The sequence below is a fragment of the Mycobacterium sp. NGS66 genome, assembly GCF_059812225.1.
In genome coordinates, this window is record NZ_JCALCG010000011.1 from 1 (window position 1) to 209,245 (window position 209,245).

The 209,245-nt window shown below is 64.9% G+C and carries 204 protein-coding genes, 3 pseudogenes and 1 riboswitch; of the genes and pseudogenes, 117 read left to right on the forward strand and 90 right to left on the reverse strand.

Features of this window, described 5'->3' with window-relative positions:
• Positions 1 to 630 precede the first annotated feature (630 nt).
• The 3 genes from AC5Y2L_RS19070 to AC5Y2L_RS19080 are packed head-to-tail and all read right to left on the reverse strand — an operon-like array spanning position 631 to position 3,333.
• Positions 631 to 1,236 carry a MarR family transcriptional regulator gene (locus AC5Y2L_RS19070; protein WP_499937486.1) on the reverse strand — a complete coding sequence of 202 codons (606 nt, stop codon included), beginning with the start codon at positions 1,234 to 1,236 and terminating at the stop codon, positions 631 to 633.
• Positions 1,229 to 2,827, reverse strand: coding sequence for a pyruvate, phosphate dikinase (locus AC5Y2L_RS19075; protein ID WP_499937484.1), 1,599 nt, complete (start codon positions 2,825 to 2,827; stop codon positions 1,229 to 1,231). The genes AC5Y2L_RS19070 and AC5Y2L_RS19075 overlap by 8 nt, the downstream gene beginning before the upstream one ends.
• Positions 2,827 to 3,333: a nuclear transport factor 2 family protein gene (locus AC5Y2L_RS19080; RefSeq protein ID WP_499937483.1), complete on the reverse strand. Its 507-nt coding sequence runs from the start codon at positions 3,331 to 3,333 to the stop codon at positions 2,827 to 2,829. Before AC5Y2L_RS19080 ends, AC5Y2L_RS19075 begins: the two co-directional genes overlap by 1 nt.
• 179 nt (positions 3,334 to 3,512) lie before the next feature.
• Here AC5Y2L_RS19080 and AC5Y2L_RS19085 point away from each other — a divergent pair.
• Positions 3,513 to 4,328 (forward strand): annotated as a pseudogene (locus tag AC5Y2L_RS19085) (serine/threonine-protein kinase); the annotation flags it as partial.
• 326 nt (positions 4,329 to 4,654) lie between these two features.
• Positions 4,655 to 5,140: an SHOCT domain-containing protein gene (locus tag AC5Y2L_RS19090; protein WP_499937481.1), complete on the forward strand. Its 486-nt coding sequence runs from the start codon at positions 4,655 to 4,657 to the stop codon at positions 5,138 to 5,140.
• Between the two features lie 18 nt (positions 5,141 to 5,158).
• Here the strand turns inward: AC5Y2L_RS19090 and AC5Y2L_RS19095 are convergent, their stop codons facing one another.
• Positions 5,159 to 6,079, reverse strand: a complete 921-nt coding sequence (locus AC5Y2L_RS19095) for a TIGR03564 family F420-dependent LLM class oxidoreductase (protein ID WP_499937479.1) — start codon at positions 6,077 to 6,079, stop codon at positions 5,159 to 5,161.
• 77 nt (positions 6,080 to 6,156) lie between these two features.
• On the opposite strand from AC5Y2L_RS19095, the gene AC5Y2L_RS19100 reads away from it, so the two are divergent.
• Together AC5Y2L_RS19100 and AC5Y2L_RS19105 are read left to right on the forward strand one after the other, a co-directional pair.
• Positions 6,157 to 6,870: a M15 family metallopeptidase gene (locus AC5Y2L_RS19100; RefSeq protein WP_499937477.1), complete on the forward strand. Its 714-nt coding sequence runs from the start codon at positions 6,157 to 6,159 to the stop codon at positions 6,868 to 6,870.
• A gap of 58 nt (positions 6,871 to 6,928) precedes the next feature.
• Entirely contained in the window at positions 6,929 to 7,741 is an 813-nt protein-coding gene (locus AC5Y2L_RS19105; RefSeq protein ID WP_499937475.1) for a class I SAM-dependent methyltransferase, read from the forward strand.
• A gap of 97 nt (positions 7,742 to 7,838) precedes the next feature.
• Here the strand turns inward: AC5Y2L_RS19105 and AC5Y2L_RS19110 are convergent, their stop codons facing one another.
• On the reverse strand, positions 7,839 to 9,362 hold the full coding sequence (locus AC5Y2L_RS19110) for an amidase (protein ID WP_499937473.1): 1,524 nt from the start codon (positions 9,360 to 9,362) through the stop codon (positions 7,839 to 7,841).
• Between the two features lie 281 nt (positions 9,363 to 9,643).
• Between AC5Y2L_RS19110 and AC5Y2L_RS19115 the strand changes: the two genes are divergently transcribed.
• The 4 genes from AC5Y2L_RS19115 to AC5Y2L_RS19130 are packed head-to-tail and all read left to right on the forward strand — an operon-like array spanning position 9,644 to position 13,630.
• Positions 9,644 to 11,221 (forward strand): methylmalonyl-CoA mutase family protein, encoded by a 1,578-nt coding sequence (locus tag AC5Y2L_RS19115; RefSeq protein WP_499937471.1) that lies wholly within the window; start codon positions 9,644 to 9,646, stop codon positions 11,219 to 11,221.
• On the forward strand, positions 11,221 to 11,658 hold the full coding sequence (locus AC5Y2L_RS19120) for a cobalamin-dependent protein (protein WP_499937470.1): 438 nt from the start codon (positions 11,221 to 11,223) through the stop codon (positions 11,656 to 11,658). The genes AC5Y2L_RS19115 and AC5Y2L_RS19120 overlap by 1 nt, the downstream gene beginning before the upstream one ends.
• Positions 11,643 to 12,599 carry an LLM class F420-dependent oxidoreductase gene (locus tag AC5Y2L_RS19125; protein ID WP_499937468.1) on the forward strand — a complete coding sequence of 319 codons (957 nt, stop codon included), beginning with the start codon at positions 11,643 to 11,645 and terminating at the stop codon, positions 12,597 to 12,599. Before AC5Y2L_RS19120 ends, AC5Y2L_RS19125 begins: the two co-directional genes overlap by 16 nt.
• A 47-nt stretch (positions 12,600 to 12,646) precedes the next feature.
• On the forward strand, positions 12,647 to 13,630 hold the full coding sequence (locus AC5Y2L_RS19130) for a CaiB/BaiF CoA transferase family protein (RefSeq protein ID WP_499937516.1): 984 nt from the start codon (positions 12,647 to 12,649) through the stop codon (positions 13,628 to 13,630).
• Between the two features lie 87 nt (positions 13,631 to 13,717).
• On the opposite strand, the gene AC5Y2L_RS19135 is transcribed toward AC5Y2L_RS19130, so the two are convergent.
• Both AC5Y2L_RS19135 and AC5Y2L_RS19140 read right to left on the reverse strand, forming a co-directional pair.
• Entirely contained in the window at positions 13,718 to 14,032 is a 315-nt protein-coding gene (locus tag AC5Y2L_RS19135) for an EthD domain-containing protein (protein ID WP_499937467.1), read from the reverse strand.
• 17 nt (positions 14,033 to 14,049) lie between these two features.
• Positions 14,050 to 14,334, reverse strand: coding sequence for a 2Fe-2S iron-sulfur cluster-binding protein (locus tag AC5Y2L_RS19140; RefSeq protein WP_499937466.1), 285 nt, complete (start codon positions 14,332 to 14,334; stop codon positions 14,050 to 14,052).
• Between the two features lie 124 nt (positions 14,335 to 14,458).
• On the opposite strand from AC5Y2L_RS19140, the gene AC5Y2L_RS19145 reads away from it, so the two are divergent.
• The 4 genes from AC5Y2L_RS19145 to AC5Y2L_RS19160 are packed head-to-tail and all read left to right on the forward strand — an operon-like array spanning position 14,459 to position 18,601.
• Entirely contained in the window at positions 14,459 to 15,871 is a 1,413-nt protein-coding gene (locus AC5Y2L_RS19145) for a class I adenylate-forming enzyme family protein (RefSeq protein WP_499937464.1), read from the forward strand.
• Positions 15,849 to 16,757 carry an acyl-CoA dehydrogenase family protein gene (locus AC5Y2L_RS19150; protein ID WP_499937463.1) on the forward strand — a complete coding sequence of 303 codons (909 nt, stop codon included), beginning with the start codon at positions 15,849 to 15,851 and terminating at the stop codon, positions 16,755 to 16,757. Before AC5Y2L_RS19145 ends, AC5Y2L_RS19150 begins: the two co-directional genes overlap by 23 nt.
• Positions 16,744 to 17,832: an acyl-CoA dehydrogenase family protein gene (locus AC5Y2L_RS19155; protein WP_499937462.1), complete on the forward strand. Its 1,089-nt coding sequence runs from the start codon at positions 16,744 to 16,746 to the stop codon at positions 17,830 to 17,832. The genes AC5Y2L_RS19150 and AC5Y2L_RS19155 overlap by 14 nt, the downstream gene beginning before the upstream one ends.
• A 1-nt stretch (position 17,833) precedes the next feature.
• Positions 17,834 to 18,601, forward strand: coding sequence for an enoyl-CoA hydratase/isomerase family protein (locus AC5Y2L_RS19160; RefSeq protein WP_499937460.1), 768 nt, complete (start codon positions 17,834 to 17,836; stop codon positions 18,599 to 18,601).
• 73 nt (positions 18,602 to 18,674) lie between these two features.
• Here AC5Y2L_RS19160 and AC5Y2L_RS19165 read toward each other — a convergent pair whose 3' ends face one another.
• On the reverse strand, positions 18,675 to 19,541 hold the full coding sequence (locus tag AC5Y2L_RS19165; RefSeq protein ID WP_499937458.1) for a proline iminopeptidase-family hydrolase: 867 nt from the start codon (positions 19,539 to 19,541) through the stop codon (positions 18,675 to 18,677).
• Positions 19,542 to 19,689: 148 nt separating this feature from the next.
• Here AC5Y2L_RS19165 and AC5Y2L_RS19170 point away from each other — a divergent pair, with 148 nt between their 5' ends.
• Together AC5Y2L_RS19170 and meaB are read left to right on the forward strand one after the other, a co-directional pair.
• On the forward strand, positions 19,690 to 20,829 hold the full coding sequence (locus AC5Y2L_RS19170) for a thiolase family protein (protein ID WP_499937456.1): 1,140 nt from the start codon (positions 19,690 to 19,692) through the stop codon (positions 20,827 to 20,829).
• 18 nt (positions 20,830 to 20,847) lie between these two features.
• Positions 20,848 to 21,735 carry a methylmalonyl Co-A mutase-associated GTPase MeaB gene (gene meaB, locus AC5Y2L_RS19175; RefSeq protein WP_499937455.1) on the forward strand — a complete coding sequence of 296 codons (888 nt, stop codon included), beginning with the start codon at positions 20,848 to 20,850 and terminating at the stop codon, positions 21,733 to 21,735.
• Between the two features lie 93 nt (positions 21,736 to 21,828).
• Here the strand turns inward: meaB and AC5Y2L_RS19180 are convergent, their stop codons facing one another.
• The 3 genes from AC5Y2L_RS19180 to AC5Y2L_RS19190 all read right to left on the reverse strand — a co-directional run bounded on the left by AC5Y2L_RS19180 (position 21,829) and on the right by AC5Y2L_RS19190 (position 24,754).
• Positions 21,829 to 22,233: a hypothetical protein gene (locus AC5Y2L_RS19180; RefSeq protein ID WP_499937454.1), complete on the reverse strand. Its 405-nt coding sequence runs from the start codon at positions 22,231 to 22,233 to the stop codon at positions 21,829 to 21,831.
• Between the two features lie 239 nt (positions 22,234 to 22,472).
• Positions 22,473 to 24,074 (reverse strand): FAD-dependent oxidoreductase, encoded by a 1,602-nt coding sequence (locus tag AC5Y2L_RS19185; protein ID WP_499937452.1) that lies wholly within the window; start codon positions 24,072 to 24,074, stop codon positions 22,473 to 22,475.
• A 14-nt stretch (positions 24,075 to 24,088) separates the two neighbouring features.
• Positions 24,089 to 24,754, reverse strand: coding sequence for an IclR family transcriptional regulator (locus AC5Y2L_RS19190; protein WP_499937450.1), 666 nt, complete (start codon positions 24,752 to 24,754; stop codon positions 24,089 to 24,091).
• 138 nt (positions 24,755 to 24,892) lie between these two features.
• On the opposite strand from AC5Y2L_RS19190, the gene AC5Y2L_RS19195 reads away from it, so the two are divergent.
• The 10 genes from AC5Y2L_RS19195 to AC5Y2L_RS19240 all read left to right on the forward strand — a co-directional run bounded on the left by AC5Y2L_RS19195 (position 24,893) and on the right by AC5Y2L_RS19240 (position 37,304).
• Entirely contained in the window at positions 24,893 to 25,750 is an 858-nt protein-coding gene (locus AC5Y2L_RS19195) for an alpha/beta fold hydrolase (RefSeq protein WP_499937448.1), read from the forward strand.
• Positions 25,750 to 27,447, forward strand: a complete 1,698-nt coding sequence (locus AC5Y2L_RS19200; protein ID WP_499937446.1) for a bifunctional 3-(3-hydroxy-phenyl)propionate/3-hydroxycinnamic acid hydroxylase — start codon at positions 25,750 to 25,752, stop codon at positions 27,445 to 27,447. Before AC5Y2L_RS19195 ends, AC5Y2L_RS19200 begins: the two co-directional genes overlap by 1 nt.
• Positions 27,395 to 28,312, forward strand: coding sequence for a 3-carboxyethylcatechol 2,3-dioxygenase (locus AC5Y2L_RS19205; RefSeq protein WP_499937444.1), 918 nt, complete (start codon positions 27,395 to 27,397; stop codon positions 28,310 to 28,312). Before AC5Y2L_RS19200 ends, AC5Y2L_RS19205 begins: the two co-directional genes overlap by 53 nt.
• A complete protein-coding gene (locus AC5Y2L_RS19210) occupies positions 28,309 to 30,048 on the forward strand; it encodes an FAD-binding protein (RefSeq protein ID WP_499937442.1) in 1,740 nt (579 codons plus the stop codon). Before AC5Y2L_RS19205 ends, AC5Y2L_RS19210 begins: the two co-directional genes overlap by 4 nt.
• Complete coding sequence (locus AC5Y2L_RS19215; protein ID WP_499937440.1) at positions 30,048 to 31,355, forward strand: LLM class flavin-dependent oxidoreductase; 1,308 nt, start codon at positions 30,048 to 30,050, stop codon at positions 31,353 to 31,355. The genes AC5Y2L_RS19210 and AC5Y2L_RS19215 overlap by 1 nt, the downstream gene beginning before the upstream one ends.
• Complete coding sequence (locus AC5Y2L_RS19220; protein WP_499937438.1) at positions 31,352 to 32,176, forward strand: coniferyl-alcohol dehydrogenase; 825 nt, start codon at positions 31,352 to 31,354, stop codon at positions 32,174 to 32,176. The genes AC5Y2L_RS19215 and AC5Y2L_RS19220 overlap by 4 nt, the downstream gene beginning before the upstream one ends.
• A complete protein-coding gene (locus tag AC5Y2L_RS19225; RefSeq protein WP_499937436.1) occupies positions 32,164 to 33,153 on the forward strand; it encodes a cyclase family protein in 990 nt (329 codons plus the stop codon). The genes AC5Y2L_RS19220 and AC5Y2L_RS19225 overlap by 13 nt, the downstream gene beginning before the upstream one ends.
• On the forward strand, positions 33,150 to 33,971 hold the full coding sequence (locus tag AC5Y2L_RS19230) for an alpha/beta fold hydrolase (RefSeq protein WP_499937434.1): 822 nt from the start codon (positions 33,150 to 33,152) through the stop codon (positions 33,969 to 33,971). Before AC5Y2L_RS19225 ends, AC5Y2L_RS19230 begins: the two co-directional genes overlap by 4 nt.
• A 293-nt stretch (positions 33,972 to 34,264) precedes the next feature.
• The gene (locus AC5Y2L_RS19235; protein ID WP_499937432.1) at positions 34,265 to 35,680 is read left to right on the forward strand and encodes a WS/DGAT/MGAT family O-acyltransferase; all 1,416 of its coding nucleotides are present in this window, start codon (positions 34,265 to 34,267) and stop codon (positions 35,678 to 35,680) included.
• A gap of 49 nt (positions 35,681 to 35,729) precedes the next feature.
• On the forward strand, positions 35,730 to 37,304 hold the full coding sequence (locus AC5Y2L_RS19240) for an FAD-binding protein (protein ID WP_499937430.1): 1,575 nt from the start codon (positions 35,730 to 35,732) through the stop codon (positions 37,302 to 37,304).
• Here AC5Y2L_RS19240 and AC5Y2L_RS19245 read toward each other — a convergent pair.
• Positions 37,301 to 38,719 carry a wax ester/triacylglycerol synthase family O-acyltransferase gene (locus tag AC5Y2L_RS19245; protein ID WP_499937428.1) on the reverse strand — a complete coding sequence of 473 codons (1,419 nt, stop codon included), beginning with the start codon at positions 38,717 to 38,719 and terminating at the stop codon, positions 37,301 to 37,303. The genes AC5Y2L_RS19240 and AC5Y2L_RS19245 overlap by 4 nt on opposite strands.
• Positions 38,720 to 38,909: 190 nt before the next feature.
• Between AC5Y2L_RS19245 and AC5Y2L_RS19250 the strand changes: the two genes are divergently transcribed.
• From AC5Y2L_RS19250 to AC5Y2L_RS19270, 5 genes are all read left to right on the forward strand, one after another.
• A complete protein-coding gene (locus tag AC5Y2L_RS19250; RefSeq protein ID WP_499937514.1) occupies positions 38,910 to 40,490 on the forward strand; it encodes an acyl-CoA synthetase in 1,581 nt (526 codons plus the stop codon).
• Positions 40,487 to 41,482: an alpha/beta hydrolase gene (locus tag AC5Y2L_RS19255; protein ID WP_499937427.1), complete on the forward strand. Its 996-nt coding sequence runs from the start codon at positions 40,487 to 40,489 to the stop codon at positions 41,480 to 41,482. Before AC5Y2L_RS19250 ends, AC5Y2L_RS19255 begins: the two co-directional genes overlap by 4 nt.
• Positions 41,479 to 42,276 (forward strand): SDR family NAD(P)-dependent oxidoreductase, encoded by a 798-nt coding sequence (locus AC5Y2L_RS19260; RefSeq protein ID WP_499937426.1) that lies wholly within the window; start codon positions 41,479 to 41,481, stop codon positions 42,274 to 42,276. The genes AC5Y2L_RS19255 and AC5Y2L_RS19260 overlap by 4 nt, the downstream gene beginning before the upstream one ends.
• A gap of 85 nt (positions 42,277 to 42,361) precedes the next feature.
• Entirely contained in the window at positions 42,362 to 43,138 is a 777-nt protein-coding gene (locus AC5Y2L_RS19265) for an SDR family oxidoreductase (protein ID WP_499937424.1), read from the forward strand.
• A gap of 539 nt (positions 43,139 to 43,677) precedes the next feature.
• Entirely contained in the window at positions 43,678 to 45,891 is a 2,214-nt protein-coding gene (locus AC5Y2L_RS19270) for a serine/threonine-protein kinase (RefSeq protein ID WP_499937512.1), read from the forward strand.
• 80 nt (positions 45,892 to 45,971) lie between these two features.
• Here the strand turns inward: AC5Y2L_RS19270 and AC5Y2L_RS19275 are convergent, their stop codons facing one another.
• Entirely contained in the window at positions 45,972 to 47,153 is a 1,182-nt protein-coding gene (locus tag AC5Y2L_RS19275) for a serine hydrolase domain-containing protein (protein ID WP_499937423.1), read from the reverse strand.
• Between the two features lie 192 nt (positions 47,154 to 47,345).
• Between AC5Y2L_RS19275 and AC5Y2L_RS19280 the strand changes: the two genes are divergently transcribed.
• Together AC5Y2L_RS19280 and AC5Y2L_RS19285 are read left to right on the forward strand one after the other, a co-directional pair.
• Positions 47,346 to 50,618: a helix-turn-helix transcriptional regulator gene (locus tag AC5Y2L_RS19280; protein ID WP_499937511.1), complete on the forward strand. Its 3,273-nt coding sequence runs from the start codon at positions 47,346 to 47,348 to the stop codon at positions 50,616 to 50,618.
• A 260-nt stretch (positions 50,619 to 50,878) separates the two neighbouring features.
• The gene (locus tag AC5Y2L_RS19285; RefSeq protein ID WP_499937421.1) at positions 50,879 to 51,730 is read left to right on the forward strand and encodes a PPE family protein; all 852 of its coding nucleotides are present in this window, start codon (positions 50,879 to 50,881) and stop codon (positions 51,728 to 51,730) included.
• A gap of 9 nt (positions 51,731 to 51,739) precedes the next feature.
• Here AC5Y2L_RS19285 and AC5Y2L_RS19290 read toward each other — a convergent pair whose 3' ends face one another.
• Entirely contained in the window at positions 51,740 to 52,495 is a 756-nt protein-coding gene (locus tag AC5Y2L_RS19290) for an SDR family oxidoreductase (protein ID WP_499937419.1), read from the reverse strand.
• 120 nt (positions 52,496 to 52,615) lie between these two features.
• Between AC5Y2L_RS19290 and AC5Y2L_RS19295 the strand changes: the two genes are divergently transcribed.
• Positions 52,616 to 53,425, forward strand: a complete 810-nt coding sequence (locus AC5Y2L_RS19295) for an SDR family NAD(P)-dependent oxidoreductase (protein WP_499937417.1) — start codon at positions 52,616 to 52,618, stop codon at positions 53,423 to 53,425.
• Positions 53,426 to 53,533: 108 nt separating this feature from the next.
• On the opposite strand, the gene AC5Y2L_RS19300 is transcribed toward AC5Y2L_RS19295, so the two are convergent.
• The gene (locus AC5Y2L_RS19300) at positions 53,534 to 53,935 is read right to left on the reverse strand and encodes a PIN domain-containing protein (protein ID WP_499937415.1); all 402 of its coding nucleotides are present in this window, start codon (positions 53,933 to 53,935) and stop codon (positions 53,534 to 53,536) included.
• Entirely contained in the window at positions 53,926 to 54,153 is a 228-nt protein-coding gene (locus tag AC5Y2L_RS19305; RefSeq protein ID WP_499937413.1) for a type II toxin-antitoxin system VapB family antitoxin, read from the reverse strand. Before AC5Y2L_RS19305 ends, AC5Y2L_RS19300 begins: the two co-directional genes overlap by 10 nt.
• Positions 54,154 to 54,274: 121 nt before the next feature.
• On the opposite strand from AC5Y2L_RS19305, the gene AC5Y2L_RS19310 reads away from it, so the two are divergent.
• From AC5Y2L_RS19310 to AC5Y2L_RS19340, 7 genes are all read left to right on the forward strand, one after another.
• The gene (locus AC5Y2L_RS19310) at positions 54,275 to 54,931 is read left to right on the forward strand and encodes a TetR/AcrR family transcriptional regulator (RefSeq protein ID WP_499937411.1); all 657 of its coding nucleotides are present in this window, start codon (positions 54,275 to 54,277) and stop codon (positions 54,929 to 54,931) included.
• A gap of 10 nt (positions 54,932 to 54,941) precedes the next feature.
• Positions 54,942 to 55,136, forward strand: a complete 195-nt coding sequence (locus AC5Y2L_RS19315) for a ferredoxin (protein ID WP_499937409.1) — start codon at positions 54,942 to 54,944, stop codon at positions 55,134 to 55,136.
• A 5-nt stretch (positions 55,137 to 55,141) separates the two neighbouring features.
• A complete protein-coding gene (locus tag AC5Y2L_RS19320) occupies positions 55,142 to 56,395 on the forward strand; it encodes a cytochrome P450 (RefSeq protein ID WP_499937408.1) in 1,254 nt (417 codons plus the stop codon).
• Positions 56,396 to 56,540: 145 nt separating this feature from the next.
• Entirely contained in the window at positions 56,541 to 57,602 is a 1,062-nt protein-coding gene (locus AC5Y2L_RS19325; protein ID WP_499937509.1) for an amidohydrolase family protein, read from the forward strand.
• Between the two features lie 65 nt (positions 57,603 to 57,667).
• Positions 57,668 to 58,837 carry a M24 family metallopeptidase gene (locus tag AC5Y2L_RS19330; RefSeq protein ID WP_499937507.1) on the forward strand — a complete coding sequence of 390 codons (1,170 nt, stop codon included), beginning with the start codon at positions 57,668 to 57,670 and terminating at the stop codon, positions 58,835 to 58,837.
• On the forward strand, positions 58,827 to 59,945 hold the full coding sequence (locus AC5Y2L_RS19335) for a M24 family metallopeptidase (RefSeq protein WP_499937407.1): 1,119 nt from the start codon (positions 58,827 to 58,829) through the stop codon (positions 59,943 to 59,945). The genes AC5Y2L_RS19330 and AC5Y2L_RS19335 overlap by 11 nt, the downstream gene beginning before the upstream one ends.
• 80 nt (positions 59,946 to 60,025) lie before the next feature.
• Positions 60,026 to 60,826, forward strand: coding sequence for an SDR family NAD(P)-dependent oxidoreductase (locus AC5Y2L_RS19340; RefSeq protein ID WP_499937405.1), 801 nt, complete (start codon positions 60,026 to 60,028; stop codon positions 60,824 to 60,826).
• A 67-nt stretch (positions 60,827 to 60,893) separates the two neighbouring features.
• Here the strand turns inward: AC5Y2L_RS19340 and AC5Y2L_RS19345 are convergent, their stop codons facing one another.
• Both AC5Y2L_RS19345 and AC5Y2L_RS19350 read right to left on the reverse strand, forming a co-directional pair.
• Positions 60,894 to 61,739 (reverse strand): SDR family NAD(P)-dependent oxidoreductase, encoded by an 846-nt coding sequence (locus AC5Y2L_RS19345; protein WP_499937404.1) that lies wholly within the window; start codon positions 61,737 to 61,739, stop codon positions 60,894 to 60,896.
• A 103-nt stretch (positions 61,740 to 61,842) separates the two neighbouring features.
• Positions 61,843 to 62,496 carry a TetR/AcrR family transcriptional regulator gene (locus tag AC5Y2L_RS19350; RefSeq protein WP_499937402.1) on the reverse strand — a complete coding sequence of 218 codons (654 nt, stop codon included), beginning with the start codon at positions 62,494 to 62,496 and terminating at the stop codon, positions 61,843 to 61,845.
• A 223-nt stretch (positions 62,497 to 62,719) separates the two neighbouring features.
• Here AC5Y2L_RS19350 and AC5Y2L_RS19355 point away from each other — a divergent pair, with 223 nt between their 5' ends.
• Positions 62,720 to 63,904 carry an acyl-CoA dehydrogenase family protein gene (locus tag AC5Y2L_RS19355; protein ID WP_499944310.1) on the forward strand — a complete coding sequence of 395 codons (1,185 nt, stop codon included), beginning with the start codon at positions 62,720 to 62,722 and terminating at the stop codon, positions 63,902 to 63,904.
• On the opposite strand, the gene AC5Y2L_RS19360 is transcribed toward AC5Y2L_RS19355, so the two are convergent.
• The 8 genes from AC5Y2L_RS19360 to AC5Y2L_RS19395 all read right to left on the reverse strand — a co-directional run bounded on the left by AC5Y2L_RS19360 (position 63,905) and on the right by AC5Y2L_RS19395 (position 69,941).
• Complete coding sequence (locus AC5Y2L_RS19360) at positions 63,905 to 64,219, reverse strand: DUF4190 domain-containing protein (protein WP_499937401.1); 315 nt, start codon at positions 64,217 to 64,219, stop codon at positions 63,905 to 63,907.
• A gap of 41 nt (positions 64,220 to 64,260) precedes the next feature.
• A complete protein-coding gene (locus AC5Y2L_RS19365) occupies positions 64,261 to 65,031 on the reverse strand; it encodes an acyl-CoA dehydrogenase family protein (protein ID WP_499937503.1) in 771 nt (256 codons plus the stop codon).
• A gap of 62 nt (positions 65,032 to 65,093) precedes the next feature.
• A complete protein-coding gene (locus AC5Y2L_RS19370) occupies positions 65,094 to 66,182 on the reverse strand; it encodes an acyl-CoA dehydrogenase family protein (protein WP_499937399.1) in 1,089 nt (362 codons plus the stop codon).
• Positions 66,179 to 66,598: a nuclear transport factor 2 family protein gene (locus tag AC5Y2L_RS19375; protein ID WP_499937398.1), complete on the reverse strand. Its 420-nt coding sequence runs from the start codon at positions 66,596 to 66,598 to the stop codon at positions 66,179 to 66,181. The genes AC5Y2L_RS19370 and AC5Y2L_RS19375 overlap by 4 nt, the downstream gene beginning before the upstream one ends.
• On the reverse strand, positions 66,582 to 67,796 hold the full coding sequence (locus AC5Y2L_RS19380; protein WP_499937397.1) for a metal-dependent hydrolase family protein: 1,215 nt from the start codon (positions 67,794 to 67,796) through the stop codon (positions 66,582 to 66,584). Before AC5Y2L_RS19380 ends, AC5Y2L_RS19375 begins: the two co-directional genes overlap by 17 nt.
• 3 nt (positions 67,797 to 67,799) lie before the next feature.
• Positions 67,800 to 68,135, reverse strand: coding sequence for a hypothetical protein (locus tag AC5Y2L_RS19385; RefSeq protein WP_499937395.1), 336 nt, complete (start codon positions 68,133 to 68,135; stop codon positions 67,800 to 67,802).
• Positions 68,122 to 69,399, reverse strand: coding sequence for an aromatic ring-hydroxylating oxygenase subunit alpha (locus AC5Y2L_RS19390; RefSeq protein ID WP_499937394.1), 1,278 nt, complete (start codon positions 69,397 to 69,399; stop codon positions 68,122 to 68,124). The genes AC5Y2L_RS19385 and AC5Y2L_RS19390 overlap by 14 nt, the downstream gene beginning before the upstream one ends.
• A gap of 5 nt (positions 69,400 to 69,404) precedes the next feature.
• A complete protein-coding gene (locus AC5Y2L_RS19395) occupies positions 69,405 to 69,941 on the reverse strand; it encodes a carboxymuconolactone decarboxylase family protein (protein ID WP_499937393.1) in 537 nt (178 codons plus the stop codon).
• Positions 69,942 to 70,332: 391 nt separating this feature from the next.
• Here AC5Y2L_RS19395 and AC5Y2L_RS19400 point away from each other — a divergent pair, with 391 nt between their 5' ends.
• From AC5Y2L_RS19400 to AC5Y2L_RS19430, 7 genes are all read left to right on the forward strand, one after another.
• On the forward strand, positions 70,333 to 71,631 hold the full coding sequence (locus tag AC5Y2L_RS19400) for an amidohydrolase family protein (protein WP_499937391.1): 1,299 nt from the start codon (positions 70,333 to 70,335) through the stop codon (positions 71,629 to 71,631).
• A 106-nt stretch (positions 71,632 to 71,737) separates the two neighbouring features.
• Complete coding sequence (locus AC5Y2L_RS19405) at positions 71,738 to 72,904, forward strand: acyl-CoA dehydrogenase family protein (RefSeq protein ID WP_499937502.1); 1,167 nt, start codon at positions 71,738 to 71,740, stop codon at positions 72,902 to 72,904.
• A gap of 84 nt (positions 72,905 to 72,988) precedes the next feature.
• The gene (locus AC5Y2L_RS19410; protein WP_499937390.1) at positions 72,989 to 74,137 is read left to right on the forward strand and encodes a thiolase family protein; all 1,149 of its coding nucleotides are present in this window, start codon (positions 72,989 to 72,991) and stop codon (positions 74,135 to 74,137) included.
• 84 nt (positions 74,138 to 74,221) lie between these two features.
• A complete protein-coding gene (locus tag AC5Y2L_RS19415; protein WP_499937389.1) occupies positions 74,222 to 74,827 on the forward strand; it encodes a TetR/AcrR family transcriptional regulator in 606 nt (201 codons plus the stop codon).
• Positions 74,824 to 75,330 carry a hypothetical protein gene (locus tag AC5Y2L_RS19420; RefSeq protein WP_499937387.1) on the forward strand — a complete coding sequence of 169 codons (507 nt, stop codon included), beginning with the start codon at positions 74,824 to 74,826 and terminating at the stop codon, positions 75,328 to 75,330. The genes AC5Y2L_RS19415 and AC5Y2L_RS19420 overlap by 4 nt, the downstream gene beginning before the upstream one ends.
• Before the next feature lie 95 nt (positions 75,331 to 75,425).
• Entirely contained in the window at positions 75,426 to 76,703 is a 1,278-nt protein-coding gene (locus AC5Y2L_RS19425; protein ID WP_499937386.1) for a cytochrome P450, read from the forward strand.
• Positions 76,700 to 76,888, forward strand: coding sequence for a ferredoxin (locus AC5Y2L_RS19430; RefSeq protein WP_499937385.1), 189 nt, complete (start codon positions 76,700 to 76,702; stop codon positions 76,886 to 76,888). Before AC5Y2L_RS19425 ends, AC5Y2L_RS19430 begins: the two co-directional genes overlap by 4 nt.
• A gap of 83 nt (positions 76,889 to 76,971) precedes the next feature.
• Here the strand turns inward: AC5Y2L_RS19430 and AC5Y2L_RS19435 are convergent, their stop codons facing one another.
• The 6 genes and pseudogenes from AC5Y2L_RS19435 to AC5Y2L_RS19460 form a co-directional block, all read right to left on the reverse strand.
• The gene (locus tag AC5Y2L_RS19435; RefSeq protein ID WP_499937383.1) at positions 76,972 to 78,132 is read right to left on the reverse strand and encodes a zinc-binding dehydrogenase; all 1,161 of its coding nucleotides are present in this window, start codon (positions 78,130 to 78,132) and stop codon (positions 76,972 to 76,974) included.
• Between the two features lie 267 nt (positions 78,133 to 78,399).
• The gene (locus tag AC5Y2L_RS19440) at positions 78,400 to 78,591 is read right to left on the reverse strand and encodes a ferredoxin (RefSeq protein WP_499937382.1); all 192 of its coding nucleotides are present in this window, start codon (positions 78,589 to 78,591) and stop codon (positions 78,400 to 78,402) included.
• The gene (locus AC5Y2L_RS19445) at positions 78,588 to 79,790 is read right to left on the reverse strand and encodes a cytochrome P450 (protein ID WP_499937380.1); all 1,203 of its coding nucleotides are present in this window, start codon (positions 79,788 to 79,790) and stop codon (positions 78,588 to 78,590) included. Before AC5Y2L_RS19445 ends, AC5Y2L_RS19440 begins: the two co-directional genes overlap by 4 nt.
• A gap of 127 nt (positions 79,791 to 79,917) precedes the next feature.
• Positions 79,918 to 80,793, reverse strand: coding sequence for an alpha/beta hydrolase (locus tag AC5Y2L_RS19450; protein ID WP_499937500.1), 876 nt, complete (start codon positions 80,791 to 80,793; stop codon positions 79,918 to 79,920).
• Positions 80,791 to 80,871: pseudogene (locus tag AC5Y2L_RS19455) on the reverse strand (hypothetical protein); the annotation flags it as partial. The gene AC5Y2L_RS19450 and the pseudogene AC5Y2L_RS19455, both read right to left, overlap by 3 nt.
• Positions 80,872 to 80,877: 6 nt before the next feature.
• Positions 80,878 to 82,533, reverse strand: a complete 1,656-nt coding sequence (locus AC5Y2L_RS19460) for a thiolase C-terminal domain-containing protein (RefSeq protein WP_499944321.1) — start codon at positions 82,531 to 82,533, stop codon at positions 80,878 to 80,880.
• A gap of 171 nt (positions 82,534 to 82,704) precedes the next feature.
• Between AC5Y2L_RS19460 and AC5Y2L_RS19465 the strand changes: the two genes are divergently transcribed.
• Positions 82,705 to 82,935, forward strand: coding sequence for a hypothetical protein (locus AC5Y2L_RS19465; RefSeq protein ID WP_499937378.1), 231 nt, complete (start codon positions 82,705 to 82,707; stop codon positions 82,933 to 82,935).
• 253 nt (positions 82,936 to 83,188) lie between these two features.
• Here the strand turns inward: AC5Y2L_RS19465 and AC5Y2L_RS19470 are convergent, their stop codons facing one another.
• On the reverse strand, positions 83,189 to 83,596 hold the full coding sequence (locus tag AC5Y2L_RS19470; protein WP_499937377.1) for a PIN domain-containing protein: 408 nt from the start codon (positions 83,594 to 83,596) through the stop codon (positions 83,189 to 83,191).
• On the reverse strand, positions 83,593 to 83,808 hold the full coding sequence (locus AC5Y2L_RS19475; protein WP_499937375.1) for a ribbon-helix-helix domain-containing protein: 216 nt from the start codon (positions 83,806 to 83,808) through the stop codon (positions 83,593 to 83,595). Before AC5Y2L_RS19475 ends, AC5Y2L_RS19470 begins: the two co-directional genes overlap by 4 nt.
• A gap of 201 nt (positions 83,809 to 84,009) precedes the next feature.
• Here AC5Y2L_RS19475 and AC5Y2L_RS19480 point away from each other — a divergent pair, with 201 nt between their 5' ends.
• Together AC5Y2L_RS19480 and AC5Y2L_RS19485 are read left to right on the forward strand one after the other, a co-directional pair.
• The gene (locus AC5Y2L_RS19480; RefSeq protein ID WP_082966671.1) at positions 84,010 to 84,246 is read left to right on the forward strand and encodes a DUF6364 family protein; all 237 of its coding nucleotides are present in this window, start codon (positions 84,010 to 84,012) and stop codon (positions 84,244 to 84,246) included.
• A gap of 2 nt (positions 84,247 to 84,248) precedes the next feature.
• Positions 84,249 to 84,641: a PIN domain-containing protein gene (locus AC5Y2L_RS19485; protein WP_499944326.1), complete on the forward strand. Its 393-nt coding sequence runs from the start codon at positions 84,249 to 84,251 to the stop codon at positions 84,639 to 84,641.
• A 102-nt stretch (positions 84,642 to 84,743) separates the two neighbouring features.
• On the opposite strand, the gene AC5Y2L_RS19490 is transcribed toward AC5Y2L_RS19485, so the two are convergent.
• From AC5Y2L_RS19490 to AC5Y2L_RS19505, 4 genes are all read right to left on the reverse strand, one after another.
• Positions 84,744 to 85,274, reverse strand: coding sequence for a nuclear transport factor 2-like protein (locus tag AC5Y2L_RS19490; protein WP_499937371.1), 531 nt, complete (start codon positions 85,272 to 85,274; stop codon positions 84,744 to 84,746).
• A 277-nt stretch (positions 85,275 to 85,551) separates the two neighbouring features.
• Entirely contained in the window at positions 85,552 to 96,315 is a 10,764-nt protein-coding gene (locus tag AC5Y2L_RS19495; RefSeq protein WP_499944328.1) for a BTAD domain-containing putative transcriptional regulator, read from the reverse strand.
• 614 nt (positions 96,316 to 96,929) lie between these two features.
• Positions 96,930 to 97,226: a ferredoxin gene (locus AC5Y2L_RS19500; protein WP_499937367.1), complete on the reverse strand. Its 297-nt coding sequence runs from the start codon at positions 97,224 to 97,226 to the stop codon at positions 96,930 to 96,932.
• Complete coding sequence (locus AC5Y2L_RS19505; RefSeq protein WP_499937365.1) at positions 97,223 to 98,512, reverse strand: NADH-ubiquinone oxidoreductase-F iron-sulfur binding region domain-containing protein; 1,290 nt, start codon at positions 98,510 to 98,512, stop codon at positions 97,223 to 97,225. Before AC5Y2L_RS19505 ends, AC5Y2L_RS19500 begins: the two co-directional genes overlap by 4 nt.
• 37 nt (positions 98,513 to 98,549) lie before the next feature.
• Between AC5Y2L_RS19505 and AC5Y2L_RS19510 the strand changes: the two genes are divergently transcribed.
• Positions 98,550 to 99,023, forward strand: a complete 474-nt coding sequence (locus AC5Y2L_RS19510; RefSeq protein WP_499937363.1) for a hypothetical protein — start codon at positions 98,550 to 98,552, stop codon at positions 99,021 to 99,023.
• Between the two features lie 5 nt (positions 99,024 to 99,028).
• On the opposite strand, the gene AC5Y2L_RS19515 is transcribed toward AC5Y2L_RS19510, so the two are convergent.
• The 6 genes from AC5Y2L_RS19515 to AC5Y2L_RS19540 form a co-directional block, all read right to left on the reverse strand.
• Positions 99,029 to 99,895 carry an alpha/beta fold hydrolase gene (locus AC5Y2L_RS19515; RefSeq protein ID WP_499937361.1) on the reverse strand — a complete coding sequence of 289 codons (867 nt, stop codon included), beginning with the start codon at positions 99,893 to 99,895 and terminating at the stop codon, positions 99,029 to 99,031.
• A 12-nt stretch (positions 99,896 to 99,907) separates the two neighbouring features.
• The gene (locus AC5Y2L_RS19520; protein WP_499937359.1) at positions 99,908 to 100,300 is read right to left on the reverse strand and encodes a Rieske (2Fe-2S) protein; all 393 of its coding nucleotides are present in this window, start codon (positions 100,298 to 100,300) and stop codon (positions 99,908 to 99,910) included.
• Position 100,301: 1 nt separating this feature from the next.
• Positions 100,302 to 101,447 carry an amidohydrolase family protein gene (locus AC5Y2L_RS19525; protein WP_499937357.1) on the reverse strand — a complete coding sequence of 382 codons (1,146 nt, stop codon included), beginning with the start codon at positions 101,445 to 101,447 and terminating at the stop codon, positions 100,302 to 100,304.
• A gap of 33 nt (positions 101,448 to 101,480) precedes the next feature.
• Positions 101,481 to 102,572 (reverse strand): amidohydrolase family protein, encoded by a 1,092-nt coding sequence (locus AC5Y2L_RS19530; protein ID WP_499937356.1) that lies wholly within the window; start codon positions 102,570 to 102,572, stop codon positions 101,481 to 101,483.
• A gap of 227 nt (positions 102,573 to 102,799) precedes the next feature.
• The gene (locus AC5Y2L_RS19535; RefSeq protein ID WP_499937355.1) at positions 102,800 to 103,705 is read right to left on the reverse strand and encodes an NAD(P)-dependent oxidoreductase; all 906 of its coding nucleotides are present in this window, start codon (positions 103,703 to 103,705) and stop codon (positions 102,800 to 102,802) included.
• Positions 103,706 to 103,713: 8 nt separating this feature from the next.
• Positions 103,714 to 104,094 carry a carboxymuconolactone decarboxylase family protein gene (locus AC5Y2L_RS19540; RefSeq protein ID WP_499937353.1) on the reverse strand — a complete coding sequence of 127 codons (381 nt, stop codon included), beginning with the start codon at positions 104,092 to 104,094 and terminating at the stop codon, positions 103,714 to 103,716.
• A gap of 81 nt (positions 104,095 to 104,175) precedes the next feature.
• On the opposite strand from AC5Y2L_RS19540, the gene AC5Y2L_RS19545 reads away from it, so the two are divergent.
• The 10 genes from AC5Y2L_RS19545 to AC5Y2L_RS19590 all read left to right on the forward strand — a co-directional run bounded on the left by AC5Y2L_RS19545 (position 104,176) and on the right by AC5Y2L_RS19590 (position 113,579).
• Positions 104,176 to 104,808, forward strand: coding sequence for a TetR/AcrR family transcriptional regulator (locus AC5Y2L_RS19545; RefSeq protein ID WP_499937352.1), 633 nt, complete (start codon positions 104,176 to 104,178; stop codon positions 104,806 to 104,808).
• Positions 104,809 to 104,821: 13 nt separating this feature from the next.
• Positions 104,822 to 105,565, forward strand: a complete 744-nt coding sequence (locus AC5Y2L_RS19550) for an alpha/beta fold hydrolase (protein WP_499937499.1) — start codon at positions 104,822 to 104,824, stop codon at positions 105,563 to 105,565.
• An 88-nt stretch (positions 105,566 to 105,653) separates the two neighbouring features.
• The gene (locus AC5Y2L_RS19555) at positions 105,654 to 106,268 is read left to right on the forward strand and encodes a TetR family transcriptional regulator (protein ID WP_499937350.1); all 615 of its coding nucleotides are present in this window, start codon (positions 105,654 to 105,656) and stop codon (positions 106,266 to 106,268) included.
• Positions 106,269 to 106,545: 277 nt separating this feature from the next.
• On the forward strand, positions 106,546 to 107,241 hold the full coding sequence (locus AC5Y2L_RS19560; protein ID WP_499937348.1) for a hypothetical protein: 696 nt from the start codon (positions 106,546 to 106,548) through the stop codon (positions 107,239 to 107,241).
• Positions 107,242 to 107,251: 10 nt separating this feature from the next.
• Positions 107,252 to 107,719, forward strand: a complete 468-nt coding sequence (locus tag AC5Y2L_RS19565) for a hypothetical protein (protein WP_499937346.1) — start codon at positions 107,252 to 107,254, stop codon at positions 107,717 to 107,719.
• A gap of 56 nt (positions 107,720 to 107,775) precedes the next feature.
• Complete coding sequence (locus AC5Y2L_RS19570; RefSeq protein WP_499937344.1) at positions 107,776 to 109,113, forward strand: hypothetical protein; 1,338 nt, start codon at positions 107,776 to 107,778, stop codon at positions 109,111 to 109,113.
• Positions 109,114 to 109,198: 85 nt separating this feature from the next.
• On the forward strand, positions 109,199 to 110,593 hold the full coding sequence (locus AC5Y2L_RS19575; protein WP_499937342.1) for an acyl-CoA reductase: 1,395 nt from the start codon (positions 109,199 to 109,201) through the stop codon (positions 110,591 to 110,593).
• Between the two features lie 89 nt (positions 110,594 to 110,682).
• A complete protein-coding gene (locus AC5Y2L_RS19580) occupies positions 110,683 to 111,345 on the forward strand; it encodes a nitroreductase family protein (RefSeq protein ID WP_499937341.1) in 663 nt (220 codons plus the stop codon).
• Positions 111,346 to 111,421: 76 nt separating this feature from the next.
• Positions 111,422 to 112,420, forward strand: a complete 999-nt coding sequence (locus tag AC5Y2L_RS19585; RefSeq protein WP_499937339.1) for an acyl-CoA dehydrogenase family protein — start codon at positions 111,422 to 111,424, stop codon at positions 112,418 to 112,420.
• Complete coding sequence (locus tag AC5Y2L_RS19590; protein WP_499937337.1) at positions 112,404 to 113,579, forward strand: acyl-CoA dehydrogenase family protein; 1,176 nt, start codon at positions 112,404 to 112,406, stop codon at positions 113,577 to 113,579. Before AC5Y2L_RS19585 ends, AC5Y2L_RS19590 begins: the two co-directional genes overlap by 17 nt.
• Before the next feature lie 73 nt (positions 113,580 to 113,652).
• Here AC5Y2L_RS19590 and AC5Y2L_RS19595 read toward each other — a convergent pair whose 3' ends face one another.
• The 4 genes from AC5Y2L_RS19595 to AC5Y2L_RS19610 all read right to left on the reverse strand — a co-directional run bounded on the left by AC5Y2L_RS19595 (position 113,653) and on the right by AC5Y2L_RS19610 (position 116,512).
• Positions 113,653 to 114,315, reverse strand: coding sequence for an Rv1363c family protein (locus AC5Y2L_RS19595; protein ID WP_499937335.1), 663 nt, complete (start codon positions 114,313 to 114,315; stop codon positions 113,653 to 113,655).
• On the reverse strand, positions 114,312 to 115,187 hold the full coding sequence (locus tag AC5Y2L_RS19600; RefSeq protein WP_499937333.1) for an Rv1363c family protein: 876 nt from the start codon (positions 115,185 to 115,187) through the stop codon (positions 114,312 to 114,314). Before AC5Y2L_RS19600 ends, AC5Y2L_RS19595 begins: the two co-directional genes overlap by 4 nt.
• A 109-nt stretch (positions 115,188 to 115,296) precedes the next feature.
• Positions 115,297 to 115,692 carry a hypothetical protein gene (locus AC5Y2L_RS19605; RefSeq protein WP_499937498.1) on the reverse strand — a complete coding sequence of 132 codons (396 nt, stop codon included), beginning with the start codon at positions 115,690 to 115,692 and terminating at the stop codon, positions 115,297 to 115,299.
• A gap of 115 nt (positions 115,693 to 115,807) precedes the next feature.
• Entirely contained in the window at positions 115,808 to 116,512 is a 705-nt protein-coding gene (locus AC5Y2L_RS19610; RefSeq protein WP_499937331.1) for an SDR family NAD(P)-dependent oxidoreductase, read from the reverse strand.
• A gap of 281 nt (positions 116,513 to 116,793) precedes the next feature.
• Between AC5Y2L_RS19610 and AC5Y2L_RS19615 the strand changes: the two genes are divergently transcribed.
• From AC5Y2L_RS19615 to AC5Y2L_RS19660, 10 genes are all read left to right on the forward strand, one after another.
• Complete coding sequence (locus tag AC5Y2L_RS19615) at positions 116,794 to 118,332, forward strand: aldehyde dehydrogenase family protein (protein ID WP_499937497.1); 1,539 nt, start codon at positions 116,794 to 116,796, stop codon at positions 118,330 to 118,332.
• On the forward strand, positions 118,329 to 119,534 hold the full coding sequence (locus tag AC5Y2L_RS19620; protein WP_499937329.1) for a CaiB/BaiF CoA transferase family protein: 1,206 nt from the start codon (positions 118,329 to 118,331) through the stop codon (positions 119,532 to 119,534). The genes AC5Y2L_RS19615 and AC5Y2L_RS19620 overlap by 4 nt, the downstream gene beginning before the upstream one ends.
• Before the next feature lie 311 nt (positions 119,535 to 119,845).
• Positions 119,846 to 120,664 (forward strand): MlaE family ABC transporter permease, encoded by an 819-nt coding sequence (locus AC5Y2L_RS19625; RefSeq protein ID WP_499937327.1) that lies wholly within the window; start codon positions 119,846 to 119,848, stop codon positions 120,662 to 120,664.
• A 12-nt stretch (positions 120,665 to 120,676) separates the two neighbouring features.
• Positions 120,677 to 121,522 carry an ABC transporter permease gene (locus AC5Y2L_RS19630; RefSeq protein ID WP_499937325.1) on the forward strand — a complete coding sequence of 282 codons (846 nt, stop codon included), beginning with the start codon at positions 120,677 to 120,679 and terminating at the stop codon, positions 121,520 to 121,522.
• Positions 121,523 to 121,647: 125 nt separating this feature from the next.
• Positions 121,648 to 122,820: an MCE family protein gene (locus AC5Y2L_RS19635; RefSeq protein WP_499937495.1), complete on the forward strand. Its 1,173-nt coding sequence runs from the start codon at positions 121,648 to 121,650 to the stop codon at positions 122,818 to 122,820.
• The gene (locus tag AC5Y2L_RS19640) at positions 122,817 to 123,839 is read left to right on the forward strand and encodes an MCE family protein (protein ID WP_499937323.1); all 1,023 of its coding nucleotides are present in this window, start codon (positions 122,817 to 122,819) and stop codon (positions 123,837 to 123,839) included. The genes AC5Y2L_RS19635 and AC5Y2L_RS19640 overlap by 4 nt, the downstream gene beginning before the upstream one ends.
• Positions 123,839 to 124,957: an MCE family protein gene (locus AC5Y2L_RS19645; protein ID WP_499937321.1), complete on the forward strand. Its 1,119-nt coding sequence runs from the start codon at positions 123,839 to 123,841 to the stop codon at positions 124,955 to 124,957. The genes AC5Y2L_RS19640 and AC5Y2L_RS19645 overlap by 1 nt, the downstream gene beginning before the upstream one ends.
• The gene (locus AC5Y2L_RS19650; RefSeq protein WP_499944346.1) at positions 124,921 to 126,369 is read left to right on the forward strand and encodes an MCE family protein; all 1,449 of its coding nucleotides are present in this window, start codon (positions 124,921 to 124,923) and stop codon (positions 126,367 to 126,369) included. The genes AC5Y2L_RS19645 and AC5Y2L_RS19650 overlap by 37 nt, the downstream gene beginning before the upstream one ends.
• Positions 126,366 to 127,691, forward strand: a complete 1,326-nt coding sequence (locus AC5Y2L_RS19655; protein WP_499937318.1) for an MCE family protein — start codon at positions 126,366 to 126,368, stop codon at positions 127,689 to 127,691. The genes AC5Y2L_RS19650 and AC5Y2L_RS19655 overlap by 4 nt, the downstream gene beginning before the upstream one ends.
• Positions 127,692 to 129,476 (forward strand): MCE family protein, encoded by a 1,785-nt coding sequence (locus AC5Y2L_RS19660; protein ID WP_499937316.1) that lies wholly within the window; start codon positions 127,692 to 127,694, stop codon positions 129,474 to 129,476. It begins immediately after the preceding gene.
• Between the two features lie 18 nt (positions 129,477 to 129,494).
• Here the strand turns inward: AC5Y2L_RS19660 and AC5Y2L_RS19665 are convergent, their stop codons facing one another.
• The 3 genes from AC5Y2L_RS19665 to AC5Y2L_RS19675 all read right to left on the reverse strand — a co-directional run bounded on the left by AC5Y2L_RS19665 (position 129,495) and on the right by AC5Y2L_RS19675 (position 131,591).
• A complete protein-coding gene (locus AC5Y2L_RS19665; protein WP_499937314.1) occupies positions 129,495 to 130,016 on the reverse strand; it encodes an Rv2253/PknI dimerization domain-containing protein in 522 nt (173 codons plus the stop codon).
• Between the two features lie 136 nt (positions 130,017 to 130,152).
• Positions 130,153 to 130,794, reverse strand: coding sequence for a hypothetical protein (locus AC5Y2L_RS19670; protein ID WP_499937312.1), 642 nt, complete (start codon positions 130,792 to 130,794; stop codon positions 130,153 to 130,155).
• Positions 130,791 to 131,591, reverse strand: a complete 801-nt coding sequence (locus tag AC5Y2L_RS19675) for an Rv1363c family protein (RefSeq protein WP_499937310.1) — start codon at positions 131,589 to 131,591, stop codon at positions 130,791 to 130,793. Before AC5Y2L_RS19675 ends, AC5Y2L_RS19670 begins: the two co-directional genes overlap by 4 nt.
• 223 nt (positions 131,592 to 131,814) lie before the next feature.
• On the opposite strand from AC5Y2L_RS19675, the gene AC5Y2L_RS19680 reads away from it, so the two are divergent.
• On the forward strand, positions 131,815 to 132,204 hold the full coding sequence (locus tag AC5Y2L_RS19680) for a hypothetical protein (protein ID WP_499937308.1): 390 nt from the start codon (positions 131,815 to 131,817) through the stop codon (positions 132,202 to 132,204).
• Between the two features lie 9 nt (positions 132,205 to 132,213).
• Here AC5Y2L_RS19680 and AC5Y2L_RS19685 read toward each other — a convergent pair whose 3' ends face one another.
• Positions 132,214 to 132,600, reverse strand: coding sequence for an Rv2576c family protein (locus tag AC5Y2L_RS19685; protein WP_499937494.1), 387 nt, complete (start codon positions 132,598 to 132,600; stop codon positions 132,214 to 132,216).
• A 139-nt stretch (positions 132,601 to 132,739) separates the two neighbouring features.
• Positions 132,740 to 133,372, reverse strand: coding sequence for a TetR/AcrR family transcriptional regulator (locus AC5Y2L_RS19690; RefSeq protein WP_499937306.1), 633 nt, complete (start codon positions 133,370 to 133,372; stop codon positions 132,740 to 132,742).
• 113 nt (positions 133,373 to 133,485) lie between these two features.
• On the opposite strand from AC5Y2L_RS19690, the gene AC5Y2L_RS19695 reads away from it, so the two are divergent.
• From AC5Y2L_RS19695 to AC5Y2L_RS19710, 4 genes are read left to right on the forward strand one after another with little or no spacing between them, the layout of a single operon-like run.
• Positions 133,486 to 134,280 carry a hypothetical protein gene (locus AC5Y2L_RS19695; RefSeq protein ID WP_499937493.1) on the forward strand — a complete coding sequence of 265 codons (795 nt, stop codon included), beginning with the start codon at positions 133,486 to 133,488 and terminating at the stop codon, positions 134,278 to 134,280.
• The gene (locus tag AC5Y2L_RS19700; protein ID WP_499937304.1) at positions 134,277 to 135,092 is read left to right on the forward strand and encodes a hypothetical protein; all 816 of its coding nucleotides are present in this window, start codon (positions 134,277 to 134,279) and stop codon (positions 135,090 to 135,092) included. The genes AC5Y2L_RS19695 and AC5Y2L_RS19700 overlap by 4 nt, the downstream gene beginning before the upstream one ends.
• A complete protein-coding gene (locus AC5Y2L_RS19705) occupies positions 135,092 to 135,670 on the forward strand; it encodes a cytochrome c oxidase subunit 3 family protein (protein ID WP_499937302.1) in 579 nt (192 codons plus the stop codon). The genes AC5Y2L_RS19700 and AC5Y2L_RS19705 overlap by 1 nt, the downstream gene beginning before the upstream one ends.
• On the forward strand, positions 135,670 to 135,957 hold the full coding sequence (locus AC5Y2L_RS19710) for a cytochrome C oxidase subunit IV family protein (protein ID WP_499937491.1): 288 nt from the start codon (positions 135,670 to 135,672) through the stop codon (positions 135,955 to 135,957). Before AC5Y2L_RS19705 ends, AC5Y2L_RS19710 begins: the two co-directional genes overlap by 1 nt.
• A gap of 99 nt (positions 135,958 to 136,056) precedes the next feature.
• Here the strand turns inward: AC5Y2L_RS19710 and AC5Y2L_RS19715 are convergent, their stop codons facing one another.
• Complete coding sequence (locus AC5Y2L_RS19715) at positions 136,057 to 137,340, reverse strand: cytochrome P450 (protein WP_499937300.1); 1,284 nt, start codon at positions 137,338 to 137,340, stop codon at positions 136,057 to 136,059.
• A gap of 213 nt (positions 137,341 to 137,553) precedes the next feature.
• Here AC5Y2L_RS19715 and AC5Y2L_RS19720 point away from each other — a divergent pair, with 213 nt between their 5' ends.
• Positions 137,554 to 138,252: a TetR/AcrR family transcriptional regulator gene (locus AC5Y2L_RS19720; protein ID WP_499937298.1), complete on the forward strand. Its 699-nt coding sequence runs from the start codon at positions 137,554 to 137,556 to the stop codon at positions 138,250 to 138,252.
• A 2-nt stretch (positions 138,253 to 138,254) separates the two neighbouring features.
• On the opposite strand, the gene AC5Y2L_RS19725 is transcribed toward AC5Y2L_RS19720, so the two are convergent.
• The gene (locus AC5Y2L_RS19725; protein ID WP_499937296.1) at positions 138,255 to 139,007 is read right to left on the reverse strand and encodes an enoyl-CoA hydratase/isomerase family protein; all 753 of its coding nucleotides are present in this window, start codon (positions 139,005 to 139,007) and stop codon (positions 138,255 to 138,257) included.
• Between the two features lie 106 nt (positions 139,008 to 139,113).
• Between AC5Y2L_RS19725 and AC5Y2L_RS19730 the strand changes: the two genes are divergently transcribed.
• The 5 genes from AC5Y2L_RS19730 to AC5Y2L_RS19750 all read left to right on the forward strand — a co-directional run bounded on the left by AC5Y2L_RS19730 (position 139,114) and on the right by AC5Y2L_RS19750 (position 143,124).
• On the forward strand, positions 139,114 to 139,530 hold the full coding sequence (locus AC5Y2L_RS19730; protein ID WP_499937294.1) for a lipoprotein LpqH: 417 nt from the start codon (positions 139,114 to 139,116) through the stop codon (positions 139,528 to 139,530).
• A 79-nt stretch (positions 139,531 to 139,609) separates the two neighbouring features.
• Entirely contained in the window at positions 139,610 to 140,800 is a 1,191-nt protein-coding gene (locus AC5Y2L_RS19735) for an amidohydrolase family protein (protein ID WP_499937292.1), read from the forward strand.
• Positions 140,797 to 142,236, forward strand: coding sequence for a FadD3 family acyl-CoA ligase (locus AC5Y2L_RS19740; RefSeq protein WP_499937290.1), 1,440 nt, complete (start codon positions 140,797 to 140,799; stop codon positions 142,234 to 142,236). The genes AC5Y2L_RS19735 and AC5Y2L_RS19740 overlap by 4 nt, the downstream gene beginning before the upstream one ends.
• A gap of 46 nt (positions 142,237 to 142,282) precedes the next feature.
• Positions 142,283 to 142,918 carry a fatty-acid--CoA ligase gene (locus tag AC5Y2L_RS19745; protein WP_499937288.1) on the forward strand — a complete coding sequence of 212 codons (636 nt, stop codon included), beginning with the start codon at positions 142,283 to 142,285 and terminating at the stop codon, positions 142,916 to 142,918.
• 5 nt (positions 142,919 to 142,923) lie between these two features.
• Entirely contained in the window at positions 142,924 to 143,124 is a 201-nt protein-coding gene (locus tag AC5Y2L_RS19750) for a (2Fe-2S)-binding protein (RefSeq protein WP_499937490.1), read from the forward strand.
• Between the two features lie 91 nt (positions 143,125 to 143,215).
• Here the strand turns inward: AC5Y2L_RS19750 and AC5Y2L_RS19755 are convergent, their stop codons facing one another.
• Positions 143,216 to 144,907: an alpha-keto acid decarboxylase family protein gene (locus AC5Y2L_RS19755; RefSeq protein ID WP_499937286.1), complete on the reverse strand. Its 1,692-nt coding sequence runs from the start codon at positions 144,905 to 144,907 to the stop codon at positions 143,216 to 143,218.
• A gap of 56 nt (positions 144,908 to 144,963) precedes the next feature.
• On the opposite strand from AC5Y2L_RS19755, the gene AC5Y2L_RS19760 reads away from it, so the two are divergent.
• The 4 genes from AC5Y2L_RS19760 to AC5Y2L_RS19775 are packed head-to-tail and all read left to right on the forward strand — an operon-like array spanning position 144,964 to position 147,480.
• Positions 144,964 to 145,407: an SRPBCC family protein gene (locus AC5Y2L_RS19760; RefSeq protein WP_499937285.1), complete on the forward strand. Its 444-nt coding sequence runs from the start codon at positions 144,964 to 144,966 to the stop codon at positions 145,405 to 145,407.
• Between the two features lie 4 nt (positions 145,408 to 145,411).
• On the forward strand, positions 145,412 to 146,491 hold the full coding sequence (locus AC5Y2L_RS19765; RefSeq protein WP_499937283.1) for a CaiB/BaiF CoA transferase family protein: 1,080 nt from the start codon (positions 145,412 to 145,414) through the stop codon (positions 146,489 to 146,491).
• 49 nt (positions 146,492 to 146,540) lie between these two features.
• Positions 146,541 to 146,999 (forward strand): SRPBCC family protein, encoded by a 459-nt coding sequence (locus AC5Y2L_RS19770; protein WP_499937281.1) that lies wholly within the window; start codon positions 146,541 to 146,543, stop codon positions 146,997 to 146,999.
• A 43-nt stretch (positions 147,000 to 147,042) separates the two neighbouring features.
• Positions 147,043 to 147,480, forward strand: a complete 438-nt coding sequence (locus AC5Y2L_RS19775; RefSeq protein WP_499937279.1) for an SRPBCC family protein — start codon at positions 147,043 to 147,045, stop codon at positions 147,478 to 147,480.
• Here AC5Y2L_RS19775 and AC5Y2L_RS19780 read toward each other — a convergent pair.
• Positions 147,464 to 148,648 (reverse strand): pyridoxal phosphate-dependent aminotransferase, encoded by a 1,185-nt coding sequence (locus tag AC5Y2L_RS19780; RefSeq protein WP_499937277.1) that lies wholly within the window; start codon positions 148,646 to 148,648, stop codon positions 147,464 to 147,466. The genes AC5Y2L_RS19775 and AC5Y2L_RS19780 overlap by 17 nt on opposite strands.
• Before the next feature lie 220 nt (positions 148,649 to 148,868).
• Between AC5Y2L_RS19780 and AC5Y2L_RS19785 the strand changes: the two genes are divergently transcribed.
• Complete coding sequence (locus tag AC5Y2L_RS19785; protein WP_499937275.1) at positions 148,869 to 150,080, forward strand: acetyl-CoA C-acetyltransferase; 1,212 nt, start codon at positions 148,869 to 148,871, stop codon at positions 150,078 to 150,080.
• Positions 150,081 to 150,084: 4 nt separating this feature from the next.
• Positions 150,085 to 152,229 (forward strand): 3-hydroxyacyl-CoA dehydrogenase NAD-binding domain-containing protein, encoded by a 2,145-nt coding sequence (locus tag AC5Y2L_RS19790; protein WP_499937273.1) that lies wholly within the window; start codon positions 150,085 to 150,087, stop codon positions 152,227 to 152,229.
• Positions 152,230 to 152,294: 65 nt separating this feature from the next.
• Here AC5Y2L_RS19790 and AC5Y2L_RS19795 read toward each other — a convergent pair whose 3' ends face one another.
• Positions 152,295 to 152,894 (reverse strand): class I SAM-dependent methyltransferase, encoded by a 600-nt coding sequence (locus tag AC5Y2L_RS19795; RefSeq protein ID WP_499937272.1) that lies wholly within the window; start codon positions 152,892 to 152,894, stop codon positions 152,295 to 152,297.
• Positions 152,895 to 152,943: 49 nt separating this feature from the next.
• Complete coding sequence (locus AC5Y2L_RS19800) at positions 152,944 to 154,146, reverse strand: FAD-dependent monooxygenase (RefSeq protein WP_499937270.1); 1,203 nt, start codon at positions 154,144 to 154,146, stop codon at positions 152,944 to 152,946.
• A gap of 97 nt (positions 154,147 to 154,243) precedes the next feature.
• On the opposite strand from AC5Y2L_RS19800, the gene AC5Y2L_RS19805 reads away from it, so the two are divergent.
• Positions 154,244 to 155,227 carry an LLM class F420-dependent oxidoreductase gene (locus tag AC5Y2L_RS19805; protein ID WP_499937269.1) on the forward strand — a complete coding sequence of 328 codons (984 nt, stop codon included), beginning with the start codon at positions 154,244 to 154,246 and terminating at the stop codon, positions 155,225 to 155,227.
• Here AC5Y2L_RS19805 and AC5Y2L_RS19810 read toward each other — a convergent pair.
• Positions 155,224 to 155,517 carry a putative quinol monooxygenase gene (locus AC5Y2L_RS19810; protein ID WP_499937268.1) on the reverse strand — a complete coding sequence of 98 codons (294 nt, stop codon included), beginning with the start codon at positions 155,515 to 155,517 and terminating at the stop codon, positions 155,224 to 155,226. The two genes, AC5Y2L_RS19805 and AC5Y2L_RS19810, sit on opposite strands and share 4 nt — an antisense overlap.
• A gap of 146 nt (positions 155,518 to 155,663) precedes the next feature.
• Between AC5Y2L_RS19810 and AC5Y2L_RS19815 the strand changes: the two genes are divergently transcribed.
• Together AC5Y2L_RS19815 and AC5Y2L_RS19820 are read left to right on the forward strand one after the other, a co-directional pair.
• Positions 155,664 to 156,077 carry a Zn-ribbon domain-containing OB-fold protein gene (locus AC5Y2L_RS19815; protein WP_499937266.1) on the forward strand — a complete coding sequence of 138 codons (414 nt, stop codon included), beginning with the start codon at positions 155,664 to 155,666 and terminating at the stop codon, positions 156,075 to 156,077.
• A gap of 100 nt (positions 156,078 to 156,177) precedes the next feature.
• Positions 156,178 to 157,323, forward strand: a complete 1,146-nt coding sequence (locus tag AC5Y2L_RS19820; protein ID WP_499937265.1) for a thiolase family protein — start codon at positions 156,178 to 156,180, stop codon at positions 157,321 to 157,323.
• A gap of 67 nt (positions 157,324 to 157,390) precedes the next feature.
• Here the strand turns inward: AC5Y2L_RS19820 and AC5Y2L_RS19825 are convergent, their stop codons facing one another.
• The gene (locus AC5Y2L_RS19825) at positions 157,391 to 159,040 is read right to left on the reverse strand and encodes a DNA repair helicase XPB (RefSeq protein ID WP_499937263.1); all 1,650 of its coding nucleotides are present in this window, start codon (positions 159,038 to 159,040) and stop codon (positions 157,391 to 157,393) included.
• Between the two features lie 135 nt (positions 159,041 to 159,175).
• A complete protein-coding gene (locus AC5Y2L_RS19830) occupies positions 159,176 to 161,431 on the reverse strand; it encodes a helicase-associated domain-containing protein (RefSeq protein WP_499937261.1) in 2,256 nt (751 codons plus the stop codon).
• Positions 161,432 to 161,574: 143 nt separating this feature from the next.
• On the opposite strand from AC5Y2L_RS19830, the gene AC5Y2L_RS19835 reads away from it, so the two are divergent.
• The 4 genes from AC5Y2L_RS19835 to AC5Y2L_RS19850 are packed head-to-tail and all read left to right on the forward strand — an operon-like array spanning position 161,575 to position 163,236.
• Complete coding sequence (locus AC5Y2L_RS19835) at positions 161,575 to 161,775, forward strand: hypothetical protein (RefSeq protein ID WP_499937260.1); 201 nt, start codon at positions 161,575 to 161,577, stop codon at positions 161,773 to 161,775.
• Positions 161,776 to 161,783: 8 nt separating this feature from the next.
• A complete protein-coding gene (gene moaC, locus AC5Y2L_RS19840) occupies positions 161,784 to 162,332 on the forward strand; it encodes a cyclic pyranopterin monophosphate synthase MoaC (protein WP_499937258.1) in 549 nt (182 codons plus the stop codon).
• A complete protein-coding gene (locus AC5Y2L_RS19845) occupies positions 162,329 to 162,811 on the forward strand; it encodes a MogA/MoaB family molybdenum cofactor biosynthesis protein (RefSeq protein WP_499937257.1) in 483 nt (160 codons plus the stop codon). The genes moaC and AC5Y2L_RS19845 overlap by 4 nt, the downstream gene beginning before the upstream one ends.
• On the forward strand, positions 162,808 to 163,236 hold the full coding sequence (locus AC5Y2L_RS19850) for a molybdenum cofactor biosynthesis protein MoaE (RefSeq protein WP_499937256.1): 429 nt from the start codon (positions 162,808 to 162,810) through the stop codon (positions 163,234 to 163,236). The genes AC5Y2L_RS19845 and AC5Y2L_RS19850 overlap by 4 nt, the downstream gene beginning before the upstream one ends.
• A gap of 294 nt (positions 163,237 to 163,530) precedes the next feature.
• Here AC5Y2L_RS19850 and AC5Y2L_RS19855 read toward each other — a convergent pair whose 3' ends face one another.
• From AC5Y2L_RS19855 to AC5Y2L_RS19870, 4 genes are all read right to left on the reverse strand, one after another.
• Positions 163,531 to 164,340: a transglycosylase family protein gene (locus AC5Y2L_RS19855; RefSeq protein ID WP_499937254.1), complete on the reverse strand. Its 810-nt coding sequence runs from the start codon at positions 164,338 to 164,340 to the stop codon at positions 163,531 to 163,533.
• 6 nt (positions 164,341 to 164,346) lie between these two features.
• Positions 164,347 to 164,557: riboswitch (cyclic di-AMP (ydaO/yuaA leader) on the reverse strand.
• Between the two features lie 206 nt (positions 164,558 to 164,763).
• Positions 164,764 to 165,042: a MoaD/ThiS family protein gene (locus AC5Y2L_RS19860; protein ID WP_499937253.1), complete on the reverse strand. Its 279-nt coding sequence runs from the start codon at positions 165,040 to 165,042 to the stop codon at positions 164,764 to 164,766.
• A 6-nt stretch (positions 165,043 to 165,048) separates the two neighbouring features.
• Positions 165,049 to 166,128 (reverse strand): GTP 3',8-cyclase MoaA, encoded by a 1,080-nt coding sequence (gene moaA / locus AC5Y2L_RS19865; RefSeq protein ID WP_499937252.1) that lies wholly within the window; start codon positions 166,126 to 166,128, stop codon positions 165,049 to 165,051.
• The gene (locus tag AC5Y2L_RS19870) at positions 166,125 to 166,526 is read right to left on the reverse strand and encodes a YccF domain-containing protein (RefSeq protein WP_499937251.1); all 402 of its coding nucleotides are present in this window, start codon (positions 166,524 to 166,526) and stop codon (positions 166,125 to 166,127) included. Before AC5Y2L_RS19870 ends, moaA begins: the two co-directional genes overlap by 4 nt.
• A gap of 165 nt (positions 166,527 to 166,691) precedes the next feature.
• Between AC5Y2L_RS19870 and AC5Y2L_RS19875 the strand changes: the two genes are divergently transcribed.
• The 3 genes from AC5Y2L_RS19875 to AC5Y2L_RS19885 all read left to right on the forward strand — a co-directional run bounded on the left by AC5Y2L_RS19875 (position 166,692) and on the right by AC5Y2L_RS19885 (position 170,209).
• Positions 166,692 to 167,099 (forward strand): cold-shock protein, encoded by a 408-nt coding sequence (locus AC5Y2L_RS19875; protein WP_499937249.1) that lies wholly within the window; start codon positions 166,692 to 166,694, stop codon positions 167,097 to 167,099.
• 149 nt (positions 167,100 to 167,248) lie between these two features.
• Positions 167,249 to 169,198 (forward strand): acyl-CoA dehydrogenase family protein, encoded by a 1,950-nt coding sequence (locus tag AC5Y2L_RS19880; protein ID WP_499937248.1) that lies wholly within the window; start codon positions 167,249 to 167,251, stop codon positions 169,196 to 169,198.
• Between the two features lie 6 nt (positions 169,199 to 169,204).
• Positions 169,205 to 170,209 (forward strand): glutathione S-transferase family protein, encoded by a 1,005-nt coding sequence (locus AC5Y2L_RS19885; protein WP_499937246.1) that lies wholly within the window; start codon positions 169,205 to 169,207, stop codon positions 170,207 to 170,209.
• A gap of 268 nt (positions 170,210 to 170,477) precedes the next feature.
• Here the strand turns inward: AC5Y2L_RS19885 and AC5Y2L_RS19890 are convergent, their stop codons facing one another.
• Together AC5Y2L_RS19890 and AC5Y2L_RS19895 are read right to left on the reverse strand one after the other, a co-directional pair.
• On the reverse strand, positions 170,478 to 170,951 hold the full coding sequence (locus AC5Y2L_RS19890; RefSeq protein ID WP_499937245.1) for a DUF2771 domain-containing protein: 474 nt from the start codon (positions 170,949 to 170,951) through the stop codon (positions 170,478 to 170,480).
• Entirely contained in the window at positions 170,948 to 172,546 is a 1,599-nt protein-coding gene (locus tag AC5Y2L_RS19895; RefSeq protein ID WP_499937488.1) for an MFS transporter, read from the reverse strand. The genes AC5Y2L_RS19890 and AC5Y2L_RS19895 overlap by 4 nt, the downstream gene beginning before the upstream one ends.
• Positions 172,547 to 172,756: 210 nt before the next feature.
• On the opposite strand from AC5Y2L_RS19895, the gene AC5Y2L_RS19900 reads away from it, so the two are divergent.
• Positions 172,757 to 173,569, forward strand: a complete 813-nt coding sequence (locus tag AC5Y2L_RS19900; protein ID WP_499937243.1) for a DUF3027 domain-containing protein — start codon at positions 172,757 to 172,759, stop codon at positions 173,567 to 173,569.
• Here the strand turns inward: AC5Y2L_RS19900 and AC5Y2L_RS19905 are convergent.
• Both AC5Y2L_RS19905 and AC5Y2L_RS19910 read right to left on the reverse strand, forming a co-directional pair.
• Entirely contained in the window at positions 173,566 to 174,021 is a 456-nt protein-coding gene (locus AC5Y2L_RS19905) for an SRPBCC family protein (protein WP_499937241.1), read from the reverse strand. The genes AC5Y2L_RS19900 and AC5Y2L_RS19905 overlap by 4 nt on opposite strands.
• Positions 174,022 to 174,064: 43 nt before the next feature.
• Positions 174,065 to 174,322: a DUF2530 domain-containing protein gene (locus tag AC5Y2L_RS19910; protein ID WP_499937239.1), complete on the reverse strand. Its 258-nt coding sequence runs from the start codon at positions 174,320 to 174,322 to the stop codon at positions 174,065 to 174,067.
• Positions 174,323 to 174,484: 162 nt separating this feature from the next.
• Between AC5Y2L_RS19910 and AC5Y2L_RS19915 the strand changes: the two genes are divergently transcribed.
• Genes AC5Y2L_RS19915 through AC5Y2L_RS19925 form a run of 3 tightly spaced genes read left to right on the forward strand, consistent with a single transcriptional unit; the run spans position 174,485 to position 175,961 of the window.
• Entirely contained in the window at positions 174,485 to 174,880 is a 396-nt protein-coding gene (locus AC5Y2L_RS19915) for a MarR family transcriptional regulator (RefSeq protein WP_499937487.1), read from the forward strand.
• Positions 174,877 to 175,692 carry a TrmH family RNA methyltransferase gene (locus AC5Y2L_RS19920; protein ID WP_499937237.1) on the forward strand — a complete coding sequence of 272 codons (816 nt, stop codon included), beginning with the start codon at positions 174,877 to 174,879 and terminating at the stop codon, positions 175,690 to 175,692. The genes AC5Y2L_RS19915 and AC5Y2L_RS19920 overlap by 4 nt, the downstream gene beginning before the upstream one ends.
• A complete protein-coding gene (locus tag AC5Y2L_RS19925) occupies positions 175,689 to 175,961 on the forward strand; it encodes a DUF2537 domain-containing protein (RefSeq protein ID WP_499937235.1) in 273 nt (90 codons plus the stop codon). The genes AC5Y2L_RS19920 and AC5Y2L_RS19925 overlap by 4 nt, the downstream gene beginning before the upstream one ends.
• On the opposite strand, the gene sepH is transcribed toward AC5Y2L_RS19925, so the two are convergent.
• Together sepH and serC are read right to left on the reverse strand one after the other, a co-directional pair.
• On the reverse strand, positions 175,958 to 176,710 hold the full coding sequence (gene sepH / locus AC5Y2L_RS19930) for a septation protein SepH (RefSeq protein ID WP_499937234.1): 753 nt from the start codon (positions 176,708 to 176,710) through the stop codon (positions 175,958 to 175,960). The genes AC5Y2L_RS19925 and sepH overlap by 4 nt on opposite strands.
• Positions 176,711 to 176,887: 177 nt before the next feature.
• A complete protein-coding gene (serC, locus tag AC5Y2L_RS19935) occupies positions 176,888 to 178,006 on the reverse strand; it encodes a phosphoserine transaminase (protein WP_499937232.1) in 1,119 nt (372 codons plus the stop codon).
• Positions 178,007 to 178,203: 197 nt separating this feature from the next.
• Here serC and AC5Y2L_RS19940 point away from each other — a divergent pair, with 197 nt between their 5' ends.
• Together AC5Y2L_RS19940 and AC5Y2L_RS19945 are read left to right on the forward strand one after the other, a co-directional pair.
• Positions 178,204 to 179,229, forward strand: a complete 1,026-nt coding sequence (locus AC5Y2L_RS19940; RefSeq protein WP_499937230.1) for an AurF N-oxygenase family protein — start codon at positions 178,204 to 178,206, stop codon at positions 179,227 to 179,229.
• 30 nt (positions 179,230 to 179,259) lie between these two features.
• Positions 179,260 to 180,960 carry a 4Fe-4S binding protein gene (locus tag AC5Y2L_RS19945; protein WP_499937228.1) on the forward strand — a complete coding sequence of 567 codons (1,701 nt, stop codon included), beginning with the start codon at positions 179,260 to 179,262 and terminating at the stop codon, positions 180,958 to 180,960.
• Here the strand turns inward: AC5Y2L_RS19945 and AC5Y2L_RS19950 are convergent.
• Both AC5Y2L_RS19950 and AC5Y2L_RS19955 read right to left on the reverse strand, forming a co-directional pair.
• Positions 180,957 to 181,424, reverse strand: a complete 468-nt coding sequence (locus AC5Y2L_RS19950; RefSeq protein ID WP_499937226.1) for a VOC family protein — start codon at positions 181,422 to 181,424, stop codon at positions 180,957 to 180,959. The genes AC5Y2L_RS19945 and AC5Y2L_RS19950 overlap by 4 nt on opposite strands.
• A gap of 257 nt (positions 181,425 to 181,681) precedes the next feature.
• Positions 181,682 to 182,809 (reverse strand): citrate synthase 2, encoded by a 1,128-nt coding sequence (locus AC5Y2L_RS19955; RefSeq protein ID WP_499937224.1) that lies wholly within the window; start codon positions 182,807 to 182,809, stop codon positions 181,682 to 181,684.
• A 72-nt stretch (positions 182,810 to 182,881) separates the two neighbouring features.
• Between AC5Y2L_RS19955 and pdxH the strand changes: the two genes are divergently transcribed.
• The gene (gene pdxH / locus AC5Y2L_RS19960) at positions 182,882 to 183,541 is read left to right on the forward strand and encodes a pyridoxamine 5'-phosphate oxidase (protein WP_499937222.1); all 660 of its coding nucleotides are present in this window, start codon (positions 182,882 to 182,884) and stop codon (positions 183,539 to 183,541) included.
• Positions 183,542 to 183,769: 228 nt separating this feature from the next.
• Positions 183,770 to 185,065 carry a citrate synthase gene (locus AC5Y2L_RS19965; RefSeq protein ID WP_499937220.1) on the forward strand — a complete coding sequence of 432 codons (1,296 nt, stop codon included), beginning with the start codon at positions 183,770 to 183,772 and terminating at the stop codon, positions 185,063 to 185,065.
• Positions 185,066 to 185,110: 45 nt separating this feature from the next.
• Here the strand turns inward: AC5Y2L_RS19965 and AC5Y2L_RS19970 are convergent, their stop codons facing one another.
• Genes AC5Y2L_RS19970 through AC5Y2L_RS19995 form a run of 6 tightly spaced genes read right to left on the reverse strand, consistent with a single transcriptional unit; the run spans position 185,111 to position 191,900 of the window.
• A complete protein-coding gene (locus AC5Y2L_RS19970; RefSeq protein ID WP_499937218.1) occupies positions 185,111 to 186,682 on the reverse strand; it encodes a phytoene desaturase family protein in 1,572 nt (523 codons plus the stop codon).
• Positions 186,683 to 186,685: 3 nt separating this feature from the next.
• On the reverse strand, positions 186,686 to 186,949 hold the full coding sequence (locus AC5Y2L_RS19975) for a DUF2630 family protein (protein ID WP_499937216.1): 264 nt from the start codon (positions 186,947 to 186,949) through the stop codon (positions 186,686 to 186,688).
• 23 nt (positions 186,950 to 186,972) lie between these two features.
• Positions 186,973 to 188,316 carry a HAMP domain-containing sensor histidine kinase gene (locus AC5Y2L_RS19980; protein ID WP_067242177.1) on the reverse strand — a complete coding sequence of 448 codons (1,344 nt, stop codon included), beginning with the start codon at positions 188,314 to 188,316 and terminating at the stop codon, positions 186,973 to 186,975.
• Positions 188,317 to 188,343: 27 nt separating this feature from the next.
• The gene (gene prrA / locus AC5Y2L_RS19985) at positions 188,344 to 189,054 is read right to left on the reverse strand and encodes a two-component system response regulator PrrA (RefSeq protein ID WP_156664888.1); all 711 of its coding nucleotides are present in this window, start codon (positions 189,052 to 189,054) and stop codon (positions 188,344 to 188,346) included.
• 33 nt (positions 189,055 to 189,087) lie between these two features.
• Entirely contained in the window at positions 189,088 to 190,359 is a 1,272-nt protein-coding gene (locus AC5Y2L_RS19990; protein ID WP_499937214.1) for an MFS transporter, read from the reverse strand.
• A 41-nt stretch (positions 190,360 to 190,400) separates the two neighbouring features.
• Positions 190,401 to 191,900, reverse strand: a complete 1,500-nt coding sequence (locus AC5Y2L_RS19995; RefSeq protein ID WP_499937212.1) for a carboxyl transferase domain-containing protein — start codon at positions 191,898 to 191,900, stop codon at positions 190,401 to 190,403.
• 87 nt (positions 191,901 to 191,987) lie between these two features.
• On the opposite strand from AC5Y2L_RS19995, the gene AC5Y2L_RS20000 reads away from it, so the two are divergent.
• From AC5Y2L_RS20000 to AC5Y2L_RS20015, 4 genes are all read left to right on the forward strand, one after another.
• Positions 191,988 to 192,719, forward strand: coding sequence for an enoyl-CoA hydratase (locus tag AC5Y2L_RS20000; RefSeq protein WP_499937211.1), 732 nt, complete (start codon positions 191,988 to 191,990; stop codon positions 192,717 to 192,719).
• Between the two features lie 5 nt (positions 192,720 to 192,724).
• Positions 192,725 to 193,840, forward strand: a complete 1,116-nt coding sequence (locus AC5Y2L_RS20005; RefSeq protein WP_499937210.1) for an MBL fold metallo-hydrolase — start codon at positions 192,725 to 192,727, stop codon at positions 193,838 to 193,840.
• 36 nt (positions 193,841 to 193,876) lie between these two features.
• Positions 193,877 to 195,448: a serine hydrolase gene (locus AC5Y2L_RS20010; protein ID WP_499937208.1), complete on the forward strand. Its 1,572-nt coding sequence runs from the start codon at positions 193,877 to 193,879 to the stop codon at positions 195,446 to 195,448.
• A gap of 130 nt (positions 195,449 to 195,578) precedes the next feature.
• The gene (locus AC5Y2L_RS20015) at positions 195,579 to 196,367 is read left to right on the forward strand and encodes a hypothetical protein (RefSeq protein ID WP_499937206.1); all 789 of its coding nucleotides are present in this window, start codon (positions 195,579 to 195,581) and stop codon (positions 196,365 to 196,367) included.
• Positions 196,368 to 196,393: 26 nt separating this feature from the next.
• Here AC5Y2L_RS20015 and AC5Y2L_RS20020 read toward each other — a convergent pair whose 3' ends face one another.
• Positions 196,394 to 197,038, reverse strand: a complete 645-nt coding sequence (locus tag AC5Y2L_RS20020) for a hypothetical protein (RefSeq protein ID WP_499937204.1) — start codon at positions 197,036 to 197,038, stop codon at positions 196,394 to 196,396.
• Between the two features lie 9 nt (positions 197,039 to 197,047).
• On the reverse strand, positions 197,048 to 197,458 hold the full coding sequence (locus tag AC5Y2L_RS20025; RefSeq protein WP_499937203.1) for a HEAT repeat domain-containing protein: 411 nt from the start codon (positions 197,456 to 197,458) through the stop codon (positions 197,048 to 197,050).
• Positions 197,459 to 198,012: 554 nt separating this feature from the next.
• Between AC5Y2L_RS20025 and AC5Y2L_RS20030 the strand changes: the two genes are divergently transcribed.
• The 4 genes from AC5Y2L_RS20030 (at position 198,013) to AC5Y2L_RS20045 (ending at position 200,145) form a co-directional block, all read left to right on the forward strand.
• Positions 198,013 to 198,210, forward strand: a complete 198-nt coding sequence (locus tag AC5Y2L_RS20030; protein ID WP_499937201.1) for an antitoxin — start codon at positions 198,013 to 198,015, stop codon at positions 198,208 to 198,210.
• A gap of 4 nt (positions 198,211 to 198,214) precedes the next feature.
• Positions 198,215 to 198,688, forward strand: a complete 474-nt coding sequence (locus AC5Y2L_RS20035; RefSeq protein WP_499937199.1) for a type II toxin-antitoxin system Rv0910 family toxin — start codon at positions 198,215 to 198,217, stop codon at positions 198,686 to 198,688.
• Positions 198,689 to 198,895: 207 nt separating this feature from the next.
• Positions 198,896 to 199,669 (forward strand): VOC family protein, encoded by a 774-nt coding sequence (locus AC5Y2L_RS20040; protein ID WP_499937197.1) that lies wholly within the window; start codon positions 198,896 to 198,898, stop codon positions 199,667 to 199,669.
• 47 nt (positions 199,670 to 199,716) lie between these two features.
• Positions 199,717 to 200,145, forward strand: a complete 429-nt coding sequence (locus tag AC5Y2L_RS20045) for a hypothetical protein (RefSeq protein WP_499937196.1) — start codon at positions 199,717 to 199,719, stop codon at positions 200,143 to 200,145.
• Between the two features lie 3 nt (positions 200,146 to 200,148).
• Here the strand turns inward: AC5Y2L_RS20045 and AC5Y2L_RS20050 are convergent, their stop codons facing one another.
• From AC5Y2L_RS20050 to AC5Y2L_RS20065, 4 genes are all read right to left on the reverse strand, one after another.
• A complete protein-coding gene (locus AC5Y2L_RS20050; RefSeq protein WP_499937194.1) occupies positions 200,149 to 200,631 on the reverse strand; it encodes a VOC family protein in 483 nt (160 codons plus the stop codon).
• Positions 200,628 to 202,142, reverse strand: coding sequence for a carotenoid oxygenase family protein (locus AC5Y2L_RS20055; RefSeq protein WP_499937192.1), 1,515 nt, complete (start codon positions 202,140 to 202,142; stop codon positions 200,628 to 200,630). Before AC5Y2L_RS20055 ends, AC5Y2L_RS20050 begins: the two co-directional genes overlap by 4 nt.
• A 1-nt stretch (position 202,143) precedes the next feature.
• Positions 202,144 to 203,373, reverse strand: a complete 1,230-nt coding sequence (locus AC5Y2L_RS20060) for an acetyl-CoA acetyltransferase (RefSeq protein ID WP_499937191.1) — start codon at positions 203,371 to 203,373, stop codon at positions 202,144 to 202,146.
• 454 nt (positions 203,374 to 203,827) lie between these two features.
• The gene (locus AC5Y2L_RS20065; protein WP_499937190.1) at positions 203,828 to 204,781 is read right to left on the reverse strand and encodes a dipeptidase; all 954 of its coding nucleotides are present in this window, start codon (positions 204,779 to 204,781) and stop codon (positions 203,828 to 203,830) included.
• Positions 204,782 to 204,872: 91 nt separating this feature from the next.
• On the opposite strand from AC5Y2L_RS20065, the pseudogene AC5Y2L_RS20070 reads away from it, so the two are divergent.
• Positions 204,873 to 205,529 (forward strand): annotated as a pseudogene (locus tag AC5Y2L_RS20070) (DUF2293 domain-containing protein); the annotation flags it as partial.
• A gap of 371 nt (positions 205,530 to 205,900) precedes the next feature.
• On the opposite strand, the gene AC5Y2L_RS20075 reads toward AC5Y2L_RS20070, so the two are convergent.
• The 4 genes from AC5Y2L_RS20075 to AC5Y2L_RS20090 all read right to left on the reverse strand — a co-directional run bounded on the left by AC5Y2L_RS20075 (position 205,901) and on the right by AC5Y2L_RS20090 (position 207,808).
• Positions 205,901 to 206,350: a hypothetical protein gene (locus tag AC5Y2L_RS20075; RefSeq protein WP_499937188.1), complete on the reverse strand. Its 450-nt coding sequence runs from the start codon at positions 206,348 to 206,350 to the stop codon at positions 205,901 to 205,903.
• Entirely contained in the window at positions 206,350 to 206,868 is a 519-nt protein-coding gene (locus tag AC5Y2L_RS20080) for a helix-turn-helix domain-containing protein (RefSeq protein WP_499937186.1), read from the reverse strand. The genes AC5Y2L_RS20075 and AC5Y2L_RS20080 overlap by 1 nt, the downstream gene beginning before the upstream one ends.
• A 395-nt stretch (positions 206,869 to 207,263) precedes the next feature.
• Positions 207,264 to 207,542, reverse strand: coding sequence for a type II toxin-antitoxin system RelE family toxin (locus AC5Y2L_RS20085; RefSeq protein WP_499937184.1), 279 nt, complete (start codon positions 207,540 to 207,542; stop codon positions 207,264 to 207,266).
• On the reverse strand, positions 207,539 to 207,808 hold the full coding sequence (locus tag AC5Y2L_RS20090) for a type II toxin-antitoxin system Phd/YefM family antitoxin (RefSeq protein WP_499937182.1): 270 nt from the start codon (positions 207,806 to 207,808) through the stop codon (positions 207,539 to 207,541). Before AC5Y2L_RS20090 ends, AC5Y2L_RS20085 begins: the two co-directional genes overlap by 4 nt.
• A gap of 182 nt (positions 207,809 to 207,990) precedes the next feature.
• On the opposite strand from AC5Y2L_RS20090, the gene AC5Y2L_RS20095 reads away from it, so the two are divergent.
• Both AC5Y2L_RS20095 and AC5Y2L_RS20100 read left to right on the forward strand, forming a co-directional pair.
• Positions 207,991 to 209,070 (forward strand): IS481 family transposase, encoded by a 1,080-nt coding sequence (locus AC5Y2L_RS20095; RefSeq protein ID WP_499937180.1) that lies wholly within the window; start codon positions 207,991 to 207,993, stop codon positions 209,068 to 209,070.
• On the forward strand, positions 209,057 to 209,200 hold the full coding sequence (locus AC5Y2L_RS20100; RefSeq protein ID WP_499937179.1) for a hypothetical protein: 144 nt from the start codon (positions 209,057 to 209,059) through the stop codon (positions 209,198 to 209,200). The genes AC5Y2L_RS20095 and AC5Y2L_RS20100 overlap by 14 nt, the downstream gene beginning before the upstream one ends.
• The last annotated feature ends 45 nt before the right edge of the window (positions 209,201 to 209,245 follow it).

Below are 209,245 nucleotides of genomic sequence, written 5' to 3' on the forward strand. Positions count from 1 at the left end.
CGCGGGGTGGCGGACCAAGATCAACCCCAGCAATACCGAGCTAGCGACAACTCTGGCGGACACAATGTGCGTTTACAACCCGAACCAAACAGTCAACGAAGCACTAGGTGGCCCGCCTCCATAATCGCCCTATCGTCGTGTCGTTTGGCTGGTTGGCGGAGGTTGCTCCTAATCAGCATCAGTACGGTCGCCGCGGACCTATTCGACCGAGGCGCCAGCGCCGTGCGCTTTCCGTCTCGCCTGGATGGCAACCCGTGCGTTGCGCTTTTCGAAAAGCGCGGCAGCGTAAGCGCGTCGGGTGACTCCATCTGGATGCGTCCCACCAACGCGCGCAATCGCGTGTCCACGACGGAGTGAATCTTGCTCCGGGTTAGGTTGGTCAATCTCCACCGCTTTCACCACATGATTTCAGGACGGCCAAAGGGTGACTGAGAACCAATTCGGATCGACGGCTTATATCTCTTGCGTGCAGCCAACGAACGGCCAAGGCATCCGCAGCAAAATGAGACGCACCGTCAGTGTCGCCGCCGCCATCATCGCCATCGCCGTGGCCGCCGGGTGCCATCCCGGGCGCTCGTCCCTGGTGAAGGTCGGCGGTTCGATCCCGCCCTGGCCACCGGTATCCGAGCGCTATTGCGCGTGGCCGGCGGCGGCTTCACCTCCCCGGGTCAGCCCGGCTGCGACGATCAGTTCTTCGTGTAGCTCGAACCAGACCGTGTGGTAGGAGTCGACGAGCGGGCGGGTCAGCCACGTGGTGTCGCCGCCGCGGATTTTCTCGTATGCATTGGTCAGCTTGACTCCGTAATAATCGAGTCTGGGCAACTGGCCGGCGACTGAGGTGATGATCGGCAGCACCGTTTCGTGGACGTCGTCCAGCCGTGAAAGTACGTCGCCGTCGTACCGGGGATCTTGATGGTCATTGGGCTCACCGTCTCGGATCTGCCAGTCCGTCACCAGCGCCTTGAATTCCGCATTGACACTGCGAAACTTCTCATACTCCGCCCGAATGACGGCGGCGTCTGCGGACGAGCGTTCTTGGCGGAGCAACTCGGCGAGCCGCTGCCGTCCCTGCGGCGACAACCGCACCGTTTTGTCCGCTATCAACAAACCTGAATCACTCAGGGAGGCAATGGCTACAGAGATAGCCGCGTTATCCTCGCCGACCGTTGTGGCGAGACCGGCAGGGGTCGTCCTGCCCTTGAGGCGCACGGCCTGCAGAACTTTCAGTTCAAGCACCGATATCTCCTTCAGTGGCTGCAGTGGCTGCTCGCAGCGCGGCCAGCATGGTGAGCAAGGGATTGTCGGAAACGACGTCAGTGTGGCCTGCGGCCATCGCCTGCCGCACGGCAAAATCGGAATTATCTTGCAACCGAACGTAATTCCCCGCTGTGTGGACCCGCAGCGGGCTGACGCGGCGCGCCAGGTCGGCCAGATGCTTCAGGTCAGGGGAGTCGGTCATCGACCAAGCGCGCAGTTCCAACAGGCCTTCGCGCACCTCACCTTCGGTGCCGTCGACAGTGACCAGCCTTCCCACCAGAGCGGCGGCGACACCCGTTCCGCACCCAACGACTGCCGGACGTCCAATCTCTCGGCTCACGATCGCTGCATGTGAGGTGGCACCGCCGACCTCGGTGACGATGGCGCGCGCCGCCAGCATGCCTTGCACGTCGTCGGGACTGGTATCGGGACGCACCAGGATGACGTCTTCGCCTTGTTCGGCGGCGTCGATTGCCGCCCCGACATCGGAGTAGGCCCGCCCGGAGGCCACACCGGGACAAGCGGCGAGGCCTTTTGCGAGTAGCGTTGCGCTGAAGCGTGTTTCGGGTTGTAGCGACGGGCGCAACAACGCTTCGACGTGAGCGGGGTGGACGCGGCGCAGTGCTTCGACGGCGTCGATGACGCCTTCTTGGTGCAGTTTCAGCGCCAGTCGGACGGCGGCTTGTGGGGAGCGTTTGGCGCTGCGGGTTTGCAACAGCCACAGTCGGCCTTGCTCGACGGTGAATTCGATGTCTTGCACGTCGCGGCCGAGCCGCTCCAGAGTTGCGGCGGCTGAGAGCAATTCCTCGTACACGCCCGGCAGGGTGGCGCTGAGCGCGCCGACGGGTTGGCAGTCCTTGATGCCCGAGACGACGTCGGCTCCCTGGCCGCCGGGCAGCCATTCGCCGAACGGTTCGTCCGAACCGGTCATCGGGTTACGGGAGAACAAAACTCCGCTGCCTGACTTGCCGCCATCAAGGTTGCCAAAGACCATGGCCTGCACCACAACCGCGGTGCCGGCGGTGTCATTCAGATCGTGGTGACGCCGATAGCTCTGTGCCCTCGGCGAGTTCCAGGATTTGAAGACCGCCTCGATGGCACCCTTCAGTTGTGTGTATGGGTCGTCGGGGACGTCGGTGGCCGCAGCTTGTCGATACAGGGTGTGGAAGCGCTCGCGGGTGTCGGCGGCGAACCTGCTGGTGAACGACTTCGCGAGGGCGGCGTGAACGGCGTCGTCGATGCCCAGGTTCAGCACCGTGTCCAGCATGCCCGGCATCGATTGGGCTGCGCTGCTACGGACACTGACCAGCAGGGGGCGTGGCCCGCTGCCGAAGTTGCGTGCGGTCTCGTTCTCCAGCCATCGCATTGCCGACAGGACATCGTTCCAGATGGTGCGCATGGTGTTCTCGGGCTCAACGAAATAGCGTCGGCACACCTCTGTCGAGATGCAGAACGCCGCTGGCACGGGAAGCCCGTGGCGACGCATCACGTCGATGCCGTAGCCCTTGTTGCCAAGCAGCTCTCGTGCAAGCTCGGTGTTACCGGACAGCAGAACGACAGCAGCACCCATCACTTCACCACTCGGCGCGTCGCAAACATCAGCACTTTGCGGATGCGCCGCGAAATGTACACGGAGACAAAAGGATTGAAGATATCCTCGCGGACGCGAGTCAATTTGGAGCTCTTGAACAGCCACTGCCCGTTGATCTTTGCGTAGGTCTCGTGGTAGTGCCCATATCCGCGCAGATTCACCCCCGGCGCCAGCCGGACCACATCCTCCAGCGCCCACACTCCCCGGGCAGTCGTCGGCGACAACAGCTCAATCTCGGGGGCATGCACCTGGTGCGCGGTGGGGTGCGAAGGCCCTTCGAGACTCTTGCGGGTAAAAGCGACGAAGTCGTCCGCGCCGTGAATCACCTTCCCGCCCGCCTCAGCCGTGTCGCTGACAAAGTCGTCGGCGAAGAGTCCACGCCAGTTATCCCATTCCTTGTTGTCCAGGAAGCGGCAGTAGCGGGCTTTGAGCTGCTTGATCGATTCGATCTCGCGCAGAACCGCCGCGTCGTCGATGATCGGCATGTCGGTGTCCATCAGCCTCGTTCCAAGTGCCTCGTTGCGCCGCTAGGGCGCGTTCTTCTCGATCCCCATGGTCGACCGGTTCTGCAGGGTTGGCCGCATTTTTGTCGCACAATGCCATGCAATCACGCAATGCTCAGCACAAAGCGCCAGCGTGTCTGGCCGCAGGTACTATCCGCTGCATGCCGTTGGCCGACGGTCAGACATTCGCCGGATACAAGATTCTCCGCCTGCTCGGATCAGGCGCGATGGGTGAGGTCTACCTTGCCCAGCACCCACGGCTGCCCCGCAGAGATGCGCTCAAAGTGCTCGCGCCGAGTTTGTCCGCTGACGCTGCCTATCGTGCCCGCTTCGCTCGCGAGGCGGATCTGGCTTCCACTCTCTGGCACCCCAACATCATCGGAGTGCACGACCGAGGCGAAGACGACGGCCAGCTGTGGATTTCCATGGATTACGTCGATGGTTTGGACGCCGCACGTCTGCTGGCTGATCAGTCGCCGAAAGCCCTAGATCCTCGGCAAGTCATCGACATCGTCACCGCGGTGGCGGACGCACTGGACCACGCGCACGACCGTGGTCTGTTGCACCGGGACATCAAACCCGCCAACATCATGATCGCTTCCGACGGGCAGCGAATCCTCTTGGCCGACTTCGGGATTGCGCGTAATCGCAGTGATGACGGTGGATTGACCGCAACCAACTTCACCGTCGGGACTGTCGCTTACGCTGCTCCCGAGCAGCTGATGGGTGACCACCTCGACGGCCGCGCTGACCAATATGCGTTGGCGGCCACGGCGTATCAGCTGCTTACCAGATCACAGCTGTTTCCGCATTCCAATCCCGCGGTGGTCATCGGCCGCCATCTCAACGCGGCACCACCAGCCCTTGCCGAAACACGCCCAGAACTGGCTGCCCTGAATCCCGTGTTGGCGATCGCATTGGCAAAGAAACCCGCCGACCGATACGCACGGTGTAGGGACTTCGCCGACGCGCTCAGATCGGCGAGTGTCCCACCTGTCGTTGATGGCCGACAACATCGCCGGGCCAACTCAACGCATTCAGCGACCGGCGCCAGAAAACCCCTTGCCTCGGACTCGGTAGCGGCACGTGCAACGCAGGTCGCTGCCCGCGATCGCCCGCCCCTTCCTCGGCCCAGTTCGCCACCGTCAAAGTCGCCGGGTCCGCCCCAACGCCAAATGTCGGTGGTGGGAGCGGTGTTCTTCGCAGTCATTCTCGTGATCGTTGTTCTAATCCTGGGAGCTGCGCTGGTCGCGCTGGTCTCATAGGGGGACAGGCGGCCTAGCCGAATGAGAGCGGAGGACCGGTGTTCGGTATCGGTAGTCGACGGCGGGAAGACAAACTACGTCAGCACGGAAAGCCGGCGCTGGCCATGGTTTTGTCCACGCGGCGGAAAGTCTCTGGCCTGTATCAAAGTTCGGATCCGTTTTATCAGACCCCTCCCACGGAAGTGACGCGTGCGCTGTGGACGATGACGGTGCGGGTGCAGCCCGACGGCGAAGCGCCATTCGAAGCTGATCTCGATGCGTGGCTGTTTGAGGCGGAGCGTCCCCGCATGGACTGGTTCGTCCCAGTGCTGTATGACCCGGCCGATCGTCGTAAAGTCGTGTTCGATCACTCAGCTGAGGCGCGAAATGCGGCTAACCAAGCTACTTTTGACATGCGCGAGCAATGGATGCAAGACCAGGCCAAGCCGTTGGACCGACTCACCGAGCTAATGCGATTGCGCGACAGCGGCGCGCTTTCCGACGCCGACTACGAGGTGCAGAAGCGCAAGCTGCTCGGGCAGTAGTCGAGACGTGCCGTTGGCTCAACGAGAAGCCCAGTCCTGCAGGAAGGCTCGCGTCCGATCCCGCCCCTCGGGTGACTTGTCGAATGGGATCGCGACGAACTCATCGACACCGGCTGCGCGGACGTCGTCGAGCCTGTCCCGCACCGTCGCCTCGTCACCGATGAGCGCTGCATCCTCCGGTCCGGCGTAGCCTTCACGATCGAGCATTGCCCGGTACGAGGGTAGGTGGCCGTACATGGCGAACTGCTCGGCTGCTTGGGAACGCACCGCGGCCAGGTCATCGGTGACCGCGAGGGGCAGCGCCGCGACAACGTTGACAGCACCATCGGAGCGCCCGGCCTCGGCGGCCGCGGTACGCAGGGTCGGCGCAACGTGCTCCTTGAGCGTTTTGGGTCCGGTCATCCAGGTGATCGTTCCGGCGGTGCGCCGACCGGCCAGTCGAAGCATCTGCGGACCCAGTGCGGCGACGTACACGTCCGGCGTAGGTGCACCCGAAATCTGAAGCGCGCCTCGGGTTGTCAGCATTTCGCCGGTTGCGTTGGCCGGTTCGCCGGCGAGCAGCGGAAGCAAGCCGTCCAGGAATTCGCTCAACCGTCGAACCGAGCGATCCCAGGAGATTCCCCACATGCCCTCGGTCACGGTGCGGTGGGTGACCCCGACACCGAGCGTGAATCGACCGCCCGCGATGAGGTTGAGTGTCAGCGCACGCTGGGCCAGTAGCATCGGGTGTTGGTTCTGGATCGGCACTACTCCGCTTGCCACCTGGACGTCACTGACCTCGTGCATCGCGACGGCCAGCACGGTGAGCAGGTCGGCGTCGAACGGCATCTGGGTCATCCAGAGACGGGCGAACCCGAGCTCGCGTGCCTTGGTCAGCTCACTGATGCAGCTCTCGACGGGTGACGCGTTGTTCAGGTTCGAGACCAGGCTGATGCGCATGTGTTTCTCCTACGCCACCCGAGCCGGTTTGGCAACGGGTGTCCGCAGTGCAGCCCGGAGTGGCGGACAATACCCGGATGACCTTCTTTCGGGCGGTGCTTGTGGTGCTGGCCTGCCTGGGCGTGGTCGCGCCGCCGGGTTTGCCGGTCGCGATCGCCGACCCGTCGGGCCCGGGTGTGCCGCCGGTGAGCGACGCGGCGCATGCGGCTGGGCTCCTGGACGTCCGCACCGTGGTACCCGACGCCATCATCGACCTGCGCTACGCGACCACCAATAATTTCACCCACACCCAGCTCTATCCCGCCGACGCCCGATGCCTCGTGCACGAATCGATGGCTCCCGGACTTGCGGCCGCTGCCACGGCGCTGCGCCCGCAGGGGCAGAAGCTCGTCTTCTGGGACTGCTACCGGCCACACGACGTCCAGATCAAGATGTTCGACGTCGTGCCTAACCCGGCCTGGGTGGCGCGGCCTGGACCGTATGCCCACAGCCACGAAGCGGGACGCTCGGTGGACGTGACATTCGCATTCTCACAGACACCATGCCCGCCGGAGCGCCAACTAGCGAACGGTTCTTGCCTGGCCGACATGGGCACCGACTTCGACGACTTTTCCACGCGCGCAAACGCTTTCGCTACCCAAGATGTCAGCTTGACGGCCCAGGCGAACCGCAAGCGACTGCGAGATGCCATGAACCACGGCGGCTTGTCCGTTTACCAGGGTGAGTGGTGGCATTTTGACGGGCCGGGAGCGGGTGTCGACCGCCCCCATCTCAACGCCCCCGTCGGCTGATTCTCATATGGTGAGATATCTGTCCTAAATTTCGGACAGACGGAAGTATGCTCATGCCATGAACGACCGTTCCCGGGCCAGCTATACGCATGGACATCACGAGTCGGTGCTGCGTGGCCACCGGCAACGTACGGCGGTCAATTCGGCCGGCTACCTGTTGCCCCACCTGCAGCCGGGGATGTCGCTGCTCGACATCGGTTGTGGCCCTGGGACAATCACCGTCGACCTGGCCGACCGGATCGCGCCCGGCTGGGTGACGGCCGTCGAGCCGACCGGCAGCGCGCTGAACGTGGCCCGCGCCGAGGCGCAGAGGCGCAACGTGTCGAACGTGTCGTTCGTGATCTCCGACGTGCATGCCCTCGACCTTCCGGATGACACTTTCGACGTCGTCCACGCGCACCAGGTGCTGCAGCATGTGGCCGACCCGGTCCGGGCGCTGCGCGAGATGCGGCGGGTATGCGCGCCCGGCGGAATCGTGGCGGCGCGCGACGCCGACTACGCGGGTTTCCTTTGGTTCCCGCAACTTCCGGCGTTGGACCGCTGGCTGGATCTGTACCGGCGCGCTGCCCGCGCCAACGGCGGCGAACCCGACGCGGGTCGGCGCTTACTGTCGTGGGCACGTGCGGCCGGCTTCGACGACATCACGCCCACGGGCAGCATGTGGTGCTACGCGACGGATGACAGCCGCCAATGGTGGGGCGAAATGTGGGCCGAACGCATACTTGAGTCCGACTTGTCGCGTCAGCTGGTGCAGTCGGGAATGGCCAGTATCGCTGAACTCGAAGAGATCTCGGCGGGGTGGCGGGATTGGGCCGCGGCGCCGGATGGCTGGCTGGCGATCCCCAACGGCGAAATCCTCTGCCGGGCTTGACAGCGCGAGCTGGGCCCACACCGCAGGTAGGGGAACGCAAAATCCCCCGCACGCGCGGCGTATCGGGCAACTTTGCGTCTGCTCGCGCACCCTCGCGCTAGGGAGCGGGAAAGCCCCCGCACACGGACTCAAATGCATCGGCGACCTTCAGCACGGTGGCATCGTCGAATCGCTTGCCTACGATCATCATTCCGGCGGGCAGACCGTCGACCAGACCGGCGGGCACCGAGATTGCCGGATGCCCGGTGACATTGAAGGGCGAGGTGTTGAACGCCTTGCCGAGCGCGCGTTCGAGCAGCGCGAAATCCCCGGGGCTGCCCTTGGGCAGGGTGTCGGCCGTACCGGGAACCGTGGGCATCACCAACACGTCGTATTGGGTCAGCGCGTCATCGTAGGCAGCACGCAAGTGCGGCAGCAGATTACGTGCCTTTGCGTACGGGACGCCACCACGGCGAATGAGAGCGTAGTGGCCGGCCACCGCCGTTGTCTTGATTGTGACCGCGCATTGATCTGCGTTGGCCGCACGCTGTCTGGCGAAGTGCGCCATCAGCTCTGGGTCGTAGAGCCCGTCCACGCCCAGTCCGTAACCGTTGCCCTCCAGCATCTGATACGTGGCACCGTCGGTGAAGATGACGGCGAAGAGATGCAGCGCCCGTCGGTGCCAAGGGATGCTGGCTTCTCCTACCACGCAACCAATTTCGGCCAACCGCTCCGCCGCAGACCGGACCAGCTCGTCGACCTCCGGCAACGCGCCCGGCTGCCCGAACCCCTCGACCACAAGCCCCACCCGCAGTCCCGTCACGTCGCCGGTGAGCGCGGCCCCGTAGTCGACGGTTGGCAGCTCGGCCCGTTGGCGCGGGTCGTGGCCGTCGGGCCCGGCGAGCACGGTGAGCAACAGCGCGGCATCGGCAACCGTGCGGGTCATCGGACCCAGGTGATCGAGTGTCCGCTCGATCGGGAACGCTCCCGTGTAGGGCACCAGCCCGAACGTGGGCTTGAGCCCGACGATGCCGCACAGCGACGCCGGTATCCGCACCGATCCGCCTTGGTCGGCGCCGAGGGCCAGCTCGACGGCGCCGCTGGCCACCAAAGCGCCACTGCCGCTGGACGATCCGCCCGCCTCGCGCGTGGGATCCCAGGGGTTGCGCACCGGGCCGCTGGCCGAGGTGAAGCTGGATCCCGAGCAGCAGAGGTCCTCGCAGACACTCTTGCCGGCAATGATCGCCCCGGCGTCGAGCAACCGCTGCACGACGGTCGCGTCACGGCTGGGGACGAAGCCTTCGACCGTCCGCGATCCGTTCATCATCGGAATCCCGGCGACGGCGATGTTGTCCTTGATCGCCACGGCTCGGCCGGACAGCGGCCCATCGGCACCCGACGCGATCTCGGTAGTGACATACCAGGCGCCGAGGGGGTTGTCGGACGGCTCGGCGAATCGGTAGGCGCGCTCTGGGGCCTGCGGCCGGGCGAACTTGTCGTAGAGCTGGTCCACCACGTCGTACGAGGCGAGCGTCGTGGCGACCACCGCTGCGTAATCCCGTCGCGCATCCGCGTCGAGATGAAAACCGAAGTGCCTGGCCGCGGCGTCGATGTCCGCTTCGGATGGTAGGGAAACCGCCATGTCGACCTCCGTTGTCGTCACTAGGGTCCTGAGCCATAGACATCAGCATCGTGTGTGAGGACGCCGTTTAGGGACGCGTCGAGCGTGGAGATAAGTACGCGTTTCCATTTCTCGTCCATATCACCCACGTTCGGCGAGTGAGGCGAGCACTGCACTAATGCAGGACACTAACAGCCTCGGGGGCGCCGCCAAGTGCCTAAGCACGGCGATTAATACGGCATTTGACCAGGTCAGCACTACGGTATTGGCATTCTCTTTTTTTGCAAGTACGTTATCCACTGATGGATAATGCAGCCCAGACCGCGTCGGGCATCCCGCTCGCGCCGGTATACGGCCCGGAGGACCGTAAAACAGAGCCTCCACCGCCGGGAGAGTTCCCCTTCACCCGGGGTAACTTCGCGTCCGGATACCGCGGCAAGCTGTGGACGTTCCGCCAGTACTCCGGCTTCGGTACCGCCGAGGAATCCAATCGCCGCTACCGCTACCTGCTGGAACAGGGCGGCACGGGCCTGTCGGTGGCGCTGGACCTGCCGACCCAGTGCGGGTTCGACTCCGACGATCCCGAGGTGAGCGAGGAGGTCGGGCGCGTCGGCGTCGCGGTGGACACCCTGGCGGACTTCGAGATCCTGTTCGACGGCATTCCGCTGGACAAGCTCAGCACGAGCATGACGATCAACGGCACGGCGGCGATCCTGCTCGCGTTCTACGTGGCGGCCGCTGAGCGTAAGGGGATACCGCGGGCCAAGCTCACCGGCACCATTCAGAACGACATCCTCAAGGAGTACGCCTCGCGCGGGACCTGGATCTGGCCGCCGGAGCCCTCGTTGCGGCTGATCGCCGACACCATCGAGTTCTGCGCCGCCGAGGTCCCCAAGTTCAACGCGATCTCGGTGGCCGGGGCACACTTCCGCGATGCTGGAGCCACCGCGGTACAAGAGATGGCGTTCACCCTGGCCGACGGCGTCACCTATTGCGACACCGTGGTGGAACGCGGCCGCATGACGATCGACCAGTTCGCCCCGCAGATTTCGTTTTTCTTCTACACCCACGGCGACTTCTTCGAGGAAATCGCGAAATACCGTGCGGGACGCCGTCGTTGGGCGACGATCGTACGGGAACGCTACGGCGCGACGACGGACAAGGCGTCGATGTTCCGCTTCGGTTGCGTATGCGGTGGCGCGTCGCTGTACGCCCCGCAGGCGCAGAACAACCTGGTGCGAGTGGCTTACGAGGCGATGGCGGCGGTGCTGGGCGGCGTGCAGTCCATGTTCACCGCGGCCTGGGACGAGCCCTTCGCGCTGCCCACCGAGGAGTCCACCACGCTGGCACTGCGCACCCAGCAGATCCTGGCCCACGAGACCGGCGTGGCGCGCGTCGCCGACCCGCTCGGTGGTTCGTATTTCATCGAGGCGCTGACCGATGCGACCGAGGCCCGCATCATCGAGATCATGGATGACTTGGAGCGCCACGGCGGGATGGTCAGCGCGATCGAGGACGGTTATCTGCAGGGTCTGATCGCCGACGAGGCCTATCGAATGCATCAGGAGATCGAGTCGGGTACCCGCCCGGTGGTCGGAGTCAACCGGTTCGTCTCGGAGGAGCCTGAACCGGACGTCGTCACCTACGAACTCGACGCCGAGGGCCGCGATCTGCAGCTCAAGCGGCTATCGAAGGTCAAGACCGAAAGAGACAGCGGCGCAGTGAAATTCACCCTGGCCGCACTAGCCCGCAGCGCCGAAGGAACCGACAACTTGATGCCCAAGCTGATCGACTGCGCCAACGCCTACTGCACGATCGGCGAGATGGTGTCCGCGCTGAAGGCCGTGTGGGGCGAATTCCAGCAACCGGTGGTGTTCTGATGGCGGTTCGGATCCTGGTGGCCAAACCCGGCCTCGACGGACATGACCGCGGCGCCAAGATCGTCGCCCGCACCCTGCGCGACGCCGGATTCGAGGTCATCTACACCGGGATCCGCCAGCGCATCGAGGACATCGCGTCGATCGCCGTGCAGGAAGACGTGGCCGTCGTCGGGCTGAGCATCCTGTCCGGTGCTCACCTGGCGCTCACCGCACGCACCATCGAGGCGTTACGCGCGGCCGACGCCGCCGACATCGCCGTCGTCGTCGGGGGGACCATCCCGCACGCCGACGTGCCCAAGCTGCTGGCGGCCGGCGCCGCGGCGGTATTCCCCACCGGGACGCCGCTGGACGACCTGGTTCGCGAAATCCGCGCATTGACCGGCACCGCCGAACCTGCCTCACAACCAGCCCCGGAGGAATCGTGCGCATCGGAGTAATGATCGGACCCGAACGCGGCGACTCGGCACGCAAGGTCAGCCGGATGCTGGCCGACATCGACTGGGCTGAAACCGCCGGGCTGGACAGCGCCTGGATTCCACAGATCCCCAACGACTTCGACGCGCTGGTGGCGGTGGCCCTGATGGGCGCCGGCACCAGCCGGATCGAACTGGGCACCGCCGTGGTTCCGTTGCAAGCGCAGCATCCAATTGCGTTGGCCCGTCAGGCTTTATCGGTGCATGCGGCCACTGGCGGGCGCCTGGTCCTGGGTGTCGGGCCCTCGCACCACTGGATCGTCGACGACATGCTCGGGATACCCTACGAGCGGCCCGCCGCCTACACCCGGGACTATCTACAAGTGCTGCATGCCGCCTTTGCCAACCCCGGCCCGGTTGACGTGGAGAACGACACGTTCAGGGTGCACAACCCGCTCGACCTGGCTCCCGTCGCGCCGCTACCGGTACTGGTCGCGGCGCTCGGGCCGGTGATGCTCACCATCGCCGGCGAGCATGCCGACGGCACGGTGCTGTGGATGGCCGACGAACGCGCCGTGGCCGAGCACGTGGTACCGCGCATCACCAAGGCCGCCGACAATGCCGGGCGTCCGGCTCCGCGCATTGTCGCGGGCATCCCCGTTTGCCTTTGCAGCGCAACGGAAGTCGATGTGGCTCGGGAGCGTGCCAACCGAATTTTGGGGGAAGCCGAGGTCTCGCCGAACTATCAGCGGCTGCTCGGTTACGGCGACGCCAAAGACGTCGGCGACATCTGCGCGGCGGGCGACTCGGAGCAGATTCTGCGGCGATTCCGCGCGTTCGCCGACGCCGGCGTGACCGACCTGTCGGTGCGGCTCTTGCCGATTGGTGACAACCGTGACGAGCTCGTCGCCTCCAAGCGCCGTACGCGGGAGATGATCGCTGCGCTGGCAACGGAGTTGCGGTGAGATCCACCGGGCCATTGGCGGGCATCCGGATCCTCGAGGTCGGCACCATGCTGGCCGGACCGTATGCCACCATGTTGCTCGCCGACCTCGGTGCCGATGTCATCAAGATCGAGCCGCCCGGCGGCGAGATCTCCCGCAGCGTGGGAGCCAGTTACTTCGCCAGCCTCAACCGCAACAAGTCCAGCATCTGCCTCGACCTGAATTCCGATGCGGGACAACAGCAGCTCGGCGAATTGGTAACGCAGGCGCAGGCGTTGCTGGTGAACCTGAAGCCGTCGGCCATTCACCGGCTGGGCCTCACCTACGAGGCGCTTTGCCGATGGAATCAGCGGATCGTCTGCGTAGCGATCACCGGTTTCGGGCTGTACGGCGGCGACGATCCCGCGTTCGACTACGTGGTTCAGGCGGCCGTCGGAACCGCTGCGCTGACGGGTGAACCGGACGGTCCGCCGACGCTGCCCGGCTATTCGTCGGCGGACAATTCCACCGGAATGACCGCGGCACTGGGACTACTGGCCAAGATTGTCTCCGGTCAGGGCGGGCAAGTCGACGTGTCACTGCGCGACGTGATGCTGTCTCAGCTCAATTACCATGCCGCCGCCTATCTCAACGACGGCACCGAGCCGCAGCGGCATCCGTACGGTGCTCATTCGTATTACGTTCCAGCGCAACTCTTCCCGACGGCCGACGGCTACCTGGCACTGTTCATCACCCATGACGGGTTCTGGAAATCCTTCGCGGCCGAGGCTCGTATCGACGGTTTCGCAACCATGACCCAGCGGGTGGCCAACCGCGACGAAGTCCTCGCGGTCGTCGCATCGGCGCTGGCCACCGACACCGCCATCGGCTGGGAGCGGCGGCTGCGTCCGCTCGGCGTGCCGGCGGCTGCCGTGCGGACCCTGCCCGAGGCACTCAAGGAAACGCCGGAAGTGATTGTGCAGGCAGGCGATTTCCGGCTTGTCGGCAGCCCGATCCGGGTCGGCGGCTACCAGCCGGAGTATCGGCCACCGCCGACATTGCCTGCGGATTGAGGTCCAGGGCTAGGCGCTTCGCGAAAGTGCAACTGGCAACGCATTTCGCGAGAAGCACCGTCGCCAGTTGCACTCTCGCGATTACATTCAGCCGCGATACTCCGTCGTCACCTCGAATAACCTCATCACCGGCGGCGGATCCAATTGCAAGGCGTCGGACATATGCAGCTTCCGGGAGTTAGCCCGCATGCTTTCCAGGATGGCTTGGAGATCATCGCCTTCGATCTCATACAGCGCGACGTAAGGGCCGTCGCCGTCGACCGGGCGCAGCCGACGCGCCGAGACGAAGCCGTCCAGCGCCACCAGCTCGGGTAGGTGTACCTCGTCGTACCAGGTGTTGTATTCCTCGTCGCGATCGGGCGAACTGGGCCGTGTCTCGACGTGGATGATCCCCTTGGCCATGTCGCCGCCTTCCTGCGCTATTGGTAGTGCACCGTGACCGACGGCGTATCAGGAACGCCCTGGCACGTCAGAATGTAGCCCTCGGCCACCTCGTCGTCTTCGAGCGCGTCGTTGACGCGCATGGTCGCATGCCCCTCAGTGAGTCTGGCCATGCATGTCCCACAGTTGCCGGCCTCGCAATTGAACGGCGGGTCGAGGCCGGCCCGTCGCGCGCTTTCCAGCAGTGTCTCGCCGGGAACCAGCGGCACGGTCACCTTCTTGCGCTCCAGGTGGATCGTGACGGTGCCGCCGTTCAACGTCACCGATACCACTCCCTTTCACCGCCACTTGCGTTCTTCTGAATAGAGAATACTATTCTCTCTCAGCGATAGTATCTTCTCAAGATGGGATGTCGTAACCGCCGAGCCTGTCGAGGAAGGACGGGGTGTGCCTGAGCCGACCGCGCTGGTGTGCGAGGAACGGCGCTTCAGTCTGCCTCAGCTTGACGCGGTGGCCAATGGCCTGGCGGCAGCCCTCGGCAAACGAGGCGCCGAGGCCGGTGACCGCGTCGCGGTGATGGCGTCCAACCGGCCGGAGTTCGTCGCCGCCATCCGGGCGATCTGGCGACTTGGGGCGGCAGCTGTGCTGATCAGTCCCGCCTGGAAGCGCGACGAGGTGGACCATGCGCTGGCGTTGACGAACCCGAGCCACGCCGTCGGCGACCATCCGGTACTGGCCGGCCTGATGCCGATGCTGCACTTGGACGAGCCGGTCGCGCCCGCGGAACCTCCGGTCGCCGCGCCGCTGCCGGACCACCCCAATGTCGATGCGCTGCTGGTGTTCAGTTCCGGCACCACCGGATTGCCCAAGGCCGTCCGTCACACCCACGGTTCGTTGGATACCGCGGTACGGCAGTGGCGCGGGGCGCTGGACCTGACCGCCCGCGATCGTATTCAGATCGCCACGCCGCCGTCACACATTCTCGGCCTGCTCAATATCCTCACCGCGCTACGCGCCGGTGCGTGGCTGCGGCTGCATCAACGATTCGACATCGACCGGATGTTGCGGTGCATCGAAAACGACCGCATCACCGTCGAAATGGCGGTCTCCCCAATGGCGCACGCCATCGCGGATCACCCGGAACTGGAGTCCTACGATCTCTCGTCGTTGCGGTTCATCATGTGGGGCGCGACGCCGGTCAGCGCGGATATCGCCGAGACGGTTACCCGGCGCACCGGCATCGGCTGGGTGCCCGCTTACGGCACCACGGAACTCCCGGTCATCGCGTGTAATCCGCTGGGCAACGCGCGTTTGGACACCGTCGGGCCAGCGGCGCCGGGTGTGCAATTGCGGGTGGTAGCGCCGGAAACCGGTGCGCCGGTGGGGCCTGGCGAGGTCGGTGAGATTCAGGCGCGGTCGAATTCACTGATGGCCGGCTACCTGCCCGCCGAAACGACCGCGGACGCATTCTGCGATGGGTGGTACCGGACGGGCGACGTCGGCTGGCTGGACGCCGACGGCTGGCTGCGAATCACCGATCGGCTCAAGGAGATGATCAAGGTGCGCGGCTTCCAGGTGGCGCCGGCCGAGATCGAGATGGTGCTGCACGGCCATCCGGCCGTCAAAGACTGTGCGGTGTTCGGCATTCCGGACGGAGCGAACGGGGAAGCGGTGGTCGCCGCGGTTGCCTCGCGCGCACCCGTCGAAGCCGCCGACCTGACAGCGATCGTGGACCAGAGGCTGGCACCGTACAAACGCCTGAGTCGCGTGGTGTTCGTGAACGATATTCCGCGCCTGCCCTCGGGCAAGGTGCTGCGCCGAGTTCTCAAGGAGCGCTATGGATGTCCGTCTGACGGCTGAACAGCAGCAGTTGCGAGACGCCGCCGCGAAGCTGGCCGACGACCTTGGGCCCGCTGCGGTGCAGGATCTCGCCGACGATTCTCGAATCACGCGGCTGGACCGGCAGATTGCGGCTACCGGCTGGCGAGCTTTGCGCTCCGACGGCGCCTCCGGTGTCGAAGTGGCAATCGTCGCAGAGGAATTCGGGCGCCGACTGGTGGACGCGCCGTTCCTGGGGCCGGTGCTGGCCGACGATCTGGCGCGGCACATCGAGGCGGACACCTCGCAGCCGACGACAATGGCCCTCGGGGATCGTGCGATCGATGCTCGCGGCTGTCGACGCGCCTTGCTGCTCTCCGGAACCACCGTCCTGGCCGCCGATCTGGACTCCGCTGGCGTCGGCGTGGATCTGACCAGAGCCGAGGCGGCCACGGCGGGGAAGCCGCAGGCCATCGGCGAGGTGTCCGACGAAGCCGCCGGACGGTGGCAAGCGCTCGCGCTGGTTGCCACGACGGCCGATCTGGTCGGCGATGCGCGCGGCGCGCACGCCGTCGCCTGCGACTACGCGAAAATCCGTGAGCAGTACGGCAATACGATTGGGTCCTACCAAGCGATCGCTCACTTACTGGCCGAATCCCTCGCGCTGATCGAAGGTTCGGTGAGCGTGCTGCGACATGCGGCATGGGCGGTCGACGAACTCGAACCTGCCGAAGCCATCCGGGCCGCGCGGGTGGCGAAGGTCTACTGCGCGCGCTCCGCCCGAACCGTCTGTGAGACAGCGGTGCAGGTGCATGGCGGTATCGGTAACACGTGGGACTGCCTGGTGCACGTCTATTTGCGGCGTGCATTGACTTCGACCGAGCTGTGGCCGGTGACGCTGAAGGAGATCGACTTTGGACTTTCGTGACTCGGCTGACGAGGCCGCCTTCCGGCAGCGGCTACGATCGTGGCTTTCGTTGCACGCCAAGGAATATTCCGGATCCGGCGACGAGTATTGGGCACGTATGGCCGACTGGCATCGGGCCCTCTACGACAACGGCTTCTTCGGGCTGTCCTGGCCCCGCGACTACGGCGGGCAAGACCTGCCGCCGGTGTACGACGTCATCGTCGACGAAGAGCTGGTACGCGCCGGCGCTCCCCCGCGTCCTAGCGTCGGCTACCTGGTGTACGGCATCGGCCGGCACGGCAGCGACGAGCTACGCCGGCGCTTCCTGCCCGGCATCATCAACGGCAGCGAGCGCTGGTGTCAGGGCTTCAGCGAACCGGGGGCCGGCTCGGATCTGGCGTCGCTGACCACCACCGCGACCCGCGAGGGTGACCAGTATGTGGTGCACGGGCACAAGATCTGGACCAGCTACTCAGACGTCGCCGACTGGTGCCTGCTGCTGGCGCGTACCGATCCCGAGGCCAAGCGGCACCGCGGTCTGTCGGCGTTCGTGATATCGATGAAACAGCCAGGGGTTCAACAGCATCCGCTGCGCATGATGAACGGTGTGAGCAACGAGTTCGGTCAGGTTTTCTTCGACGGCGCAACGGTGCCCGCGGACCGGATCGTCGGCGCACCCGGTGACGGCTGGGCGGTGGCCATGACCGTCGTCGGGCACGAGCGCGAGCCGTCCACCCTTGGCTATGCGGCGCGATACGGCAAGCTCGTCCGAGACCTGTTGGCGCGCAACAGCGGCCCGGTACCCGAAGAACTCGCGTGGGCAGCGGTCGAGTCGGAGATGCTGACTCACCATGTTCGCCGGCGGCTGTCGGAACAGCTGGACGGCGTTTCCCACGGGCCCGAGGGATCCCTGGACAAACTGCTGATGACCTGGGTCGAGCAAGCCGTCGGACATGCCGCGCTGGCGGTCGCCGGTACCCGCGACCCGGACCTGCTCAGCGCCTATCTCTACAGTCGAGCACAGAGCGTCATGGGCGGGACATCGCAAATCCAGAAGAACATCATCGCTTCGCGGATTCTAGGACTGGGGGTCTGAAATGTATGACATGCCAAGCGAAATCGATGTCACCGCCGACGGCGGGCTGCGCATCATCACACTCAACCGTCCGGATGCCCTGAACGCGGTCAACGACAGTCTGCACGTCGGACTCGCGCGGCTGTGGCAACGGCTGACCGACGATCCGACGGCCCGCGCGGCCGTGATCACCGGTGCGGGCCGGGCGTTTTCGGCCGGCGGCGATTTCTCCTACCTCGCCGAACTGGCCCAAGATGCCGATCTGCGGGCCAAGACCATCCGCGATGGACGCGAGATCGTGCTGGGCATGGCCCGGTGCCGGATTCCCGTGGTGGCCGCGGTCAATGGGCCGGCGGTGGGGCTGGGCTGCAGTCTGGTCGCGCTTAGTGACATCGTCTACATCGCCGAAGACGCCTATCTGGCCGATCCGCATGTGCAGGTGGGACTGGTGGCCGCCGACGGCGGACCACTGACCTGGCCGCTGCATATCAGCCTGATGCTGGCCAAGGAATACGCGTTGACCGGCACGCGAATTCGCGCTGAACGGGCCGTCGAACTCGGACTGGCCAATCATGTGGTCTCCGATCCGGTCGCCGAGGCGGTGGGCTGCGCGAAGCGCATCATGGAGTTGCCGCAGCAAGCCGTCGAGAGCACCAAACGGGTGCTCAACATCCATCTGGAGCGCGCCGTGCTGGCCAGCCTGGACTATGCCCTGTCGGCCGAACATCAGTCGTTTACCACCGACGACTTCAAGTCGATCATCACCAAGCTGAACGCCTCGAAGAACTGACTTATCCCCGCGCGAGCAGACGCAAAATTGCCCGAACGCAACGCTTTTCGGGTGATTTTGCGTCTGCTCGCCGTCAGTCGTGCTGCCGCAGGAACTCCCGCATCACCTGGTCGAACCGCTCGGGCTCCTCGATGAACGGCATGTGCGAGCTGTTCTCGAAGCACACGAACCGGGAGCCGCTGATCCGCTGGTGCATTTCCCACATGTGCTCCGGCGCGCATTGATCGAACCTGCCCGCGACCAGCAGGGTAGGCAGCCTGATTTCGCTTAGCCGGTCGAACACGTCCCAGTCCCGGATGTTTCCGACGATGCGGAAGTCGCTCGGCCCGAAAAGCGTCTCGAAGACCGCGGCTCCCATGCCCTTGTAAGCGTCCTCGAGCTCGTCAGGCCAGGGAGATTGGCGGCACAAATACTGCTCGTTCCACGTACGAATCGCGGCCTGGTATTCGGCCGACGCGGTAGTGCCCGCGGCCTCATGACACTCGATCGCGGCCTGCGTCGCCGCATCCAAGCCGGACTTCAAGCGGGCCACCATCTTCGAGAACTCCGGTATGGAAGCGATGCTGTTGGAGATGACGAGGCTGGCGGCCGCGGGCGTCGCGTCAACCACATACTGCTGTGCCAGCATCCCACCCCACGAGTTGCCGAAGATGTGAAAACGCTCCAGGCCGAGATCCTTTACCACTGCGTATATTTCGGCCACCGAGCGTTCCATCGTCCACAGCGACACGTCCGCCGGGCGTTCGGATTTCCCGCAGCCGAGCTGATCCCAGAAAATGACCTCGCGCTCGTCGGCCAAACGCTCCAGTGAGGTTATGTAATTGTGCGGTAACCCCGGCCCGCCGTGAATCGCCAGCAGTGGCCGACCCGCACCGCCGCCGACTCGCTTGAACCAGACGTTTCCACCGGGGACCGCGATCGTTCCCTGCCGCTGAGACATACCGGCCAGTATGGCTGCTCGCCGTGATACGTGACCCTCCTTGCAACTGGTCCTCTCAGCCTGAGAGAATAGTGTTCTCATAATCTGCGGTTGGCTCTCCAGCCCCCGCCCACGCACGCTCAAGTGCCCGCCGAAGTGGAGAAGACCCGTGCCTGAAGCCGTCATCGTGTCCGCGCTGCGTACCCCGATCGGAACCGCCCGAAAGGGGACGTTGCGCGATACCACCGCATTTGACCTGGCCCATCACGTGGTGACGGAGGCCGCGCAGGATCTGGACCCGACGCAGGTCGACGACGTGATCCTGGGCGAAGGACTCTACGGCGGCGGCGTCCTCGCCCGGCATGCGGCCATCACGGCGGGGTTGCCGACGGTGCCCGGTCTGGCCAACAATCGGCACTGCGCGGCCGGCCAGGCGGCGGTGCAGACTGCGGCGGCCACTGTGCGCGCGGGCATGGACAAGTTGATCATCGCCGGTGGGGTGAACTCGGCGTCGACGTCGCCGCGGTCGAAGTTCCAGGTCGACGGTGAATGGGTCGACTGGTTCCCACCGACTCATCCGGACCGGCCCGACGCGCCCAACATGGACATGTCGATCACGGTGGGCTGGAACGCCGCCGTCAAAGCCGGCGTGAGCCGCGAAGAGATGGACGCTTGGGCGCTGCGGTCGCACCGCAACGCGATCGCCGCGATCGACGAGGGGCGCTTCGAGGCGGAAATCGTGCCGATCGAGACGCCGCACGGCATCTTCAAGGTCGACGAGCACCCACGCCGCGACACCAGCATGGAGAAGCTGGCCGCCCTCAAACCGCTGCATCCCGAGATCGACGGCTTTTCCATCACCGCCGGAAATTCCTGCGGCGCCAACGATGGGGCCGCCGTGCTGACAATCGCCAGCGACGAGCTGGGGCTGCCCGCGCTGGCGCGGGTCGTGTCGTGGGCGTCGGTGGGGGTCGATCCGGCGTCGACGGGGTTGGCGCCGGTGGAGGCGATCCCGAAAGCACTTGGCAGGGGCGGGCTTTCGCTGTCCGACGTGGATCTGTTCGAGATCAACGAGGCGTTCGCAGCAATGTGTGTGGCCACCGTCAAGCTGCTCGATCTCGACCCGGACAAGGTGAACGTCAGCGGCAGCGGCTGCTCACTGGGACACCCGGTCGCGGCCACCGGTGCCAGGATGATCGTCACCCTGGTACACGAACTGCGGCGTCGCGGCGGGGGCATCGGGGTCGCAGCGATGTGCGCAGGCGGCGGCATGGGATCCGCCACCGTCATCGAGGTCGCTGCGGCCTAAGGTGGGCGAATAGCCGAGATGGAGATAGCCGATCTGGTTGCGGGTGCGCGCAACGGATCTCCGCGCGCCGCGGGTCGGCTACTCAGCCTGGTCGAGGGCGACCGTCGCGAGGAAGTGCTCGCGAGCCTGGGTGCCGCCCAGTCCTGCGCCGTCCGCGTCATCGGCATCACTGGACCGCCGGGTGCAGGCAAGTCGACGACGATCGCCGCCCTGGTCGGCGCGTACCGCGAGCGTGGCGAGCGGGTCGCTGTGCTGGCCGTAGACCCGTCGTCGCCGTTCAGCGGCGGCGCACTGCTCGGCGACCGAATACGAATGGCCGCACACATCAACGACTCCGACGTGCTGATCCGTTCGGTGGCGACCCGCGGCCATATCGGCGGTCTGGCCGCCGCGGTTCCGGCAGCCATCCGCTTGCTCGGCGCCATCGGGTATCACGTCATCCTGTTGGAGACGGTGGGAGTCGGGCAATCGGAGATCGAGATCGCCGCCGTTGCAGATCCGACCGTCGTCGTCCTCAATCCTGGGGCCGGCGACGCGGTCCAGGCCGCCAAAGCGGGTGTGTTGGAAGTCGCTGACATCGTGGCGGTCAATAAGGCCGACCGGGACGGCGCCGAGCAGACGGTCCGGGATTTGCGGGCCGAGACCAAGGCACCGATCGTCAGCCTGGTCGCCGCACGCGGCGAAGGTGTCGCAGAATTGGTGACCGCGATCGACGACCATCACCGCGCCGACAGCCGCGCCCGCAGGCTGGCGCGCGCCCGGGCGCAGGTCCTGTCCCTGGCCCAAACTCTGCTGCGCAACAGTCCAGATCTCGATCGACTCGCCGAGTCAGTGGTCGACGGCCACGACGATCCCTATTCCGCCGCCGAACGGCTGGTGTCCGGACCATACGGCGAGCAGACGTAAAGTCCCCTCATTCGGCTACGAAATGGGAGCTTTTGCGTCTGTTCGCCACCAATCGAGGTGTGCCGCCGACGTCACCAACGAGAACGCTGCTCGCTAGCCATCGCCTCGCGCATGCCATTCAAACAATGAGGACGATTTCCGCCCGAAGTCACCACCGCCGCCAGTACTCTGGACCGTCTCGGGCACCGCTTCTGCGGCGAGTTCTACCGACTCCGCCGCGCCGACCACCAGACGGGGAGCCGCCAAAACCAGATGGCCAATCAGCCGGATCGGGCTTTTTGCGGCCGCCCACATGGCCATTGACAGGGGGTTAGAGGGGATGTACTCAAGTCTTGACGCGTCAAGGAAGCTGAAAAGTGCTAGAACACGGGGGAATAACATGTCTGATCTTGCACCGTTGCGGCGGATCGGTTGCGGTCTGGTAGCCGCGGCATTCACGGTGTTCGGTGTTACGGCGCTGTCCGCCGTCCAGCCGCCGTCGGCCTGGGCCAACGGCATTCACTGCATCCAGGTCGCTTACGAACCCGGCCCCTGGGGGTCGGCGCCCGGGGTGTACAAGAGCTGTACGGATGACCGGGGGAATTGCGTACCTCCCCCTGACGGGTCAAACGACGCCTGTCCTTACATGCATCGCCCGAGGTAACCGTAGAGCGAGCAGACGCAAAGTCCCCTGATTTCGGCAGGCACGAAATGGGCAAGTTTGCGTTCCCCTACCTGCGGTGTGGGCCCAGCTCGCCCTAGCTGTCGACCGACTTCCCGGTGGCGGCCGCGTAGCCCGCACGATACCCGAAAACCATTGCCGGACCGATGGTTCCACCGGCCCCGCCATACGCGCGGCCGGTCACGCCGGCCATGGCGTTGCCTGCGGCGAAGAGCCCCCCTATCGGCTCACCGTTGACGTGCAGGACGCAGCCGTCGTGATCGGTGCGTGGTCCGCCTTTGGTACCCATCGCGCCGACCCGCACCGGCACCGCGTAGTACGGGGCGGTGTCGATCGGGCCCAGTGTCTTGCCGGCCAGGGTGGTGGCTTGGTCGTCACCCCAGTAACCGTCGTAGGTGCTTGAGCCACGGCCGAAGTCGGGATCGAAACCCGCAGCGACATGACGATTCCACTCGTCGATGGTGCGAATGAGGCCGTCGGCGTCGATCCCGGTCTTTGCGCCCAACTCGGCAAGATCCGCAGACTCGCAGAACCAGTCCGGCACCGGCTCCCCGGGCGCAACGCCAAGAAACCCGTAGCGCTGCAGGTGAACTGAGTCGAAGACGATCCACGCGCTGTCGTTGACGTATCCGCCTCGGGGATCGAGATAGTGGAAGGCGCCGGCCATCGAGTTGTAGTCGCAGGCCTCGTTGACGAACCGGCGTCCGGCCCGGTTCACCATGATGCTCCGCGGCCGTGTTCGTTCCAGCCGCACGCTGCGGCTGCGCTGCTTGCCCGAAATAGTGTCGCCCGGAATCTGCACGATGGGTACCCACCACGCTTCGCCCATGTTCGCCAAGTCCGCCCCGTGGGCCATGGCCATCCGCAATCCGTCCCCGGTGTTATTCGGTGGCGATACCGCGCCGTGCATCGGTCCGCGCAGAAACGCTTGCACCAGAACGGGATTCCATTCGAAGCCACCGGTACCCAGGATGACGCCACGCCGGGCGCGCACGCTGGCGCCGGCGACTCGAACTCCGGTGACCACTCCGTCGTCGACGAGCAGCTTTTCGGCCCGTGCGTTCGTGCGCGGTGTCACCCCGTGGTCCAGCAGACCCTTCAGTAATCCGGCAATCAGGGCCGTCCCGGCCACGCAGAGGTCGCCGGCTTGCTCGTCAAGATCTGCATGTAAACGTGCCCGGGTCTCGGCATCGAAACCGACGTTGGACCAATCCGCCGGAAACGAGGTGATCCGTCCGGCCCATTCGCCAAGTTGACTGAGATCGAAGGGAACTGCGCTCAGGGATCTGCCGCCGCTCGGTTGTCCCCCCGGCAGCTCGGGTTGATAGTCAGGAAAACCCGACGCGACCTCGAAGCGCAGACCACTGTGCTTCTCGACGAAGTCCAGCATCGCCGGGCCGGTGCGCACGAACGTTTCGACCAACGCATCGTCCATTGAACCGAAAGACTGTGCGCGCAGATATCGCAACGCGTCGTCGATCGTCAATTCCCGGTCGGGACAACGGTTATGGGCCGGGATCCACACGATGCCGCCCGACACCGCGGTGGTTCCGCCGACGGTCGGCGCCTTCTCGAACACCTCCACCGAGGCGCCGGCAACCACGGCTGCCAGCGCGGCGGTGAGTGCGGCGCCGCCGCTGCCGAGTACGACGACATCGGTTTCGTGGTCCCAGGACATGGCTTGCCATCCCTTCAGCTCAGCAACGCGGACAACTGCTCTGCGGCCTTGACGACCGCGTCCTTGCCGCGCAGTACGACGTCTTCACGGTGGGAGATGAGGTTGATACACGTCGGTGGTGACGGCGCCCGACGGTGTACCGGCACGGCCAATCCGTAGGTGTTCGGTTCGATTTCCCCGTAGGTCATCACCCAGCCGCGCTCGCGCGCGCGCACGACCAACTCGCGCTCCCCAGGGCGCGGCGGCATGCTCGCCAGCAGGGCGATCCCGGCGGCGCCGCGGTCCAGCGGATAGCGGCTGCCTTCGTGGAACGAGAGTTGATAGGCCACATGGGTCGGGACGATCACCGCGATGGCGACTTGCTGATCGCCCTCGGCGACGAGCAGCGAAACGGTGGTGCCGAGCTCGTCGGCCAGCCCCCGCAGCGTCGGCAGACTCAGTTGGCGCACGTTGTTGTCGAACGACGCGCCCAGCACGGCCAGGCCGGAGGCCGGCCGGTAGCGCCCGTCCTCTCCCTTGGCGACCAGCCGGAACTGGGCCAACGTCGACAGCAGCCGATAGGCGATGGTGCGGTGGACGCCAACCCGATCGGCGAGTTCTTGCACGGTCAGGCCGGCTGGCGATTCCGCCACCAACTGCAGCGCGGTCAGGCCCCGCGCCAGGGTCTGTGATCCCGTCATGGTCTTGACAGACCTCACCACGAGAGCGAAGCTCTATATATATCGCACATTGATGTGCGATATTAGCACACAAGGTAGCCCCAGAACGAGAGCGAGATTCTCGTCGGCCGGACCCAGAGAGGCGCGCCAAAAGGAATCGTGTTCGAAAGCATCTGGAGCGACCTGCAAGGCGTCCCGTTCTCACAGGGCTACCTGTTCGCCGGGGGAGTGCGGACTCGCTATCTGCGTGCCGGCGACCCGGCCAAGCCGGTGCTGATGCTGTTGCACGGGTCCGCCGGCCACGCCGAGGCCTATGTCCGCAATCTGGCCGCGCACGCCGAACATTTCTTGACCTGGTCCATCGACATGCTCGGCCACGGGTATACCGACAAGCCTGGGCATCCGCTGGAAATCACCCACTACGTCGAGCACCTGCTGGCCGTCTTAGACACCATCGGCGCCAAGCGTGCCCACCTCAGCGGTGAGTCGCTCGGCGGGTGGGTGGCCGCCCGCGCCGCCATCGACCATCCGGAGGTCGTCGACCGGCTCGTCCTCAACACTGCCGGCGGTTCACAGGCCGACCCGGCGGTGATGCAACGCATCTTCACCCTGTCCATGGCGGCCGCCGAGAACCCGACGTGGGAGACGGTTCAGGCACGCATCAAGTGGCTGATGGCCGACAAGTCCAAGGATTACGACGACCTGGTGGCCAGCCGCCAACGCATATATCGCCAACCGGGATTCGTCTCCGCGATGAGCGACATCATGGCGCTGCAGGATCCGGAGATCAGGGCCCGAAACATCCTCGGGCCCAAGGAGTATGGCGCCATCACCGCGCCCACCCTGGTGTTGTGGACCAGCGACGACCCGACCGCCGATGTGGCCGAGGGCCGCCGCATCGCCTCGATGATCCCGGGCGCACGGTTCGAGGTGATGCCGGGCTGCGGTCACTGGCCGCAATACGAGGATGCCAAGACCTTCAATCGTCTGCATCTCGACTTTCTGCTGGGACGTTGATGAGCACGGCCGGGCAGCATGTTGATGTGGTCGTTGTCGGCGCCGGCCCGGTGGGGCTGACCCTGGCCAATATCCTTGGCCTGCAAGGGGTACGGACGCTGGTGGTCGAGGAACGGCAGACATTGATCGACTACCCGCGCGGCGTCGGACTGGACGACGAAGCCCTGCGCACCTTCCAGTCGATCGGCCTGGTGGACCGCATCCTGCCGCATACGGTGCCCAACCAGATCCTGCGCTTCTACGATGCCAGGCGCCGTATCCTCGCCGAAATGGCCCCGCCCGACGCGTGTTTCGGCTGGCCGAAGCGCAACGGATTCGTGCAGCCGCTAGTCGACGCCGAATTGCTCGGCGGATTAGACAGATTCGACCGTGTCGAGGTCTGGTGGGGCCGTCCGATGACGTCCTGCCGGCAGACCGCCGACACGGTGACCGTCGAGCTCGGCGGAGACGGTGACGCCCGCAGCGTGCGGGCGGCGTATGTCGTGGGCTGCGACGGCGGCCGCAGCATGACCCGCCGGATGATGGACGTGTCCTTCGACGGGACCACGTCGTCCACCCGTTGGCTGGTCGTCGACGTCGCCAACGACCCGCTGGGCCACCCGAACAGCGAGGTGGGCGCCGACCCGGAGCGCCCGTATGCGTCCATCTCGATCGCGCATGGTATTCGCCGGTTCGAGTTCATGATTCACGCCGACGAGTCCGACGAGCAGGCCGAAGATCCCGCGTTTCTGACGCGGATGCTGGCGCGCATGGTCCCGCACCCCGACCGGGTCGACGTGATCCGCCGCCGGGTCTACACCCACCATTCGCGGATCGCCGGTGCCTTCCGCAGCGGCCGCTTGTTGCTGGCCGGAGACGCCGCGCACCTGATGCCGGTCTGGCAAGGACAGGGCTACAACAGCGGAATTCGCGATGCGGCCAACCTCGGCTGGAAGCTGGCGGCAGTGGTGACCGGCCGTGCCGACGCCAGGTTGCTGGACAGCTACGAGGTGGAGCGGCGCAAGCACGCGCGCGCGATGATCGATCTCTCTACCATGGTCGGGCGGGTCATCTCGCCGACTAACCGCAGGGTGGCGGCGGCGCGAGACCTGATTGTGCGATCGGCCTCAATTGTGCCTTCGCTCAAGCGGTATGTGCTCGAGATGCGGTTCAAACCGATGCCTCGTTACGACCACGGGGCCATCGTTCATCCCGAACCGCGTCATCCGGGCTCACCGGTCGGCACGTTGTTCGTGCAGCCGCGTGTGGCTACCCGAACACAGCGCGATGTGCTCTTGGACGACGTGCTCGGCGGGTGGTTCGCCGTCCTGTGCTGGAACAACAATCCACGCAAAATCCTCGGCGAGCACGCCTTCGCACAATGGAAGTCGTTGGGCGCCAGCTTCATTGCCTTGCGTCCGCTGACCCAACTGCACTGGGCCGGCGATGACGATCCCGACGTGGTGATCGTGGGGGACCGCACCGGCGACCTCAAAGCCTGGTTCGACGGCCACCGGGAATCGGTGTTGTTTCTGCGCCCCGATCGCTGCATCGCGGGAGCCTGCATTGCCCAGCTCGCTCCGGAGCTGAGCGCATCGCTGCTCGACGCCCTCGCACTCACGCCGGAAGGGGGTGAGTTGTCAAGTGCCACTGGCTCTGTGCTGTATGTCCCACAGCCCGCTGCTGAATCTACCGGGGCCGCCGCGGGACCTGCTTGACGACGTCGAAGCCGCGATCGCGCAGGCCCGAGACTTCGCCCACGATTACGATCCCGAACTGGTCGTCATCTTCGCTCCGGACCACTACAACGGCTTCTTCTACAAGGTGATGCCGCCGTTCTGTATCGGCATGCAGGCCAACGGAATCGGCGACTATGGCACCCACCTGGGACCGTTGGACGTACCCGAAGACCTCGCGGCTGACTGCGCGAAGGCGGTGCTGGCATCCGGCGTCGACGTGGCGGTATCGGCGCGCATGGACGTCGACCACGGCACCGTGCAGCCGCTGGAAAAACTATTCGGAGACGCCAGGTCACGGCCGGTGATCCCGATCTTCATCAACGCGATCGCCGAGCCGCTGGGGCCGCTACACCGTTGTCGGGCATTGGGTACCGCGGTAGGCGCCTTCCTGGCGACCCTCGACAAGCGGGTCCTGGTGATCGGATCCGGTGGCCTGTCGCATAGTCCGCCGGTGCCGACGCTGGGCACGGCGGGCCCGGCGGTTCTCCGGCGGATCGTCGACGGCGAACCGATGACGGCCGAGCAGCGGGAGGCGCGCCAGACCGCCGTCATCGACGCGGCGAAGCGCTTCGCCGGGGGTGAGGGCAAACTCCAACCGCTCAACCCGATCTGGGACCACCGTTTCCTGGAGGTGATCGATGCGGGACGGCTGGAGGAGCTCGACCAATGGTCGAACTCGTTCGTCGTGCACGAGGGTGGCAGCTCGGCGCACGAAATCAGAACCTGGGTGGCGGCTTTCGCGGCGCTGGCGACCGCGGGGACATACCAGACCATGGTGCGCTACTACAAACCGGCAGCCGAGTTGATCGCCGGCTTCGCCATCAGGACGGCGGTGCCGGAATGAGCGCCACCGAACATACAGTCGACGTCCTGATCGTCGGCTCCGGCGGAGGCGGCATGACGGCCGCGCTCACGGCGAACGCATCCGGACTCGATGCGCTGGTGGTGGAGAAGTCGCCGCAATTCGGTGGCTCCACCGCGCTGTCCGGCGGCGGCATCTGGGTACCCGGGGCGCCGGCCCAGCGCAGGGAGGGTTACGCCCCCGCGCCCGACGGCGTCGTCGAATACCTGCGCCGGATCACCGACGGTTTGGTCAGCGACGCCCGGATACGTCAGTACGTCGAATCCGCGCCGAAGATGCTGGAATTCCTGGAGGGGCTCTCCGGCTGGCTCGAGTTCGTCTGGAAGCCCGGCTATGCCGATTACTATCCGGAGCTGCCGGGCGGATCCGAACTCGGCAGCACTATCAACGTGCCGCCCATCGACCTGCGCACGCTGGGCGCCGACGAGCCCAATCTTCTGCAGCCGCTGGCACTTGCCCCCAAGGGAATCTGGCTGGGGCCCAAGGAACTTCGGTCCTTCTACCGGATCAGGCAATCCTGGGAGGGCAAAGTTGTTCTGCTGAAGCTGGTTTCGCGAATGGTGCGGGCCAGGGTAATCGGCGAGCGGATGGCCGCGATCGGCCAATCGCTGGCGGCGCGGCTGCGGCTGGCGATGAAGGAACGCGGTATCCCGCTGTGGCTGAACTCCCCGATGACCGAGCTGATCACCGATGCCGAGGGAGCGGTGATCGGCGCAGTGGTGGAGAGAGCCGGCGCCAAGCAGCGGATCACCGCGCGACGGGGGGTCATCCTGGCCTCGGGAGGCTTCGACCACGACCTCGCCTGGCGCAAGGAGCAGCTGCCCGTCTTGGACCAAGACTGGAGCTTCGGTAATCCCGCCGCCATGGGCGACGGGATACGCGCGGGCCAAAAGGTCGGCGCGGCAACCGATCTGCTCGACGGGGCCTGGTGGTTTCCGGCGATGCAATGGCCGGACGGCCGAATGCAGTTCATGCTCAACGAACGGATGATGCCTGCGCAGTTCATCGTCAACGGCCAAGGCAAGCGCTTCATCAACGAGGCGGCGCCATACATGGACTTCGGTCACGCGATGATCGAAGGCCAGAGGTCCGGCGTCACCCACATCCCCTGCTGGCTGATCACCGATCACCGGTCCTGGAATCGCTACGTGATCGCCGGTCATCTGCCGCTACCCAAGATTCCCGGCGCGCCGGTTCCTACCGGCCGCAAGGTCCCACGCGCCTGGCTGGAATCCGGTGTCGTGAAGGCCGCGACGAGTTGGGACGAGCTGGCCGCCAAGATCGGCGTTCCGGCGCAACAACTTTCCGAAACCGTCCGCCGCTTCAACGAGCTGGCGCGCACCGGTCATGACGACGATTTCAACCGCGGCGACAGCGTCTACGACAACTACTACGGCGATCCCACACTGCCCAACCCCAACCTTTATCCGCTGGGGAACCCGCCGTACTACGCGTTCCGGATTGTCCTGGGCGACCTCGGGACATCCGGTGGCCTGCGCACGGACGAGTACGCCCGGGTGCTGCGACCCGACGGCACGGTGGTGCCCGGGCTGTACGCGGTGGGCAACACCTCGGCCCCGGTGATGGGCCGCAGCTACGCCGGCGCGGGGGCGACCATCGGCCCGGCGATGACGTTCGGCTTCGTCGCGGCTAAACACCTTTCCGACCAGGCTGCGCGACCGGCCCAACAGACCCTTGATTCCCACAGGAGGTATTGATGAAGATTTCGCTGTTCTACGAGTTCGCCCTGCCCCGCCCCTGGGCGCCGGACGACGAGCGGATCATGCTGCATGACTGCCTGGACGAGGTCGAGGCCGCCGACAAGGCGGGCTTCTCCACCGTCTGGCTGACCGAACACCACTTCCTGGAGGAGTACTGTCACTCGACCGCGCCGGAGATTTTCCTGGCCGCAGCCAGCCAGCGGACGAAGAACATCCGGTTGGGTTTCGGCATCATGCACATGCCGCCCGCGGTCAACCACCCGGCGCGGGTCGCCGAACGCATTGCCACCCTTGACCTGATCTCCAACGGCCGCGTCGAGTTCGGCACCGGGGAATCGTCTTCGGTCGGCGAATTGGGCGGGTTCAACATCGACCCCGCCGACAAGCGCGCGCAATGGGAGGAAGCGCTCGAGGTCGCGATCCGCTGCATGATCGAGGAGCCCTTCACCGGGTTCAAGGGCGAGCACATCGAGATGCCGGCCCGCAACGTGATCCCCAAGCCGATGCAAAAGCCGCACCCACCGGTCTGGGTGGCGTGCACGCGTCCCGCCAGTGTGCAGATGGCCGCCCAAAAGGCTATCGGCGCTTTGAGTTTCGCTTACACCGGGCCGGGTCCCCTGACCGAACGGGTCAACGGCTATTACAAGGAATTCGAGGAGAACGGCGTCCCGATCACGCCGGCGATCAACCCGAATATCCTCGCCATCGGCGGTGATCTGTCGATGATGGTCGCCAAGACCGACGAGCTGGCCCTGCAACGCCTCGGCCAGGGCGGCGGGTTCTTCTCGTTCGGCATCATGCACTACTACATGACCGGTGTGCACACTCCGGGACGGACCGGCGTGTGGCAACGCTATCTCGAAGAGGTGGAAAAGGATCCGACGCTGGCCTATGGGCCGGGACGCGGCGCGATCGGCTCGCCGGCCACCGTGCGGGAGTTCCTGCGCGGCTACGAGGAGAGCGGTGTCGACGAAATCATCCTGCTGCTCAACCCGCGCAGCCACGAGGGCACCATGGAATCCATCGAGCTGATGGGCAAAGAGGTATTGCCCGAATTCATCGAGCGTGACGAAAAGGCTGTGGCCGACAAGGCCGCCCGACTGGCGCCGGTGATCGAGAAGGTCGAAGCGCGGCGGCCCGAATCGAGTGCGCCGCCATTCGACGAAAGTTATGCCTTCGGTGGCCTGCCCACCGGCCGCGGCGGTAAGTTCACCGCCAGTGAGATCCCGGAAGCCATGGCGGAGATCAACGAGGGCCGTGTCCAGGCGGCACAGCGCGCCAAGGAGGAGCAGCAGCGCAAGTGACGGCCATCGACGAGCTATGGCGTTACGACGGTCGCCGCGCGGTGGTGACCGGTTGCGCGTCGGGCATCGGCGCACATGTGGTACGACAGCTCACCGCGCTCGGCGCCGACGTGATCGGACTCGACAAGCGTCGACCGGCCTTTGATATCAGCGACTTTCACGAAGTAGACCTCGCCGACCCGGCGTCGATCGACCGCGCGGCAGCGGCCGTCGGTCAGGTCGACTCGTTGTTCAATGTCGCCGGCGTCTCGTCGGGAATCGGCGACGCACAGCTCGTCGTCACGATCAACTTCCTGGGCCTTCGGCACCTGACCGAGGCGCTGATCCCGAAGATGACGGCGGGGTCGTCGATCGTCAGTGTGTCCTCGCTCGCCGCCTCCGGATACCGCGAGCATCTACGAGCCGTGGCGCCGCTACTGAAGACCGCGACCATGCACGAGGGCACCGACTGGTGTCGACGTCACCGCGATCAGCTGACCGGCGGCGGCTACCAGTTCGCCAAAGAGGCGGTCATCCTTTACACCATGCAGAACGTGACGCGGCTCGGCGCCCGGGGCATCCGCATCAACTGCACCGGCCCCGGAGTCACCGAAACGCCGATACTGGATCAGCTGAGAACGGCGTACGGACACGGGTTTCTCGACGACATCCCCAAACCGTTGGGCCGGGTGTCCGATCCGGCTGAACAGGCTTCCGTGCTGACGTTTCTGAATAGCCGTGCCGCCAGCTATATTTCCGGCCAGGTCGTTTGGGTCGACGGTGGAAACCTCGGCGCCGCCATCGCCCGTGAACTCGAGGAAGGAGCCTCGTGGCCAGCCTGACCGACTTCCGCAGGGTCGCGCGCGAGGTCTGCAATTGGGGCCGCTGGGGAGACGACGACGAGCTCGGCACACTGAACTTCATCACCGCCGACAAGATCGCCCAAGCCGCCAGCCTGGTCCGGCACGGCCGGGTATTCTCCCTGGGCGTCGACTTCGGTGCCTCAGGTCCGCAGGGCGCGTTCGAGTTTCGGCACAACCCGGTGCATGTGATGACCGTCGACGGCGGCGACGTCAACACCCTGGCTCGATATGGGTCCGGGTGGGCACGTAACCCGTTGGCGCAGCAGCTAAGTGAGTACATCGCGGACAATCCGTTTCGGTTCAACGACGACATGATCATCATGCCGCTTCAGGCAGCTAGCCAGTGGGACGCGCTGTCGCACGTGTACTACGACGATCAGCTCTACAACGGGTTCCCCGCGGATTCGGTGACCAGCATGGGTGCCTATCACTGCGGCATCGACAAGGTCGACAGCAAGGGCATCACGTCGCGCGGTGTGCTGCTGGACCTGGTCCGCTATCGCGGCGCGGAAGTGTTCCTCGAACCGGGAAACCCGATCACACCGGAAGAACTCGACGACGTGGTGCGTGCGCAGGGCGTCACGATCGGACGCGGTGACATCGTGCTGATCCGAACGGGTTGGTGGACAAGGTTTCTCATGACCGGAAATAAGATGGACGGCTACGCCGGATTGGACTGGCGGTGTGCCTCGTGGCTGCATGACCATGAGGTGGCCGCCGTCGCGGCCGACAACCTGCAAGTCGAAGACCTGGTGTCGGGCGTCGACGGCGTCTTCTTGCCGCTGCACTTGCTGTGCCTACGCGACATGGGGCTGATGTTCGGCGAGTACTGGGACCTCGGCGCGCTGGCAGACGACTGCGCCGCCGACGGCGTCTACGAATTCCAGCTGATCGCGCCGCCGCTGAGAGTCGTTGGCGCCGTTGGCTCACCGGTGAATCCGATCGCGATCAAGTGACCCAGATACAGCGCAGAACCATTCTGGTCGACGGCCTGGTCACCAGCTACCTGGAAGCGGGCAACGGTGACCCGGTGGTGCTGCTGCACGGCGGCGAGTTCGGTGCGAGCGCTGAACTCGGCTGGGAACGCAACATCGCCGCGCTGGCCCGGCACTACCGGGTGCTGGCACCCGACCAGCTCGGGTTCGGGCGGTCGGCGAAAGTCGTCGACTTCGTCGACGGGCGCGGAATGCGGATTCGGCACGTCGCCCGATTCTGCGAGTCGCTCGGGGTGGGCTCGGCGCACTTCGTCGGCAATTCGATGGGCGCCATCAACCTGCTGACCGACGCCACGTCCGATGCGCCACTGTTGCCGGTTCGCAGCATGGTGATCATCTGCGGCGGCGGAGAGATCCAGCAAAACAAGCACTTTCAGGCGCTCCAGCAGTACGACGCCACGCTGCCCGCCATGCGGCGCATCGTCGAGGCGTTGTTCTATGACGCCCGCTATCCGGCCGACGACGAGTACGTGCGGCGCCGTCATGTGTCGAGCACGGCACCCGGGGCGTGGGAAGCGGTGGCGGCGGCCCGTTTTCGCCGTCCCGGTGTTTCCTCGCCGTCGACGCCTACAACCAGCCGACCCTACGAGCGCATCGACGTGCCCACGCTGGTTGTGGAAGGAGGAAACGACAAACTCCTGCCACCCGGTTGGGCCGCGCAGATCGCGAAGCAGATCAAAGGTGGGCACTGCGCCGTCGTCGAGGGCGCCGGCCACTGCCCGCAGATCGAGCAGCCCGGCGCCGTCAACGAATTGCTGCTGAACTTCCTGGCTCAGTAAACCTGCTCGCGCACGACGGGATTGACTCTGCGCCTATAGCGGGAAAGTGCGAGTAGGCTGCGCCCTCACCGCAGAATCAACACTCGATCAACGGGCCCACACGTACAGTGCTGTTCACTCTGCGCCTATGGCGGGAAAGTGCGAGTAGGCTGCGCCCTCACCGCAGAATCAAGAGCTTCATCACATACTCGACGCGAGCGCCCGCTCTACCGTCTCATCCATCGGGAGGAGGATGGCAATCAGCTCACCGGGGCGGTTAGGTTCGCAGCTAACGGCGGATGAATGGAGCCTTGGTGAAGCGACTGTCCGGTATGGACGCAATGTTTCTGTCGATGGAAGGCGCCACCACGTGGCCTCAGCACACGCTGGGGCTGATGATTTTGGACCCCAGCTCGGTGCCCGGCTTCGGCTTCGACACGCTGCGCAACCACGTCCAAAGCAGGCTGGAATACCTTCCACAGTTCCGGCGGCGCATTCAGGAGGTGCCGTTCCGGCTCGCCAAGCCAGTGTGGGTCGACGATCCCGACTTCCGGCTCGACGCGCACTTGCACCGCGCCGCGCTTCCGGCGCCGGGCGGTCCTGCAGAACTCGCCGAGATCATCGGCGTAATCCTCGCCCGTCCGCTGGACCGTCGTCTGCCGCTGTGGGAAGGCTGGTACCTGGAGGGCCTCGAGGGCGGCCGGGTTGCATTCGTTGCCAAGACGCATCACGCGATGGTCGACGGGGTTTCCGGAGCCGGCCTGTCCGACGTGCTGTGCGACGTGACACCCGAACCGGTCCAGCCGGCCGCGGAAAACGTTGACAGCCAACCGGCGCCGCGCCGATCGAGCGTCGAGCTGCTGGCCCGAGGCGCCCTGTCAGCGGTGGTGTCGCCACCCAAACTGGCGCAGTACCTGCGCCAGACCGTGGGAGGCGCCGTGACGACGATCGGTCATCTGCGCCGGCCCGAGCCGCCGCCGCGCCCGCTCAGCGCACCCCGCACGTCGTTCAACGGGGCACTCGGGCCGCGCCGCGAATTCGCATACTGCTCTTTGGGTTTGGGCGATGTCAAGCATGTGAAGAAACACTTCGCCGTCAAGGTCAACGATGTGATCCTCACCATCGTCGCCGGGGCGATTCGCCGCTACTTGGTCAAGCGTGACGCACTTCCGCAGCGCCCGCTGCTCGCCACCGTCCCGATGTCCACTCGCTCGCCGGAGGACGTGGAACTCGGCAACCTGGTGCATCCGATGGTCGCCTCACTGGCCACCGACGTCGAGGACCCGGTAGCCAGGTTGACGGCGATCCACCGCGGCATGAACAGCGCGAAGGAGCTGGCCGAAGACCTGACCAAGCAACAAACCGTCGGACTGACCGACATCGCGCCGCCAATGCTGTTCGGCGCCTTGCTTCGCGCGTACCAGAAGGCCAACCTCGAGCAACGACTGCCGTTGAACACCAACCTGATCGTTTCCAACGTGCCCGGTCCACCGACCCCGCTGTACTTGGCCGGCGCGCGCATCGAGCACATCGTCCCGGTCGGGCCGCTGGCGGTGGGAATGGGCATGAACGTCACGGTATTCAGCTACGGCGATTATGTCGACGTCGGAGTTCAGGTCGATCCCGAATTGGTCGACGACGCATGGGAACTCGTGTCCCATGCCGCCGAGGAACTCGATCGGCTGGTGGCCGCGACGGCAGCCGCACCGAAGGAGAGCCCATGCCCGTAATCGATCCCGCCCGGACCTGGCAGCAGGCGTTACACGTAGGAGTACCAGGGTGATTCGATGGGACGAAGCGTGCGACGTGCTGGTGGCCGGCTCCGGTGCCGGCGGGGTAACCGGTGCTTACACCGCGGCCCGGGAGGGGCTCGAGGTCCTGCTGGTGGAGGCGACCGACAAATTCGGGGGGACCACCGCATATTCCGGTGGCGGCGGGATGTGGTTTCCCTGCAACCCGGTGCTGGTGCGCGCCGGCGCCGACGACACGATCGAGGACGCGCTGGAGTACTACCACGCGGTCGTCGGTGACCGTACCCCATACGAACTGCAGGAAACCTACGTCCGCGGCGGCGCCCCGCTCATCGAGTACCTCGAAGCCGACGAGTTACTCAAGTTCGACGTGCTACCGTGGCCGGACTATTTCGGCAAGGCGCCGAAAGCCCGACTGGATGGCCTGCGGCACATAGCCGTTCGGCCACTGCGGGTTTCGAAGGCACCCGAACTGCGTGACGTGATACGCGGCCCGTTGGATAACGATCGACTCGGGACGCCGGTGCCTGACGACTACTTCATCGGCGGCCGCGCGTTGATCGCCCGGTTCCTCAAGGCACTGGCGCGCTACCCGTCGGCGTCGCTCCGGCTGAACACCGCACTGGTCCAGTTGCTCGTCGGCGCCGAAAGCGACTCGGTGGTCGGCGCGATCGTCGAGACCGACGGGCGGCACCGGGCGATACGCACCCGCCGGGGTGTGTTATTGGCTGCCGGCGGGTTCGAGGGCAACGACGAGCTCCGGCGGCAGTACGGCGTGCCCGGGCAGGCGCGAGACACGATGGGCCCGTGGGGAAACCGGGGCCAGGCACATCAGGCTGCCATCGCGATCGGCGCCGACATCGACCTGATGGACCAGGCATGGTGGTCACCGGGGCTGACCCATCCCGACGGCCGTTCCGCGTTCGCGCTGTGGTTCACCGGAGGAATTTTCGTCAACCAGGACGGCCGGCGGTTCGTCAACGAGTCTGCCGCCTACGACCGGATCGGTCGTGTCATCGTCTCTCAACTGTCCGATGGGTCAATCACGTTGCCGTACTGGATGATCTATGACGACAAGGAGGGTCCGACGCCGCCGGTCAAGGCCCCTAACGTATCGATGGTCGAGCCGGACAAGTATGTGGCCGCCGGGCTCTGGCACACCGCCGACACGCTCGAGGAGCTGGCCCGCAAAATCGGTGTGCCACCGGCGAATTTGGTCGCGACGGTGGCCCGGTTCAACGAGTTCGTCGCCAACGGCGTCGACGAGGACTTCCGTCGCGGTGACGAGGCATTCGACCGCGCGTTCTCAGGCGGGCGGTCGCCGCTCGTCGCCATCGACAAGGGGCCGTTCCATGCGGCGGCATTCGGGATTTCCGACCTCGGCACCAAGGGTGGACTGCGCACCGACGCGTCGGCCCGCGTGCTGGACACCGCCGGCAAGCCCATCCCGGGCCTGTACGCCGCCGGCAACACGATGGCCGCGCCCAGTGGCACCGCCTACCCCGCCGGCGGCACCCCGATCGGCACCAGCATGCTGTTCAGCCACCTGGCAGTTAAGGACATGGCGAGCAAAGACATGGCGAGCAGACGCAAAATCCCCTAATTCCGGCCCGCAAGGGGGGATTTTGCGTCTGCTCGCCGAGGCGCCCGTGCGGCCAGTTCGTCGAGCGCTTGGGTAATTCCGTCGGCCAGTTCCCAGATGTCGGGGACATGGTCACTGCACGCCTGCATGCCGATCGTCATGTCGTTGCCGTAGCTCCAGCCGGTGAAGTTGAGACCATACGGGTACACGATCGGGCCCACCGAGATCAGCTTCTCGATCGGCGCGCCGGCGAAGTACAAACGGGTCTTCGGGCCAGGGACGTTCGATGCGATCAGGCTGTAGGTCGGTCGCTTCTTGGTCGCGGCCCCGACGATCGGTAGGGCCCGCCCGTAGAACCAGAACAGCGGCCAGTACTCCATCCAGTCGCCGAAGAGCCACAGGTCGCGCTCGTCGTGCACCGCCCTGGCGCCCTTGGTGTTGGCCGAAATCTGTTGTAGCCGTTCGACGGGATCTGCGATGTCGGTGGCCAGCGAGGTATACCAGGTGGTCACCTGATTACCCCAGTCCACTTCGGCGCCGGGTGGCCGGACCGCCACCGGAACCACGGCCGACAACGATTCGGCGGTCAGCTCGCCATGGCGCTCGAGATATGACCGGACGGCGCCGCTGCACGCCGCCAGATACACGTCGTTGACCGTTACTCCAAACGCAGTTTTGATCTGCTTGATCATGCTGAGATCGCAAGTGAGGTAGGCGAACTCGCGGCGCGGGGTGAACGGCGCGTTGAAGCGGGCGGTTGGTGCGGCGAATGCGTCGGCGAAGCCGGGACGGCCGGCCTTGCGGCGGGCCCGAACCGTCTTGATGGTGCGGCCCGAGCGGGCCAGCACACTGGGAAATTTCGCCGCGGCCGCGGCTTGATGCGTTAACACCGTCCGGTACCACGCCGCGGCCTTCGGGCGTGGCTCGTCGACCAGCGCGCGCTCGGGTGTGGGCAGCGGTTCGGAAGGATCGGAGCTGAAGATGGTTTCGAGCAGCCGCAGCGACGCCATGCCGTCGGCGAGGGCGTGATGAAGCTTGAATACCAACGCAATTCGGCCGTCGGCAAGCCCGTCGACGTACCACAGCTGCCAGGAGGGATGCTCGCGGTCGAGTGCGCCCATATTGATCTTGCTGATCTGCGCCGAGAGTTCCCGATCGCCGCCGGGCGCCGCCGCGGTCACGTGCTTGACGTGGTGGTCGAGGTCGATGTGGGGACGCTCGATCCACCAGGGCCGGCCAGTCCGGGTTCGCAGCAGCTGCCAGCGCAACGGCTCCACCCGTTCCACCATGGCCGGGACCGCCGCACGCACCGCATCGAAGGTGAGCGGCTGATGCGCCCGGGCCGGGTCAAGCACGACAGCCTTGATGGTGTGCTGGGGCTGGGTGCTCTTCTCCTGTTTGAGAAACAAGTTGTCGACACCAGTGAGACGGCGCATTCGGCTACCTCCAATTCGCTCAGGGACAGCCAACCGGTTCCGGCAGGTTCCTGCGGCTTCTATTCCCGATGACCGGGAAGGTACACCCAACTGAGTCCCGTGCGCCCATACCGTAACGGCCGTGAAGAGATGGACCAATCAACTGGCACCGGGCCGCGCCCGCCAGAAGGTGAACAATCTGGCGGTGACGATGCGGAGCCTGCGGGTGCTCCGCGAGTCCGGCCTGTCCGGCGGCCCGCGGGAGGGAGTGCGATCCTTCTTGTCGGCCAAGAAGTATGGGCCGTTCGCCGGGGTTATCGAAAGCGCCGCCCACCGGCATCCCGACCAGGTGGCGATCACCGACGATGCCGGCGACGTGACGTTCGCCCAACTGAACGGGCGAGTGAACGCGTTGGCGCGGGCATGGTCGCTCGCCGGAATGGGCTCGGGCACCACGATTGCGGCGTTGTGCCGGGATCATCGAAACCTCATCGTGGTCATCGCCGCGGCGAGCAAGGCCGGGGCCCGGCTGGTGCTGATGAACACCGGATTCGCCAAGCCGCAGCTCGCCGATGTTGTTCGCCGCGAAGGTATCTCGGTGCTGGTGCACGACGCCGAGTTCAGCGGTCTGCTCGACGCGGTCGACCCCGCCATCCCCAGACTGTTGTCCGATCCCTGGCCCATCCGGGATATCACCGCAGACACCCTGGAACGGCTGATCTGCTCTACTTCCGACGCCTCCGTGCCGGCGCCCGCCAGACCCGGCGGGTTGACCCTGCTGACCAGTGGGACGTCCGGCACGCCGAAGGGTGCGCCGCGGGAGAAGTCGTCCCCGCTGTTTTCTGCGCAGCTGCTGGACCGGGTTCCGCGGCGGCGCGGTGAGACCTGCTATGTCGCCGCGCCCATCTTTCACGGCACGGGGCTGGGTCAGGCGGTGTTGTCATTGGCACTGGGCAACCGGTTGGTGCTGCGCCGCAAGTTCGTTCCCGAAGAGGCGCTGCGCGCCGTCCAAGACTATCGCTGCAACGTACTGGTGGTGGTTCCCACGATGCTGCAGCGCATCCTGGCGTTACCCGAAGATGTGCTGGACAAGTACGACACCTCCTCGCTGCGAATCGTTTTCGCGTCCGGCTCGGCGATGGGGCCCGATCTGGTTACCCGCGCGATGGACCGGTTTGGCCCGGTGCTCTACAACCTCTACGGCTCGACCGAGCTTGCGGTGATGACCGTCGCGACGCCGGAGGATCTCGTGCACAATCCGGCCACCGCGGGCAGGCCTCCCGTGGGGTGTCGCGTGGCGCTGTTCGACGACTCGGGCAACCCGGTTCTGGCGCCGGGAACCGTCGGCCGCATCTTCGCGGGCAATATGCTGACGTTCGGCGGCTACACCGACGGCCGGACAAAGGAAGTGATCGACGGGCTGCTCAGCAGTGGAGACGTGGGCCATTTCGACACCACGGGTCGGCTCTATGTGGACGGCCGCGACGATGACATGATCATCAGCGGGGGCGAGAACGTCTACCCGCTGGAGGTGGAGAACTTGATCGGTGCCTATCCCGACGTCGACGAGGTCGCCGTCGTCGGAGTATCCGACCAGGACTTCGGGCAACGGCTCAAAGCCTATGTGGTGCTGCGCGAAGGCGCTTCGGTGGACGCCGACGACATCAAGGATTACGTGCGCGCCAACCTCGCCCGCTACAAGGTCCCGCGCGACGTGGAGTTCCGGGAAGAACTGCCGCGCAACGCAACTGGCAAACTCTTACGAAACCGGCTCGAGGAAGCGAACAAATGACGCAAGCGGATGCGGCCGCCGAGACCGCCAAACGCGAGACCGCACAACGCATGGCTGCGGCGTTCGCGTCGATGCGCAACGGCACAGCCGATGCGAATCAGGTGCGGGAGAGTCTGCGCGCCAGCCGCAAACCGCGCCGGCACATCGAGGTCGCGCGTGTGCAGAACCGCACCATCCCGGGGTTGTACGGCCGCGGCGAGATTCCGGTGCGCATCTATCAACCGCTGGAACCGGACAGGTCGGATTCGGGGGCTCCGCTGATGGTCTACCTGCACGGCGGTGGTTTCGTGTTGTGCGATCTCGACTCGCACGACGCGTGCTGTCGGCGGCTTGCGAACGGCATTGGCGCAGTGGTGGTTTCGGTCGAATATCGGCTCGCCCCGGAGAACCGCTATCCCGCCGCGCTCGACGACGCCTGGGCGGCCACCCAGTGGGTGGCGGCGCATGGCGCCGAACTCGGCGGTGACCCAGGCCGCCTCGTGGTGGCCGGTGATAGTGCGGGCGGCAACCTGGCCACCGTCGTGTGCATGATCGCGCGCGACCGTGGTGGGCCGCCGATTGCATTCCAGGTGCTGATCTACCCCGTGGTGGACCAGCGCCGCAAACCTTCCGCGTCACATGCCAGATCGGCGCCCGGGGTGCTGACGATGGAGCATATGCGTTGGTTCACCGAGCAGTATCTGGGTCCCGACGGAGATCGGCTCGACGTGCTGGTGTCGCCGATACTCGCCGACCTCTCGGGTTTGCCCCCGGCCCATATCGTCACCGGCGACATCGATCCGCTCTGTGACGAGGACGAGGAGTATGCGCGGTTACTGCAGGCCGCGGGGGTGCCTACCACCGTCCGGTGCTATCCCGGCATGTTTCACGGATTTTTCAACCTGCCCGACGATATCCCCGCCGCCGAGCAGGCGAATGCCGACGTGTGCGCGGTGGTGCGCGAGGCCTTGGACAACCGCGTTCACAAGACAGACCAGAAGGAAAAGCCATGAAATTGACCAAGTCTCGGGTGTTGATCACCGGCGCCAGCCGGGGACTGGGCCGTAGCATCGCGGAAGTGGTGGCTCGGCGCGGCGCCGAGGTCGCCCTCGTCGCCCGCAATCACGAAGCGCTTGAGCTCCTCGCCAAGGAACTGGGCGGCAAGGCATATCCGACCGACCTCACCGATCCGGTGGCCGTGGGCGGGCTGGTCGATCGGGTGGAGGCCGACGGCCCCGTCGATGTGCTGATCAACAATGCCGGGCTGGACTGCGTTCGGCTGCTTCCCGACACCTCGGCACAGGAGATGCGGGACCTGTTGCAGGTCAACCTCATGGCCCCGATGGAGCTGTGCCGCCAGCTGATGCCGCTGATGCTGCGGCGCGGCCGCGGACACATCGTCAACGTATCGTCGATGGGCGCGGTGAGCGTCAGCCCCGGGGTCACGGTGTACGCCACGTCGAAGGCGGGTCTGAGCCATTTCACCGCGGGCATCCGTCAGGAGCTGCGGGGCACGCCGGTCAAGACGACACTGGTGCAGATCGGTGCGGTGAAGACCGACATGATCGACGGCATCCGCGGATTCGGGCCCGCCCGCCGAGCGATCGAGCGCTCCCAGCGGTTGCACATGCTGCCCCGCGAAGACCTGGAACCCGAAGTCGTCGCGAACGCGATCGCCGATGCGATCGAGCGTGAGCGGCGATATGTCACGCTGCCGCGTCGTATCGCCGCGTCGGCGATCCTGACCGAGCTACCGCGCAAGATGAGCGCGGCCATGCTGGTCGGCATCGACATGTCCGCCAACTGATTAGTGCCGAGCAGACGCAAAGTTCCCTAATTCCCTTGCGTTACAGGGTATTTTGCGTCTGCTCGCGAGTAAGGATAGGTGTTACATGACTGCAAATTCCACCCAGCTGGCAGGCAAGGTGGTCCTGGTCACCGGCGGTGCGCGAGGACTTGGTGCCGCATTCGGCGGCCGCATCGTCGAACGGGGCGGGAAGGTCGTGATCGCCGACCTCCTCGACGACGACGGCAAGCGGCTTGCCGACGAACTCGGCGAGTCCGCCCGCTATGTGCACTTGGATGTCAGCGATCCCGGGCAATGGGCGCAGGCGGTCAACTACACCACCGCCGAGCTGGGCCGCCTCGACGGGCTGGTCAACAACGCGGGGATCTCGACCGGACAGTTCATCGAGCACGAACCCGTCGAGCATTTTCGAAAAGTGCTCGAGGTGAACCTGGTCGGGGTGTTCAACGGCATCCAAGCCGTCATTGCGCCGATGCGCGCGGCAGGTGGCGGATCGATCGTCAATATCTCCTCTGCCGCAGGGCTTATGGGTCTGCCTCTTACTGCGGGCTACGGCGCATCGAAGTGGGGTGTGCGCGGCCTGACCAAGATCGCCGCGATCGAGTTGGCGGCTGACCGTATTCGGGTGAACTCGGTGCATCCCGGCATGACATACACGCCGATGACCCAGCAGGTGGGCATCCAAGTGGGGGAGGGTAACTACCCGAATACCCCGATGGGTCGGGTCGGTGTGCCCGAGGAGATCGCCGGCGCGGTGGGCTATCTCTTATCCGACGATGCCGCGTATACGACGGGCGCAGAGATCGCCGTCGACGGGGGCTGGACCTCTGGCCCAACTGTGAATTACGTGATGGGGCAGTAGCAGTCCGGGCGGGTCGTCGGCTCGAGCTCGGTCGACCTCGCAGACTGTTGACGGTGTCAGCATTGACTGTGAAGCGTCGTCTTTCAGTGTGCACACAGCGCGTAAAATCGGCTCGGATCCCGCCCGGTGTACACACCCAAAGCCGTGTGTTCACAACCAAAGCCGTCGGTTCACACGCAAAGCCCTGAGCACGCATCGAAAGCCCTCGCTACCGTCGGGTCTCTGGATTCTCCGGAACGGTTCACTCAGCGTCGCGGTCGAACGCGATCGGCAGCGTGGTGGGTCCGCGTAGCGCGTCCGCCGCGGAGAAGTCGGCGTCACAGTTGGGCTTCTCTCTGAGCCGTCCACGCTCCGAACAACGTCGAGCAGGCAGAAGGTCAGCTGTGAATGACTTCAATTTCCAGATCGAAATCGTCTGCATCGATCATCGGCACGCCAATTTGCATGTTTGATATGGCGCGCGTGGATCGTGCTTGGATACGATTTCACTCCTGCATTTAGTGCAAGCGGGACTGCTGTGTGAGAACCGGAGAGCGGCGATGAATGAGTCGGGGCCGGGGGTCGGGACGCAATTCGGACCGTACCTACTCAAGAGGTTGATCGGCAGCGGTGGCATGGGGACGGTGTACGAGGCGCAAGACACGGTCATGGACCGAGTCGTTGCATTGAAGCTGATTACCGGGACCTACGCGCAGAATCAGGACTACAGATTGCGATTGCAGCGCGAAGCTCGGATTGCGGGACGGCTGAAGGACCCGCATGTGGTGCCGGTTCACTCCACCGGCGAGATCGACGGACACCTTTACGTCGATATGCGGCTGATCGACGGCATCGACCTGGATACGTTGTTGAGGCGTTCGGGGCCGCTGCCGCCGGCAAAGGCGGTGTCTATTGTGAGCCAGGTTGCTTCGGCGCTGGACGCCGCGCACGAGGCTGGGGTGCTGCACCGTGACGTGAAGCCGGGCAACATTTTGATCACCGACCGCGACTTCGCGTATCTGGTGGATTTCGGGATCGCCAACGCCGCTACTGAGCAGAAGTTGACCCAGGTCGGCGAGACGTTGGGGACGTGGACCTACATGGCCCCGGAGCGGTTTTCCGGCGACGAAAGCCAGGTGACCACTAGCGTCGACACCTACGCGCTGGCGTGCGTATTGTTCGAGGCCCTCACCGGAACCCCGCCATTTACCGGGGACCGGGCGAGCCTGGTCGCCGCGCATCTGACGCAGCCGCCGCCGCGCGCCAGTACGCGGGTCGGGCTGCCGCCGGCTATCGATGACGTGATCGCGCGGGGGATGGCCAAGCGGCCCGAAGAGCGGTATGCGACGAGCGGTGAGTTTGCCCGGGCGGCCGAGGCGGCCCTGGCGAGTGTCAGCGCCACGACGGTCCGCCACCCGATGCCGGCGGTCGTTGACTCGCCCGTGCAGCACACACCGCCGAACGCCACGCCTGCGGGTGCTTATCCGACTCCGTACGGTCCTCCTGCCGGGTCCAATGCCTCCTCGACCTTGGCTCCGACGCCGCAGCCGGCCGTTGCGCGCGGCAAGCGGCGTCGATGGATCCTCGGTGCGGCACTTGTCCTCGTGGTGGCGTTGGTGGCTGGTGTGGGGGTCTGGAAGCTGATCGGCAGCAAGTCCTCACATGCGCACGGTGTCGACCTGAGCAATCTCGACGTGGGACATTACGGGACGAAGCCGCGGCCCTTATCTGGTTCCCCGACGAAAGAAGAAGGCCGCTATCTCGATGCCTTTCGCCTCGCCGAGGGCGTCGCAAATCCCCACGACGTCGATGCCAAACTGGATCGGGTGGGCGGAGGAGCGTTTCCAGAACCTCAGCAGGTCGCCGAGCGAATCAGTGGCAATCAACTGCCCGTCGTACGGCCGGTGTTGGAAAAGTACGGCATGATTACTGCATATATCGTCTCGGGTCAGTCGGCCAACGAGCGAGGAGCGGCCCTGGTCCTGGCTTTGATGAGTTTCCCCAATGCTGACGCGGCCGAAAAGGCCGCCGCCGAGATGGACGCTGCGGATTTCGCGGTCAACCCAGAAAACCAGCACGCAACGATTCCCGGGTACCCGCAGGCGAAGTCACATTATTGGCCCAAGTCACCGACGCTCGTGGCGACCCTGGCCGAGGGCGCGTTCGTCGCACTCACGCAAGTGGTCAGCGCACTCACGCCCGACATAGATTCTCTGAAGCAGCGCGTCCAACGTGTCTTCGATATGCAGGTTCCGCTGATACATACGTTGACGAATGTCTTGGAAGGCGACCTCACCTCGTTGCCGCTCGATCCGGATCACGTGCTCAGTAGAACTTTCGTTGCCGGGGACCAACCGAAGATATCCAATGCTTTCTGGAGTGTTGGTCCCCGCGCCGTTAACCTGCAGTGTGTAAACACTCAAATCCTCAAGGAAGGGCTCGTTGGTCAGGCTGGCGTTGACCGATGCTCCATGGGCCCCGAAAGTGGTCTGTTTCGGGCGAAGGACGAGACCGCGGCAAAGATGCTGCTGCTCAAGCTAATTGAGGCTGACCGAGCGGAATCCATCGACCACGAGGTGGCCCCCCCGGACGGCCTCGCCAAGAACGCCCATTGTTTTGAACAGAAGCCGCAAATCTGGGCAGACGACCCGAACGCACGGTTCAAATGTTTCGTGACATTCGACCGCTACGTCGCACAGGTGACGAGCAATGAGGATAAAGACGTCCGCCGCCGCGCAGCTGCCCAGTACGCAATCCTCGTCAATGCCGCTTGAGCGCACTCGGCCATCAGGGCGTCGTTATGCAGCGAATAGTCCAGTGACCCAGGGAAATCTACGAAATCGCACATGAGAACTCACCCAACAGCCTCATAGATCAATCGGGTGTACTTCTGGGTGCGGTCTGACCCCGCGGCGGTGACTTGTCCCATCTTGTTCATCACGTAGGCGAACGTCATCCGCCGGTCCAGGTCCATCACCACCATCGACCCGCCCCAGCCGCCCCAGTAGCAGATCCTTCCCAGCGGAATGTCCGGAACGGCTTCGGGTTTGGGCAATGCATAGCCGATACCCCACCGGGCCGGCATGCACAGCACCAGATCGACGCCGTCGGCCTGCTCCTCGAATATCAAGTCGATAGTGTCCCGGCTTAGCAGACGGATTCCAGCGACGTTGCCGCCCAACGATATCGCCGAGAGCGACCGCACAAGCGAGCGCGCGTTGCCGTGGCCGTTGGCCGATCCGACGTCGGCGCGCCGCCAGGCGGTTGTCTGGGCCATCAACGCTGCTTCTGGAGTCGGCGCCATGATGGCGAAGGTCTTGCGCATCGGATGATTTTCGGGGACGGCGTCCAACGGTATGCCCAACGCCGGCGGCGGGATCAGCTCGGCGATGCGGCTGTCGTCCTCCGGTCGTGCGCCGATCTGGAAGTCAGCGCCCAACGGAACCGCGATCTCCTCGCGGACAAACTCTTTGAGCGATTTACCCGTGATGCGGCGGACGATCTCACCCACCAAGTGGCCACTGGTCAGCGCGTGATAACCCGACGCGCTGCCGGGTTGCCACCACGGCGCCTGCGACGCAAGCTGCGCGGTGGACTTCTCCCAGTCGTACAGCCCGTCGACGGTGAACGGCATCTCCCAGCCCGACACCCCAGACGTGTGGCTCAGCACATGACGTACCTCAACGTCCTGTTTTCCATTTGCGGCGAACTCCGGCCAATACTTGGCGACGGGCGCATACGGATCGAGCCGGCCGCGGTCGATGAGCAGCAGCGCCGCCAGCGCGGTGACGTTCTTGGTGCTGGAGAAGACGTTGACGATGGTGTCCCGATTCCACTGCCTGGTCCGGGCGCCGTCGACGTAGCCGCCCCACATGTCGACGACCATCTCGCCATCGACCTCGACCGCGATCGCCGCACCGAGTTCACCGCCGGTGGTGATCTCGTCGGCAAGTGCGGTGGCGAGGTCGGTAAAGCGCCGGTCGCAGTGTCCGGCGAGCACGGCGCCGACCGCGGCCTCGCAGAATTGTTGAGTCATGGTAGATCTCCTCGTTCGTCGGTCGTTCGACTATGCGCTGCCGGAGGGTCGAAGATCATGGGTCGGATCGCGTAATTGCGCGCAGTCTCGCCTACGTCGTTTTCTACGCATATCCGCTGATGTTGTGCGACGCTGACGCGTCGCATGCTGGCTAGCATGGGTGCATCTGATCCCCGCGCGGACACGCCGCCAATGAACTGGAGCGAGCTGGGCGTGAGCGAACTGCCGACCGGAACGGTGACGCTGCTGTTGGCAGATGTCGAAGGATCCACCGGTCTGTGGCAAAGCCAACCCGCCGAGATGACCGAAGCCGTCAAACGGCTGGACTCGACGTTAACGAGGCTGGTGGATACATACGCCGGGGCGCGGCCGGTCGAACAAGGCGAGGGCGACAGCTTCGTCATCGCGTTCGACCGGGCCAGCGACGCCGCCGCGTGCGCCTTGGCATTGCAGCTCGCGCCGCTGGCGCCGCTTCGTCTGCGCATCGGCCTGCACACTGGCGAGATTCAGCTGCGTGACGCGGCAAATTATGTCGGCACCACAATCAATCGGGCCGCTCGGGTACGCGACCTGGCCCACGGCGGCCAAACCGTGCTGACGGCCGCAACCGAGCAGCTTTTGATCGACCATCTGCCACACGGAGCGTGGTTGTCCGATCTGGGGAGCCACCAACTGCGCGATCTGGCGCGCCCCGAACGCATTCTGCAACTGTGCCATCCTGACCTGCGCATCGAATTCCCTCCACTGCGTTCCACGAATAGCACTGCTACACAATCTATTCCGGTGCCACTGACGAGCTTCGTGGGGCGCGCCGCCGAAATCGCGGAACTCCGGCGCATCCTCGGGGAACACCGGCTGGTGACGCTGACCGGCGCGGGCGGGGTTGGCAAGACCCGCCTGGCCATCCAGGTGGCAGCGATCCTCGCCGACGAGATCAGGGGCACCGTCCATTACGTTGACCTCGCCCCTATCGCCGATCCAGATCTCGTCGAGGCGGCCGTCGCCCAAGCCCTGGGGCTGCCCGATCAGCCGGGCCGCTCGATCGTCGACACCGTCGCCGCGCGCATCGGTGACGATCAGGCGCTGATTGTCCTCGACAACTGCGAGCATCTATTGGAAGCAGCTGCGGCGCTTGCTGTTACATTGCTGAGCCGCTGCCCAGCCGTGCGCCTGTTGGCTACCAGCCGCGAACCGCTCCGCGCCGCCGCCGAGGTCAACTGGCAGGTCCCGTCCCTCGCGCTGGCCGACGAGGCCGTCGAGTTGTTCACCGACCGCGCCCGTCACGTCCGGCCCGATTTCACGATCACCGAGGGCAATCTCGCAGTCGTGACCGAAATCTGCCGCCGCCTCGACGGTATGCCGCTGGCCATCGAGCTCGCGGCCGCTCGCATGCGGGCCTTGTCGGCCGCCGAGATCCGCGACAGCCTGCACGACCGTTTCCAGCTGCTCACCGGCGGCGCCCACACGGCCGTGCGGCGCCAACAGACGCTGCGGGCTTCGGTGGACTGGTCGCATTCAATGCTCACCGACGCCGAGACCGTCTTGTTCCGCCGACTGGCCGTGTTCGCTGGAGGTTTCGACCTCGATGCCGCCGTGGCCGTCTGCGGCGGCGCAGGTGTGCAGCGTTATCAGGTGCTCGACCAACTGACCCTGCTGGTCGACAAGTCACTGGTCCAGGCCGACGATATCGCCGATCACACCAGATACCGCATGCTGGAAACTATTCGGGAGTACGGACTGGAAAAGCTGGGCGAGTCGGGCGAGGCAGAAACCGTGCGCGCCCGGCATCGCGACTACTACATGGCACTGGCATCTGAGCTGAATACCCCTACCCGCAACAGTTTTCGGCGTTGCGCAATCCGCGTGGAATCCGAAATCGACAACATGCGAACGGCATTCGCCTATTGCTGTGACCATGACGCTGCGGCCGGGCTTCGGCTGGCATCGTCGCTGCAGCCGATTTGGCAAGGGCGGGGACGATTACGCGAGGGGCTGAGTTGGTTCAAGTCGATCCTCGATGACGACGGCTCGGATCAGCAGGACCTCGACCGGACGACATATGCCCGTGCGATAGCCGACAAAGCGGTCTTGGATTCCCTGACCGCCGCGATAGACGGGCGGGAACAGGTCCACCGCGCCCTGGAATTCGCCCGCGAGCTCGGCGATCCCGCATTGCTGGCCCGAACACTCACCGCCTGCGGCTGCCTCGCTGGGCTCGATTTCGACACGGCTGCAGCGTATTTCGATGAAGCAATGCAACTGTGCCGGGCCACCGGAGATGACTGGGCGCTCAGCCAAATTCTGGGTCGCCAGGCTTATCTCGCCGCCATGGCGGGCGATCCGGTTGCGGCCAGCGCGCTCGGCAGCGAGGGAGCCGACCTGGCCGATGCCCTCGACGACTGGCTCAACGCGCATTTGTGCCGCTGGGCTATGGGCATGTCGCAAATGATGCGGGCAGATCTTTCTGGCGCCATCGAGACGTACCGTGCGGTTTTCGCCGATTGTGAATCCGACGGTGATGTCCTCGGGATGATGTTGGCCCTCATCAGCCAAGGCTGTGCCCTGGTGTGTCGCGGTGACGTTGCCGAAGCGCAGAGCGTCGGGCGCGCCGCGATGACAGCGGCGGCAGAACTCGACGTCGTATTGGAACGCGCTGCCACGACCGTGCTCGCCTGGGCTGCGGTGGCCGCCGGTGACGTCGACTCCGCACGAGAGCTAGGCACCAGGGTCTGGGAGCTTCCCGCTGTACACCGCGGCAGTGTGGCGATCGGCGCCGTCGCCCTATGCGCTCACGCCGGAGGGGACCTGGCCAAGGCGCGAGAACTAGCCGACGAGGCCGTCGCCACCCTGGCCGGCTGGCACAAGATGTTTGCATTGAGCATCCGGTCATACCTCGCAGGTGACTGTGGCGACAACGAACAGGCCCGTCGCGATGCCTACCAGGCGCTGTCGATCGCCGCCGATAATCAAAGCCGCCTCTTTGTCCCCGCCATCCTGGAATGCCTGGCGAGCTTGGCAGTAGACGGCGGGAACCACGGCGACGCCGCGCGGCTTCTCGGAGCCGCCGCGGCCATCCGCGACCGCACCGACGAACACCGGGTGCCGGTGTACCAAGACACCTACAACCGGTCGCTTGACGCTTGTCGTAATGGACTGGGGGAGGGCGACTTCCAATCGGCGTGGGCGGACGGCGCGGCACTGTCGACCGACGACGCCATCACCTATGCGCTGCGCGGGCGGGGCGAACGCAAACGGCCGGCCAGTGGTTGGGCGTCATTGACCCGGACCGAACTCGAAGTGGCGAGGTTGGTCAGCGAGGGACTGGCGAACAAGGACATCGCCGAACGGCTGTTCGTGTCGCCGCGGACGGTCCAAGCACACCTCACCCACATGTACACCAAACTTGGCTTCACATCCCGAGTGCAGCTTGCGCAGGAAGCCGTACGTCAGGGCCGCATTCCGTAGTCAGCAGAACATTTGAATTCTATGAGTGCCGTTACGGCCTGGTTACCGCCCGCGTTTTGAGTTGCCGGCGCTTCGCCGGCGTTGTTTTCTTACCGGATGCGAGACTTCGGCCGCGTGATCACAATTGACTAAACCTCCGCTAACGAATGTGGCCGACCCGCTCGGCAGCAGACCCATGCCGAACGGCACGCGGTTATGAAGGACGGCAACGCGACTGAGTCACGGCACCGGACCAGGTAGACGCGCGGAGGTAAGACGGAATGGATTTCGGAGCGCTACCGCCTGAGATCAACTCCGCCCGAATGTATTCGGGTTCCGGCTCGGAACCGCTGCTGGTGGCGGCGGCCGCCTGGGACAAACTGGCCGACGACTTGTACGGCACCGCAAGCACTTTCCACTCGATCGTCGTCGCATTGACCGACGAGGACTGGCGGGGCGACGCAGCCGACGCGATGGCTGCCGCCGTGACGCCCTACCTGCGTTGGCTGACGAAAACCGCCGAGCACGCGGAGGCGGTCGCCGGCCAGGCCAGGGCCGCCGCGAGCGCATTCGAGAACGCCTTCGCCGCAACGGTCCCGCCGGCGGTGATCGATGCGAACCGCGCTCGGCTGGCGTCGCTGGCCGCGGACAACGTCGTCAATCTGGACACGCCGGCGATCGCCTCGCTCGAGGCCGACTATGGCGAAATGTGGGCCCAGGATGCCTCCGCGATGTACCGCTACGCCGGTGCTTCGTCGGTTGCCGCGGACTTGACTCCGCTGGCATCGCCGACGCTGGGGGCTGACACCGGCATCCCTGACGTGGTGGCCCAGGCCATGGCCGCTGTGCCGCGGGCGCTGCGAAGTCTCGGCCAGCCGACGCAGACGGTATCTGCGGCCACGGTGATGACCACCATGCTGCGGCTACGACCAATTGCGCCGCCGCTGAATGCCTTTGCCGCCGCGATCAGTTCGCCGCTGAGCATGACCTCGTCGGGCACCTCGGCGCTGGCGTCGGCGAAAAACGAGACGACGGTGTCGGCGGCCTTCGGGCGCGGTGTGTTGGTCGGCAGGTTGGCGGTGCCGCGCAGTTGGGGCGAGATCGCGGTTGGTGGCTTGAGGTCTATCGCCTGACAGGGCGCGTCAGTGCGGGCGGGCGGCCATCCAGTCAGTAAAGCGGGTCGGGTAGGCGGTCAGATTTTCGCCGTCCACCGGGACGATGCTGCGATCGTCGAGTGCCGCACCGTAATAGCGGGCCTCCGGGTCGGTCACCACCTGACGCGCATCGCCGGTGGCCGCAAACCGGGTGCGGATGAAGTCGTCCATGCCGAGCTTTTCCGGCCCGGCGATATTGACAATGCCGTTGACCGGTTCGCCTGTTGCCGCACGGGTGACGGCCGTGGCGACGTCGGCGGCGGCGATGGGCTGAAACGCAGCATGCGGCGCACGCACGGTGTCACCGTCGGTCATCGAATCGGCAATGCCGTCAACGAATTCGAAGAACTGGGTTGCCCGCACAATCGAGTACGCAGCTCCCGATTCGACGATCAGCTTCTCCTGGGCCACCTTTGCGCGCATGTAGCCGCTTTCGCTGGTCCGATCGGCGCCGACGATAGACAGCGCGACGTGGTGGCCCACGCCGGTCGCGCGCTCCGCCTCGAGGAGGTTACGGGTAGAAGTGGTGAAGAAGTTCAGTACGTCGTCATCGGCCCAGGACGGCGAGTTCGACACGTCGATCACCGTGTGCGCACCCGTCAAGGCTTCGGCCACACCTTCGCCGGTGAGGGTGTCGACACCCGAGCGAGGGGAGGCTGAGACGGCCTCGTGGCCGAACTCGGCGAGCTGGGCGACGACCTGCGAGCCGATCAGTCCACTGCCGCCGACGACTACGAACTTCATGATCAAGGCCTTTCGGTGTTCCGATGAACTGCGTCAGCATCGCACGGAACGGCCAAGGCTTCGAGAGGCACTCTAAATCAACTGCTTGACTTAATCCGTACACGCCGATTAACTCGTCGTGTGGTCAACGAACTTGGCGGCAAAGTCGCCATCGTTACCGGGGGTGCGTCCGGCATCGGCCGCGCCACTGTGGAGCGCTTTGTGGCTGAAGGTGCGCGAGTAGTGATCGCCGATGTGGAAATTGCCGGCGGTCGGGCATTGGCGGACGCGCTGGGCGACGACGCGTTCTTCGTAAGGACCGATGTCTCCGATCCCGAACAGGTCGGCGCGCTGGTTGCTGCTGCCGTCGAAAAGTTCGGTGGCCTGCACGTCATGGTGAACAACGCCGGAATTTCGGGCACCATGCACCGCCGGTTCCTCGACGATGACTTGGCCGATTTTGACCGCATCATGTCGGTGAATGTGCTGGGCGTAATGGCAGGTACTCGAGATGCCGCGCGGCACATGGCCGCTCACGGCGGTGGATCTATCGTCAATATGACGTCGATCGGCGGGATTCAAGCCGGCGGCGGTGTGATGACCTACCGCGCGTCGAAATCGGCCGTCATCCAGTTCACCAAGTGCGCGGCAATCGAGTTGGCGCACTACGAGATTCGGGTCAACGCCATCGCGCCGGGCAACATCCCTACGCCGCTATTGGCGACCTCGGCGGGCAACGCTGACCCTGCCGAACTCGAGCGATACGAGGCGCGCATTCGTCAGACCATGCGCGACGACCGGCCGCTCAAACGTGAGGGTGCGCCCGACGACATCGCCGAGGCGGCGCTGTATTTCGCCAGTGAGCGCTCGCGCTACGTCACTGGCACCGTGCTGCCCGTGGACGGCGGGACGGTCGCGGGCAAGGTAATTCGCTCCACGCGCAAGGGTTAGCCGGCCTGACGCCGAACGTGCACTGACGGCGAACTTTTGGCGATTTCTTCGCCATGAGTGCACGCTCGACGAGGCGTTGGGAAGCGGCGGAGCAAGGGACCTCCCGGACTAGCTGAGACGGCGAGAAGTTAGCGGCCGAACTTCAGCGATGCGGTCATAGTCACCGTCGACATGCACGATCCCGAGTGCGTGATGGATAGCTGTTTCAGCGATGAGCAGATCAGGGATCGGCGTGCGATGCCACATTCCGTGGTGATGGGCGAGATCGCGCTGGAGCACGAGCGCTCGTTCCAGCACGTCGGGCGGAGCCGCGACGATATCGAAGCTGGCGCGCAACTCGGCCTGCAATTGGTCGTAGTGGCGCGCCGACCGGGCGGAGTAGAGCTGCTCAAGCTCGCCGATCGGGCAGACATAGAGCCTTCCGGCCAACTCTGCGAGCTGGGCACCGATGACGGGATCGGAACTGCGGGCAGCGGCGCTCTTGTCGAGGATCCAGCCCGCTACCGCCACATCTCCTCCGAGGCGAGCACATCCAAGTCGACCTGCTGAGAAAGCCGCTCAAGGTAGTAGCGCTGTCGAGCCGCGCGCTCGTCCTGGGCTTGCTCTGCTTGGGTAGCGGCCCGCCGCAGAGCCTCCTCAACGGTCGCGCGGGTCGTCGTGCAACCCAAAGCGCGTTTCGCTCGTGCAAGCAGGTCTTCGTCGATTTCGATTGTCGTCCGCTTCGGCATGCATACAGCATACCGATGAGATATGTACATATCATTGCGGGCGATGATTAGCCCTTCTCGCGGCAGCGAGATTAAATCAATCGCTTGACTTAACCACCGCCCTGGGGTTTCACTAGACGGCATGACGGCAGCGGCCAGGACCGTGCGTACCGAGCGTGCCACCTCCACGCAGGAGGCCATCCTCGCGGCCGCCGAACGGCTCTACGCCGAGCACGGCATGTTCGCAGTGTCCAACCGACAGGTCAGCGAGGCCGCAGGGCAGGGCAACAACGCGGCGGTGGGCTACCACTTCGGCACCAAGGCCGACCTGGTGCGCGCCATCGAGCAGAAACACCGCGGGCCGGTCGAACGGCTGCGCGAGCAGATGGTGGCCGAGCTCGGGGATTCGACCGACATGCGCGACTGGATCGCCTGCCTGGTGCGCCCGCTCACCGACCACCTGGAGACGTTGGGGAATCCCACGTGGTACGCGCGTTTCGCCGCACAGGCGATGACCGATCCGGCCTATTACCACATCATCGTCAAAGGCGCTCTCAGCTCGCCGTCGCTGGTGCAGGTCGTCGACGGCATCAACCGCTGCCTGCCCGACCTGCCCGCCGAGGTGCGTTACGAACGCAACGTCATGGCCCGCAACCTGCTGATGCACACGTGTGCGGACCGGGAACGGGCGCTGGCAACGGGCTCGTCCATGCACCAATCATCGTGGCGCGCAGCGGCATCCGGCCTCATCGACGCGATCGTGGGGCTGTGGCTGGCCCCCGTGACGCCGCACGAATGAAGGCGTTGTAATGAAAGTGACTGTCGATCAAGATATTTGCGCTTCCTCGGGCAACTGCGTATTGAATGCGCCCGAGGTGTTCGACCAGCGGGACGACGACGGCGTGGTCGTGCTGCTCAACCCGAACCCCTCGGTTGACCAGGCCGAGGGTGCCCGCCGGGCGGCTGCGGCCTGTCCTGCGCTGGCGATTCATGTCGAGGAATGAGAACGATGTCCGAAACACTTGCCGGCAGTGGGCCTTCCGGAACAGGGGCTGCCCCCGGAATCCCCGACTATCCGATGAGCAGAGCGGCCGGGTGTCCCTTCGCTCCGCCTCCCGACGTCATGGCGCTCGCCGCAGAGCGGCCGCTGTCGCGGGTCCGGATCTGGGACGGCAGCACGCCGTGGCTCATCACCGGCTACGAACAATGCCGCGAATTGTTCTCCGACTCCCGCGTCAGCGTCGACGACCGCACGCCCGGCTTCCCGCACTGGAACGCGGGCATGCTGGCGACGATACACAAGCGCCCACGGTCGGTGTTCACCTCCGACGGCGAGGAGCACACCCGCTACCGGCGGATGCTGTCCAAGCCGTTCACGTTCAAGCGGGTCGAGGGACTGCGCCCGACCATCCAGCAGATCACCGACGACCACATCGACGCCATGCTGGCCGGTCCCAAGCCCGCCGACGTCGTCACCGCATTGGCGCTGCCCGTCCCGTCCCTGGTGATCAGTCAACTGCTGGGGGTGCCCTACGAGGACGCCGAGATGTTCCAGCATCACGCCTCCGTCGGATTGGCGCGCTATGCGACCGGCGAGGACACCGCCAAGGGCGCGATCAGCTTGCACAAGTACCTTGCCCGGCTCGTCGAAGCCAAGATGGAAAATCCGGCCGAGGATGCGGTTTCCGATCTGGCCGAGCGGGTCAAGGCCGGTGAACTCAGCGTGAAAGAGGCCGCCCAACTGGGCACCGGATTGCTGATCGCCGGACACGAGACCACGGCGAACATGATCGGCCTGGGCGTGCTCGCGCTACTGGAGCATCCCGACCAGCTGGCCGTCCTGCGCGACGCCGAAGATCCCAAGGTCATCGCCAGCGCCGTCGAGGAGCTGTTGCGCTACCTCAGCATCATCCAAAACGGCCAGCGCCGCATCGCGGTCGAAGACATCCATATCGCCGGGGAAACCATTCGCGCCGGCGAGGGCATCATCATCGACCTGGCTCCGGCCAACTGGGATCCGAATGCGTTCGCCGAGCCGGACCGGCTATATCTGCACCGCTCGGGCGCCGACCGCAACGTCGCCTTCGGCTATGGCCGTCACCAGTGTGTCGGCCAGCAGCTGGCCCGCGCGGAGTTGCAGATCGTGTTCCACACCCTGTTTCGCCGCATCCCCACGCTGTCGCTGGCCGTCCCGGTCGCCGACATCCCGTTCAAGCACGACCGGCTCGCCTACGGCGTCTACGAACTACCCGTCACCTGGTAACCCCTGCGCGCCCAAGCCGATTGGAAGGTCAACAATGTCCACTCAGACCAACACCGTCTCCCTTTACCCGCCGGAAGGCTTTGGCGCGCCGAAGAATCGACGTGGTCACGCCGTCGGCCGCGACGTCGGTCTCCCGGAGGGGACCGTGGTCTTCTCGGCGGACAACCACATCTCGTTGGCCGCCGACATCTTCTACGAACGTTTCCCCGACGACCTCAAGGACAAGGCGCCGCGGATCTGGTACGAGGACGGCGCCTACCAAGTCGGGCGCAAGGGACAGTCGTTCCTGCCGGGCGATTTCAGTGCGGTGCTGATGCAATACGACGACCTCCCGGGCGCCGCGAGCACCAATATCGAGGCCCGGATCCAGGAGCTGCGCGACGACGGCGTCGACAAAGAACTGGCCTTCCCCAATGCCGTCCTGGCCCTATTCCATTACCCGGACAAGAAACTTCGCGAACTGGCCTTCCGTATCTACAACGATTACATCGCGGAGTTGCAGGAACGCTCGAACGGCCACTTCTACGGCGCCGGACTGATCAACTGGTGGGACCCGCAAGGCACCCGGCGCACACTGGCCGAGCTGAAATCGTTGGGCCTCAAGACTTTCCTGATGCCGCTGAATCCGGGGAAGGATGACGACGGCAACCCCATCGACTACGCGAGCACGTCGATGAGCGCGGTGTGGGACGAGATCGAAGCGTCCGGAATCCCGGTCTCCCACCACATCGGGGAAACGCCTCCGAAAAGCCCCTGCGAATTCAACAGCGTGGTGGTCGGGATGATGATCAACATCGACGGATTCCGGGAGACGTTCTCCAAGTACATCTTTGGCGGCATCCTCGATCAGCATCCGGGCCTGAAGATCGGATGGTTCGAAGGCGGCATCTCCTGGGTGCCGTGGGCCCTGCAAGATGCCGAGCACCTGGTGGCGTCCTACCGGCACATGTTCAACCGGCCCCTGCTGCACGATGTGCGGTACTACTGGGACAACCACATGAGCGCGTCGTTCATGGTGGACCCGCTAGGGCTGCAGCTGATCGACAAGATCGGCGTGGACAAGGTGATGTGGTCGTCGGATTACCCGCATAACGAAAGCACCTATGGCTATTCCGAGAAGTCACTGGCCGCCGTCGTCGACGCGGTGGGTCCGCAGAATGCGGCCCGGATCGTCAGCGGCAACATCACCGAATTCCTAGGGCTGTGACGACTTTCGCGCAAGCCAGCCGTGCCACCGACTTGGTGATTCCCGACGCGCCCGACCTGGCCCGGATGCGTCGGGAAACCGGGGCGCGGCTGCGCGCAGCGATGGCCGAACGTGGCGTCGACGCGATGATCCTGCTGGGCAACAACGCAGTGGTCTATGCCACCGGGACCAGTTGGCCGCTGGGTGATGCCGGGCTAGCCCATGTCGAGCGGCCGGTGGCGGTGGTGCTCGGCGACGACGAGTGGCCGCACCTATTCCTGCCGTTCCGCGAGGGTGCGGCCCACGAGTCCGACCTGCCCGCCGATCACCTGCACGGACCGGTGTATCTCGAATTCGACGAAGGCGTAGAGAGTTTCGCCCGGGTGCTGGCCGACTTGATTCCGCCGGGCGCGGTGATCGCGGTCGACGAGTGCACCGGCGCCATGTCGCGGGCCGCAAAGCTGTTGTTCCCCAACGGCGCTCCCGTCGACGCCGCCGCCGTGGTCAGCGCCGCCAAGGTGATCAAAACTCAAGACGAACTGGCCTGCCTGCGTACCGCCATCCGGATCACCGACGAGGCGATGATCGACGTCCACAAGGCGCTGGCGCCCGGCCTGCGCCAGATCGAGTTGTCGGCGAGCTTCCTGCGGCGGGCCTTCGAGCTGGGCGCCACGGCCAGCATGCTGGAACCGATTTGGCAGGTGATGCCGCAGAGCAGGGCCGAAGGCGTCTGGACGACGCACGGCGACTTGGCTTTACCACTGTTGACCACCGAGCGCGAACTTGTCGAAGGCGACGTGCTGTGGACCGACGTCAGCATCACCTACGGCGGTTACTGCTCGGACTTTGGACGCACCTGGATCGTCGGCCGCGATCCGACACCGCGTCAGCGGGCGCAGTTCGAGCGGTGGTCGGAAATCATGACCGCCGTCCTCGACGTCGCCCGGGCCGGAGCCACCGCGGCCGATCTGGGTAGGGCGGCAACCGCGGCAAACGACGGTGTGCGGCCCTGGCTGCCGCATTTCTACCTAGGCCACGGTATCGGCGTGAACGCGGCCGAAATGCCGATGATAGGAACCGATCTGGGCGACGAGTTCGACGAGAACTTTGTGCTGCAGCCGAACATGGTGCTGGTGCTCGAGCCGGTGGTGTGGGAGGACGGCACCGGCGGATACCGCAGCGAAGAGGTGCTGGTGATCACCGAGGAAGGCTGGACACGATTGACCGACTACCCCTATGACCCCTATGGGAACTGAAGTCCTGCCCGACGACCGGGCGCTGCGTTCGGGTCGTCGAGAGCGGGCGCTGGCCCAAATGGCCGCACACGATCTCGACATCCTGGTCCTCGGTCGGCAAGCCAACGTCCGCTATGTCGCCGGCGCGCCGCAATTGTGGGTGGCCGGAACCCGGCCGTTCGGGCCGACCTGTGTGCTGGTGCGGGCTACCGGGGAGGTTTATCTGCTCAGCACCTGGGACGAAGGCGTTCCCGATGACATCCCACACGAAAACCTCTACGGCATTTCGTGGAATCCGGCGAACACCATCGCGGCGCTGCAGCGCATCGACGGCGCGGCGACCGCTCGTCGGGTTGGAACCGACGCGCTGTCACCGGTTTTCGCGCGGCTGCTGCCGTCGGCGTTTCCGAACGCCGAGCTGGTCGACGGAGAGCTGGCCATGCGCGCCGCGCGGCGCATCAAGACCGATTTAGAGATCGGGGCGCTGCGGGAGGCTATCGCAGTGGCCGAGTCCGGCCTGGCCGCCGCGGTCGCCGAGCTGCGTCCCGGTGTCAGCGAACAGATACTGGCGGCTGTGCTGTTGGAAGCGCTCGCCGCCGGAGGGGTGAGTACCCCGTCGAATCAGGATGTCGCATGGGTGACTTCACGCGATCACCCGTGGCGGCGGGCCACGTCGGACGGCCGCGTCCAGGCGGGGGATCTGGTGGCGTTTTCCGCGGGGGTGTTGGCTGGTGGCTATATTGGCGAGGTCGGGCGGACCTGGCCCGCTGGCCACGCGCAGGCCGCTTCACTGTTGTACAAGCGCTGGGATGCCTTGTGGGCCAAGCTGATCGCGGCGTGCCAGCCGGGTTCCTGTGCCGCGGGGCTGCTCGACGCTTATCGGGCGGTGGGCGAGCCGGCGCCGCCGATGCCGGTGGCCCGCGGCCTTGGGATGGGGTTCGACTCGCCGGTCATATCGTCGGCCCTGCCGGCGACCGCGGCCGGCGAACGCCTGGAGCCGGGAATGGTGCTCGCCGTGACCGGCTACGTCTGGGAGCAGGGGGTTGGTGCGATATTCGGCCGCGAAGCGGTCCTCATCACCGCCGGCGGTTCGGAAGTGCTGACCTCTAGTCCGTTCTGGTCGGCATGACGTGGCCGAGCAGACGCAAAATCCCCCGAAACGCGCGGCGTTTGGGGAATTTTGCGTCTGCTCGCCGGACCTAGGGCGCCATGGCACTTGATCCGTCGAACATTCTACTGACCGGCCGGGCGGCCGTGGTGACCGGCGGCGGATCAGGCATCGGCCGCGGAATCGCGGCGGGCCTGGCCGCTTTCGGAGCCTCGGTAGCCATCTGGGAGCGTGACCCGCAGACCTGTGCTGGTGCCGCGAAAGCCATTGGCGCGCTAGGTATTCCGACCGACGTGCGCGACCCTGCGCAGGTCGACGCCGCACTGCAACGCACCACCGCCGAAATCGGTACGGTGACGATCCTGATCAACAATGCCGGCGGTACGTTCTCTTCTCCGCTCCTGGAAACCAGCGAAAACGGTTGGGATGCACTCTATAAGGCCAACCTGCGGCACGTTTTGCTGTGCACGCAGCGAGTCGCGCGAGCGCTGGTTGCCGCGGGCCTGCCGGGCAGCATCGTATCGCTGGCGTCGATCGAAGGCGTGCGTGCCGCACCGGGTTACGCGGCCTATGCGGCGGCCAAGGCCGGCGTCATCAACTACACCAAGACCGCGGCGCTCGAACTCGCGCCGCACGGAATACGCGTCAATGCGTTAGCCCCCGACATCACACTGACCGAAGGGTTGGCCGCTCTCAGCGGAGGTCAGCCGACGGCGTCGATGGGTACGGCCGTGCCGATGGGGCGCGCGGGTCACGTCGACGAGATCGCTTCTGTCGCGGTATTTTTGGCCTCGGATATGTCGAGCTATCTCACCGGCCAAACGATCCACGTCGACGGTGGTACCCATGCCGCAAGCGGCTGGCGGCGTGATCCGCAGACGGGGGAGTACCGGCTCAGTTAGCTAGCGCGAGCAGACGCAAAAGGCCCCGACACGCTGAGTGGTCGGGGGCTTTTGCGTCTGCTCGCCGTTAGTGGCGCCAGCCCTCGGCGGCCTGTTCGTCGAAGGTACTGTCGATGCGCTCGAATCTGCGGCGGATCGACGCCCGAGCGGCTTCGTGCGGCAGGATGTAGAGCCGGTTGGCAAGTATCGCGTCGGCAATCAGCCGGGCGACGTCGTCGACGCCCAGCGAGTCGTCCTGCTGAGGCAGTGCCCCCACCGATCCGGTGACGTCGGGTGTCGACGCCAGCCCGTAATCCGCGCCCCGGATACGTTCCGAGTTGGCCAGCAAATTGGTTTCGATGACCATCGGGCACAGCACCGACACCCCGATGCCGTTGTCCCTGACCTCACGGGCCAGCGTCTCGGCCAGCGCGACGACGCCGTACTTGGCGACGCCGTAAACGCCGAGTCCGGCATTGGGCACCAGGCCGGCGAAGGACGCGGTGAACGCGATATGGCCGCCCGTGCCCTGCTCCAGCAACCTGGGCATGAACGCTTCGACGGCATGGATGCAGCCCCACAGATCGATGTCGATCACCCACCGCCAGTCCTCGTGTGTCATCTCGGCGATCGGACCCGCCACCGCAATGCCTGCGTTGCTGAATACCAGGTCCACCTTGCCGAGCAGGCGGGCAGACTCGTCGGCGAGTGCGGTGACCTCCTCGAGATGACGGACGTCGCACATCACCCCGTGCGCTTCGAACCCGTCACGGCGCAGGTGCGCCACGGCCAGTTCCAGCCGGGACTTGTCGATGTCCGCAAGGACCACCTTGGCTCCGCGGCGGGCAAATTCGGTAGCGGCGGCCAACCCGATGCCGCTCGCGCCGCCAGTGATTACCGCTCCGCACCCGTCATACCCGGCAAGTCCAGTCACAGACCGGATGCTACTTAAGGCAGGTCGCCGCATCGAAGGGCAGGGTAAGACCGGTGCAGCGCGATCAATGCTCTACATATCAGAGAATTTGGTTCTCACCGGGCTAGCTGCCGGCGAATCCCCGTGAGCAGAATTCCCAGACCTCGTCGGCGGTGATGGGGTGGACGGTCGCGTCGTCAACACCGCCGCTGTACTGCGCGATCAGCATGACCGTCTGCATAGTTATGGCGGCGACCCGCCTCGGGTTGATCCCGGCCCGCAATTCGCCGGCCTCGCCTGCTGCCTCCATGAGCTCGGTCAGCAACGCCACCAGCGGGGCAGTGGCGACCTTGACCTCGGCGGGGTGAGTGACCAGCAACCGGGGCGCAAAGTCGGTGAACAGCGGCCGCTTGGCCGTGGGGTCGGGCCGGGAGGCCTCGTACAGCAACTCGACTGCGACCTTGAGGCGTTCGAGCGGGTCGGAATGGCTTTCCGTGGCGGCGCGGATCTGGTCGGCTGATCGGCTCAACGCGTCTTCGAACAAGGCGAGCAGCAACTCATGCTTGCCGTCGAACTGCAGGTAGAAGCTGCGCAGCGACTGCCGAGACCGGTCCACGACCTCCTGGACGGTAAAGTCCGTGCTGCCCTTCTCGATGATGATGGCCTGCGCCGCGTCCAAGAATCGCTGAACGCGTTGTGCCGCACGAAGTTTCGCGGTCTTGATGGACCGCTCGACGGCGCGCTGCTTCCAGGCCGGCTCCTCGCCTGGGTTGGTCACCGACGGCTCCGCTGATTGCCGCGAGGGGAGAACATGATTGGACTGTACCGGAGAACGCCGTGACATCGCTGCGCTCGACCCCCTCGCGGATGACGTGTCGGAGATTGTAACTTTCGTGATGCGAGAATACTATTCTCTCAAACGCGTATAGGGAAGCGTAACCGGAAAGAACCGACCGCCTTCTTGGTGAACGACGGTTGCCGAAACCCAGAAGGTGTGTGCCGTGCAGCTGACCTTTGCCCCGGACGTCGAGGCGTTCCGCGCCGAGTTCGTGGCGTTCTTGGACGCCCACTTGCCTCAGCTCACCGAGTCAGGGGGAGCGTTCGAGCGTTCGCGGTCGAGTTCGCACATTCCGGAGTGGGCGCGCCGATGGCAACGGCTGCTGTTCGACCACGGCTGGTTGCTGCCGGGCAACCCGCCGGAGTTCGGTGGCCGCAACGCGACGCTGTTGCAGCAGTACGTGCACGCCGAGGAGTTGTCGCGGCGACGGATCTATCCGAGTTTCAACCCGCAAGGCATCGGGATCATCGCGGCGTCGTTGTTGTCGTTCGGAACACCGGAACAAAAACAGCGTTGGGCGGTGCCCATCCTGCGCGCCGAGATCACCGCGTCGCTGGGCATGAGCGAACCCGGCGCCGGTTCGGATCTGGCGTCGTTGAAAACGCGTGCGGTACTTGACGACGACCACTTCGTGGTCAACGGTCAGAAGGTCTGGACGTCAGGCGCCCATGACGCCGATGTGCTGCTGACGTTCGTGCGCACCGATCCGAATGTGCCGAAACACCAGGGAATCAGCGTGTTGTTGATTCCGACCGACACGCCAGGGGTGGTGTGCCGCCCATTTGCGTCGGTGTGCGACAAAGACGAGGTCGACTTCAACGAAGTGTTTTTCACCGACGTGCGGGTGCCAGCCGGCAATTTGGTGGGCCAGCTCAATGGGGGCTGGCGCGTGGCAACCGGCTCGCTCGGCCACGAACGCGCCATGCTGTGGATGGACTACGCCAACCTGTTGCGGTCACTCGCAAGGGATTTCGATCCGTCGGGGACGTTACAGCGCGATCACTACGCCACTTTGGTAATGGATGCGCAGGCGCTGCAACTACTGGGTTCGGCGGCTATCGCGCAGGCCGCACGCGGGGAAGAGGATGTCCCCGCGCAATCGGTGCTCAAGCTGCTCGGATCGGAGGCCTTGCAACGTGCCACCGAAGACGCGCTGAACGCCGCGGGCGCGGAAGGTCTTGCGCTGCACGGGGTCACCGCCCCGTTCGCCCCACTTGATCTGGACAGTCATTATCGCAGCCGGTTCGACCGATATGTGCGCACCTTCGCCGCGACCATCGCCGGCGGTACCTCGGAGATTCAGCGGAACATCATCGCCGAGCGGATCCTCGGACTCCCGCGCAATTAATCAGCACCGCTGGTAGGTGTCGAAGTCCTTGCAGTGGTGGTCATGTTCGTCGGGGTGAGTGTAGATCCAGGCGTAGCAGGCGACGGCGATCAACCCTGCCGCGATCGACACCCCACCGAAGACGATGCCGGTCGTCGCGGCCCGGGAACCTGGCACAGCGCCGCGGTGGGTCCGTGATCGGCCGATCCTACCGGTCACGATCGCCGCGATACCGAAGAAAATCCCGATCACTACCCAGGAGGTGATCAGCGCGACCACGCCCAGGATTACCGAAACCACAGCCAACTTGTCTTGCGGTGGGCCGGGCTGATTCATGGGCACCGAGTCTAGGCGACGTCGAGGCGCATCGCAGGAGGCTACAGCTGGGCAAGCCGCGGCGCGGATCCGGTAGCTCGCAACATGACCCCGGCCTCGCGGGTCAATTCGCGTGTGCTGCCCAGCAATCCGTCCAACACCAACGAGCGCTTGACATGACGGTGCAGGTCGTGTTCGGCGGTGAAACCAATGCCGCCGAGGACTTGCTGACAGTGGCGTGCGGCGGTCAACGCGGCCTGGCCGGCCGCGGCTTTGGCCAGCAAGCAGGCCAACGCGTGTGAGCGCTCCGAATCCTCCGGTATGTCACCGGCGGCAAGCAGAGTAGCCTCCGCCCCTTCGAGTGCGACCAGCGTTTCGGCCAGCCGATGCCGGATCGCCTGGAAGGAGCTGATGTGCCGACCGAATTGGACGCGGTCCACGGCGTGCTGGCGAGCCAGGCCCAGCATCGCCGTGCCGGTGCCGACCAGCCACCAGCCAAGCGCCAACCGTCCCGCGGCCAATGCCGCCGACGGCAATGAATCCGCTTGGGCCACACGATGTATCGGCAGCTCATCGTCGAGGGCCGAACCGGGATTGTCGGCACGTTCCCAGACCACCCACGAGCCGCCGGCGAATGGCAATGGCAAGGTGCCGCCGGGCCCGCATCGGGCCGCGCGGGATACCACGTCGTTGAGCACGGGCGCGTGCGCGCCGGTTTCGCCGAGCAGCCGAAACACCAGAGGCATTGCGGTATCAGGGATTTCGTCGAGCATATCGAGCCAGCCGAGGTCGGCCAGGGCCGCGTCCAGCTTTGCGCCCGAGCTCGCGCCCATCGCGTTCCGCAGCGAATCGGACAACAGCTGCAGTGACTCGCGGTCGTTGGCCGGTTCCACGATCACTCCTTCCCCAGGTCGAGCAGCCGGCGGGCGATGATGTTGCGCTGAATCTCGGCGGTGCCGCCGTAGATCGTCGCCGCGCGCGAGTACAGGTATTCCGGGCGCCATGGTGTGTCGTCGAGTTCCAGGATCCCGGGCAGCAGATCGCGGACGGTGTCATAGAGCTTTTGTTCGGCGCCGGCCAGCAGCACCTTGTCGATGGAGGTATCCGGGCCCAGCCGGGCTCCGTCGCGTAACCGGTGCTGGGTGAGACGGGACCGGCAGCGCAGCGTGTGCAACGCGAGATACGTTGCGCCTAGGGCAGACTCGTCAAATTCGGTCGACTCCGCGATCAGCGCGTCGAACCGTGAGTACAAGTAAGCGATTCGCTGCCAGAAGCAGGTGGAGCGCTCATACGGAAGCAGGTCCATCGCCAGCCGCCAGCCGTCGCCGGGCCGGCCGAGCATCCGGCTGGACGGGATCACCACTTCGTCGTAGTACACCTCGCAGAATTCGTCGACTCCATGCATGGTGCGCAGCGGCCGAATCGTGATACCCGGCGTATCCAAGTCGACGAAGAACGCGGTGATCCCGTCATGACCCGGCGCCGTGCGGGTGAGCAGGATGCACCGGGTGGAGAATTGCGCGAAGCTGGTCCACACCTTCTGCCCGTTGACAATCCAGTTGTCGCCCTGCTGGATCGCGCGGGTGGACAGTGACGCCAGGTCGCTGCCGGACCCCGGCTCGGAAAAGCCCTGACACCATTGCTCGCGGCCGCTGAGCAGACGCGGCACCATTTCGGCCGCGAGTTCGGCGGGCGCGTAGTCGATCATGGTGGGGGCCAGCACCTCGACCATCGAGTAGGGGCCGGGTTCGGCGAGTCGGCGACCGACCACCTCCTCGCCGACGATCGCCCGAAGCAGCGCGGGCCCACCCAATCCGCCGACTTGCTCGGGCCAGCCGTAGCGCATCCAGTCGGCGTCGTACAAAGCCCGGTGCACGCGCGCGAGCTGGCGCATCTGGCCTGCCAGCGAATGGTCGGGGCCGGGCGTCAGATCGTGCTCGTCCAGCCAGGCGCGCAGATCCGCCCGGAAATCCTCGACATTCACGGGGCGGGACGCCCGACCGCATGCGGGCGCCCGGAGTCGTGCACGCCGCTGCGGCGGATGAAGGTCATGGCCCGCGTTTTCAGCCGCCACCCGTCGGCGGTCCGGGCGTAGGTGTCGCGGTAGTACCCGATTCGCATGTCGTGGGTGGCATGTTCGATGAAGCACAACGGCTGGGTTCCGCTTGCCGTGTCGCCGTCGATGTCGACCAGTGCTGTCCCGGTGAGAAACAAACCTTTCGGCGCGGCCTCGACCAACTCCGGGAACCTGTCCAGACGGTAGGTGTCGCCGAACGCGCTGTAGGTTCCGTCGGGCGTGAACACGCCGATCAGTCCGTCGATATCGCCTTGGGTGATGGTGACCGCGTACCGGGCGAGCAGCTGCTGGATCTCGACCAGGTCGTCAGTCCTGCTTGGCATATACCTTGCCGCCTTTCATGACGAAGCTGACGTTGCGGGTAACGGTGATGTCCTCCAACGGGTTTCCGGGTACCGCGATGATGTCGGCCAGCTGGCCTCCGGCCAGCCGTCCGCGGTCGTCGGCGTTGATGAGCTCGGCCGCGGTCACCGTCGCCGCCCGCAACACCGCGAGCGGAGGCAGGCCCCAATCGACCAGGGTGACAAGCTCGTCGGCGTTGCGGCCGTGCGGTATCGCCGGCGCGTCGGTGCCGACGGCGATCTTCACCCCGGCTTCGTGGGCGGCCAGTATCGACGTGCGCGCTCTGGGGAACATTTCGGCGGCCTTGGCCTGTAGCTCCGGCGGTGCATGCGAGACGTCCATCCCCTCGGCCAGCCGCCGTGTGCTCACCAGGAAGGTGCCGTGCTCGACCATCATCGCGATCGCCTCGTCGTCGATCAGGAAACCGTGCTCGATGCAGTCGATCCCGGCTTCGACGGCATGCTTGACGGCGTCGGCGCCGTGCGTGTGCGCGGCGACGCGCAGGCCGCGCCGATGCGCCTCGTCGACGATTGCCCGTAGTTCTTCGTCCGAATAGTGCTGCGCGCCAGGCGGACCCGTCAACGACATCACACCGCCTGAGCAGCAGACCTTGATCAGTTCGGCGCCGTGCTTGATCTGGTAGCGCACCGCCTTGCGGATCTCGTCGATTCCGTTGGCGATGCCTTCCTCGACCGTCAGGTCCAGCACGTGCGGGGCGAACGCGGCGAACATCGTCGGATCCAGATGCCCACCGGTGGGCGTAATCGCGTGCCCCGCAGGGACAATTCGCGGACCGTCGATCCAGCCGGCATCAATGGCCTTGCCCAGCGCGACATCCAATAGGTAGCCGCCGGTCTTCACGAACAGGCCCAGGTTGCGCACCGTGGTGAACCCGGCGCGCAGGGTACGGCGGGCATTGCCGACGGCACGCAATACGCGGGTGGGCGGGTCATCCTGCACCTGGGATAGCCCGGGCTTTTCGCCGCGGCCGCCCATCAGGAGGTTGACCTCCATGTCCATCAACCCGGGCAACAGGATTCGATCGCCTAGGTCAATCAGGTCACCCTCGGCGTCACCGCCGACACCGGCGATCCGGTCACCCTCGATGCGCAGCACGCCGGGCCGGACTATCTCGCCGGCATCGATGTCGAGTAGCCCTGCCGCCTTGAGCGTCAGCACCTCTTAAATCACCGGCTCCCGGATCAACTCCACCCACGCGGCACCGCTGTCCGGGACGCGCGGCTGCTTCCACGCCTCGATGGGAAACGACACCATGATCAACGATTGCATCATGTGCATGAGCGTCCTCGCATCGTCGGGCAGGTCGTCGAGCGGAAATTGGTCGCAGTAGCCGATGGCGTCCTCGAGGCGGGGGAAGGCGGCGTCGTAGAAGCTCTGCATCTCGGCCATCGTGGAGGCCAGCCGCTTGGCATAGCGCTCCGGCTCGGTGGCCAGGTCCCACTCCAAAAACGGTTCCAGATCGGCGAATCCGTCAGGCAACTTATTAAGAGTGGCCATTTGTCGCATACTCCTTCACGTAGTCACCGGTCACCTTGTGCAGGTGCCGGAGCAGAATTTCCTGGTCGCACAGCGGAAAATCCTTGACCACCTTGGTGCCGACCATCGTCTGCGTCGCCTCCAGGGTGTTCGCGTCCTGAAGCGCGTACTCCTTGAACGTCACCGCGGCGAGTTCCTGGGCCAGGCGTTCGCGTGCGTTGCGTGGCGGAACGAAATACAGGGTGCACTCGAAGATGTGCTTGTCGACGGCCGTCGGCCAGTAGTGGTAGGTCAGGTACCAGCCCGGCTCCCAGATCAACAGCATGAAATTCGGGTAGAAGTGCCACGAGTCGACGCCCCACTGCGGCACCTTCTTCGGATTGACACCCGGCGGTAGCCGATCGAGCTTGGCGATGACCTCCGGCTTGTCCCAGGGACCGAACAGGCCGCTGCGCAACACCCGGTCCATGGGCTTGACCATGGACAGGTCTGCGGGCGGCGCCTGACCGCCCCACGTCGAGATCATCCCGTGCGGACTGGCCAGCTCGTAATACAGTGCCTCGAAGCCGTATTTGATGATCTTTGCGGCTTCTTCCTTGGTGTACTGGCCCTGGTGTAGCACCGGCGCGTGGTAGAACTCGGCGAACGCGTCGATGAACAGCTTCCAGTTACTGCCCACCTCAGCCCGGTACGTGTAGGACTCCGTCATCTCGTGGAACGGGTAGCCTTCGATGCCTTTGGCGAGCGGTCCGAGGTAGTCCGTGAGCGGCTTTGCGTGCTGGTCCAGGTTGACGAAGATGAACCCTTCCCACACCTCGCAACGCACCGGCACCAACCCGTACTGGCTCTTGTCGACGTCGAAGAACTCGTCCTCTTGCTGGATGAAGGTCAGATCGCCGTCGAGGCTGTACCGCCAGGCGTGGTACTTGCAAGTGAACTGCCGGCAGGTTCCGGAAGTCTCCTCGTGTGGAAAGTCGTTCCATACCAGCTTGTTTCCGCGGTGGCGGCAGACGTTGTGAAACGCCTTGACCGATCCGTCCTTGGTCTTGACGACGATCACCGACATACCTTGCCCCGCCGAAGGCAGCTCCTTGGTGAAGTAGCTGCCGGTGCGTGGCAGTCGCTCCACGCGGCCGACGTTGAGCCATGTGCGCTTGAAGATCGCCTCGCGCTCGGCTTCGAAGAAGGCCGGATCGATGGAGTCGGTGTAATCGACTGGCGCGGTTCCCAATTCGGGATAGGTTTCTGTCCAGCTTCCGGCAGCCGGTTTCGGGAAATGAGCCAACGTGCTTACCTTCCTATCGGGTCTTTCTCAACCTCGACGCCAAAAGTGTTGAAGGCCATGGCCAGCGTGGTGTAAGCGCCGACCGTGAAGATGTAGTCCATGCGCTGGCGGTCGTCCAGCCGCTCACCGAGCACGGCCCAGGTGTCGTCGGACAACTCGGAATTCTCGAGTAGTTCGTCGACGCCGGTGATCACTGCGCGCTCAAACGGGTCGGCTGCGTCGCCGTCGCGAACCGCGGCGATCTCGTCGTCGGTGATTCCCTCTCGTATGGCCATGGCTGCATGGTGGGTCCACTCGTAGGCGCAGTGGCGGCGATGCGCGACGCGCAGGATGGCGAGTTCGCGGATCCGTGGCGGCAGCGTCGAGGTGAAGAGGTGGACATTGAACCTGAGAAACGCTTTGGTCAACGCGGGATGGTGCGCCAGGGTCGACAGGGCGTTGCCGGCGCCGCGCGGGTTGCGGCGATCGGGGGGCAGCATGCCGGCCAGAGATTGCTCGACAGCCTCGTCCCACCGGTCATCGGGGAGTGGCGGCAGCCGCATTGCGCTGGGTTCCTCTCAGACAAAGAGAATCATATTCTCATTTATAACCAATAGACTTGCACGATTCGGTCGCCTGGTCAATCCTGACCTGACCAGATGCCCGCTGCGGCCCCCGCAGCAGCGAAACCGCAGGTGTTGAGGTATGCAGAAACCTTCATCCCGCCGCGTTCTCGGCGCAGTCGGCAAGGCGATTGCCGCTCAAAGCTGGTAGGCGGAGCCGCTGGATGCGGCTGGGCTGACGACGCTGAATGTTGATTCTCGCATCGCGAGAAGATAGTTTTCATGCAATAGAGAGCTTGGAGGCAAGTGGCGGCTCGCCTGCGACCGAACGGGGCCTGCTCGGTAGCCGCAGCCGATCCTCGAGTGACCCAATGGAGAGGGGTACGGAGCTGTGAACAAAGAAGACATGATCCTGATCAGCGTCGACGACCACACCGTAGAGCCGCCGGACATGTTCAAGAACCATCTGTCGAAGAAGTACCTGGACGACGCCCCGCGGCTGGTACACAATCCCGACGGCTCGGACATGTGGAAGTTCCGCGACACCGTCATCCCGAATGTGGCGCTCAACGCGGTCGCCGGGCGGCCCAAGGAGGAGTACGGCATCGAGCCGACGGGGCTCGACGAGATTCGACCGGGTTGCTACAACGTCGACGAGCGGATCAAGGACATGAACGCCGGTGGCATCCTGGCGTCTATTTGCTTCCCGTCCTTCCCGGGCTTCGCCGGGCGCCTGTTCGCCACCGATGATCCCGACTTCTCCGTGGCACTGGTGCAGGCCTACAACGACTGGCACATCGACGAGTGGTGCGGGGCGTATCCGGCCCGGTTCATTCCGATGGCCATACCGGTGATCTGGGACGCCGAGGCGTGCGCCGCCGAGGTGCGGCGGGTCGCCAAGAAGGGCGTGCACGCGCTGACCTTCACCGAGAACCCGGCCGCCATGGGCTACCCCAGCTTCCACAACGAGTACTGGAATCCGCTGTGGAAAGCGTTGTGTGACACCAACACCGTGATGAACATCCACATCGGGTCCTCTGGCCGGCTGGCGATCACCGCGCCCGACGCGCCGATGGACGTGATGATCACGCTGCAGCCGATGAACATCGTCCAGGCCGCCGCGGACCTGCTTTGGTCGCGTCCGATCAAGGAGTATCCCGACCTCAAGATCGCGCTGTCGGAAGGCGGCACGGGTTGGATCCCGTATTTCCTCGAGCGCGCCGACCGCACCTACGAGATGCACTCGACGTGGACACACCAGAACTTCGGCGACAAGCTGCCGTCGGACGTGTTCCGTGAGCACTTCCTGACGTGTTTCATCAGCGACAAGGTGGGCGTCGCCCTGCGCAACATGATCGGCATCGACAACATCTGCTGGGAGGCCGACTACCCGCACAGCGACTCGATGTGGCCGGGCGCGCCGGAAGAGCTGTGGGACGTGCTGTCGATCAACAATGTGCCCGACGACGAGATCAAGAAGATGACCTACCAGAACGCCATGCGCTGGTACTCGTTCGACCCCTTCACCCACATCACCCCCGAGCAGGCGACGGTCGGGGCGTTGCGTAAGGCGGCCGAGGGGCACGACGTGTCCATCCGGGCGCTCAGCCACCACAAGGACGAGCGGTCGGGTTCGTCTTTCGCCGAGTTTGCGGCGACCGCGAAAGAGCTGACCGGCAACCAGGACTGAGCTCGCCATAATGGCGAGCAGACGCAAAAGCACCCGAAAACCGAGTGTTTATGGTGCTTTTGCGTCTGCTCGCGCTGAAAGGGGTGCCGCGGTGGACGACGGCGGAATGAATTTCGAGCTGACCGAAGATCAGGAACTGATCCGACGGTCGGTCGCCGAGTTGGCCCGCAAATTCGACGACCACTACTGGATGGAAAAAGACCAGGCGCACGAGTTTCCGACGGAGTTCTACCGGGCCATCGCCGACGGCGGCTGGCTGGGCATGACCATTCCAACCGAATACGGCGGCCACGGCCTCGGCATCACCGAAGCGACGCTGCTGCTCGAGGAGGTCGCCAAGTCCGGCGGCGGCATGAATGCCGCCAGTTCGATTCACCTGTCGATCTTCGGAATGCAGCCGGTGGTGGTACACGGGTCCGAGGAACTCAAACGCCGCACCTTGCCGCCGGTCGCGACCGGCGATGTGCACGTCTGCTTCGGAGTGACCGAACCTGGTGCGGGGCTTGATACTTCGCGAATCACGACATTCGCCAAACGGGACGGGGACCGCTACGTCGTCAATGGCCGCAAGGTGTGGATCTCCAAGGCCATGGAGTCCGACAAGATCCTACTGTTGACCCGCACCCAGTCATATGACGAGGTCTCGAAGAAGACCGACGGCATGACGCTGTTTCTGACCGATCTGGACCGCAGCCGGGTCGACATCCGCCCGATCCGCAAGATGGGCCGCAACGCCGTCAGCTCCAACGAGTTGTTCATCGACAACCTGGAAATACCCGTCGAAGACCGAGTTGGCGAGGAGGGCAAGGGATTTCAGTACATCCTGGACGGCCTGAATCCCGAGCGGATGCTGATCGCCGCCGAGGCGCTGGGCATCGGACGGGTGGCGCTGGAGAAGGCGGTGCGGTACGCGAACGAGCGGCAGGTGTTCGACCGGCCGATCGGCATGAACCAGGGCATCCAATTTCCGCTCGCCGATTCGCTGGCCCGGCTGGACGCCGCCGAGCTGATGCTGCGCAAGGCCACCTGGCTCTACGACAACGGGAAACCCTGTGGACGCGAAGCGAATACCGCCAAATACCTGTGCGCCGACGCCGGCTTCACCGCCGCCGACCGGGCCCTGCAAACTCATGGCGGCATGGGCTATTCGGAGGAATACCACGTCGCGCGGTACTTCCGGGAGGCGCGGTTGATGAAGATCGCGCCGATCAGCCAGGAGATGATCCTGAACTTCCTCGGGTCTCATGTGCTGAAATTGCCCAGAAGTTACTAACGTCGAACGTGCACTCACGGCGATAATTTCGCGATTTTTTCGCCGTGAGTGCACGTTCGGCGGACGAGTCGAAGGGAGTAGGTCATGCGCGAGACGGTGATCGTCGGTGCGGTGCGGACAGCTGTCGGCAAACGCAACGGCGGTCTGTCCGGTATGCATGCCGCCGACCTGTCCGCGGTTGTCCTCAACGAACTGCTGGAACGTGTCGGAATCGATCCGGAGATCGTCGACGACGTGATCTGGGGATGTGTTTCCCAGGTCGGTGATCAATCCAGCAACATCGGCCGCTACGCGGTATTGGCGGCAGGCTGGCCGGAGAGCATCCCCGGAACCACCGTCAACCGGGCCTGCGGCTCCAGCCAGCAGGCCCTCGACTTCGCCGTGCAGGCGGTGATGTCGGGCCAGCAAGACGTCGTGGTGGCCGGCGGAGTCGAGGTCATGAGTCGCGTCCCGCTCGGTGCCGCCAGAGCAACCGGGATGCCGTACGGTCCGAAAGTCCTTGCGCGCTATGACGATTTCTCCTTCAATCAGGGGCTGTCTGCGGAGATGATCGCCAAGAAATGGGGCTTCAGCCGCAGCCGGCTCGACGAATACTCCGCGCAGTCCCACGAGCGGGCGGCGGCGGCTCAGGACGCCGGAGCGTTCACCGACCAGATCGTCCCGGTGTTTCCCGGCGACGCAGCGGTCGTCGTCGACGACGAGGGAGTGCGGCGCGGCACCAACGTCGAGAAACTGGCCGCCCTCAAGCCCGCGTTCGTCGAAGATGGGGTGATTCACGCCGGCAATTCCTCGCAGATCTCCGATGGCGCGGCCGCGCTCTTGGTGACCACGTCCGAGATGGCGCTCGCATTGGGATTGACGCCGATCGTGCGCTACCGCGCGGGCGTGGTCACCGGCGCCGATCCGGTGCTCATGTTGACCGGCCCGATTCCGGCGACCGAGAAGCTGTTGAAGAAGGCCGGGGTCGCATTGGCGGAAGTCGGCACGTTCGAGGTGAACGAGGCCTTTGCGCCGGTGCCGCTCGCGTGGCTGGCCGAAACGGGTGCCGATCCGCAGCGGGTGAACCCCCTGGGCGGCGCGATCGCGCTCGGTCACCCGCTCGGCGCATCCGGCGCCGTGCTGATGACCCGCATGGTGTATCACATGCGCGACAACGGAATTCGCTACGGCTTGCAGACCATGTGCGAGGGCGGCGGCACCGCCAATGCCACCCTCGTCGAGCTGGTGAACTAAGGCTATTGCCCCGCGACCCCTTGCCAGGACGACCAAACCTACCTACTGTGTGTTCAGTCGGTTGGTTTAGCCCGGAGGAGTCTGTTGCCCCGCCCATACGACACGCTGCTCGCCAAGGGTGAGGACCGTAAGCAGCGGATCCTCGATGTCGCGCAGCGGCTGTTGACGCGTAACGGCTGGCGCAACACCACCTTGGCGCAGATCGCCGGGGAGGCGGGGGTGAGCCCCGCTGGGCTGCTGCACCACTTCGAATCCAAGGAGCAGCTCCTGCACGCTGTGCTGGACGCGCGTGACCGCGACGACGACGCCCATGCGGACCGAGAAGGCGATCTGATCGCCGAGATTGCCCAGGTCGCCGATCGGTTCGACCGGGCCCCCGAACTCGTGGGTACCTTCACCGTGCTGCTGGTGGAGAACATCCTGCCGGAAGCCCCGCTGCACGAGCGGCTGCTGGCCCGGCAGCGGGACGCGATCGACATCGTCGCAGAAGGTATTCGCCGTGGTCAGGCCGCCGGCCGGTATCGCACCGACATAGACGCCGCCGTCAAGGCAGTGGAAATTCTCGCCTTCATCAACGGAATGGAAACCACATGGTTGCTCGACCCTTCGATACCCCTGGCCAAGGTGTTCAAGGAGTACGCCGAGATGCTGGCCCGGGACTTCGCGCCCCCGAACCTGCGCCCGACATGAGGTACCGGCTCGACGTCGTCGCCTCGAGCGTGGTGGACGTGGTGAAGTTCGCCGGTGGTTGGCTTTTCGACCGCACGATGTCCGGCTGGGACGTCACCGTCCTGATCGCCGATCGCCCGGACGATCGGCCGCTGCAGATCCTCGGAGCCCGCACCCTAGACCTCGAAGATGCCCTGGAGTCTGCCGAAACCCGTCCTCGTCCCCAGTCTTTGGCCGTCGCCGCCGACCTCTTCGGTTGCGATGCGCGGGTGCGTCACGGCGTGCTGCGGGCCCTCGATCATGGCGCCACCGAGGTCACGCTGTGGGGCGAGACCTGGCCCGCCGAGCTCGGCGACCACGTCGGCGTCGTCCAACATCGACTCAGCGCGGCCGCCCAGACGTTCAAGGCTCAGGCGCTGGCCGCCGCGGCCGCACCGGCGACCTCCGTCGGCGCCGCCGAGGTTTTCCGCAGCGGTCGAATGGCCTGCCCGTCGGTCGCCGCCGATCTGGTTCCTGCCAGCTGAACCCTGTCGTTGACGACGGCAGCTGCCGTGTGGAAATGTAATGCTCATCTCTGAGAGGATGATTCTCTCTAGACGAGATTCGAACGGAGCAAGCGATGGTGAACGATTTCACCGAACTGGATTTTTTCCGCGACAGACAGCTCGTCGAGAACCCCTATCCCTACTACGAGGCGTTGCGGGACCGATGCCCCGTCACGCGGGAGAGCCATCACGACGTAACCATGATCACCGGCTGGGACGAGGCGTGCGCGGTGCTCAACGACGCCGAGACGTGGTCGTCGTGTATCTCGGTGACGGGTCCGTTCCCCGGCTTCCCGGTCCCGGTCGAAGGTCTCACCGACATCACTGAGCTGATCGAAAAGCACCGTGACGAGCTGCCCTTCAGTGACCAGTTGCCGACGCTCGATCCGCCGACCCATACCAACCACCGTTCCCTGTTGATGCGGCTGATCACCCCGAAGCGCCTCAAGGAGAACGAGGACGCCATGTGGGCCCTCGCCGACCAAGCGCTCGACGAATTCCTGGCACCCGGCCGCGGCGAATGGATCAAGGGCTTTGCCGGCCCGTTCACGCTGCTGGTGATCGCCGACCTGCTGGGCGTGCCCGTCGAAGATCGTGACAAATTCGTCAAAGGCATCCGCGAGCATTCTGGCGGCGGAATTGGCGGCACCGGCAAGGAATCGCTGGCGCATAGTCCGCTGGCATTCCTCTACGGCCTGTTCTCCGATTACGTCCGGGACCGCCGACATGCACCCCGCGACGATGTGCTGACCGGACTGGCCACCGCCACCTACCCCGACGGCTCGATTCCCGACGTCGAAGACGTTGCCCGGGTGGCCAGCAATGTGTTCTCAGCCGGCCAGGAAACCACCGTGCGGCTACTGGGTGCGGCAGTGCAGACCATCGGAGAGCGGCCCGACATCCAGGCGCAGTTGCGCAAGGACCGCAGCCTCATCCCGAACTTCATCGAAGAGTCGCTGCGCATCGAGAGCCCGGTCAAAGGAGACTTCCGGCTGAACCGGGTGCCCGTCACGGTCGGCGGGGTCGACCTGCCCGCGGGCACCACGGTGATGGTGGTGCAGGCCGCCGCCAACCGTGATCCGCGCCGGTTCGACGACCCTGCCACCTTCGACCTGTCCCGCAAGAACGCCCGGCAGCATATCTCGTTCGGGCGGGGCATCCACAGCTGTCCGGGCGCTCCGCTGGCCCGGGCCGAAACCCGGGTGGCTATCGAGCGGCTGCTCGACCGGACGTCCGAGATCCGGATCGACGAGAGTGTGCACGGCCCCGCGAATGATCGCCGCTACCAATATGTTCCGACCTACATCCTGCGCGGCCTGACCGAGCTGCATCTGGAGTTCACGCCGGCATGAAAGTCTTTGTCGACGATCAGTGCTGTCGCGGTCACGGCATGTGTCTGACGCTGTGCCCCGAGGTGTTCAGCCTGACCGACGACGGCTACTCGGTGGCGATAAGCTCTGATGTCCCAACGGAATTGGAGTCGGCTACCCGTGAGGCGATCGAGTGTTGCCCCGAGCAGGCGATCAAGGAAGCCTAGTTAGGCCGAGCAGACGCAAAATTCCCCATTTTCGTGCTGAAAAGGGTAATTTTGCGTCTGCTCGCGCGGGCTGGGGCGCGCGGCTAAATCTGGTCGCTTGTGCGCTGCGGGTCGATGAGGATCTTGGCGTGGGTTTCCGGGTTCCCGAGCGCCCGAAACGCCGCATCGACGCCGGCCAGGCCCACACTTCCGGTCACCAGCGGGGTGGCGTCGAGTTTGCCCTCGGCGAGCTGGTACAGGGTGTCACGGAACTCCAACGGCGTATAACCGAACACGAAGCGCAGGTCGATCTCCTTGCCGATCGCCACCGTGGGCCTGAAGTGGTCGGTGCCCATGCATACCCCGGCCACGACAACCCGCGAATTGAACGGCGCTGCAACGAGAATCGCATCGATCATGCCCGGTGTGCCCACGCATTCAAAGATCACCGGTCGCTTCGGTGCTGCCGCGCCGAGCTTGTCAGCGACGCGGTAGACGTGATTCCATCCGGGCAGTTTGCGCAACTTCTCCATCGCGCCTACGCCCAGTTCGGACAGGTCGGTCACCGAGGTGACGACGCCCTTACGCGCGCTCACGGGTTCGTACGGTGAACCCTCGGCCGGGTCGACGACAACAGTGGCCCCGCAGCGTTGCGCCAGCGCACGTCGTCCCGGCGAGAAGTCGCTGGCGACAATGGTTTCCACGCCTTTGGACTTGAGGTGGCAGATGACGGCAAGGCCGACGGGGCCACACCCGATGACTACTGCCACGTCACGCCTGGCGATGTCGCTGCGCTGCACGGCGTGTAACGCGACGGCCATCGGCTCGGTCAACGCGGCGATCTCGGGGTCCAGACCGTTAGGCACGACGAAGCTCATGGCGGCCTCGGCGAGCACCTGTTCGGCGTAAGCCCCGGGGGCCAGCGGGGAAAGGCCCGTGAGGTGGACACCTTGTTGGGCGCGCACCACGGGGAAAGACACGACGACGGTGTCTGTTTTGAACTGCTTGGCCACACCGCGTCCGCGCTCGGCGACCTTACCGCAGAATTCGTGGCCGAACACGACCGGCGTTTCACTGGTCAGGGAGTGTTCATAGCCCACCGCATTCATCGCGTCGGCCAACTCGTCGCCGTGGTCCTTGGCGTGCAGGTCCGAGCCGCAGATACCGCACCGCAGTACGTCGAGCACCAGCTGTCCGGCGGCCGGTTGCGGCGAGGGCAGATCGACTACCGACAACTCACCGTGCTGACAGCTCACCGCTTTCATCGGTTGTCCCTCCATTGCCGAGCAAACCCCGCAAGCGAAAGGTACCCCTGGCGGCGTTGGGTGTGAAGCGTCGGCGTTGGGTGTGAAGCGTCGGCGTTGGGTGTGAAGGTTCGGCGTTGGGTGTGAAGGGTCGGCGTTGGCTGTGAATCGTCGGCGTTGGCAGTGAGGCCAGGGCGGAGAAATCGTCGAATGGTCACCGCCTGTTCACACTCAAAGCCATTGGCTCACAATCAAAGCCGTTGGTTCACACGCAAAGTCAAGCGGCCCTTACTCCTTGATCGAGATGGCCTGCCGGGGGCACTGACGGACCGCATCGCGGATCAGCGATTCGTTCTCCGGCGTGACCTCCGGCTGCAGGACGTGCAGCATGTCCTCGTCGTCCAGCTGGAACACCTCCGGGATGATGCCCATGCACACCCCGTTGCTCTCGCACAGACCCCAGTCGACTTCGACTCTCATCGCAGCACCTTCACCGGTACATTCTGCCAGCCGGCGACGTTTTGCATCTGGACACGTTTGCAGCCGTCCCAGTCCACTTCGTAGCGAGGCATAAAGTCGAGCAGCTTTTCCAGCGCGATCGCGGCCTCCATGCGAGCCAGCGCGGCGCCCAGGCAGCTGTGAATCCCGTAGCCGAATCCCATGTTCTGCGCCTCGGACCGATCGCGGTCAATGTCGAACTTGTCGGGATCGGTCCACGCCGCCGGGTCGCGGTTGGCCGCGCCGTTGATCAGGAACACCGGTTTACCGGCCGGGATCGTGACGCCGTGCAGGTGGACGTCTTTCATCGAGCGGCGAACCTGGTATTGGGAGGGCGCCTCGTAGCGCAACAACTCTTCGACGGCGGCCGGAATCTTGCTGCGGTCGTCGAGCAGCTTCTGCCACTGTTCGGGAAAGCGCGCGAACACCACGGGCGCATTACCGACCAGCTTGGTCACGGTCTCGGCGCCCGCGCCACCCAATAGCGTGGCGAATCCAGTGATTTCGAGATCGTCAAGCTTGGTCTTCTGCCCGTCCTCGCGCTCGATCTCGGCTTCGATCAGCCTGGTGAACAGGTCATCGCGCGGCTCCTCGCGGCGTTGCTTCACCAGGTCGTAGTACAGCATCGCGTTGTTGATGTTGGCCTGCATGCCCTCTTCGCCGACTTCGACTTGGCCTGGCTCGCGCGTCAGCGACACGTCGATCCAGTGACGCACCTGCTGCGCATGCTCCTCCGGCACGCCGAGCATCGTGGTGATCACTTCGACGGGGAACGGACCGGAGAAGTCCTGCACCACGTCGAACCTGTCGGGATCGGCCGCGTTGAGATATTTGTCGATCTTCTCGACGACCATCTGGCGCTGTGACTGGATGGCGCGCGGCGTGAAGACCTTGTTGAGCAGACTGCGCATGTGGCGATGGTCGGGCGGGTCCATGAAGATGATCGCCGACGGCGGCTTTTCCCCGGACCGGACCATCGAAAGGTCGATGCCGTACGACGACGAATACGTCTCGAAGTCCTTGAGGCCCGCCGCCACATCCTCGTGCCGGGTCAGCGCGTAGAAGTCGTATTCCTCGCTGTAGTAGACCGGCGCTTCTTCTTGCATTCGCCGGTAGGTATCCCAGGCCCCATTGAAAAACTCCTGGGAGAACGGATCGAAGACGACCTTCGATTTGGTCATTGCACACTCCTTGCAAACGAGTTGCCGGCCATTACAGCGGAATGCCTGACTGTAACGCTAACGGTAGTGCTTTCGTGGCGCGACGCAAAGGCGCACATGCTGCCAAATCCGCTGAATCCGGCCCGCATCATCCCGCCTCCTCGCTCACCGAGGGTGCTGCTGCCACGCACTCGTCCGCGAAGGCAAAGACCCTGCGGTGGTAGTCGGCGGCACTGTGACCCAGGCTGATGTTGTGTCCCGCGTCGGGCTGTCTGTTGACCGTGAACCGCGGCGAGCCGGAGAACAGTTCGGTAATCTCAGCCATCGCTGAATCGTCTGTCTGCCAAACCCTTTCGTGCTCGGCAACGCTGAATTGCACCGGCACTTGCACGGCGGGCGCAAGCGACGGGAAGGTTTGCCGCGCCCAGTCGGACACCATCTGGTCCTCGTAGGCCGGGGCGCTCGGCGAGATGGTGGCCCCGTTGAGCACCTCCGATGGATACAGCCGCTCAGGCTGCCACAGCAGGTCATACAGGCCCGCCGGCTTACGTTCCCTCGTTGCCGTCTTCAACATCTCGCGGGCCACCGGATGGTAATGGCGGCCGGTGCCCGCCAATTCGATACCGAGCAGATCGGCGCCGCGTTCGTCGGCGGCCATCCGCATCGTCAGTTCGCATCCACCCGAATGGCCCATGAGGAAAAGCCCCGAGCCGCGCGGCCGCTGCCCGATGATGCGATCCACCGCCCCATACGCCAGGTTGATTCGCTGCTCGGGTGCGGCCATCGCGTCGGGATAGGGAGCGGAGCTGCCGTAACCCGGCCGGTCCAGGGCGATCACGGTGAAGCCGGCGGCAGCGCCGGTGCGCAGCAATGACAGCGATGGATGGCCGGGGCAATCGAAATAGATTGCGGTAGTGCCGCCGCCGTGGATGGCAACGATCACCGCTTTGGGGTCGGGGGCCTCGGCGACTATCGCCGACATCGGTACGCCGTCGACGATCACGATCCTGGGGCGAACGATCATGCGCCGCTCCTCCTCATCGCTTCGTCCCCCTCGCCGCTGCGCCGCTGGGGGCGCCCCCACTGCATCGTCGCCGGCGCGGCGCGCTCATGTGTCCGTCCTCAGCAGAAGCACCCCGCTGGGAGTGAGTCCGCCGCTGCTGACCACGCCGACGCGTGCATCGGCAACCTGACGTTCGCCCGCCTCGCCGCGCAACTGGGTGACCGCTTCGTGCAGCAGGCCCATGCCGTGGGTTCGGCCGTGCGACAGCTGGCCTCCATGAGTGTTGAGCGGCAGCAGGCCGTCACGGGCGATGTTCTTGCCGCCGTCCAGGAATTCGCGGGCCTCACCGATGCCGCAAAACCCCAGCGCCTCGATCCAGGACAGGCAGTTCATGGTGAACCCGTCGTAGAGCTCGGCGACGTCGACGTCGGCCGGCCGCAGTGAGGTCCGCGTCCAGACGTGTGCGGCCTGACCCAGTACCTGCGGTTCGTGCGTCAAAGTGCTTTGGTCCCAGTCGATCCGCTCGATGATCTGTGTTCCCACGGCTTCCACCAGGACGGGAGGCTTGGCCAGGTCGCGGGCGGCATCGACGGCGGAGACGACGACGGCGATGGCCCCGTCGCAGGGCACGTCGCAGTCGTAGAGACCGAAGGGCGTGGTGATGGGACGCGCGCTCAGGTAGTCGTCCATCGTCATCGGCGAGCGGTAGACAGCGGTGGGGTTGAGTTCTGCGTTGGCGCGCTGGTTCAGCGCGATCCAGCCCAGCGTCTCCTTGGTGGTGCCGTAACGGTGGAAGTGCCGCTGCGCGTTGAGGGCCAGCGTGTGCGCCGCGGACGTGGCGCCGAACGGCCACTGCCAGCTGTCGGTTCGGCCCATCGACGGAATGATCTTGCCCTGCTTCATCAGCTCGTTGAAGGTGGCTTCCCACAATGTGCGGAAGCACAGCACGTGACGGGCCAGCCCGCTGGCGATCGCGAGCATGGCGGCGATCACCGACCCGCCCGGGCCGAACGTCTCGATGCCGCCGTTGTGCCAGGCTGGCCGGATGCCGAGAGCGGCTTCCAGCGCGGTCACCCCACCCTCGCCGAACCCGCCGAGATTGCCCCCGCCCGGATAGGTCGACAAACCGTCGATGTCGTCGAGCGTCAGCCCAGCGTCGGCGACGGCCGCCTCGCATGCATCGACAGTCAGCGACAGGGGCGACACCATCAGCCGGCGACCGATTTGCGACATGCCGATCCCGGTGAGGGCGACCTTGTCCTCGAACTTCTCCGTGGTCAGCATGGGCCGGACGTATTCGCCGAAGCACTCCGGCGCAATCTCGTCGTCGGGCAGGGGACTGGTCGCGCTGTCTGTCGCGGGTTTGAAGAGCGGCAGCCACACATCCTCGATCTGCTCGAAGACGACTTCGACTTGTTGACCGAGCTCGAGCTGATCGGGATCGCACTCGACGATGTTGGTGGTCAGCCGAACCCGCGGATCCTCGGCGATCGCCACCTGCGCGATGACGTAGGGCGCGGGCATCCCGGGCAGGCTGAAGCGGTGGTTGACGGTGAAGCCGGCCAATGTCGCCTTGCCCGAAACGGCCCGCACGCCGATGTCGCGCGAGCGACAGTAGCGGCACACCGGCGCGGGCGGATGGATCAGCGCCTGGCACGCCTGGCATTCCTGTAGCCGGAGCTTGCCGTCGGCGCCCGCCTTCCAGAAGAACTCGTTTTGCTCGGTGAGCTGGGGCAGCGGGCGTCCCGGTGCTGCTGACACGTCACCTCCGGTGGTAGGCGCATTGTACGAATTGGAGAATTACGTTATCACTTCCGAGCAGGGACGATCTAGGTCCGTTGTGCTGTGCCCCGCCACACGAACTGGCGCTCACAAGATCCGGCACTGCGTTGCTGGCTATCAGCACTAGCATCACTTGCTAGCGTCCAACCGATGGTCCGGATGATCACTTTGCGGCTTTCAGACAGCGCCTACGAGGCTGTGAAGCGCTACGCCGACGCAGATCAGCAGTCGATGAATTCTTGGATCGAGAAACTTCTCGATGTCGAGGACATGAGGCGCCGCTGCGCGGCACACGACCAGTGGATGCGAGCGCACCCCGATGCAACCGCGTTCAGCGAGGCGTGGGCGGATCGCAATCTCGACGAGCTAGCGAAACGTTGACCATTTGGTGTGGGTCTGGGTGAGAATGACTGGGCTGCACCGGGACTGGTCACTAGTCTCCGGAAGGCCAGACTGAGCGCATATCGCCGTCGGATCGGCGTCCAGGCAATTACCGACGTGAATAACATGCTCTTCAAAGTCCGTGCGACGCCGGATCGATAGCAGAGTTCGTGTTGGTCCGAATGCGATCGGCGCGGAGCACCTCGGACGCTCACTGCATTCGGGAAGGGATCCAGGTGTCCACCTGTGGCAGTCAAGGCGTGACGACGAAGCGCCCGCCTCGAAGTGGCCGCAGCACTTCGAAATGTCGACGGTCGAGCGTCACAATTGTCCGCGTTCGGTAGCGATCCGCTAGCACGACATTGGATGCGTCCGTGACCCCGATGCGCTGGTCACGGTACTTTTCGATGATCGAGGCCGCCTGCTCCAAGTCGGCCGCACCAAATGTGGCCAGTTCCCACGCGCCGCTACTGAGTTCTCGCAGTCCCGCAAGCTCCGCATCGATCCCAACGCGAGTGGCGACGAGATAGTCGAGTTCCGCCACGACGAACGGCGATACCACCAACTGTTCCTTGTTTCTTTCGATGACGCGTGACACCGCTGCGTGGTCTGGCTCGTGAGCGTCGAAATATGCGAGCAGGGCGCTGGTGTCGATGATCACCGCTCGCCGAAGCCTTGCAGCAGCTCGTCGATGCGCCGAGCTATGGGCTCCGATCCCGAGTACAGGCCACCCCTTGGGGGAGGCTTCGCACTACCTACACCCGCACGGATCGATTCGCGGATGACTTCAGCTTCGGACACACCGCGCTGGCGGGCTGCAATCTTCACAGCTTCCTTGAGGTCACCCGGCAAGTAGATCGTCGTCTTCTCCATCGCCGTGTATGGTACCACCGGTAGTGCCATATAACTGCGGTGAAGACGGTCTCCTTTTCATCTGACGAATCTGACACGTCACCTCCGGAAGCGAGCTGTAGTGGTATCGCCCCCGAGCAGGTACTATTCAGGCCAGATCGCTCGTACGCGAGCCAGTGTGCGGCGGCCTCGGGCTGTGCTTCAGCGCTACACTAAGTCACTGTGACGACCAAGAACATCACGCTCTCGATGCCCGAGGAGTTAGTACGCCGCGCGAAGGTGCTGGCGGCCCAGCGTGATATGTCAGTGTCGAGTCTGGTTGCTCGATTGCTCGAGCAACTTGTCGGCGACGTGCGCGACTACGACGAGGCATGGGAGCTCGAGCGTCAGAAGATGAGCGCGGGCCTGCTGGAGGTCGGACCGATCACCTGGACCCGCGACGAGATTCACGAACGCTGACCGTGGAGTTCGTGGACGCGAACATCCTGCTCTATGCATACGATGTGGCGGCCGGCGAAAAGCACGAAGTGGCCAGCGCGCTTGTCGATCGCCTCTGGCGTGAACGCCGTGGAGCATGCAGCGTGCAGGTTCTGCAGGAGTTCTACGTCAATGCGACGCGCAAGATCGCAAAGACGATGGATCCCGACGTCGCGGTCGACACGCTCAAGAACCTGGTGCGATGGCGCGTCCACTCCCCGTTGCCCGACGACGTCATCGCCGCAGCGACTTTGTCGAGTCGTCACCGGCTTTCGTTCTGGGACGCCATGATTGTCCGCAGTGCCGCCGAATTACGTTGTGACACTTTATGGACGGAAAATCTCAACGACGGTCAGGTTATCGAGGCGTACGTGTAGCAAATCCGTTCGCGCACAGATGAGTCGAATTCGCAGAGAGAGAGAGAGAGGCTCTCGCTGACTTCGAAAGCCGAGCTGCCATGTTTGACGTGGTGTTGATAGTCAGTGCGGCTGAGACATGAGGTGGAGTTCTTCGAACCGGGCCAGGGCCGAGTCGCGCTGGTTGGGATCGAAGGTCTCGAAACGTGTCACGCGCTTGCCGTCGAGGAGCATGAGCACGACGAATGGGATCTCGATCGCGACGCCATCGGTCGACGCGCCTTTCACGACCAAGTGCGCGATCAGACCCGTCGCCGAATGCGTGAGGACATTGGATAGTTCGACCCACAAGTCGGGTACGAGCGACGCCATCGTCCTGATCGATGACATGTGGCCGGTGATCGTTTGCAGGTCTGGACTGGACAGCTGCCGATGGCTGACGTAAGCGGCGTCAGCGATGAGTGTGGCGAGCGCATCCCAGTCATGACGGTTGGTCACCTCGGTCAACCGCTGCACCGACTTGATGATCTCGGGGTGTGCGACCTCATCGGATGCAATCCAGCGATCCGCCAGTTCGGCGAACGCGTCATTCATGTCCTCGGGATCGAAGTTCACGGTGTAGCACAGCAGATCGTCGTCGCCGACTTGCGTCACGTGCAAGACCTCGGCGACTACGGGCCGCTCGTCGAAATCGGTGTCACGCCAACGGGTTCAGATTAGCGCGAGGCGAGATCCTCTGATCGCGATGGGCTCCACCTCGACCCGCCAGCTGCCGGGTACCGTCTCGATCATGGCGCGCACGGCCTTACGCCGCGCTGGACCTTCGAGTTCATCTAGCAGGCCTTTTCGTCGGTCCTGATATAGACCCCCTGCACTGCTGAGCGCGAAAAGACCGTCCAGGTCACGGCGGTTCGCCGCGTCGGCTACGCGCTCAGGTTTGGGCTGCGGCGTTCTCAAGTGGCGGCACTTGCCCGTTGAGCTCGTCGAACCTTGCGAGCGCGGCGTTGAGGTCTGCTTCGTCGAACATCTCGCAGCGGCTGATCAGGTCGCCTTCGACCGTGAAGAGGTCGACCATCCGCCACTCGACATCAAGGCCTTCTTTCGAAATCCCTTTCAGGGTCTGTGTGACGACGGCTCCGATTTCGCTCAGCCGATGCACACTCTCGGCGACGAAGCGGACATTCGGCATGAGATCCCACGTGGCACGGATGTTCGCGGTCAACTCACTCGCGTCGTTCGTTAGGAGCGGGCGATGATCGACGTAAACCGAATCTGATGTAGCCGAGGGGAATTCGTGCCGGTTGAACCCGGCATAGGTCCTCGCGATGATCGACCATGTGTGTGCGTGGGCGGCTGCTTCGCCGGCAATGTATCGGGCATCGAGTTCCTCGAACGCGGCGTCGATGTCGTCAAGGTCGAATAGGGCTGCAGCGGTGAGCCGGTCGTCGGCGTCGACCTCAACAACGCCGATCATTTCGGGGCCAGTCTCTCCGGGTTCAAAGCCACGGGCCGAGGACCAAACACGAATGAGAGCGAGGCGTTGCCCGCGAGTCGCGAGGACGGTAGACGCAATGTCCTCGAACCCGACCTCGGCGACCGCTAGATAATTCGCGATATGTGCGTCACGACCGCGTAGGACACCGGCGTTGACAACCCGACGGTGATCATGGGTAGAAAAGTCGTCGGACATTGTCTCGGCCATCGCAGTCCAATCTCGGGCCGCGAAGCACGCCCACTCACGCGTTACCGCTTGGCTTGCGGCATTCTCCAGCCGCTGCGCCTGCGGTTGCAGTTCGTCGAACCTTGCGATTGCGGCGTCGAGGTCTGCCTCGTCGAATACTTCGCAGCGGTTGATCCGGTCGCCCTCGACAGTGAGAACAAAGATCATTCGCCACTCGGCGGCGAAACCTTCTGGCGAGGTCCCATGCGCCGTGTAGGTGGCGACCGCTCCGAAACCGCTGAGCCGATGCACCGCCTCGATGCGGATGCTGAAGTCTGGCGTGACATCAAAAGTGCGCACGGCTGCTTGCGGGTCAGCCGCGTCGATTATCGCGAGCGGCCTGTGGTCGATGGTGATGAAGTCCGCAATGGTGTGCTCGCGCCGGTTGAATGCGGCGCATTCCCTTGCGATTACCGACCACGTGCGCGAGTGGGCCGCCGCTTCGCCCGCGAGGTAGCGAGCGTCGAGTTGTTCATAGGCGGCGTCGATGTCGTCAAGGTCGAATATCACACCCGCGACGATCCGCTCGTCGGCATCGATCTCGACGACGCCGAGCATCTCCGCGCCGACCTCGCCGCCCGGGCCGCGGTTGAAGGAACGGAGATGAGCGAGGGCGACGCGCTCCCCGCGGGTCGCGATGATGCTCGAAGATGTTGTCTCTGCGCCGATCTCAACGGCGGCTCGATTGTCTGCGATGTGCACGTCTCGGCCACGTCGAACCCCTGCGTTCACGACATGACGGCGATCGTCCACGACAATGTCGTCGGCCAGTAGCTCCGACATGGCAGGCCAGTCCCGGGTCGTGAAGCATGACTGGTATCGCTCGAATATTCGGCCTGCTGCGTTTTCCAGCCGTGGCGCCTGCGGCTGCAGTTCTTCGAAGCGGGCGAGGGCCGTGTCGAGGTCTGCCTCGTCGAATAGCTCGACGCGCTTGATCCGGTCGCCCTCGAACATCAATATGTCGATCGGCCGCCACTCTACGTCGGAGCCCTCCTCTGAGGTCCCGCGAGCCACAACGCTCACGACTGCCCCGAGGTTATCCAGTCGGTGCACAGCCTCGACATACATGCGGACTTGGGGTGTGAGGTCCAATGCGGCGCGGAGCAATGCTGCCCCGTCAATCGCCTCGGTCGAGATGAGTGGTCGATGATCGATGTAAACCGAATTCGAAGTCATCGTGGGAAGTTCGTGCCGGTTGATCGTGGCGAACGTCCCGGCAATCGCCGACCAGGTCTGCGCGTGCGGGGCCGCTTCGCCGGCAATGTATCGCGCATCAAGCTCGGCGAACGCGGCCTCGAAGTCGTCGGGGTCGAATGAAATCATCGCCACCATCCGTACGTCAGCGTCGATCTCGACCATGCCGAGCGCCTCGGCGCCGACCTCGTCGGTCATGCCGCGGTTGAAGATACGGACCCGCGCGAGGGCAAGGCGCTCCCCGCGGGTCGCGATGATGCTGGCAGAAAAGGTGGGGTCGCTGACGTCGACGGTGGCTTGCATATCCGCGATATGCACTTCTCGGCCACGTCGAACCCCTGCATTCACGACCCGGCGGCGATCGTCCGTGACAATCTCGTCGGCCAGTAGCTCCGCCATGGCGGCCCAATCGCGAGCCGTGAAGCACGCTTGATACCGCTCGATGATCTTGCCCGCCTCGTTCTCTAATCGCGGTGCCTGCGGGTGCAATTCATCAAAGCGGGCGAGCGCGGCGTCAACGGCTTCGTCGTCGAATACTTCGCAGCGGGTGATGAGGTCATGTTCGACCGTGAAAACGTCGACCACGCGCCACTCGGCGTCAAATTCCTCTTGCGAGGTCCCCTGCAGGACCTGGGTCACGACGGCTCCGTATTCGCTCAGGCGATGCACAGCCTCGAGGTGGAATCTGACTTGTGGAGCAAGGCCCCAAGTGGCACGAAGAGATGCGGCAATATCAACCTCCTCGGTCCGTACGACCGGTCGATGATCGATATAAACCGAATCCGATGTCGTCGAGGGGTATTCGTGCCGGTTTACTGCGGCCTGGGCCCGCGCGATGACTGACCACGTGTGCGCGTGGGCGGCCGCCTCGCCGGCAATGTATCGGGCCTCCAGCTCTTCGAATGCGGCGTCGATTTGGTTGAGGTCAAACGTCACGACCGCTGAGAACCGATCGTTGGCGTCGACTTCTACTATCTGCAGCGCATCAGTGAACTGGAATGACTCGGGTAGCGCGTCACTGCCCACTTGCACCCGCCTCAGGACGAGGCGGTCCCCGCGGGTGGCAATGACGGTCGACGAAAGTTTCTCGGCCGCGATACCGGCGATGGCTTGCATGTTCGCGATTTCGGCATCCCGACCGAGTCGCACACCGGCGTTGATCACCCGCCGACGATCGTCATCCAATACGTCCTCGGCCATCATTTCGGCCATGGCGTCCCAGTCGCGGGCCTCAAAGCAGATGTGGAACCGCTCGACTGCTCGGCTTGCCGCGTTTTCCAGCCGCGGGCCCGGCCGGTTGAGCTCAGCGAAGCGGGTAAGTGCGGCCTCGAGGTCTGCCTCGTCGAACAATTCGCAACGGCTGATCAGATCGCCGTCGAACACGAAGAGCAAGATGTCGCGCCACTCGGCCTCAAAGCCCTCTTGCGAGGTGCCACGCGCGGTGTGGGAGACAACCACTCCAAGGTTGTTCAGGCGATGGACAGCCTCGATGTAGACATCGAGGTCCGGCGCGTCGTCAAACCAGTCGTGGACATATGCGGTTAGCTCGCCGGGCGCAAACCCTGCTCCGTGCCGATGGTCAATATTCGCGCAATCCGGTGTCATTGCTGGGAGTTGGCGCCTGTTGGTCGCGGCGTAGGCGCCCATAATGAGCGACCACGTGTGTGCGTGGGCGGACGCTTCGCCGGCAAGGTAGCGCTTCTCGAGTTCCGCGAAAGCGGCGTCGACGTCATCGGGGTCGAATGCAACGTGGGCTGCCATCCGCTCGTCGGCATCGGCCTCCACAACGCTGAGGAAGTCGATACGGAATGCCCCGGATTGTTGGCCGCGGCCGACGATCGACGACCGACATAGCGCGAGGTGCTCGCCGCGGGTCGCGATGAGGGTCGACGTAATTCTTTCGCCGCCGATCTCTGCCACGGCTTGACTGTTGGTGATTTGGATGTGTCGACCGCGTGTGATGCCGGCATTCACGATGTGTCGACGATCATCATCGATCATGTTCTGCGCCAGCGAATTTGCCAGCGCGTCCCAATCGCGGGCGGCGAAGTATGTCGTATAGCGATCGACGAGTCGGCTTGCGGCGTTTTCCAATCGCGGTGACGGTCGATTGAGCTGTTCGAATCGCGCGATCGCCGCGTCGAGGTCCGCCTCGTCGAACAACTCGCAACGGCTGAGCAGATCGCCGTCGAACATGAAGAGCCCGATCTCGCGCCATTCGGCTTCAAAACCGTTCTGCGAATTGCCATGTGCTCTTTGGGTAACGACCACTCCAAGGCTGCTCAGGCGATGGACAGCCTCGATGTAGACGTTGATGTCCGGCGAGTCGGCAAATATGTCGTGAACGAATGCGGTCATCTCGCCAGGCGCGAACGCTGCACCGCGTCGATGGTCGATGTTCACCCAATCCGGTTTCAGCTCAGGGAGTTCCTGTCTGTTGATGGCGGCGAAGGCGCCGGTGACGAGTGACCACGTGCGCGCGTATGGTGCCGCCTCGCCGGCGAGGTAGCGTGCGTCGAGTTCGGCGATGGCAGCCTCGAAGTCGCTGGGGTCAAACACGACCCGCGCAACAATACGGTTTTTGGCATCGACTTCGACGATGCCAAGAACCTCGCTGTGGAACGCATCGGGCGCTTGCTCGGCGCCTAAGAAGCGGGTACGGCCCAGGAACAGACGCTCTCCCCGGACTGCGATGACGGTGGACGTCATGTTCCTAACTCCGACGTCAGCCCACGCCCGCATATTGTCGAGATCGGCATCTCGACCCACTTGGACCCCTGCACCCACCACGCGACGACGATCGTCACTCGAAAAGTCTTCAGCCGTCATCTCGGCCATCGCATCCCAGTCGCGCGCCGCGAAGTACGCGAGAAATCGGTCACTAATTTGGCTTGCCCTATTTTGCAGTTGCGGCGCCGGTCGGCTGAGCTCATCGAACCGTGCGATCGCGGTGTCGGCGTCCTGTTCGTCGAAAACCTCAGTCCGGTTGATCATTTCGCCTTCGACGGTGAACATCCCGATCCCGCGCCACTCGGCCGTCAGGCCCTCTTGCGAAGTCTCATGCGCTGCGTAAGTGATGACTGCGCCCAAGTCGTCCAGTCGGTGCACGGCCTCGACATAAGATTGGTTGTCTTGGTTCGGATCCGGGGCCGCTCCAATGTATTCGATCAGGTCGCCGGGTCCCATCGCGGTCTCCCGCCGGTGATCGACATTGACCCAGTCGGGCGAAATCGCTGGCTGCTCATGTCGGTTGATCGCTGCATAGCTTCCAGCGATTACCGACCAGGTGTGCGCGTGGGCCGCCGCTTCACCCGCGACGTAGCGGGCGTCGAGTTCGGCTATGGCGCCGCCGAAGTCGTCGGGATCAAAGGTTAGCCAGGCAGCGATCCGGTCCTCGGCGTCTAGCTGGACGAGCCACAGGAGATCGACTCGGAACCCCTCGGGGTCTTGATCGCGGCGCGATAGTCGTGAACGGATGAGGACGAGCCGCTCGCCACGGGTGGCAATGACGTCTGACGTCGCATGGGTGACGCCAAGATCAGCGGCTAGTCGGAAATCTTTGACCTCAGCGTCGCGGTCCTGCCGGGTGCCGGCGTTGACCACTCGACGGCGATCTTCGGATGACATGTCATCGGCCAAGTTGTCACGCAACGCATCCCAGTTGCGGGCTACAAAGCAGTCCAGGAAGTGCTCAATTACTTGGCTTGCCGCGTTTTCCAGCCGCCGCACTTGCGGGCGCAACTCCTCGAAGCGGGCAAGGGCGGCGTCTACGTCGTCCTCTTCGTAGACTTCCAACCGCGTCTCGCCCCGGCCGGCGTAAAGGAGAAGCACACGGGGCCACTGCAATTCGTTTCCATGGACATCGGTGCCTTCGATGACGAATTTGGCAACGATGCCGTGGGCGTCGAGCGCGTATACCGCAGCTGTCCGATAGCGCGCGTCGGGCACGAGCGCCCACAATTCCTCGACCGCGCGACCGAAATCCCCAGGCGCGAAACCGATATGTCGGTGATCGGTGTACACAAGGTCGGCAATCCTCCGTCCAGGTTCGTGACGGTTGAGTTCGCCGAGCGTTTCCATTCCGATTTGCCAGACTCTTGCGTAGGGCGCTGCCTCGCCGGCTAGGTACCGCGCTTCCAGCTCCTCGTAAGCGGCGTCGTCATCATCCAGGTCAAACGCGATCATCGCCACGATCAACCCGCCATCGACCTCGGTGATCGCCAGCGTTTCAGTGCCGAAATCGTCGCGACCGTGGAACGTTACATGACTGAGGCACAGACGATTGCCTCTCAGGGCGAGCGGCTTCGCCGAGATATTCATGATGCCCAAGTCGGCAATCGCGCGAAGGTTAGCAACTTCCGTGGCGGGGTCGCTGCTTTCTCGCCGGAGTCCTCGCCGCCGGTCATCGAGCCGAACGTCGTCGGCGAACAGCGCGCCGATCTCGTCCCAGCGGCTGGTGGTAAACAGCTCGCCGATCCGATCGTTGATCCGACTCGCCGCGTTTTCGATCTGTGGGGCACTTGATCGCTGTGCCTCCAATCGCGCGTGCGTGGCCTCGAGTTCGGCCATCGCGGCATCGATGTCGTCGATGTCGAAAAACACTTGCAGCGCGATACGACCGTCTTCGTCGAGGCCCAATAGCTCGAGCATCTCATCACGCGGCGCGGTGGGGCTGACGTCTGAAGTGGCTATCTCTAATCGGCTTAGAGCAAGTCGTTCGCCGCGCACGGCGACGACCGCGTGACGATGACGCATCGGACCGACTTTGCGGCCACGTCGTCCCATGCGCGTCCATTCACTAGCCGAAAGTTCGACCCGCGGGTAGCCGACTATCTTCCGGCGGTTCTCGTGCGAAATGAGGGGGGCGATGAGCTGCTCGACCTCATCCCACGCCTCGCGGTCGACGGCGGAGTCGAGGCGCCCAATTGCTTGCGCACACACATTGTCCGGCTGGACCAGCTCCCGCGATTCAGGCGGCGCCGGGACTGTCGGCCGCTCGGCACCCAGGATGTCGCGCGCCATCTCGGCAAGCGCCGCAGCGCCTTTGCGCTCGTACAGACCGACCGCGCGCTCCGCAGCGGCTCGCGCACCGGCGACGTCCCCGGCAGCTCTCAAAACCGTTGCCAGCGAGGCACATGCGTCGCCGTGATCAACCAGCAGGTCGGTGCGCTCGGCAAGGGCGACCGCAGCTTCGGCGGTCCGCCGGGCTCCTTCGTGATCATCGCCGCGCGACAGCAGATGCGCTCGCAGGCTCCGCCACGCGATCGACGGCTTCAGCGCGTGCCCAGCGAGACGCTCACTCTCCCTGCACAATTCGTCAGCCTCGGCTACGCGGTCGAGCGCGAGACAGGTGCGACCCAGCAGCGCGGCGGTCTCCGCCGTGTCGCCGTCCAGGCCCATCCGACGAAAACCGTTGTAGGCCTGACGAAGATGCGGCTCGGCCGCGGCCGGGTCTCCGACGACCAGCTCGACAATGCCGGCGAAGTGCTGGACCTCGAGAAAGGCATGGCGCAGACCGAGTTCGGTGACCGTGCGCCGGGCCGACTCGATCATCCGCCGGGCCGCCTCAGCGCGTCCGCGAAACGCCTCCAGGACCGCCTGGCACCGCGTGGACGTCGCCTCGACCGCGGGGGAGTCCGTCGTGATTCGCAGCAGCCGCACCACATCCAGGCACCGCCCGCCCGCCCGCGGAACCGGGTTTGGTCCCCACAGCGCCGCGAGTGGCGCACCCGCCAAGACCGCGTTGGCGCGGCGGTGCTCGCGCGCGCGTCGCGCCGCGGTGAGGGCGTCGTCCAAAGCGATTTCGCAATCGCCGATCCTTCCGAGGCGCGTGAGGCAGCCGGCACGGACGGTGTGCGCCATGGCTTCTCCGGCCGGGTCGTCCAGCTCGGCCAGCTTGCTCGCGGCCGCGCCCACCGAGGCCTCCACCTCGTCGAGCCGTTCAGGATGGATCAACATCGAGAGTTGTCCGTCGAAGCACGTCGCCCACGCCGCGAGACGGGCCGAATCACGCGTCGCATCTTGCAGTTGGGCCACCGCGCCTGCCGCTGAAGTGACGTCACCCGCCGCTAACAGCGCCTCGCAGCGGGCGATTACCAGCGCGGCGACCTGGTCGTCACGGTCGGGCAGCTCGTCGTCGATTTCCTCAAGCGCGTGCAGCGCCCGGTCGTAGAGGTCGGCGGCGCCTTCGTAGGCCAGCCGTGCCATCGCCTGGTCCGCCGCGCGCCGGCAGTACTCGACGGCCTTGGCTGCGTTCCCGGCCCACGCGCATTCGAAGTAGTGATAAGCCAGTTCGGCCAGCAACTCATCGTCGGCGCCGGGCTCGGTCTCCAGCGTCGCGGCAATGCGCTGGTGCAACCGCAGCCGCCGCACAGACGGCAGTTCGGCAAGCAGCGACTGCCGGACGAGGGCGTGGTTGAACCGATAATGACCGCTGGATTCTTCGATGATGATGCCGGCCTTGCACGCCTCGTCGAAGGCGTCGACCAGGTCGTCCCCGACCACGCGCTCGACCAGTTCCAATCCGAACCGGCTGCCGACGACCGCGGCTGCCGCGAGAGCTTTGTTCGTCTCCGCCGGAAGCCGGGTCAGTCGGCGGGTCACGGCCTCACGAACCCCTTGCGGGAGGGTGCTTGGATCCCAATGGCCACCGCTTTCGTCGACGTGGCGCAGTGCCTCGATGAGGAAGAAGGGGTTGCCGCCGGTGACCGACGCCAGCGCCCGCGCCAGCTCTTCGTCGTCGAAGCCCGCCTCCGCGACATATGCGGTCACGTCATCCTCATCCAGGCCACCGAGGGCAATGCGCTCGGCGGTGCCGTCGCGATGCAGGTCGGCGAGCATGGCTGCGAGGGGGTGCGAGCGGTCCAGGTCGGTGCTGCGATACGTGCCGACGATCTGCACGCGGTGATGCTCGCCGAAGCGCAGTAGGTGGCGCAGTAGCAGCAGCGTGGGTTTGGCCGCCCAGTGCAGGTCATCGAGAATCAGCACGACGGGCGCGCTGGCAGAGGCGATTCCCAACAGCGCGACGACGGCGTCGAAAAGTGCGTAGCGTTCGGTGTCCGGGTCCGCGCGGGTCGGCGCGGCTAGATCAGGTAGCACATCGGTCAGCCCAGGAACCAGCGCCAGCAGTGCTTCCGCGCCGCGCAGCCCCCGAAGCCGATTGGCACCAAGGCATGGCACCAGCGAACGCAACGCTTCGGCGAACGGCTGGTACGGCGCACCGAGGTCCTCGTCACAACGGCCGTAAATCACCAGGGCGCCTTGGTCATAGGCCCGCCGGGACCATTCGCCGGCCAGGCGCGTCTTGCCGACACCCGGTTCGCCGGCGATCAGCACCGCGTTCGTGCCACCGGCAAGCGCGCGCTGCCACGCGGAAAATAGTCCCTCGAGCTCACGACCGCGCCCGACGAACGTTCCCGGGCCGCCGAGTACTGCGGGAAGCTCGGGACGGTCGATGGGCGTATCGGTGGTCGGCGCCGTCGCGCTGACTTCGGCAGCGGCGAGCCGAAGTTCGAAAACATGCTCCGGCCGCGCGAGATTTTTCAGCTGGCGCATCCCGAGGTCGGCGAGCTCGACGTCATCGGGGAGTGAGTCGATGACCAGCTCGGCGGTAGCACCCGAGCACAGGATCTGGCCACCCTCGGCAAGCGAGCGTAGGCGCGCGGCGCGGTTGACCGCCCGACCGAAGTAGTCGCCGTCGCGCAGCTCGACCTCCCCGGTGTGTAGGGCCACGCGGATGCGCATGGGCTCGCGCAACGCCCATGGCTCTTGGCCGATCGCTTCTTGCAACTCGATAGCCGCGGCGGCAGCCGTCGATGGCCGCTCGAAGACCGAGAACGTGGCATCGCCTTCGCCGCGCGTCTTGATCAACCGACCACCACGCGACGTGACGACCTGTTCGACGAGCTCGTCATGTCGTGCCAGCGCCGCGGCCATGGCCTCGGCGTCTGCCTCCCAGGCCGCTGTCGAACCTTCAATGTCGGTCAGCAGGAAGGTCACCGGCCGAGTCAGCGTCGAAGGCTGTTGTGCCGCAGGGATTTCCAGCGCGGTGTCCTGGGCGACGACCGCGGCCTCGAGCCGGCGTAGGTCCGGTCCAGGGTCGACGCCCAGCTCATCGGCGAGTAGCGTCCGGGCCCTTTGGTAAGCGCCAAGGGCTTCGCCCTGCCTGCCGGCGCGGTAGAGCGCGAGCATCAGCTGGCCCCAACGCCGCTCGCGCATGGGCGCGTCGGCCACCGCGGCTTCCAGCTCGCCGATGATTTCCGCGGCGCGCCCCGTCAACAGGAGCGCGTCAGCACGATCCTCCACTAGCGCGGCATGGCTCTCGATCCACTGTGTCTTTTCCGAGGCTCCCCGCCGGGTGTCGGGCAGTTCGGGGATTCCGCGCCAAAGGGCGAGCGCTTCCTCGAAGCGGGCCACCGCTTGGCCGATGTCGCCGGCAGCCGCGGCAGCGCGCCCGAGTCGGGCGGCCGCTTTGTAGCGTGAGGCGTCGACGTCGCTGTCGGCGAGGGTCCAACCCGCGCCCTCCGTCAAGACAAAGCCGTCGCCGAGGGTCCGACGCAGCGAGGAGATGTGGGTCTGCAGGGCTTTGGCGGCTGTGCGCGGCTGATCCTCACCCCAGAGCAACTCGACGAGGGTGTCGGCCGAGACAACCGAACCGGCGCGCAACCCGAGCATCGTGAGGATGGCACGAGGTTTGGCGCCCGGAATACTGACGGGTTCGCCGTCCTGCCGGACCTGGAGAGGTCCCAAAACCCCCAGTTCCACCCATGGAAGCGTACTCACATTGACAATCGTCGGCGCTGGAATTCAATGCCTGGTCAAGATCGAGTAAAGACGCCTCGGGGCGCTGGCTGGCTAACTTTCGGCTGCCCGTATAGCTGGTGAGTCCCAAACGTCAGCTTTGTAACGGAGCCCTAGAATAAGCCTCATGCTGCTGTTTGACCGGGCTTTTAAGAAGCTCATCAAGCAGGGCGAGCTGAGTGTTTACGACGCGGACGGCAAAGCTCTCGGAAGAGCAACTCAAGATCGCGCGCGAGCGGGCCGAGCCGGCGTGGCTAGTCCGAGATCATCGCCATGTATGACGACCACTTCTATCGCATGTGGGAGTTCTACCTGGCGGGCGCGATGGTCGGTTTCTTCAACCGCGCGATGGTGAACTACCAGGCCCAATAGATCCGCGACCGCCGCGCATTGCCGATCACGCGCGACTATATTGCCGAGGCGGAGGCGCGGCTGAAGGCCTGACTCGCATCTCCGTGCTGAGGCACATCAGCCACATCAGTCTCTCCACGACTCGACCACTGATTCCGCAAGTTGATATCGCCGGCGATATCGAATTGCGGAGGGCAATATGGCCTGCTTTTCTGGTGCCTAAATGGCAGGCGTGACCCGGTCGATTACCGGGTGAATCCCCACTGGGCTTCGTTCGATTCGGTATGCACGTGCGCCGCTGGATCGTCCTCGTCGTGCAGTTCCGGGTGCGGCACGCTCGGTCTGCGATCACCGATCTCAGTGATGGCGTGCACCGGACAGTCCAGTAGCGCCCGCATCACGTCATCGTGGTCTTCGTCGGCGACGACGCCATCCCCGGTCAGCGACGCGTATCCCCAGTCGTCGAGCGAGAAATACCCAGGCGCATGCTTGGCGCACAGTCCGAAGCCGTCGCACACAGTGCGGTCCAAACGGATTTTCATGGTTGCCTCCAAGCCTCAGCCTGGTAGGGACGGTCGGCGCGGAATGGCTGGTTGCGGCAGTCCGGACAATCACCGTCGAGATGGACCGCCACCTCCCGCGGGAACTGGTCCAGCAAGCTCGCTGCCACGTTGCAGGCGGCGTCCAAAGTCGCGCAGGCGCCGCGGCCGCGCAGCACCACCGACCAGCGGCGCAACCGGTCGAGGTCCTCGGTGGTGGCGACGCCATCGCGCAGCGCCGCGCCGACCGCGGCCATCGCCGCCGTTCCGTTGAAACAGGATCCGCATTGCCCGGCGTTTTCGCGGTCGAAGTAGGCCAGCACCGAGGCCGCGACGGCAACCGGGCAGTCGTCGGTGATCAGCGAGATAGCCCCACAGCCCAGGCCGCTGCCGAGGCCCCGCATCGTCTCATGGTCCAAACGGGTACCCAGCACTGTCCGATTGAGCAGTCCGGCGAAATAACCACCCATCAGCGCGCCCCGCAGCTGATCGGCCGAAACTCCATGCAGCGCAAGCAGTTCAGTGAACGGTATGCCATGGGGAAGTTCGTAGAGAACCGGTGACCGATCCGCGCCGGTGATGGTCGCCAGAAACGTACCCGGCGAACCCGACGTGCCCGCTGAGCGGAACGCTGCCGAGCCGTGGCGTTGCAGGAAGGGCAGATTGGCCAGGGTTTCGACATTGCTCACCAAAGTAGGGCGCTCCCCGACACCCTCTTCATACGGGCGCGGTGGCTTGTCCGTCGGCTTGGCCGGGCCGCCGTTGATGGCGCGGACCGCTGCGGTTTCCTCGCCGGCGACGTAGCCGGGCGTCACCGTCCACAGCTGCACTGTGACGGAGCCGAGTATGCCGGGGTCTAACTCGCTTAGCGCGGTTTCGACGCTGAGTGCCGACTCCTGGTCCGACACATAGACGTAGGCGCGGTCGGCGGCCACGATTGCCGCGGCCAGCCGCAGCCCGTCCAGCACTAGATGCGGGCGGTTGCGCAGCAACCATCGGTCCTTGATCGAAGCCGGTTCGCCCTCTTCGCCATTGGCGACGACGACCGTGCCGCCTGCCGACTGCCCGTTGTCGCGCACCGAACGCAATTTGACCGCTAGCGGAAACGCGGCACCGCCGCGGCCGAGTAGGCCGCCGGCCTCGACTTCGCTCAGCAGTGCATCTGCGTCAGCCAACGGCTGGTAGCCGCCTTGTTCCCGGTATGTCGCGTAGTCCTCCACGCCGGGCACCAAGAGCCGGGGCGCACAACCCGGCCCGGAAACCGTCGTGATCGTTGCTTGTGTCTTCATGATTCAGGCCGCCGTCGCTCCAGTTAGGCTATCCCGCATGCGGACCGCGGTGATACGGGTCAACGTCGACCCGGGCGGTGTGCTCACGCCAGAGCAGTTACGCAACGGCACGGCGGAGCTCCGTGAGCTGGTGGCCGAGTTCGGCGCGGAAATGGTGGAAAACGATCTCGCGGCGATGCCGGACAGCCGCCGCGAGGTCATGCTGCTGATCGGCAGCGACGATGTCGACACCACCAAGAAGGCTGCAACTGACCTGTGCGCCAAAGCATTTGGAACTCTGCCGAAGACGGGCACAGTGACCTTCATCAGCAGGGGAACCGACGACGATGCCCACGGGGTGCTGTCCGGGTTCGGACTCACCGGCGAAATCGACCGCCAGCCGGGCGACGAGGGTTTCGACGTCGTCTATGTGACGTTGCGCGAAGAAGACCTCGAACGCATCCCGGAAAGCCGGATTCATACGGCGCTGGAGGCAACGTTGAACTGCGAGGTCCATATTCGTACCCGGTGAATACATCACGTGCCCAGGAATTCCAGGATCGGGGGCGCCGCCAGCACCCAGGTGTCAAACATGTTGAAGTGCTTCACCCTGCCGGCCGCGCGGTCTTCGGACGCGCGCTCCCAGGCATCCTCCGGCCACGGCGGATCGATCAGCTTCGATCCCTTGATCAGGCAGCTGACTTCCAGCGATGTCCGTTTGGGATGATCCCAGTCGTTTTCGCCGCCGCGGATGATCAGCGTCGGAACCTTGATGCGGTCGAACATTTCGTCGTCGACACCGGGGATGGTCTGTCCCGGCTTGGACACGAACGCGTTGAGCCAGCGCAGCATCACCTTGAGAAACTCGTCCTTGTCGAAGTCGAGGAACCGCTGCTTGTTGGCCGGGTTCTCCTCGATGCGCTCGCGCCACTCCGCGACCTTCATCACGCCCTCCATCCCGGTGCCGCGGGCGGCGAGAATGCTTGGCACGACGTAAAACGAACCCAGCACGAAGGTGCCGTAAATGCCGCCGACGATGTTCCACACCACCAGCTTGCTGACCATTTCGGGGTACAGCATGGTGGTCAGCATGGAATCCCTTGCGCCGCCGGAACCCCCGGCCAGGATGCAGCGATCGAAGCCCAGTCCCGTGACCAGCTTGTGCAGGGTTTCGGCACGCATATGCGATTCGCTTTGGCCATAGAACTGGACATCGGAGGCGCCACAGTTCGGCCGGTCCCACAGCAGCACGCGATAGCCGCCGTCGACCAGCGCCTCGGCCAGCGGGCGCAAGCCGTGGATTTCCTTGCTGAACCGGCCACCTGGCGTCAGGGCGATGAGTTCGCCTGAGTCACCGAGGATTTCGTAGACGACGTTACCGCCGTTCACCTCGAGAGAAGCCACCCGATACTCCTGTCAGGCCATCACCAAGACGTCATTGCCGACAACGCGTACCGGATATGTCCGGATGCTCCACTCCGGCTTGACCGCCGTCGTGCCGGTTGCCAGCTCGAAACCCCATTGGTGCCAAGGACAATAGATGTACTCCAGGTCTCGTACCATGACCGCATCACCCGCCGCGGACTCGTCGACGATGGTGCGGCCCCGGGGCCGTCCCGAGCAGAGTGGGCCGCCCTGGTGCGGGCAGTAGTTCGCGATCGCGTAGAAGGTGCCGTTGACGTTGTAGACGCCGACACCGTGCCGTCCGATTGGGACCAGTTTGTGTGTGCCCGGCGGGATCTCGTCCACTGTCGCCACTACATGCTCGCGGCCCTGTGCGAGGCGGGGCCGCTTGGTTTCTTCGGTCAATTCAGAGCACCCGGGTCTGACCCTCGAGGACCGGAACGGTCTCCGGGAGGTGATAGGTTGCAATGCCGTTCTTGTACATGATGGCTTCGCGGGCGCCCTTGGGAAGGTGCTTCACCAGCCAGCGCGGGTCGTCGAAAGTCCAGTGCGGGTAGTCCGATGAGTACAGCAGGATCTTGTCGCACTCCATCCATTCCAGCGCGCGAGTCAGCTCGGTCTTGTCCTCCGGGTAGTCCAGCGGCTGGGTGGTGAACTTGATGTGGTCCTTGACGTAATCGGACGGCTTGCGTTTGATTTCCATTCGCGACTTGCGGGCTTCGTAGATCGCGTCCATCCGCCACATCAGCGGCAGGATCCAGGTAAAAGCGTGCTCCACGAACACGATTCGCAGCGTCGGGAAGCGGTCGAAGACACCGTCGAAAATCAGGCTCATCACCTGGTTCGCGGCCAGCAGCGAGTAGGTGACCATGAAGTCGTGGTTGTAGCTGGGGTAGCCGACCGGCGGTGTCGGGAGCATCTCGTAATTGCTGCGCGATAGGTGACAGCTCACGGTGATGTCGTGTTTGGTGGCGGCCGCCCAGATCGGGTTGTACATCGGGTGACCCCAGGACGGTCGCGGCTCGGCCTTGATCAGGATCTGCGCCATGTAGGGGTGCCCGGCCCATTCCTCGATCTCGCGGGCGGCGCCTTTGGGATCTTCGACCGCGGCGCAGATCGACCCGCGCCAGCGCTGGTGCCAGTTGTTGTGGCTGTCGAGCCAATGATTGGCCTGCCAGTGGTTGAGTGCGGTCGAATACGCCTGGTGCGCCTCGGGTAGGCGCGGAGTGCGGCCGCCGGGCTCCAGGATTGCGATGTCGGAGCCGGCTTCCATGATCAGCTGGCGAAACGCCATATCCGGGTCGCTGCCGGGGAATTCGCCATCGGGCGGGAAGGTGTCGACGCGCATCGCAAAGCTGTGCGCGTAGTCCGGGGCGTCGTAGTAGATGAGCTCGCCGACCTTGTGGTCCAAGAAGAACTTGCTGCGCCACGGCTCCGGGATGTACTGCGTGATCTCGCCGCGCTTGGGCACCGGGTGGACATCGGAGTCGACACATCGAACGGCGATGCGCTCCGCGGCGGGTATCCGTTCCTGCGTTTGGGTCAGGGTCATCGTGATCTCCCTTGCTTTCTGTCCATTTTGCGACTACCCGCGTGCCAGGTCGACCGCTATGTCGATCCCGTACAGGTTTGCCGCGTTGCGCCAGCACACCTTCTCGCGCTGCTCGGCGGACAGCGCTTTGGGCAGCTTGCGGACATCGCCGCACTGCCAGTGCGGGTAGCTGGACCCGAACATCACCATGTCGTCCTTGCCGGTGAAGCCGAACCATTCACCGGCGAATTCCACGTCGCCGGGCCCGTCGAGGCTGCCCTGCACGAAATAGACGTGGCCGGGCAGGTAGTCGCTGGGCATCCGGGGTGCCCACGGTGTCTGCTCGAGATGTGGGCGCCCGAAGGTGTCCATCCGCCAGATGAACGGCGTCAGGAAGTCGGCGGCACCGTCGGCCCAGACGAACTTCAGCGTGGGGAACCGCTCGAACACGCCCTCGGCGATCATGTTCATCAGGTGGTAGATGTAGTTCAGCGCCATGAAGCTGACGTATTGCTCGTAGGTTCGGGTGTGCCCGGACGGCGTTGGTGGAAACCCGATGCCTTCACCGGACTCGATGTGCACCGCGACCGGAAGGTTCGCGGCGGCGGCAGCCTCCCATAGCGGCCAGAATTGTGGTTTGCCGTAAAGCTCCCGGGACTGTAGCGGGACGCCGACCTGGACCACGCGTGGGTGCGCACGCCATTTCTCGATTTCCCGCACTGCGCCGGCGATGTCGTCGGGATTTACCCGGATGGTGCCGCGGAATCTCTCCCCGAACTCGTCGTGTTCCAGCCAGCGCGACACCATCATCTCGTTGTGTGCGGCGTGCAAGGCGCTGCCGAGATGGCGGTCCGGCATGATGCCGCGGCCCATCGGATGCAAGACCGCCGCGTCGACGCCGCGATTCGAAAACAGTTCGTTCGCAACGAATTCGGGGTCCGAGCCGGGATAGCGCCGGTCCGGCCCCTCGGTGTACGGCGCGTACTCACTGCCGGGCGCGCCGTACCAGTCCATCTCGTAGTCGGGGAAACCACGGCTCTTGAACGGCTCGCGCAGGAAGGATCGCAGATCCTTGTTGGACGGAAAGAAGATGTGCACGCTTGCATCGATCACCGGCGTGCGTATTCCGTCAGCGTGTTCGATCACGAACGCCACCCTCCGGCTTCGCTGGACAAAGGAAGCCCGTCACGAGCAGATGATAGCCAACCTAACATTTTTTCAAGCGGTTGATCAATGGACTTCCGGTAAGCATTTCGGTTAATCATCGGTGCTGGTAAACGGTCATATTCTAGGGCTGGCGTAAGGGCCATTCTTCGGAGAGTATAATACCATTCTCACTGGTGTGGGCGAGTGCCCGGTGCGCCTCGATCGGATTAGCTGTCGGGCTGTGCAGGCGTTGCGCCCGCTCGGCCGACCGTGACGCCGGCCGCTTTCTCCAGCGGCTTGATCACGGATGTGAAGTCCGAATCGGGGCCTTGGTCGCGGACCGTGGACTCCCAGATCCGGCAGATCGATTCGGCGAGATCAGCCGGCACGCCGAGCGCCCTGGCTTCGTCGAGATACAACCGCACGTCCTTGACCATCAACCCGGTGGCGAAGCCGTAATCGAAAGTCCGGGGCAGGATCGCGCGGGGAAACTTGTCGCGGCTTGCGCTCGTCGCACCCGAGCCCGCATTGAGCACGTCGATCATCACGCCGGGATCCAGTCCGGCCTTGACGCCCATCACGACGACCTCTGCCGTCGCGACCAAGACGTTGGCCGCCAGCATGTTGTTGGCGAGCTTCATCGTCTGTGCGGAGCCAGGTGTGTCGCCGATATAAAACGGCCGGCCGATCGCCTCGACTACGGGTCGGATGACGTGGAAGTCGCTGAGCGGGCCGGACACCATTACCGCGAGCGTGCCCTTCTCGGCACCGCTGACGCCGCCGCTGACCGGACAGTCGAGTGCGACGATGTTCCGTTCGGCCAGCAGGTCGTGGATCTGCACCGCCATGTGACTGCCGACCGTCGACAAGTCCACATACCGCTTGATCCGGGCGCCTTCGATCACTCCGGTTGCCACCTCCAGCGACGCCGCCGGCGACGGCAAACTGGCCATGACGGTCACGACGCTGTCGGCGACCTCTCGAGGCGACGACGCCGCCCGTGCCCCGTGGGCCAGGATGCGTTGCAGCGCAGCGGCATTTGTGTCGTAGGCGACGACATTGTGGTTGTTTTCGATGAGCCGTCGCGCGATGGGAAAGCCCATGTTGCCCAGGCCGATAAACCCGATGTCCATGGCCGGTGCTAACTCTCGTCGAGCTCGGCGAAGGTCTGTTGCGCGATGCGAAAGCTGGCGACCGCGGCGGGCACGCCGGCGTAAATGGCGACCTGTAAGAAGATCTCGCGAATCTCGTCGCGGGTGACGCCGTTGGTCAGTGCAGCCTTGATATGGGTGCGCAATTCGTTGGGCCGGTTGAGGATCGGAATCATGGCCAGGTTGAGCATGCTGCGCGTCTTGCGCGGCAGCTGCTCACGTCCCCAGACCTCGCCCCAGCAGTACTGGGTGATCAGGTCTTGCAATGGCTTGGTGAAATCGTCCGCATCGGCCAGCGCCTTGTTGACGTATGCCTCACCCAACACCGCGGACCGCACTTCGAGTCCCCTGTCGTACGCTTCACGGTCCACCGGTCTGCTCCTTCGACGTCGCGCTGAGCCGGCAATTGCGGCCCATCAGAGCATATATACAAGCTCGTATACTTCCGAGTCGTGGTTCCGACAGCACGCCGCGGGCGGCCGACGCAGGCCGAAGCAAAGAAGTTACACCAAAAGCTGCGCAAGGCGGCCGCCGCGACGTTCGTCAAACACGGCTATGACGGCACCACCATGGAATCGATCGCAAGGGCCGCCGGCATCACGCGGCGGACGCTGTACGCGCGCTATCCCGACAAGCGCGCAGTTTTCGTCGATGTCATCCCCTGGGCGCTCACCCGCAGGACCGAGCCCGAATCGTGCGACGAACTCGACGACCTTGATCTGCGCGACGCCCTGGTCGCGATCGGGCGCGCCGGGCTAGCCCGCGCAATCGACCCAGACATCGTGCGTTTGACACGGATCGCGATGAACGAATCGGCCCGGTTTCCCGAGTTCGCCGTCAGCGCGCACTCGATGACCTGGTCGGGGCGTCACCGACAAGTCATGGACTTGCTTCGGCGACACCAGGAGTCGAGAACCATCGAGGTCGAGGATCTCGAGTTGACCGCCGGGCATTTCATCGCATTGATCGAGCACCTCCCCGCGCGGCTGGCTGATTACGGCATCTATCGCAGTCCGGAGGACGAGGAGCGCCACTTGCAGCATGCGGTCGATCTGTTTCTTCGCGGCGTTTTGCCCCGCGGGTGATCCGGCAACTCAGATGGCACTACCCGGCCTCGTACTGGTCCACGGCGGCGCGCATGCCGCCGACTGCTGGGAGCTCACCGTTGCCGAATTAGCCAGGCGCACACCAGAATTGCGAGTATTGGCAGTGGACCTTCCGGGTCGCGGGCGCAATCCGGCGGATCTGGCGAGTGCGCGGATCGCCGACTGGGTGAACTCCGTGGTCGCCGATATCGACCATGCGGGATTGGGTGATGTGGTGGTCGTCGGGCATTCGATGGCCGGGTTGACTGTGCCGGGCGTCGTGGCCAAGCTCGGGCCGGCGCGGGTGCGCGAAATGGTTCTGGTGGCCGCGTTCGTTCCACCACAGGGTTCGTCGGTGGTGGACACGCTGCGCGGACCCCTGGCTCCATTGGCACGATCGGCGCGTTGGATACGCGCATCGTTCCCAATGCCCAGATCCCTAGCGAGATACGCGTTCTGCAACGGCATGACTCGCCAGCAGCGCGCGTTGGTGCTGTCGCGGCTGTGTCTGGAATCTCCGGCTGTCATCTTCGAACCGGCCGATCGCAGCGGCCTGCCCCAGGGCGTGCCCCGGACGTGGATCATGACGCTGCGCGACCACGCACTCTCCTCGCGACAGCAGCTCGACGCCATGAAATCACTGGGCGGCGTCGACACCTTGATCTGCGTCGACGCCTGCCATGACCTGATGTATAGCGAACCAGCATGGCTGGCCGCCACCCTGGCTGAGCGCTGCACGCGGTGGGCAGAAAGCTAGTCAAAACCAGGTCGCGCCGCCAGCGCTGGATCGTTCGCTGAAAAATGTCATTGAAAAATGTCAGTGAATGGGTGCACAATGCCTCTTGATGACAACGCAACTCAATGACGGGCCGCGCGGACGTCAAGCGCAGCGCCTCGAAACCCGTCAGCGCATCTATGACGCAGCGCTGGCCGAGTTCCGGCGATCGGGCGTGGCCGACGCCGACATCGGTGCCATCATCTCGGTGGCGGGCGTCGCTCGGGGCACCTTCTACTTCCACTTCCCGACCAAGGAACACATCCTCGAAGAGGCCGAGCGCAATCTGGTCGGCCGGCTGGCCACGGACCTCGGGCGGTTCGTCTCCACTGAGCCCGACCTGTCGTCGACCCTGGCCGAAGTGGTTCGACTGGTCCTGGCGGCCGAATCAAGGCTCGGCGCCCGGTTGTTCAGGGACGTTCTGGCACTTCACTTTTCCCAGACGCGGCCGCCCGGTTTCGGTAAGCCCAGGGATCATCCACTGGTCGGGCTGGTCGCCCGGGAGATCGAGCGGGCACAGCAGCGGGGCGAAGTCCACCCGGAAGCCGACCCCGTCCACAGCGCACTGTTCTTCCTGCTGGGGTTCTACGCACTGCTCGTCACCATCCACGGCACCAAGGCGTCGCGCCGTCGTGTGATCGACGACTTCGTCGCCAACACGCGCCGCGGTCTTCAGGCTCCGTAAACGACCGGGGTAAATCGATCCATGAGGAGGTTCGACATGTGGCAGGACTTGGTGCGCCTCGGCGCGGGATGGGGCACAGCCGCTGCGCTCGTGGGGTTTTGGTACTACATCATGCGCGGCATCGGAACCTTCTGAGCGGCGGGCATGTAATGAACGATCGAGATCGGCAGCGTAAGCGGGCACTGATCGTCTTCCAGATCTTTATCTACGGCTATCTGCTGGTCATGTTCAGCATCCAGCTGTCCATGTGGGCGACCCGGAACTGGTAGGGGGAGACGTGAATCTGCCGCTGACCAACCACCATCCCGGAGCCCTCGACACGCAAATCGAGGACAGCCGCCGGGCGCAACATCGCGCCGACAAATGGCTCGTCGCAGGGACTTTGGTGATGGGCGCTAACGTGCCAGGAATCTTCGGCCTGCCCATGTTCCTCTGGGGCCTGGCGTTGCTGAGACGAGCATCGAAGGCCGGCTTATCCGTACGACCGATCATGGTCACCCTGATCGGCTACCTGGTCATCTTGGACGCCGGCCTCAACCTGCAGGGCTGGATCCTCGATATGGTTGCCAACCACTCGTTGGTCTACCGCGTGCTGTACACGGCGATCGGCAACGTGATGGACGGTGGCTACTTTTGGCACTACAACCAACTGTGGATCGGCGGCGCGAGTGCGCCGGGTGAGAAGGGTTGGGAATTCGCCTGCATTTTGGTGGTGTTCCCGATGCGGATCGCCGCCGCAATCGCGTTCTTGCGGATGAAGCGGTGGGGTCACCAATGGCTGATCGTCACGTGCTGGTTCGGCGTTGTGATCTGGGTGGGCTATGTCATGAACATGACGGAGTACGCCGACATTCGTTATGCGGGAATCGTTTTCCCCGTCCTGGGCTGGTGGGTATTCGACATCATGTACATCACCCCGTTCCTCGCCATTCCATACCTGCACACCGTCAACCGCGAAATCTTCTCGGAATAAGGAGGATCTGATGGACGGATCCAAGGCCGCAAGGCCGACGGCGGACTCCCCTGCCGAAGACCTACCGTTGGGAACCGATACATATCACGCGCGTCTGCACAAATGGCTCAGGCGCGGCATCGTGGTCTGCCTGGTCGGGCTGGTCCTAGAGGGATCATTCACCCTGCCGTTCCTCGCCATCTGGTATGGCTACCCGACACTGGGATTCCGCGACATCTGCAGCGAGCTCATGAAGGTGCGCTACAACAATGAGTCGTTGGAGTGCCAATACCCTTATGCATTCTTCGGCCCGCCCGTCAACGGTGCACCTGAAGGGGCGGGAGTCGACACCGCCAAGGACCGGTGGGGAATCCAGCCCGCGCCGCAATATCCGCGCCTCGGCTTCCGCGAGCTGGTCAGGATCCACGACGCTCGGATTGCCCGCCAACAAGCCGCGCAGCACAGCTCTGGGATGCAGCGCACCGGCGACGGCCATTAATATACATCAGTGTCTACTTAATATGCCCGGTCGAGAGGTAGTAACCGTTGACATCTGTGACTAGGCGTCTGGCGGACTTCGTCGGCGCAAGCGATTGCTTTGATACTCCTCCCGCCGACCTGCTGCCCGTGCAGCTGGCGGCAGCCAACGAGCGACTGCAGAGCCAGGCCGCCGAGATCCCGCTGCTGGCCAATCGCGCGGAATCGACTGGCGTGAAACAGATCAAACAACCCGCCGACCTGGTTCCGCTGCTATTTGCGCACACCACTTACAAGACCTACGCGGAAGGCTGGCTCAATGAGCGACGCTGGGACCGCATGGGCAAGTGGCTGGCGACCGTGTCAACCCGACCAGTGCGCGACCTCGACACCGACGGTGTGGAAACTCTCGACGACTGGATCGAGCGGCTAGAGACCGTCGGCCACTATGTGTCGTGCTCCAGCGGGACCACCGGGAAGCCGGCCATGCTGTCCTGCACCGAGCGGGACATCGAACTCTCGGCGCAGATCAATGTCGAGGCGCTGCTGTGGGCAACGGGCCTCACCCGCGGTGAAGACCGCAAATTCCTTGGTCTGGGACCGCAATTCGCCGCCCCGCGCGAAGACGCGATCCGCCAGGCTATGGTCGACTGCTTCTCCTCGCGGTATCCGCCGTATCAGTTCGGCGACGGTGAGCCCATCACGGTGGGGTCGATGGTGGAGATGATCACCTTGCGGCGAAAGCTGGCCGATGGCACGGCACGTCCCAACGAGATCGCGGAGTTCGAACGCATCGCCGCGCAACGGGCGGCCGACATGGACGCGTCGGCCAAGAAGGCCGTCGACGCGGTGATCGAGGCCCGCGAGCTGCCGTTGCTTGCGACCGGTATGTTCGCCACGCTCTATCAGATCGCGGAAGGCATCCGCGCCAAGGGTCATGGTGGCGACGACTTCAACCCGAACAACGCGATGATGGTCGCAGGTGGACTCAAAGGTGCTGTGCTGCCGGAGAATTACCGCGAATACGTGCTGGAGACGTTCAACGTCGCCGAGGGGCGTCTCTACCACATGTACAGCATGCGCGAGATCAATGCGACGTTTCCGCTATGCCATGCCGGGCGCTATCACATCTCGCCGTGGGTGATCATGCTGCCGTTGGATACCGACGGCGAACACTTGCTGGACGCCGGTGGCGGTGAAATCGAGGCTCGGGCAGCGTTTTTCGATACTTCGATCGAAGGACGCTGGGGCGGGGTGATCAGCGGTGACCGGGTGCGCGTCAGCTTCGCGAGATGCCTATGCGGCCACCAAGGCCCTACCGTGGGCCGAGATATCACCCGGTATGCGGACCTGCCGGGAGGAGACAAGATCACCTGCGCGGGGTCCATTGACGCCTATGTGCGGGGGGTGGCATGAGTACGGATGCGCGAGCAGACGCAAAAGCACCTAGAAATAGCAAATTTTGGGTACTTTTGCGTCTGTTCGCCGGAGGGTGGGTGGCATGACTATTGTCTCGGCGCCGCACTTCGTCCGGGGCAAACTGGTCGACGGCGATGCGGTGCGGCATACGTCGCGCGACCTGGGCGCCGACTTCAGCACTCCGGCAATCGATCTCGACGCACTGGTACTGCCACGATCGCAGCTGCCGCCGCTGCTCGACGTCAAACTCGCGGAGATCATCGACTTCTTGGTAGAAACCGGCAACCGCCTGCACTTGGACCGTAACCCGCACTTACAGCAATGCCTGGAGCTGATCGCTGCCACCAACCCGCTGCCGCGCCGGGTCGTCGAGAACCTCTATCGCCAGGCCCCGAATTACCTGACCAGGCAACTGCTGGAGAGCATCGTCGATTCGAACTTCGCCAACCGCGAGGTGCTGGACGGGTGGGTCGAGCGCATCGACGGGTATGGCAACAAGGGCGCGGTCCGGGCCTTTCCGCCACGCATGGTGCACATGTTGGCCGGCAACGCGCCGTCGGGGTGCGTCGCATCGATCGCGCAGGGAGCCTTGGTCAAGGCGGTCAACCTCTTCAAGATGCCGTCGAGTGATCCGTTCACCACGGTTGCGGTGCTGCGCACGATGGCGGAAATAGATCCGAAACATCCTGTGGTGCAGTCGATGTCGGCGGTGTACTGGCAGGGCGGGGATGCGGTGATCGAGCGCGCCCTGTACCGGCCGCAGTATTTCGACAAGATCGTCGCCTGGGGCGGAGGCGAGGCCATCAATAACGTGATCAAGTATCTGGGACCGGGCATCCAGTTGATCTCCTTCGACCCCAAGTCCTCCATCTCGATGATCGGTCGCGAAGCCTTCGACTCCCCGGACAGCATCGCCGATGTCGCTGAGCGCTTGGCCGCCGACACCACGGTCTTCAATCAGGAAGCCTGCCTGGCCAGCCGCTACGCCTTCGTGGAAGGTGAACGGCCGCAAGTCGAATCGCTGTGTGCCCGGTTGGCGCAGCGGCTGAAAGTGGACCGCGACTTCGCGTCGGCGTATGGGTTGCCGCTGGCAGCCGAAGTCCGGGAAGAGGTCGAGGTGATGGAGGCGATGGGTGACGTCAAGACCTGGGGTGGGTTCGACGGTCGCGGCTTGGTGATCCTCTCGAACTCACCGGTGGAGTTCCAGCCGACCAGCAAGACGTCCAACGTGGTGATGGTCGAATCACTCGACGATGCGGTCCGCTACGTCAACGTCGCTACTCAGACCATCGGCGTGTATCCGTACGCGCGCAAGGCGCAATTGCGAGATCAGTTGGCAAGCGCCGGCGCCCAGCGCCTGTGCCGGTTGGGAACCGCTAATGCGCATGTGCTCGGCAGCCCGCACGATGCCATGTATCCGCTGCAGCGCTTCGTCCATTGGATGGGCGACGACGACATCACGACCAGCGGCATGTGAAATCGTACGCCACCCAGTCGATCTCGCTCTGATCGTCAAGCTAGGTTGCATCAGGGGGCCCAAGCAGCGCGACGAGAAAGGGGCGGGCCATGCCGGAAGCCAGCAGCGACGTCTGGGAGGTGATGTCGACGGCCCGCACCATCCGGCGTTTCACCGACGAGCCCGTCGACGATGCGACCCTGGTGCGGTGCCTGCAGGCGGCGACCTGGGCGCCGTCCGGCGCAAATGCGCAGAGTTGGCGGTTCGTGGTGTTGCGCTCGCCCCAGCAACGGGCCGTGGTGGCCGAGGCCGCAGCCCGGGCACTGAAGGTGATCGAGCCGGTCTACGGGATGTCCCGACCCGCCGACGACGACAACAGTCGCCGCGCCCGCACCTACCGTGCGACCTACGAATTGCACGATCGTGCCGGAGAGTTCACCTCGGTCTTGTTCGCGCAGAAGCACTTTCCGACGGCGTCCGAGCTGTTGCTGGGCGGATCGATTTTTCCCGCGATGCAGAACTTTCTCCTGGCCGCCCGCGCCCAAGGACTGGGTGCCTGTCCCACCAGCTGGGCTTCCTACGGCGGTGAGCAGCTGCTGCGAGATGCCGTCGGCGTCCCCTCGGATTGGATAGTCGCCGGCCACGTCGTGGTCGGGTGGCCCAAGGGCCGGCACGGCCCCGTGCGTCGGCGCCCGCTCGCCGACGCGCTGAACCTCGATCACTGGGACGGCCCGGCCGACGAGCTGCTGGCCGCCCTGCCGACGATCTCATAGCCGCTTTCCGAGATTATTACTTCCGCAACCGAGAATGCTATTCTCGCCTAATCCGGTGAACAGGAGGCGGCCCGGCATGCTGTTGGAGTTCGACGCTGACCAGCGACTATGGCAGCAGACCGTGCGGGACGTCCTCGCCAAGCAATGCCCGCCCTCGCTGGTTCGTGGCGTTGTCGAGGATGGTGTCGACCCCAATCCGCTCTGGAAGGTCTATGTGGACCTGGGCTGGACCGAGTTGAACGATCCGGCCAGCGCGGTAGAGCTGGCCATCGTGTTCGAAGAACTCGGCCGGGCCACCGATCCCACGCCATTTCTGGCGACCATGAGCCAATTCGCGCCCCTGGCCGGGGATCAATTCGATCCTCGCGAGTCGGGGACCGTCGTCCACAGTGGCGTGTCGGCGCACCGGGACCCCGACGGGTGGGTGTTGCAGGGTATCGCACGCCATGTCCTGGACGGCGATCGTGCCGACCGGCTGGCGGTGGTGACGGACGCCGGGGTTTTCGTCGTCGCGGGTGACCAAGTGTCGGCGCGCCGCTCGGAGGTATTCGACCCGGTGCTGCATGTCGCGGACGTGTCTTTCGACCAGGTTCGATTGCCCGACAGCGCTCGAATGACCGCCGATCGTGAGCGGGCCAATCATGTTGCGCTGACCGGCATGGCGATCACCATGGTCGGCGCCTGCCAACGCATCCTCGATCTGGTCATCGAACACGTCCGCAGCCGTCATCAATTCGGCGTGCCGATCGGATCCTTCCAGGCGGTACAGCACAAGGCCGCCGATATGCACGTCGCGGTGGAACGCGCCCGGGCATTGGCATACTTTGCCGCGCTGACCATCGCCGCCGACGATCCCCGTCGCCGGCTGGCGGCGGCCATGGCCAAGGCGGCCGCAGGGGAGTGTCAGTCGCTGGTGTTTCGACACGGCTTACAACTGCACGGCGCAATGGGATTCACCTGGGAGAACGATTTGCAGTTCGCGCTCAAGCGGGCCAAGGCCGGGGAGTTGATGCTCGGCGGCGCAGCGGAGCATCGGGCACTCATCGCCGAGGAATATCGTGCAGCTGACTTTTGATCCCGACGTCGAAGCGTTTCGAGCGGAGTTTTCGGCTTTCCTCGACGAAAACCTCCCTCCCGCAAGCGAAACCACGGAGCGTCCCCGGTCCGTCTCGCACATGCCGGCGTGGGCGCGCCGGTGGCAACGGCTGCTGTTCGACAACGGCTGGCTATTGCCCTGCCAGCCACCCGAATTCGGCGGGCGCAACGCTACGGTGCTGCAGCAGTTCGTCTATCTCGAGGAGCTGTGCCGCCGCCGGATCTATCACAGCCTCAACCCGCAGGGCGTGAATATCGTTGCGGCGTCGTTGTTGTCGTTCGGCAGCGAAAAGCAGAAGCATCGCTGGGCGGTGCCGATCCTGCGGGCCGAGATCACCGCTTCGCTGGGAATGAGCGAGCCAAGTGCCGGATCCGATCTGGCGTCGCTGCGGACCGCTGCCGTGCGAGACGGCGATCACTTCGTGGTGAACGGCCAGAAGGTATGGACTTCGGGCGCGCACGATGCCGACGTGTTGCTGACGTTCGTCCGAACCGATCCCGATGCGCCAAAACATAAGGGCATCAGCGCATTACTGATTCCGACCAATACCGAAGGCGTGGTGTGCCGTCCGTTCCCGTCCATCTGCTCGGCCGACGACCTGGATTTCAACGAGGTGTTCTTCACCGATGTTCACGTTCCGGCCGAGAACCTGGTTGGCGAGCTCAATCAGGGCTGGGCGGTGGCCAACGGGTCACTGGGACATGAGCGCACGATGATGTGGCTCGGCTTCGCCGATCGGCTGGACAATATGATCGCCGATTTCCGTCCGGCCACGGCGCTCGACCGCGACCACTATGCGACCGCGATCATGGACAAACACGCTCTGCGGCTTCTGGGTTCGGTGGCGTTGGCCCGCACGGCCCGAGGCGAAGACGACGTGGCCCAAGTGTCGGTGCTCAAGCTGCTGGGTTCGGAGGCCGAGCGGAGCGCATACGAACACGCGTTGGCGGCCGCCGGACCCGACGGGCTCATCCACCCCGCGCTGAGCGGCCCGTATGCGCCGATGAATCTGGACCACTATTTCGCCAGCTGGTTCGAGCGCTACGCCCGCAGCTTCTCGGGCACCATCGCCGGCGGCACTTCGGAGATCCAGCGCAACATCATCGCCCAGCGCGTACTCGGCTTGCCGCGCGGCTGAGTTTCACTGGCGAGCAGACGCAAAATTCCGCGACACGCCGCGTTTGCGGGGGATTTTGCGTCTGCTCGCCGGACTACACCGGGTCGAACTTGGTGATCAGCCACTTGCCGTTGATCCGACTCAAGCCCACCAGCACGCTGCTGGCCCACATCGAGGGATCGGGCCTGTCCTTGCTTGTGGTGCTCTGGTCGACGAACACGAGAACCACGGCCGAATTCTGATGCAACTCAGACACAGCGGCCCCCACTACGTGGGCGGTGGTTGTCAACGACTTTTGTTTGGTCGCCGGAGCGACCGTTTGCTCGATGCGCTTGGTGTACTCGGAGAGGAAGTCTCCGGAAAGATACGACTTGGCGTTGGCGACGTCTTTGTCGAGCGACTCGGGTGAGTAGGACAGCAAGGCAACTGTTCCGTCGGAAGCTGCCTTGACCACCAACTGCGCGACGCGCGGATCGGTCCGATCGGTATGTTGTCTTGGCTGATACTGCGCGAAGTACACCCACGCCGTCACGCCGCCGGATATCAGCAGCAGCAGGATCAAAACGAACGGAACGACTTTCACGTTGCGCAGCTTGCGTGGCCAGTTGCCCCGACCCTGTTGGGTTGCCTTGGGGGAGTCGTTGTCTTCAGGCGGCATTTCGTTCACCGGGTCGCCGCTGGTCTGGGCTTCGTCTGGATCGTGCTCGACCGCCTCCGCGGTCTCGGTAGTTTCGATGTCGCGAATGTCTTCCGTCACGGTACGAAGTCAACTTTCGACATCTTGTACTGCCCGCCTTCTTCGGTCACGGTTACCCGGAACCGCCACACGCGCGGTTCGTCTTGGGCGCCAGCGGCATTGGAGATCCGCGATGTCGTCAAGACCAGTACGGATGCGGAATGCTCACTCATGGATTCCAACGCCGCCGCAGTGACCGTTCCCTGAGCGACTACTTTGGACTGCTCGACCACCGACGTGAAATCCTTTGCCCGCTGCTGGAAGTCGTCCCTGAACTGGCCGGTGGAGCTGTCCAGCAATCGCTGAACGTCTTCCTTAGCTCGCTTGAAATCCAACGAGGTCATGTTGATGATGCCCTGCCTGGCCCCCGCGACGAAATTCGCTGCGCGCTGCTCGCGCTCGGTCGCTTGGTGGTCTTGCCACGCCATGTATCCGCTGATGCCGGTAAAGGCGCAGATGAGGACGATGGCCGTCACTTGCAAGGTTGCCGAAAGTAACGGTATCCGGCGTCGCCATCCGGCCGGCCTGGATTCTGGTTCGACGGCCTCGACGGTCTCCTCGGCGACGTCCTCGTCGGCATCCTCAGAGCTGTCCTGGGTAACCTCGGCTGCCTCCGCGGTGTCGTCAGCGTGGGTGGCCTCCGTTGTTTCGGCGATCTCGGCCCCAGCCTCGACGGTCGCGGCTTCAGCCTCCGCGGCTTCGGTAGTTTCGGCGGCTTCCGCTTTTGCCTCGGCCAGCGCTTCGCGGCGTAGCCTGGCCGCGCGTGCGCGGGCACGAGCCGCAGCCGCGAGTGCTTCGGCCTCGGCCGCTTCGGCCTCGGCTTCTTCGAGCAACGCCATCGCCTCGGCTTTGGATCTGACCGAATCTTCTGGCGGCTTTTCCGCCTCAGTCATCGCGCTTACCGCCCGTTCCCGTCGTCCGCTCAACTCGGATCGCTCGTACTGTACTGCCCATCCCCCGAATCGGGGCTGCCCGCAAACCTGTAGACGAGGGTGGTTGCGGCTACCATCGCGCGAGCGAGAAGGGGTAGGTGTCGGTGCCCCCGGGTCCGCCGCCGCACCCCGTGTCGTATGTGGAAACCACTTGACCGGTCAGTGAGACCGCGTCCCAGGTATAGACGTCGTGCGAGGGAAAGAACTGGACCACGCAGCGCACACCGTCAGGCACGTCGACGGTCATGGTGTAGGTGCCGTTGGATAGGTGAGCATCTTCAGCCCACCACGCCGCTTGCCCATTGGGTTGAGGTATCGCTTGGACGTGTAAGCAGTCCGGCGCGTGAGAAACACAGGGCCGAATCAACCACAGCCAGCTGTGGCCGGGATCGCGGTTGGTGTCCACCCGGTAGTTGCCCACCTGCATTTCCGCCTGGGCAGTCGGCGTGAGGGTCAGAGCCGTCACGGTCAACGCAAGGCAGAATGCGAATGTCTTCACGACGCGTCTCCCATCTCGGCACTTGAAAATCAATATAAGGTCCGGCGGCGCTGATCAGACCTACTCGACTGAATCGGAGCGCTCAGGTGTTGCGGCCGCCGTTGACGCCCAAGATCTGACCGGTGATGTAGCCGGCTTCCTCGGACACCAGAAATGCGCATGCCGCAGCGATGTCTTCGGGCTTGCCCATCCGGCGCACTGGCGTCCGGGCGATGTTCTGTTCGAGGTCGCCGAGGAACCCTTGATCCGCCGCGTTGCGCAGCATCGGGGTGTCGATGAACCCCGGCGGCACCGCGTTGACGGTGATGCCGCTGGGTCCGTACTCGAGGGCCAACGATTTGGTCAGCCCGTTGACCGCCGACTTGGCCGCCACATAGTGGGCCATGTATGGCACACCGGAATGTGTGCTCGACGACGAGATGTTGACGATGCGCCCCCAGCCGGCCTCCACCATGTCGGGCAGCACCGCCTGGATCATGTGGAAGACGCCGTTGAGGTTGACGTCGATGACCCGCTGCCAGTCCTCGAACGTGATGTGGTGGAAGCGCTTGAAGCCGTCCAGGCCGGCGGCGTTGACCAGCACAGTGACCGGCCCGAGCCGGTCGTGAATGGCAGACAGTGCGGCATCGACCTGGGCTCGATCGGTTACGTCGGCGGTGAAGGCCCGATCGTCGTCGGACGACGGTTTGAGGTCGACGGTCGCTACGTCCAGACCATCGGCACGCAAACGCCGCGCCACGGCCTGACCGATGCCCGATCCACCACCGGTGACAACTGCGGTCTTCACGTCAGCGACCCCTGAATCTGTGCGCCCACCGGCGGAGTCTCCGCCCGAAAGAACGGTCCTTACGAATATGAGAACCTTACTCTCGGAGTTGAGCGTCGGGCAAGGCGCCGGCAAAACCGTGCTCGAACTGCGACGAAAGTCCCGTCAACTCGACATCTGTCTGATTTCCCGCAGGTCAAGGCGCGGATGTGGTTCCTGAGATTTTCTTGAATTCTCGAGAGCCGAATGTAAGATTCGCCGATGAGGAGAATCAAATTATCGTGACTGTGGCAGGGGGTTCGATGGCATCGCAGGACGTGGGTCCGGCCATCGCGGAAGCGCCTTCAGCCAATGCTGCCCCCATTTCAGACGACGGCGCGCCGGCCCGCCGACTGTTGATCGACGGCCGGCTCGTCACCACCGATAGCACGTTCCCGTCGACCAATCCCGCCACCGGCCAGGTGGTGGGGTACGCGCCGGACGCCGGCGTCGAGGAGGCCACACAGGCCATCGCCGCGGCCCGAAGCGCGTTCGATACGACGAGCTGGCCCACCGATGTCGAATGGCGGATCCGATGCCTCGACCAGTTGCACCGGGCGCTGCTCGATCACGCCGAGGAGTTGCGTGAGCTGACCATCGCCGAAGTCGGTGCCACGCGAATGTTGACCCACGCGGCCCAACTCGACGAGCCCATCGGCATCGTGCGTTTCTACGCCGACCTGCTGCGCCGCTATCAGTTCACCGAGGACCTAGGCGAGACCGAATCGCGCGGTATGAGGCATCACCGCTGGGTGGAAAAGGAAGCCGCCGGGGTGGTGGGCGCCATCATCGCCTACAACTACCCGAACCAGCTCGCACTGGCCAAGCTGGCCCCTGCGCTGGCCGCCGGATGCACCGTGGTGCTCAAGGGCGCGCCCGACACCCCGCTCGTCACGTTGGCGCTGGGCGAGCTGATCGCCAACCACACCGAGATCCCGCCCGGCGTCGTCAACGTGTTGAGTTCGTCGGATTCCGCCGTCGGGGCCGCGCTGACCACAAGCCCCGACGTCGACGTCATCACCTTCACCGGCTCCACCGCTGTCGGTCGGCGGATCATGGCCGACGCCAGCCACACCGTAAAGCGGGTCTTCTTGGAGCTCGGCGGCGAATCGGCGGTAATCGTGCTCGACGACGCCGACTTTGCCGCCGCGAGCATGTTCGCGGCGTTCAGCATGGTCACCCATGCGGGTCAGGGCTGCGCGCTCACGTCGCGGCTACTGGTGTCCAGGCAGCACCACGACGAAATCGTCGAGATGATTGCGCGCAACTTCGCCAAGGTACGCCACGGCGACCCGGCCGATCCGAAGACGTTCATGGGACCGCTGATCAACGAGCGCCAGCGGGACAAGGTGGACGGCATGGTCCAGCGGGCCATCGCCTCCGGGGCGACCCTGGTCACCGGCGGCAAGCGGATAGATCCCGGCTACTTCTATGCACCGACCCTGCTCACCGGTGTCGATCCGGACAGCGAGATCGCCCAAGACGAGGTCTTCGGCCCGGTGCTGGTGGTGATCGCCTTCGACGACGACGACGACGCCGTGCGCATTGCCAACAACTCGATCTACGGTCTGGCCGGCGCCGTGTTCAGTCGTGACCAGGACCGGGCGTTGGCGGTGGCGCGGCGGATCCGGACGGGCTCGTTCTCCATCAACGGCGGCAACTACTTCGGCGCGGACAGCCCGTTCGGCGGCTTCAAGCAGTCCGGCGTCGGCCGGGAGATGGGGGTAGCGGGCCTGGAAGAGTTTCTGGAACGCAAGACTTTTGCGGTTCCGACCGGGGCGGCTGACGGGGCCCGGGCATGAGGCCGCTGGAGGGCATCCGCGTATTGGAAGTCGCCATGTACGGATTCGTCCCGTCCGCGGGCGCCGTGCTGGCCGAATGGGGCGCCGACGTGGTCAAGGTCGAGCACGCGGTGACCGGGGACCCGCAACGCGGACTTCGCCAGACCGGCATGCTGCGGGTCGACGGCGACCCCAACCCCAACATCGAGCACGCCAACCGCGCCAAGCGCAGCATCGGACTGGACATGTCGGTGCCCCAGGGCAGGGAGGTGCTTTACGAGCTGGCGCGCCGCTCGGATGTGTTCTTGACCAGCTTCCTGCCCGATGCCCGAGAAAAGTTCGGCATCGACGTCGACGACATTCGGGCGGTGAACCCGGCGATCGTCTACGCGCGGGGCAGCGCGCTCGGTCCCCGCGGCGCGGAATCGGGCAAGGGCGGCTATGACATGACGGCCTTCTGGTGCCGGGCCGGCACCGCCGCCACCATCACCCCCGCTGGGATGCCCGGCATGATCGCGCCGCCGGGGCCCGCATACGGCGACACCATCTCGGGCACCAACCTCGCCGGTGGCATCGCGGCGGCGTTGCTCAGGCGAGAGCGCACCGGCGAACCGTCCGTTGTCGACGTGTCGCTGCTGGGCAGCGGGCTCTGGTCGCTGGGACACACGGTGGCGCTGACCAACCATCTGGGTCAGCGCCTGGAGGCGCCGCCGCCCGGCATCCACGGGTCGCCCATCAATCCATTGGTAGGGGTTTACCCGACGTCCGACGGCCGCTACATCTCGTTCGTGATGATGCAGCCCACCAAGTTCTGGGCAGACGTGTGCCGGCACATCGACCGGCCGGAGCTTGCGGACGATCCGCGGTTCGCCACCGTCGACAAGATCGCCGCGAATACCGCAGATGCGGTGGAGATCTTGACCAAAGTCATGGCAACCCGCACGCTTGCCGAGTGGAGCGAACGCTTTGCCACGCTTGCGGGTCCGTGGGCGCCAGTGCAAGACACCCTGCAAGTGGCAGGCGACGCGCAGATCCGCGCCAATGAATATCTGGTTCGCGCAGGCGAACTCGAGCTGGTCGCCAACCCCGTCCAGTTCGATGTCGCTGCTCCACAGACCGGTCCGGCCCCGGCGTTCGCGGAGCAAACCGACGAAATACTCATGGAACTCGGGCTGGACTGGGACCGCATCATCGAACTCAAGACGGTCGGCGCCGTCACCTAGGGCCGGAGTGGTTGAGATGAGCGCGTCGAATGCCCCTGCTGCGAGCCAGGACCCGGGTGGGACGGCTATGTACTCAGGCGATAACGGTTATGCGGTTTCGGCACCGACCGCACGTGCCATGAGTCATAATCGCCGCACGCTGCAAGACGTGGGGGCGTGGCCGGCCTGCATTGCCTTTGAAGCGCAGACTCACGCGCAAGAACGGAGGACCGGCGTGAGGATGGGAGCCGGTTTGGCGCACAACACAGTTGGTGTGCGCGCGTCGAATTACGGATCCTTCTCCGCCACGATCTGGGAAGGATCTCGAGCCGGTGGCGACTAGGGGGGCCGATCGCTGGTCGACGGGACTGCCGTCGTTGAAACTCAAATGGGACCTCTCCGGACCCATGGCCGCGGTCGGGGGCTTGTTCGCGATGTCAGCGGACGCGATCAAATTCGCGTTCCGCCGACCGTTCCAACTGCGCGAGTTCCTGGAACAGTCATGGTTTGTCGCGCGCGTCTCGCTGGCTCCCACGTTGTTGGTGGCGATCCCATTCACCGTTCTGGTCAGCTTCACGCTCAACATCCTGCTGCGCGAACTGGGAGCCGCCGACCTGTCCGGTGCCGGTGCGGCGTTCGGCGCGGTCACCCAGGTCGGCCCCCTGGTGACGGTTTTGATCGTGGCGGGCGCGGGTGCTACGGCAATGTGCGCGGACCTTGGATCGCGAACGATCCGCGAGGAAATCGACGCGATGGAGGTGCTGGGCATCAACCCGGTGCAGCGCTTGGTCACGCCTCGGATGCTGGCCTCGGGGTTGGTAGCGCTGTTACTCAACAGCCTCGTCGTCATCATCGGCATCCTCGGCGGCTACACCTTCTCGGTATTTGTCCAAGACGTCAATCCCGGTGCGTTCGCTGCGGGTATCACCTTGCTCACCGGAGTGCCCGAGGTGATCATTTCCTGCGTCAAGGCACTACTTTTCGGCCTCATCGCCGGATTGGTTGCCTGCTATCGCGGCCTGATAATCGGCGGCGGGGGCGCCAAAGCCGTTGGCAACGCAGTTAACGAAACCGTGGTCTACGCCTTCATGTCGCTGTTTGTCGTCAACGTGGTCGTCACCGCGGTCGGCATCAAGATGACGGCCAAGTGACGGGGTAAACGAATGACGCTGCGAGCCGCTTACCCCAAGCTTTTCCGCCAGTTCGATCGGCCGGCCGGTGTATTCGGCCGCATCGGCGATCATACGATCTTCTACGGCAAGTCCCTTGCCGGGATTCCGTTCGCTGCGGTGCACTACCGGCGCGAGGTCATTCGGTTGGTCGCTGAGATCAGCATGGGCGCAGGCACTTTGGCGATGATCGGCGGCACCGTCGTGATTGTCGGCTTCCTGACGCTGGCGGCGGGGGGCACGCTGGCCGTCCAAGGCTACAGCTCGCTGGGCAATATCGGCATCGAGGCGCTGACCGGCTTTCTGGCCGCGTTCATCAACGTACGCATCGCGGCACCGGTGGTCGCCGGGATCGGCCTGGCGGCAACCTTCGGCGCCGGGGTGACCGCTCAGCTGGGTGCGATGCGGATCAACGAAGAGATCGACGCGCTGGAGAGCATGGCGATTCGCCCGATTTCGTATCTGGTGAGCACCAGGATCCTGGCCGGAATGCTCGCGATCACGCCGTTGTACAGCATCGCCGTGATTCTGTCGTTCCTGGCCAGCCAGTTCACCACGACATTCTTGTTCGGCCAGTCGAGCGGCTTGTACGAGCATTACTTCGACACGTTCCTGAACCCAATCGACTTGTTGTGGTCGTTCCTGCAAGCCGTCCTGATGGCGCTGACCATCTTGTTGATCCACACCTACTACGGTTATTTCGCTTCCGGCGGACCATCCGGTGTCGGCAACGCAACTGGAAACGCGGTGCGCACCTCGCTCATCGTCGTGGTGTCCGTAACTCTGTTGGTCTCGCTGTCGATCTATGGCAGCAACGGCAACTTCAACCTTTCGGGATAGGAGAGGACGGGAACGCAAGAGTGACGGGAAATCTCGGCCCGGGTCCAATCCACCGGTCCGAAACCACCAGCGCGGCAGGGCCGGTCGGCGCCTCGCCGGGGCGTCACTTCGGCGCGCGGTCATACGTGCGGCCGCTGGCCGGCCTGGCCACGGTTGCGGTGATCGTCGTGATCTTCGTGATTTCGGTGGGCCTGTTCCAAGGAAGCTTCACGCCCTCCGTGCCGGTGACCGTTATCGCGCAACGCGCGGGTTTGGTGATGAACCCGGACGCCAAGGTGAAGATGCGTGGTGTGCAGGTCGGCAAGGTTGCCTCGATCGAGCCGATGCCCAACGGCGAAGCCAAACTGCACTTGGCGATGGACCCGTCGCAATTGAAATTCATACCCGCCAATGTGCTGGCCAACATCACGTCGTCGACGGTGTTCGGCGCGAAGTTCGTCGAGCTGATGCCGCCCGACAAACCATCGCCCCGGCGACTACAGGCCAACGACACGCTGCGGGGCGAGCACGTCATGGTTGAGATCAATACGGTGTTCCAGCAACTGGTTTCGGTGCTGCAACAGATCGACCCGCCGAAGCTCAACGAGACGCTGGGGGCATTGGCGAAGGCGTTCAGTGGTCGAGGCTCACAGCTTGGCCAAGCGTTGACCGACTTCGATTCCCTCCTGGCCCAGATCGAGCCGAGCCTTCCCGCACTGCGTCATGACCTCACGGTCTTACCGGCGGTGGCGAACGCCTATGCCGACGCCGCACCGGATTTGGTGCGAACCGCGGCCAACGCCACCCGGGTCAGCCAGACGATCGTCGACGAACAACACAACCTGGATGCGTTGCTAGTCAGTGCGATCGGCTTCGCGGACATCGGCAACGACGTCCTGTCGACGAACCGCCAAGCGCTTACCAATGTGCTGCATTTGCTGGTGCCGACCACCGATCTGACCAGCGAATACCACGAGGTATTCACCTGCAGCTTTGGCGGGCTGGCATACATCGGGCACAATCCGCCGTTGTCGGAACCGAGCATCAACATCTCGGCGAGTCTGACATGGGGCGGCGAACGTTATCGTTATCCGACGAACCTGCCCAAGGTTGCCGCGACAGGCGGCCCGCATTGCATGGGCCTGCCCAGGATCCCGTTCAATACCAATCCGCCGCAACTGATTACCGATATCGGCGCCAACCCGGTCGGGTATGGAAACCCACAGCTGCTGATCAACTCCGATCTGCTCAAACAGCTGTTATACGGGCCGATCGCCGGGCCCCCGCGCAACTCCGCTCAGATCGGACAACCCGGATGAGGACGCGCGCCACGTTGGTCAAGTTCGCGATCTTCGCGGTCGTGATGGCGATGCTGACCGCCTTTTTGTTCTTCATCTTCGGCCAGTACCGGACGGGTGCGACGACCCCGTATTCGGCGGTGTTCGCCGACGTGTCCCGGCTCAAAACCGGGCAGTCGGTGCGGATCGCCGGGATCCGGGTGGGCACGGTCAACGGCGTTTCGCTGCGGCCGGACAAAAAAGTCGTGGTGAAGTTCGACGTTGACAACAACATCGTCCTCACAAAGGGCACCAAGGCGGCGGTTCGTTACCTCAACCTGGTGGGCGATCGCTACCTGGAGCTCCTCTCCGGTCCGGGCTCGACCGAGCGTCTGGGGAAGGACGGTCAGATTCCCGTCGACCACACGGCTCCGGCGCTTGACCTCGATCTGCTGCTCGGCGGACTCAAACCGGTGGTTCAGGGCCTGAACCCGCAGGATGTCAACGCGCTAACCGCCGCGTTGCTGGAGGTCTTCCAAGGTCAAGGCGGGACTCTACAGTCGTTGTTCGCCAAGACGAAGTCGTTTTCCAACGCCCTGGCCGACAACGACCAAACGGTCCAGCAACTGATCGACAACCTGAACGTCGTGGTCTCCACGCTGTCCAAGGACGGCACCAAGTTCTCCGAGGCAATCGATCGCCTGGAACGGCTGGTCAGCGGACTGTCGAACGACCGCGACACAATTGGCGCCGCCATTGACGCGCTGGACAGGGGAACCGCCTCACTGGCGGATCTGCTGACCAGCGCACGGCCGCCGTTGGCCGGCACTATCGAGCAGTTGAGCCGGCTGGCGCCGATACTCGATCAGGACAAGGACCGTCTCGACGCGGCAATTGCCAAGGCGCCGAAGAACTATCGCAAGTTGACCCGACTCGGCGTCTTCGGCGCCACTATCCCGTACTACGTCTGCGAGATCACTCTGCGTGGTACGGATCTTCAGGGCAAGACGGTGATGGCCCCCTGGTTCAGGTCAGATGCCGGAAGGTGCACGGAGCCCTAATGCTGAGGTATCGCGGAGCTGGACTTTTCAAAGCCGGATTCATCGGCGCGGTCTTGATCGTTCTTGTCATCCTGGTGGGCCTGTCGCCGGAACGCTTGCTCTCAATGGCGACAGCGGTGCGATACCAGGCACTGTTTTCCGAAGCCGGCGGCCTTGCGGCGGGCAACCCCGTGACGGTGTCGGGTGTGAAAGTCGGCTCGGTGTCAAAGGTGGCGCTGCGTAACGGCGATGCCCTGGTGACGTTCACGATCAAGGCCAGCATTCCGCTTGGGTCGGAGACCACCGCGCACATCCGGACTGGGACGCTGCTGGGTGAGCGGATGCTGACGTTGGAGTCCGCCGGAAGCAGCGCGTTGCATCCGATGGCCGTTATCCCGGTTTCGCGCACCTCCTCGCCGTACTCGCTGACGGAAGCGGTCAGCGACTTTACGACCAACGCTGCGGGAACCAACACCGCGACGCTGAATCAGTCATTGGACACTTTGGCGGCGACGCTCGACCAGATCGCACCCCAATTGGGGCCGACCTTCGACGAACTCACCCGGTTATCGCGAACGCTCAACGGCCGCAACCAGACCCTGGGAGAACTGTTCAAGAGCGCCAGCGATGTCACCGGGGTGCTATCCGAACGCAGCCAGCAGGTCAACAAACTTATTCTCAACTCGGACGATCTGCTGCAGGTCCTGGTGGCGCGCCGCCAAGAAATCGTGGACCTGCTGGCGAACACTTCGGCGGTGGCCAAACAGCTGACGGGATTGGTGCACGACAACGAAAGCAAGTTGGCGCCGACCCTCAAGAAGCTGAATTCGGTTCTCGCGATGCTGGAAAAGAACCGGGACAACATTTCCAAAGCACTGCCGGGTCTGGCCAAGTTCGAGATCACGGTCGGCGAGGCCATCTCCAGCATGTACGCCTACTCAGCGTTCGTCCCGAACCTCGCGATCCCGCAGCTCTTTCAACCGTTCCTCGACTATCTCTGGGGCTTCCGCAACTTCGACACCGCTCGTGGTCCGGGCTACCCGTCGCCGGTGCCGCGAACGCTGATCCCCTGGCCGTACAACGGTATTCCGGTGTGCCCTGAATGTACGTTGGGCGGAAGAGTCGGAGGGACACAGTGATACCGCGCAGCCCGTGGGGCAGACTCCTCGCCGTCGTACTCGTAGTGCTCGTCCTTGCCGGCATCGGGGTGCTCGTTCACGACAAGTTCTTCCGCCCGAAGACAATTACCGCCTATTTCCACACCACCACCGCGATTTACCCCGGTGACGACGTGCGGGTGTCTGGGGTAAAAGTCGGCAGTATCAAGTCGATCCACCCTGAGGGCACCGTGGTAAAGATGACCCTCGCGGTCGACCGGGATGTGCCCATTCCGGCGAACGCGAAAGCCATCATCGTCGCCTCGAACCTGGTGGCTGCCCGCTATGTTCAACTCAATCCCCCCTACCGGACCAGCGGCCCAACCATGGCGGACCCCGCGGTGATACCCGTCGAGCGCACCGCCGTACCCGTCGAGTGGGACGAGGTGAAAACCCAATTGATGCGGCTGGCAACGGATTTGGGACCCAAGAGTGGGGTATCCGGCACGTCGGTGGGGCGGTTCATCGAAAGCGCCGCCAATGCACTCGACGGCAACGGCGACAAACTGCGGCAAACACTCGCTCAATTGTCTGGCGTGGGGCGCATTCTCGCCAACGGCAGCGGCAACATCGTCGACATCATCAAGAACCTACAGACTTTCGTCACCGCGCTCCGCGACAGCAATGTCCAGATCGTCCAATTCAACGACCGCCTGGCCACGCTCACCAGCGTGGTCAACGACAGTAGATCCGAGCTTGATGCGGCGCTGACCGATTTGTCGACTGCGGTCGGCGAGGTGCAGCGATTCATCGCCGGTAGCCGCAACCAGACCAGTGAGCAGATTGCCCGGCTGGCCGATGTCACACAGATCCTGGTCAATCAGCACATGGCTCTGGAAAACATCTTGCACGCCTCGCCGAACGCGCTCGGCAACTTCTTCAACGACTACAACGCCGACACCGGAACAATCGTCGGGGGTTTCGGGGTAATGGACTTCGCGAACCCCGTGGCATCGGGCATGATCGTTCCGCTGCCCGTTCCGGGCTGCTCGCAAACCGCCGCCCTCGAGACCGTCACCTCGACCGAAGCGGCCAAACTGTGCGCCTTGTTCCTCGGACCCGCGTTGCGGGTGCTCAACTTCAACAATCTGCCGATTCCGATCAACATATTCCTGCAGAAGTCGGTAGACCCGACCAAGATCCTCTACACCGAACCCCGCCTCGCCCCTGGTGGCGAGGGCCCGAAACCCGGCCCACCCGAGACCCCGCCGGCCGTTTCGGCCTACACCGGCCTGCCAGGCGACCCCGTGGGACCGCCGGGAGCGGTGCCGCCGGCACGGATACCGGGTGCGGCCATGCCGCTTCCGCCGCCACCCTCGACACCGATGGGGCCGCCGCCGGGGCCGCCGAGCGTATCGAACATCCTGTTGCCGGCCGAGGGACCCCAACCATGACCGGCCGAGGGATGCCACCGAGGCGGATGCTCGCCATTACCTCCTGCGCCATGTTGACGATGACGGGATGCGCGTTCCACGGCTTGAACTCATTACCCTTGCCCGGCGCGGTCGGCCGCGGCCCGGGAGCCGACATCTACCACGTCCAGATCCCGAATGTCGGCACGATGGAACCCAATTCGCCGGTGCTGGTCAACGACGTAGTAGTCGGCAGCGTCGGCACGATGAGGGTCGCCCGTGACCCCGCGAAAGGCTGGATCGCCGACGTCGAGATTTCGGTCAAGCGCGACGTCCGAGTCCCGGCCAACGTGGAAGCCAGCGTTGGTCAGACCAGCCTGCTGGGCTCGATGCACGTGGAGCTCAATACCCCGCTCGGCCCCGATGGGAAGCCCCAGCCGGAGAGCCGGCGGCTGCCGCCAGGCGCCACCATCCCGCTGAGTCGGTCGTCGGCTTACCCGTCGACCGAGCAGACGCTGTCTTCGCTCGGCGCTGTCGTCAACGGCGGGGGACTTGGGCAGATCGGGGAGATCATCCACAACTTCACCGCCAGTCTGTCCGGGCACGAGGGCACTTTCCGCGACCTGCTTACTCGTCTCGACACGTTCGTGGGAACGCTCGACGAACAGCGCGACAACATCGTCGCCTCCATCCAGGCACTGAATCGGCTTTCCGCCACATTCGCCGCACAACGCGACGTGCTCACCCAGGCGCTGCGCAAGATACCGCCGGCGCTCGACGTGCTGGTCAGGGAGCGACCGCGCCTGACGACCGCCCTGGACAGACTTCGTGTCTTCAGCAACACCGCCACCAGGTTGATCAACGACTCCCAGGCCGACCTGGTCACGAATCTCAAGAACTTGGAGCCGACCCTGAAGGGGCTCGCCGACGTCGGCCCGGAGCTCGACGCGGCGCTTGCGTCGGCGTTCGTGTTCCCGTTCACCCAGAACTTCGTCGACCGGGCGGTCCGCGGTGACTACTTCAACCTGCATGTCGATTTGGATCTGACGATCCCACGGCTCAAGCGGGGACTGATGTTGGGTACCCACTGGGGCCAACTCGACCAGCCGTTGGTACCGGCGCCCGGGGACCCGTATTACCTGAACTACACACTGGATCCGTTGCATTCCAGCGTGCGGCCACCATGGGTGGCTCCCCTGCCCGGGCCTCCGCCGCCGGGTGCTCCCCCGCCCGGGCCTCCGGCACCCGCGGCACCGATGCCTGGTCCTCCGCCGCCTGCGGCACCGATGCCTGGTCCTCCGCCGCCTGCGGCACCGATGCCTGGTCCTCCGCCGCCTGCGGCACCGACGGGAGGTGGCGGATAGATGCTCACGCGCTTCGTCCGGATCCAGTTGGCGATCTTCACGATCGTCGGGACCATCGGCGTGATCGCGATGGTCCTGTTCTACATCCAAGCGCCGACCCTGCTGGGCATCGGCCGGATGACGGTTACGCTGGACCTGCCGGCTGCCGGTGGCCTGTACCGGTTCTCCAATGTGACGTACCGCGGAGTGCAGATCGGCAAGGTCACCTCGGTTGGTTTGACCGAGAACGGCGCGAAAGCGACGCTGTCGCTTAATACTTCACCCAAGATCCCGGCAGACTTCAAAGCGTGCCCGGAGCGCCCGGGTCCCGCTGAGCAGTGTGGTGTGTATGTGCTCAGCGTCTCGGCGGTGGGCGAACAGTACGTGGACTTGCGGCCCAGAACCGATTCGCCGCCCTATCTCCACGACGGCTCGGTAATCGCTATGCGTGACACAAAGATTCCGGAACCGGTTGGGCCGATGCTCGATCAGGTCAGTGCCTTGGTCAACAGCATCCCGAATACCAAACTCGGCCAATTGCTCGACGAGTCGTTCCGTGGCTTCAACGGCGCCGGCTACGACTTGGGGTCACTGTTCGATTCCTTCGCGACAATATCCCGCGACGCCAACGGCATCGCAGATCGCACTCGGACCCTCACCGAAGACACTGGGCCGCTGCTGGATTCGCAAGCGCGTACCACGAATTCGATCAGAACGTGGGCACGTAGCCTCGCCGGCATCTCGGAAGTGCTGGCCAACGACGATGCGCGCATTCGCACCTTGCTGCGAAACGGTCCTGAGGCCGCCAACGAGGCCTCCCGGCTTCTCGAACAAATCAAGCCGACGCTGCCGATATTGCTGGCCAACCTGACGACCATCGGGCAGATCGGCGTCACCTACCACCCGTCGCTGGAGCAGCTGCTGGTGTTGCTGCCCAACGCGGTTGCTATCGAGGAAGCTGCTAGCCCCCTGCACAATACGGACGGTATGGCCCAGGGCGACTTCGCACTCACAATCGATGACCCGCCTATTTGCACGGTCGGCTTTCTGCCACCCAACCAATGGCGATCCCCGGACGACACCAGCGACATCGACACCCCAGACGGGTTGTATTGCAAACTCCCGCAAGACTCACCGCTCTCGGTTCGCGGCGCCCGTAACTATCCCTGCATGGGTCACCCGGGCAAGCGCGCCCCGACCGTCGAAATCTGCAACAGCGACCAGCCGTACATGCCGCTGTCGATGCGCCAGCATGTGCTCGGTCCCTCCCCGCTGGATCCCAATTTGCTCGCCCAGGGCATTCCGCCCGACGACCGGGTTACCGTGAACGACAGGATCTTTGGGCCGGTCGAGGGGACACCGCTGCCGCCGGGGGCGGTTCCGCGCGGCACACCGCCAGGGCCGCGGGGCGCATATGGACCGCCCGGGCCGGGATACGCCGCCCCGCCATTGCCATCCTCGGGACTGCCTACGGCACCGTTATCGCCGATGTCGGACGACCTCCCACCCTTGGCGATAGCGCCGGCGCTAGCACCACTGGACGTGCCGGCACCGGGGGAACTTCCCGCACCAGCACCGCCTCCTCCGCCCGACCCCGCAACACCCAACCCGGGCAACGGTGCCGGTCCGAAGGCTGCCCCCAGTTCGTTGGGTGGTGGGGCCAGTCATCCGGGGCCCTCGGTCGTGTTCGCCAAATACGATTCGCATACTGGTCGGTATGTCGGCCCGGACGGGAAGTTGTACCAGCAGTCGGATCTCGTGACCTCGACAGCGCCCAAGACGTGGCGGGACATGCTTCCCAGCTGATGCCGCCGGAAGGTCCGCTCAGGACAGCTTGTCCAGGCGTAGCGGCATGGTCAGATCAAGCGGCCTATTTTGCCCGCAGGCACCGCTTGGACCGACGGTTTTGTCTTTTCCGGCGAAAGTTGGTGATCCGAGCGTGAATTCGCCATACGAGTTCACCGGGTAGAAGTAGAGGGTCTGTTGCCCGGTGAACGCGGTACCATCCTCGCACCGCTCCCAGTTCGGCACATCGCGTTTGACGTACCACATGATCCCGTCGAGCATGTACATCGGCGCGGTCCACCCCTGGTCGCTGGTCACCGTGCCATGACATTCCTGAAACGTGACGCATGACGAGCTGATCGTCAATGTCTGGATGACCGTGCCCTCACCGTGGTACTGGTCGTTGGTCTTGGCCCAATCACCGATGGACGTGGCGCGGAAGGTACCGTTGATGGCGACATCTTCCTTGGTTGTTGCCCTGGCCGTGGGGGCCGGAATCAAAGCGCCAAACACCGTGGCAGACAAGAGCATTGCGGTGGTGAGTGTTCCAAATGAACGCATCAGGTGCTCCTCGACGCGCTTGATCCGACGGTACTTATCGCAGCGTTTGGGCGTCGGTTCCGGCGTTTTCGAGCCACCACGTTACACCGCATCGGCGGAGCAGGCAGCCGTTCCAACCGCAAAGATTCTGCCGCGATCATGCGACCGGGTCGAACTTTGCGATCAGCCAAGAGCCGTTGACCTTCTTCAGCGCAACCAGCACGCTGCTGTCCGCCTTGACGGGTTGCGGTTTCTGCTTGCTTGCCGTGGTCTGGTCGACAAACACCAGCACGAGCGCCGAATCGGGATGTAGCTCCGAAACGGCGGCCCGAATCACTTTGGTGGTGGCAGTCAGTTGTCCTTGCTGTGCAGCCGGCGCGACGAGCGTATCGCTGAATTTGCCGTAATAAGCCAAAAAGTCGCCCGTGAGATGAGACTTCGCCTTAGCGAAATCCTTGTCCAGAGATGCGTAGGAATAGGACAGCAAATCTACGGCACCATCGGAGGCTGCCTGGATCGCCTGGCGCGCAGCCGTATTGTCGATCTGGCGATCCGGGCGGTACATGGTGACGAACAAGTAGACAGTGACGGCCACCGTGGTCAAGACCAAGCCCGTCATGACTATCGCAAGCCATCTCGCCAAACACCAGCTGGCCCAACGCCGCAGTACGACCAGCCTGCCGAACCGAGTTGATCCCTTGCGAGTTTGTTGTCCCGGGTCCTCGTCGGCGGACAGGGTCTCCGTGCCGTCGATGGCTTCTTCGGTGCTGTCTGGCGATGACTCATGCTTGACAGTCATTGCAGGAAGTCGACTTTCGACATCTTGAGCTGACCACCGTCCCGACTGAGAGTGACGCTGATGCGCCACAAGGCCGGGTGTTTCGCGTTATCCGGCCCGGTCGCATCGGATTTCGCCGCGACAATGACGACTCCCGAATTGTCGCTCACCGACTGGACCGCGACGGCCTGGACCGCCACCGTGCTGCTGACCTTCGATTCCTCCGCCTGCTTGGCCATCAGTGCCGACATCACTGACAGTTGGCTCTTGAGGTCGCCCGTAGAGGCGTCGAGGATTCGCTGGAAGTCCTCCTTGGCATGGTTGGGATCAATCGACATCAGCGTCGTGACCCGTTGCCGGGCTGCCGCAGCGTATTCGGCGGTGAGCTGCCGATTGTGCATGATCGTGCGGTGCTGCCACACGATGTAGCCGCTCGCGCAGATCGAGGCGGAGGTGAGCATGATGCCGGCACCGACAATTACCACTTTCCGGCTGGGACGGCGGAGCCACCGCGGTCGCCGGGGACGGGGCAGTCGCCGCAGGCGCTTCCGGGTTCCCTTTGCGGGATGGGTCTCGTCGTCTTGCGAGACGTCTTCATCCGCATCCACGACTTCGGCCGCCTGACGCAGCCGTTCGACACGTGCCTTAGCCGCCTGCGCTCGCGCTTCAGCCTCGGCAACTTCGTCTTCCGCTTCCGCGGTGGGCCGTTGGGCCTCGGCGTCGAGCTCGCCGTGCGACTGTGGTCCGTCGGGATCGGTTGCGTCCCTCCGGTCTTCAGAAGGGTCAGGCGCCTCCGGCGAACGCTTGCGCGACCGCATGGTGACCTCCTGGCCAGTCCGCATCATGCACGGAGAAGCAGCTTATCACCTGCGGACAATGGCTTTCCGCTGCCATCGCGCGCCCGCTTCCGTGGTTCTTGGGGTGCAAGATACTGCTTTGTTAAGGCAAGTCGGTGGGTGACGTTCCGATTCTTCTCGAAATACGAGAATTCTCTTTTCAGTTTCTTTTTGGGTGTGGCAAAGTAATGGAGTGCGATTCATCGTGGCAATAGCTGCCGCGTTGCTCGGCGCTTGTGTGCTGGCGGCGCCGCCGGCCGTCGCCGGGCCGACCGTATGCGATTACCCCGCCTGCACCCCCGGCATCATGCCGCATCAGGTCCTCGGGGCGCCGTGTGACAACACGACTTATTACGTCTTCGGAACAGCGGACTATTACGTCTCCTTTGCCTCGCAACCCGGACGGCTGATGTTCTGCGGGTCGCCGAGGAGGTACGAGCCGCGATGGTTCCGGTCGCCTCCGATGGCGGGTATCAAGGACGAGGGCGCTGACTGCACCCAGTGGCAGAACTATGTGGCGCAGGCGCCCGATGGCCTATTTCTGGTTTGCATTGCCCACGAGGGTCATACGACCTGGGTTCGCGGCGATACGTAGCTTCCTGGCCTACCAGTTACGGATCGAGCAAAGCACGCCCTTGGGGCCGTCTTTGGAGACGACGACCTTTCCGTCGACGGTGAGAGTGCAGTGCAACTGCGGCGTGCCGGGTTCGGTACCGGTGCTGGCAACGACCATCGCCCACACTTCTGGTTTGGCCAGATCGAGCTCGTAGCTCCATGATTTGCCGGGGGCGAGGTCGGCGTGGATGTTCGGCACGAATTGGTACGGGTTGTGGCTGTAGTCGGAGAACTTCTCCGGTTCCTGGTCGAGGTAATAGATATCGGCGTAAATCGGATGGTCCGCCGTCACGGTGTATTTCACGTGGTGCATGACGGGGTTGTCGTCCGCGCGCGACGACGGCGGCACCGTCAGGCTCGTCGCGGCCGAAAGCATCGCCAGCCCCGCGGCCAGCACCGTTTTCGTAGTTACCATGCGCCGGTCTCCATTGCGCGATATCGGATTTCTACTCAGCGGATATTAGCACCGCCCTTGCGTTTTCAAGACCCGAACGTTGCTGATCACAGTCTCAGCGCTAGGCGCGATTCTCGTGGCGGCGTTCACCCGAGACGTGGGGCGTGCGATGCAGGCCGAGCAGGCGCCGGCTCAGGTCGGTAAGGCGGTCCAGCAGTGTGTCGTCGTCGATATCGGCGACCAGTGGGTGCATGACTGCGCTGCTGATCGCCCCGGAGAACATGGCCGCCTCGATCTGCCCGTCCAGGCCAGCGTCGCTCAGCAGCACTCGATACAGGCGCTCCATGAAACGTTGGAATGGTTCGTGTTCGGCCAGCAATCGGACGACGACGGGATCGAACTGCAGGGTCCGCACCAGCCGGCGGTCGCGAACCGCCATCTCGACAACCCGTACCAACAGCGCATCTCGCGCTTCGGGCCCATCTCCATGTGCCTCGGCTTCCTCGAGCGCCGGGCTCAGCCGACTGAGTTCGCGCTCGGTGACGGCGAGCACGATCTGCTCCTTGGTCCGGAACTGGTGATACACAGCCGCTTTCGTGATTCCCACCGCATCGGCGATCATCTGCAGCGAGGTACCGCTGACACCGTGCTGGGCGAACAGATCCAGCGCGGCATCGAGGACACGTGTGCGGGCCGCGCTGTGCTGGACGACCCGTAGGGTCCCGTCGGTGATGGGCTGTCGTGCCGTTGCCACACAACGAGACTAGACGACAGGTATTGACCCTGGCTAGCCGATCGGCTAGTTTCGGCTGACAGCCGAGGGGAGCGGTGCGATTTGTCGCCGGAAGGAAGTCCTTGATGTCTGAGATCACCGACAGCGGCGACAACGATGCAGAAGGTCGGCAATCGCCGAGATCTTCGGACGCTGCACTGCGACGCCTCGACGGTGAAGTCATCCTGCTCTGGACGTTGCCGGTGACCGGAATCCTTTGGATTGCCAGCTTTTTCCTCTTTCCGGGCTTCCATCCGCCGATGTCACCCACCATGTCTGCGGACCAGGTCGCCGCGTTCTACAGCGATCCGGCCCATCTTCCGCAGGTTCGGTACAGCATGATCCTGTTCAACTGGTTCGGCGTCTGCCTGGTCCCGTTTCTGACCTTGATCGTTATCCAGATCCGCCGAATGGCACATCGGACGCCGATCTTCTCCTACGCCATGCTGGGTTGCGTGGCCGGTGGTCCGACCTTGTTCCTCATCGCCGACATCTGCTGGCTGCTGGCTGCGTTTCGCCCGGAACGGCGTCCCGAGCTGACGCAGCTGCTCAACGATTTGGGCTGGATCACCTTCACGATCCTGGTTCCCTTTCTGATCGGGCAAAGCGTGATCCTGGCGTTGGCAATCTATTTCGACGATCAGCCGGACCCGATCTTCAAGCATTGGGTGGCCCACTTCAATCTGTTGGTGGCGCTTGCGCTGGTGCCCGCAGCCTTCGTCGGCGCAGCCTTGACCGGGCCGCTGGCGTGGGACGGGTTCCTGTCGTTCTGGGTGAAAAACGTTGCCATTGCAGTCTGGATCGCTGTGATGGGCGTTGCAGTGGGAAAGGCCGTTTATCGTGAGCGCGCCGAGTATCGCCGGCGTGGAGAAGAACTGGTCAGCGCATGAGCGCGGTGCTGACACCGCAAGCATCCCCGGCCGCCGCGCCATCGGGTCCCTTGCATCGCCGGGTCGCCTGGCACTTGCGGCACAATCCCAAGCGCGAGCTGTGGTTGGCCTGGTGGACGCTGCTTGTCTTCTACAACGTATTCTTTCCGGTGTTTTTCATAGTGGCGCAAGTCCAACCGCCTCCGCAGCCCACGTGGGACCTAGCGACGCAACTCCATTGGTTCCATGAACGCCAGCTCGGGATACCCATTGGCTTCGGCGTCATTTTCGCCATCGGCGGCGTGACCGCGATCAACAACGCTCTCATCGCATACTCCATGCGACGAATGTCGGTCAGCCGGGCGTTCGCATACTCGTATCTGGTTATCTACTCGCTCGCCGCGGTTCCCGGCCTGTTCCTGCTCTGTATTGCGCTTATCGTCGGGACACTGCGGCCAGAGCGCGACCCTGAGGCGGTCGGTTGGCTCTACGATTTTGCATTCTTGTCCTTCGACGGGACCATGGGAGTGTTCCTGATCGGCTCGCTGATCTGGATGCTTGCGATTCTGCTCGACAAGAATCGGGTGTTCCCAAAGTGGTTCGGCTATCTCAATCTGTGCAACGCGCTCACCGAGGTCGTCGTAGCACCCTGCTGGATTTTTCGGCGGGGGGTGTTGGCCTGGAATGGTCAGATCGCTTGGTGGCTGGACATGGTCGTGTTCGGTGTCTACCAAGTTACTTTCATCGTCCTGCTGTTTCTGATGATCCGCCGGGAAGACTTCGCCAGTGGGCCCTTACCTGACCTGCCGCGGAAGCACAAGGCGGCAGCCTGATGTCCGAAGTTGCCGAAGCGAGCAAACGAGCCAGGTTCGTGCCTGGTCAGCCGGACATGTGGGCGTTCGTATTGTTCGAGACACTGGTCTTCACAGGGTATTTCGGCTTCTATCTGTTCTACCGGGCCAGAAGCCCTGAGCTTTTCCTGGATGCCCAGGCGCAGCTGGATTTACGGATCGGCGTTTTCAACACGTTGGTGTTGCTGCTGAGCTCCTGGTCAGTGGCGCGCTGCGTTCAGTCTTCGCGCGCGGGAGCGTTCCGGAATGCGCTCCGGGACGTCTATCTCACTGGAGGATTCGCCGCAATTTTCCTGATTCTCAAGGTATTCGAGTGGGCCCGCCTGGCCCGCACGGGAAACGGATTCGACAGCAACGACTTCTTCACCTACTACTTCTTTCTCACCGGAATCCACTTCGTTCACCTGCTGATCGGGTTCGTCGTGCTCGGGGTGGTGGTCTATCAACTTCGCAGCCCGGCCCGGCGGGACCAGCAGCTTGTCGAGACATGCGCCACCTATTGGCACACCGTGGACTTCCTCTGGGTGCTCATCTTTGCGTTGCTCTACGTGGTGAGGTGATCGGGATCAAATTCAACAAGAGGCTGCTGATCGTGTGGGTGGTGCTGGCGTCGCTCACGCTGGCGTATCTGGGAATAGATCATTCTTTCGCTCGGTCGAACACCGCCAGCGCTGTCGTCACGTCAAGCGTCATCGTGATCGCAGTCATCAAGGTGCGCATCATCTTTCGAGAATTCATGGAAGTGCGGCAGGCTCCGGTCTTGCTGTGCCGGCTGACCGACGCCTGGGTCGTGCTTATCGCGGCCAGCCTGCTCGGCTGCTACTTCATCGGCATGCAGGTCGGGTAGTTCCCTGAGTCGTTGATCGGCAGCGAGATCGACGGTAGCACGCAAGTCACTCGCACTTCTTAGCGCTGGCGTCGATCTCGATAGGTCGCAACAGTACGTTCAGCCCACGGACGCTACTGAATCGGCGGTGGTGAATCTGAGGTGCAATTCACTCAGGCCCCGCAGGATGTAAGTCGGCTCGTAGGTGTAACGACGCTCGGCGGCTGGGCCGTGATGGGCTTCGTTGATTTCGATGTGCGGCATCCGGTCCAGGATCCGCTCGATCGAGACACGCCCCTCGACGCGGGCGAGCGGACCGCCGGGACATGAATGCACGCCTCGGGCAAATGCCATGTGTTCGCGAACGTTCTTGCGGCGCAAGTCGAACTCGTGCGGGTTCTCGAACCGGCGCGGGTCGCGGTTGGCGGCACCCGGCAGGATCATCACCACGGTGCCCGCGGGGATGTCGACACCGCCGATGGTGGTTGCCTTGCGCGCCAGCCGCGAGTCGCTCTTGACTGGGCTGTCCATACGTAGCGACTCCTCGATGAACCCGGGAATCAAGCTGCGGTCCTCGCGCAATTGTTGCTGGATGTCCGGCCGGTCGCCGAGTACCTGCAGGGCGGCGCTCAGCAGCTTGGCCGTGGTTTCCTGTCCGGCGGCGAAGAGGAACGTCGCCGAGCGGACGACCTCGATCACCGGTGGTGTCGATCCGTCCGGGTACTTCGCCTCCGCGAGGAAGGTCAGCACATCGCCGCGTGGTTCGCGCCGCCGGTCCTCGATGTAGGAGCAGAACTTGTCGTCGAGCCATTCCAGCGGATTGATGCCGATGAATTTGTGGTCCAGGGCGCCCACCTGGCCGGCACCCAAGGCGGCGCGAAAGTCCTTGTGGTCCTCCTCGGGGACGCCGAGCAGGTCCGCGATCACCAACGTGGCGAACGGCTTTGAGTATTCGGAGATGAACTCGCACTCACCGTTGGCGAGGAACTCATCGAGCTGGCGGTCGGCCAGGCGCCACATGAACTCCTCGTTCTGCTTCAGCCGGCTCGGGGTCAGCAGCTTGCTCAACACCGATCGAGCGCGCGTGTGGTCCGGGGGGTCCATCGTGACCATGTGCTCGAACATCGGAAAGTAACTACGGTGCTGATCGATCTGGGGACTGATGTCGTCGCCCTCCGGTTGGAAGGGCAACGGGGGAAACGGGCCGCCTAGCGCAACGATGTTAGAGAACGTGTCGGGGTCCTTATAGATCTCGGTGGCTTCTTCGTATCCGGTGACGGCGACGACGCCATGATGCGGTAGCCGCAGCACGGGGTTCTTGCTGCGCAAATAGTCGAAGTAGGGGTGCGGGTCGGGAACCAGAGACGGATCGGTGAAGAAGTCGATCGAGTCGTAGTCGCTCATCGAATTGCGTCCCCCTGGGCTAGGTCGCCGGTGGTGTTCGGCGGCAAGCGCCACCGCCGCCCGATCGCGAGATCGAAAGTGCTGAGCACCTGCTTAGCATGGCGGTAATGTCAGGGTCAAGATCACCACGCCCCGGCGACGGGACCCGCTCGCTACGCTTTGGCAAGGTGATTTCGGAATGTCGATGAAGGCGTCGAGGGACGGAGAAAAGGCATGGCATCGTCTTCCGGGGCCCGCAGGATCGGCGCGCCGGACGCGAAGAATCGCGGCCTGCTGCTCGACGCGGCCGAACAGCTGATGCTCGAGGAGGGCTACGCCGCGGTGACCTCGCGACGTCTCGCGAACAAGGCCGGGCTGAAACCTCAGCTGGTGCACTATTACTTCCGCACGATGGAGGACTTGTTCCTCGAAGTCTTTCGCCGCCGCGCCGAAGAAGGTCTTCGGGTGCAGGCCCAGGCGCTGCAATCGGCCCAGCCGTTGTGGGCGTTGTGGCGGTTCGGCACCGATCCCGCATTCACCCGGATTTCGATGGAATTCATGGCGCTGGCGAATCATCGCAAGGAGCTGCGAGCCGAAATCGCTTACTACGCAGAACGTTTCCGTGAGGAGCAACGGCAAGCAGTGACGGCTGCGCTGCAGCGCTACGGGGTCGACCGTAGCGACGTGCCACCGGTGGTGTGGACGGTGTTCATGACCAGCCTGTCGCGAATGCTGGTGCTCGAGCAAGCGATCGGCATGTCTGGCGGGCACGCCGAGACCATGGCACTGGTGGAGAACTATCTGCGCCGCCTGGAAGGCGAGCCACAGCCGGTCTCCGGCGTACCGCAAACGTGGGTGGTTCACCAGTTGCGCAGCGAAGCGCCGCTGGCTTCGTCGTCGAGCGCGACAACTTCCCCGTCAACTCGCCAGTGAAATTACGGCAAGCCCCCAGCCCGCCGCGAACTCGCGGTGCGGTTCATTACCTGCTCTGCGGCGCGCCAATGGGCGTCGGCAACCCACAGCCGGGCAAAAGACGCTATTGCCTCGTCCGGTGAAACCCCGTTGATTACGCGCTTTATCTCGCTCGCCGGGTGACGGGCCAGCGACCGGGCGACCGATCGCCAGCCCTCGTCGAATGCAGAGCGGGGGAATACCAGATCCACCAGGCCGATTCGCTCGGCCTCGGCGGCGTCCAACGCCCGTCCGGTGCCTGCCAGAAGAAGCGCTCGGCCCTTTCCGACCAGGTCGGCCAACCGCTCGGCGCCGCCCCACGCCGGCATGATTTCCAGCTCTACCTGGTTGAAGGCGATCTTGATGTCGTCGGCCGCCAGTCGGATGTCGGCGGCGACGGCGACCTCGGCGCCGCCACCGAAGGCATGGCCGTTCAACGCAGCGATCACCGGAGCCGGGAAGCTCGCGAGCTGGTCGCAGATCGAGCGCATCCGCTTGGCCATCGCTGCGGCGTCTTCCTCGGTGCGCAGTGCGCTCAACTCCTTGAGGTCACCGCCCGACACGAAAGCCCGATCGCCGCCGCCTTTGATGACCAAGGCCCGTGCGCCGGTTGCCGCGTCGAGGGCGTTCTCCAACTGATGCATGGTGTCCATCGCGATCGCATTACGCGCATGTGGGCGATCGATCGTGAGCACCGCCAACCCCGGGACGAGATCGTCGGCCTCGAGGTCCACCATGGGCGATTGCTCCTCCGGATGAGAACAACTGATATTGGCATTCTCTCTGATGGAGAATAACATCATCGCCGCAGGTCGAGAACGTTCCGCTACAAGGAGGCGCCCAGTGTGGATCCGGATCGCGCTGGCGGCGGGGGCCGTCGTCTCGCTGGCGGCATGCGCTACACAGCCTCCGGCCCCCAGCGCCAGCACAGCGTCGGTGACCGTCGACGGCAAGGAGAAGAAGTTCAACCAAGTCAAGTGCACGCAGGTGGAGTGGCTTCGGACGATCGACATCGGCGGCGACTTCTCCGGAGCCAAAGTGCTGCTCGATGGACGCCACGAGCCCGTTACCGCTCAGTCCGTGCGCATTCAGAATGTGGGCGGCTTTACCGGCATGTACTCGCAAGGCGACGGAAGCGACGCGGCGCAGACAAGTTTCAGCGGAGGCAAATTCAAGATCTCCGGTACGGCCCACGGATCCAAGGCCGACAAACCGAACGAACCGGAAACCGCCACCTTCAAGGTCGCCGGGACGTGCTGACCGTTTCCCGGTCCCGGGCGACGTTGCGATCCACGGTCGTTAGAGAATACAATTCTCAAAAATCGCGAAGGAGAATTTCATGGGTCAGTTGTCGCATCGGGAGGACGTCCCGTTCCCCATCTTTGATGCGGATAACCATCTCTACGAGCCGCCAGAGGCGCTGACAAAGTACCTGCCGAAGGAGTACAAGGACTTCGTCCAGTACGTGCAGGTCAACGGGCGCACCAAGATCGCGATCCGCGGCCACATCAGCAACTACATTCCGAACCCGACCTTCGAGGTCGTCGCCCGGCCGGGCGCCTGGGAAGAGTACTTCAAGTACGGCAACCCGGACGGTAAGAGCAAGCGCGAGCTGTTCGGTGAGCCGATGCGCGCAATCCCCGCGTTTTTCGAGCCCGGCCCGCGCCTGGAGAAGATGAACGAGCTGGGCCTTGACCGCACGCTGATGTTCCCGACGCTGGCCAGCCTGCTCGAGGAGCGGCTGCGCGACGACCCAGTCGCCGTCCACGTCCTGATCCACGCGCTCAACCAGTGGCTCGATGAGGTCTGGGGCTTCAACTACCAGAACCGGATCTTCACCACCCCGGTCATCACCCTGCCGATCGTCGAGAAGGCGATCGAAGAACTGGAATGGGCGGTCAAGCGCGGCGCCCGCGCCATCCTGATCCGCCCGGCGCCGGTCCCCGGCTTCCGCGGCCCGAGGTCGTTCGCGGTGCCGGAGTTCGACCCGTTCTGGGAGCGGGTCGTCGAGCACGACGTGCTGGTGGGCATGCACTCCAGCGACAGCGGCTACTCCCGCTACACCTCCGAGTGGGACGGCGCCGAACAAGAGATGCTGCCCTTCCAAACCAACGCGATGGGCATCCTCAACGAGTGGCGGCCAATCCAGGATGCGGTGGGCTCCTGGGTGATTCACGGCGCGCTCTACCGCCACCCGAAGCTGAAGGTCGCGATTGTCGAGGCCGGCTCGAAGTGGATGACCCCGCTGCTGGACGGGCTGGCCGAGGTCTTCCGGAAGGCCCCGGAGGTTTTCCCGAGCGATCCGGTCGAGATGGTCAAGAACCGCATCCACGTGAGCCCGTTCTTCGAGGACGGCATCGACGATCTGGTCAACCTCGTCGGCGTGGACCGGGTGCTGTACGGCTCGGACTGGCCGCATCCGGAAGGCCTGGCGGAGCCGACCTACTACGTCAATGCGCTGTCGCACCTGCCCGTCGAGGATCAGGCAAAGATCATGGGCGGCAACCTTGGTCGGCTCGTCACCGTGTGACGAATAGCGCACGGTGGGAGACCATCCCCGAGATGGTCTTGAGCGCGGCGGACCGTTTCGGTGACGCGGAGGCGGTTGTCGACGGTCCGCTGCGCCTCACATTCGCCGAATTGATACAGCGGATACGCTGTGCCGCTGGGGCTTTCGCCGACCTAGGCATCGGTAAGGGCGATCGGGCCGCGATCTGGGCGCCGAACTGCGCCGAGTGGATCATTGCGGCGTTCGGATTGCTCACCGCGGGCGGCGTACTGGTCCCTGTCAACACGCGGTTCAAGGCCGACGAAGCAGGCGACATCATCGCCCGCAGCGGCGCGAAAGTCGTACTGGTGCAAAAGGATTTTCTGGGCCAGGACTACACCGCGCCCGCCGGCACGCCGGTGATCGATTTGAAGTCAGGCTTCTTGTCCAGCGGCTCGCCGTTCGAACGGTCGGTGGCGGGCACCGACGTCGCCGACATCATCTTCACCTCGGGCACCACCGGCCGCCCGAAGGGCGCGATGATGAATCACCAACAGACGCTGCGGATGTACGAAGAGTGGGCGACACTCGCGGACCTGCGCGAGGGTGACCGCTATCTGATGATCAACCCGTACTTCCACACGTTCGGCCTGAAGGCGGGACTGGTTGCCTCCTTCCTGCGGGGCGCCACGATGCTGCCAGTCGCAGTCTTCGACATCGACACGGTCGTGGATCTCATTGCACGCGAACACATTACGATGCTTCCCGGCCCACCCACGCTGTACCACTCGTTACTGACCGTGCGCGACAAGTCCAAACTGTCGACCTTGCGGGCCGGCGTGACCGGGGCTGCCGACATCCCGGTCGAACTGGTCCGCCGCATTCATGGCGAACTGCCGTTCCGAACGTTGATGACCGGTTACGGCCTGACCGAGGCCGGCAACGTGACCCTGTCCCGGCCCGGCGATTCCTTCGAGGACGTGGCCACCACCGCGGGCCTGCCCTGCGACGGTGTGGAGGTGCGCATCGGTGACGACGGCGAAATTCTGGTGCGCGGATACAACGTCATGCAGGGCTATCTCGACGATCCGGTAGCTACCGCCGAAGCGATCGATGCCGACGGCTGGCTGCACACCGGGGATCTGGGGAACCTGGATGACGCCGGTCGCCTGCGCGTGGTGGGCCGCAAGAAGGACATGTTCATCGTGGGCGGATTCAACGCCTACCCGGCTGAAATCGAGGGCTTTCTGCTGAGTCACGAGGCGGTCGCCCAGGCGGCGGTGATCGGGGTGCCCGACGAACGGCTTGGACAGGTCGGCAAGGCATTCGTCGTGCGCAAGGGCGATCTCGATGCCGACGAATTGATCGGTTGGTGTCGCGAGCGGATGGCGGGATTCAAGGTGCCCCGATCGGTGGAGTTTCTCGAGGAGCTGCCGCTGAATGCCACCGGCAAGGTAGTCAAAGACCTGTTGCGTTAGCCCATGCCCGGTAGAGTGACCCGAAACGGGTGAAGGGTCAACTGCATTGAGCACCGGCATCATTCAGTCGATGGTGATCGCATCGGACTACCGTGTGCCGGACCCGAGCCGAGTGTGGCCGCTGCTGCAGAACAACAAATCCGCCCTGGCCGACATCGGCGCGCACTACGTAATGGTCTACACCTCAACGCATGACTACGGCCGGGTGCTGGTGATGATCGGGGTGCACACCCCTGAGCCGATCGTTGAGCTGCTGCGCTCGCGGGTCTTCTTCGATTGGTTCGATGCCGTCGGCGTCGACGACATTCCCGCGGTCTTCGCCGGGGCGATCGTCGACAAGATCGTTGCCGGGCCGCAGCCGAAACCTTCGGCGCCGGCAGCGCCGGGAGTCGTGGTGGCCGCTATGGCGTCCGTCGACAACGTCGGGACGCTGATCGCAGGGGTGCATTCGGCGATGGACCGGTTTGTCGCGGCCGGCATCCGAAAGACGTGGATTTTCCAGGCCTTCGACGACCACGACGAGGTCTTCATCCTGCAGGAGTTTCCCGACGAGGACAGCGCACGGGAGTGGATAGAGCATCCCGACGCCGCGGCGCAATGGATGACCGGCGCAGGCGTGGGCGCCTACCCGCCGTTGTTCGTCGGCCGGTTCTTCGACATGATGCGCATCCAGCCGGAGTGAGTTTGATGTGGGTGTGCCTGTGTAACGGAATCACCAGTCAGATGGTGAGCGAGGCCGTCGCCGCGGGGGCATCGACGACAAAGGCCGTCGCGCAAGCGTGCGGGGCGGGCGCCGACTGTGGGCGATGCCGGCGCACAGTCCGCGCGATGATCACCTCGGCGAGCGCGGGCAAAACCGAAGCATGGTTGCATCGAGATCGACGGTAGCGCGGAAAAATGCGAGGCGTCACGCCAGTCGATCTCGGCGTCGAGGTGGTCTACCGGGCGGCCGCCGTGCTCAGGGCGCAGGGCGCGCGAGCTAATGTCCACGTCCGGGCGGCGGCGACATGGGTCCCACGAGTTGCGCTAACAGCGGCGGGATTTCGAGCCGTGGCAGGACCACCTCGACCAGCACCATGCGGTCCCGATGCTGGGCGGCGGCGCTGAGCGCGTCGTCGAGTTCGCCATAGTTCTCCGCCCGAAATGCCAAGTGCTTGGCAATCCCTAGGGCCTCGGGGATCTCGGTCCAGTTCCAATTGGCAATGTCGTTGTAGGGGGCCGTCTTTCCGTGGATCGCCCGCTCGACCGTGTAGCCGTCATTGTTGACCACGACGATCACCGGACTCAAGCCTTCGCGGAAGAAGGTGCTCAGCTCTTGCACGGTCAGCTGCGCGGCCCCGTCGCCGATCAGCAACACCGTCCTGCGCTCCGGATGCGCCACCGCGGCCCCGACCGCGGCGGGCAGCGTGTAACCGATTGAGCCCCACAAGGGTTGACCGATGAAGGTGACGCCTTGCGGCAACCGGTGGTCGGCCATGCCGTAGAACGAAGTCCCCTGATCTGCCAGCACCACATTGCCAGGGGTGAGCGCATAGCAAAGCCGATCCCACACCATCTGCTGGGTAAGCGGCTCATCGCGCGCCGGTGTGGGCGTGGGCGGAGGCGCGGGCGGCGCGGCAACTGGGGGAGAGGTGACGTTGCGCCCCTTCAGGATCGTGGTCAGCGCGCGCAGCGCCGCATCCATTTCCAGCGGTGCGAACACCTCGTCGGCCACGCTGCTCTGGTACTGCCCGATGTCGATCGTGCGGCCGGGGTCAATTCGCTGACTGAAGAAGCCGCTGACCATGTCGGTGAACACCACCCCGGCCGTCACCAGCACCGGCGCCTCCTCGATTGCCGTGCGCACCCGTTCATGGCTGGCCGCTCCGGCGTAGATTCCCAGAAAGTTGGGCGAGCTCTCGTCGAGCAGGCTTTTGCCCCACATCAGCGTGGCGTGCGGGACCACGTCGGCTGCCAGCAGCGCCTCCAGCTCGTCGACCGCCTGCAACCGATGCACCAGCAAGTCGGCGAGCACCGTCAACTGGTGGTCGCCGATCAATTTTGCGGCGGCCTCGGTGAACAGCGACAGCGCGCGCGGACTGGTGCCCCCGGTTGGATGCGGCAGCGCTGCGCTGGGTGGTTCGGTGGGGAAGCGTGCCACGTCGGTGGACATCAGGATGTATCCGGGCCGCTTCTGCTCGCGTACCTCGATCAGGACCCGGTCGATTTCTCGGCACGCCGTTGCCGGCATGAGATTCGTTTGGGCGCAGGTTATTTCGCGGCTGATCCGGAAGAAGTGCTCGAAGTCGCCGTCGCCGAGCGAGTGGTGCAGTGCCCGACGGGTACCCTGGGCGTCCTTGGACGGGCCGCCGACGATGTGCACCACCGGCACGTGTTCGGCGTAGCTTCCGGCAATCGCATTGGCCAGGGAAAGCTCGCCCACGCCGAATGTCGTTACCACAGCTGACATTCCGCGCAGGCGTCCATACCCGTCGGCGGCATAGCCGGCGTTGAGCTCGTTGGTGCTTCCCACCCAGCGAATGGCCGGGTGCGCGACGATGTGGTCGAGGAATCGCAGGTTGTAGTCGCCGGGCACACCGAAGATTTCCGAGACGCCGAGTTCGGCCAGGCGGTCCAGAAGATAATCGCCGACGGTGTAGTCGGCGTCGCTGGTCGGATCAGTCACGAGCACGACGGTACGCCGTCGAAACCGTGCCCGTCGGGACGCCGTTTCGCTATGGTGCGGGCATGGCAATCAAAGAATCCCGCGACATCGTCATCGAAGCCAGTCCCGAGGAGATCTTGGACGTCATCGCCGACTTCGAAGCGATGCCGGAGTGGTCCGAGCCCCATCAAAGCGCCGAGATTCTCGAGACCGGAGCCGACGGCCGGCCCAGCAAAGTCAAGATGAAGGTCAGGACGGCGGGTATCACCGACGAGCAAGTGGTGGCCTACACCTGGAGCGGCAACGAGGTGACCTGGACCCTGGTCAGTTCAGCACAGCAGAAGTCGCAGGACGGCAAGTACACCCTCGTCCCCCAAGACGACGGCACCCTGGTCAAGATGGAGATCACCGTCGACCCGAACGTTCCGCTGCCCGGCTTCGTGCTCAAGCGCGCCGTCAAGGGGTCGATCGATTCGGCGACCAAAGGGTTGCGCGACCGGGTGTTGAAGGTGAAGAAGGGTAAGTAGCCGCATGGTTGACGCGGGGCCGCTGGCCGGCGTCCGGGTGATCGAACTCGGCGGAATCGGACCCGGGCCACACGCGGGCATGGTGCTCGCCGACCTCGGGGCCGACGTGGTGCGGGTGCGCCGGCCCGGCGGGCTGCAGATGCCGTCCGAGGATCGCGACCTGCTGCATCGCGGGAAGCGGATCGTCGACCTGGACGTCAAGACGCAGCCGCAGACGCTGCTAGAGCTGGCCGCCAAGGCCGACGTGTTGCTCGACTGTTTCCGGCCCGGAACGTGCGAACGCCTGGGCATCGGGCCTCAGGACTGCGCGGCGGTCAACCCGCGACTGATCTTTGCGCGCATCACCGGGTGGGGACAGGACGGACCGCTGGCCCCGACCGCGGGTCACGACATCAATTACCTGTCGCAGACGGGGGCGCTGTCGGCGCTGGGCTACCGCGACCGGCCGCCCATGCCGCCGTTGAATCTCGTCGCCGACTTCGGCGGCGGCTCGATGCTGGTGCTGCTGGGCATCGTTGCCGCGCTGTACGAGCGCGAACGGTCGGGCAAAGGCCAGGTCGTCGACGCGGCGATGGTCGACGGGGTCAGTGTGCTCGCCCAGATGATGTGGACCATGAAGTCCACCGGGGCGCTGCGCGACGAGCGCGAGTCGTTTCTGCTCGACGGCGGCGCTCCCTTCTACCGCTGCTACGAAACCTCCGACGGCAAGTACATGGCCGTCGGCGCCATCGAGCCGCAATTCTTCGCGGCGTTGCTGGCCGGACTCGGCCTGACGCCCGACGAGGTGCCCAGCCAGCTGGACATCGGGTCCTATCCCCGGATGCACGATCTGTTCGCCCAACGATTCGCCAGTCGTACCCGCGAGGAGTGGACGCAGATCTTCGCCGGCACCGACGCGTGCGTCACGCCGGTGTTGACCTGGAGCGAAGCCGGCGACAACGAGCATTTGAAGGCGCGGTCCACGGTGATCACCGCCCACGGTGTAGTCCAGGCCGCACCCGCGCCCCGATTTTCCCGGACACCGGCCGGACCGGTCGGGCCACCACCGGCCACCACCACGCCGCTCGCTGAAATCGACTGGTAACCAAGTAATTGCACTAAATAAGTGCACCAGTGGTGCTAGTTTGGCATCAGTGGCTGTACAAGCATCGCGGGAAATTGTGATTGACGCGCCGCCGGAAGTGATCATGCAGGCGTTGGGCGAAGTCGATGTCTTGTCGGAATGGTCGCCACTGCACAAGCGGGTGGAGGTGCTCGACCGCTATCCGGACGGCAAGCCGCATCACGTGAAGGCCACCGTCAAAATCATGGGGCTGGTGGACAACGAAATACTGGAATACCACTGGGGTCCCGACTGGGTGGTGTACGACGTCGAAGCGACGTTCCAGCAGCGTGGTCAACACATCGAGTACCAGGTCCGGCCCGAGGGGGTGGACAAGAGCCGGGTGCGATTCGATATCACGGTAGATCCGTCGGGGCCGATTCCGGGTTTCATCGTCAAGCGTGCGACCAAGGTTGTGCTGGACGCCGCGACCGAGGGCCTGCGAAAGTGGGTCGCGAACAAAGAGGCCGTCCAAAACAGCGAGGACTGATCGTCGTGTCTTTTGCAGCGGTCGGATTGCTAATTTTGGACTAGTGGCAGTACAAGCGTCGCGAGAGATCATCATTGATGCGCCGCCGGAAGTGATCCTGGACGCGCTCGCCGATATCGGCTCGGTTCCGGTGTGGTCGTCGGTGCACAAGCGCGCCGAGGTCATCGACACCTATCCCGACGGGCGCCCGTACCACGCCAAAGTCACGGTCAAGGTGATCGGCATCGTCGATCAGCAAGTGCTCGAATTCCATTGGGGGCCCGACTGGATGGTGTGGGACGCGCAGCGGACCGTGCACCAGCACGGCCAGCACGTCGAGTACACCATGCACCTCGAGGGCGAGGACCGCACGCGGGTGCGGTTCGAGATCACCCTGGAGCCGTCGGCGCCGTTGCCGGAGTTTCTGGTGAAACGAGCGCGTAAGAAGGTGTTGAGCGCGGCCACCGAGGGGCTGCGCGACTTCGTCATGAACCGCAAGTAGCGTTGCGGAGCTTGCCCAGGCGCCGGATCGCCTCGTCGAGAGTGTCATCGGTTTTGCAAAAGGTGAAGCGTACCAGGTGATTCCAGATGTCGGCGTAGGCCGCATCCGGATCGCAGAACGCCGACATCGGGATGGCGGCCACCCCGACTTTCTGCGGTAAGGCTGCGCAGAATGTGGTGCTGTCGGTATAGCCCAGCGGGCGCGGGTCGGCGCACAGAAAATAGGTGCCGTAGCTGTCGTGGACCGCGAAGCCGATGTCGGCCAGGCCCGCCGCCAGTCGATCGCGTCTGGCCTGCAGCCGGGTTCTCAGTGCCGTCACCCAGGCATCCTGGGTATTCAGCGCCAACGCCACCGCGGGCTGCAGCGGAGCGCCGCCGACGTAGCTCAGATATTGCTTGGCCGCGCGCACTCCGGCGATGAGTTGCCTTGGGCCGCAAGCCCATCCGATCTTCCAGCCGGTACAGTTGAACATCTTGGCCGCACTGGAGATGGTGACGGTTCGTTCGGCCATCCCGTCGAAACCGGCCAGCGGTAGGTGTTCGGCATGGTCGAACACCAGGTGCTCGTATACCTCGTCGGTGATCACCAAAAGGTCTGCGGCTACAGCGATTTCGGCGATCGCGGCCAGCTCGGTGGCGCTGTACACCGCGCCGGTCGGGTTGTGCGGGGAGTTGACGATCAGCGCACGGGTCCGCGGTGTGAGCGCGCGCCGTAGGGCGTCGGTATCCAGAGCGAAGCCGCGACCGTCGGGGACCAGCGGCACGGGCACTCTCCGGGCGCCGGCCATCGCCACCACCGGCGAGTAGGAGTCGTAGAACGGCTCGATGAGCAGAACGTCTGAGCCGGGTTCGACGAGCCCGAGGACCGCTGAGGCGATGGCTTCGGTGGCGCCGACCGTCACGAGCACCTCGGCCTCCGGGTCGTAGTCGATGCCGAAGTGCCGTTGGCGCTGGGCGGCGATCGCCTCGCGCAGTGGCAGGATGCCGAGGCCAGGTGGGTACTGGTTGACGCCGCCGGCGATGGCGTCTTGGGCGGCCTTGAGCATCTCCGGCGGCCCGTCCTCGTCGGGAAAGCCCTGTCCGAGGTTCACCGCGCCGATGCGGGCGGCCAGCGCTGACATCTCGGCGAACACCGTGGTGGCGTAGGGCCGCAGCCGCGACACCGTCATGGTCGTCGAGCTTAAGCGCCGTTGGCCCCATCGAGCGTGCGGGCAGCTGCACGGTCGGTGGCGAATGTGCGGCCCGCCGCACATTCGTGGGACCGGACCGGGGCGCTGACCGGCCAAAACCCGCCCAACCAACAGGTTGGCCGACGCTGCTGTTAGGGTGCCAGTACTGGACCTTGTCTAAAGACGGATCTGAAATCCCTGTTGTGAATAGGAAGCCCCCATGTCCGAAGAAGCCTTCATTTACGAGGCCATCCGTACGCCGCGTGGCAAGCAAAAGAACGGCTCGCTGCACGAAGTCAAGCCGTTGAGCCTGGTCGTCGGCCTGATCGAGGAGCTGCGCAAGCGCAATCCCGACCTCGACGAGAACCTCATCAGCGACGTCATCCTGGGTTGCGTCTCCCCCGTCGGTGACCAGGGCGGCGACATCGCCCGTGCCGCGGTGCTGGCGTCGGGCATGCCGGTGACGTCCGGCGGTGTGCAACTCAACCGGTTCTGTGCGTCGGGCCTCGAGGCCGTCAACACGGCCGCCCAGAAGGTCCGCTCCGGTTGGGATGACCTGGTGCTGGCCGGCGGCGTGGAATCGATGAGCCGGGTGCCGATGGGATCCGACGGCGGCGCGATGGGGCTGGACCCGGCCACCAACTACGACGTCATGTTCGTCCCGCAGGGCATCGGGGCAGACCTGATCGCCACCATCGAAGGTTTCTCCCGCGAGGACGTCGACGCCTACGCGCTGCGCAGCCAGGAGAAGGCCGCCGAGGCGTGGTCGGGCGGCTACTTCGCCAAGTCCGTGGTGCCGGTCCGCGACCAGAACGGCCTGCTGATCCTCGACCACGACGAGCACATGCGGCCCGACACCACCATGGAGGGCCTGGCCAAGCTGAAGCCGGCCTTCGAGGGCCTGGCCGCGATGGGCGGGTTCGACGACGTCGCGCTGCAGAAGTACCACTGGGTCGAGAAGATCAACCACGTGCACACCGGCGGCAACAGCTCGGGCATCGTCGACGGAGCAGCCCTGGTGATGATCGGCAACGAGGCAGCCGGCAAGTCGCAGGGGCTGACCCCGCGTGCCCGCATCGTGGCCACCGCCACCAGCGGCGCCGATCCGGTGATCATGCTCACCGGCCCCACGCCGGCCACCCGCAAGGTGCTCGACCGGGCCGGCCTGACCGTCGACGACATCGATCTGTTCGAGCTCAACGAGGCCTTCGCGTCGGTGGTGCTGAAGTTCCAGAAGGACCTGAACATTCCCGACGAGAAGCTCAACGTCAACGGCGGCGCCATCGCCATGGGCCACCCGCTCGGAGCAACGGGCGCAATGATTCTCGGCACCATGGTCGACGAGCTGGAGCGCCGTAATGCCCGGCGCGCCTTGGTGACTTTGTGTATTGGCGGCGGCATGGGTGTCGCGACGATCATCGAGAGGGTTTAAGTACATGGTCGACAACACAATCCAGTGGGACAAGGATGCCGACGGCATCGTCACCCTGACTCTGGACGACCCGTCGGGTTCGGCCAACGTCATGAACGAGGCCTACATCGAGTCCATGGGCAAGGCGGTGGATCGCCTTGTCGCCGAGAAGGATTCGATCACCGGTGTGGTGATCACCAGCGCGAAGAAGACGTTCTTCGCCGGTGGCGACGTGAAGAGCATGATCCAGATCGGGCCGGAAAACGCCGGTGAAGCCTTCGATTTGGTCGAGACGGTCAAGAAGCAGCTGCGCACGCTGGAGACCCTGGGCAAGCCGGTGGTTGCGGCGCTCAACGGCGCTGCGCTGGGCGGCGGCCTGGAAATCGCGTTGGCGTGCCATCACCGCATCGCGGCCGACGTCAAGGGCGCGCAGTTCGGCTTCCCGGAGGCCACGTTGGGTCTGCTGCCCGGTGCCGGCGGTGTCACGCGCACGGTGCGAATGCTGGGAATTCAGAACGCCTTTGTCAGCGTGCTGTCGCAGGGCACCCGCTTCAAGCCGGCCAAGGCCAAGGAGCTCGGCCTGATCGACGAGGTGCTGCCGACGGTCGAAGAGCTGGTCCCCGCCGCCAAGGCGTGGATCAAGGCCAACCCCGACGCGCACGAACAGCCTTGGGACAAAAAGGGTTACAAGATGCCCGGCGGCACTCCGTCGTCGCCGGCACTGGCGTCCATCCTGCCGTCCTTCCCGGCGTTGCTGCGCAAGCAGATCAAGGGTGCGCCGATGCCGGCGCCGAAGGCGATCCTGGCTGCCGCGGTGGAGGGCGCGCAGGTCGACTTCGACACCGCCAGCCGCATCGAGAGTCGTTACTTCACGTCATTGGTCACCGGCCAGGTCGCCAAGAACATGATCCAGGCGTTTTTCTTCGACCTGCAGGCCATCAACAACGGTGGTTCGCGGCCCGACGGGATCGAACCGGTCAAGATCAACAAGATCGGTGTGCTGGGTGCGGGCATGATGGGCGCCGGCATCGCCTACGTGTCGGCGAAGGCCGGCTACGACGTGGTCCTCAAGGATGTAAGCCTGGAGGCCGCGGAGAAGGGCAAGGGCTATTCCGAGAAGCTGGAGGCCAAGGCCCTCGAGCGGGGTCGCACCACGCAGGAGAAGAGCGACGCGTTGTTGGCGCGAATTCATCCGACCGCCGAGCCCGCCGATTTGAAGGGCGTCGACTTCGTGATCGAAGCCGTCTTCGAGAACCAGGAACTCAAGCACAAGGTGTTCCAGGAGATCGAAGACATCGTCGAGCCCAACGCAATCCTGGGGTCCAACACCTCCACGCTGCCGATCACCGGCCTGGCGACCGGTGTCAAGCGGCAGGAGGATTTCATCGGGATCCACTTCTTCTCGCCGGTCGACAAGATGCCGTTGGTGGAAATCATCAAGGGCGAGAAGACGTCTGACGAAGCCCTGGCCCGGGTGTTCGACTACACGCTGGCCATCGGCAAAACGCCGATCGTGGTCAACGACAGTCGCGGTTTCTTCACCTCGCGGGTCATCGGCACCTTCGTCAACGAGGCGCTGGCGATGCTGGGCGAGGGTGTGGAGCCGGCCAGCATTGAGCAGGCCGGCTCGCAGGCCGGTTACCCGGCGCCGCCGTTGCAGCTGTCCGACGAGCTCAACCTGGAGCTCATGCACAAGATCGCGGTGGCCACCCGCAAGGGTGTCGAAGACGCCGGCGGTACCTATGAGCCGCATCCGGCAGAAGCCGTGGTGGAGAAGATGATTGAGCTCGGGCGCTCGGGTCGTCTGAAGGGCGCCGGCTTCTACGAGTACCCCGACGGCAAGCGTTCCGGGTTGTGGCCGGGGCTGCGGGAGACGTTCAAGTCCGGGTCGTCCGAGCCGCCGCTGCAGGACATGATCGACCGGATGCTGTTCGCCGAGGCGCTGGAAACCCAAAAGTGCCTTGACGAGGGCGTGCTGACGTCGACGGCCGATGCGAACATCGGCTCGATCATGGGCATCGGGTTTCCGCCGTGGACCGGTGGTAGCGCGCAGTTCATCGTGGGCTACCAGGGTCCGGCCGGTACGGGCAAGGAGGCCTTCGTGGCGCGGGCGCGCGAGCTGGCCGAAAAGTACGGCGACCGCTTCCTCCCGCCCAAGTCGCTGAGTTAGCGCGAACAGACGCAAAATCCCCCGCACGCACGGTGTGTCGGGGGATTTTGCGTCTGCTCACCGGGCTAGGCGCGCTGAAAGAGGTAGTGCCGCGCAGGCGTCTTCTCGCGGTCGAGTTCTCGCTCCTCGCCGGAAGACAGCAGCGTCCAACCGGAGGCGAATCGTCGTTCCATCTCGGCGGGTTCGATTCCCCGCACACCGAACCTGCCGCCGGGGAGAAACGCGACGATCAACAGCCTGGCTTCCGGCGCGGCGACGGCGCTGACCTCACGGACGTACGCGTCGCGATCGTTGTCGGCCATGTTGTGCAGGCAGCCGTTGTCGACGATCAGCTGGAAGCCCGAACCGATCCCGGCCTGACTCAGCTGCGTGGCGTCCGCGTGGGCGAAGTCGACGGAGACGCCAGCGGCCGCTGCCTTGGCGCGGGCCTTGTCCAGCGCCTTCGGCACAAAATCAACGCCGGTGACTTTCCAGCCGTGTCGCGCAAGGTAAATCGACGAGTCGCCGGTGCCGCATCCGATGTCGACGGCCGATCCCGCGGGCAGCGGAGCTGTGTGATCGGTTCCCTCGACCAAGTTCCGCAGGGTCTGGGCGATCGGGTGACCGTCCCACGGGGTGAAGCCGATTCGGTAAAAGATCCGGAAGAGTGTGTGCTTGGAGGCCATACCCCAACCGTATTCGGAGCGCGAGCAGACGCAAAAGGTCGACCCGCGCTCAATTGGGTGAGTACTCCTTGAACTGCATGGAGTCGTAGAGCCGCACACCCTTGGTGTTCAGCTTCGCCGCCACCCGGGTCAGTCGGGCGGGCAGCAGTGAAATGAGTTGGGCGCCGCGGGTCAGTGCCCACACGCCGGCTGGGGAGTTCGGAACGAGGCTCTTGGCCACGCCGCGAGCAAAGGCGCGGCTGCGGCGCACCGCATCGCCCATCTGCTGCTCGTAGGCGGAGAATGCGCGCGTATAGTCCGCGGCGGACTGGGCCAGTTCGCCGGCAAGTATGTAGGCGCCGAGCACCGCGATGCTCGTGCTGCCGCCGACGGCGGGTCCGGGGCAGTAACCGGCATCGCCGACCAGCGTGACCCGTCCGCGCGACCAGGTGTCCAACTGCAACTGGGTGATCGAGTCGAAATAGAACGACGGCGTGCTGTCGAGCTCGGCGAGCCAGTCGTCCACCATGGTGTGCATTCCCGCGAACGCTGAGCGCAATAACTCCTTCTGCCGCACGGCATCTCGGTAGTGATACTGGAGTTCTTCCTTGCTGCGGAACATGAACAGTACCCGTGCATCGTCCAGCGGTTGCGCGGTGTAGATTCCGGCGAGACGGCCGGCACCGAGGTGGACGACCATTTCCTTCTCGCGCGCAAGGGTTTTCGGCGCGGATAGGACCGCCAGGTATCCGCCGAGAAATTGCGTTTGTCCGGCATCCTCGCCGAAGACCAGGCGCCGGACGTTCGAGTGCAGCCCGTCGGCACCAACAACGACGTCGTACCTGCGGGGCGCCGCCTGCTCGAAGGTCACCTCTCCGTCGGGGGAGATGTCCACGATTGAATCTGCGAAGAGATACTCGACGTGGTCGCGGCCGGCTTCGTAGTACACCTCGCTCAGGTCATCCCGCATGATCTCCACGTGACGGTCCGATACGGCGCCGACGCCCTTGGTGATATCGACGCGGACCGGCCGCCGCGCGCCCTCGCGGTAAATTCGCCCGGTGTCGGTCCCGGTGGCCAGCGCCTCGATTCTCGACAGCACACCCATCTTTTCCGAGATCTCCATCGCCGGCCGGAACAGGTCGACCGCGTGGCCGCCGGTCTTCCGCAATGCCGGTGCGCGCTCGACGATGGTGACGTCGAAGCCGTAGCGGCTGAGCCAGTACGCCAGGACAGGGCCGGAGATGCTGGCCCCCGAGATCAGAATCCGCATGACGGCCTCCTGGCGCTTTCGGTCAGCATAGAACGCAGCGGCCCGGGCGCGTGGACTCCATTCCAGGAGCGTCGGTGCTCGGGTTAGATTTAGCGCCATGCGCTTCGGTCTCTTCATTCCGCAGGGTTGGCGAATGGATCTGGTCGGCATCGAACCCGAGCGGCACTGGGCGGTGATGCGTGACCTGGCGACCTATGCCGACAGCGGCGCCTGGGACTCTTTGTGGGTCTATGACCACTTCCACACCGTGCCGCTGCCCAGCGACGAAGCCACGCATGAGGCATGGTCGTTGATGGCGGCCTACGCGGCGAGCACGTCGCGCATCAAGCTGGGCCAGATGTGCACGGCGATGAGCTACCGCAATCCCGCCTACCTGGCGAAGGTGGCGGCGACGTCGGACATCATCTCCGGGGGCCGCATCCAGATGGGTATCGGCGGCGGTTGGTACGAACACGAATGGCGCGCTTACGGTTACGGCTTCCCAGCCGCCGGTGTCCGGTTGGGCCGGCTGGACGAAGGTGTGCAGATCATGCGGGAGGCCTGGCGCGACGGCAAAGTGACGTTCAAGGGCCAGCACTACCAGGCCGACGGTGCGATCGTTGCGCCAAAGCCGTTGCAGGCTAATGGGATTCCGTTGTGGATTGCGGGCGGCGGGGAGAAGGTGACCCTGCGCATCGCCGCCAAGTATGCGCAGTACACGAACTTCACGCCGGAGCCCGATGCATTCGCGCACAAGTCGGAGGTGCTGGCGCAGCACTGCAGCAAGCTGGGCACCGACTTCGATGCGATCGTGCGCTCGGCCAACTTCACCGCCGTCGTCGGTTCGACCGAGGCCGAGGTGCGGGACCGCCTGAAGCGGGTGCGTGACCGTCTGGCCGGGTATGTGCCTGAGGCGGTGGCAGATTCGATGGTCTCGGGTGTTCCAGACTCGACAACGGGCACGCCGGAGCAGGTGATCGAGCGGCTGGCCAAGATCCGCGACCTCGGGTGTGAGTATGCGATCTGTTACTTCCCCGAAGCCGCCTACGACCGCTCGGGCATCGAACTGTTCGAACGGGAAGTGATTCCCGCGCTGAGTTAGATATCGCTGGCGGTATACCGCGTCTTGACCGGAGGCGCCGCAAGTAGCGGGGGAAGCTCGGTCACCCGGCCTTCGCCGGCGCGAAACGCACGATAGGCCTCGTCATGCTCGACGGTCTCCCAGAGCTCATAGATAAGCCAGTGCGCCTCGTCGTCGTCGTCGACCAGTACGTCGGTGCGCAAGTTGCCGTCGAATGCCCGGGTGTCTTGGAGCGTCCGGCGCATGAGATCACGCGCGGCGGGCACCGCGTCGGGCTTCAGCCTGAGTTCCAGCATCACCGTGACCGGCATGGGCTCTCCTCAAATCGTGTTCGGAGGCCAAACTAGCACCGGGGACATCGTAGGAGAACGAGATTTCCACTTTTATGGAATGCTGTTGTACCTTTTGGGGAGCCCGTTGTGTTGGCGGCTGTGACGGATCGCTGGAGGATCGCTCGATGCAGAAGGCACTCGCCCCCGAAATCTCGACCTGGCCCGACGAGAATCCCCAACTGATCGGCAGTCGCTGCGGCGCCTGCGGTGCCACCGCTTTCCCAGTGCAGCAGTGGTGTCCGCGTTGCAGCATCGGGCAGATGAGCGAGGTGCTGTTGCCGCGTCGGGGGACCGTCGTCGCTTGGACGACCCAGGGTTTCCCGCCCGGACCGCCGTATGCCGGTCCCACCGGAAAGGACTTCGTGCCGTTCGGCATCGGCCTGATCCAACTAGGGGACGTGATCCGGGTCGAGGGCCGGCTCACCGAGAACGATCCGGCCAAACTGCAATTCGGCCAGGAAGTCGAGCTCACCATGGTGCCGTTGACCACCGACAGCGACGGCAACGAGATCCTCACTTACGCTTTCCGGCCGGTCTGATGGCGATCGCGAGCGCGGCGAAGCCGGGCGAAGCGGGTCGCCATCATCTATCCATGCCGGGCGAAGCGGGTCGCCATCATCTATGCAAAGGAATTCTGCGATGAGTAACGACGTGGCCATCATCGGCGTCGGCCTGCATCCCTTCGGCAGGTTCGAGAAGACCGCCATGCAGATGGGTGCCGAGGCCATTCAGTCAGCGTTGACCGACGCCGGCGTGCAGTGGAAGGACATCCAGTTCGGCTTCGGCGGCAGCCATGAGGTGTCCAACCCCGACGCGGTGACTCGCCTGGTCGGTTTGACCGGCATCACCTTCACCAATGTGTTCAACGCCTGCGCCACCGCCGCCAGCGCCATTCAGCAGACCGCCGACACCATTCGGTTGGGCAAATACGACATCGGCATCGCTATCGGTCTCGACAAGCACCCGCGCGGTGCGTTTACCGACGATCCCGCCAAGTTGGCGCTGCCGCAGTGGTATGCCCAGAACGGGCAGTTCGTCACCACCAAGTTCTTCGGAATGAAGGCCAACAAGTACATTCACGACCACAACATTTCGCAGGCGACCCTGGCCAAGGTCGCCGCCAAGAATTACCGCAACGGCTCACTGAACCCGAATGCCTTCCGCCGCAAGGCACTTCCGGAGGAGGAGATCCTCAACTCGACGGTGCTGAACTACCCGCTGACGCAGTACATGTTCTGTGCGCCCGACGAGGGTGCCGCCGCGGTCGTCATGTGCCGCGCCGACATGGCGCACAAGTTCACCGATAAGCCGGTTTATGTGCGCGCCAGCGAGATTCGTACCCGACGTTTTGGGGCGTACGAAGTGCACGCGACGTTCGCTCCGCTGGACGAGGACGCTTCGCCGACGGTCTATGCGGCCAAGGCCGCTTACGAGGCTGCAGGCATCGGGCCCGAGGACGTCGACATCGCCCAACTACAGGACACCGATGCCGGCGCCGAGGTCATCCACATGGCCGAGACCGGTCTGTGCGCCGACGGCGAGCAGGAGAAGCTGGTAGCCGACGGCGCCACCGAGATCGGCGGCGAATTGCCGATCAACACCGACGGCGGCCTGATCGCCAACGGTGAGCCGATCGGTGCATCCGGGCTGCGGCAGGTGCACGAGCTGGTGCGGCAGCTGCGCGGTGAGGCCGGCGAACGACAGGTACCCGGTAACCCGCGCGTCGGTCTGGCGCAGGTCTACGGCGCACCGGGCACGGCGTCGGCGACGATCTTGTCGCTGTAGGTTGGCGCGAGCAGACGCAAAAACCCCCGCAAACACGGTGTGTCGGGGGATTTTGCGTCTGCTCGCCCTAGATGGCCGGGCCCAAAAGGTCGTCGGCGTCGCGGATGATGTAGCCGTAACCTTGCTCGGCCAAGAACCGCTGCCGGTGCGCAGCGTACTCGGCATCCAAACTGTCCCGGGCCACCACGGAGTAGAAGACGGCGCCCCCGCCGCCGGCCTTGGGCCGCAGCAGCCGGCCCAGCCGTTGAGCCTCCTCTTGGCGCGACCCGAATGTTCCCGAAACCTGTACCGCCACTGCGGCTTCCGGTAGGTCGATAGAGAAATTCGCCACCTTGGACACCACCAGTCTGGTCACCTCGCCGCGGCGGAAGGCGTCGAAAAGTGCTTCGCGTTCACGCGTTCTCGTCGAACCCTGGATCACCGGAGCGTCCAGCTCGGCGCCCAGCTCATCGAGCTGATCCAAATAGGCGCCGATCACCAGGGTCTGCTCGCCGGGGTGGTTCTCCAGGATCGACTTGACCACCGCGATTTTCGTATGCACCGTAGAGCAGAGCCGATAGCGCTCCTCGGGCTCGGCGGTGGCATACATCATCCGCTCGTTGTCGGTCATCGTGACCCGGACTTCCACGCACTCCGCCGGTGCGATCCAACCTTGCGCCTCAATGTCTTTCCACGGTGCGTCGTAGCGCTTCGGACCGATCAGAGAGAACACGTCACCCTCGCGGCCGTCTTCGCGGATCAGCGTGGCCGTCAGCCCCAGCCGCCGTTTGGATTGCAGGTCGGCGGTCATCCGGAACACCGGTGCGGGCAGCAGATGCACCTCGTCGTAGATGATCAGGCCCCAGTCGCGGCTGTCGAACAGCTCCAGATGCCGGTATTCGCCCTTGGTGCGACGGGTGATCATCTGGTAGGTCGAGATGGTGACGGGCCGAATCTCCTTGCGCTCGCCGGAGTACTCGCCGATCTCGTCCTCGGTCAACGACGTTCGTGCTACCAGCTCACGCTTCCATTGTCGAGCGGCCACGATATTGGTGACCAGAATCAGCGTGGTTGCTTGTGCTTTCGCCATCGCGGCCGCCCCAACCAGCGTCTTGCCGGCGCCGCACGGCAGCACCACCACCCCCGAGCCGCCCGCCCAGAAGGAATCCGCGGCCAGCTGTTGGTAGTCGCGCAGCTTCCAGCCCTGTTCATGCAGGCTGATCGGATGCGCCTCACCGTCGACATAGCCGGCGAGATCCTCTGCAGGCCAGCCGATTTTGAGCAGCATCTGTTTGACTCGGCCGCGTTCGCTGGGGTGCACCACGACCGTGTCGTCGTCGATTCGGGCGCCGAGCATCGGTGCGATCTTCTTGTTGCGCAACACTTCCTCGAGCACCGCGCGATCGAAACTGACCAGCGTCAGGCCGTGCGCCGGATTCTTGACCAGCTGCAGGCGGCCGTAACGCGCCATGGTGTCGACGATGTCGACCAGCAACGGCTGAGGCACCGCGTAGCGGGAGAAACTGACCAATGCGTCGACGACCTGCTCGGCGTCGTGGCCGGCGGCACGGGCGTTCCACAGTGCCAGCGGCGTGATGCGGTAGGTGTGGACGTGTTCGGGGGCGCGTTCCAGCTCGGCGAACGGCGCGATGGCAGCGCGTGCCGCGCCGGCCAGCTCATGATCGACCTCCAGCAGTACCGTCTTGTCGGACTGCACGATCAACGGCCCGTCGCTCATTTAGCGCCACTCCTCCTCATGCGCTCCGTCCCCCTCGCCGCTGCGCGGCTGGGGGTGCCCCCACTGCATCGTCGTCGGCGCGCAATGGCGCCACCCCTCTTTGTCGTTCATCGCCGGCGCGAATAAGCCCATTATTCAGTCGTCGACCGACATCACCGACGTGATGCGGTGGATGGCGAAGTCGCGCAGCCGACCGGACGCCGGATCGAAGGCCACCAGCTGGCCGCCGCGAATGCTGATCGGCGATACCACGCGTTGCGTGGCGACGCCCGCCGCGTCGAGGTAGCCGATCAACAGCGTCTGCTGATCCCGCGCCGCGCGATGTAACAGCGACATGGTCCCGGCCGGGTCGACCCGGATGTTGCCGAACGGCGCGGCGGTCACCTTGCGCAATACCGCGACGATGGCGCTCAGTGTGTCACCTCCAGGGCGTGGCGGTGGGCGGTAGGAGCGACGGTGTTGTGGCGTGGGTACCCGCGCTCCTCTAGGCCGGACGTCGACGATGGCTCCGGTGGAATCTTCGGCGGCCGGCGCGAAACCTGCGCTTCGCAACCCGGCCAGCACCTCGGATATCGGTGCCGGCGAGACCGCCACCGTCGGCGCAAGGGCGCGCAGTTGCAGTTCTTGAGCAGCGGGGGCGGCCACGGCCTGGGCCAGCAGCGTCGGATCTTCACATCGGACAAACGACGCGGCCATACCGATGCGCAGCTGGCCGTGCCGACGCGCGACATCGTCGATGAGATACGTGAGTCCTTGTGGCACCGGCGTTTTCGAATGGTTGGCGAAAAGTGCGTGCATCCATTCGCGCGTCTTGCCGATGTCGAGGGCATGCCGGATCGACTGCTCGCTCACCCGATACACCATTGCGGTGCCTGCGGATTCGACCTTGGCGACAGCGGCCAGGTCGTCGGCGATATCGCGGTGCAGCGGTCCGGGTACCACAACGGTGAGGTCGGCCTGCACCAGGAAGTGGTCGATCGGCTTGGGCATTGCTCGCGTCATCGCGGCGATGGCCGCGTCGGGATCGACGGCGTCTGCCAGCAGCGCCCGTCCCGGCCCGCTGATGGCTCCGCGGCCCACCAGGCCCAGCGCGTGCGCCTCGGTCAGCAGGTCCGCGACGGGGCCTGGCTGCAGTCGCCTGGCCCAGCGCGGTCGGCGCCAAACCAATGCCTCAGACGCCGTGGCGGCGTCCACGCCGGCACCCGGGGGCAACTCGGCGAGGATGCCCAACAGCAGCCGGCGGTCCAGCGGGGCGGCGGTCGAGTACAGCGAATGCGACAGGGCGCCATAGGGTTTGGCGTCCGGGCCGCGGCTGCCGATCAGCGCCGGCCGGCTCGGCAGGTTAAGCCAGGTACTGGCCAGCAGCTGCCAGCGCTGGGCCGGTGACATCGCGGCGAACCGGTCGGCGGCCACCGTCGGCGCCCAATATGGCGGATCACCATGGGCCGGTTCCGGATCGGGCATGCCGCTGGCGATCAGTCCGGCGACGGCCGCAACCTCGAGTATCAGGCCCAGCCGCGGCTCGTCGATGCCGGTCGACTTGGCCAGCCGCTTGACTTCGCGAATCCCCATTCCGCCGGTGCGCAGCTCGGAAACCGGTGTGGCACTCAGTGTTTCGAGTAGGACGTCGAGCTCACGGAGCAAATCGATGACGGCTCCGGCGGCCGTCGCGTCGACGTCTTCAGCTGTGGTGGTCGACACCACCGGATCGGGTGCCGTCAGCTGCATCGGCCCGGGTTGCTCGCCGCGCAGCACCTGCCCGACGTGGCGGGGCAGGATCACCGTGTCGGCGTCGACCCGTCGCAGCAAGCCCATCGCCAGCAGCCTCGGCACCGGCCGGTCCGCTGGAGCACCGGGCGCGGCGTCGCGGGTGCGGCCCATCGGGGAGCCCTCGAGCAGTTTCTCCAGCACGTCCGTCTGCGCCTCGTCGAGATCGGCGATCAGCTCGGCTATCTGCTCCTCGGTCTGGGAGGTGTCCTCGAGCGTGACCTGCCCCGGATGCCAGGGCAATCCTGTGCCGGCGTCGCCGGCCACTCGAACGGCGTTGTCGCCCCAAACCAGGGCGCGATGCCTCAGGTCGTCCAGGGCAGCGGTGACCTCGGTTTCCGGAGCCCGGTCGCCGATCAACGCCAGCAGCTTTGCGGTCGGCACCGGCGTGCTGTCGGCATGCAGCACCAGCAATGCGTCCAGCACCGCGAGTCGCAGGAAGTCGAGCTCGTCGGTGGCGGCCTTGATCGACTGTCGTGCCTGAGCACGCGCGGCCAGCGCGGCAATGCTGCCGGGCGGGGGCTGGGCAAGGTCCGGCCGTAGCTCCAAGAGCCGGATCAGCCGTTCGTCGGGCAGTTCGGCCAGCCAGGATCCCAGCGGGATATGCGGGCTGTTGTCAGTCATTGCCGACCAGCGTAATTGAGTCAGCGAAGCTGAAAAGTCAGCCGTCGCGACGACCCGCCACGGCCCGCCGAGATGGCGGCGACGGCGGTCGTGATCGCCCCTTCGCGTACTCTGCGCGCAACTGACCTGTCAGAATGGAGCTCGTGGCTGACACTACTGACGGCAAGGCGCGCAAAACCAGATACGTCGACAACGGCTGGCCGACGACGGATCCGGACGACCACGCGGTGAGCGAACTGGTGACCGATCGGACCGGTGCGTTGTCGCCCTTCGGTGAGCTGGCGTTTCCGTTGCCATCCGACGAACTGCCCTACCTTCACCCGGTCACGGTCGTCAACCGGTAGGTCTCGGGATGGCTCGGGCCGCTGGTTCCTCCCGGGCCGATGGCCCCTCGCAGGCTTCTGGGGCTGGCGGCTCAGTCGAATCCCAGTTCGACGCGCTCTCGCACTTGGATGAGCGGGGGGCAGCGCACATGGTCGATGTCACCGAGAAGGGGGCCACCAGGCGCACCGCGGTCGCCGCGGGTGCCTTGCGCACGACGCCGCACGTGGTGGCCTTGATCTCCACCGGCGGGCTGCCGAAGGGTGATGCGCTGGCCACCGCGCGGGTGGCGGGCATTCTGGCGGCCAAGCGCACCAGCGACCTGATCCCGTTATGTCACCAGTTGGCGCTTACCGGCGTCGACGTCGATTTCGCGGTGGGCGAGGCGGACATCGAGATCACCGCGACGGTGCGCAGCACCGACCGGACGGGAGTGGAGATGGAGGCGCTGACCGCGGTCAGCGTTGCTGCGCTGACGCTCTACGACATGATCAAGGCGGTTGACCCGGCCGCGCGTATCGACGAGATTCGAGTGCTCCGCAAAGAAGGCGGCCGGCACGGAACCTGGACACCGTCATGAGCGAGCGAACCGCACGGATCATCATTGCCTCGACTCGTGCCTCAGCCGGCGTATACACCGACAAATGTGGTCCGATCATCGCGGAATGGCTTGGCCAGCGCGGGTTTTCGCCAACTGAGCCGCAGGTTGTGGCCGACGGCAAGCCGGTCGGGGAGGCGCTGCAGGACGCCCTGGCCGCCGGCGTCGACCTGATCATCACCTCCGGTGGCACCGGCATTTCCCCCACCGACAGCACACCGGATCAGACGGTCGCGGTGCTGGACTACATGATTCCTGGGCTGGCGGATGCGATCCGTCGCGCCGGCCTGCCGAAAGTGCCGACATCGGTGCTCTCGCGCGGCGTATGCGGGGTAGCCGGGCGTACGTTGATCGTCAATCTGCCCGGCTCGTCGGGCGGCGTCCGCGACGGCCTGAGCGTGCTCGACGGTGTGGTGGACCACGCGCTGGATCAACTCGCGGGCGGGGATCACCAGCAATGACGCCGCGGGTCCTGCGCGCCGCCTTGACCGACCAGCCGATTTCGCTGGCCGAGCATGAAGATCTGGTGAGTCATCAATCCGCCGGGGCGATCGTCGGGTTCGACGGAATGGTCCGCGATCACGACGATGGGCGCGGGGTGACCCGGCTGGAGTATTCGGCGCATCCGACGGCCGCGCAGGTTCTTGCCGACACAGTGGCCGAAATCGCCGAGCAGGCCAGCGGGGTGCGCGCGGTCGCGGCCAGCCACCGGATCGGCGTGCTGCAGATCGGCGACGCGGCCCTGGTGGTTGCCGTTGCCGCGGATCATCGACAGGCGGCGTTCGCCACCTGCGCCCAGCTGGTCGACGCGATCAAGGCGCGGCTACCGGTGTGGAAACACCAGTTCTTCGACGACGGGACCGACGAGTGGGTGAACTCGGCCTAGTGGCGATCGCGAGCGCGGCGCAGCCGGGCGAAGCGGGTCGCCACCATCAGGCTTAGTGGCGATCGCGAGCGCGGCGCAGCCGGGCGCTGGGGGCACCCCCGCGAAGCTGGGGGACGGGGTCGCCACCATCAGGCTTAGTGGCGATCGCGAGCGCGGCGCAGTCGGGCGCTGGGGGCACCCCCGCGAAGCTGGGGGACGGGTCGCCACCATCAGGCCTAGCCCGCGCCAGCAGACGCAAAATCCCCTCAGAACCAGTGTTCTGGGGGAATTTTGCGTCTGCTCGGCGGCGGTAGTTCAGATCATCGACGGCTGAGCCAGCGCGTCCAGCGCGTCGTTGCCCTGCACGTCCTGGCCCCGGATCGCCTCCCACAGCCGCTTGGTGTAGGCGACGGTCTCGGCTCCGCGCGGCTCACCGCTGACGGCCTTGGGCACATCCGCCGTGACGGGTGCGTCGGCAGGCGGCGCCGGGTCCACCGGAGGCGGTGCGTCGGCCGGCGGCGCGGGCGCCACGTCGGCCGGGGGTGGTGCGTCCGCGGGCGGGGCGTCTGCCGGTGGCGGGGCGTCCGGCGGCGGCGCGATTTGGTCGTTGCCGGCCAGCTGCACCACCGGCGCCGGCGCGGCGGGTGGCGGAGCAGCGTCAGGCGCTGGCGCGTCCTGCGGCGGCGCGGCGTCGCCGTTGACCGCGGGCGCGTCGGACGGCGTGTTGAGCCCTGCGGGCTGCGGGAGGACATTGCGCGGGGTCGGGCCGGACAGGCCGTGACCACACACCGGCCAGGCGCCACGGCCTTGAGTCGCCAGCACACGCTCGGCGACGGCGATCTGCTGTTCCCTGCTGGCCAGTTGCGCCGACGGGGCGTACTGCGTGCCGCCGTGCGCTGCCCAGGTGCCCTGGGTGAATTGCAGGCCGCCGTGGAACCCGTTGCCGGTGTTGATCGCCCAGTTGCCACCGGACTCGCAGCTGGCCACCCGGTCCCATTCGCTGTCTGTGGCCGCGCCCGCTTGGGCCGCTAAAGCGATGCCGCCGCCACCGATTACAGCACCGGTGACGGCGATTTTGGCGACGCTGACGCCTGAAGTAGTGGGTTTGCGATGACGTCCACTCAAAACGGGTATTCCTCTCGCTACGCGCCTGCGAGGTCAGCTGTCGGGTTCGGGTTGGAGAGGCCACCCGGCCATCGCGACGTCCGCAAGGACACCGCGCAGGCTTCACCCCAAGGAGCCGTAGCGGCTCCGGTCCGATCGCGGTGAACCGGTTGGGTCCCCCGCTTCCATCCACGGTCGGTATCCCCGCCTATTGGATGGAGCTCGGCGCGATAGGTAGGGAGGATCGCCACGGGTCAGCTTGGCGAGCCATCGGAGACGGTAGCGGGTTCTGTTTGTCCCGTCACTTTTTGCGAAACCCGGCGTTTTCCGCGAATACATCTGCTAAATCGCCAGGAAAATTCGCCATTTGCGCAGGTCAGAACGACCCGAAATCGGAGCGTGTCCGCGTCGTTATCGTTCCGTTACGTGAGATATTTCACATTTTCATCCGCCGGCGAAGGGCGGTAGCACATCGATTGTGGCGCCGGATCGCAACGTTGTGGTCACGTCGCGCACGGCGATCCCGTCGCACAGGTAGGAGCATCGACTCAGCACCGTCGCGAGCCGACCGTCCCGCGCGGCCAGGCCGTCGATCACGTCGGCGACCGTGGCACCCGGTCCCAGGCGTACTGTCTCCGACTCAGCGCCGGCGGCAGCCTGGGCGGCCGCGAAGAATCGGACGGTCACCTGGATTCCGGGTGCTTCTTCCACGGCACGACTCACGGATGGCTAGCCCCCGATTGCGCTCATCGGCCGCTTCGGCTGCACGAAGTCCGGGTCGTTGATGCCGTGGCCGGCCGGTTTGGCCCACATCGCCGCACGCCACGCCGCCTCGATGGCATCGTCGTCGGCCCCACCGCGCAGCATGCCGCGCAGGTCGGTCTCCTCGGCAGAGAACAGGCAGCTGCGGATTTGCCCGTCGGCGGTCAGCCGGGTGCGATCACAGGTCGAACAAAAGGCGTGTGACACCGAGGCGATGACGCCGAATTTCCCGGTCGGCGTGCCAGGTCCGGAGTCGGCGAGCCAGAGTTCGGCCGGAGCCGAACCCCGCGGCGCAGGGTCCGGCCGCAGCCGAAAGTGCGGCCGCAGCGCCGCTAGCACGTCGTCGGCGCTCAGCGCGGCGCCTCGCCGCCACTGATGTCCGGCGTCCAGCGGCATCTGTTCGATGACCCGCAACTGGTAACCGTGCTGTAAGCAGAACCGCAACAGCTCGACGACGTCCTCGCGGCCGGTGTGCGGATCGAGGACGGCGTTGACCTTGACCGGCGTCAGCCCGGCGGCAGCGGCGGCGGCCAAGCCGGCCAGCACGTCGGCGAGCCGGTCCCGCCGCGTGATGGCGGTGAAATGGTCGCGGTTCACGCTGTCCAGGGACACGTTCACCCGATCCAAACCCGCAGCGGCAAGAGCCGCGGCCCGCCCTGCCAGCCCCACACCGTTGGTGGTCAGCGAAATCTCCGGGCGCGGGCGCAGACTGGCCGCCGCAGCCACCACCTCCTCGAGGTGGCGGACCAGCAGCGGCTCACCCCCGGTGAACCGCACACTGGTGACGCCGAACCGGGTGACGGCGATGTTCATCAGCCGGGCCAGCTCATCGGGCCGCAGCAGCTGCTCGCGGGGCAACCAGTCCAGGCCTTCGGCCGGCATGCAGTAACTGCAACGCAGGTTGCAGCGGTCGGTGAGCGACACCCGCAGGTCGGTGGCGGCCCTGCCGAAGGTGTCGAGTAAGGGTCCCTTGCTGGGCATCTCACGTTCGGCGCCATGCTCCGACGTGCGGCGCACGGTGGGGACACCCAATGCGGTCAGCGTCATGCAGCCACCCGCTCGTTTCGAGTCGAGTCGACTGGAACGATCTCCTTACCCAGCGGCAACAGCGACACCGGGATCAGCTTGAGTTGGGCCAGCGCCAGCGGGATACCGACGATGGTGATCGCCATCGCCGCCGCGCTCACCAGATGTCCGATCGCCAGCCACAGCCCGAACAACACCACCCAGATGACGTTGCCGATCAGCGTCAACGTTCCCGCGCTCGGCTTGTCCACGATCGTCCGGCCGAACGGCCACAACGCATATGAGGCGATGCGCAAAGACGCGAAGCCGAAGGGGATGGTGATGATGAGGAGGAAGCTGACCAGCGCCGCGAGCAGGTAGCCGAGGGCCATCCAGAGGCCACCGAACACCAGCCAGATAACGTTCAGGATCAGGCGCATCTTTCCTCCCGCGGTAATTGCCACCCTACCGAGTACGTAATAAACAGGGGTGCTTCGCGAGCAGCCATCCGAGTAGGATCGGAAACCACATTGCGTCCTGCGCAAGCGGGACGCTTCATTCTGTTGCCCATAGTAACGATCCGTCAGACAAAGCAGGTGAGAGCAGTGCCGACCGGCAAGGTGAAGTGGTACGACCCCGAGAAGGGGTTCGGCTTCTTGTCGCAGGAGGACGGCGAGGACGTCTATGTGCGCTCGTCGGCGTTGCCCGCGGGTGTCGAAGGCCTCAAGACGGGCCAACGGGTGGAGTTCGGGGTGGCGTCCGGACGCCGCGGCCCGCAGGCCTTGAGTTTGAAGTTGATCGATCCGCCGCCCAGCCTTTCCAGGGCGCGGCGCGAGACGCCTGCTGAGCACAAGCACAGCCCCGACGAGCTGCACGGCATGGTCGAAGACATGATCACGTTGTTGGAGAGCACCGTGCAGCCCGAGTTGCGCAAAGGGCGCTACCCGGACCGCAAGACGGCCCGGCGGGTCTCCGAGGTCGTCAAAGCGGTAGCCCGGGAGTTCGAGGCTTAACCGCCTGCTTTCGCGGCCGGCGACGGGGCGAGCCGGCGACGCCGATCGAGCCGGCTCGAGTGCGTGCACTCTGAAGCTACTGACGCGTAACATTCGGGCAGGTACGGGGTACCCATGCCTTAATGTGATTCGTCAGCGAGGAGGCGTCGATGGCGCAGCAAGCCCAGGTCACCGCGGAGCAAGCACGAGCTCTTGCCGAAGAATCTCGCGAAAGTGGCTGGGACAAGCCATCATTCGCCAAAGAGCTGTTCCTCGGCCGCTTTCCGCTGGACCTGATACATCCATTTCCCAGGCCGTCCGAGGACCAGGAGGCTCGGATCCGGGAGTTTCTGGGGAAGCTGAGAGAATTCCTCGACACCCTGGACGGCTCCGTCATCGAGCGCGACGCTCAGATTCCCGACGAATACGTCAAGGGCTTGGCCGAATTGGGCTGCTTCGGCATGAAGATCCCGTCGGAATATGGCGGCCTGGCGATGTCGCAGGTCGCCTACAACCGCGCGCTGATGATGGTGTCGACGGTCCATCCCAGTCTCGGTGCACTGCTGTCGGCTCATCAGTCGATCGGGGTGCCCGAACCGCTCAAGCTCGCCGGCACCGAAGAACAGAAGCGGAAGTTCCTGCCGCGGTGTGCGGCCGGCGCCATCTCGGCGTTTCTGCTCACCGAACCCGACGTTGGCTCCGACCCGGCGCGCCTGGCGTCGACGGCGACACCGGTGGATGACGGGCAGGCGTACGAACTCGAGGGCGTCAAGTTGTGGACCACCAATGGCGTGGTCGCCGACCTGCTGGTGATCATGGCCCGGGTGCCGCGAAGCGAGGGACACCGCGGCGGCATCAGCGCGTTTGTGGTGGAGGCAGATTCGCCCGGGATCACCGTGGAGCGTCGCAACAAGTTCATGGGTCTGCGCGGCATCGAAAACGGCGTCACCAGGTTGCACGGCGTGCGGGTGCCCCGCGAGAACCTGATCGGCCGGGAGGGCGATGGTCTGAAGATCGCGTTGACCACATTGAATGCCGGTCGGCTGTCGATACCCGCGGTCGCCACCGGGGCGACAAAATGGTCGCTGAAAATTGCGCGGGAATGGTCCAAGGAGCGCGTGCAGTGGGGCAAGCCGCTGGGCAAGCACGAAGCCGTCGCCAACAAGATTTCCTTCATCGCCGCCACCAACTTCGCGCTCGACGCCGTGCTCGAACTGTCCGCTCAGATGGCCGACGAGGGCCGCAACGACATCCGGATCGAAGCCGCCCTGGCCAAATTGTGGTCCAGCGAGATGGCGTGCCTGATCGGCGACGAGCTGATGCAGATCCGCGGCGGGCGGGGCTACGAGACCGCCGAATCCCTTGCGGCGCGCGGCGAACGTGCGGTACCGGTGGAGCAGGCGGTGCGAGACCTGCGGATCAACCGCATCTTCGAAGGCTCCAGCGAGATCATGCGGCTGCTGATCGCACGTGAGGCCGTGGACGCACACCTGACCGCCGCCGGCGATCTGGCGAACCCGAAAGCGGACCTGCGGCAGAAGGCGTCGGCAGCGGTGGGCGCCAGCGGATTCTACGCAAAGTGGTTGCCGCAGCTGGTTTTTGGTGAAGGTCAGCGTCCCCGGGCGTTCAGCGAATTCGGGCCATTGGCGTCGCATCTGCGATTCGTCGAGCGCTCCGCACGCAAACTGGCCCGCAACACCTTTTACGGCATGGCGCGCTGGCAGGCCAAGCTTGAGGAAAAGCAAGGATTCCTGGGACGCATCGTCGATATCGGCGCCGAACTATTCGCCATGTCGGCGGCGTGCGTGCGGGCCGAAGCCATGCGGGCCGCGGACCCCGCTGCCGGACGGCAGGCCTATGAATTGGCCGAAACATTCTGCGAGCAATCGACGCTTCGGGTGGAGGCGTTGTTCCATGCGTTGTGGGCCAATACCGACAGCAGCGACGTTCGGCTGACCGACGCAGTGCTGGAGGGCCGCTACACCTGGCTGGAGGAGGGCATCATCGACCAGTCGGCGGGCACCGGCCCGTGGATCGCGCACTGGGAGCCGGGTCCGTCTACCGAAACCAACGTGGCCCGGCGGTTTCTGACGGTGTCGCCGACGGACGCGACCCTGTAGGTCGCGGTGGCCACTTACATTGCCGCCCAAGGTGAATTCACCCGCGACACCAATTACATCACCACGCGCATCACCGCCGACGGCCGCGACGGCTATCCGGTAGAACCGGGTCGTTACCGGCTTATCGTCGCCCGCGCCTGTCCGTGGGCGAACCGCACGATCATCGTCAGGCGGCTGCTGGGCCTGGAAAGCGTTATCTCCATTGGGTTCTGCGGTCCTACCCATGACGAGCGGAGTTGGACGTTCGACCTTGACCCGGGCGGAGTGGACCCGGTGCTCAAGATCCCGCGGTTGCAGGACGCCTACTTCAAGCGCTTCCCGGACTATCCCAAAGGCATCACCGTCCCCGCGATCGTCGACATTCCCACCGGAGCGGTGGTCACCAACGACTTCGCTCAGATCACCCTGGACTTCTCCACCGAATGGACCGCCTATCACCGCGACGGGGCACCGCAGTTGTACCCGTTGCCGTTGCGGGACGAGATCGACGAGGTGAGCAAGAGGATCTACACCGAGATCAACAACGGGGTGTACCGCTGCGGATTCGCCGGCTCGCAGGAGGCGTATGAAGCGGCTTACGACCGGCTGTTCACCGCGCTGGACTGGGTGAGTGAGCGGTTGTCCGGCCAGCGATACCTGGTCGGCGACACCATCACCGAAGCCGACGTGCGCCTGTTTACCACGCTGGCCCGCTTCGACCCGGTGTATCACGGGCATTTCAAGTGCAACCGCACCAAGCTGTCCGAGATGCCCGTGTTATGGGCCTATGCTCGGGATCTGTTCCAGACGCCAGGATTTGGCGATACCACCGACTTCGTTCAGATCAAGCAGCACTATTACATTGTGCACGCCGACATCAACCCCACCCGAATCGTGCCGAAGGGCCCCGACCTGTCTGGGTGGCTGGCCCCACACGGTCGGGAAGCATTGGGCGGCAGGCCTTTCGGAGACGGCACCGCTCCGGGTCCGACGGTCGAGGGTGAGCGAGTGCCAGCCGGTCACGGGGCGTAGGTGCTCTCGCACCGGTGTTGACGCTACAGAGGTTCTGTCGTTGATGTTGGCTGTGAAGTCTTGGCTTTGGCTGTGAAGTTAGGGTTTTGCTCGTGAACCCAGGGCGGGAAAATCGCCAAATCTACACCGCCAGTTCACAATTAAAGCCGCCAGTTCACAATGAAAGCCGCCGGCTCACACCCAACGCCATAAGCTCACAGCCAACGCCGCCATTTTACGCTCGACACGCGGGCCTGCGGCCGCTGGCGCCTATTCGTCCAAAGCTTAATCAATAGACAAGTCGCACGGACCATTCCGCGTGGTAGGCGCAGCCCAATGTCAGCAACTGTACGGCGATCCCGGTCAGCCGGCCTCGGTGCGGGTCGAATGTGGGAATGGTGAGCGCCAGCCGCGTGCCGGGCCGGAAGAATGGGCAGCTGGAACTGTAGTTGGGGACTTGATACCGCTGCTGGTCTTCGTATTCCTGGACCAGTCGCCAAGGCCCACGAGATATTGCTTCGGGTACCGACAGTTGCACCGGATACTGTCCGGTGACGCGCAGTTCGCCCAGCGTCTGTGGATTCTCACAGTCCTTGAGTAGTACATCGCAGTATATGTAAGGCCCCACTCGCGTCAGGTGGCCATGCGAATACACGGTGATCTCGGGTCGCTGCGGGCCCGGCTTGCGCGCCCAGAGCCACGCTCCGATCCCCGCCGCCGCGGCAAGCGCCACCACCGCGAGCACGGCCATCCAGCGTTTCACCTGTGCACCCCGGAGTGCGTGGCCCCGGGCCGGGTGACCTCCTGCTCGACCATCACCGGCCGGTTACCGCCCAGGCCCGGGATCAACGACTCGCCACGGAAGCTGACAATGGTCTGCGCCAGGCCGAAGATCAGCAGCGCACTGATCGCGGTGAACCCCACGGTCAATTCGGTGTACACCAAGACCCCGACGGTGCCGCCCAGCACCCACGCCAGCTGCAGCATCGACTCCGAACGGCCGAATGCCGATGCTCGCGATTCCTCCGGCAGATCATGCTGCAGCGAGGCGTCCAACGATGCCTTGGCGATGGCGCTGGCGCCCGACGTGATGAGGGTCGCGATCGCGGCCACCACTCGGTCGCCGGCCACCGCGGCGGCCAGCGCTGCGACGGTGACCGCGATCGTGCAGCGCACGACCATCACCGCCGGCCTGCCCAGCTTGAGGCGAGCGCTGATGAAGTTTCCGGCGAAGTTGCCGATCGCGGCTGCCCCGCCGATCATGCCAAGCAGTTCGAGCTGGGCCAGACCGGTGGCATGTTGCGCCTTGGCGACGAAGGCCGGATAGAGGAACAGAAAACCCACCATCACCTTGATGGTGCAGTTACCCCACAGTGAGGTAATGATGTTGCGGCCCAGCGGTTGTCGCAACGACCCGCCCCCTTGTTGCGGCGGGCTGTGCGGGTGCGGGCTATCCCGGTGGTAGCTCAACGTGGCTGGCACCTCGCCTGCGGTCACTTCCACCCAGCGCGGAATCCGCATCGACAAAACTGCGCCGGCAAGGGTGACCCCGACGATCACGAACAAGGCGCCGGGCTGCTTGAGTAAGTGGTTGCAGACGAACTCGACCCCGGCCGCGATTGCGCCGCCGGCGATTGTCCCGCCCAGCAGGCCGAACATGGTCAGCCGCGAGTTGACCCGGACCAGGTCGATGGTTGGCGGCATCACCCGGGGCGTCACAGCGCTGCGGAGTACCGAAAATGACTTGGAGAACACCATCATGGCCAGCGCGCATGGATACAGCACCCAGGACGGGTAGCTGCTGTGGGTGCCGTCGTAGTTCCAAATCAGCACCACTGCCAGCAGCGTGCGAAGCGCGAAGGACGCTGCCAGCGCGACCCGGCGGCCGTGCTGCAGCTTGTCCAGCGCCGGGCCGATCAGCGGCGCCACCACCGCGAACGGCGCGATGGTGATCAGCAGATACAGCGCCACCTTGGACTTGCTCTCGGCGCTGGCCGCAGCGAAGAACAACGTATTGGCCAGTGCCACCGCCATTGCCGCGTCGGTGGCGAAATTCGCCACCACCGGCCAGGTCAAAGCGGTCAGCCCGGACTTGTCCGCGCCGTCGGCGGTCGCAGCCCGCTGGACCATCCAGTACATCCGCGACCCCATTTCGCGGCTGCGCATGGCAGCGGCGCGGGTGACGGTAATCCGTTCGCCGGAAGAGGCTTCGCGCGGCGGGGGTGGCACGCTGCGCTCGCGCCGCGGTTGCTGCTGGCCGAGCGGCGGGAGATAGCGATTGGCACTGGGCGGCGGCGGTGGGCGGCGCGCGCGGCGATAGTCGGCTTCGATGGGTGGGTCGGTCGGGTAGTTCGCCATGCCCGGGTGCTGGTTGGCGGGTCCGGTGCGGGGCCGGCGGCCCGGATAGGGGGCCGCGGGACCCGGGTGATCACGCCGCCGTCCAGACACCGTTCAATTCTGTCCTATGCCGCCGATATGCGTCGGCAAGTGGCCAGGTGTGGCTCGCCCATGTGGTTTTCGGCAGTATGAAAGATGCATTTGATTACAGCGGGGACAGAAAGGCGCAGTGTGAGCGGACCCATCGAGGAAGCCGCCGTGTCAACTGTGGACGAGTGGCCCGAGGGACTGGCAGCGGTCCTGACCGGTGCGGTCGACCAGGCCAGGGCGGCCATCGCGGAGTTCAGCGGGCTGGAGACGGTGGGCGAGTACCTGGGCGTCGGGTACGACGGCCCCGCCGCCGCAACTCACCGCTTCCTGGCGCGTCTGCCGGGCTACCAAGGGTGGCAGTGGGCGGTCGTCGTCGCGGGATATCCGGGTGCCGGCCACGCCACCGTCAGCGAAGTGGTATTGGTCCCGGGGCCAACGGCGCTGTTGGCTCCCGAATGGGTGCCCTGGGAGCAACGCGTGCGGCCGGGAGATTTGAGCCCCGGTGACCTGCTCGCGCCGGCCGTCGACGACCCCCGGCTGGTTCCCGGCTATACCGCTAGCGGTGACCCGCAGGTCGACGAGACGGCCGCCGAGGTCGGGCTGGGCCGGCGGTGGGTGATGAGCGCCTGGGGCCGCGCCGAGGCCGCCCAACGGTGGCACGAGGGCGACTATGGTCCGTCGTCGGCGATGGCGCGATCGACCAAGCGCGTGTGCCGCGACTGCGGCTTTTTCCTGCCGCTGGCCGGGTCGCTGGGCGCGATGTTCGGGGTGTGCGGCAACGAGCTGTCCGCGGACGGGCACGTCGTCGACAAGCAGTACGGCTGCGGCGCCCACTCCGACACGCCGGCTCCGGCGGGCACTGGCTCGCCGGTCTATGAGCCCTACGACGACGGCGTCCTGGACATGGTGGAGACACCGCCGGGAGAGCCGTCAGGCGAGGAGCCGACGGGCTAACCTCGCTCGGCGGCGGCTTTGATGTTTGCCAGCGACGTGTTCATGCCTTCCAGCAGTTCGCGTTCGAAGTTTGTCGTCCCGCCCAAGAAGGCGTTGACCGACATGTTCGACAACGCGCTGACCCCGTTTTCGGCGTGCCGGCTCTCGATCACCCGGGTGCCCTCGCCGTTGGGCTCGAGCTCATAGCTCCACACCGTGCGATTGGCGTCCACCCGGAAGGCCAGCTTCTTCTCCGGGATCACCTCGATCACGGTGGACGTGGTGGGCCAGAACAGGCGGTTGCGCCGGTTGAAGTTCAGCGTGCGGGTGCCCTGGCGAAGCGGACCGAAGGGTCGCATCCAGCGGCACTGCGGGCTCCATTCGGGCATCCGCCGGAAATCGGAGATCAACTCCCAAACTTTCGACGCCGGCGCGTCGATATCGATCTGCGCTTGTAGCAGCGGTGCTACCACTGGTCCTCCCGGAATACGTTGTCGGTGAATGGCTTTGGGAAAGCTATTTCGGGTCGAGAAATGTTTCAAGTCCGGATTGCGCGCCGCGCGCGCCACGCCTTGCCGCGGCGAGCTGCCATAAGAAGATGCTGGTACCGATCACTCCGGTTACCAGCCCGGCCACTGTCAGCGGACGCCAACTCGCCAGCGCGGGTACCAAAAACGCGGCGGCCGCTGCCACCAGCCAGCCCAGCACGCCCACCAAGATGACCGGCCACACCGCGAGCAGCTTGGGCGGCAATGGCGGTGGTTCGACAGTCATTGCGATAAATCTAGCTGGGCGACCGTGAGTATGCTTTCGCGACCTGACCAAGGTGCGGAGTCCGTCGTCCCCGTTTCCGGTGTTCTTTGCCAGCTTCCGTTGTAACCTCGCGCTGTGCCTGACAGCGATGCCCGCCTGGCCAGCGACTTGTCGTTGGCGGTCATGCGGTTGGCGCGTCAGCTGCGGTTCCGCAATCCGCAGTCGCCGGTGTCGCTGTCCCAGCTGTCGGTGCTGACCACGTTGGCCAACGAGGGGGCGATGACGCCCGGGGCGCTGGCGCTCCGCGAACGGGTGCGGCCGCCGTCGATGACCCGAGTCGTCGCGTCCTTGGCCGACATGGGCTTCGTTGACCGCAGCCCACATCCGGTGGACGGTCGCCAGGTGCTGGTCTCGGTATCGGAGACCGGCGCCGAGCTGGTCAAAGCGGCGCGACGGGCCCGTCAGGAGTGGCTGGCCGAGCGGCTGGCGACGCTGGACGACAAAAAGCGCGAAATTCTGCGCTGCGCCGCCGATTTGATGCTGGCCCTAGTCGACGACAGGGCCGACGGACGCCCGTGAGCGACGTCTTCGACGTTGACAATCCCGACGATCCACGGCTCGACGATTTCCGAGACCTGAACAGCGTCGACCGTCGTCCCGACCTGCCCAGCGGTAAAGGGTTGGTGATCGCCGAAGGTGTGCTGGTGGTGCAGCGCATGCTGGCTTCCCGGTTCACTCCGTTCGCACTGCTGGGTACCGATCGCAGGCTGGCCGAACTTCGCGACGACCTGGCCGGCGCCGAAGCGCCGTACTATCGCGTCTCCGCCGACGTGATGGCGCGGGTAGTCGGTTTCCATCTCAACCGGGGCGTGCTGGCCGCGGCGCGCCGCGTGCCGGAACCCGACATTGCCGAGGTCATCGACGGTGCCCGCACGGTCGCGGTGCTCGAGGGCGTCAACGACCACGAGAACCTGGGCTCGATCTTCCGCAACGCGGCGGGACTCGGGGTCGACGCGGTGGTGTTCGGCAGCGGCTGCGCTGATCCGCTCTACCGCCGCGCGGTCCGAGTTTCCATGGGTCACGCGTTGCTGGTGCCGTACGCGCGTGCGACGGACTGGCCCGTCGACCTGGTGAAGCTGAAGCAAAGCGGCTTTCGGCTGTTGGCGATGACGCCGCACGGCGATGCCCGGCCGCTGGCCGAGGCGATGGCGGCGGTCCGCGAGCAGCGGGTTGCGGTGCTGGTGGGGGCCGAGGGGCCCGGACTGACCGCGGCCGCACTACGGCGCAGCGATCTGCGGGTGCGCATCCCGATGTCGCGCGGCACCGATTCGCTCAACGTCGCGACGGCGGCGGCGCTGGCCTTCTACGAGCGGGTTAGGCTCGGCGCGTGACGGACCAATCCACGCCGTGGGCAACGGGTTTGACGGTGGCCGGATTCGTCGCCGCGGTCATCGCAACCGCAATGGTGGTGTTGAGTCTCGGGCTGATCAGGGTGCATCCGCTGCTGGCCGTGGGGCTCAACATCGTGGCGGTTGGCGGGTTGGCGCCGACCTTGTGGGGCTGGCGACGCACCCCGGTGCTGCGATGGTTTGTGCTGGGGGCGGCAGTAGGCGTCGCCGGCGCTTGGCTGACGCTGCTTGTACTGATGGGAAGCGGCTAACGCTGCCCGCTGGAGCGCACTCCCAGCAGCACATCCTCCCAGGCCGGCACGGGCGGCTTGCCCCGTCGGCCACTCACCTGCTGCTGCGGCTGGGGGGCTTCCGGCTTGGCCGGCTCGTCGAAGGCAAGGTGGGCCACCGGTGCCACCGGCCGCAGCGGAGGCTTGAAGTCCGGATCGATCAGTTCACTGGCGGCATCGTCGATCGCGCTGACCGTCCCGCCGTGGGCGCCGGGGGCGAAGCGGAAATGGGCGCGATTGTCCGACCTGCCCGCTTTCCAGGTCAGCTGGACCGTCCAGCGGCCGTCTTCGTTGCGCCAGGCGTCCCAGCTGAGCCGGTCGGCCTGCAGGCCGCGCGCCATCAGCGAGCCGCTGACGGTCTCCAGCAGCGTCAGCACCGACGGGCCGTCGGCCAGCAGCGGGTGAGCGGCCGTCGCCAGCTCCGCCGCGCGGAAGCGTTCCAGCAAAACGGGGTTGGCGAACCTCCGGATGCGGCCGATGTCGGAGCCCGTCGCCGCGGCTACCTGCTCCACGGACGCGCCCGCGCGGATGCGGGCCTGAATTTCCTTCGGGCTCAGCATGTTGGTGACTTCGATATCGAGGTGCGGTTGCTCCGGCTGCGCCGGTTCGCCGTCCAGGGCCGCTCGCAGTCGGTCGTCGACCGGAAGCTTGAACCTTTCTGCGGGGTTATCTGCCTCGCAGATGATGCTTTTCCCGTCGGCATCGAGCCCGACGACTCTGAGTTCCCGCATGGCATCTCCTCGCAGGCTTCGTGCGGGTCAGCACGGACCTGTTAGGTGCGCACTCTAGTGCGCGGGACGTCGTTGACCTTGGTGACACGCGGGAGCCCCCTGAGCCGGGACTGCCGATCAGACGCAAAATCCCCTAAATCGGGCCGGATTTAGGGGATTTTGCGTCTGCTCGCCGGACTAGAGCCGCTCAACCACCCAGTCGACGCATTCGGTGAGCGCGCTGACGTCGTCGGGCTCGACCGCGGGGAACATCGCCACCCGCAGCTGGTTGCGGCCGAGCTTTCGGTACGGCTCGGTATCGACGATGCCGTTGGCCCTTAGGACCTTCGCGACGGCGGCCGCGTCCACCTCGTCGGCGAAATCGATCGTGCCCACCACCTGCGAGCGCAGCGCCGGGTCGGTGACGAAGGGCGTGGTGTAGGGCCGGTCTTGGGCCCACGAGTACAGCCGCTGCGACGAGTCGGCCGTCCGCTTGACGGCCCACTGCAGGCCCCCGTTGCCGAGCATCCAGTCGAGTTGTTCTGCCAGCAACGCCAGCGTGCCGATGGCCGGGGTGTTGTACGTCTGGTTTTTCAGGCTGTTCTCGATGGCGATCGGCAGCGACAAAAAGTCGGGAACCCAGCGACCCGAGGAGGCGATGGACTCGACGCGGGCCAGCGCGGCCGGACTCATGATGGCCAGCCACAGGCCGCCGTCGCTGGCGAAGTTCTTCTGCGGCGCGAAGTAATAGGCGTCGGTGTCGGCGATGTCGACGGGCAGACCACCGGCGCCGGAGGTGGCGTCGATGACGATCAGCGCATCCCCTGACCCCTCCGGGCGGCGCACCGGCACCGCGACCCCGGTCGAGGTCTCGTTGTGCGCCCAGGCGATGACGTCGGCGGACGGGTCGGTCTGCGGCTCCGGCGCGCTGCCCGGGTCCGCCTTGATGACGATCGGGTCGCCGACGAACGGGTTCTTGCCGACGGCGGAGGCGAACTTGGAGCTGAACTCGCCGTAGGCCAGGTGCAGTGAGCGCTGGTCGATCAGGCCGAAGGTCGCGGCGTCCCAAAAGGCGGTGGCGCCGCCGTTGCCCAGGATGACCTCATATCCATCCGGTATGGAGAAGAGTTCGGCGAGCCGCGAGCGCACCCGGCCCACCAGATTCTTCACCGGCGCCTGCCGATGCGACGTGCCGAACAGGGCGGCAGCGGAGGTGGCCAGCGCCTGCAGTTGTTCGGGCCGGACCTTGGATGGGCCCGACCCGAAGCGGCCGTCGCGCGGTTTGATGTCGTCGGGAATCTGGAGGGGCTCAGCCATGGGCACCAGGGTAGTGAGCGGTCAAGAGGCGCTGGGGCAGCGGGCCGCTCGTCGTCGTCGCAGATGTGACTTGAACCACTCGCAGCGAGTGACCACTGGTCAGCCCACAGTGGGTTGAGCCAGTCTGGTGAATTCGCGGTACCGCCGGTACCGTCTTGGGTACACGTCCCAACGTAAACCTCATTGGGGAGGGCTGAATGGCCAGGACGCGAATGGTTCGACGGTGGCGCCGCAACATGGAAGTGCGCGACGACACCGAGTACGTGGACATGCTCGCCACACTGTCCGAGGGGTCTGTGCGGCGAAACTTCAACCCATACACCGATATCGACTGGGAGTCACCGGAATTCGAGGTCACCGAGAATGATCCTCGGTGGATTCTGCCGGCGACCGACCCGTTGGGCCGTCATCCCTGGTACCAGGCACAGCCGCTGGAACGCCAGATCAAGATAGGCATGTGGCGACAGGCCAACGTGGCCAAGGTGGGGCTGCACTTCGAGTCCATCCTGATCCGCGGGTTGATGAACTACACCTTCTGGGTGCCCAACGGATCCCCGGAGTACCGGTACTGCCTGCACGAATCGGTCGAAGAGTGCAACCACACCATGATGTTCCAGGAGATGGTCAACCGCATCGGCGCCGATGTCCCGGGAATGCCGAGGCGGCTGCGCTGGATTTCGCCGCTGGTGCCGCTGGTGGCCGGGCCATTGCCGGTCGCGTTCTTCATCGGCGTGCTTGCCGGAGAAGAGCCCATCGACCACACCCAGAAGCAGGTGCTTCGGGAGGGCAAGTCGCTGCACCCGATCATGGAGCGGGTGATGGCCATTCACGTGGCCGAGGAGGCGCGGCACATTTCGTTCGCGCATGAGTTCCTGCGCAGGCGGTTACCGAAGTTGACCCGACGGCAGCGCTTTTGGGTTTCGCTGTACTTCCCGCTGACGATGCGGACACTGTGCAACGCCATATTGATTCCGCCCAAGGCGTTCTGGGAGGAGTTCGATATTCCGCGATCGGTCAAGAAGGAGTTGTTCTTCCGGTCGCCGGAGTCCCGAAAGTGGTTGCGCGACATGTTCTCCGACGTCCGGATGTTGGCCTACGACACCGGGCTGATGGAAACCCGCTCCGCTCGGCTGATGTGGCGGATCTGCAAGATCAACGGCAAGCCGTCGCGCTATCGCAGCGAGCCGCAGCGCCAGCACCTGGCCGCTGTGCCGGCCGCGTAAATCCGCGAGTATTACAGGGTTTAACTGCTGATGCCGCACGTAATCACCCAGTCGTGCTGCAATGACGGATCTTGCGTTTTCGCATGCCCGGTCAATTGCATTCACCCGTCGCCGGATGAGCCGGGGTTCGCGACTTCGGAGATGCTGTATATCGATCCCGTCGCCTGCGTCGACTGTGGCGCCTGCGTGAGCGCGTGCCCGGTCGGGGCGATCGCACCCGACACCAAGCTGGAACCCAAGCAGCTGCCGTTCGTCGAGATCAACGCGTCGTTCTATCCGGAGCGACCCGCCGACGTGAAACTGCCGCCGACGTCGAAGCTGGCCCCGGTGATCCCGGCCGCCGAGGTGCGGGCACGGTCGCGGCCGCTGACTGTCGCCATCGTCGGGTCCGGGCCCGCCGCGATGTACGCCGCCGACGAACTGCTGGTCCAGCATGGCGTGCGGGTCAACGTCTTCGAGAAGCTGCCCACGCCCTACGGTCTGGTGCGTGCCGGAGTGGCGCCCGATCATCAGAGCACCAAGCGGGTCACCAGGCTCTTCGACCGAGTGGCCAGTCACCGTCGCTTCCGGTTCTATCTCAACGTCGAGATCGGTAAGCACCTGAGCCATGCCGATCTGCTGGCGCATCATCATGCCGTGCTGTATGCGGTCGGCGCGCCCGACGACCGTCGGCTGGACGTCGACGGAATGGGGTTGCCTGGTACCGCGACCGCCACCGAGGTGGTTGCCTGGATCAACGGGCATCCCGACTTTGCCCATCTGCCAATAGATCTCAGCCATGAGCGGGTGGTGATCATCGGTAACGGCAACGTCGCACTCGACGTGGCCCGGGTGCTGACCGCGGATCCGGACGACCTGGCCCGCACCGACATCTCTGACCGTGCGCTGCAGGCGTTGCGCAACTCCGCGGTGCGCGAGGTGGTGATCGCCGCGCGGCGCGGCCCGGCCCAGTCGGCGTTCACGTTGCCGGAGCTGATCGGGCTCACCGGTGCGCGCGACGTGGTGCTCGACGCCGCCGATCACCAGCTGGTCGCGCGCGACCTCGCCACCGTGTCGGACCCGTTGACCAAGAACAAGCTGGAGATCCTCAGCAAACTGGGGTCCGCGTCGGCGCCGGCGTCCCGCCCGCGGGTCCGGCTGGCGTACCAGCTCACGCCGGTGCGGGTCCTCGGGCCGCAGCGGGCAATCGGCGTCGAGTTCACGCTCACCGGTACCGACGAGCTGCGCCAGCTCGGTGCTGGCCTGGTGTTGACGTCAATCGGCTACCGCGGCAAGCCGATTCGCGATCTACCGTTCGATGAGGAGGCTGCCGCCGTGCCCAACGACGCTGGCCGCGTCGTCGACCCCGGCTCGGGCTGGCCGGTATCCGGCGCTTACGTCGCCGGCTGGATCAAGCGCGGACCGACCGGCTTCATCGGCACCAACAAGTCCTGTTCGCTGCAAACCGTCCAGAGCTTGGTCGCCGACTTCAATGCCGGCCGGCTGACCGATCCGGTGGCCCGGCCCGCGGAACTGGCCAAGTTGGTGCGGTCTCGTCAGCCCGACGCACTCGATTCAGCCGGATGGCATGCCATCGACGCCGCCGAGATTGCGCGTGGCAGCGCCGATGGCCGCCCCCGCAACAAGTTCACCGAGGTCGACGACATGCTGGCCGCCGCGGCGGCCGCGCAGCCGGCGCCCCCGCTGCGACGACGGCTGACCGCCCGACTGCGTGACCTGTCCGCGACTTAGCCGGCTTGGCTGCCGGCTTGCGCGGCCATCGCCTCCCGGATCTCTTCAATGCTGAGCTCGCGCACCGGCTGTCCCAGCGACCACTGGTGGCCGAAGGGGTCGGCGACCACCCCGTAGCGGTCGCCCCAGAACTGGTCGTCCAGCGGCATCACGACCGTGGCGCCCGCGTCTACGGCCCGCTGGAACTTGGCGTCCACGTCGGTGACGGTCAAATGGATGGTGACCGGCGTTCCGCCCAGTGACTTCGGAGTCATCGACTTCCCGCCAGACATTTCCGGGAAGTCGTCGGCAAGCATGACAAGGAAGCCGTTGACGCGGACGGCGGCGTGAATCAGTTTGCCGTCCGGGCCAGGAACGCGGCCCAACTCGACGGCATCGAAAGCCTTGACATAGAAGTCGATTGCCGCGGCGGCGTCGTCGACGACTAGGTGTGGGGAAAGAGCGGGCTCAACATTGATCGCCATCGTGTTCTCCTTACTGTCGGTTATCCCGGACCAGCCTCTGGCACGGGCTCACGGGTATTGACCGTGCACGCGATGAGAAGTCATCGCGACAGCTGCCATTCAATCTGGGGGCACCGACAAATTGCCGTACGCGGCGGTGAACATAGACCGTGAACTCACGGCCTCGCGGGTGAACATATGGCGGGGTCCACGGCGATTTCGCCGCCCTGGCTTCACGCGCAACGCCCAGGATTCACCCGCGGAGGCGAGACCGCGCTTCAGGCCTTTGCGCCGGTAAGCACCCGGTCCCAGCCTTCGACGGACTCCGGGCTGCGTGGGCCCGGCCCGACGTAGATGGCCGACGGGCGGACCAGCTTGCCAAGTCGCTTCTGCTCGAGAATGTGGGCGCACCATCCGGCGGTACGACCGCAGGTGAACATTGCCGGCATCATGCTGGCCGGTACTCCGGCGAAGTCCAGGATGACCGCGGCCCAGAACTCGACATTGGTTTCGATCGGATGATCCGGCCGACGTTCCCGCAGCTCCGACAGGGCGGCCTGTTCCAGCGCAACTGCGACGTCGTGTCGTGGTGCGCGCAGCCGTTCGGAGGCAGCCCGCAGCACCCGCGCCCGGGGGTCTTCCGCACGGTAGACCCGGTGCCCGAAGCCCATCAGCTTCTCGCCGCGGTCCAGAATTCCCTTGACCAGGCCGCGGGCGTCGCCGGTGCGCTCCACCTCTTCCAGCATCGGAAGTACCCGAGCGGGCGCCCCGCCGTGCAACGGTCCGCTCATCGCCCCGATCGCCCCGGACAGCGCAGCCGCCACATCGGCACCGGTCGATGCGATCACCCGCGCGGTGAACGTCGAGGCGTTCATGCCGTGCTCGGCGGCCGACACCCAGTAGGCGTCAATCGCCTCGACGTGGCGGGGATCCGGCTCGCCTTGCCAGCGGGTCATGAAACGTGCTGTGACTGTTGAACATTCGTCGATGACACGCTGCGGGACGGCGGGCTGGTAGATACCGCGGGCGGACTGCGCGACATAGGACAGCGCCATCACCGACGCCCGGGCCAGCTGTTCGCGGGCGGTGTCGTCGTCGATGTCCAGCAGCGGCTTGTATCCCCAGATGGGGGCCAGCATCGCCAGCCCGGCCTGCACGTCGACCCGTACGTCGCCGGTGTGGATCGGCAGCGGGAACGGCTCGGCCGGCGGCAGGCCGTTACCGAACTTGCCGTCGACCAGCAGGCCCCACACGTCACCGAAGGTGATCTGCTGGTTGACCAGATCCTCGATATCGACACCGCGGTAGCGCAGCGCGCCACCGTCCTTGTCCGGCTCGGCGATCTCCGTGGTGAAGGCCACCACGCCGTTGAGCCCAGGGACGAAATCTTGGGGGACCACAGTCATGAGGGAAATTCTCGCACCCGCGTTTCGGGCGGATGCTACCGGCCGGTAGCACCCGCCGGTAGCGTTGGCGTCATGGCTGGCCCAGACGAACAGCGCCTGGCGCGGATGCGAGTGGAATACGGGGCGGCCGAGAAAGACGGCAGCCCGGATCTGGACAACGACTGGCTCGAGGATGGTTGGCTTGCGTTGTTCCGCAAGTGGATTGACGATGCCGAGCAGGCGGGCATCGCCGAGCCGAACGCATTTGTGCTGGCGACGGTGGCCGCGGGCAGGCCGGTGAGCCGATCGGTGTTGTGCAAGGGCGCCGACGAGACCGGCATCACGTTTTTCACCAACTATGACTCGGACAAAGGCGCCGAACTGGCCGCGACACCGTACGCATCGGCGACGTTCCCGTGGTATCTGCTGGGACGGCAGGTGCACATCCGCGGACCGGTGAGCAAGGTCGACCGCCGGGTCACCGAGGAGTATTGGTCGAAGCGGCCGCGCGGCTCACAACTGGGTGCTTGGGCGTCTCACCAATCGCGCCCCATCGCCTCTCGCGCTGCCCTGCTCGACCAACTGGCCGAGGTGACGGCCCGGTTCGCCGACGTCGAGCACGTCCCGGCGCCGCCGAACTGGGGCGGATATCTCATCGCCCCCGAGGTGGTGGAGTTCTGGCAGGGCCGCGAGAACCGGGTCCACAACCGGATCCGGGTTATCGGTGATCGCATCGAGCGCCTGCAGCCCTGATTCGGTTGCCCCAATGAGCGGTGACGCCGGCGTCTTGGTGGCACCAAGTCTTGGTGTGGCCGTGCGCCGAGGAGGGCGTGGGTGTGGGCCCATTCACTGGATTCGGTCCGCCCGCGACCACTTTCCACCCCGGGCAGACACGGCGCCCCGATAACGACTACCTTCACCTATACGCACTTAGACGCACCTGGTGCGGCAGCCCTGTCAACATAGCGCAAAGGGGTTCTCGTGGCCGACAACGACGACACCGCCAACCTCCGGTACCCGGGGGGCGAGGTTGACTTGCAGATAGTGCACGCCACCGAAGGAAATGACGGCATTGCGCTCGGCCCGCTGCTGGCCAAGACGGGATACACCACGTTCGACGTCGGCTACGGCAACACCGCCGCGTGCAAAAGCGCCATTACCTATATCGACGGCGATGCCGGCATTCTGCGCTACCGCGGCTATCCCATCGAGCAGCTCGCCGAGAAGTCGACCTTTATCGAGGTCAGCTACTTGCTGATCTACGGCGAGCTGCCGAACACCGAGCAGCTGGCCGAGTTCACCCACCGGATCCAGCGCCACACCATGTTGCACGAGGACCTCAAACGGTTCTTCGACGGCTTTCCGCGCAATGCACACCCGATGCCGGTGTTGTCCAGCGTGGTGAATGCCCTGTCGGCCTACTACCAAGATGCGCTGGACCCTATCGACAACGGCCAGGTCGAACTGTCGACCATCCGCCTGCTGGCCAAGCTGCCCACCATCGCCGCGTATGCGTACAAGAAGTCGGTCGGCCAGCCGTTTCTTTACCCGGACAACTCGCTGTCGCTGGTGGAGAACTTCTTGCGGATGACGTTCGGCTTCCCGGCCGAGCCCTACGAGCCCGATCCCGAGGTGGTGCGGGCGCTGGACATGCTGTTCATTCTGCACGCCGACCACGAACAGAACTGCTCGACGTCGACGGTACGGCTGGTGGGCTCGTCGCGCGCCAACCTGTTCACCTCCATCTCCGGCGGCATCAACGCGCTGTGGGGCCCGCTGCACGGCGGGGCCAACCAGGCGGTGCTCGAAATGCTCGAGGAGATTCGCGAGAGCGACGATGACGTCAGCGAATTCGTCCGAAAAGTGAAGAACCGCGAAGCCGGTGTCAAATTGATGGGCTTCGGACACCGTGTCTACAAGAACTACGATCCGCGCGCCCGGATCGTCAAGGAGCAGGCCGACAAGATCCTGTCCAAGCTCGGCGGCGACGACGACCTGCTGGACATCGCCAAGCAGCTCGAAGAAGCGGCGCTGACCGACGACTACTTCATTGAACGCAAGCTGTACCCGAACGTCGACTTCTACACCGGCCTGATCTACCGGGCGCTGGGCTTCCCGACCCGGATGTTCACCGTGCTGTTCGCGTTGGGTCGATTGCCTGGCTGGATTGCGCACTGGCGCGAGATGCACGACGAGGGCGACAGCAAGATCGGCCGTCCGCGCCAGATCTACACCGGCTACACCGAGCGGAACTACGTCGCCATCGACGGCCGCTAGTTTTTTCTGCCGAGCAGACGCAAAAGCACCCTAAATGACCTGTTTCTAGGTGCTTTTGCGTCTGCTCGCGAGGGAAGCCAGCACCGCCATCGCGGCGTTGTGCCCGCCAATGCCCGACACCGCGCCGCCGCGGCGAGCGCCCGAGCCGCACAACATGATTCGCGCGTGGGCGGTGGCAACGCCCCATTGCCGCGCCGGGCTGTCCAGCGGATCGTCGTCGTCGGCGAACGGCCACGACAACCCGCCGTGGAAGATATTGCCGGCCGTCATCCCCAGCGTGCGTTGCAAGTCCACGGTAGTCGTGGTTTCGATGCATGGCCGACCGTGCGCGTCGGTCATCAGCAGATCCTGAATCGGCTCGACCAGAACGGAATTCAGCGAATCCAAGACTGACTCGGTCAGGGTGTCGGAGGTGCCGACCAGGTGTGGTGTGTGCAGCCCGAACACCGTCATCGTCTGAGCGCCGGACTCGCGTAGCCCCGGGGACACGATGCTGGGGTCAGTCAGCGAATGGCAATATGCCTCGCAGGGAAGGGGATTCGGCAGGTGCCCAGCGGCCGCCCGCGAGTACGCGTCGTCCAGCTGAGTCCATGTCTCGTTGACGTGAAACGTGCCGGTGAAGGCCTGTTGCGAAGTGACATTCGGGTCGCGCAGACGGGGCAACCGGCGGAGCACCATGTTTACCTTGACCTGTGCGCCCGGGGCGACCGTCGGCGCCGGTTCACCGAGCAGTTCGGCCAGCACGGTGGGTGCGACGCCGGCGAGGACGAAGCGGCCGGTGACGACGTGTTCGTCGTCGCCGGTGCGGTAGCGCACCTCGCCTTCTGGGCTGACAGCGAAAACCTCAGCGTCAGTTATTATTTCGGCTCCGTATCGGGTGGCTGCGGCGGTCAGGCCCGCGGCCACCGAGCCCATGCCGCCGACCGGGACGTTCCACTCGCCGGTGCCGCCGCCCAGCACGTGGTACAGGAAGCAGATGTTCTGCCGCAGCGACTCGTCGTCGAGCCGGGCAAAGGTGCCGATCAGCGCGTCGGTGGCGATCACTCCGCGGACCAGGTCGTTGCCCACGGCATCGGCAATCGCGTGCCCGATCGGCTCGTCCACAAGAGCCCGCCAGGCAGCCGCCCCGTCCGAACTTTCCAGGACGAGGCGGCGGGCTTGTGCACGGGTGGGCAAGGGCTCGACCAGGGTCGGCCAAAGTGGCTTGGTCAGCGACTGGCAGCGTCGGTAGAAGCCGGCGAATCCAGCGCGGTCAGCGTCGGCGCCGATGGCGGCAAACGTGTCGGAGTGCGGCCCGACGAGCAGTCCGGTGCGGCCGGCGGTCGCCGGGTCCGGGGTATACGACGAGAACTGCCGCCGCGCCAGCCGCACGGGCAGGCCCAGGTCGTCGACGATGCGCGACGGCAGCAGGCTCACCAGATAGGAGTAGCGCGAGACCAAAACGTCGACGCCGTCGAATGCCTGGGCCGACACCGCGGCCCCGCCGGTATGTGCCAGCCGCTCCAGCAACCGCACCCGCAGGCCCGCCCGCGCCAGGTAACCGGCCGCGACCAGGCCATTGTGGCCTCCGCCCACGATGACGACATCGACGTCGCGCGCGCCGTCACCGCGAGTCATCGGCTAGCCGAGGTAACCTTCGACTTCGTCGGCCGGCCGCACGCTGGCCTCGCGCGGGTCACCACCGGAGTCGCGCAACGCCCGTCGCTGGCGTAGCAGATCCCAGCATTGGTCCAGCTCGGTCTCCAGCCGGCGCAGCCGGTCGTGCTCCTCGGACGCGTCGATTTCGCCGCGCTGCAACTGTTCGCGGAGGTTCTTCTCCTCGGCGACCAGGTCTCGGATGTGCGCCAGGGTCTCGCTGTCGGTCGGTTTACTGCCGTTGGCCATTGCTCCAGTGTGCCCGTGATGACTCAGCTCGGCCCGGGAAGCCTCAGCACCAAACGCGCACCGCCCAGCGGGCTGTTCTCCAGCGACGCCGTCCCGCCATGCAGGTGGGCCTGCTGGGCCACCAGCGCCAGGCCGAGGCCGGAGCCGGAATGCGACGCCGTCGACCCGCGGGAGAACCGCTCGAACACCACTTGGCGTTCCTCTTCGGGCACGCCGCTGCCGTTGTCGTCGATGGCGATCTCCACGCCGGCACGTGAGCTGACCGCGGACAGCTGCACCTCGGTGGCGCCGCCGTGCTTGACCGCGTTGGCGATCGCATTATCGACGGCCAGCCGCAACCCGGCCGGCAACCCGACGATGATGCAGGTCGGCGACGGCACCAGCGACACGTCGAGGTCCGGGTAGATGCGGGTGGCGTCATGGGCGGCGCGGTCCAGCAGGTCCGTGATGTCGACCGGCACGTGGTCGTCGGAGGTGGACAGTTCGCCCTGGGCCAGGCGCTCCAGCGCGCTCAGCGTGGCCTCGATGCGCGATTGGGTGCGGATGACGTCGTTGAGCACTTCCTTGCGCTGGTCGTCGGGCAGGTCCAGGGTGGCCAGCACCTCGAGGTTGGTACGCATGGCGGTCAGCGGCGTGCGCAGCTCGTGGGAGGACACCGCGGCGAAGTCCCGGGCCGACGCGAGTGCCTCCTTGGTCCGGTTCTGTTCGTCCCAGATGCGCTGCAACATGCCTCGCATCGCCTCGGCGATTTCGATGGCCTCACTCGCGCCGTGCACTTCGACCTGGGGCGCCTCGTCGCCGGCGTCGATATTGCGGGTCTGCTGGGCCAGCTGTTTGAACGGGCGCACCGCGAAGATGGCCAGCAGCCAAGCGAATACCGCGGCCGCGCTGATGGCGAACCCACAGATCAGCAGCACCCGTCGGTGCAGGTTGTTGGTCTCGGCGATGGTGGCGTCGTAGGTGGCGCCGACGGCCACCGACGTGGGTTCGGGTCCGGGGATCTCGACCGTCCGCACCCGGTACCGCACCCCTCGGACGTAGGTGTCGGCGTAGTCGGCTTGCAACTTGGGCAGGGTGACGTCGTCGGAACTCGACTTGACCGTGTCGCCGCGGCGGACCGTGATGATGGCGCCCCGGTCGTTGGGTGAACGCGGGATCGCGTCAAGGCCGCGCGGCAGGAACGGGATCGCGAAACCCGCGGCCTCGTCCAGCCGGCGGTCCAGGCGTTCCTTGCGGTCGTTGGTGATGCCGAACCAGACGATGGTGCCGACGATGAGCACCGGGATGGCGGCGCCGATGGCCGTCGCGACCACCACCCGGGTACGCAACGAAGGCGTACGGGCAACAATCCGCGACAGAAGGCTCATCACCGGTTCTTACTGGTTCGGATCAATCTATTGCATGCGCAGCACGAATCCGACCCCGCGGACCGTGTGCAGCAGCCTGGGACCGCCGTTGGCCTCGAGCTTGCGGCGCAGGTAGCCGATGAAGACGTCGACGACGTTGGTGTCGGCGGCAAAGTCATAACCCCACACCAGCTCCAACAGCTGCGCGCGGGACAGCACCGCGGTCTTGTGCTCGGCCAGCACCGCCAGCAGGTCGAACTCGCGCTTGGTCAGGTCGACGTCGACGCCGTTCACCCGGGCGCGTCGGCCAGGGATGTCCACCTCCAGCGGGCCCACGGTGATGGTTTCCGACGAGGACGTCGCGGTGGAGCCGCGGCGGCGCAGCAGTGCCTTCACCCGCGCGACCAGCTCGGCCAGCACGAACGGTTTGACCAGGTAATCGTCGGCGCCGGCTTCCAGGCCGGCCACTCGGTCGTCGACGGAACTGCGCGCGCTGAGCACGCAAACGGGCACGTCGTTGTCCATCGCTCGCAACGCGGTGACCACGCTGACCCCGTCCAGCACCGGCATGTTGATGTCCAGCACGATCGCGTCGGGCCGGGTCTCGGTGGCGCTGCGCAAGGCCTCGGCACCGTCGACCGCGGTGGACACCTCGAATCCGGATAGCCGCAGACCGCGCTCCAGCGAGGCAAGCACGTCGGAGTCGTCGTCGACGACCAAGACCCGAGGCGAGGTGGCACCAGTGTCCATGGCGCCCATTTTGCCGGATCATCGGTTGCGGGCGTGGGAGGATCACCGCTGGGTTGCGGAGGTCTCGTCGACGGCAGCGGGAAGAGTGGCTTCGGGTCGGCCGGCGTGGCGCAGCACGGAGCCGAACCAGATCCAGATGACCAGCGATCCCACGGATAGTCCGCCCAGCATCAGGAACGCAGCCGGAAAGCCGAGATGTTGTGCGACGACCCCGCCCAGCAGCGGACTCAGCGCGGCACCGAGGCTCTGGGCAGCCATGACCGCGCCCTGTCCGGCATTGACGTGGCCGGTGCCGTCCAGGATCCTGGCCACCAGGCCCGGCACCGCGACGGACAACATGCCTGCGCCGATGCCGTCGAGCACCTGCACCGGAATAACTCCCCACGTCGTGATCACCCCGGCGGCCAGCAATCCGCGAACCGGCAACGCGCTGAAGGCGATCAGCACGGCTAGCCAATAGCCACGTCGTTGGGCGATCCTCATCGCGGCCAGCGCTGCGACGATCATCACTGCCTGAGCGACGACGACGGTGCTGGCGACCGTGACAAACGGGTTGGCGTGGGTGGCCACCACCGCCAGTCCATACAGCGGCAACATCGCCGCATTACCCAGGTGGAACAGCACCAGCGCGGCGGCGAGCGCCAGCAGCGGCCCGGACCGCGCCAACACTCGCACCGCCTTGACCGGAACCCCGTCCTGCGCGGGCGCCTCGCCGCGCGCTGCGTGGTGGTCGATCCGGGCAGCGGGTATCGACAGCACAGCCGACATCGTCACCGCCGCGAAAGCCGCTGCCAGCCAGAAGATTCCGGCGTATCCAAATGACCAGCCGAGCAGCCCCGACATGGCGGCCCCGGCCATGTTGCCCGCATGGTTGTAAGCCTGGTTGTGGCCATTCTGGGCGGTGAAGCCACGCTGGCCGACCACACCGAGCGTGATGCCCATCACCGCGGGGCCGATGGCGGCGCCCGACACGCACATCACTGCCTGGGCGACTGCGACAACCCAAAACCAACCCGACGCCAGGATCGCCGCAGAGGCAGCGACGGCCGCCAAACCGGTCGCGATCACGCATGCCCGCTTGTGCCTGGTGGCATCGACCAGCGCGCCCGCGGGTGCCGCCGCGATCATCCCGACGATCGTGCCCAGCGTCATCACCACGCCGATCGTGCTGGTCGACCAGCCGCGAGTGGCCAACAGCACGCCCAGGAAAGGACCCATGCCGGCCTCCATGTCGGCCATGAAGAAGTTGACCGCCTGCAGCGCACCGCGATCCCGACGGGCAAGCTCGGGCGCCGTTACGTCCACAGAGGGCATGCTGCGATTGTTGCGGAGAGCGCCGCGTGGTGTGTGAGTAGTCAAGTCTCGCCGCCCGACGGCGGCAGCCCGATGCGGCGATAGCGCCGCAGCCGAGCTTCCAGGCGTTCCGCATCGGGTATCGCCCGCAACGCATGAACCTCGGTGGCGATCGCCCGCGACAGTCGCCGGGAGAACTCCATCGGCTCGTCGGAGGCATCCGGGTACTCCGGAACGATGGCGTCGACGATGCCTGACTGCAATAGGTCCGCCGACCGAATGCCTTGCGCCGCAGCCAGTTCGGCCGCGTGATCCGTGTCGCGGTAGACGATCGCGCTGGCGCCCTTGGGCGGCAGCGGCGCCAGCCAGCCGTGCAGCGCGGCCAGCACCCGGTCGGCGGGGACCATCGCCAGCGCGGCACCGCCGCTGCCCTGCCCGAGCAGCACCGACACCGTCGGAGTATCCAGCGTGACCAGCTCGGCCAGGCACTGGGCGATCTGGCCCGCCAGCCCGCCCTCTTCGGCTTCGGCCGACAGGGCCGGGCCTGCCGTGTCGATCACCAGCACCAGCGGCAGACGCAGTTCGGCGGCCAGCGCCATGCCCCGCCGGGCTTCGCGCAGTGCCGCGGGCCCGACCCGAGCGCCCATTCCGCCGGTGACCCGCTGCTGACCCAGCACCACCGCGGGCTGGCCGGCGAAGCGCGCCAACGCCAGCAGCGTGGTAGCCGCCTCGCCCCGACCCGTGCCCGACAACAGCACTTGGTCGGTGGCGCCGTGCCGCAGCAGATGCGCCACCCCCGGCCGCTGGGGGCGGCGCGACGCCGTCACCGACTCCCACGCGGGCACGTCCGGCACCGGCTGGGGCGGCTGGGCGGCGGGCGCGGCGCCGGGAGCGTCGGCGATCACCGTCAGCGCACGGTCCAGCGTTGCGCGGAGATCCTCGACCGGCACCACGGCGTCGACCACCCCGTGTCGTTGCAGATTCTCGGCGGTCTGAACGCCGGCTGGGAACGGCTCGCCATAGAGCAGCTGATACACCCGGGGTCCGAGGAAACCGATCAACGCGCCCGGTTCGGCGACCGTCACGTGACCCAGCGAGCCCCACGACGCGAATACCCCGCCGGTGGTGGGGTTGCGCAGGTAGACCAAGTAGGGCAGGTGCGCCTGTTTGTGCAGCTGGACGGCCGCGGCGATCTTGACCATCTGCAGGAACGCCACCGTGCCCTCCTGCATGCGGGTGCCGCCCGAGCTCGGCGAGGCCAGCAGGGGTAGCCGCTCGGCGGTGGCCCGCTGCACGGCGGACGTGATGCGTTCGGCCGCTGCCACTCCGATCGAGCCACCCAGGAAGCCGAACTCGCAGACCACCACCGCCACCCGGCGCCCGTGTACCCGGCCTTCGCCGGTCTGCACCGATTCGTCCAGGCCGGTGGCGGCTCGGGCGTCGGCGAGCTGGCGGGCGTAGGAGCCGGATATCGGTATTGCCGGCGGTTCGCCGTCCCAACTGAGGAAAGACCCCATGTCGAGGACCGCGTCCAGCACCTGGCCGGTAGTGATATGGCTCACCCGACGAGGCTAAAGGGCGTGGAAGGGCCCGCTGCCGTTGACTGACGCGATCGGCCGGCCGGAATCGGCTTCTATATCCTGGCCCCCATGATCGGTGTCACCCAGGCCGAAGCGGTTATGACGATTGAGCTGCAGCGCCCCGAGCGCCGCAATGCATTGAATTCCCAGCTTGTCGATGAGCTGCGCGAGGCCGTGCTGAAGGCCGGCGACGGCAGCACTCGGGTCATCGTGCTCACCGGCCAGGGCACGGTGTTCTGCGCCGGGGCGGACCTGAGCGGCGACGCGTTTGCCGCCGACTACCCGGACCGGCTTATCGAGTTGCACAAGGTCATGGACGCGACCCCGCTGCCGATCATCGGCTTCATCAACGGCCCGGCCATCGGTGCGGGTCTGCAGCTGGCCATGCAGTGCGATCTGCGGGTCGTCGCGCCGGAGGCGTTCTTCCAATTCCCGACATCGAAATACGGTTTGGCGCTGGACAATTGGAGCATCCGCCGGCTGTCATCGCTGGTCGGTCACGGACGCGCGCGGGCGATGCTGCTGACCGCCGAAAAGCTGACCGCCGACATGGCGCTGCACACCGGGATGGCCAACCGGCTCGGGACGCTGGCCGACGCGCAGGCCTGGGCCGCCGAGGTCGCTGGTCTGGCGCCGCTGGCGCTTCAGCACGCCAAGCGGGTACTCAACGACGACGGTTCCATCGAGGAGGCCTGGCCGGAGCACAAGGAGCTCTTCGACAAGGCCTGGGCCAGCCAGGATGTCATCGAAGCGCAGATCGCGCGGGTGGAGAAGCGACCGCCGAAGTTCCGAGGAGCGTAGGCACAATGCATTCCGCACTGCGGAAGGTGGCCGGCACGGCTTCACTGGCCACCGGCGGCTGGCTGCTGCGGGCAGTGCACGGCGTGCAGACCGAGCGGGGCGCCGACTCGGCGTCGATCCGCGCGGTCTGCGAGCAGTCGGCGAACTACCGGGACGGCGTCTTCGTCAACCTCGACCCCGCGACCCCGTTCGTCCTGGACCGCGAGCAGTTGCGGTTGATCGCGTGGGAGATGTTGGGTCCGCGCAGTGCGAGCCGACCGACAGCGCCGATCCCGCTGGCCTCACCACAGATCTATCGCGGTGATGCCGGCCCGCTTGCCGTCAGCTGGTTCGGTCATGCGACGGCGCTGGTGGAAATCGACGGGTACCGGGTGCTCACCGATCCGGTGTGGAGTGACCGCTGCTCGCCGTCGGACATCGTTGGACCGCGGCGGCTGCATCCCCCGCCGGTGCCACTGGAGGGGCTGCCAGCAGTAGACGCGGTGGTGATCAGCCATGACCACTACGACCATCTGGATCACGACACGATCGTCGCGCTCGCCCGGATGCAGCGGGCCGCATTCTTCGTGCCGCTGGGGGTCGGCGCGCATTTGCGCGCGTGGGGCATTCCCGAGCACCGCGTCGTCGAATTGGACTGGAATCAGAGCGCCAGCGTCGACGAGCTCACCCTGATTTGCCTTCCGGCACGGCACTTTTCGGGACGAACCTTCAACCGCAACAACACGTTGTGGGCGTCGTGGGCGTTCATCGGGTCCGATCACCGGGCATATTTCGGCGGCGACACCGGCTACACGAAGAGCTTCGCGGACATCGGCACCGATCATGGACCGTTCGATCTGACGTTGTTGCCGATTGGCGCGTACAACGCGGCGTGGCCGGACATCCACATGAATCCTGAGGAGGCGGTGCGGGCGCACCTGGATGTCACAAACTCGGGTTCGGGGCTGCTCGTGCCGATTCATTGGGGCACTTTCCGGCTGGCGCCGCATCCGTGGGCCGAGCCGGTCGAGCGGTTGCTGAAGGCCGCCGAGACCGCGGACGTTCAGGTGGCGGTGCCCATGCCCGGTCAGCGGATCGATCCGGCCGGACCGTTGCGCGTCAACCCGTGGTGGCGGTTATAGCCCGAGTTGGTGGCGTCTGCTCGCTAAAGTTCGGCCATGACCAAACGCGCGGCGATGGCCGCTGTCATGGTGGCACTGTTGACCCTGACGGGATGCACGTCACGAGTAGCCAATCGGCCCTACCTCACCGGACCGCCCAACGAGGTGTCGGGACTGGAAATCCCGGCCGGCCGCATCGACGACGCGATTGCCAAGGTCGACGGCCTCGTCGCCGACCTGATGAAAAGCTCGGGCATCCCGGGCATGGCGGTGGCTATCGTCCATGGTGGAAAGACGGTTTATGCCAAAGGTTTTGGTGTCAAGGACGTCAGGAACGGCAGTAGCCCGGACAATAAAGTCAACGCCGACACCGTCTTTCAATTGGCATCGATATCGAAATCGGTGGGCGCAACAGTGGTGGCGCACGAGGTAACCGACAAGGTGGTCAGCTGGGACATGCCGGTGGCATCCAAGCTGCCGTGGTTCGCGCTCAGCGATCGCTACGTCACCGATCATGTCACCGTCGCCGACCTGTACTCGCATCGCTCCGGGCTGCCAGACCACGCCGCTGACGCGCTGGAGGACATGGATTACGATCGGCGCCAATCACTGGAGCGACTACGCTACTTGCCGCTGGCACCGTTCCGAAACAGCTACGCCTACACCAACTTCGGGCTGACGGCCGCCGCTGAAGCGGTCGCGGCCGCGGCGGGCAAACCATGGGAAGAACTGTCCGACGAGGTGCTCTACCGCCCGTTGGGGATGGCGTCGACAAGCTCGCGATTCGCCGACTTCCTTGCCCGGCCCAACCACGCCGTGAACCACGTCAAGGTGGGAGACAAATGGGAGCCGCGCTTCCAGCGGGATCCCGATCCCCAGTCACCCGCGGCCGGCGTGAGCTCGTCGGTCAACGACATGGCTCGCTGGCTGACCATGGTGCTGGCCAATGGAACCTACAACGGCCAGCGGATCGCGGCGCCCGAGGCGCTGCTTCCCGCCGTTACCCCGCAGGCCGTTTCGACGCGACCGGCCTCGCCGAAGGAGCGGGCCAGTTTCTACGGTCACGGGTTCGCCGTGTCGGTGAGCTCGTCGGGCCGCACGACGTACAGCCATTCCGGCGCCTTCACCCTTGGGGAAGCGACCAACTTCGTGGTGATGCCGTCGGAGGACCTTGGCATCATCGCCCTGACCAACGCCGCACCGTATGGCATACCGGAGACGCTCACCGCGCAATTCATGGATCTGGTCCAGTACGGCCAGGTTCGGGAGGACTGGTCGGCTTTGTACAAGCAGGGCATCGCGGCGATCAACAACCCGGACGGATCGCTGGTGGGCAAGCAGCCCCCCGCCAATCCGGCACCGGCTCGACCGCTCAGCGAATACGTCGGCGTTTACGTCAACGACTACTGGGGTCCGGCGGTGGTGTCCGAACGCGACGGCGGGCTTCAGCTCTCGCTCGGGCCCAAGAACCAGACGCACCCCTTGACGCACTGGGACGGTGACACCTTCACCTTCGAGCTGGTGACCGAAAATGCCCCGACTGGAACGATTTCCAAAGCCGTGTTTGCCGATAACACGCTGAACCTCGAGTACTACGACTCCGACAAGCTGGGAACGTTCATCCGCTGATCGCCGGTCTGAGCGATGGCGAGGGCGACCGGCAGGCCGGGTTCCTATAGGAGGATGGGAAGGCAGTGCACTGAATGGTGACATCACGCTGGCGGACAACGCTTTCGGATCCACAAGGAGGTTTCGAGCTGTGAGCACTGTCCGACTAACACCGCTCGGCAGCGCCGAGTTGGTCGATCTTATCGGCATGTGCCCTGGGAACGGCGACGGTGTGCCATATCCCTTCTGGCGGACGAGGCGGGATCCGTACTGGGGAGACATCGCGCAGAAACTGCCGCCTTTTGGCGACCGATTCGACGAAGAACTCAGTCCGCTTCGGCCATGGGTGGAAACCTACGGCTGCGCCGACATCTGGGTCGAGGGTCGCGTCAAAGCTTTCACCGAAAACACTCCGGATATCCGCCTGCTTGCCCACCGCGCCGGCGAAGCAGGCTTTATCGCTGCGCAGCACCCAGCGACAGATGTGGTTGATGTATACCGTCTTTCGCCTCTCGACTTGGGGGCAGCGGTCGCTGGTATGGCCAAATTGACGCAGCCTGGCAGTCGTCCGGCGATCGTGCTCCCCGGCTTCCTCGACCATTTCATCGACAAACCCGCTGACGTGACTGATGACGAAGACGACTATGACGTCAGCATCCGCGTCAATGCCGGGTCATCCTCGCGCGCAACCATTCTCGACTACGACAACGTGATCCTTCTGGGAATCGTGCAGTCGCGTTGTGGACCTTCGGAGGTGCGCGGAGTGGACTGGGCACGGGACGCTGTGGTCTGGGTGCGGATCAGAGGTGACGGCGACTATGTCTACACCTCGGACCGCGGCCATGCGGTGCCGGTGACGGCGCGAACACTTCGTGATCGCATCGACCAGCTCATCGCCGCCGACGTAGCCGTTCTGCGACGACAGCGCGGATTGACTTAGTGGTTTCCAGACTTGGCAGCCTGCGTCTACTTGCCGAGTTTGGCCAGTGTCCGTTTCGCTTGAAGGCGTACCTCGCTGTCGTGGTCGTCAAGGTATGGTTCGATGGTTGAACGGAGTGACGCCGGCAGGTGTTTGATGACACGCAGCGAGCGCAGAATGTATGGACGGACGGAAGCGTCCTCAAGTTCACGGATGGCAATCGGGAGAGCATCGTCGGGATCTGCCCGCAGTAGCCATTCGATTACCGGTGCCCGGCCGGAGCGCAGCGAGCGGTCAATGGCGATTTCGCGCATGCGTGCGTAGTCGGAGGGCGCCGCAAGGTACTTCAGCGCCGTCCCAATTCTCGCAAGGATGACTTCGGGCGCCCGTGGTTGCAAGTAGAAACTATCGAATAGCAGCGGCACAACTTCGGTGCCCATCGCGTCAATTGTGGTTAACGACCGATATAACCCGTCACGAAAATCGTGGAGGTCGGCCGGATCGGACAGACCGCTTTTCGTCTCGGCGTTCTTCAGCCAATCGATGAGGACTGGTATCAGCGCTGGGTATCGCTGGTTCGTATTTATTAGATCGGTGATCGTCCTGAAGGGCAATCCGGCCTTCTTGGCGGCCTTTGAGATATCGTTACTAAGGCGTTGGTGAGCTTTTTGCCACGCTGGGTTCGGAGGCATTAGTTGTCTCTACTTGCCGAGTTTGGCCAGTGTCCGTTTCGCTTGAAGGCGTACCTCGCTGTCGGGGTCGTCAAGGAAAGGTTCGATGGTTGAACGCAGCGACGCCGGCAGGTGTTTGATGACTCGCAGCGAGCGCAGGATGTATGGGCGGACGGAAGCGTCCTCAAGTTCACGGATCGCAACCGGGAGAGCATCGTCGGGATCTGCCCGCAGTAGCCATTCGATTATGGGTGCGCGGCCCGAGCCCAGTGAGCGGTCGATGGCGATTTCGCGCATACGGTCATAGTCGTTGGGCGCCGCCAAATATTTGAGCGCATTTCCGATTGCGGCTAGAGTCGTGGGCGGTGCGGGAGGCCTGAGATAGAAACTGTCAAATAGCAGTGGCACCGCCTCTGTTCCCATCGCATCGATGGTTGTCAAGGACCGATAAAGGCCGTTCCGAAACCGGTGTACGTCAACGGGATCTGATAGGCCGCTCTTTTGCTCGGTATTCTTTAGCCAGTCGATAAGCACAGGGATGAGACTGGGGTATCGTTCATTGGTATTGATAAGGTCGGCATTCGTTCGGAAGGGTAACCCATTTTTCTTGGCTGTTTTCGTTATATCGGCGGAAAGGCGCTCATGTGCACGAGTCCAGTCGGGAGTAGGAGGCATCAGTTTAGCGCCATTCTGACCAGTTTAATCTGTCCACTGCTAATCAGCTGCTGCAAGGAGCTGGAGATTGTAGTACGTGTATCGATGCCCTGGTCTACAAGCTTGTCGAAATCGTTCTGGCACTCTTCGCTAGCGGTCTCGCGCCACGAAACGCTCAAGTTTCTTCCCCCGCCACGTGGAAATCGTAACCAGGCTCAGAGGATAATCGCGGCGGTTTCTCAAGGCACCGGGCGGTAGCCGGTCAGGTCGCCGTGCTGGCTTCGTCTACCATCACCCCCAAACGAGTTGCCGCAAGCGGCACACCTGGGGGAAGGACGTATATGGGTTTTCTGGACAAGGCGAAGGATCTGTTGTCGCAGAACGCCGACAAGGTCGGGACCGCGATCGACAAGGCTGGCGAGTTCGTGGACGACAAGACCAAGGGCAAGTATTCCGACACCATCCACAAGGTGCAGGAAGAGGCCAAGAAGGCCGCCGGTTCGGGTGGCCCAGGCGAGTCGGGCGATCAGCAGAACTGAGCGCATGGCCAAACTCTCTGGATCCATCGACGTACCGCTGCCGCCCGAGCAGGCCTGGAAGCACGCCTCCGATCTGTCTCGGTACAAGGACTGGCTGACCATCCACCGGCTTTGGCGCGGCAAGTTGCCCGACGTCCTGGAGAAGGGCACGGTGATCGAGTCCTACGTCGAGGTCAAGGGCATGCCCAATCGGATCAAATGGACGATTGTGCATTACAAGCCGCCGGCGGCCATGACGCTCAACGGCGACGGCGTGGGCGGCGTCAAGGTCAAGTTGATGGCCAAGGTCGCCCCCAAGGACGACGGCTCCGTCGTCAGCTTCAACGTGCACCTCGGCGGTCCGGCGTTGTTCGGCCCGATCGGCATGATCGTCGCCGCGGCGCTGCGCACCGACATTCGCGAATCGCTGGAGAACTTCGTCAGGGTTTTCGCCGGGCCCGACCCAGGTTCGAATGGCCAACGTGGCGTCATAAACTGATCTGCTCGTGCGCGTGTTTTCCGTTGTGAAGCCAGGGTTTTCGCTGTGAGTAGAGGGTGCTGATCGGCGCGATTTTCCGCCCTGTCTGCACACGCGAAGCCCAGGATTCACAGCCAAAGTCCCGGACTGCGGTGATTTTCCGGTTCGACGCCAGTCCATATCGGTGAACCCCGCTTGGGGACCCACCGACACCACGAGGAGATCATCGTGCCTGCCCGAAACCACGCGCCGCTGGGCGCCCCCTGCTGGATCGACCTGATGTCGTCGAACGTCGAGCGTGCCCAAGACTTCTACGGCAGGGTATTCGGCTGGACATTCGAGTCCGCCGGACCGGAATACGGCGGATACGTCAACGCCGCCAAAGACGGCCACCCCGTCGCCGGGCTGATGGCCAACAAGCCAGAGACTCAGGCTCCGGACGGCTGGAGCACCTACTTCCACACCGCCGACATCAACGCGACCACCTCGGCGGTGACCTCTGCCGGCGGCGCCACCTGCATGGGAGTCATGGAGGTGCCCGCCAAGGGCTTCATGGCCATGGCGACCGATCCGTCGGGAGCGATGTTCGGCTTATGGCAGCCGCTCGAGCATCTCGGCTTCGAGCTGGTCGGCGAAGCCGGCGCACCCGTCTGGCACCAGCTGACCACACGTGACTACCGAGCCGCCCTCGACTTTTACCGCACTGTCTTAGGGTGGCGAACCGAGTCCGTTTCCGACACTGACGAATTCCGTTACACCACAGCGTGGTTCGACGACCAGCAGTTACTCGGCGTGATGGACGGCGTAGGGTTCCTGCCCGAAGGCGTGCCGTCGAATTGGACGATCTACTTCGGCGCCGAGGACGTCGACAAGACGCTGCAGGTGATCGGTGATAACGGCGGTGCCGTGCTACGACCGGCCGAAGACACTCCCTACGGACGTCTCGCCAGCGCTGCCGACCCGACGGGCGCGGTGTTCAATCTCTCGTCGCTACAGAGTTAAGCGCCGGTCGCGATTCTCGGTCGTAGTCGTCGACTAACCTCGCAATCATGACTCGCCGCCTGCAGCCCGGTTGGCTGGTGGCGTTCTTCGGCTTGGTCGTCTCGGTGAGCGCTTGGCTGCCTTGGGTGACGACGTCGGAGAACGGCGGGGGCTGGGCCAACGCCATCGGCGGCGCCCACCACATGTACCTGGAGCCGGGTTTCGGTACCGGTCAGCTCATCGTGTTGCTGGCGTCGACGTTGCTGGTGGCCGGCGCGATGGTCGCCCGCGGCCTGTCCATGATCATGGCTTCGATTGCCGCAGTGGTCATTTCGCTGCTGATCGCCGTGCTCATCGCGTACTACAAAATCAACATCAATCCCAAGGTGTCGCCCCAGTACGGGCTCTACATAGGCGCGGCAGCCACCCTCTTCGCGGTGGTGTGTTCGGTTTGGTCGGTGATCGTGGCAGTGACCTCCCGTCGCGATAGACGGTGAGTTTCAGCCCGACGGGAACTCGTGCTTGCCGGAGACAGCACTGGTGTCGGGCTCGTTGACACCGAACACGAAGGGCGCGAACACGACTTCGCGGCCATCAGGGTCCCGATAAGTGACGGCGCCGGTCGCCTCCCAGTACGGGTGCTGCTCGACGGGTTCCGCGCCCGCCTGCCGCAGGCGAGCGATCGCCGCCTGTTGTGCCTCACGGTCCGGGAAATACAGGCATAGCTGTTCATGGTGGTCGACCGGGACACCGTCGTCCGCCTCCACGATTTCCATCGTCAGGTTGAAGCTGGGCAGGCCGAAGATCGCGCCGTTACTGCCGTAACTGGCCTCGAAGGTTTCGAAGAGCGGGAGGCCTACCAGCTCGCGGTAGAACCGCACCGTTTCAACGAAATTCTGCGATCGGCGCGCAAAACGGATGGCACCGATCGACGCCAACTCCCTGGGCCAGTGCGTCCTCCGGCGGGGCGGGTGCATGTTCATAGCGCCACCACACTGGCCGCCGAGTCCGCGGTATCCCAGCGCCGTAGTTCCGCGCCGGCGACCCACGCCGAATGAGTTCCGCTGGAAATGCGTTCCGGCAGTTGAAGTTTGCAAACCGGCCCGTCGCTCACCCGGGCGGCGTCGAAGACCAGGCAGTAGGACGCGTCGGCGTTCATGTCGGTGGTGAGCGTGACGAGGTAACCGTCGTCCTCCCCGGCGCTTCCCAGCCGCGGTGCCATTTGCGTCTCGCTGCCATATACACCGCCGCCAAAACCGAAGCGCTCCTGGTTTCCCGTGAGCACGTCGTGTTTCATCAACCCGTCGAACAAGAACCAGCCCGGCTTGCCGGTAGCGGCGTAAACGTAGCGGTAGCCGGCCGTCGTGTAGGCGGGGTTGATGGTGCCGAATTCGGTGATGGACTCCGACAGCTGCTCCTCTTTCGCCGTGCCGGTGACCAGGTTGAGCCGCCACCGGTGCAGACGGGTCTGCAATCGGTCCAGCGCCAAGAATCGAAAGAGCCTGTCCCACTTCGTCCCACCGGTGTCGAGTGGTTGCGGATCGCCCTCGAAGAAGCCGTCGAGCACGATTTCGTCGCCGTCTTCATACGCGTTGACGAAGTGCAACACGAACGTCGGGTCCGCCTCGAACCAGCGGATGTCGGCGGTGCCGCCGTGGCGTGGCAGCACCGCGAACCGCGACGGGAGGTCGGGATAGAAGCGCGGCAGGTGCACATCGTGCTCGAGCAGTCTCGGATCCCAGAACAGCGGGAAATCGTTGAGTATCGCGTAGTTTTCGGTGAACGCCATGTCGTGCGGCAGCCGCGGCCCGGGCAGTGGCACGTCGACATAGTTCACCAGTTCGTTGTCCTGGCTCACCACGCCGTAACGCAGGTACGGTTCTTGCTTGCTGTAGTTGAAGAACAACAGCTCGCCGGTCTTGTTGTCGACCTTCGGATGCGCCGAGACGCCCCAGTCGGTCGGGAAGCCGCCGCGCCAGGTTTCCTTGCCCAGCGTCTGGGCGGAGTACGGGTCGATCCGGTACAGGTCGCCGCACTGGTAGAAGCTGGTCAGCGCGACTCCGCGGTGCACGACCACGTCGGTGCTTGACGCGTCTTTCATCAGGGTGCGTGCGCCCCAACCCTTTTCACGTTTCGCCAGTTGGACCGGCTCGGCCAGTCCCGGCCACAGCGCTGCACCCGCCTCGTTTTCTGCCAGAAAGCCGTCGGTCTGGATGAAACGATTGCGGTAGAAGGCTTTTCCGTCGCGGAAGCCGACGACATGCAGCATGCCGTCGCCGTCGAACGGATGGTAGGTCTGCAACGACGGATGCAGCGGGTTCTCGGTGTTGCGCAGGTAGATGCCGTCCAAGTCGTGGGGGATTTCTCCGTCGACGGCGGTCAGGTCGTCGGCGTCCCACTCGCTGGTCTGGGGCCGCCAGGGACCGGTGCGATACGGATGGTCGTCGTCCTCGGGCAGCGTCGACAGATACTTGCCGACCAGCTCAACATCCATCTCATGGTCCTCTGCTGACGACGAAACTGACGGTCGTGGCGGTGCTGCCACCGAAGTTCAAGGTGCCGAACGTTCTTGCGCCCTCGACCTGATAATCGCCGGCCATCCCGCTGACTTGTTTTGCCGCATCGAGCAACATTCGCACACCCGAAGCGCCAACCGGGTGACCGCCGCCGATCAGTCCGCCGCTGGGGTTGATCGGCAACCGGCCACCGATCTCTATCTCGCCGTTTTCGATGGCCTTCCACGATTCTCCGGGACCGGTCAGCCCGATGTGGTCGATAGCGAGGTACTCACTCGGGGTGAAGCAGTCGTGAACCTCGAACCCGTCGACGTCGTCGAGCGCAACCTGCGCGCGGCGCAGGGCGTCGAGCACCGCGGCGCGCACGTGCGGCATCACGTAAGGGTCGTCAGCGGACCGCTCCAGTTTTTGCCGCAGGCCCAGCCCGACGGTGCGATGCCCCCAGCCCTCGATGCGTCCAAGCGGGCGCGCATCGGGATGATCGCGCAGGTAGGCGTCGTTGACCAGGACTATTCCGGCTCCGCCGTCGGTCATCTGGCTGCAGTCGAACCGGCGCAACCGGCCTTCGGTGATCGGGTTGGTCGCGTCATCGTCGGTGATGGGATCGGGGATCGTCCACTCGCGGGTCTGCGCGTTGGGATTGCGCCGTGCGTTGGCGAAGTTGAGCTGCGCGATAGCCCGCAGGTGGGTGTCGTCCAGGCCGTAGCGGCGGTCGTATTCGTCGGCGACCGCAGCGAACATCGAGGGCCACAGGTAGCGGGCGTCGGCGCCCTCATGCCCGGTCCATGCGGCGGCACCCAGATACTGGGCTCCGGTGTCGCCGTGCACCGTCTTTTCCAGTTCGATGCCGACGACCAGCGCGCTGTCGTATGCGCCCGACCGCAAGTCCGCCATGGCGGCCAGCGCCGCGACGCTGCCCGACGCGCATGCGGCTTCATGCCGCGCGGCCGGGGTGTCCCACAGCTCGTCACAGACGGTGGCCGGCATCGCCCCTAGGTGACCCTGGCCGGCAAACATCTCACCGAACGCGTTGCCGACGTGGACCACTCCGATATCGGCGGCCTCCACCCGGGCGAAGTCCAGCGTGCGTTCGACCACTTCTGTGGTCAAAGCCGCGAAGTCGCGATTCTCTTTGGTGAGGTTGCGGGCGAAGTCGCTCTGGTAGCCAGCGAGGATCCACACCGGCGCCGAGCCCGTCCAGCCTTCCATATGCGACAACGGTACAACAGATCGGACGTTGGAAGATCGGATCCGTCGAAAGCTAGTGGCGGCCCCGTCGGCTCTCGGGCTGAACCGACGGGACCTAGAGGGACGCATCAGCCGGCTAACGCGTCAGCCTCCCAGGGGGCATTACCAGCCACAGCCATTGACAAACATGTCCATCCGGTTCGCGCGTGCACCGGAGAAACTCCCTACGACTTGATCGCCAGCCGGCCGCAGCGGCCAGCGCGAACCGACGCGTAGTAGCTGTAGCGATGAAAACCGTTCGTGCCCAAGACTTTTGCCCGTAGGTGGCTGTATGGCTGCTCTTATTGGACACGAGTACCATAATGCCCTCGCTCACGCAGAGCCCGTCGAGGCGGGTCCGCGAGCCGCCGCGGCGCTGATTGCCCGCGTCGCAACGATTTTCACCTGACTTCCCGCGCCCGCTGGTGGTGTGACGTCAGTGCCACGCGCGACGGGCGACGCGATGGAAGTTGCCGCCGAGCACGGCGCCGATGTCGGTGTCGGCCCACCCGCGGCTGCTGAGGTGGTCGGCGAGCGTCAGCAGCGTTTCCGGCGGCATCCACTGGATCGGCCCCCAACGGGTATAGCTGTCGTCGAACAGTTGGGGATTGCGCATGAGCTCGTCGACGAAGTCGGCGTAGTCGAACGAGAAGTCCGAACTGATGCCGACATGGTCGATACCGACAAGGTCGACGGCATATTCGAGGTGCCGTGTCATCGCGTCGAGGCTGGGGGTGTTGGGTCCGAGGAAGATGCCGACGCCGGTGATTCCGATGACTCCGCCGGTGTCTGCGCAGGCGCGGGCCTGGTCGTCGGTGATGTTGCGCGGGTGGTCCCATACCGAGCGCATGCACGAGTGACTGTATATGACTGGACCGGTTGAGGTTTCGCAGATGTCGAGGCCGGTGCGGGCACTGCAGTGCGATCCGTCCGGGACGATCCCGACCCTGTTCATCTCGGCGACGATCGCACGGCCCCACGCGGTGAGACCGCCATCGTCGGTATCGAGACACCCGCTGCCGGCGCGATTGGCGTGGTTGTAGGTCGGCAGCAGGGTACGCACGCCGAGCCGGGCCAAGGTGGCCAGGTTGTCGAGGTCGTCGTCGAGGGGACGGGAGTCTTCCAGGTCGAATACCACCGCGATGCGCCCGGCAGCCGCGATGGTTGCGACGTCGTCGATTTCGGCCGCCAACTCTAGATGCGGGTGTGCATCGATGGCGGCGCGAAAGTGCCGCAGCAGCGTCATCGTGTCGTTGAAGGTGTGTGGCGAATACCCGACATTGACTGATACGAATGCGCCGTCCCGACGCTGATAGCGGGTCAGCGGGTCGACATCTGTATCGGGCTGCAACGGCAGGCAGGCATGCTGATCCCAGAGGAGCGAGCTCACGAATATCGATAGTGCATGATGGCGGGAAGCAATCGGTGTGAGGACGTTCTCAATGCCAGATCAGGTGACCAAACCAGACAAGCATCCGTCGGATCTCCTGGTGATAATGCCGCTCAAGGACTGGACGTGCGCGTCCTGTGCGGGCACTGGCAACTTCCTGAAGATGGAAGACCGCGGCCCGCTCTGCGTGGATTGTGCGGACCTTGGCCATCTCGTCTTCCTGCCATCCGGCGATGCAGCCCTGACCAGGCGTGCGAAGGCAAACAGCAAGCTTTCGGCAGTCGTTGTGCGTTGGAGTCGTAGCCGCAGGCGTTATGAGCGGCAGGGGATCCTGGTCGAAGCGGAGGCCCTCGAGCGGGCGGAGGAACAGTGCCTCTCCGATGCCGAGGCCCGCGCACGCCACCGCGAGCGGGATAGAGTGCGCCGGGAATCGGAAGACGCGAAGTTCCAGGACGAGTTCGCCGCCGCAATTGGCAAGCTGTTTCCCGGTTGTCCCGCGGCCAGGGCGGAGGCGATTGCCCGGTATGCCGCAATGCGCGGCAGCGGCCGCATCGGGCGCAGCGCGGCCGGCCGGGCGCTCGACCCGGATGCGGTTCACCTCGCCGTTGTGGCATCTGTTCGGCACGTCGACACGGCTTACGACGAGTTGTTGATGTCGGGCGTCGACCGGGACGAGGCTCGGGACCGGGTGCGCGATCGCGTCGACGACGTATTGAGAGCTTGGAGTGTCGCCGCGCCTGGCAGGTGACGCCGAAGTTGATTCTGCGGTTATGGCGCGACGCACTCGCACTTTTCAGCCGTGGACGCAGAGCCAACGGCAAAAATTTTGGGAGCAGTGCAGCCCCGCGATATCACCCGCCGGGCAATGCGTCGAGGTGCGCACTTCGCTGGTCCCCGACGGCGTCGTCCAGCTGCTCGTGTCGTCGTCGCCCACAGACCCAAGTTAATGCTCGTCGGAGCGGCCGCAGTTGCGGCTGTCTGCCGGCTTCACGAGCTACTCAGCGCTGTTCGTTCGGTGAGCGAGCCAGGCGGCTGCGCGTTGGGATGCTCTCCAATAGCGTTCGGGTACGGTCACGAGGCGGGTCGCGATCTCTTGCGGGTCAACAAGATCGGCAGCGATCAGTGCGTCGACGAAGTTCTGGTCCTTCTCTCGCAGGGCACACAGCTTCGCGACACACAGGTCTTCCTTGTCGAGGCACCATCCGATGAAATGAGGTTCGCCCGATGGGGCGGCGGTGTTCTCGTTCTGGACCTCACCAGTCGATCGCGCCATCCGTCGGGCAGTGCCGAGGTCTGCAGGTCCACGCCGTCGATACTGAAACCGTGAAGCTGCTCAAACGGGGAGAACTCGCCCGCTGCTCCCTCGAGTTCATCTGCAAGACGGGCGATTTCACCCGTGTCGTCGGTGATCGGCAGGACGTCGACTTCCACCGACCTGGTGGCGTAGAAGGGCAGCTGATCTTCGGTGTAGGTGCCGAGGATCGCTTGGGAGCCCACGATGATGACTTCTGTCAGGCCGGTGATTTGACAGGCAGTCCGGATAGCGTGCTCGAGCTGGTCGCGCCGCATCAGCGCACCGTGCGTAGGATGCGGATGCGCTCCTCATCGGGGAGCAGTCCGCCCAGTGGTGAGACTTCGCGCATCTCGATGCAATCGCGGCCGAGTCCAGTGAGGACGCGGTGAAGGCCGGGTACGTCGCCGTCTCTCACGAGCGATTCCCAGCGGTCGAGGTTTCTCATGTGTGGCTGGCCGGTGACGCCGGACCTCAATCGTCGTAGGTTGCGCTCGATCGTGGGTTGCCACTGGATGAGAGTCGACCGCGTCAGGTGTCTGGCCAGCTCGCGGTGCAGTTTCCACGAGAGGCGTTCCGAACGTGTCAGCTTGGGAGTGACTGGCTGGCGGGTGATTTCGAGTCGATACCCCATGCAGGAGAGCAGTCGGTCGAGCTGCTCATCGCTGAGTTCAACCTTGTCGGAGAGGAACTGGCTGATGCTGGGCTGGTGCACACCGCTGAGCCGAGACAACTCGGACTGGGTGGTGCCTGTTTGGTGCATCACCGTCCGCAAGACGTCACTCCGACCGCTCACCGCCCAACTATAGCACTCTCTACTATAGGTGGACTCCGGGCCGTTTTTGTGCACGCGCTGCACGATGAGTCCCGCGCGTTCACGGCGGTCGCGGTTTCACCCTTGCCGAGGGTGTCGGCGCCGTTAGCTGAGTTCACCTGGCGCCACGCACGCACAGTCACCGCCGCGCGAGGCCAAGACGATGGAAACGAGACCGAAGTTGCCCGGGTGCTTGACGACCTGCTCGCACGCGCTCAGCCCGGGCCGGTCGATCCCTCCACTGACCGTGTTGCTGCCCGAGGTCGACGACCAACCGGAAGATGAGCCGCTGGCCGCGGTGATCCACACTCCAGAGCCAATACGTCCTTAAGGTGGCGTGTTGGTGCCGCGGCCCGTCGTGGCAGGCAGGGAAGTGACTAGCGGCGGTAAATGTGCTCGCGGTGTTCGATGCGGCCGATGTAGAGCACTCGGTCGTCCTCGAGCGCGCGGAACGTGACGCGATAATCGCCGCGGCGCGCCACGCGCCACCCTTCGAACTCGAATCGCAGCGGCTTGGACAACCGGTACGGTTCGGCGGGCAACGTGGTGGTGACGAATTCGGCGATGGCGCTGGCGACTTTGTGTGGCAGCCGGCTTAGGGCGCGCGCCGCCGATGGTGACAGCTGAACAGACCACGATGGATTCGGTTGGCTCACTTCAGGCCGTAGCGTCGGCGAATTTCCTCGCCGCTGACGATGTTACCGGCGGCGTAGTCGGCGTCGGCCTGGGCGAGCTCGTCGGCTACACCCGGAGTTCGAAGAGCGTGCAGCGTCTCGTTGAGCGAGTCAAGATCGTCGGCGGACATGAGGACCGCTGCCACGCGGCCGTGCCGGGTGATCTGAATGATTTCGTGGGTCGTGTCCGCTTCGTCAACGAGCGCGGAAAGCTTGTCTTTGGCTTCAGTGAGCGGTACAGACTTCATGGGCATGAATATAGCCCGTTTTCTGACCAGGAACTAGCCAGCTTTATAGCTGATACTAGCGATCGAGAGGTGGATGGCCGGCGGCCCGTGTCCAGTGCCCAGCCCGCAGCGCCCCAGCAGTGCCCCAGCAGTGCCCCAGCAGTGCCCCTGTCAAGCATCAGCCGAGGCAATACACCCCAGCAGTGCCCCCGGCAGTGTCTGGTTTCACGACGCTCATTATCACCGCCGTCGTGCTGGAGGGACGCAGCAAAACCGAGGTAGCCCGTGATTACGACGTCTCGCGCTACTGGGTCCAGCAACTGGTCACCCGCTACCACGCCGAGGGCGCCGCGGCCTTTGAACCCCGCTCGCGTCGGCCCCACCACAACCCCCGCGGCGTGGACACCGGACTCGAAGACAAGATCGTGCGGCTGCGCAAATCCTTGACAAAACAGGGCTACGACGCTGGCGCAGCCACCATCGCCGCACACCTGGCGCGTGACCCTGACGTGCCCAAAGTGCCCGCAATATCAACGATTTGGCGCATCCTAACCCGGCGAGGATTTGTGCTGCCCCAACCGCACAAACGGCCTCGCTCGGCCTGGAAACGCTTCACTGCCGCCCAACCCAACGAACTGTGGCAAGCCGACGTCACCCACTGGCAGCTCGCCGACAACACCCCGGCGGAAATCCTCAACCTCCTCGACGACCACTCCCGGGTCGCCCCGGCCAGCCTGGCCCGGCCCACCATCACCGGCCCCGACGTCACTGACACCTTCACCAGCGCATTCGCCCATTGGGGCACACCGGCGGCCGTGTTGAACGACAACGGCGCCATCTTCACCGCCACACCACGGCGCGGTGGACGCAGCGCCCTGCAAGTCCTGCTCGGCACCCTCGGCGTCAAGCACCTGACCAGCAGGCCCTACCATCCACAAACCTGCGGCAAAATCGAGCGCTTCCACCAAACCCTCAAAAAATACCTCCGCGCCCAACCCCCAGCAGCCACCATCGACCAGCTACAGCACCAACTCGACGAATTCCTGGTCTACTACAACACCGTGCGACCCCACCGAGCGTTGCACCGCCATACCCCCCATCCAGGCATTCACCGCCCGCCCCAAGGCTTTTCCCAGCGGCTACCAGATCCCACCGCATTTCCGGGTGCGCCACGACCGCATCGACGCGGCCGGAGTGATCACCCTGCGCTACAACAGCCGCCTGCACCACATCGGCCTGTCCAAACACCTACGAGGCAACAGAGTCATCGTGCTGATCAATGACCTCGACATCCGCGTCCTCGACCAACGCACGGGCACCCTGATCCGCAAACTCACACTCGACCCCACCCGCGACTACCAACCCCGCGGCGTCAAACCCGGAAACTCCCCCGAAAACAAACCTGAGGTGTAAACCATGTCTCGGGACACCTGTCAACGATGTCCCGAGACATGACTG

Bases quoted from the DNA above. Each gene is read 5' to 3' on its own strand.
- AC5Y2L_RS19450 (WP_499937500.1), bottom strand. From the start codon at position 80,793: ATGATCGTTCGCCCCAGGATCGTGATCGTCGACGGCGTACCGATGTCG.
- AC5Y2L_RS19310 (WP_499937411.1), top strand. From the start codon at position 54,275: ATGACGGCAGCGGCCAGGACCGTGCGTACCGAGCGTGCCACCTCCACG.
- AC5Y2L_RS19100 (WP_499937477.1), top strand. From the start codon at position 6,157: ATGACCTTCTTTCGGGCGGTGCTTGTGGTGCTGGCCTGCCTGGGCGTG.
- AC5Y2L_RS19750 (WP_499937490.1), top strand. From the start codon at position 142,924: ATGTGGGTGTGCCTGTGTAACGGAATCACCAGTCAGATGGTGAGCGAG.
- AC5Y2L_RS19535 (WP_499937355.1), bottom strand. From the start codon at position 103,705: ATGGACATCGGGTTTATCGGCCTGGGCAACATGGGCTTTCCCATCGCG.
- AC5Y2L_RS19555 (WP_499937350.1), top strand. From the start codon at position 105,654: ATGACAACGCAACTCAATGACGGGCCGCGCGGACGTCAAGCGCAGCGC.
- AC5Y2L_RS19320 (WP_499937408.1), top strand. From the start codon at position 55,142: ATGTCCGAAACACTTGCCGGCAGTGGGCCTTCCGGAACAGGGGCTGCC.
- AC5Y2L_RS19190 (WP_499937450.1), bottom strand. From the start codon at position 24,754: ATGACGGGATCACAGACCCTGGCGCGGGGCCTGACCGCGCTGCAGTTG.
- AC5Y2L_RS19135 (WP_499937467.1), bottom strand. From the start codon at position 14,032: ATGGCCAAGGGGATCATCCACGTCGAGACACGGCCCAGTTCGCCCGAT.
- AC5Y2L_RS19440 (WP_499937382.1), bottom strand. From the start codon at position 78,591: ATGAGAGTCGAAGTCGACTGGGGTCTGTGCGAGAGCAACGGGGTGTGC.
- sepH (WP_499937234.1), bottom strand. From the start codon at position 176,710: ATGCGGGAACTCAGAGTCGTCGGGCTCGATGCCGACGGGAAAAGCATC.
- AC5Y2L_RS20005 (WP_499937210.1), top strand. From the start codon at position 192,725: ATGCATTCCGCACTGCGGAAGGTGGCCGGCACGGCTTCACTGGCCACC.
- serC (WP_499937232.1), bottom strand. From the start codon at position 178,006: ATGGCTGAGCCCCTCCAGATTCCCGACGACATCAAACCGCGCGACGGC.
- AC5Y2L_RS19255 (WP_499937427.1), top strand. From the start codon at position 40,487: ATGACGCAAGCGGATGCGGCCGCCGAGACCGCCAAACGCGAGACCGCA.
- AC5Y2L_RS19080 (WP_499937483.1), bottom strand. From the start codon at position 3,333: ATGCCGATCATCGACGACGCGGCGGTTCTGCGCGAGATCGAATCGATC.
- AC5Y2L_RS19445 (WP_499937380.1), bottom strand. From the start codon at position 79,790: ATGACCAAATCGAAGGTCGTCTTCGATCCGTTCTCCCAGGAGTTTTTC.
- AC5Y2L_RS19395 (WP_499937393.1), bottom strand. From the start codon at position 69,941: ATGCGGCTGCCGCCACTCCCCGATGACCGGTGGGACGAGGCTGTCGAG.
- AC5Y2L_RS19075 (WP_499937484.1), bottom strand. From the start codon at position 2,827: ATGGGTGCTGCTGTCGTTCTGCTGTCCGGTAACACCGAGCTTGCACGA.
- AC5Y2L_RS19105 (WP_499937475.1), top strand. From the start codon at position 6,929: ATGAACGACCGTTCCCGGGCCAGCTATACGCATGGACATCACGAGTCG.
- AC5Y2L_RS19705 (WP_499937302.1), top strand. From the start codon at position 135,092: ATGTCCGAAGTTGCCGAAGCGAGCAAACGAGCCAGGTTCGTGCCTGGT.
- AC5Y2L_RS19265 (WP_499937424.1), top strand. From the start codon at position 42,362: ATGACTGCAAATTCCACCCAGCTGGCAGGCAAGGTGGTCCTGGTCACC.
- AC5Y2L_RS19580 (WP_499937341.1), top strand. From the start codon at position 110,683: ATGCCGGAAGCCAGCAGCGACGTCTGGGAGGTGATGTCGACGGCCCGC.
- AC5Y2L_RS19360 (WP_499937401.1), bottom strand. From the start codon at position 64,219: ATGAATCAGCCCGGCCCACCGCAAGACAAGTTGGCTGTGGTTTCGGTA.
- AC5Y2L_RS20035 (WP_499937199.1), top strand. From the start codon at position 198,215: ATGGCCAAACTCTCTGGATCCATCGACGTACCGCTGCCGCCCGAGCAG.
- AC5Y2L_RS19665 (WP_499937314.1), bottom strand. From the start codon at position 130,016: ATGCGTTCATTTGGAACACTCACCACCGCAATGCTCTTGTCTGCCACG.
- AC5Y2L_RS19600 (WP_499937333.1), bottom strand. From the start codon at position 115,187: ATGACTGAGGCGGAAAAGCCGCCAGAAGATTCGGTCAGATCCAAAGCC.
- AC5Y2L_RS19620 (WP_499937329.1), top strand. From the start codon at position 118,329: ATGAGGCCGCTGGAGGGCATCCGCGTATTGGAAGTCGCCATGTACGGA.
- AC5Y2L_RS19655 (WP_499937318.1), top strand. From the start codon at position 126,366: ATGACCGGCCGAGGGATGCCACCGAGGCGGATGCTCGCCATTACCTCC.
- AC5Y2L_RS19160 (WP_499937460.1), top strand. From the start codon at position 17,834: ATGTATGACATGCCAAGCGAAATCGATGTCACCGCCGACGGCGGGCTG.
- AC5Y2L_RS19830 (WP_499937261.1), bottom strand. From the start codon at position 161,431: ATGACTGACAACAGCCCGCATATCCCGCTGGGATCCTGGCTGGCCGAA.
- AC5Y2L_RS19120 (WP_499937470.1), top strand. From the start codon at position 11,221: ATGGCGGTTCGGATCCTGGTGGCCAAACCCGGCCTCGACGGACATGAC.
- prrA (WP_156664888.1), bottom strand. From the start codon at position 189,054: ATGGGCGCCATGGACACTGGTGCCACCTCGCCTCGGGTCTTGGTCGTC.
- AC5Y2L_RS19420 (WP_499937387.1), top strand. From the start codon at position 74,824: ATGAGGTACCGGCTCGACGTCGTCGCCTCGAGCGTGGTGGACGTGGTG.
- AC5Y2L_RS19425 (WP_499937386.1), top strand. From the start codon at position 75,426: ATGGTGAACGATTTCACCGAACTGGATTTTTTCCGCGACAGACAGCTC.
- AC5Y2L_RS19335 (WP_499937407.1), top strand. From the start codon at position 58,827: ATGGGAACTGAAGTCCTGCCCGACGACCGGGCGCTGCGTTCGGGTCGT.
- AC5Y2L_RS19150 (WP_499937463.1), top strand. From the start codon at position 15,849: ATGGATGTCCGTCTGACGGCTGAACAGCAGCAGTTGCGAGACGCCGCC.
- AC5Y2L_RS20000 (WP_499937211.1), top strand. From the start codon at position 191,988: ATGATCGGTGTCACCCAGGCCGAAGCGGTTATGACGATTGAGCTGCAG.
- AC5Y2L_RS19260 (WP_499937426.1), top strand. From the start codon at position 41,479: ATGAAATTGACCAAGTCTCGGGTGTTGATCACCGGCGCCAGCCGGGGA.
- AC5Y2L_RS19130 (WP_499937516.1), top strand. From the start codon at position 12,647: ATGCTGGCCGGACCGTATGCCACCATGTTGCTCGCCGACCTCGGTGCC.
- AC5Y2L_RS19725 (WP_499937296.1), bottom strand. From the start codon at position 139,007: ATGGTGGACCTCGAGGCCGACGATCTCGTCCCGGGGTTGGCGGTGCTC.
- AC5Y2L_RS19990 (WP_499937214.1), bottom strand. From the start codon at position 190,359: ATGCCCTCTGTGGACGTAACGGCGCCCGAGCTTGCCCGTCGGGATCGC.
- AC5Y2L_RS19810 (WP_499937268.1), bottom strand. From the start codon at position 155,517: ATGCCGGTCACGGTGATGCTGGAACTCAGGCTGAAGCCCGACGCGGTG.
- AC5Y2L_RS19880 (WP_499937248.1), top strand. From the start codon at position 167,249: ATGGCGCAGCAAGCCCAGGTCACCGCGGAGCAAGCACGAGCTCTTGCC.
- pdxH (WP_499937222.1), top strand. From the start codon at position 182,882: ATGGCTGGCCCAGACGAACAGCGCCTGGCGCGGATGCGAGTGGAATAC.
- AC5Y2L_RS19305 (WP_499937413.1), bottom strand. From the start codon at position 54,153: ATGCCGAAGCGGACGACAATCGAAATCGACGAAGACCTGCTTGCACGA.
- moaA (WP_499937252.1), bottom strand. From the start codon at position 166,128: ATGACGCTGACCGCATTGGGTGTCCCCACCGTGCGCCGCACGTCGGAG.
- AC5Y2L_RS19815 (WP_499937266.1), top strand. From the start codon at position 155,664: ATGCAGAAGGCACTCGCCCCCGAAATCTCGACCTGGCCCGACGAGAAT.
- AC5Y2L_RS19675 (WP_499937310.1), bottom strand. From the start codon at position 131,591: ATGCGGTCGCGCAAGCGTTCGCCGGAGGCGCCTGACCCTTCTGAAGAC.
- AC5Y2L_RS19565 (WP_499937346.1), top strand. From the start codon at position 107,252: ATGGACGGATCCAAGGCCGCAAGGCCGACGGCGGACTCCCCTGCCGAA.
- AC5Y2L_RS19780 (WP_499937277.1), bottom strand. From the start codon at position 148,648: ATGACGGTGTCGCGGCTGCGGCCCTACGCCACCACGGTGTTCGCCGAG.
- AC5Y2L_RS19205 (WP_499937444.1), top strand. From the start codon at position 27,395: ATGTCCCACAGCCCGCTGCTGAATCTACCGGGGCCGCCGCGGGACCTG.
- AC5Y2L_RS19275 (WP_499937423.1), bottom strand. From the start codon at position 47,153: ATGACTCAACAATTCTGCGAGGCCGCGGTCGGCGCCGTGCTCGCCGGA.
- AC5Y2L_RS19180 (WP_499937454.1), bottom strand. From the start codon at position 22,233: ATGCCGTTGGCCCAGGCCGACGGCGGCTGGACGGCGGACAGCGCCGTA.
- AC5Y2L_RS19385 (WP_499937395.1), bottom strand. From the start codon at position 68,135: ATGGCCACTCTTAATAAGTTGCCTGACGGATTCGCCGATCTGGAACCG.
- AC5Y2L_RS19290 (WP_499937419.1), bottom strand. From the start codon at position 52,495: ATGAAGTTCGTAGTCGTCGGCGGCAGTGGACTGATCGGCTCGCAGGTC.
- AC5Y2L_RS19115 (WP_499937471.1), top strand. From the start codon at position 9,644: ATGGATAATGCAGCCCAGACCGCGTCGGGCATCCCGCTCGCGCCGGTA.
- AC5Y2L_RS19210 (WP_499937442.1), top strand. From the start codon at position 28,309: ATGAGCGCCACCGAACATACAGTCGACGTCCTGATCGTCGGCTCCGGC.
- AC5Y2L_RS19825 (WP_499937263.1), bottom strand. From the start codon at position 159,040: ATGAGCGACGGGCCGTTGATCGTGCAGTCCGACAAGACGGTACTGCTG.
- AC5Y2L_RS19790 (WP_499937273.1), top strand. From the start codon at position 150,085: ATGGTCGACAACACAATCCAGTGGGACAAGGATGCCGACGGCATCGTC.
- AC5Y2L_RS19640 (WP_499937323.1), top strand. From the start codon at position 122,817: ATGAGGACGCGCGCCACGTTGGTCAAGTTCGCGATCTTCGCGGTCGTG.
- AC5Y2L_RS19465 (WP_499937378.1), top strand. From the start codon at position 82,705: ATGGTCCGGATGATCACTTTGCGGCTTTCAGACAGCGCCTACGAGGCT.
- AC5Y2L_RS19765 (WP_499937283.1), top strand. From the start codon at position 145,412: ATGGTTGACGCGGGGCCGCTGGCCGGCGTCCGGGTGATCGAACTCGGC.
- AC5Y2L_RS19285 (WP_499937421.1), top strand. From the start codon at position 50,879: ATGGATTTCGGAGCGCTACCGCCTGAGATCAACTCCGCCCGAATGTAT.
- AC5Y2L_RS19650 (WP_499944346.1), top strand. From the start codon at position 124,921: ATGTACGTTGGGCGGAAGAGTCGGAGGGACACAGTGATACCGCGCAGC.
- AC5Y2L_RS19505 (WP_499937365.1), bottom strand. From the start codon at position 98,512: ATGAAGACACAAGCAACGATCACGACGGTTTCCGGGCCGGGTTGTGCG.
- AC5Y2L_RS19340 (WP_499937405.1), top strand. From the start codon at position 60,026: ATGGCACTTGATCCGTCGAACATTCTACTGACCGGCCGGGCGGCCGTG.
- AC5Y2L_RS19645 (WP_499937321.1), top strand. From the start codon at position 123,839: ATGCTGAGGTATCGCGGAGCTGGACTTTTCAAAGCCGGATTCATCGGC.
- AC5Y2L_RS19510 (WP_499937363.1), top strand. From the start codon at position 98,550: ATGCGGACCGCGGTGATACGGGTCAACGTCGACCCGGGCGGTGTGCTC.
- AC5Y2L_RS19475 (WP_499937375.1), bottom strand. From the start codon at position 83,808: ATGGAGAAGACGACGATCTACTTGCCGGGTGACCTCAAGGAAGCTGTG.
- AC5Y2L_RS19280 (WP_499937511.1), top strand. From the start codon at position 47,346: ATGAACTGGAGCGAGCTGGGCGTGAGCGAACTGCCGACCGGAACGGTG.
- AC5Y2L_RS19185 (WP_499937452.1), bottom strand. From the start codon at position 24,074: ATGTCCTGGGACCACGAAACCGATGTCGTCGTACTCGGCAGCGGCGGC.
- AC5Y2L_RS19955 (WP_499937224.1), bottom strand. From the start codon at position 182,809: ATGACTGTGGTCCCCCAAGATTTCGTCCCTGGGCTCAACGGCGTGGTG.
- AC5Y2L_RS19975 (WP_499937216.1), bottom strand. From the start codon at position 186,949: ATGGCCAACGGCAGTAAACCGACCGACAGCGAGACCCTGGCGCACATC.
- AC5Y2L_RS19970 (WP_499937218.1), bottom strand. From the start codon at position 186,682: ATGACTCGCGGTGACGGCGCGCGCGACGTCGATGTCGTCATCGTGGGC.
- AC5Y2L_RS19525 (WP_499937357.1), bottom strand. From the start codon at position 101,447: ATGACCCTGACCCAAACGCAGGAACGGATACCCGCCGCGGAGCGCATC.
- AC5Y2L_RS19200 (WP_499937446.1), top strand. From the start codon at position 25,750: ATGAGCACGGCCGGGCAGCATGTTGATGTGGTCGTTGTCGGCGCCGGC.
- AC5Y2L_RS20010 (WP_499937208.1), top strand. From the start codon at position 193,877: ATGACCAAACGCGCGGCGATGGCCGCTGTCATGGTGGCACTGTTGACC.
- AC5Y2L_RS19165 (WP_499937458.1), bottom strand. From the start codon at position 19,541: ATGTCTCAGCGGCAGGGAACGATCGCGGTCCCCGGTGGAAACGTCTGG.
- AC5Y2L_RS19375 (WP_499937398.1), bottom strand. From the start codon at position 66,598: ATGCCAAGCAGGACTGACGACCTGGTCGAGATCCAGCAGCTGCTCGCC.
- AC5Y2L_RS19245 (WP_499937428.1), bottom strand. From the start codon at position 38,719: ATGCGCCGTCTCACTGGTGTCGACAACTTGTTTCTCAAACAGGAGAAG.
- moaC (WP_499937258.1), top strand. From the start codon at position 161,784: ATGGCTCGGGCCGCTGGTTCCTCCCGGGCCGATGGCCCCTCGCAGGCT.
- AC5Y2L_RS19785 (WP_499937275.1), top strand. From the start codon at position 148,869: ATGTCCGAAGAAGCCTTCATTTACGAGGCCATCCGTACGCCGCGTGGC.
- AC5Y2L_RS20090 (WP_499937182.1), bottom strand. From the start codon at position 207,808: ATGAAGTCTGTACCGCTCACTGAAGCCAAAGACAAGCTTTCCGCGCTC.
- AC5Y2L_RS19845 (WP_499937257.1), top strand. From the start codon at position 162,329: ATGAGCGAGCGAACCGCACGGATCATCATTGCCTCGACTCGTGCCTCA.
- AC5Y2L_RS19915 (WP_499937487.1), top strand. From the start codon at position 174,485: ATGCGGTTGGCGCGTCAGCTGCGGTTCCGCAATCCGCAGTCGCCGGTG.
- AC5Y2L_RS19950 (WP_499937226.1), bottom strand. From the start codon at position 181,424: ATGGCGATCAATGTTGAGCCCGCTCTTTCCCCACACCTAGTCGTCGAC.
- AC5Y2L_RS19980 (WP_067242177.1), bottom strand. From the start codon at position 188,316: ATGAGCCTTCTGTCGCGGATTGTTGCCCGTACGCCTTCGTTGCGTACC.
- AC5Y2L_RS20030 (WP_499937201.1), top strand. From the start codon at position 198,013: ATGGGTTTTCTGGACAAGGCGAAGGATCTGTTGTCGCAGAACGCCGAC.
- AC5Y2L_RS20055 (WP_499937192.1), bottom strand. From the start codon at position 202,142: ATGGATGTTGAGCTGGTCGGCAAGTATCTGTCGACGCTGCCCGAGGAC.
- AC5Y2L_RS19585 (WP_499937339.1), top strand. From the start codon at position 111,422: ATGCTGTTGGAGTTCGACGCTGACCAGCGACTATGGCAGCAGACCGTG.
- AC5Y2L_RS19430 (WP_499937385.1), top strand. From the start codon at position 76,700: ATGAAAGTCTTTGTCGACGATCAGTGCTGTCGCGGTCACGGCATGTGT.
- AC5Y2L_RS19715 (WP_499937300.1), bottom strand. From the start codon at position 137,340: ATGAGCGACTACGACTCGATCGACTTCTTCACCGATCCGTCTCTGGTT.
- AC5Y2L_RS19270 (WP_499937512.1), top strand. From the start codon at position 43,678: ATGAATGAGTCGGGGCCGGGGGTCGGGACGCAATTCGGACCGTACCTA.
- AC5Y2L_RS19700 (WP_499937304.1), top strand. From the start codon at position 134,277: ATGAGCGCGGTGCTGACACCGCAAGCATCCCCGGCCGCCGCGCCATCG.
- AC5Y2L_RS19330 (WP_499937507.1), top strand. From the start codon at position 57,668: ATGCGTCGGGAAACCGGGGCGCGGCTGCGCGCAGCGATGGCCGAACGT.
- AC5Y2L_RS19735 (WP_499937292.1), top strand. From the start codon at position 139,610: ATGGGTCAGTTGTCGCATCGGGAGGACGTCCCGTTCCCCATCTTTGAT.
- AC5Y2L_RS19110 (WP_499937473.1), bottom strand. From the start codon at position 9,362: ATGGCGGTTTCCCTACCATCCGAAGCGGACATCGACGCCGCGGCCAGG.
- AC5Y2L_RS19800 (WP_499937270.1), bottom strand. From the start codon at position 154,146: ATGCGGATTCTGATCTCGGGGGCCAGCATCTCCGGCCCTGTCCTGGCG.
- AC5Y2L_RS19435 (WP_499937383.1), bottom strand. From the start codon at position 78,132: ATGAAAGCGGTGAGCTGTCAGCACGGTGAGTTGTCGGTAGTCGATCTG.
- AC5Y2L_RS19850 (WP_499937256.1), top strand. From the start codon at position 162,808: ATGACGCCGCGGGTCCTGCGCGCCGCCTTGACCGACCAGCCGATTTCG.
- AC5Y2L_RS19670 (WP_499937312.1), bottom strand. From the start codon at position 130,794: ATGACTGTCAAGCATGAGTCATCGCCAGACAGCACCGAAGAAGCCATC.
- AC5Y2L_RS19720 (WP_499937298.1), top strand. From the start codon at position 137,554: ATGGCATCGTCTTCCGGGGCCCGCAGGATCGGCGCGCCGGACGCGAAG.
- AC5Y2L_RS19945 (WP_499937228.1), top strand. From the start codon at position 179,260: ATGCCGCACGTAATCACCCAGTCGTGCTGCAATGACGGATCTTGCGTT.
- AC5Y2L_RS19315 (WP_499937409.1), top strand. From the start codon at position 54,942: ATGAAAGTGACTGTCGATCAAGATATTTGCGCTTCCTCGGGCAACTGC.
- AC5Y2L_RS19870 (WP_499937251.1), bottom strand. From the start codon at position 166,526: ATGCGCCTGATCCTGAACGTTATCTGGCTGGTGTTCGGTGGCCTCTGG.
- AC5Y2L_RS19405 (WP_499937502.1), top strand. From the start codon at position 71,738: ATGAATTTCGAGCTGACCGAAGATCAGGAACTGATCCGACGGTCGGTC.
- AC5Y2L_RS20075 (WP_499937188.1), bottom strand. From the start codon at position 206,350: ATGCGGCGCGACCAGCTCGAGCACGCTATCCGGACTGCCTGTCAAATC.
- AC5Y2L_RS19760 (WP_499937285.1), top strand. From the start codon at position 144,964: ATGGCAATCAAAGAATCCCGCGACATCGTCATCGAAGCCAGTCCCGAG.
- AC5Y2L_RS19615 (WP_499937497.1), top strand. From the start codon at position 116,794: ATGGCATCGCAGGACGTGGGTCCGGCCATCGCGGAAGCGCCTTCAGCC.
- AC5Y2L_RS19250 (WP_499937514.1), top strand. From the start codon at position 38,910: ATGCGGAGCCTGCGGGTGCTCCGCGAGTCCGGCCTGTCCGGCGGCCCG.
- AC5Y2L_RS19660 (WP_499937316.1), top strand. From the start codon at position 127,692: ATGCTCACGCGCTTCGTCCGGATCCAGTTGGCGATCTTCACGATCGTC.
- AC5Y2L_RS19820 (WP_499937265.1), top strand. From the start codon at position 156,178: ATGAGTAACGACGTGGCCATCATCGGCGTCGGCCTGCATCCCTTCGGC.
- AC5Y2L_RS19215 (WP_499937440.1), top strand. From the start codon at position 30,048: ATGAAGATTTCGCTGTTCTACGAGTTCGCCCTGCCCCGCCCCTGGGCG.
- AC5Y2L_RS19795 (WP_499937272.1), bottom strand. From the start codon at position 152,894: ATGGCCTCCAAGCACACACTCTTCCGGATCTTTTACCGAATCGGCTTC.
- AC5Y2L_RS19895 (WP_499937488.1), bottom strand. From the start codon at position 172,546: ATGGCGAACTACCCGACCGACCCACCCATCGAAGCCGACTATCGCCGC.
- AC5Y2L_RS19910 (WP_499937239.1), bottom strand. From the start codon at position 174,322: ATGACTGTCGAACCACCGCCATTGCCGCCCAAGCTGCTCGCGGTGTGG.
- AC5Y2L_RS19410 (WP_499937390.1), top strand. From the start codon at position 72,989: ATGCGCGAGACGGTGATCGTCGGTGCGGTGCGGACAGCTGTCGGCAAA.
- AC5Y2L_RS19365 (WP_499937503.1), bottom strand. From the start codon at position 65,031: ATGGGCGCGAGCTCGGGCGCAAAGCTGGACGCGGCCCTGGCCGACCTC.
- AC5Y2L_RS20050 (WP_499937194.1), bottom strand. From the start codon at position 200,631: ATGAACATGCACCCGCCCCGCCGGAGGACGCACTGGCCCAGGGAGTTG.
- AC5Y2L_RS19805 (WP_499937269.1), top strand. From the start codon at position 154,244: ATGCGCTTCGGTCTCTTCATTCCGCAGGGTTGGCGAATGGATCTGGTC.
- AC5Y2L_RS19685 (WP_499937494.1), bottom strand. From the start codon at position 132,600: ATGCTTTCGGCCGCGACGAGCCTGACGGTGCCGCCGTCGTCGCGCGCG.
- AC5Y2L_RS19550 (WP_499937499.1), top strand. From the start codon at position 104,822: ATGGCACTACCCGGCCTCGTACTGGTCCACGGCGGCGCGCATGCCGCC.
- AC5Y2L_RS20060 (WP_499937191.1), bottom strand. From the start codon at position 203,373: ATGGAAGGCTGGACGGGCTCGGCGCCGGTGTGGATCCTCGCTGGCTAC.
- meaB (WP_499937455.1), top strand. From the start codon at position 20,848: ATGGAGATAGCCGATCTGGTTGCGGGTGCGCGCAACGGATCTCCGCGC.
- AC5Y2L_RS20020 (WP_499937204.1), bottom strand. From the start codon at position 197,038: ATGCCTCCGAACCCAGCGTGGCAAAAAGCTCACCAACGCCTTAGTAAC.
- AC5Y2L_RS19940 (WP_499937230.1), top strand. From the start codon at position 178,204: ATGGCCAGGACGCGAATGGTTCGACGGTGGCGCCGCAACATGGAAGTG.
- AC5Y2L_RS19575 (WP_499937342.1), top strand. From the start codon at position 109,199: ATGACTATTGTCTCGGCGCCGCACTTCGTCCGGGGCAAACTGGTCGAC.
- AC5Y2L_RS20045 (WP_499937196.1), top strand. From the start codon at position 199,717: ATGACTCGCCGCCTGCAGCCCGGTTGGCTGGTGGCGTTCTTCGGCTTG.
- AC5Y2L_RS19095 (WP_499937479.1), bottom strand. From the start codon at position 6,079: ATGCGCATCAGCCTGGTCTCGAACCTGAACAACGCGTCACCCGTCGAG.
- AC5Y2L_RS19630 (WP_499937325.1), top strand. From the start codon at position 120,677: ATGACGCTGCGAGCCGCTTACCCCAAGCTTTTCCGCCAGTTCGATCGG.
- AC5Y2L_RS19500 (WP_499937367.1), bottom strand. From the start codon at position 97,226: ATGAAAATCCGTTTGGACCGCACTGTGTGCGACGGCTTCGGACTGTGC.